We start from the raw sequence: 230,686 nt of genomic DNA on the forward strand, positions 1-230,686 counted from the left end.
CCTGAAGAACTACGGCGAGGGCTGGGGCTTCATGGAGTCCGGGAAGTCCGCGGTGTTCGTGGACAACCACGACACCGAGCGCGGCGGCGACACCCTGAGCTACAAGAACGGCTCCGCCTACACCCTCGCCAACGTCTTCATGCTGGCCTGGCCCTACGGCTCCCCGGACGTCCACTCCGGCTACGAGTGGTCCGACAAGGACGCGGGACCGCCCAACTCCGGGACGGTGAACGCCTGTTACGCCGACGGCTGGAAGTGCCAGCACGACTGGCGGGAGATCTCCTCCATGGTGGCCTTCCGCAACGAGGCACGCGGGCAGTCCGTCACCAACTGGTGGGACAACGGCGGCGACCAGATCGCCTTCGGCCGCGGCAGCAAGGCGTACGTCGCCATCAACCACGAGGGCTCCGCGCTCACCCGCACCTTCCAGACCTCGCTGCCCGCCGGAGACTACTGCGATGTGCAGAGCGGCATGGGCGTCAGCGTGAACGGCTCGGGTCAGTTCACGGCCACGGTCCCGGCGGGTACGGCGGTGGCGCTGCACACGGGCGCGAGGAGCTGCACCGGTACGCCCGGACCCGACCCGGTGTCCACCGGTGCCTCCTTCAACGTCCACGCCACCACCGTGATGGGCCAGAACATCCATGTCGTCGGCGACTGCGCGCAGCTCGGCGGCTGGAACACCGGCAGCGCGCCCAAGCTCGACCCCGCCTCGTACCCCGTCTGGAAGCTGGACGTGGCGCTGCCCGCCGGCACCACCTGCGCCTACAAGTACCTCCGGAAAGACGCGAGCGGCGCCGTGACCTGGGAGAGCGGCGTCAACCGCACGCTCACCGTCCCGGCGAGCGGCGCAGTGACCTTGAACGACACCTGGCGCGCCTGAGCAACTCCCGTTCGCGCAGCCCCCATTGAACCGCGGGCCGCTTCATGCCCATCCAATCCCCGCTGCATGAGGCGGCCCGCCCGTACACCCACCCTCAAGGAGACCCGGACCGTGACCGGTTCACTTCCGCATGCCCGCAGGACGGCGGCCCGAAGAGCGCCAGCCGCTCGGAGAGCCGCCGTCGCGACGGCCGCCGCGCTGCTGGCCGCGCTGATCCCCGCCGTACCCGCGGCCGCCGCCGCACCACCCCCGCCTCCCTCGGACGCGAAGCTGGCCGCCGAGCCGGCCCGCCACGACCTCACGCGCGAGCAGTTCTACTTCGTGCTGCCCGACCGGTTCGCCAACGGCGACAAGGCCAACGACCGCGGCGGGCTGACCGGTTCGCGTCTGGAGACCGGCTTCGACCCCGCCGACAAGGGCTTCTACCAGGGCGGCGACCTCAAGGGCCTGACCGAGAAGCTGGACTACATCAAGGGGCTCGGCACCACCTCCATCTGGATGGCGCCGATCTTCAAGAACCGGCCCGTGCAGGGCGTGGGCAAGGACGCAAGCGCCGGCTACCACGGCTACTGGATCACCGACTTCACCCAGGTCGACCCGCACTTCGGGACCAACGCCGACCTGGAGAAGCTGATCGACAAGGCCCACGACAAGGGCATGAAGGTCTTCTTCGACGTCATCACCAACCACACCGCGGACATGATCGACTACGCGGAGAAGGAGTACGGGTACAAGCCCAGCGGCGCGTACCCGTACCTAGACGCCGAGGGCCGCCCGTACGCCGACGACGAGCCGCGGGCGAAGCCCGGCGTCCAGGACTTCCCGTACACCCCGGTCGTGAAGCCGGGCGAGCGCAAGGTCCCGGCCTGGCTCAACGACCCGACGCTGTACCACAACCGCGGCGACTCCACCTTCGCCGGCGAGTCCTCCACGCAGGGCGACTTCTCGGGTCTTGACGACCTGTGGACCGAGCGTCCCGAGGTCGTGGACGGCATGGCGAAGATCTACCAGCGGTGGGTGCGCGACTTCGACATCGACGGGTTCCGCATCGACACCGTCAAGCATGTGGACACCGCGTTCTGGACCCAGTGGGCCACCGCGCTCGACGCGTACGCCAAGAAGCAGGGCCGCGAGGACTTCTTCATGTTCGGCGAGGTGTACTCCGCCGACACCGACATCACCTCGCCGTACGTGACCGAGGGCCGCCTGGACTCCACCCTGGACTTCCCGTTCCAGGACGCGGCCCGCGCGTACGCCTCGCAGGGCGGGTCCGCCGAGCGCCTCGCGAAGGTGTTCGCGGACGACTACAAGTACACGACCGACAAGGCCAACGCCTACGAGCAGGTGTCCTTCCTCGGCAACCACGACATGGGCCGCTTCGGCACCTTCCTGAAGCAGGACAACCCGAAGGCCACGGACGCCGAGCTGATCGCGCGCTACGAGCTCGCCAACGAGCTGATGTTCCTCAGCCGCGGCAACCCGGTGGTCTACTACGGCGACGAGCAGGGCTTCACGGGTGCCGGCGGCGACAAGGACGCACGCCAGACCCTGTTCGCCTCGCAGACCGCCGACTACCTGGACGACGACCAGCTCGGCACGGACCGCACCCACAAGGACGCGGCCTACGATCCGCAGCACCCGCTCTACCGGCAGCTCGCCGAGCTGGCCAAGCTCCGCAAGGCGCACCCGGCGCTCGCGGACGGGGTGCAGCAGGAGCGGTACGCGGAGGGGTCGGTGTACGCCTTCTCGCGTACGGAGGCGAAGTCCCGCACCGAGTACGTGGTGGCCGTGAACAACGCCGCCGAGCCGCGGAAGGTGAAGATCCCCACGGGTTCGGCGGGCATGAACTACCGCACGCTGTACGGCGGTTCGGGTGCCATGAAGAGCGGCGCGGACCGCAAGGTCGAGGTCACCGTGCCCGCGTACGGCAGCCTGGTCCTGAAGGCCGATGGTCCGCTCGCCGAGCCCGCCACCGCGCCCGAGATCACCCTCAAGGCCCCCGCCGCGGGCGCCACCGGCACCGTCCAGGTGACGGCGGACGTGGACGGCGGTCAGCTGAACCGCGTCGTGTTCGCCGCGCAGACCGGCGACGGCAGGTGGCGCATCCTCGGCTCGGCTGACCACGCGCCGTACAAGGTGACCGACCGCATCAGGACCAAGGCCGGAACCCCCGTGCGCTACAAGGCGGTTGTCGTTTCCGCCGACGGACGTACCGCCAGCGACCGCGCCGAGACCACCGCGGGCGCGACGCCCGTCGAGCCGCCGCCCAGCGCCGTCGAGCGCGAGTACGCGGTCGTGCACTACAAGCGGGCCGACGGCGACTACGAGGGCTGGCAGCTCAAGTCCGGTGACACCACCGCCGAGTTCACCGGCCGGGACGCCTACGGCGCCTTCGCCTGGGTGAAGCTCGACGCCTCCGCCGCCGAAGTCCCGTACACCATCGAGAAGGCCGGTACAGCCGACGGCCCACAGCGCAGCATCCCCCTCGCCGCCACCGGCGAGGTCTGGGTCGAACAGGGCAAGGACGGGCAGGCCACCACGGCGCCCGACGGCGCGTACCCGCCGCAGGACAAGACCAAGGCCGTCCTGCACTACCACCGCCCCGACGGGAACTACGAGGGCTGGGGCCTGCACACCTGGACCGGAGCCAAGGACCCCACCGACTGGTCCAAGCCGCTGCTGCCCACCCGGACCGACGCCTATGGTGCGGTCTATGAGGTGCCGCTCGCGGACGGGGCCACGTCGCTCAGCTACATCCTGCACAAGGGCGACGAGAAGGACCTCCCCTCCGACCAGTCCCTCGACCTCGCCACCGCAGGGCACGAGGTCTGGCTGATGGCGGGCAAGGAGCGGCACCTGCTGCCGCAGCCCAAGGCCTCCGCGCCCGACTACACCAAGGCCGAGGCGGTCTGGCTCGACGCGGACACCGTGGCCTGGAACGGCGCCAAGTCGGCCGTCTCCACGCAGCTCCTGTACGCCCGGGACGGGAACCTCGACGAGGCCCGCTGGCTGCGCCTGGCCAAGACCTCGCTCACCGAGGCGCAGAAGAAGAAGTTCCCGCACCTCGCCTCGTACGCGGCCTGGACGGTGGACCCGCGCGACCGCGACCGGGTGAAGGAGGCGCTGCGCGGCCGGGTGGTCGCCACCCAGCGCGCCGCCAACGGTGCCGTGGTCGCCGGGACCGGGGTCCAACTCGCCGGTGTCCTCGACGACTTGTACGACGCCTCCGGCGCCTCGCTCGGTGGAGTCTTCGACGCGAAGGGCACGCCCACGCTGAAGTTGTGGGCGCCCACCGCGCAGTCGGTGGCGCTCGAACTCGACGGCCGAACAGTCGCGATGAAGAGGGACGACAGGACCGGTGTCTGGTCGGTCAAGGGCAGCAGGTCCTGGACCGGCAAGCCCTACCGGTACGAGGTGAAGGTCTGGGCGCCGAGCGTGCAGAAGGTCGTCACCAACAAGGTCACCGACCCCTACTCGGTGGCGCTCACCACCGACTCCGAGCGGTCCCTGCTGGTCGATCTCACCGCCAAGTCCCTTGCCCCCAAGGGCTGGACGGACCTGAAGAAGCCCGCGGCCGTCCCCATGAGCCAGGCGCAGATCCAGGAGCTGCACATCCGGGACTTCTCGGTGGCCGACAAGACCGTGCCGGCCGCGGACCGCGGCAAGTACACGGCCTTCGGGTCCGCGAAGAGCAAGGGCATGGAGCACCTGCGCAAGCTGGCCGCCTCCGGCACCTCGTACGTACACCTCCTGCCCGCCTTCGACATCGCCACCATCCCCGAGCGGCAGCAGGCGACGGTCGACTGCGACCTGGAGCAGTACGCGGCCGACTCCGAGAAGCAGCAGGAGTGCGTGGCCGAGGTCGCCGCGAAGGACGCGTACAACTGGGGCTACGACCCGTACCACTACACCGTCCCCGAGGGCTCCTACGCCACCGACCCCGAAGGGACCCGGCGCACCGTCGAGTTCCGCGAGATGGTGCAGACGCTCAACAACTCCGGCCTGCGGGTCGTGATGGACGTGGTCTACAACCACACCACCGCGAGCGGCCAGGCGGACACCTCCGTCCTCGACAAGATCGTGCCCGGCTACTACCACCGGCTCCTGGCCGACGGCTCCGTGGCCACCTCCACCTGCTGTGCCAACACCGCGCCCGAGAACGCCATGATGGGCAAACTCGTCGTGGACTCGCTGGTCACATGGGCCAAGGAGTACAAGGTCGACGGGTTCCGCTTCGACCTCATGGGCCACCACCCCAAGGCCAACATCCTCGCCGTGCGCAAGGCGCTCGACGCGCTCACCGTCGAGAAGGACGGGGTCGACGGCAAGAAGATCATCCTGTACGGGGAGGGCTGGAACTTCGGGGAGATCGCCGACGACGCCCGCTTCGAACAGGCCACGCAGAAGAACATGGCGGGCACCGGCATCGCCACCTTCTCCGACCGGGCCCGCGACGCGGTCCGCGGCGGCGGCCCCTTCGACGAGGACCCGCGCGTCCAGGGCTTCGGCTCCGGCCTGTTCACCGAGCCCAACTCCTCGCCCGCGAACGGCACCCCGGCCGAGCAGAAGGCCCGGCTCCTGCACTACCAGGACCTCGTCAAGGTCGGCCTGACCGGCAACCTCGCCGGCTACACCTTCACTGACAGCTCCGGCCGTACGGTCAAGGGCTCCGAGGTCGACTACAACGGCGCGCCCGCCGGATACGCGGCCGCCCCCGGGGACGCCCTGGCCTACTCCGACGCCCACGACAACGAGACCCTGTTCGACGCGCTCGCCTACAAGCTGCCGCATACGGTGAGCGCCGAGGACCGGGCCCGGATGCAGGTCCTGTCGATGGCCACCGCCGCCCTGTCCCAGGGGCCTTCGCTCTCGCAGGCCGGCACGGACCTGCTCCGCTCGAAGTCCCTGGACCGCAACTCCTACGACAGCGGCGACTGGTTCAACGCCATCCACTGGGACTGCCGCGACGGGAACGGCTTCGGGCGCGGCCTGCCGATGGCCGCCGACAACAAGGACAAGTGGCCTTATGCCAAGCCCCTGTTGACGAGCGTGCCGACCGTACGCTGCCCGCAGATCGAAGGCGCCTCGGCCGCCTACCGCGACCTGCTGAGCATCCGTACGACAGAAAGCGCATTCGCGCTCGGCGGTCTCGATGAGGTGCAGCGCGAACTGTCGTTCCCGCTGTCAGGTGAGCGAGAGACGCCCGGCGTGGTGACCATGCGCCTCGGCGACCTCGTGGTGATCTTCAACGCCACGCCCGAGCGGCAGGAACAGCAGCTCAACCAGGCCGCAGGGACCGGCTACCGGCTGCATCCGGTCCAGGCCGAAGGGAGCGATCGTACCGTCAAGTCCGCGCGATACGAGGCGGGTTCGGGGACCTTCACGGTTCCGGGCAGGACAGTCGCCGTCTTCACCCGTGCGCGTACCTGAGGAGCGCTAGCTTGGACGCGCGGGCCACCCACCGACACCGGCCCGCGCGTCCCACCCTCCGGGGGGAATCCATGAACGCAACGGAAGGCAGCCCGGAACCCGCCGACGAGACCACCGTCCTGGTCGTCGATGACGCACCCGCAAGCCGGTACGCGTTAGGCGCCGTCCTGCGCAGGGCCGGGCACCAAGTGGTGCCCGCCGCCAGCGCGGGCGAGGCGCTCATCGAACTGGACACGCTGCAACGTGCGGGCGCCCTGCCCGACGTGGCGCTCGTCGACATCGGGCTGCCCGATATGAGCGGTTACGAACTGTGCCGCCGTATCAAGGAACTGCCCCTCACCTCCGGCATGCCGGTGGTGCACTTCTCCGCCAAGCCCGCGGGACCCGGCGACCGCACCCGCGGCCTGGACGCGGGCGCCGACGCCTACTTCACGGTGCCCGCCGAACCGGAGGAGATCCAGGCGGTCGTACGGGCCGCCGTACGCGGCGCCCGCTTCCGCTCCACCGCCGAGGCCGAGTCGGCCCGGCTCTCGCTGCTCGCCGAGGCCGTGCTCGCCGTGCAGGCGGCCCGCTGCCCCAAGGAGCTGGCCACGGCCACGGCGACCGGCGCGGCCCGGCTCAGCGGCAGCCCCGCGGTGGCCTTCGTCTCCGGCGCGGACGGCGAACTCGTCGTCGGCACCTCACGCCGCCGTGCCTCGCACGCGCTGCCCGACGCGAGCGCCGCCGAGGAGGTCGTACGGCTCAGCGAACGCCTGATGGCCGGGCGCACCGGGGTGCAGTCCACCATCGTGCCCAGCCCGATGTGGCCGGCCGGCTACTTCCGCGCCGGCCAGTCCGAGTCGGCGCGGCTGCTCGTCGCGTGCGGCAGCGACACCCGCCCGCCGGTCTGCGTGGCCGTACCGGCCTACGCGGCCACGGGCGACGGGCCGGGCGAGGAGAGCAGCCGGCTGCTGGCCCGCCTCGTGCACGCGGCCGCGCTCGCCGCCGAACCGCTGCTGATGTACGAGGTGGAGCGGAACATCGCGCTCACCCTCCAGCACAGCTTCCTGCCCAAGCGGCTGCCCGCGATGCCGGGCACCGAAGTGGTGGTGCGCTATGTGCCCGCGTCCCGGCACACCGAGATCGGCGGCGACTTCTACGCGGCGCTCACCACCGACGAGGGCGTCCTCGTCGGCGTCGGCGACGTGGTGGGGCACTCCCTGGACGCAGCCACCGTGATGGTCGAGATCCGGCACGCCCTGCGCGCGTACGCCGTGGAGACCAGCGATCCGCAGGTGCTCGTCGAGCGGCTCGACCGGCTGCTCATGCGCTACCACCCGCACGCCACGGCGACGGTCTGCCTCGCCCTGATCGACCCCGGCACCGGCCGCTCGCGGATCGCCAACGCAGGCCACATCCCGCCCCTGATCGTGGAGGACGGCGCCGCGCGCTACTGCGCGGCGAGCGGACCGCTGCTCGGCATCGGCCTCGACCACCCCGAGCCCACGGAGCTCAAACTCGCCCCGCACGAACGCCTGTTGATGGTCACCGACGGCCTGATCGAAACCCGCGGCATCGACCTCGGCGTCTCCCTCGAGCACCTGCGGCAGGTGGCCGCCGGCGGCCCCGCGGACCTCGGCACGCTCTGCGACACCCTGCTCAGCTGCTTCGGCTACGAACGGGCCGACGACATCGCGCTGTTGGCGGTGCGCCTTGCGGGGGAAGCGGGGTAGGGCCCGCCGGGCCACCCGGCGCCGGGGCTCGGGCGGCTCAGGGGGATCGGGCGGCTCAGGGGAGCTCGGGGGCGAGGCGCTTCTCCAGGAGCGTCACCCCGTACTTGCTGCCGCCCGCGCCCTCCTTGAACGGCTGCTCGCCCACGACCGTGTAGCCGGCGTGCTCGTAGTACGCGCGCAGCCGCGGGTTCGAGGAGACGCAGTCGAGCCGGCACAGACCGCGGCCCTGCGCCGCGACCCGCTGCTCGGCATGGGCGAGCAGCGCACGGCCGGTGCCCGCCGGGGTGCTGCGCCCGGTCATCAGGCGGTGCACGTAACCGGCCACGGGCGGCTGCGGGCCCCAGGCGGGCTCGTCCTCCCACCACAGCTCGTACGCACCGGCCGGCTCGCCGTCCGCGGAGGCGAGCCAGACCTCGCCCTCCTTGATCCGCAGCCGGAAGTGGTCCTCGCTCTTCTCGCCGGGCTTCCACTGGTCGATGCCGTTCTCCTGCATCCAGCGTGCGGCCCCGTCGTACAGGCCGACGAGAGTCGCGAGGTCATGGGGGTCGTCGGCGGCGGGGCGGAAGTCGAGGGTGATCATGGGCTCAGTATGCGCCGGGGGGCCGGGGCGGACGCCGCGGGGGTGGTACCCGCGGCACGCCCCGGTACCGCCCGCCGTACGCTCGAACCGCTCGCATCCGACCGACCCGAACGACCACGGAGCACCCCATGCCGCAGATCACCGTCGACCACCCCGCGCAGCTCACCGACGCCTTCGACCGCCGCGGCTTCGCGCTCGCGCTGCACCCGCTCGTCGTGGAGATCGCGGGCGCGCGCCTCGCCGCGTGCAAGACGCGCTTCCGCACCACCGAGGAGAATGTGGTCGGGGACGAGGCGGCGGGCCCCGGCGTCCTGCACATCGAGATCGCCCTGCTCGCGGGCCGCAGCGAGGAGACCAAGAAGCAGCTGGCGACCGCGGCCGTGGAGCTCGCGGGCAAGTTCGTGGCGGGCACGTCCGTCGCGGGTCATGTGTCCGCCGAGGTACGGGATCTGGACGGGTCGTACGCGAAGGTCTGACCCGGCCGTTCCGCCGAGGAGCCTCGCTACCGGGGTGCCAGCGCCACCAGTCGCGCCACCAGGTCGCCGAACGGGCCGTCCGCCGGCTCCTCGGCGAGGATGCCGGTCAGGATCGCGGCCATCTCCGTGTCGTACGCGGCGCTCACCGCGGTGAGCGCCGCGAAGTCGTGGACCAGCTGGAGCTCCAGCTCGGCGCGCGGGATGCGGCGGCCGTCCAGCCAGATCAGCGCCGTGGACTCGGCGAGCGACACCCAGGAGCGGATGACGAGTTCGAGCCGCGCGGGCGGCTCGGTGATCCCCAGGTGCCGCAGGATCTCCTCGTACGCGGCCTGGCGCACCGAGTCGATCAGGGCGTTGGCGTTCACCGCCGCGTCCGCGTCGCGGCCGAGCGTCCCCGCCACCGCGGGACCGCCGCGCATCAGCGCCGAGAACCCGGGCCCGTGCTCGTCCACGAAGTCGAAGAACCGGCCCATCACCCGCAGCAGCCGCGCCCCGAGCGGCCCTTCGTGCGGCTCCACGAAGCGCTCCGCCAGATCCTCGGCGGCCCGCTTCAGTGCCGCCTCGTACAGGCTGAGCTTGCCGGGGAAGTAGTGGTAGACGAGCGGCCGGGAGATGCCCGCGGCCGCCGCTATCTCGTCGATGGAGACCTCGTCGGGGGAGCGGTGGCTGAACAGCTCGAGGGCCACGCCGATGAGTTGCCGGCGCCGCTCCTCGACCGCCATCCTGCGGCGCACCCCGGTCGTCATACGAACACTCTAACGGGCAGGGGCGCGGGGGCTTCCAGGCCTGTGCCGCGGGGCGCGCGCCCGCCCGGCGGACGAGCGCCTAGAGATCGAGCACCAGCCGCCCGCCCCTGGCCCGCGAGACGCAGATCAGCATCGAGCCCTCGCGCTCGACGTCGGTGAGCAGCTCGTCGCGGTGCTCGATCTCGCCCGCCAGGACCCGCTGTTGGCACGTACCGCAGAAGCCCTGCTCACAGGAGTACGCGGTGGCCGGCAGCTCCCGCCGTACGGCCGTGAGCACGCTCTCGTCGGCCGCCACGGTCACCGTCCGCCCGCTGCGGCGCAGTTCGACCTCGAAGGGCTCGTCGCCCTCGACGGCCGCGGCTGCCGTGAACCGCTCCCGGTGCAGCGTGCACCCGGCCGGCAGGACCTCGGCCACCGCGTCCATCAGCGGCGCGGGCCCGCAGCAGTACACGGCCGCCGCCCGCGGCACCTCGGCCAACAGCGCGGCCAGGTCCGGCCGTCCGGACTCGTCCTCGGCCACCACCGTCAGCCGGTCCGGCCCGGCCGCCTTCTCGACCTCGTCGAGGTACGGCATCGAGGCCCGGCTGCGCCCGCAGTACAGGATCCGCCAGTCGGCCCCCGAGGCCTCGGCAGCCCGCAGCATCGGCAGGATCGGGGTGATCCCGATGCCGCCCGCGACGAACACGTACGCGGACGAGGGCTTCAGCGGGAACCGGTTCCGCGGCCCGCGCACCCGCAGCCGCATGCCCGGGCGCAGCTCCTCGTGCACCTCGCGCGAGCCGCCCCGGCCGTCCTCGACGAGCCGGGTCGCGAGGGTGTACGCGGTGCGGTCGGCCGGGTCGCCGCACAGCGAGTACTGCCGCACCAGGCCGGACGGCAGGGTGAGTTCGAGATGGGCGCCCGGCTCCCAGGGCGGCAAGTCCTGCCCGTGCAGCCGCAGTTGGACCACACCTTCGGCGATCTCCTCGCGGCCCGCCAGCGTCAGCGTGAGGGCGCGGTCGCGCGGCCGTCCGGAGGTCGGCACCGGCAGGGCGGGCAGCGGCCACAGCGGCGAGCGCGCGATCCGGCGGCGCAGCGCGCGCCGGGTCAGCAGCGCGACACCGGCCGCGGCCGCGACGGTACGCAGTCGGGGCATGTCAGTGGGCGCCCTTCTCGCGGGCCTCGGCGGCCAGCGCGGCCGGAGACGAAGCGAGGTAGGCCACGGCCTGCGCCGTGGAGCCCTCCTGGGAGGGGTGGTAACGGCGGTCCAGATAGCGCGGGATGGAGCGGGCCATCGCACCGGCCGTCGGCAGCATCCCCTGCTGCCCCTTCGCGAAGAACTCCCGCCAGGTGGCCCGCCCGTCGACCAGCGTCGGGTCGTTCTCCATGAAGAAGCGGGCGCCGCGCTGCCACAGGAAGACCAGGGCGCTGAAGGCCGTGGCCCAGGTGCGCACCCGGCGCGCGTAACCGCCGTCCACGTGCAGGAACAGCTCGAAGGCCACCGACCGGTGCTCCACCTCCTCCGCGCCGTGCCAGCGCAGCAGGTCAAGCATCGTCGGATCGGCGCCCTTGCGGTCCAGGCTCTCGGCGTTGAGCACCCAGTCGCCGAGGAAGGCCGTGTAGTGCTCGATCGCCGCGATCAGCGCGACCCGCTCGTACAGCCACCACGTGCGCGCCCGGCCCGGCGGCAGCGTCCGGTCCCCGAGCAGCTTCTCGAAGAGCCAGTCGACCTGCGCGAGATACGGCGCCGGGTCGAGGCCCTGCTCCTTGAGGTGCGGCAGGACCTCGTCGTGGGCCTGGGCGTGCATCGCCTCCTGCCCGATGAACCCGATCACGTCCGCGCGCAGCTTCTCGTCCCTGATGTACGGCAGGACCTGCTTGTAGACGTGCACGAACCAGCGCTCGCCCGCGGGCAGCAGCAGGTGCAGCACATTGATGGTGTGCGTGGTGAACGGGTCGTCCGGGATCCAGTGCAGCGGCGTCCCCTCCCAGGCGAAGGAGACCTTGCGTGCCTTGAGCGCGATGTGCTCCGACGCTTCCCCGAGTTCTCGGCTGCGCTCGAACAGGGGAGACCCCAACGGCTGCGGTAGCCGAGCCTGCGTATTAGACATGCCGTCAATGTACTGACGGGTAAGGAGTTGGCAACACCCCTGTGCACACGGGAGTTGACCGGGAGGCGCGGCCTCCCGGTCGTCACCGCAGCACGCTCACCTTGTCCCCGTTCTCCAGGCGTCCGTCGAGCTCCGCACGGGCGCCCTCCTTCGCGCGGACGGACAGGGTGTTGCCGTCCGCCGAGGCGCGCACGCCGCCCGAGGTCTCGATGGATTCGATCTGGCGGCTGCCGCCGGCCAGCAGATACCAGCTGCCGCCCTGCGACTTCCACAGCACTCCGGCAAGCACCTTCGGGTCGCGCGGCCCGCAGGCGGGCGCGTCCTCCGCCTTGGCGGCGATGGCCCCGGTCGGCTTGCCGGGGGCCTGGAACTGCGCGAGCGTACGGCTGCCCGCGCCCCGCCAGGTCTCGGCGCGGGTGCACACCCAGGTCGCGGTGCCGTTGTCCTCGGGCAGCGTCTGGTGCGCGTACGCCCACGAGTTGACCGAGCGGACCCCGTGCGAGCGGACGGTCGGCAGCAGACAGGCGGTCTGCGCCCAGCTCCTGCGGGCGGCGCCGCCGGCCAGCTCGCGGGGCGCCTCGGGGCGGCCCGACGTGAGGTGGGCCGGGGTGAGCTCGCCGAGGTCGGTGACGGTGCGGGTGGTGGCGTTGTCCCCGAGCTCCAGCGCGTTCCACGACGTGCACTTGCGGGCCTGCGCCGAGCTCGCCACCGGGTCGGTGACGCCGTCCTCGGTGCGGCCGAGCGCACGGGCCCGCGCGGACGGGTCGGTGAGGTCGCGGACCGCCACCTCGCTGACCCAAGGGGCCGTCAGATAGCGCACATTGCCGTCCGTGCGGCCCACGACCAGGGCGCTCGCGGTGGCCGTGCCCGCGCCGTCCACGCGGGCGAAGTCCAGGGCCGCGCCGCTCGTGCCCTCCTTGGGCTCGGCATAGCGCGCGATCCGCAGCCCGTCGTACAGGACCACGACGCGCGCCTGGTCCACCTCGCCCGCGTACAGGAGCTGCGCGGGCCCGGGCGGCGCGCCCGCCGGGGTGCCGGGCGTCGCCGAGACCTGCACGCTCCTGCCGGGCCGCGCCCACACCGCGAGCGCCCGGCGCAGCAGGTCCTTGTCGCCGGTGAGCGAGCCGCGCGCGGGCCAGGCCGAGAAGTCGGTGCGCGCCGAGCGCTTCCAAGCGTCGGCGCCTGCGGCCGTCAACTGGTCCGGATCCAGGGCGGCTTCGGCCGCGGGATTCTTCGCGTACGAGGGTGCCGCGGCGCCGTCCGGGCCCCACCCGTCCCCGGGCAGCCCGAGCAGCGCCCCGCAGACCACCACGGCGGCGGTCGCGACCAGCGCCGCCTTGGTGTGCTGGCGGCGGCGCATCAGATCCGTGGGCCGGGCCTGCAGCGAGCAGGGGTCGAACTCGGGGGAGTCGAGCAGCGCGTACATCGCCTCCACGCCGTCCGCCTCGGCGAGCGCCGCGTGCGGGTCCTCCACCCCGGCCGCGTCCAGGATCCTGCGCACCTCGGTGTCGGGCAGCCCTTCGAGGCCGCGCAGCACATAGGCGGCGCGGGCCGGCCCCGACAGGGCGGAAAGCCGCTGGTCCAGGGCGAGTTCGTCGGCACCGCCCGAGCGCGGGAACAGTCTGAGACCCCACACCTGCGGCAGCAGCGGCGGGAACTGGGCGCGCCGGGGCCAGGCCCTGCGCCGCAGCGGCAGCCCCGCGGCCAGGGCCCCGCGCAGCACGCGCAGCCGCACATACGCGTATCCGGGATCGCCGAGCCGCCCGCGCGCGCCCTCCGTGCGCTGCTGCGGGAAGGCCGGCGCCTCGCCCGGGGTGCGGCCCTTGGGCAGGGCGCGCTGGGCCAGCGCGTGCGCGGTCAGGACCCGGCGGTTGCGGCCGAGGCTCGGCGGCAGCACGAGGTAGCCCAGCCGCACGAGCCGGGGATAGTGCTCGACGATGGCCGCCTCGGCCTGTTCGAGGGCCACGGCCGGGGCGGCCGGCGCGGGATCCTGGGCGGGGCGGCGGGTGGCGACATCCGGAGAGCTCACGTTCAGCAAAACGAGCGAATCATGGGATGGTCACTCGAATGCGATGGAGGCGCCTCAACTGAGGCTCCCGCGAGCCGAGTTGGCCGTATCGATCGCTCGGGGCGGCCCGAGGCGCTGCACCTCCGCGAAACCCCGCGGACAGGGGTGCGGGCGGTGCACGATGGGCAGATGCGTCTACGCCCCCACATAGTCCGACTGGCTTGTGCGGCCGCCCTGTTCACCCTCGTGACGGGATGCGGCGGCGAGGAGGATCCGGTGCCCGAGACGGTCACCGGCAGCCTGGAGGAGATCGCCGACAAGGCGGACTGCGAGCCCAACGTGCAGACGGACGCGGCCGAGCTGCGGCAGGCCAACTGCCGCAGCGGCGCGGGCCGGTTCATCCTCACCACGTTCGCCACGGACCGCGGCCAGCGCGAGTGGATCAACGAGGCGAACGACTACGGCGGCACGTACCTCGTGGGCCGCAAGTGGGTCGTCAGCGGCGAGGAGAAGGTGGTCGTGTCACTGCGCGGCCGACTCGGCGGGACCGTGGAGCGCGCCGGGCACCACTCGGGGAGTAGCGGTACCGGGGGGAGCGGGCACTCGGACGGTCACGACGACGGGCACTCCGAGGAGCCGGAGGAGGGCGCCGGTCATCAGCACTGAGCCGGCCGCGCAGGCCGGAACCTTGGGCCCCGGTGGGGGACGGGGCCCAAGGTCATGGGGGGAAGGTGCAGGCAGGGGCTAGGGGCTAGGTGGGGGAGGGGTTGAGGGGGCGGGGGTCAGCGGCAGCGGGCGCCGCGGTTGATGCAGTTCACCAGGCGCCGCATCTCGCGGTCGTCGAAGACGTTGATGAAGTCGCCGTGGTCGGTGACGGGCTTGTGCAGCTGCTCGGGGAAGGAGTCCACGGCGAAGTTCGGCTCCGGCGGCACGTCGTAGACGATCCGCTGCACCAGCTGCGGAATGGCCCGGAAGCCGGACGGGCAGCGGCCGTTCGCGTCGGCGAAGGCCACATGGGTGCGGTGGTTGGCGCTGTCGATGTTCTGTCCGTCCCAGCAGCTCTGGAACTTGAAGGTGCGCACGACCTTCGAACCCTCGGGACACAGCGGGTACTTGTCCTTCAGCTGCCGGTTCTCGAAGCCGGTGCAGCTCCAGGAAGCGTTGGCGTTCCCGTTGCCGTTGGTGAAGGCCTTGGCGTCACCGGTGATGATCCGCAGGAACCGCGGCATCGCGACGACCCGGCCGGTGGGGCTGCCCACGAACTTCAGCGTGACCTGGTCGGGGGTCTGGATCTCGCCGACGTTCTTGTCGTTGCCGCCGCCGTCGGCCTGCGCGTCGTCCTCGTCCTGTCCGTTCTGGATCCGCAGCACCGGCCAGTAGTACGTGGACTTGTCGCGCCGGTTGCGGCAGGTGGTGTCGCCGTTCGCGAGGTCCTCGTCGCTGGAGAAGGCGTCCGTGGCCTGGTTGCCGACATAGTCGTGCATGTGGTGGGCGCCGTTGCTCACGCCGGGCGCGACGATGACGTTGTCCGGGTTGAACTTCCCGTTCGCGTTCGTGCCGCACTTCGTCTCGAACGAACCCCGGGACGCCCCGCGCTTGTTGCGGACCTTGCTCACATTGGGCTCGACGTCCTCGATCGGCACGAAGTCGTCGGGGGACGGGCCGTTGCCCGCCTGCCCGCCGTTGCCCTGGTCCTGGCCGCCGTCCTCGCCCTGGCCGGGGTCTTCGCCCTGCCCGCCGTCCTGACCCGCGTCCCCGCCCTGCCCCGGCTCCTCGCCGGGCGCCGGGCTGCCGCTCTGCGGCGGCTGCTGAGGCTGCGAGTCGTCGGCCCGCAACGTGCACGGCGCGTGCGAGTCCAGACCCTCGGGCGGCTGTCCGCCGGCCTCCTGGATCGCGCCCGATATCGCGGCGAGCGTGCCGCGGCGCTGCTCCTCCAGCGGGCCGAGGACGTCCTGCTGTCCCTGCGCGAACTGCTCGTATGCCTGGGTGATCTGGGTGTCCAGGGCGGCCAGTTCACGGTCGACGGCCGCGCGCGCCCCCTCGGGCACGTTCTGCAGCACCTGGGAGACGTCCGGGCAGTCGATGGTGGACATCCGCTGCCCGGAGTCCCACCCCTGCCCGGCCGGGGGCGAGCCGCTCTCCTCACCGGCCGAGGCGTAGAAGTTCGCCATCGTCAGGCCGCCGGCACCCAGGATCAATGCCGTGGAGGCGGCGATCGCCCGGCCGGCCAGTGTGGAGCGTTTACGTGATCGTTGACGAGATGTGCGTCCCATGGGGCTGTGTACGCGGACGATCTCCGCTTGTTTCAGCGGCCCCGGAAGTTCGTAGCTTTCTCCGTACTCAATTCCGGCACAAGGCATTCAACACGCCTCATTCGCCCCGGACTTGGTCACGTGCGCGCACTCCTCGCCGCGCGGCCCCTCACCGCCCCTGGTCGAGATAGGCGATCACCGCGAGCACCCGCCGGTTGTCGTCGTCCGACACCGGCAGACCGAGCTTCGCGAAGATGTTCGAGGTGTGCTTGGCGATCGCCCGCTCGGTGACCACCAGCTGGCTCGCGATCGCCGCGTTCGACCGCCCCTGCGCCATGAGTTCGAGCACTTCGAGCTCGCGCGGCGTGAGCCCGCCGAGCGGCCGGTCCGCCTGCCGGCGCGACAGGAGCTGCTGGATCACCTGCGGGTCCATCGCGGTCCCGCCCGCCGCGACCCGGCGTACGGCGTCGATGAACTGTTCCGCGTCGAACACCCGGTCCTTGAGCAGATAGCCCACCCCGCCGTTGCCGTCCGCGAGCAGCTCGCGCGCGTACAGCTGCTCCACGTGCTGCGACAGGATCAGGACCGGAAGACCCGGCCGCGCCCGCCGGGCGGCGAGCGCGCACTGCAAGCCCTCGTCGGTGTGCGAGGGCGGCAGGCGTACGTCGCAGATCGCCACGTCGGGCGTCAACTCGGCGAAGGCCTTGGTGAGTTCGGGCCCCGACTCCACGGCCGCGATGACCTCGAAGTCGTACGCCTCCAGCATCCGCACCAGGCCGTCGCGCAGCAGGAACAGGTCTTCGGCTAGGAGTACGCGCAAGGGATCTCCATGGTCACCATGGTGGGACCGCCCGCGGGGGAGCTGACGGCCAGGACACCGTCGAATGTACCGAGCCGCCGTTCCACCCCCGTCAGACCGCTGCCGGCGCTGATCCGCGCGCCGCCCTTGCCGTTGTCGGTCACGGCGATCCGCAGATGGCCGTCGGCGTGGTGCACGTCCACCCAGATCCGCTCGGCACCCGAGTGCTTGACCGCGTTGGTCAGCACCTCGCTCACCGCGAAGTACGCGGCGGACTCGACCGGTTCGCCGAGCCGGCCGTGCAGCGTGACGTCCACGTCGGAGGGGATCGGCAGGCGCAGCGCGAGCGCCTTCACGGCGTCCCCGAGCCCGCGCTCGGCGAGCACCGGCGGGTGGATGCCGCGGACCAGGTCGCGCAGCTCGGTGAGCGCGTCCGCGGAGTTCTGCCGCGCCTGCCGCAGCAGCTCCTTGGCCTTCGCCGGGTCCTTCTCGACCAGCGCCTCGATCGTGCCGAGGTCCATGCCCATCGCGACGAGCCGGGCCTGGGCGCCGTCGTGCAGGTCCCGTTCGATCCGGCGCAGTTCGGCCGCCGAGTCGTCCACCGCGGCGTGCCGGGACTCGGTGAGCTGGTCGATACGGGCGCCGAGCGCGGCCTCGCGGGCCGGGGCGAGCGAGGCCTCGGCGACCTTGAAGTGGGCGCGGACCAGATACGGGTTGGCGAACATCCCCACGGTGATCCACACGCAGCCGAGCAGCGAGGCGAGGAAGGCCGAGCCCCAGCCGCCGACCGGGATGAACGCGTACCACCAGCCGTCGCCGAGCACCGTCCACAGGCCGGCGAACAGCAGGACCCCGAAGACACCTTCGAGCAGCAGCCCCGGAGCGAGGATCGCCGTCACGGCACCGGCGGTCATGTCGGTCAGGAGCCAGCGCAGATCGCGCCAGGTCGCCGGGTCCTTGAGCAGCAGACTGCACCGCTCCACCTGCCCGACCACGCCACGGCGCACATCCGCGGGGAACGGCCGGTACGGCGTCGCGATCTCCACGCCCGCCCACGCGCGGGCGAGCTGCCGCCGCTGCTGGGCGTGCGCCCGTACGAAACCGAGCACGAACGGCGTGGTGAACACCCCGACCCCGATCGGGATCAGCGCGATCGACACCACCGACAGGACGAACAGCGTGATCGAGCCCACCAGCGCCAGCAGCGCCAGGGCCAGGCCCCGCGCCGCCGCGATCAGCGACCCGCGTGCCTTCGTCCGGTCCATGATGTCCGCTCCCGCCTGTTCTCCCGCACGGGCCGTGGGTCCGGCCGTACGCAGAACAGTCTGACGGGCGCCCAGCTCCAGGTCACGGGGCCGGACCCCCGACCGGGGGGTGTACCTGGCACCACCCCCCGTAGTCCGTCGAGGGAGCGCAGATTCGCCACGGACCCGAGCGGCCCGCGGCCTCGGAACCGAGCCGCTGCTCGGAGCCGAGCCACTGCCTCGGAACCGAGCCCGCTGCCTCAGAGACCGAGGACCTTCGCCTCGGTCTCCGGGGCGAGGCCCAGGCGCGGCCGGTCGGGGCGCTGCGGTGCCTCGCCGCCGATGGACTGCAACCAGGCCCAGGTGTCGGCGACCGTCTCGCGTACGGGCCGGCAGCGCAGCCCGGTCGCGACGGCCCGGGACACGTCGGCGGCGTGCAGCGCGTCGTGCATGTCGGTGCCGGGCGGCGTCCACACCGGCAGGTCGGTCCACGGCGCGATCCCGGCGTCGAGGATCGCCTGCGGATCGGTCCAGCGCAGCTCGGCGTCGGACCCGGTCACGTCCACGACGGCCTCCAGGAGCCCGCCCATCGTGGTGTGCCCTTGCGGGCTCATCATGTTGTACGGGCCGCTCAGGCCCGACTCGACGGCGTCGAGCATCCACTCGGCCATGTCCCGTACGTCCACGTACTGCAGCGGCAGATCCCGCGGACCCGGCGCGAGCACGGGGCCGCCCTGTGCGATCCGGCCCAGCCACCAGGGCAGCCGCCCGATGTTCTCGTACGGTCCGAGCAGCAGGCCCGCCCGCACGAGGAGGCTGCGTCCGGCACCGAAGCTCTCCAGCACGGCGAGCTCGCCCCCGCGCTTGAGGGCGGCGTAGTCGCCGCCCTCCGCACCCGCCTCGCCCTCGACGAGCTCGGCGCCCTCGTCGTACCCGGCGGGCGGGGCCCACCGGTACACCGAGCAACTCGACACGTACACATACCGCCCGACACGGTCCTCGAGCAGCCGCGCCGCATCCTGCACGGCACGCGGCGCCTTGGACCAGGTGTCGATCACGGCATCCCACTCGCCTTCGGCCAGCGCACCGAGCCCTCCGGCCACGGTGCGGTCCCCGACCAGCTGGACGGCCCCCGCGGGAGCGGCATGACTGCCCCGGTTGAACACGGTGAGCTCCCACCCGCGAGCGAGTGCCCGCTCGGCCACCGCCCGCCCTGCGAACTCCGTACCACCGAGAAGAAGAAGTTTCATGACGCCGATCGTGCCGGGCCTCGCCCCGAAGGGGAACGCCCCTCTGCCGAGGGCAGATCACCACGCGGGCCGGTGGCCCCGTCCCCTGAGCGCCACGGACCGGCGCACCGCCGCGTTCGGCGACAGCGGAGGGTGGCGGGGGCGGAGCCCCCGCCCGGTGGGGCGCCCCAGCCCCCGCCATCCTGGGCTGCCGCGCCATCCTGGGCTGCCGCCCAGTCCGGTGCTGCGCCACTCCGCGGAGCGGCGCAGGGCGGCATCGGCGTTGGCGGTGGCCGAGGATGCCGGGGGTGCAGGGGGCGGAGCCCCCGCGGGGGTTGGTGGGGCGCAAGCCCCACCCTCACTCGGCGCCGCGGAGCGGCGCAGCAGCCGCCGGGGTGCAGCCGGTCCGAGGCCCGCCCACGTCACTGCCGTTGGGGGCGGCCGGCGATCCGGGGGCGCAGGGGGCGGAGCCCCCGCCGGGGGCGGTGGGGCGTCAGCCTCGCCTCACATCTCTGGCGCCGCGGAGCGGCGCAGCGCCCCTGTCGGCGGCAGCCGAGAATGCCGGGGTGCAGGTGTGGAGCCCGCGTCGGGGGCGGTGGGGCGTAGCCCCGCCGACACCCCCGCGACCCGAGGGGCACCCCACAAGAACAGGGTGCCTCTTGCGCAACACCGAGAAGCTGGCACGATGTGCGCGATGACCCACACCCGCTCGCCTCTGCGCGCCCTGCGAGCCGCCCTCTTCGCGGCAGTCGCGGTCACGCTGGCCGGCGTGGGGCATTCGTCCATGTCCGAGCACGAACTTCCGCTCGGCCCCGTTCTGCTGGCCTTCGCGGCCCTGACCGCCGGCACCTGGTGCGCGGGCGGCCGCCGCCGCGGCCTGCCCTCCATCGCGGCCGGCATGGTCGCCGTCCAGACCCTGCTGCACGGCATCTTCGCGCTGACCGGCGCCCACACCGCCCCACCGTCCCCGCACGCCGCCCACCTGCGGCACACCGGCATGCCCGGCATGGCGGCCGAGCCCGGTCTGCTCGACACCCTCACCCACGGCTCGTTCGGCATGCTCGCCGCCCACCTGGTGGCCGCCGTGCTCTGCGCGCTGTGGATCGCCCGCGGCGAGGCGGCGTTCTTCCAACTCGTCGAGGCCCTGGCCGCCTTCGCCTTCACCCCGCTGCGGCTGCTGCTCTCCTCCGTACGGCTGCCCGCCGCACCCCAGCTCGTGCAGCGGCGCCGGACCCGGCGTACACAGGCGTGTCCCCGTACCGCCGTACTCGCACATGCCGTCATCCGGCGCGGGCCTCCCGCGTGGGCGCATCTCCCGCACCAAGCACCCACCGCCGCCTGACCGTCCGCCGCGCAGGCCCGCGGACCACCCGGTCCCGCAATGCCTCCCGGCCCACGCGGCCCGCACCCGCGCCCACGCGCACCCTCATGCGGGCCCGCACCCACGGGCGGCTCCTCTCGCGTCTCCGCGCAGGCGGTGGGTGAGTCACCCCTGCCCTTGCGCGCCAACGCCCGCGCCCACCCGCCGGGCTCCGGCGCGCCCACGCGAACTCCGAGGACAGCCATGGCCATTGCCGACCGCCCGAAGCCGGAACAATCCGACCCATCGGGACCAGACGGAACATCCACCACCTCCACCCTCACCACCCCCGCATCCCCGCCCACCCCCGCCACCGACCCCGCAGCCAAGCCCGGAGCATGGTCCGCGCTGCGCCCCCTCCTGCTGCGCCTGCACTTCTACGCGGGCATCCTCATCGCCCCGTTCCTGTTCGTCGCCGCCGCCAGCGGGCTCCTGTACGCGCTCTCCTTCCAGGCCGAGAAGGTCGTGTACAGCCATGAACTCGAAGTCCCCGCCGGCGACTCGGCCCTCCCGCTCGCCGAGCAGGTCGAGGCCGCCCGCGAGGCCCACCCCGAGGGCACCGTCACCGCCGTCTGGCCCTCGTACGAGGAGGGCATGACCACCCGCGTGCTGTTCAGCAGCCCGGAGGTCGAGGAGGGCAAGTCGCTCGCGGTGTTCGTGAACCCGTACAACGGCGAGATCCGCGGCGAACTCCCCTCCTACGGCGGCTCCGGCGCCCTGCCGGTCCGCGCCTGGACCTCCGAGCTGCACCGCCATCTCCACCTGGGCGAACCCGGCCGCCACTACAGCGAACTCGCCGCGAGCTGGCTGTGGGTGGTCGTCCTCGGCGGACTGCTCCTGTGGTTCGGCCGGCGCAGGGCCCGCCGCCGCGAGCTGGTCAGGCCCGCGCGCGGGCAGAAGAAGGGCCGCGCCCGCACCCTGTCCTGGCACGGGACCGTCGGCCTGTGGGCCGCGCTCGGGCTGCTCTTCCTCTCCGCCACCGGACTCACCTGGTCCAAGTACGCGGGCGTGAGCATCGGCGAACTGCAGGACCGGCTCGGCGGAGCGACCCCGGTGGTCGACGCCGCCACCACGCCCGGCCAGGGCGGGAGTTCGGGCCACGGCGACCACGGCGGCGGCGGTGACCACGCGGCCCACCAGGGCACGGACATCGGCCTCGACCGCGTCCTGGAGATCGCACGCGGCGAGGGCATCGACGGAAAGACGACGGTGACCCTCCCCACCGAGGGCCGGGGCTACGTGGTCAAGCAGAACGACACCACCTGGCCGTACCACCTCGACTCGGTCGCGATCGACCCGGCCGACGGCAAGGTGCTCGACACGGTCCGCTTCGCCGACTACCCGCTGCTCGCCAAGCTCACCAGCCTCGGCATCAACCTGCACATGGGCGTGCTCTTCGGCCTGCCCAACCAGCTGCTGCTCGCGGGCCTCATGCTGGGCACGCTGCTGCTGATCTTCTGGGGCTACCGCATGTGGTGGCTGCGCCGCCCGACGAAGTCCGGTGCCCTGGGCGTGGGCCGCGCCATGCCGCGCGGCACCTGGCGCAAGGTGCCGCTGCCCGTCCTGCTGCCGCTCCTTGCGGTCACCGCGGTCATCGGCTGGTACGTGCCGCTGTTCGGCCTGAGCCTGCTCGTGTTCCTCGTGATCGACGCGGTCGCGGGTGCGGTCCGCGGCCGGTCGCGTACGGGCGTGTCCTAGGCGGGAGCACGGGAGCGCGGCAGCGCGGGGGTGCCGGTCGCCGAACCGGCACCCCCGCGCTCCATCAGCCCGATCGAGCCGCGCTCAACCGGCCCGCGGCGGCGTGTACTTGTACCCCACGCGCCGTACCGTCTGGATCGCGTCCCGGTACTCGGCGCCGAGCTTGCGCCGCAGCCGCGCCACGTGCACGTCGACGGTCCGCCCGTCGCCCACATGCCCGTACCCCCACACCGTCTGCACCAGGGAGTCCCGGCTGTGCACCCGTTGCGGGTGCGCCACGAGATGCGCGAGCAGCTCGAACTCCAGGTAGGTGAGGTCGAGTTGCCGCCCGGCCACCTCCGCGACGCGCTGCACGGAGTCGATACGGATGACATCGGCCCGAGCGGCCGCGGGCGACTCGGGGGCCGCGCTCTGCGGCTCGGCCGGCACCAGCACCAGGTACCCGACCATCGGCGGCCGGCCCGGCAGCGAGGGCAGCGTGTGCTGGGGCGCGGGCAGCCAGGTGGCGCCCGGCGGCAGATAGTCGGCCACGTCGATGCTCGGCACCAGCTCCTGGGCCACCTCGTCCTGCTGGACGGCGCGCAATCGGTGGCGCGGGGAGGGGAGGCCGGCGGGCTGCGGGGCCACGGGAGCCGGAGCGGGCGCCGTAGCGGCGGAGAAGACACGGGTGTTGGCCATGAGGAGGTCAGCTCTTTCGCGCGAAGTGGACGTGACGGGACGTACGCACTCGCACCGACCGAAGACCGCACCGACCGGGATGGGGCGGTGAACGGCTTTAGAGGGCCGGTGCGTTCCTCACGCGGCAACACACGCGGTCGAAGTCGTCATGCTGACGGGACGGCCAGAACGGCTCGAGGTCGAAGCGACCCTTCGCGGTGTTCTGGTTGGCGGCCATGCGTCCATTGAAGCAGACGCCCGCCCGCGACAGCAGGCCCCTCTCGTACGGTGATACGGATCCGGACGCACAGATGGCCTGATCAGCAGCCTTCTCCGGCCGGTTCAGCCCACCAGGCGCCGGCGCCAGTCCAGATCCTGGACATGGATCGCCTCGTCCGGCGAACCGGTCCAGCGCGGGCTCAGGCCCGCCGCCTCCAGGGCGGCCACCACCTCGCGTCCGACTGACGCCGTGTACTCGGGGGTGCACTCGAAACCGCCGTAGTAGAGCGCCAAGTCGCCGTGCTCGGCGGCCGCTTCGGTGCCCTGCTGGTGGAAGAAGACGAACCCGCGCGCGTCCTCGGCCCCCGCCGCCCAGATCTCCGCCATGCCGCAGCTGCGGCAGCACGTGAAGTTCTCCTTGGCCGTGATGCCGCTGCCGTCGAGCGCCGTGAAGGCCGCGGCCAGCCGCTCGGGGTCCGTCGTCCCCTGCCAGGCCGCCTGCTCGTGCACCCGCTCCACCCACAGCCGGTCCGCGAGGCGGCGGGCCTGGGCCTGCGAGACGGGCCGCTCGTCCTCGTCGACCAGCCACTCCTCGGCGGCCTCGGCCAGCGCGGCCCGCCCGAGATAGCCCTGGACGAGCAGTCCGCGTACGCGCTCCTCGACCTTCTCCCGTATGTCCTCCGGCAGTTCGGGCACCTGGGCGGGCACCGGCAGCTCCACCGTCTCCCAGCTGAAGCCGGCGTCCCAGCCGTCCTGTCCGCGCCCCCAGCCCACGATGGCCGCCGTCACACGGTCGCCCTCGTCGTCACCGAGATCGGTGTGGAACAGGGTCCGCCCGTCGTGGTGCTCCAGGACATAGCCCTCGCCGGGCGTGCGGGCGGTCTGGATGAAGACGTTCGGCAGGTCCGGTATGCGCTGGCACACCAGGAACTCGTCGCCCCTGGACCCGATCCGCGCCACGAGGGCGGCCAGGTCGGCGGGTGCGATCCGTACGTACTCCTGCCAGTTCTCGGTCTTCACCTTGATCTCGAGCATGCGGACCAGCCTCGCACGCGGCACCGACATCCGGATACGGCGAGGGGTGCCGTCGGATACGGACAGGGGTGCCGTCCGGATACGGCGAAGGGCGCCCACCGCGTACGGTGAGCGCCCCTGCCCGGCGAGTGAGCCGTGAGCCGGACTCAGACCTGCCCGGCCTTCTCCAGACCGGTGCAGCAGGTGTCCACGATGAGGCGGGTCACCACGTACGGGTCGACGTTGGCGTTCGGCCGGCGGTCCTCGATGTAGCCCTTGCCGTCCTTCTCGACCTGCCACGGGATACGGACCGAGGCGCCGCGGTTCGAGACGCCGTAGCTGTACTCGTTCCACGGGGCGGTCTCGTGCAGACCGGTCAGGCGGTCGTCGATGCCCGCGCCGTAGTTCTTCACGTGGTCCATCGGCTTCGAGCCCTCGCCGAGCGCCTCGCACGCGGTGATGATCGCGTCGTACCCCTCGCGCATCGCCTTCGTGGAGAAGTTGGTGTGCGCGCCCGCACCGTTCCAGTCGCCCTTGACCGGCTTCGGGTCGAGGGTCGCGGAGACGTTGAAGTCCTCGGCGGTGCGGTAGAGCAGCCAGCGCGCCACCCACAGCTGGTCGGCGACCTCGAGCGGGGCGAGCGGGCCGACCTGGAACTCCCACTGGCCGGGCATGACCTCGGCGTTGATGCCGGAGATGCCGAGACCGGCCTTCAGGCAGTTCTCCAGGTGGGCCTCGACGATGTCGCGGCCGTGGATCTCGTCCGCGCCGACACCGCAGTAGTAGCCGCCCTGCGGAGCCGGGAAGCCGCCGGCCGGGAAGCCGAGCGGACGGTCGCCCTCGAAGAAGGTGTACTCCTGCTCGATGCCGAAGATCGGCTCCTGCGCGGCGAACTTCTCGGCCACCTCGGTGAGCTGCGCACGGGTGTTGGAGACGTGCGGCGTCATGTCCGTGTTGAGGACCTCGCACAGGACCAGGATGTCGTCGCCGCCGCGGATCGGGTCCGGGCAGGAGAACACGGGCTTGAGCACACAGTCGGAGGCGTGGCCCTCGGCCTGGTTGGTGCTGGAGCCGTCGAAGCCCCAGATCGGCAGCTCCGCGACGCCGGAGACGGGGGTGGTCAGTATCTTCGTCTTCGAGCGCAGCTTCGCCGTCGGCGCGGTGCCGTCGATCCAGATGTACTCAGCCTTGAAGGTCACGGGCGCCATCCTTTACGGGCGTTGCATGCGGGTGGGGCGTGGGGAGCGACGCTGGCCCCGCGCTGTAGCGGCAGCCTGTCAACCGGCGATTTCCCGACCGTTGCCCGTCTGTGAACCCCGTGTTACGCACGTTTCGCGCGCGTGCTCAGCCGTCCCGGAGGCGGTCCGCGCGGGGGCTCAGCCGTCCCGGAGGCGGTCCGCGCGGCGGCTCACCCGGTCCGGAGGCGCTCCGCGCGGCGGCTCACCCGTCCCACCGCCCCCGCTGCGCCGACTCCACCACCTGCCGCTTCAGCAGCCCGTCGAAGCCGGCCGAGCGGATCCGGCGGACCAGCTCGACCGGGGTGGCGCCGAGCGCGGCCGCGGTGTCCTCCAGGTTCCAGTCGTGGCGGGCCAGCTGGACGAGGAGATGCCCGCGCCGCACCTGCGCCTCGCTGAGCCGGATCGTCTTCAGATACGCGACCCGCCCCTTCAGATCGCAGATCGCCTCCCCGATGTGCTGCTCGCGCTGCCGCTCGAAGGGCGGCAGGAAGCGCGTCAGGCGGTAGCGGCCCATCCGGCGCAGCTCCTGGAACGCGTACCGCTCGTCGAGCAGTCCGCTCGCCATCACCGTGTCGTGCTCGCGCGCCCACGCCCGCTCCTGCGCCCGGGCGGCCGCCCGCAGGTCGGCGAGCGAGCCGATCTCGGCGGTGTCCTCGATCCGCGCGGTGAACTCGGGCACGCCCGCCCCGTAGTACGCGTGCTGGTACACCAGCTCCCCGTACAGGTCGGTGAGCAGGGTCGCGTGCAGGGCCCGGTAGTCGTCGGGGTGCGGCACGACGAAGGCCGCCGCCAGCGCGTCGGCCGCGTACAGGAGCATCCCGCACTGACCGGGATGGATCTCGAACACCCGCAGCGCATCGGCGAGTTCGGGGATCTCGCTGCCCGCGTACGCCCGCTCCGCACGCGGCGAGAGCCCGCGGCGCAGCGCCCGCTTCGACCACTCGTCCCACAGCACGGACGGGCCGCCGAAGTGCAGCGCGAGATAGCCGTCGAGGGCGAGGTGCAGCGGCAGGAAGCGCACCCGCTGGGATCCGGCGCGCTGCACGAGCCGGTGCATCGGGACGCTCTCCAGAGGCATGTCGTGGTCGTCGTACAGGTCGTCGTAGCTGTCGCACAGCTGCGTCCCGTACGCCGCGCGCCACGAGCCGTCCCGCGCCCAGTCGGCGACCATGCCGTGCGGGATGTACGAGGAGTACGTGGTGCCGTCGCCGGCCTCCACCGCGAGCAGCGCGTCGCGGAACAGCTCGCGGCGCAGCCGCAGGTCCTCGATCGGAGTCTCACGCACCAGCGGCACGAGCCGGATGCCGCCCCACACCTGCGAGGGCTTCGTGACCAGCCCCGTGAAGTCCAGCTCGGTCATGTCGCGTTCCCCGTAAAGATCTTGACCTTCTCGTCCAGATACGCGCGCAGCTCGGCCAGCCCCGTCCGCCCCTCCGCGAACTGCGCCAGCTCCACCAGCGCGGGCAGGTCCCCGGCGTCGCGCACCCCGGCCGTCGGCACGCTCGGCGCGAGCCGCCGTACGTCGAAGGAGTCCGCGTCGTATACGGGGTTCAGGTGCACCACATGGGTGCGGCGCTGCGGATCGAGCCGGGTGCGCCAGACCCGCAGCACCTCGCCCGCGAGCCCCGGCGGCGCGTTGTCCCAGCCGTCCGAGACGATCACCAGCCGCTCGGGGGCGTGGTCGAGCGCGTCCAGGATCCGCATCCCGAGCGGGGTGTGCCCGTACGGGTGCACGAGCAGCGCGTCCGCGCGGCCCGAGGTCCACAACGGCACGTAGGAACCGGCCAGTTCGGCGAGCAGGAAGTGGCAGGCGAGCGCCACCGCGAGCGGCCGGCGCCGCTTCTGCCCGGACCCGTACGCCGAGAAGCTGTCGTCGAGCACGGCCGCCACCCGTCCCCACGTCCCCGCGTACGGGCCCGCGATCCGGCGTGCGGCGGCCCGCAGCGCCCCGGTGAGCTCGGCCCGCCGCCCGGCGCGCACATCGAGGTCCAGGGAGAGCACGTACGAAGCGAGCCGGGTCAGCGGCATCCGCGTGAGATCGGTGTCCACGGCCGCCTTGTGCGTGCGCGCGGACTCCTGGAGCCGCAGCTGTTCGAGGCGCGTCATCCGCGGCGCGATCCGCTCCAGGAACACCGCCCGCGGGATCCCGTGCCGCGCGGCGAAGCCCTCGGCGACGGTGTACGGCAGCTCGTACAACGCACCCTGCTCGTACCGGGCACGCCGGCGGGTCTCAAGGAGCGCGTGGGTGTAGCGCGTACGGGCCCGCGGCGCGAACAGGAAGTCGCCCAGCTCGTCGGCCACCGGCAGATGCGCATGCCGGACGGCGGTCTTGAGGCCGGCGCGGTACTTGACCGCGTCGAAGGCCGGATCGCGGCGGCCGGCCAGCCAGTCCCGCACGATCGCCCGCGTCCGCCGGTTGTTGACCTTGGCGCGGCGCAGCTCCGCGAAGATCCTGTACACGCGCTGCGGCGGCAGGACCGCGAGCCGGGCCGCGATGAGCCGCCCCTCGGCGCGCTTCTGCCCGGGGTCCGCCTCGCCCGCCGTGACCAGGAGCCGCTGGATGATCCGCGCCGCATTGTGGTCGTTGATGTCGAGGGCGAGGGTCGCGGCGTACAACTCGCGGTAGTTGACCCGCACGTATTCGTGCAGGAAGTCCAGGGACATCCGCTGCTCGTGCGCGTCCGAACGGAACTCGCGCTGCGCGGTGGAGGTGATCGCCGCGTTGACGAAGAGGAGCACGTCCTCGGCGGCGACCAGATCTGCGTACGTCTCCATGACATCCCCGTGGCCGGAACGGCCGTCCGCGTACCGAGGCCGGCCGTGAGAAGTGGGGCCGGCCTGAGAAGCAGAGACCGGCCTTGTGAAGCACAGGCCGGCCGGGGAATGAGGGGGCGAACAGCGAATGCATTGCTGTACAGGCAAGAGTCGGAAGTCGCACCGGAGTCCCGCGGCCGGCCCCTCGAACGTAACATCGAGGCCGCCGTGCCCCATCATGGTTTTCCGTGACCTCTACGACGTCTGAGAACCCCAGCACCGCGCCCCTGCGCGTAGGCCTCCTCGGCACCGGGCCCTGGGCGGCCCGCGTGCACGGCCCCGCCCTCGCCGCCCATCCCGGCGTGACGCTCACCGGAGTCTGGGGCCGCCGGCCCGAGGCGGCCGCCGAGCTCGCCAAGGAGCTGGGCAGCCAGGCGTACGAGGAAGTGGACGCCCTGATCGCCGACGTGGACGCGATCGCCGTGGCGCTGCCGCCGGACATCCAGGCACCGCTCGCCGTCAAGGCCGCGCGGGCGGGGCGGCACCTGCTGCTCGACAAGCCCGTGGCCACCACCGTCGAGAGCGCCCGCGAACTGGCCGACACCGCCGCCGGCGTGGCCTCCGTGGTCTTCTTCACGCTCCGCTTCTCGGCGGCGGCCGCGCCCTGGATCGAGGAACAGGCCGCCGTGGAGGGCTGGTTCAGCGGCCGGGCCGACTGGATCGGCTCGATCTACGCGCCCGACAACAAGAGCCCGTACGCCGACTCGCCCTGGCGCCGTGAGCGCGGCGCCCTGTGGGACGTGGGCCCGCACGCCCTGTCCGTGCTGCTGCCGGTGCTCGGTGACGTCACCGAAGTGACGGCGCTGCGCGGCCCGTTGGACACGGTCCACGTCCTGCTGCGGCACGCCTCGGGCGCCTCCAGCAGTACGGCGCTGAGCCTGACCGCGCCCGAGAAGGCGAGCGGCGTCACGGCCGAGTTCCGCGGCGCCCAGGGGATCGCCGAGCTGCCCGCGGTCTGGGGGGAGGGTCCGGTGGCCTCGTACGGGACGGCGATCGACGCGCTGCTCGAAGCCGTACGGACCGGGGTCCCGCACCCGTGCGACGTGCGGCTCGGCCTGCGCGTGACGGAGATCCTCGCGCAGGCCGAGCAGGCGCTCACCCGGTAGCGGGCACTCACCCGGTAGCAGGCACTCGCCCGGTAGCGGCCCGGGACGCGAGCCCGGTCAGTGGGCGTACTGGCCGGGCTGGTAGTTCCCGGCGGGCTGGCGGGTCGCGACGTTCATCCGGTTGAAGGCGTTGATGAGCGCGATGCTCATCACCAGGGCGCCGAGCTCGTTCTCCTCGAAGTGCTTGGCCGCGTTCTGCCAGACCTCGTCGCTCACGCCCGTCGCCGCGTCCGCGATCCGGGTCATCTCCTCGGACAGCTCGAGCGCCGCGCGCTCGGCGTCGGTGAACACCGTGGCCTCGCGCCAGGCCGCCACCAGGTGCAGCCGCACCGAGCTCTCGCCGGCCGCCTCGGCGTCCTTGGTGTGCATGTCGATGCAGCCCGCGCAGCCGTTGATCTGGCTGGCCCGCAGCACCGCCAGCTCGCGGGTCACGGGGGACAGGCCCGACTCGGCGATCACCTTGTTCGTGGCGATCATGTGCTTGATGCTCTGGCCGACGACCGCGTTCTGGAAGAAGTTGAGACGGGGTTCCATCGGGTGCTCCTCGGTCCGTGTTCCGGTGGGTACACCCCTGTGACGGCACAGCCCGCCCGGCTGTGACACGGCCCGTGCCGCCGTACGGTGTGACCCGCCCCACACTCCGGTCCGCGCTCCGCCCCGGCCGCGCTCAGGCCTCCGGCTTCTCCCGCACCAGGCACAGCGGGTGCCCCGCCGGATCGGCGTACACCCGCCAGGGCTGCCGGCCGTCACCGGCGCTCAGGAGCCGGCCGCCCGCCGCGAGCAGCGCCCGCTCGGCCGCGTCCAGGTCCTCGACGCCGATGTCGAGGTGGAACTGCGCCGGGTGCGCGGGGTCGGGCCAGCGCGGCGGCCGGTGGTCCGCGACCCGCTGGAAGCACAGCACCGCGCCGCCGGGCAGATGCAGCGTGGACCAGTCCGCACCCGTGGCCCAGCGCGGGTCGGGCCGGTCCACGTCCCCGCCGAGCAGCGCGGCGTAGAACGCGGCCAGGGCGCGGGGTTCGGAACAGTCGAGCACGGTGCACTGCAAGGTGCCGATCACACGGGTGCCTTTCAACTCGCCTATTTGATCAGCGCGTTGGCCCCCGCGATCAGCAGCCCTATCGTGGCGTCCGCACCGCCGATGGCCAGCGCGGACCGCTTGCGGTAGCCCACGCGCTTGGCGGCGAACGTACCCCATCCGAACAGCAGCGCGGCGTTCAGGGCCAGGCCGAGGGCGGTCACGTCGCTCTCCGGCCACCGCGCCGCGCCCGCCCCGACGAGCAGCGCCACCGTCGGCAGACAGGCCACCACGACAGGCCACTCGTCGGCGAGGGTGCGTACGAGCTGCCGCCAGCGGTGACTGCCCGAGCCCTCGGTGTGCGTGGACATGTGGTGCGCGTAGCCATGGGCGAGGGCCGCCGTGCCGGCCGTCACCATCACCCAGGCCGCGTCCGAGTACGGCGTGTACGTGCCCCCGCCGCTCTGCAGGGCCGCGAGCAGGGCGCTCGCCAGGACGGTGCCGTAGACACCGCCGAACATCCAGTTCCTCATCGGGTGCTCCCTCCGGTCCGTCCCGTCTCCCCGGACCTCCCGGCGGGGGAGCGGTCAACGGTACGGAGCCGATGGGGCCTTCCGGCTCCCGCTCAGGGACCATTCGCCCTGGCGGGACCCTGGCCGAAAGGACGAGAGCAGCCGCGCGGCACCCTGTGCGGCGGTCAGGACCGCCCGAGCGCCTCCCGCACCGCCTCCTCCGAGCGGGCCACCACCGCGCTGCCGTCCTGCGCCGTGATGATCGGCCGCTGGATCAGCTTCGGGTGCTCGGCCAGCGCCTTGATCCAGCGGGCGCGGCCGCTCGCGTCCCGCGGCCAGGCCTCGCGGTCCTTGAGGTTCAGCTCCTTGGCGACGGGCTCCTGGGTGCGCGCGATGTCCCACGGCTCGAGGCCGAGCCGCTTCAGGACGTCCCGGATCTCGGCCTCGCTGGGCACGTCCTCCAGGTAGCGGCGCACGGTGTACTCGGCGCCCTCCGCGTCGAGCACCGAGAGGGCGCTGCGGCACTTGGAACAGGCGGGATTGATCCAGATCTCCATGCCCGGCAGCGTACTGCGCCCGTTGCTCCGATCGGCTTCAAGACCCCTGTGGCCAGGGGCTTTTGTCAGTGCCCGGCAGTAGAATAGAAGCAGTGTTCGAGATTGGGCCGTGAGGTGTGTGCCGGGTGCAGGCCGGCGCCTCATGACTCCCCGACCACCCCAGGAGGTTGCTTATGGTCCCTGCCGCGCTCCAGGCTCAGACGACGCTGCCGATCGATGTCCCCTACGTACCGTTCGCCAAGAGGCCGCTGCCCGCGGGCCGTCCGCGGGAGTGGTACATCTCGCACAACCGCCGGCTCAAGGCCATGCGCCTCGCGATAGCCCTGCTCGACTCGGGTGTGTACCGGCCCGAGCAGGCGGACAACCGGCGCATCCGCAGCACCGCGGACCTCGTCGGCATCCACCCGCCGTCCGAGACCACCTGTCACATGGTGCGGGCGCTGATGCGCTACACCCGCTGACCGTGCGCTCCCTGCCGGGCGGGACCGAACTCCTCGGTCCCGCCCGGCAGTTGTGCGTCCGGGCGCAGGCGGTCTTCGGCCCGGTGCTTTTCCGGCCGGAACGTGTGCGGCCGGCGTCGGCCCTCTTGAAGTGCACCCGGCCCTTGTGTCACAACGGTGTTCCCCCGTTGTTGTCCAGACCAATCGAGAGTCCGTACGCCGCCACGCACCCGCAGACCGGAAGGCACCCCCGTGCGCCGCACCCCCACACTGACGGCCGCCGCCCTGCTCCTCCTCGCCGCCACGCTCGCCGGCTGCGGAGGTGAGGCCGAGGCGCGCGACGACCGGCCGCCCACCGCCCCGCGCGGCCTCACCGTCCATGCGGGCAGCGCCACTTCGGTGCACGTGATGTGGAACAAGTCGACCGACGACACCGGCGTCCACCGCTACGAGGTCTACCGCGACGGCAAGCGGGTCAAGACGCTCCCCGCCGCCACGTACATGGTCGACATCGCGCAGCTGACCCCGCAGCGCACGTACACCTTCTCCGTCCGCGCGCTGGACGCCGCCGGGAACCGGTCGCCGCACAGCCTCAAGGTCCCGGTGACCATGCGCCCGCCCGCTCCGAAGGACTCCGAACCGCCCACCGCACCGCGGAAGGTGAAGGTCCGCCCGTCGGGTGCGCGCGCCGCCACCCTGTCGTGGGGTGCGGCCACCGACAACGAGGCCGTCACCTCGTACGACATCTACCAGGCCGGTTCGCGGATCCACAGCGTGGCCGGGCGCAGCACCACCGCCCTGGTCACGGGCCTGCGCCCCGGCACCGCGTACACCTTCACGGTCAAGGCGCGCGACGCGGCCGACAACTCCTCGCCGGACAGCGAGGCGGTGCAGCTCACCACCGCCGCGGGCGAGGGCGGGCACGAGGACACCGCGCCCGGCGGCTTCAAGGTCACCACGCACGAGGACGACGGCGCGTACTACCTCGACCTGTCCTGGGACGCGCCGAAGACCGGCGGCGACGTGGCCGAGTACGAGATCCATCTCAACGGCCGCCAGGCCACCACGCTGCAATGGGGCGGCGCGGCGCCGGCCGGGCGCGCGCGGCACAGCTTCTTCATCACGCGCGACGAGGCGCAGACGTACCGTGTGAAGCTCCGCGCGAAGCTGCCCGACGGCACCTGGGGCGCGTTCTCCGAGGAACGGACGGTGACCACCGGTGGATGAGATCGCGCTGCTGACCCTCGGCGGCACCATCGCGATGTCCGGCCGTCCCGTCGAGGGCGTGGTCCCGCGCCTGTCCGGGGCCGAACTGACCGCCGCCGTACCGGCGTTGAAGGAGTACGCCCTCGACGTCCGCGACGCGCACGCGGTCCCCAGCTCCAACCTCACCTTCGCCCAGCTCTTCGCCGTGGCCGAGGAGGCCGCTCAGGCCGTGAAGGCCGGTGCGGCCGGCGTGGTGGTCACCCAGGGCACGGACACCCTGGAGGAGACCGCCTACCTCTTCGACCTGATCTGGCCGCACCCGCAGCCGCTCGTCCTGACCGGCGCGATGCGCAACCCCACGCTGCCCGGCGCGGACGGCCCGGCCAACCTCCTGGCCGCCGTGCAGGTGGCGGCGTCGCCGGAGGCGCGGGAGCTCGGCGCGCTCCTGGTGTTCAACGACGAGATCCACGCCGCGCGCCGGGTCCGCAAGACCCACGCCACCAGCACGGCCACCTTCGCCTCGCCGGACACGGGCCCGCTCGGCCATGTGGTCGAGGGCCGGGTCCGCGTCCTGGCCCGCCCGCCCCGGCTGCCCGCCCTGCCCGCGACACCGGGCGAGGCCCGCGTCGCACTGCACACGGTCACCCTCGACGAAGACGCCCCGCTGCTGCCGGGCCTCGCGGACACGTACCAGGGACTGATCGTGGCGGCCTACGGGGTCGGCCATGTGGCGGCGCAACTCGCCCCGGTCCTGGGCGAGTTGGCCACCCGTATCCCAGTCGTCCTGACCTCCCGCACCGGCGGGGGTTCGGTGCTCACCGCCACGTACGGCTCCCCGGGCTCCGAGTCCGACCTGCTCGCCCGCGGGCTGGTCAACGGCGGCTTCCTGGACCCGTACAAGGCCCGGATCCTGCTGCGGCTGCTGCTGTGGGACGGGGCGGACCGGGCTCGGATCGCGGAGGAGTTCGCGCGGCGGGGCTAGGCAGGGGCAAGGGGAGCCCAGGTGTCCGGCGTGGTCAGGCGTCCGCGGGCTCCAGCGCCTCGACCTCGCCCGCGAACGCCGGGTGGCCCACCGTCTCGCAGGTGAGGCGCAGTTTGCGGCGGCGGGTGGCGTAGCGCTGGGCGAACTGGAGGCCGGGGGTCCCGTCGTTCTCCCAGGCCTGCACGATCACCGCGTCGTGGCGCTCCTGGTCCACGGTGAAGTAGCCGTCGTGCGCCAGGGCGTAGCGGAGGCAGTCCGGTCCGGCCGCGCGCAGCTGCTCCCGGGCGATCTCGGTCTCGCGCTCGAACGTGTCCGCCCGGCAGCGCACCAGCTTGCGTCCGTCCGCGTAGTCGAGCAGGACGAAGGTCGTGAGCTGCTGGCCCTTGGTCTCCTGGAGGGAACCGGTCGCGTGGTCGAGGGCCGCGAAGGCCAGGGCGAGGAGTTCCTCGGAGGCGTCGTCGAGGGCAGACGTAGACATGCGCCCAGGAAATCACGGGCGCCTTCCGGCCGGGAAATCACGGGCGGCTCCGGGCCGGACGCCACAGGTTCCCGCTGCCGGAAGCCACAGGTCCCCGCTGCCGGACGCCACGGGCCCCCGCTGCCCGGCGGCAGCGGGGACCACAAGGAGATGTCGCTTCAGGCGGCCTTCGAGAGGGCGGACCGGTCCTTGCGGGACAGGTGCCATACGGGGGTGCCGGCCGCGCCGCCCGTGTCCTCGCGCCGCGGCCACAGCAGGAAGGCACCGGCCGCGCCCGCCCCGGCCAGGACCGCGAGCACGGACCAGGCCACCGTGAAACCGGCGCTCGTGCCGAGCGCGCCCGCGATCGGATACGTGACCAGCCAGGCCAGGTGCGAGAGCGAGAACTGGGCGGCGAACGCCTCGGGGATCGCGTTCCGCGCCACGGAGGCGCGCAGCACCTTGCCGGTCGGCGTGATGATCAGCGCCATGCCGATGCCGATCACCGTCCAGACGGCGGCAGTCGCGGCCCAGTTCGCGAGCCCGGCCGCCACCAGCGTCACCGCGGCGGACGTGCCCGCGACGAGCACTCCTGCGCCGGTCAGCATCACGGTGCGGGCGGCGACCCGGTCGAGGACGCGGGGGAGTGCGAGGGCGGCGACGAGGGTGCCGGTGCCGGAGGCGGCGAGCATCCAGGCCACGCCCGCCTGCGAGCCGCCGAGTTCGTCCCGTACGTAGTTGACGGTGCTCACCACGACGATCGAACCGGCCGCCGCGACCACGAGGTTGAGCGCCATGACCCCGCGCAGCCGGGGCGTGGTGAGGAAGGTCCTGATCCCTGCGGCCGCCTTGTCCCAGGCCTTGGTGTGGGCGCTGGGGCGGGCGTTCGGGACACGGGCGGCGAGGACGAGAAGCCCGGAGCCGATGAACCCGGCGGAGGTGCCGAGGAACAGCCGGTCGAAGCTCATGAAAGCCAGCGCGACGGCGGCGAGCACGGGGCTGAGCAGGCTCTCCATGGTGGAGGCGACCTGGGAGGCGGACAGGGCCCGGGTGTACGCGGCCTCGTCGGTGACGATGTCGGGGATGACGGCCTGGAACGTCGGCGTGAACGCGGCGGACGCCGCCTGGAGCAGACCGATCAGCACGTAGATGTGCCAGACCTCGCTGACGAACGGAAGCGCCAGGACCACCAGACCGCGGACCACGTCGAGCAGGACGAGGAAGGTCTGGCGCGGCAGCCGGTCGATGTACGCGGCGGTCAGCGGGGCGATGACCACGTACATGACCATCTTGATGGTGAGGGCGGTGCCGAGGACCATGCCGGCGCTCGGACCCGCGAGGTCGTAGGCGAGCAGACCGAGGGCCACGGTGGTCAGGCCGGTGCCGAACAGGGCGATGACCTGGGCGCCGAAGAGGAGGCGGTAGTCGCGGAGGGCGAAGAGTCGCATGACGGGTTCCTTCGGGTTCATGCGGCGGGGCACGGCCCCGGGGCGGAGGCCGTGCCCCGCGCTGACAGCAGACGGGGGAGTCGTTGCCACGCATCGGCGTCACGTCCTTGTCGGGCGGCTGTGGGTATCGGGGTGGCCGTCCGGGGTGAGGCCGGCGAGGAGGTTGAACGCGCCGGTGAGGATGTTGAGGGAGACGACACCGACCACGTCGGCGATCGCGCGGTCGCTGTAGCCGTACGCGCGCAGGGCGGCGATCTGGTCGTCGGTGATCGAGGCGGGCTCGCGGTAGACCTGGAGTCCGAGGGCGATCAGCGCGGCCACGGCCGGATCCTGCGAGGTGCCCAGGTGGGCCCGCTCGATCTCCTCCTCGTCGATCCCTAGGGCGCGGGCGGCGCCGACGTGCGCGTCGAGGCAGAGGCCGCAGCCCTGCTGGGCCTGGACGGCGATGGAGATCCGCTCGCTGATCCGGCGGTCGAGCTTGGCGCGGCCCATGGCCCGGCTGAGCTGGAGGTAGCCGCCGAGGACGGCCGGCGAGTGCGCCATCGTCGCGACCATGTCGCCGACGTGCCCGTGCCGGGCGACCAGCTCCCCGAGCAGCTCGCGCGAGGCGCCGACGGCGGTGTCGGGCGTGAGGCGGTTCATGCGGGGCATGACGCCTCCTTCCTTCCGTGGTGACCGGTCAGTGGTGGGCGTGGTGCGCATGGTGGGCGTGGTGCCCCTCGTGCCCGCCGTGCCCGTCCGCGAGGGCGGCTTCGGCGGTCCGTACCGTGAACTCGGCCGTCCGCACGACCCCTTCGTGCTGGAAGTCCAGGAACAGGCGGTACGTACCGGCCGTGGGCGCCACCGCCATGAAGGAGATCTCGGGGCCGGGCGCGGTGACCCCGTCACCGGGCTCGCCCTCCGGGTGCACGTGGAGGTAGCCGAGGTCCCCGACGCGCAGGGCGACCAGGTGCCCGTACGCGGCCAGGTAGGGCTCGAGGTCGGTGACGGGCCGGCCGTCCCGGCTGACGGTGAGGGTCAGCTCGCTCGCCTGACCGGCCCGCAGCGCACCGTCGAGCGTCACGGTGTACGCGCCGGTCCGCGCGCTCCCGGTGGCCTCGGGCAGCGGCTGCGGCTCGTACGCACCGGCCACCGCCGCGTCGATCCCGAGCGTCATCGTCCCGTCGTGACCGACCGGGTGGACGTCGGCGAAGAACCGCCAGTCCCCGGGCGTCAGGTCGAGCTCGACGCTCCAGGTCCCCTTCCCGTCCCGCACCGGGTGCACGTGCTGGAACCCGGCCGTGTCCCGCCGTACGGCGATGAAGTGCAGCTCCTTCTCGTGCTCGGCCTTGTACGCGGTGACGGGCTGCCCGTCGGGCCCCACCACCCGGAAGCCGACCGACTGCACCCCGGCCTCGAAGACCGTGGTGTCCAACTCGAGGGTGTACCCGTCCTGCGAGACCGAGAGCCCACCGGGCTGTCCACCGCCGTGCGCGGCGTGGTCGCTGTGAGCGGCGTGGTTGTTGCTCATGACATCTCCTGAGGTGCGATCCGTTTCCCGATGCCGTCCCGTGCGGTCCGACGATCAGAACCATATACCCCTGGGGGGTATATGGCGAGCGCTCCTCGGAGAAATCTCGAAACGCGGAACACGGCCCAACGCAAAGAGGGCCGCTTCCCTGATGTCAGGGAAGCGGCCCTCAGCGGTACCGCGGGGTACTACGACGCCCTATGGCGCACTACGACGGCTTAGAGGTCGAAGTACAGCTCGAACTCGTGCGGGTGCGGACGCAGCTGGATCGGCGCGATCTCGTTCGTGCGCTTGTAGTCGATCCACGTCTCGATCAGGTCGGAGGTGAAGACACCGCCGGCCTGGAGGTACTCGTTGTCCTCCTCGAGCGCGTCGAGGACGGCCGGCAGCGAGGTCGGGACCTGCGGGACGCCCGCGTGCTCCTCGGGAGCGAGCTCGTAGAGGTCCTTGTCGATCGGCTCGGCCGGCTCGATCTTGTTCTTCACGCCGTCGAGGCCCGCGAGCAGCAACGCCGAGAACGCGAGGTACGGGTTCGAGGACGGGTCCGGCGCGCGGAACTCGACGCGCTTGGCCTTCGGGTTCGAGCCCGTGATCGGGATACGCATGGCCGCGGAGCGGTTGCGCTGCGAGTAGACCAGGTTGACCGGGGCCTCGAAGCCGGGGACCAGGCGGTGGTACGAGTTCACCGTCGGGTTCGTGAAGGCGAGCAGCGACGGGGCGTGCTTCAGGATGCCGCCGATGTAGTAGCGGGCGGTGTCCGACAGACCCGCGTAACCGGCCTCGTCGTAGAAGAGCGGCTGGCCGCCCTGCCACAGCGACTGGTGGACGTGCATGCCCGAGCCGTTGTCACCGAAGATCGGCTTCGGCATGAAGGTCGCGGTCTTGCCGTTCTGCCACGCGACGTTCTTCACGATGTACTTGAAGAGCATCAGGTCGTCGGCCGCGGCGAGCAGCGTGTTGAACTTGTAGTTGATCTCGGCCTGGCCGGCGGTGCCCACCTCGTGGTGCTGGCGCTCGACCTGGAGGCCCTGGCGGTCCAGCTCCAGGGAGATCTCGGCGCGCAGGTCGGCGAAGTGGTCGACCGGCGGGGCCGGGAAGTAGCCGCCCTTGTAACGGACCTTGTAGCCGCGGTTGTTCTCGACCGCGCCGGTGTTCCAGGCGCCCGCCTCGGAGTCGATCTCGTAGATCGACTTGTTGGCGGAGGTCTCGAAGCGCACCGAGTCGAACACGTAGAACTCGGCCTCGGGGCCGAAGTACGCGGTGTCGGCGATACCGGTGGAGGCGAGGTAGGCCTCGGCCTTCTTCGCCACGTTGCGCGGGTCGCGGGAGTACTGCTCGCCCGTGATCGGGTCGTGGATGAAGAAGTTGATGTTCAGCGTCTTGTCGCGGCGGAAGGGGTCGACCCGGGCCGTCGTGAGGTCCGCGCGCAGCGCCATGTCGGACTCGTGGATCGCCTGGAAGCCGCGGATCGACGAACCGTCGAAGGCCAGCTCCTCGTCCGGGTCGAACGCCGCCGCGGGCACCGTGAAGTGCTGCATCACACCCGGCAGGTCGCAGAAACGGACGTCGATGAACTTCACGTCCTCGTCTGCGATGAACTTCTTGGCGTCGTCGGCGTTCTGGAACATCCAGCTCCTCCTACTCCCGGTCCGGGGTGGAGCCGGGGCTGTCTCGCTCGTGGTGCGGCCAGTGCGGTGGCCCACGCTGGACCCGACCATAAGGACGGGGGATTTCTCAAGCATGACCCATTTGTTTCGCCCAAGTTAACCGGCGCAGGGGTGACGGCCGTCTCACCCGCCGTGAAGGCCCGGACCAGCGGGCACCCGCCGGGTCCCGTACGAAACGGGGCGCAGTACCGTGGACCCGTGGACAACAGGCAAGCAATCGGATCGTGGCTCTCCGGCCCTCGCCAGACGGCCGAGGACATGGGTGTCGACTTCGGGTACCGCGGCGAGCAGCTGGGCCTGCCCGAGCACGGACCGGGCTCGATCGCGCGCCCCGGCCGCCGGATCGCGGCCCTCTTCATCGACTGGGCCCTGTGCCTGCTGATCGCATACGGTCTGCTCGCTGACCGTGACCTCCAGGCGGCCGGCAACTGGGCGGTGCTCGTCCTGCTCGTCATGAGCATCCTGACGGTGGGCACGATCGGCTCCACGCCGGGCAAGCGCATCCTCGGCCTGCGGGTCCTCGCCGACGACGGCAACCGCCTCGGCATCGGCCGCGTGATCGTCCGCAGCGTCCTGCTCTGCCTCGCGATCCCGGCCCTCATCTGGGACCGCGACGGCCGCGGCCTGCACGACCGCCTGGCGCGCGCGGTCCAGGTGCGGATCTGATCCGCGGTACGGATCCGAGAACGTAAGAACGGGGCGCCCGGAGAGATCCGGGCGCCCCGTTCACGTATACGAGGAGAGGTCAGCGGCCGTTCGCGCCGCCGCGCGGCATGCGCATGCCCTTGGGCATCGGGCCCTTCGGGATCGGCATGTTCTTCATCAGGTCGCCCATCGCGCGCAGCCGGTCGTTGGTCGTGGTGACCTGCGGGCCGGACAGGACGCGGGGCAGCTTGAGCATCGTGGTGCGCAGCTTCTTCAGCGGCACCTCGCCCTCGCCGTTGCCCACGATGAAGTCGTGCACCGGCACGTCGGCGACCACGCGCGCCATCTTCTTCTTCTCGGCGGCGAGCAGGGACTTCACCCGGTTCGGGTTGCCCTCGGCGATCAGCACGATGCCGGCCTTGCCGACGGCCCGGTGGACCACGTCCTGGCTGCGGTTCATCGCGACCGCGGGGGTCGTGGACCAGCCGCGTCCCACGTTGTCCAGGACGGCGGCCGCCGCACCGGGCTGGCCCTCCATCTGTCCGAACGCGGCCCGCTCGGCCCGGCGTCCGAAGACGATCGCCATCGCAAGGAAGGCGAGCACGAAGCCGAGGATGCCGAGATAGACCGGGTGTCCGATCAGGAAGCCGATCGCGAGGAAGACACCGAAGGTGACGATTCCCACTGCGGCAATGATCAGACCGATCTTCGAATCGGCCCGTCGGGTCATTTTGTAAGTGAGGGCGATCTGCTTGAGTCGCCCCGGGTTCGCAGCGCTCGCTGCGTCGTCCTTCCTCGCCATGCTTGGAAGTTTACGTGCCCTTCGAACGGACTACGACGTGCGGGCGGCGACAGCGCGCTCGAGCACCTGCTGAGCCTCGACGCGGTCCTTGGCGCGGCGCCGGTCCTCGAGCACGGACGTCCAGGCATTGCGGCGTGCGGTGCGCTGGCCGCTGCCGAGCAGCAGCGTCTCCATGGCGCGCAGGGCGTCGGTCACGGACGGAATGGCGGTGGCGCGAACGGGCGCGGCCTGCATCTCGGTGGTCCCCCTCGGTCAGAACGGCAGTCGGTCTTACGTGGCGTAAGCCCAGGCTCACTGATTGGTGTTACCAGGGCGTGTCCGACCGGTCAAACACGAATGAAGCCTTGACGCGCCTGGTCATCAACCTGACGCGGCCCGTACGGAGCCCCTGCCTGCGGGGATCGTACGGGCCGCGTGCTTCGCGCCATTACGCGCGAGTAGCTTCTTGTGCGCGAACTCACAAGCTCCGCGGGTGCCGCGGGCTCAGACCGCCTGCGAGGCGACGAACGAACCGCGCTTCTCGATGGCCATCTGGTGCAGACGTCCCGCGCGGTACGAGGAGCGCACGAGCGGGCCGGACATGACACCGGCGAAGCCGATCTCCTCGGCCTCCTCCTTGAGCTCCACGAACTCGTGCGGCTTCACCCAGCGCTCCACCGGGTGGTGGCGCACCGACGGGCGCAGGTACTGCGTGATCGTGATCAGGTCGCAGCCCGCGTCGTGCAGCTGCTGAAGCGCCTCGCTGACCTCTTCGCGGGTCTCGCCCATGCCGAGGATCAGGTTGGACTTGGTGACCAGGCCGAAGTCGCGGGCGGCGGTGATGACGCCGAGGGAGCGCTCGTAACGGAAACCGGGGCGGATGCGCTTGAAGATCCGCGGCACGGTCTCGACGTTGTGCGCGAAGACCTCGGGGCGGGACTCGAACACCTCGTTGAGGAGCTCCGGCACCGCGTTGAAGTCGGGGGCGAGCAGCTCGACCTTGGTGCGGCCGTCGGAGCGGTCCGCGGTCTGCTGGTGGATCTGGCGGACGGTCTCGGCGTACAGCCAGGCGCCGCCGTCCTCCAGGTCGTCGCGGGCGACGCCGGTGATGGTGGCGTAGTTCAGGTCCATGGTGACCACGGACTCGCCGACGCGGCGGGGCTCGTCACGGTCGAGCGCCTCGGGCTTGCCGGTGTCGATCTGGCAGAAGTCGCAGCGCCGCGTGCACTGGTCGCCGCCGATGAGGAAGGTCGCCTCGCGGTCCTCCCAGCACTCGTAGATGTTGGGACAGCCCGCCTCCTGGCACACGGTGTGCAGGCCCTCGCCCTTCACGAGGTTCTGCATCTTCGTGTACTCGGGGCCCATCTTCGCCCGGGTCTTGATCCACTCGGGCTTGCGCTCGATGGGGGTCTGGGCGTTCCGGACCTCCAGGCGCAGCATCTTGCGTCCGTCGGGTGCGACAGCGGACACGACAGGCTCCCTACAGCTTCGATTCTTCGGCGTACACCAGGGTACGCCCGTTGTTTGTGCGGCCTTGCGTCGAGGGCAACCGCAGGCCTGGCGCCCGCATTCCCCGTATGGACTACGAGTGGGCTACGAGGTGGCGGCCTCCACCTCGCGCGGCTTCAGGTCCGCGTCCCCGAGGACCGCCTGAAGGTGCTTCTCGGCGATCGGCAGGACCTCGTCGATGGTGACCTCGCGGCCGAGCTCGTACGAGAGCGAGGTGACGCCCGCGTCCCGGATCCCGCACGGGATGATCTTGTCGAAGTTCGAGGTGTCCGGGTTCACGTTGAGCGCGAAGCCGTGCATCGTGACGCCCTTCGCGACGCGGATGCCCATCGCGCAGATCTTGCGGTCCTCGGCGCGCTGGCCGGCGTTGGAGGGCGCGTACTCCGGACCGTTGAGCCGCGGGTCGAACTCCGGGTCGGTGGAGCGCGGGTCGAAGTCGAGCGTCAGGCCGCCGAAGCGCGGGCGGTCCTCCACCGGGTCGCCGAGCACCCAGACGCCGGCGCGGCCCTCGACGCGCGAGGTCGCGATGCCGAACTCGGCGCACACCGCGATCATCGCGTCCTCCAGGCGCCGCAGATGCGCGATGACATCGACCGGGCGCGGCAGCTTCTGGATCGGGTAGCCGACGAGCTGGCCGGGGCCGTGCCAGGTGATCTTGCCGCCGCGGTCCACGTCGATGACCGGGGTGCCGTCCAGGGGGCGCTCCTCGGGGGCGGTGCGCCGGCCCGCCGTGTAGACGGGCGGGTGTTCCAGGAGCAGACAGGTGTCGGGGATCTCGTCCGCGAAGCGGGCGGCGTGCACGCGGCGCTGCTCGTCCCACGCGACCTGGTAGTCGACCATGTCGGCGCCGAATCCCATCCGGACGAACTGGAACTCGCTCACGTCGGTGCCTCCCTGTTTCTGCGCCGTCGCGGCCGGCCTCGACTTGCCTGCACGCTGCACGCGTCACCTGTCGGCAACTGTACGACTCCGGGGTCGGGGGCCGTCGGGGGCGGGGTGGGGGCGCTACCCGCGCACCGGGGGCCGGGCCCCGCCGAGTCCGCCTCCGTACGGGAAACGAGCCCGCCTCCGTACGGGAAAACCGGGGAGGACGCCCAGTCAGAAAGCGTTCCCTCACACGATCGGATGAATGCCTCGGGATCCCACGGCCGCCCCCGGCAGCGACCGCTACATTCGCGCCGTCCGGCGCCCGGACCCCAGCGCGCACCAGACTGCATACGGCATACAGCCGCCCGCGGACGGTGCGCGTCCCATCGACCGAACCGGCCGCCAGGACCCGAACGGCAGGAGAACGCAGAGCCGATGACGGAACGACCTCCGCAGCGCACGCCCAACCGCCAGCTCGCCGCGCTCATCGCAGAGGCAGGGTTCTCCAACGCGGGTCTCGCCCGCCGGGTCGACCAGCTGGGCCTGGAGCACGGCCTCGACCTGCGCTACGACAAGACCTCCGTGACCCGCTGGCTGCGCGGACAGCAGCCGCGCGGGACCACGCCCGCGCTGATCGCCGAGGTGTTCACGCGCCGCCTCGGCCGCCGGCTCACCGCACAGGACCTCGGCCTGGACGCCTGCGCGCCCGTCTATGCCGGGCTGGAGTTCGCCGCCACCCCCGAGGAGGCCGTGGACATCGTCAGCGGTCTGTGGCGCAAGGACTCCGGCAGCCATGCGGAGTTACGGAAGATCGCTTTCACTCCGGCCGGGCTCGTGGTGCCCAGCCGCGACTGGCTGATCGGCCGGGCCGACGAGCGGGTGGGCCGCGGGGAGCCGCAGACCGCGCGCGTGCCCGAGCAGGGCAGGGCCGGCGTCCCCCGGCAGCGCCCCACCTCCGAGCGGGGTCCCGGCGTCAAGGTGACCGGCGGGGACATCGCGGCCCTGCGCTCGGTCGGCGAGCTCTTCCGGGCGCTGGACAACGCCTACGGCGGCGGCCACGCCCGCCAGGCCCTGGTGCGCTACCTGGAGCACGAGGCCGAGCCCATGCTGCGCGGCACCTACAGCGAGGCCGCGGGCCGCCGCCTGTTCGCCGCCGCGGCCGACCTGACCCGGCTCGCCGGCTGGACCTCGTACGACATCGCCGCCCACGGCCTGGCCCAGCGCTACTTCGTGCAGGCCCTGCGCCTGTCGCAGGCCGCGGGGGACCGCGCCTACGGCTCGTACGTCCTCGTCACCATGAGCCGCCAGGCCGTCTACCTCGGCCACGGCCGCGAGGCCGTCCAGCTCGCGCGCGTGGCCCAGCAGGGCATCGGTCACTCCGCCCCGCCCGTGGTCCAGGCGCTGCTGCACTCGGTCGAGGCCCGCGGGCACGGCGTGCTCGGGGACGTACGGGCGTGCACGGCCTCCCTCGTACGGGCCGAGCGCGCCCTCGACGGGGCCCGGCCCGGCGACGAAGTCCCGTACTGGGCGCGTTTCTTCGACGAGGCCCAGCTGGCCGACGAGTTCGGCCACTGCCACCGGGACCTCCAGCAGTTCCGGGCCGCGGCCCAGAACGCCGAGCGCTCGCTCCAGCTGCGCGCCCCCGGCTACGCCCGCTCCCGCCTGTTCTGCCGCGTCGTCCTCGCGACGGCGCGGCTCGGCCTCGGCGAGCTTGACCAGGCCTGCGCGCTGGGCGCGGAGGCGGCCCAGCAGGCCTCGGAGATGCGGTCGGTACGGGCCCTGGAGTACGTACGCGACTTCGAGCGCCGCCTGGAGCCGTACCGGGACGCGACCCCGGTCCGCGGGTACCGGGACCGGGTGGCGGCGCTGGGGTGACGAGGGCCTGCCGGTGCGGGGGCCGACCGGGCCGGGGGGCTCGACCGGACCGGGGAGGTCGACCGCACCGGGGAGCTCGGCCGGTCTGTCACGCGACGGCCCGTACGCCCTCCTCCTCCGCGGCCCCCGGCTCGATCCCGAAGTCGCGCAGGAGCGAGTGCGCCGCCCTGCGGCCCGAGAAGAGGGCGCCCTGGACCGTGCTCGTGTCGCGGTGGTCGCCGCACACGTAGAGGCCGGACAGGACGCGGACCGGGCGGCGCAGGTCGTGCGGGGCCGGCATCGTGGGCACCGCCTCGGGGTCGTGGTGGACGGCGAGCAGCTCCCAGCGCGCGGTCGACGTGCCGTAGAGGCGGGCGAGTTGGGCGCGTACCTCGCGCTCCGGGGGCGGCGGGCCGAGCACGACCGAGGTGATCAGCGGGCGGCCTTCGGGGGCGCGGGACGGGTCGACCTCGCTGAGCACGGCGGTGTGTGCCACGGGGCCCGAGCGGTCGGCGTCGAGGATCAGGGCCGGTTCGGCGAGCGGGGAGTGCTCGGCGGTGTGGTGCAGCACCGTGACCGGGTGGAAGGCGGGCATCCGCAGGCCGGGCAGGAGTTCGGCCGCCTGCCGTGCGCCCGTGGCGAGGACGACGGCGCGGCAGGTCAGTTCGCCGTGGCCGGCGGTGCGGACCGAGGTGGTCGAGAGGTCGACGGCCTTCACGCCCGTACGGATCGTGCCCGGCGGCAGCGCGGCGGCCAGCAGGCGCGGCAGGGTCTGGGCACCGCCCGCGGGGACGCAGAGGCGGCCGCGGGCGTAGCCGTGCAGGGCCAGGTCGGCGCAGTGGCTGGAACTCAGGAGCTCGGGGTCGCACAGGAGCGCCGAGAGCAGCGGGCGCAAAAACGTTTCCACCGTGCGTGACGGGAGTCCGCGGGACAACAGGGCGTCCAGGGCCGGGAGTTCGGGGCGGGCCAGGACGCGGTCCACCGGGGTGGCGGCGAGACGGGTGAGGGCCGCGCCGAGCCGCGCCTGGTCCAGGGCGCCGCCGAGCGGAGGCCGTGCGGACCGGGAGCGGACCCGGGGGGCGCTCGCCAGGGCGCGCGCGGCGGTGAGTGCGCCCCTCGCGCTCCGGCCGGCCGGCGGTCCGGTCCGCAGGGTGGACCGGGGCTCCCAACTGCGCTGGAGGCGGCCCTCGTTGTGCACGAGTACGCCCGGCGAGAAGGGGCGCAGTTCGAGCGCGTCCAGACCGGGGGTGCGGCGCAGCTCCGGATACGAGGTGGACAGGAGCTGACCGACCCGGTCGAGGAGGAAGCCGTCGACCTGCTCGGTGGCCATGCGTCCGCCCACGTCGGGGGCCGCTTCCAGGACGAGCGTGCGCAGGCCTGCGCCGGTCAGCTGCAGGGCCGCCGAGAGGCCGGCGACTCCGGCCCCGACGATGATGACGTCGGCGTGGTGCGCGCGGTCCAGCACGTGTGCCTCCCGGATGTGTCGTGGCCGGTGGGGGCGCCTGCCTCGGCGGTGACGGAGACGCCTGTCCCAACTCCGGTGGGGATTGCCCGAGTTCGGCTCGAAGGGTAGGTCGGCGGGGCTGCGGGGGTGTAGTCGCGTGGGGGTGGGCGTGGTCGCACGGGGGCGCGTGCATGTGCGCCGTACGGCACGGGGTGCCGTCGCTTCGGCAAGGGGTGGATGGTGTTGTGGCGGCACCGGGTGCCGCGCTCGTGGTGCTCCCGCGGCGGGCTCCTTCCCCGCCGCACCCCCGGCCGAAACGGGCCGGGCGCCACCGAGTTATCGCAGCGCCGCCCCCACCGCGTCGTCGATCGTGGGGAACGCGAAAGTGAAGCCGGAGTCCAACAGCCGGGCGGGCAGCACCCGTTGGCTGCACAGGACGTCGCCCGCCATCTCGCCCAGGACCACCCGCAGGGCGGGGGCCGGTGCGGTGAAGAGGGTCGGGCGGTGCAGGGCGCGGCCCATCGCGGCCGTCACCTCGCGGTTCGTGACCGGGTGGGGCGCCGTCAGGTTCACCGGGCCCGACAGCTCCTCGTCGTCGATGAGGTGGCGCAGCGCCGCGACCTCGTCGTGCAGCGAGATGAAGCTCCAGTACTGGCGCCCGTCCCCGAGACGCCCGCCGAGCCCCGCCTTGAACAGGGGGAACATCCGCCCCCACGCCCCGCCCTTGCGCGCGACCACCAGGCCCGAGCGGGCGAACACGGTCCGCACACCGGCCTCGACCGCGGCCCCCGCCGCCTCCTCCCACTCCACGCACATCGACGGCAGGAAGCCCTCGCCCGCGGGCGCGTCCTCGTCCACGGCGCGCTCGCCCGTATCGCCGTAGTAGCCGATCGCGCTGCCGTTCACGAAGACGCGCGGCGGCTCGTCGAGCGAGGCGACGGCCTCGGCGAGCGCGGCGGTGCCCAGGACGCGGCTGTCGCGCAGCTCCTTCTTGTACGCGGCGGTCCAGCGCCGGTCCCCGACGCCGGCCGCGGCCAGGTTGACCACGGCGTCGCAGCCCGCGAGCCCGGAGGCGTGCACGTACTGCCGCTTGGGGTCCCACTCGGCCTCGTCCGCCGTACGGGCCGGGCGGCGCACCAGCCGCACCACCTCATGGCCGTCGGCCCGGAGCGAGCGGACCAGGGCCGAGCCGATGAGGCCGGAGGCACCGGCGACGGCGATACGGAGCTGCGACGGCTGGGTCATGGGGTCCATCCTGCCCGCACCGGGCGCGCGAGGTCACGCGCTGCACGCGTGCCGCGGCCGTCGCCCGGACGGGGCGGGTGCCTGGGGGCCTGGGGGACGACGCGTGGAGGCATCCGCCGTAGACATCCGCCGCCGCGCCCGTCAGCGGGGCCGGTCGCGACCGCGTCGCCTGCGCAGGAGGAGAAGGGGGATGGCCACTGCCGCGAGGGGGACGAGCAGCATGAGCGCGATGAGGAGCAGTTCCGCCGAGCCCAGGTTCCCCACGTCAGGCCTCCGGCTCCAGCTCCCGACCCATCAGCACATCGTCCACGTACGTCTCGCCGAGAAGGAACTCCCCGGGCAGCACGCCCTCCACACGGAAGCCCTCCGACTCGTACAGGCGGCGCGCCGGGGTGTTGTGGCCGAGCACCCGCAGGGTCATCCGCCGGGCACCGCGCTCGCGGGCCCATGCGCACGCGGACCGGATCAGGGCACGGGCCACGCCCTTGCCGCGGGCCGACTCGGCGACTGCGATGCCCTGGATCTGGCGGACGTGCAGGCTGGCCGGCAGCGGGGTCGGCGGCACCACCCGGATGTACCCGGCGACCTCGCCGTCCACCTCCGCCACCAGGTACTGCGCCGGCTCGTGCCGCTCGTCGAAGAACGGCGCGTCCGGCTGCGGCCGCGGCTGCACCGCGTGCAGCGTCGACCAGGTGTCGTGGTCGATACGGGCGAGCGCGGGCTCGTCGGTGCGGCGCGCGGAGCGTATGAGCGGAGACGGCATCGGGCCACTGTACGGCGGGGGTCTGTGGGTGCGGCAGGGGGGCGGAGGCGAGGTGGGGGCGGGCAGGTGGGAGTCGGCGCGGGCGGAGGGACGGAGGGGCGGAGGGGGCGGTTGGGCGTGAGGCCGGGCCGCATGTCCGGCCCCGGCTCGCCTCACGTCCGGTCCCCCCTCGCCTTGCGTCCGGCCCGGCAGTACGTCCAGCCGCTGCCGTACACCCACTCCCCTCGCCGGGCTCCGGACACCAACCGCCCGCCCCTCACGCCGCCCTTCGCCCGCCGTACGCCGGGAGCCGGACGGGGCGGCGGGAGCGGCGTGCCGCGCGGTCGGGGGCCCCTATGTCTTTGGTCAAGCTGGTCGGCTGTGGGTTCGGGGCGTCTGGAACGATGTGTCCGTGCATGCTGATGATCAGGTTGGCGAGGGTGTCCCCGCGGAGCTCGGGGTGTTCCTGCGGGAGGCGGTCGACGGCCGCCCGGTGAAGATCGCTCCTTCCGTCTGCGAGGGGTGCGGCGGTCGTGTGTTCTTCGTGCTGGTCAACGCGTCCGGGGCGGAACGAGAGTGTTCGGGCTGCGACAGCCGTGCGTTCATCGCGGACAGCGAGGAGTACTGGAACGAGGAGTCCTGGGAGGACGACGAGCCCGGTGCTGCCGGCTGCCCGTGCGGGAGCGAGGAGTTCGAGGCCGCGGTCGCGTTCTCGCTCGGCGCCGACGGATCCGTCCGCTGGGTGACCGTGGGTCTGCGGTGCATCAAGGATGGGTTCTGCGGGGTCTATGCCGACTGGAAGATCGACTACGGACCGACGGATCACCTCCTGACCATGGTCTAGGTCTGCAGAGCGACAGCCCGAACGGGCTGTGGTTCGTAGAAGGTTCCGTCGCGGAGCATCGCGAAGAGGACGTCGGCCCGGCGTCTGGCGAGGCAGAGCAGGGCCTGGGTGTGGTGCTTTCCCTGGGCGATCTTCCTGTCGTAGTAGGCCCGTGATGCCGGATCGCCCAGGGCGGCGAACGCGGAGAGGAAGAAGGCCCTCTTGAGCTGCTTGTTTCCCCTCCGGGAAGGCTGTTCGCCGCGGATCGAGGAGCCCGAGTTCCGGGTGGCCGGGGCGAGACCGGCATAGGCGGCCAGGTGGCCGGCGGTCGGGAAGGTGCTGCCGTCGCCGACCTCGATCAAGATGCGGGCTCCGGTCCTGACGCCGACTCCCGGCATGGACGTCAGGACTTTGGAAAGAGGGTGAGTCTCCAGGAGTTCCTCGATCCGCCCAGCCAGCAGTTTACGCTGGTCAAGGACGGCCGTCAGCGAGCTGGCCAGGCTCGGGACGATCAGCGCGGCCGCCTCCGTGCCCGGAACGGTGACGGTCTGCTCGTCCAGCGCGGCGAAGATGTCCTCGACCAGCCGCTCGGCCATCCGCGGGGCCTTCGGCCGTGACAGGGTGACCAGCCGCCGCCGTCCGGCCTTGCGGATCTGGGCCGGCGACCCGAACCGTTCCAGCAGCGTGAGGACGGCCGGGTGCTGCAACCGCGGCCCCAACACCCGCTCCAGCGACGGATGGATCTGCGTCAGCAGGCCATGGAGCCGGTTGGCGACGCGGGTCGCTTCACCGGCCAGGTCGTCGTCGAAGCCGACGATCATCTCCAGCTCGGCGATCGTCTCGTCCTCGCCGTCGATCGCCCGCAGCGTGTGGGGCATCGCGCGGGCCGCGTCCGCGATGATGAACGCGTCCTTCGCGTCGGTCTTGGCCTCGCCGGGGTAGAGGTCGGCGATCCGGCGCATCGTCAGTCCCGGCAGGTAGACGACCAGGCAGCCCATGTCCCTGGCGACGGCAAGCGGCAGGGCACCGATCGAGGCTGGCTGATCGACCACGACCAGCACCGTTCCGTGCTTGGCCTGGAGTTTCGCGAACAGCTCGCGGAGCTTGGGCTCGGTGTTGGGCAGGCGCTTGTCGAACGCCTTCTTCCCGGCCGGTGTGACGGCGGTGGCGTGGTGTTCGCCCTTGCCGACGTCCAGGCCGAGGAAGACGTCGATGTCGCCGGTGTCGATCACGTGCAGGCCCCTCCATCACGCTTTCGCCCGGCCTTGCCTCGGCACCGAGCTGCCACATCCACGTTACGGAGAGCTCTTCCGGCTCGGGTGAAGCCGGTGCTCAAGCCCCTCATCAGCGGTCCGTCGATGCCTTCGGGCCCGGTGACACCACCCCCCGGATCATGAACAACAAGGGGGGGAAGTCATGCCGGACCCGAAGGCCGGTAGCCCCATTGCGGAGCCACGAAAAAGGTACCGGGGGGGCGGACCTGGGCGCCGGCGCGGGACGGGCGGCGGGACCGGCGTACAGCGGGACCGTACGAGGCGCGCGCCGCCACTCCGGGGTGCGCCGGGCCGGTGGGCGCGCCAGGGTTACAGATGTGAACCGCCGCGCCGCCGCCCCCGACCCCGCGCCCCGGCCGGGCGCCGGACGTCGACGGCTCGGCGACGTGCGGCTCAGCGACGTACGGCTGCCGGGCGGCCGTGGCGCGGAGGCCTCCGGCGAGGACGCGGCGTCCCTGCCCGGCGGGGCGCGGCCCAAGCCCTCGCTCTGGTTCCGGCTGCTGCCCGTGCTGCTGATCCTCGCCCTGGTGATCCTCCAGGAGGCCACCCCGGCCGGCGTCGAACTCGGCTTCCTGCTCGCCGCCACCCCGCCGCTCGCCGCCCTCGCCTACGGACCGGCCGCGACGGCCCTGTTCGGCGGCTGCGTCGTCCTGCTGCTCACCCTGCCCGGCCTGGGCTGGGACCATCCGGGCAACGCCGACGCCCTCACGGTCTCCTTCGTCGCCCTGCTGAGCGTCGTCATCGCCTGGACCCGCAGCCGCCGAGAGGCCCAGCTCGTGACCGTGCGCACGGTGGCGGAGGCCGCCCAGCTCGCGGTGCTGCCGCCGCTCGCGCCGCAGGTGGGACCGGTGCGGTGCGCGGCGCTCTACCGTGCGGCGCAGCGCGGGACGCTGCTCGGGGGCGACCTGTACGACGTACGGCAGGGCCCGTACGGCGTACGCGCCCTCGTGGCCGACGTACAGGGACACGGACTCACGGCGGTGGGCACGGTCGCCGCCCTGCTCGGCGCGTTCCGTGAGGCGGTGCTCGACGAGCCCGGCCTCGACGGCGTGGCCGGGCGCCTGGACCGGCGCCTGGTGGTGGACGCGGCGGAGGCCGGGGAGGCGGACCGCTGCGAACTCTTCGCGACTGCAATCCTTCTGGAGTTCCCGCCGGAGGGGGCTTCGGTGCGCATCCTGTCCTGCGGCCACCCGCCGCCCCTGCTGCTGCGCGGCGGCACGGTCAAGGAGCTCCCCGTCCTGCCCGGGGCCCCGCTCGGCCTGGACCTCGCCGCCTACGCGGCGCCGCCCGTCCTGAGCTTGACCCTGCTGCCCGGGGACCGGCTGCTCGGCTACACGGACGGGGTGACGGAGGCGCGGAACGCGGCCGGGGCGTACTACCCGCTCGCGGAACGCCTGGCCGAACTGCCGGAGGTGTCCGGCGGCGAGGGCGGGGCGCTGGCGGACGCGGTGTGGCGTGACGTCAGTACGTTCGCGGACGCGATCCGCGACGACGTGGCGCTGCTGGTCCTGGCGCGGACGTGCCCGCCTCCCCAGAACGCCCCGCAACCGCCCGTACGGAAGGGATGACAGCGGCCTCCGGCACGGGTCGGCGTGGGCGACGGCTCACTCCTCGGCGAACCGCTCCCACAGCCGCGGGAAGAAGCGGGCCAGCGCGGCGTCGTCCTCGAAGTCGATCGGCGTGCCCTCCGGCTCGGGCGGCGCGGGCGCGATGCCCAGGTCCGGCGCCACGAGACCCGTCAGCTGCTCGTACGCCTCGTCCGCCGCGTACCCCAGCTCCTCGCCGTCCCCGTCGATCTCCTCGTCGAAGTCGCCGAGCAGATCGGCCAGGGAGTCCGGGTCGTGCAGCGCGCCCTCGAACACCTCGCGCCCCTGGCCGATCAGCCAGCAGCGGAAGTAGTCGAAGGCGTCGTCGCTCGCGCCGTCGAGCAGAACGGTCGCCGCGCCCCACAGGTCCCAGCGGTAGGCGCGGTTGTAGCGGGCCTCGAAGTGCCGCGCGAAGTCGAGCACGGAGTCCGGGTCGAGCTGGAGGAGCCGCTCCACGAGCAGCTCGGCGTGGTCCTCGGGGTCGCCCTCGGCGGCCTCGCGGGTGGTGTCGATCAGCTCCCAGAACTCCGTCTCGTCCATCACGGGTCAAGCATCGGTCCTGCCGCCGGAGCACGCACGCGGAGTGCCGGTGTTGTTATCCGGCCCACGCCGGACAGCTGCTGCGCGGCCACCATGCGCTGCCGTATCGGGCCGTGAATGCCGCGGAGCCGGGAGAAGGATCCCGCCGCAAAGCCGGACAGAAGATGTCGGGTTTCGCTGGCACGCTCGACGTATGGAGAACACGCAGCAGGCACTGGCCACGCAGCAGGACTCGGCCACGCAGCAGGACCCGGCCACGCAGCAGGACCCGGCCACCCAGCAGGACCTGACCGGAAAGATCGCCCTCGTGGCGGGAGCGACCCGTGGCGCGGGCCGCACCATCGCCGTCGAGCTCGGGCGCGCGGGCGCCACCGTCTACGTCACGGGACGCACCACCCGTACGCAGGTCAGTGAAGTGGGCCGGTCCGGCGAGACCATCGAGGAGACCGCCGACCTGGTCACGGAGGCGGGCGGCAAGGGCATCGCCGTCCCCACCGACCACCTCGACCCCGCCCAGGTACGGGCCCTGGTGGAGCGGATCGACCGGGAGCAGGGACGGCTCGACATCCTGGTCAACGACGTCTGGGGCGGGAACTACCTGCTCGACTTCGACACGAAGATGTGGGAGGTCGACCTGGAGCGCGGTCTGCGCATGCTGGACCTCGGGGTGCGGACCCACCTCATCACGAGCAACCTCGCGCTGCCGCTGCTCGTCCGGAACCCGGGCGGCCTGGTCGTCGAGGTCACGGACGGCACCGCCGAGGCCAACCGCGAGATCATGCCGGCCCGCAACCTCTACTACGACCTCGCGAAGAACGCGCCGATCCGCATGGCCTTCCTGCTCGGCCATGAACTCGAGCCGTCCGGCGGCACCGCGGTCGTCGTCACCCCGGGCTTCATCCGCTCCGAGGAGATGCTGGACCACTTCCGGCTGACCGAGGAGACCTGGCGTGAGGGCATCGCACACCAGGAGCACTGGGACCTGTCCGAGTCGCCGGTCTACGTGGCACGCGGCATCGCGGCCCTCGCCGCCGACCCGGACCGCGCACGCTGGAACACGCAGTCCCTGTCCAGCGGCCAGCTCGCCCACGCGTACGGGGTCACGGACACGGACGGCAGCCGTCCCGACTTCTGGTCGTTCTACGCGGCCCAGCAGGCGGGCAAGCAGCCGCAGAGCGCGGACTACCGCTGAGGTCTCGCGAGGCGGGGCGGCCCACGGCGGGCCGCCCCGCCCGGCGGCACAGGCCTCAGCCCGCGCCGCCGCCCTCGCCCTCGTAGAGCCGCAGCACGTCCCGTGCCCGCTCGGCGAACCGCTGCCGCAGCTCGCCGGGTGCCAGGACCTCCACCTCCGGTCCCAGAGCGGCGAGTTGGCTGTACGCGACCTCGGCCGACTCGACCGCGAGCGTCACCGTCACCCACCCCGAGGCATCCGGCTCACCGGCATCCGCGAGCGCCTCGGCGGCGGCCTGCTTGTCGGTGACGTACGGCAGCCGCCGTACACCGGACTCCGACAGCCGCAGCCGGACCTCCGCCCGCAGGATCGACCGCGCGAACTGCGCCGCCCGCTCCTCCCAGAACCCCGGCAGGTCGAACTCCTCGTCCCGCTCGAACCGCTCGTCGTCCACGTCGACCCGGGTGAAGCGGTCGATCCGGTACACGCGGAAGCCCGACCCGGGAACCTGCGCGCACAAGTACCAGACACCGGCTTTCAGCACGAGCCCATAGGGCTCCAACTCCCTTTCCACCTCGGTGTCCTGGCTTCGCCCGTACCCGGCCCTGAGCCGCCGGTCGTCCCACACGGCCTGGGCGATCACCGGGAGCAGCTCGGGGGTCTGCGGCTCGTGGTACCACCCGGGCGCGTCCAGATGGAACCGCTGCGCGGCACTCTGCTCGGCGTCGCGCAGGGAGGGCAGCAGCGCGGCGGACACCTTGAGCCGCGCGGCGGAGGCGGCGTCCTCGAGCCCCATCTCCCGCAGCGCGCCCGGCACTCCGGACAGGAAGAGCGCCTCGGCCTCCGACCGCCCGAGCCCCGTGAGCCGCGTCCGGTACCCGCCGATCAGCCGGTATCCGCCGAGCCGCCCCCGGTCCGAGTACACGGGAATCCCCGCTTCGGCCAGCGCCTGGGCATCCCGCGTCACGGTCCGCTCGGACACCTCCAGCTCCCGGGCGAGCTCGGCGGCGGTCATGGAGGGACGGGCCTGGAGCAGCAGGACCATCTTGATGAGGCGGGCGGCACGCATGGGTGCATTCTCCCTCTGGGGCAACCTTCAGCCCCTGCGGCGTTTGAGCAGATCCGACCGCAGGTCGGATGCGGGGGTCCGGGGGCGAAGCCCCCGGTTTCGGGAAGGGGCGGGGCGGGGAGAAAGGCCCGCCGCAGGCGCCCCACCCACTCAGCCGCACCCACCATACAAACGGTCCCCCGCCGCCCGAAGGCGACAGGGGACCGCTGCGAAAAGCGAGCCGAGGGCTCTGTGAAAGCGTGCCGAGGGCTCAGAGGCCGTACCGCTCCCGGGCCTCCTTGACCGCCGACGCCGGTACCTCACCCCGACGGGCGAGCTGCGCCAGCGCGGCCACCACGATCGACTCGGCGTCGATCCCGAAGTGACGACGCGCGGCGTCACGCGTGTCCGACAGACCGAACCCGTCGGCACCGAGCGAGGTGTAGTCCTGCTCGACCCACTGCGCGATCTGGTCCGGCACCTGCCGCATGTAGTCGCTGACTGCGAGCACCGGGGTGCTGATGCCATCGAGCGCCTTGCGCAGGTACGGGACGCGCTCCTCGCCGCGCAGGATCGCGGCGTCCGCCTCCAGCGCGTCACGGCGCAGCTCGGTCCACGAGGTGGCCGACCAGACATCGGCGGCCACACCCCACTCCTCGGCGAGCATCTTCTGCGCCTTGAGCGTCCAGTGGATCGCCGTACCGGCACCGAGCAGCTGGATGCCGGGCGCGTTCGCCGGGACGGTCAGACCCGCCGACTCCGAGGTGTTGAAGCGGTACAGACCGCGCACGATGCCCTCGTCCACGCCGGCCGGCTTGGCGGGCTGCGGCATGGGCTCGTTGTAGACGGTCAGGTAGTAGAAGATGTCCTCGGGGTTCTCCCCGTACATCCGCTCCAGACCGCTCTTGACGATCGCCGAGACCTCGTACGCGAACGCCGGGTCGTACGTGAGCGCCGCCGGGTTGGTGGCCGCGATCATCGGCGAGTGGCCGTCCGCGTGCTGCAGACCCTCACCCGTCAGGGTCGTACGGCCTGCGGTGGCGCCGATGAGGAAGCCCTTGCCGAGCTGGTCGGCGAGCTGCCACATCTGGTCGGCCGTACGCTGCCAGCCGAACATCGAGTAGAAGATGTAGAACGGGATCATCGTCTCGCCGTGCGTGGAGTACGCGGTGGACGCGGCGATGAAGTCGGCCATCGAACCGGCCTCGGTGATCCCCTCGTTGAGGATCTGGCCGTCCTTGGCCTCGCGGTAGTACATCAGCTGGTCGCGGTCGACCGGCTCGTACGTCTGGCCCTTCGGCGAGTAGATGCCGAGCGACGGGAAGAGCGACTCCATACCGAAGGTGCGGGCCTCGTCCGGGACGATCGGCACCCAGCGCTTGCCGGTCTCCTTGTCGCGCATCAGGTCCTTGACCAGGCGTACGAACGCCATGGTCGTGGCCACCGACTGCGAGCCGGAGCCCTTGTCGAAGGACGTGAAGGCCTTCTCGGACTGGGCCGGCAGCGCACCGACGGCGTGCATACGACGCGTCGGGGCCGGACCGCCGAGCGCGGCGCGGCGCTCGTGCAGGTAGCGCACCTCGGGGGAGTCGGCGCCGGGGTGGCCGTAAGGCACCTGGCCGTCGACGAACTGGCTGTCGCTGATGGGCAGTTCAAGAAGATCACGCATGTTCTTGAACTCGTCGTTCGTCAGCTTCTTCATCTGGTGGTTCGCGTTCTTCGACGCGAAGCCCTCACCGAGGGTGAAGCCCTTGACCGTCTGCGCCAGGATCACGGTCGGCGCGCCCTTGTGGGACAGCGCGGCCTTGTAGGCGGCGTAGACCTTGCGCGGCTCGTGGCCACCGCGCGACAGGTGGAAGCACTCGAGGATCTTGTCGTCGCTCAGCAGCTTCGCCATCTCGACGAGCGCCGGGTCCTTGCCGAAGAAGTCCTCGCGGATGTACGCGGCGTCGCGGGTCTGGTACGTCTGCACCTGGGCGTCCGGCACCTCGCGGAGGCGGCGGACGAGGGCGCCGGTGGTGTCGAGCTGGAACAGCTCGTCCCAGGCGCCGCCCCAGAGCGACTTGACGACATTCCAGCCGGCGCCGCGGAACTGGGCCTCCAGCTCCTGCACGATCTTGAAGTTGGCGCGGACCGGGCCGTCGAGGCGCTGAAGGTTGCAGTTGATGACGAAGGTCAGGTTGTCCAGACCCTCGCGGCTCGCGAGTGCGAGTGCCGCCGTGGACTCGGGCTCGTCCATCTCGCCGTCACCGAGGAACGCCCACACGTGGGAGTTGGAGACGTCCTTGATGCCGCGGTTGGTCAGGTACCGGTTGAACCGGGCCTGGTAGATCGCGGAGAGCGGGCCGAGACCCATGGAGACGGTGGGGAACTCCCACAGCCACGGCAGACGGCGCGGGTGCGGGTAGCTCGGGAGGCCGTTGCCGCCGGCCTCCTGGCGGAAGTTGTCGAGGTGCGACTCGTTCAGACGGCCGTCGAGGAACGCGCGGGCGTAGATGCCGGGCGACGCGTGGCCCTGGACGTAGATCTGGTCGCCGGAGCCGTCCTGCTCCTTGCCGCGGAAGAAGTGGTTGAAGCCGGTCTCGTACAGCCAGGCCGCGGACGCGAAGGTCGCGATGTGGCCGCCGACGCCGTACTTGCTTCCCCGGGTCACCATCGCGGCCGCGTTCCAGCGGTTCCACGCGGTGATCTTGCGCTCCATCTCCTCGTCGCCGTCCACGGTGGGCTCGGCGGAGGTGGGGATGGTGTTGACGTAATCCGTCTCCAGCAGACGGGGGAGGGCCAGGCCCGCCTCCTCGGCGTGCTGGAGGGTGCGGCGCATCAGGTACTCGGCGCGGTGCGCACCGGCGTGCTCGCTCACCGCGTCCAGGGAGGCCGCCCACTCGGCGGTCTCCTCCGGGTCGCGGTCCGGCAGCTGGTCGAGCTGGCTCGGGAGCTTGCCTACGGGGTCGGTCATGTTCGCCGCCTTCCGGACAGGATCTCCTCCTGCCCGCACGGCCGGTGGTCGGCCGCGCGTCAGGAGAGACGGGGTGTTGATGGGCCCTGACTGGCAGGACAGGGCGGGGGACTGTGTGCAGTCCGCCGTCGAGGGTAAGCCGCTGATCGATGATCGATCAAAGTGTTGAGAGCAAAAATTTCTCGATCCCGAGAAGTCGGCACGGGGTGTCAGCTTGACGGGCACGCGGTGCCGGGTATATCGGGCAATTCGGGCGCTAGTTTGGGGGTGGGTGGGCGCAGTTGAGCAGGTCGGAGGCTTGAGGAGGTCGAGGCCTGCTGCTCAGAAGCCGGGCGGGATCCGGTCCTGCGGTCCGGCGGCGCCGTCCTCGATCCGCGCACCCTCATCGCGCTGTGCGCTCTCGGCCACGGAGGGGTCCGTGGAGTCCGCTACGAGCTCCGCGATCCGCAGGGTGCACGTCCACTTCGTGACCATGCCTTTGATCACCACGAGGTAGGTCTCCTGGTCGGGCAGGCGGTACACGCGACGCCACTGCTCGAGCAGGCCACTGGCCGGCAGATACGTGGGCAGGGCGGCGCGCAGTTCTTCCAGCGCCTCGTCCTTCGTCTCCAGCCCTTGGCGGATGAAGTCGATCCTGTCCTTCTCGTTGTAGTGATACTGCGAGATCACTGCCCAACGGCCCATGCCCGCCCCCTCGGTGCCGACGTCCCATCATCCACGGGCCGCCGGAAAGGACAAGGGGCGAGACAGCGAGGTGCTCTGCGCGGGCAGAGGGCCCAGGCGAGGTGGCGGGGCCGCAGGGGCCCGGGCGGGCCGACGGGGGAGGAGGTGTCAGTCCGCAGCCGGAGCCGGCGCGCACCCGAGGACGTGCTGCTTGACCAGGACGCCGATGTCCGGGTCCCGCCGCTGGAACGCCTCCACCAGCGCCTGGTGCTCCTCCGCGTACGACTGCTGGACCGTCCCCAGCCACCGGATGGACAGCGCCGTGAAGACCTCGATCCCGAGGCCCTCCCACGTGTGGAGGAGCACCGAGTTGCCCGCGGCGCGCACCAGTTCGCGGTGGAAGGCGACCGTGTGACGGACCTGCCCCGTGCCGTCCGACTCGCGGTCCGCGACGTACAGCGCCTCGACGTGCGGGGAGAGCGCCGAGCAGTCGGCGGCCAGCTTCTCGGCCGCGAGCTCCGCCGCGATCTGCTCCAGACCCGCCCGTACGGGATAGGACTCCTCGAGGTCCGCCGCGGACAGGTTCCGCACGCGTACGCCCTTGTTCGGCGCCGACTCGATCAGCCGCAGCGACTCCAGCTCGCGCAGCGCCTCGCGCACGGGCGTCTGGCTGACCTCAAGCTCCACGGCGATCCGGCGCTCCACGATCCGCTCACCGGGCTTCCAGCGACCGCTCACGATGCCTTCCACGATGTGCTCGCGGATCTGCTCGCGCAGTGACTGGACGACAGGGGCGGTCATGCGGTGCTCCTTCTGCGAGGGCGCGGGGCCGCGTATGCGCAGGCCCGACTCCCAAACAATACGGCTGTGCCCCCGCCCGGAAACCTCCGGACGGGGGCACAGATGGCACTGAGTGACGAGACTTACACGGCCGTCACCCGATATGAGCCGATCGGCACGGGTCGATCAGAGACCCAGCTCGACCTCGAACTCGCCGGCCTCGAGGATCTGCTTGACCGTGGTCAGGTAGCGGGCGGCGTCCGCGCCGTCCACCAGACGGTGGTCGTACGACAGGGTCAGGTAGACCATGTCGCGGATGGCGATCGTCTCGCCGAGCTCCGGGTGGTTGATGACCACCGGGCGCTTGACGGTGGCGCCGATGCCGAGGATGCCGACCTGGTTCGGGGGCACGATGATCGTGTCGAACAGGGCGCCGCGCGAACCGGTGTTGGAGATGGTGAAGGTCGCACCGGACAGCTCGTCCGGGGTGATCTTCGAGGCGCGGACCTTGCCCGCGAGGTCGGCCGTGGCCTTGGCGATACCGGCCAGGTTGAGGTCGCCCGCACCCTTGATGACCGGAGTCATCAGACCCTTCTCGGAGTCCACCGCGATACCGATGTTCTCGGTGTCGAAGTAGGTGATGGTGCCCTCGTCCTCGTTGATCCGGGCGTTGACGACCGCGTGGGCCTTCAGCGCCTGGGCCGCGGCCTTGACGAAGAACGGCATCGGGGACAGCTTGACGCCCTCACGGGCGGCGAAGGAGTCCTTGGCCTTGGCGCGCAGCTTCATGATCTTGGTGACGTCCACCTCGACCATGGAGGACAGCTGGGCCTGGCCGTGCAGCGCCTTCATCATGTTGTCGCCGATGACCTTGCGCATGCGGGTCATCTTGACGGTCTGACCGCGCAGCTCGGAGGCCTCGACGGCCGGGGCCTTCGAAGCGGCCGGAGCAGCGGCGGCAGCCGGGGCGGCCGGAGCCGGGGCGGCGGCCTTCGCGGCCTCGGCGGCGGCGATGACGTCCTGCTTGCGGATACGGCCGCCGACGCCGGTGCCCTTGACGGTGGACAGGTCCACGCCGTTCTCGGAGGCGAGCTTGCGCACCAGCGGGGTGACGTACGCGCCGTCGTCCGCGGGCTGAGCGGCAGCCGGAGCGGCGGGCGCGGCCGGCTGAGCGGGCTGCGCCGGGGCGGGCGCCGGAGCGGCCGGAGCCGGGGCGGCGGCCTGCGGAGCCGGGGCAGCGGGGGCCGGAGCGGCAGCCGGAGCAGCCGGCGCGGGGGCCGGAGCAGCAGGCGCCGGGGCAGCGGCCGGAGCCGGAGCGGCGGGGGCGGCCGGGGCAGCCGGAGCGGCACCCGGGGCACCGATGACGGCGAGCTTCGCGCCGACCTCGGCGGTCTCGTCCTCACCGACGACGATCTCGAGCAGCACGCCGGCGGCGGGCGACGGGATCTCGGTGTCGACCTTGTCCGTGGAGACCTCGAGCAGCGGCTCGTCGGCCTCGACGGTCTCGCCGACCTCCTTGAGCCAGCGGGTCACGGTGCCCTCGGTGACGGACTCACCCAGGGCGGGGAGGGTCACGTCGGTGCCCGTGGCGCCGCCGCCCGAAGCGGCCGGCGCGGCGGCCGGAGCCTCGGCCTGCGGGGCCGGAGCCGCGGGGGCCTCGGGCTGGGCGGGCGCCTCGGCCTGAGCCGGGGCCTCCTGCTGCGCGGGGGCGGCCGCGGGGGCACCGCTGCCGTCGTCGATCAGGGCCAGCTCGGCACCGACCTCGACCGTCTCGTCCTCGGCGACCTTGATGGACGCGAGGATGCCGGCCGCGGGGGAGGGGATCTCGGTGTCGACCTTGTCGGTCGAGACCTCGAGCAACGGCTCGTCGGCCTCGACGCGCTCGCCCTCGGCCTTCAGCCAACGGGTGACAGTGCCCTCGGTGACGCTCTCGCCGAGCGCCGGAAGGGTTACGGAAACCGCCATGGTTTCTGTTGCTCCTTACGAAAGTGCGGGAAGTTTGTGGGGGCCGTACAGCCGGGGGCTGTCGCGGCCCGAGGCGGCCCGAGGGCTGCTAGTCGTGCGAGTGCAGCGGCTTGCCGGCCAGCGCCAGGTGAGCCTCGCCGAGGGCCTCGTTCTGCGTCGGGTGCGCGTGGATCAGCTGCGCGACCTCGGCAGGCAGGGCCTCCCAGTTGTAGATCAGCTGGGCTTCGCCGACCTGCTCGCCCATACGGTCACCGACCATGTGGACGCCGACGACGGCGCCGTCCTTGACCTGGACCAGCTTGATCTCACCGGCGGTCTTCAGGATCTTGGACTTGCCGTTGCCCGCGAGGTTGTACTTGAGGGCGACGACCTTGTCCGCGCCGTAGATCTCCTTGGCCTTGGCCTCGGTGATGCCGACGGAGGCGACCTCCGGGTGGCAGTACGTCACGCGCGGCACACCGTCGTAGTCGATCGGGACGACCTTCATCCCGGCAAGGCGCTCCGCCACCAGGATGCCCTCGGCGAAGCCGACGTGCGCGAGCTGGAGGGTCGGGACGAGGTCGCCCACGGCCGAGATCGTCGGCACGTTGGTCTGCATGTACTCGTCGACCAGGACGTAGCCGCGGTCCATCGCGACGCCCTGCTCCTCGTAACCGAGACCCTGCGAGACCGGGCCGCGGCCGATGGCGACCAGGAGGACCTCGGCCTCGAAGGTCTTGCCGTCGGCGAGGGTGACCTTGACGCCGTTCTGCGTGTACTCGGCGGACTGGAAGAACGTGCCGAGGTTGAACTTGATCCCGCGCTTGCGGAAGGCGCGCTCCAGGATCTTGGAGCTGTTCTCGTCCTCGACCGGGACGAGGTGCTTGAGGCCCTCGATGACGGTGACGTCGGTGCCGAAGGACTTCCACGCCGAGGCGAACTCGACGCCGATGACGCCGCCGCCCAGGATGATTGCGGACTCGGGGACGCGGTCGAGGACGAGCGCGTGGTCCGAGGAGATGATGCGGTTGCCGTCGATCTCCAGGCCCGGCAGCGACTTCGGCACGGAGCCGGTCGCGAGCAGGATGTGGCGGCCCTGGATGCGCTGGCCGTTCACGTCGACGGAGGTCGGGGAGGAGAGACGGCCCTCGCCCTCGATGTACGTCACCTTGCGGGAGGCGACGAGACCCTGAAGGCCCTTGTACAGGCCGGAGATCACGTCGTCCTTGTACTTGTGGACGGCCGCGATGTCGATGCCCTCGAAGGTCGACTTCACGCCGAACTGGGCGCTCTCGCGCGTCTGGTCCGCGACCTCACCGGCGTGCAGCAGCGCCTTGGTGGGGATGCAGCCGTTGTGCAGGCAGGTGCCGCCGAGCTTGTTCTTCTCGATCAGGGCGACGTCCAGACCCAGCTGAGAGGCGCGCAGCGCCGCGGCGTATCCGCCGCTACCGCCGCCGAGAATCACTAGGTCGAAAACGGTGCTGGCGTCGTTCGCCACGTCACGTCCTCCATGCATGTGCGCCGTACGCCGGTCCTCACTGACCGCGCGGCGGCTGGTGTTCGGCCGCTTTGTCCTTCGGCCCTGTGGTGGGGGCCCTGTCCTGCCACAGGCCATCTTCGCACTTGTCGGCGGGCGGCGGGACGTCGGGCCGCAGTGCGAGACGTTTGATCGATCACAGAGCAAGGTCATCGCGTCTTTGCCGCGGACGGATTTCGTTCTGGGCGAAATCCGCACGGCGCGGGTCGGCGCGTGCGACCTGGGGCGATGGCACCGCGTGCCGCGTACCCCGGCGGGCTTCGCGTATACGCGGCGGGTCCGGGCGGCTTGTCCCGCACAGGGCCCGGCATACGCGAACGGCCCCGGGCAGAAGCCCGGGGCCGCAGGGTCACACACGTGCCGGTGGGGCAGGCCTCAGCCGAGGTCGCCCGCCGCCGTGCGCTCGGCCAGCGCCACCAGGGTGCGCACACCGGTGCCGGTGCCGCCCTTGGGGGTGTAGCCGAACGGGGCGCCCTCGTTGAAGGCCGGGCCCGCGAGGTCGATGTGGGCCCAGGTGATGCCCTCGCCCACGAACTCGCGCAGGAACAGGCCGGCCACCAGGCCGCCGCCCATCCGCTCGCCCATGTTGGCGATGTCGGCGGTGGCCGACTCCATGCCCTTGAGCAGGTGCTCCGGCAGCGGCATCGGCCAGGCCGGCTCGCCGTTCTCCTCGGCGAGCTCGTACAGCGCGGTACGGAACGCGTCGTCGTTGGCCATGACGCCGAAGGTGCGCGAGCCGAGCGCCACCATCATGGCGCCGGTCAGGGTCGCCACGTCCACGATCGCGTCGGGCTTCTCCTCGGAGGCCTTGGCGATCGCGTCGGCCAGGACGAGCCGGCCCTCGGCGTCCGTGTTCAGGACCTCGACGGTCTTGCCCGAGTACATGCGAAGGACGTCGCCGGGGCGCGTGGCGGAACCCGAGGGCATGTTCTCGGCGAGCGCCAGCCAGCCGGTGACGTTGACCTCCAGGCCGAGGCGGGCGGCCGCGACGACGGCGGCGAACACGGCGGCGGCACCGCTCATGTCGCACTTCATCGTCTCGTTGTGGCCGGCCGGCTTCAGCGAGATGCCGCCCGAGTCGTACGTGATGCCCTTGCCGACGAAGGCCAGGTGCTTCTTCGCCTTGGAGTGCGTGTACGCCAGCTTCACCAGGCGCGGCGGGGAGTCCGAGCCGGCGCCGACGCCGAGGATGCCGCCGTAGCCGCCCTTGGTGAGCGCCTTCTCGTCGAGCACCTGGACCTTGAGGCCGTGCTCCTTGGCGGCGGCCTGCACGACCGCGGCGAAGGCCTCCGGGTTGAGGTCGTTCGGCGGGGTGTTGATCAGGTCGCGGGCGCGGTTGAGCTCCTCGGACACGGCGGTGGCGCGCTCGAGGGCGGCCTTCGCGGCCTTGTCGCGCGGCTTGCTGCCGAGGATCACGGCCTCGCCGAGCGGGCCCTTGGCGTCCTTGGCCTTCTTGCCGTTGCCGTTCTCCTTGTACGCGACGAAGGAGTACGCGCCGAGCAGCGCGCCCTCGCCGATCGCCTGCACGGCCGCGGCGTCCTCGACGGGCAGCGCGAACGCGGCCTTCTTCGTGCCGGACAGGGCGCGGGCGGCCGCACCGGCCGCGCGGCGCAGCGCCTCGGTGTCGAACGACTCGCCCTTCTCGGGCACCGCGCCCAGGCCGACCGCGAGCACGAGCGGAGCCTTCACGCCGTCGGGTGCGGGAACCTTGGTGACCTCGCCCTCGCCGCCGGAGGCGCCGAGGGTCTCGAGGACGGTGGCGAGCCTGCCGCCGAAGGCCTTCTCGACGGCCTCGGCGCCGGGGGCGACGACGGGGCCCTTGTCGCCCTTGGCGACTCCGACGACGAGCGCGTCGGCCTTGAGGCCGGCCGCGGCGGCGGTGCTGAGAGCAAGAGCAGTCACGGTGGTGAGTTCTCTCTTCCGTTGTGAGTCCGTTGGGCGTGTGTGTCCCCCGGTGAGCCTACGCTTGCGCACCGCTGAGCTGCCCGCGGTGGGCCTTATCCGTACGGGAGCGGCCGCTGCGTCCGTGCGCGAGGCGTGGTCAGCCCAGCGCGAGCACCAGCAGAGCCCCGGTCACCGCGGCCTCCGCGACCGCGCCGAACACGTCCCCGGTGATGCCCCCGAACCTGCGCACGCACCGCCGCAGCAGCAGCTCGCCGGCCACCAGCGAACCCGCCACCGCCAGCGCCCCGCGCAGCAAGCCCACCGTGCCGTAACCGCCCGCGCCCGCAAGGCAGATGACGAGGACGGACACCGCCACGGCCGATTTCCACGGCACCGTCCCGGCCACCGCGGCGCCCAGGCCCTCGGGCCGCGCGGCGGGGACGGAGGGGCGCGAGGCCAGGGTGAGCGCGGTGCGTCCCGCGACATGGGCCACGGCCGCGGCCACCGCCCCGGCCGCCCAGCCCCCCTCCTCGTACACCTGGAAGAACACCGCGACCTGCGCGAGCAGGACGAACAGCAGCGTCACCACGCCGAACGGTCCGATGTCGGAGCGCTTCATGATCGTGAGGGCTTCGGCGGCGGGCTTCCCGCTGCCGAGGCCGTCGGCCGTGTCCGCGAGGCCGTCCAGGTGGAGGGCGCGGGTGAGCAGCGCCGGCACGGCGGCCGTCGCGACCGCCGCGAGCAGCGGACCCGCGCCGAGCAGGAGCAGCAGCCCGCCCGCCGCCCCCGCGCACAGACCGACGACCAGGCCCGCGAGCGGCGCGCACAGCATGCCGGCGCGCGCGGCCGTCCGGTCCCAGCGGTCCACCCGCACGGGCAGCACCGTCAGCGTGCCGAAAGCGAAGCGCACGCCGTCGGCGAGACGGGCGGGCGGGGGAGCGGTGTCGTCCTGGGGAGTCACCGCGGCAGGCTAACCGCCGCCGTTGCGCGTTAAATGACGCATACGGCTCCGATACGGGGCAAGGCGGGCAAAGCGGGAGGGCGTGGCGTGGGTCACTGGTGGTACCGGAACATCGTCGAACCGGGAAAGCTGCCGCTGCTGCTCGCGCTGGTCTCGTTCGTCCTGTCGTTCCTCGTCACGCGGATCATCACGCGCCTGATCCGGGCGGGCAAGGGACCGTTCGGGAACGTGAAGGCCGGCGACCTGCACATCCACCACGTCGTGCCCGGCATCATCCTGACGATCATCGGTGGCTTCGGCGCCGTCGCCGCAGGCCGGCACAGCTTCGGCTCGATGGTCTCGGCCGTGATCTTCGGCCTGGGCGCGGGCCTGGTCCTCGACGAGTTCGCGCTGATCCTGCACCTCGACGACGTGTACTGGAGCGAAGCCGGACGCAAGAGCGTCGAGATCGTCGTCCTGACCGCGGCCCTGGTGGCCCTCGTCCTCGGCGGTTTCCTGCCGTTCGGCGTCAACGAACTCACCGCCGAGGAACGGCACAGCCGGACCATCGTCGTGATGAACACGGCCATGAACTTCTTCTTCGCCCTGATCGCGCTCGCCAAGGGCAAGCCGCGGATGGCGATGCTCGGCACCGTGGTGCCCTTCGTGGCGATCTTCGGCGGGATCCGGCTGGCGCGGCCGGGTTCGCCCTGGTGGAAGCTTTTCTACAAGAACCGCCCGCGGGCCCGCTCGAAGGGCGCCCTGCGCGCGTACCACCACGACCGCCGCTGGTCGAAGCCGCGGCGCAAGGTTCAGGAGTGGCTCGGCGGCCGCTTCGACCCCGAGCCGCGGCGCACCTCGGTGGTCGACCCCGATCCGGCGCCGGGCCCGGACCACATGCCCGAGCGGCGGCGCTGACGCAGCGCGGAGAGCGCGCACAGGAGCAGCACGGCGACGATCGCCGCGAGGTGCTCACGGCCCGCGAGATTGTCCTCGATCACCGTCTCCACGACCATCGCGCCGACCACCAGCGCCATCGTGAACCAGGCCCGGTAGCGCCAGCACACGTAGACCGCGAGGCCCACGACAGCGGCCGACGGTCCCGTGTCCACCACCTGCGCGTCCGATGCGGGAAGCCCGAGCGGCCGGTCCTCGCCGAGCCAGATGCCGAACCGCGCGTAGAGCGTCCCGGCCAGCGTGGCCACGTAGCCGATGAGGAGCATCCGCCACCAGCCGAGCGTGATCTCCGCGATCCCGAACACGAGGAGGATCTGGCCGAGCGCGCCCCAGACCGGCAGGTCGAGGGCCGGCACGAAGAGCGAGAGTGGGGTGCGGAGCAGGGCGAGCCAGAGGGGTTCCTCGGCGCGTACGGAGCCGAGGTTCTGGACGAACTGGTAGCCCCACTCCTGGTTCTGGACGTACTGCATCAGCGCGGTGAGGCAGACGGCGGTGAGCGTGACAGGGATCGCGCGCCACTTCTTCGCGGCGATCCCGTCGCGCACGGCCCGGTACAGCGGGCCCCATTCCGCCCGTACGAGCGCGGTCACGCGGTTCACCGGTGGGACGCCAGGTGCCGCCGGTGCAGCCACTTGGGCAGGCCGGGTGCTTCCAGGAACCCTTCGGCGCGGGCCGCCGCGACTCCGATCCGCAGCAGGTCGCCGCTCTTCTCGAAGAGCAGGAACCGCGGCTCCCAGATGGGCCGGTACTTGGCGTTGGCGCGGTAGAGCGACTCGATCTGCCACCAGCGCGAGAAGAAGCTGAGCAGCGAACGCCACAGGCGGAGCACGGGGCCCGCGCCGATCCGGGATCCGCGCTCGAAGACCGAGCGGAACATCGCGAAGTTCAGCGAGACCTGCGCGATCCCGATGTCCCCCGCCTTCCTGAGGAGTTCGATGACCATGAACTCCATCAGGCCGTTGTCCGCGTCCCGGTCACGCCGCATCAGATCGAGGGAGAGGCCCTTGGGCCCCCAGGGGACGAAGGACTGGAGCGCCCTCAACTCGCCTTCCCGGTCCGTGCACTCGACCATCACGCACCGTCCGTCCTCCGGATCGCCCAGCCGCCCGAGCGCCATGGAGAAGCCGCGCTCGGTCGCGCCGTCACGCCAGTCGTCGGCCCTTTGCAGCAGATACGCGAGCTCCTCGGCCGGGATGTCCTCGTGCCGCCGGATCCGGACCCGGTAACCGGCGCGCTGCACCCGGTTGTGGGCCTGGCGGACGGTGCGCATCGCGCGGCCTTCGAGCGTGAACTCCGCTGTCTCGACGAGGGCTTCGTCGCCCAGCTCCAGAGCGTCGAGGCCGTGCCGGGCGTAGATCGTGCCGGCCTCCTCGCTCGCCCCGATCACCGCGGGCGCCCAGCCGTGCTCGCGCGCCTGGGCGAGCCAGGGCTCGATCGCGCCGGGCCAGGCTTCGGGGTCGCCGAGCGGGTCGCCGGACGCGAGCGAGACGCCGCCGACGACGCGGTACGCCACGGCCGCCTTGCCGCTCGGGGACCACACCACGCTCTTGTCGCGGCGCAGTGCGAAGTAGCCGAGTGAGTCGCGTTCGCCGTGCCGGTCGAGGAGTTCGCGCAGCCGCTTCTCGTCCTCCTCGGTGAGCGGGTCCACCGCGCGGCGGGAGCGGAACGCCGCGTACAGGACGGCGAGCAGCAGCGCGGTGCTCAGGACGTTGATGGAGACGTCCACCCAGCCGGGGGTGGTGATCGTCGGGTGCGACTCGTCGGCGGCGAGCGAGACCAGGCGGGCCGTGCCGTAGCGCCAGCGGTCGAGGAATCCGGCCTTGGTGCCCTGGTCGGTGGCGGTGACCAAGAGTGCGGCCAGCAGCGAGGTGCCGAGCAGCCCGCCCGCGCCGACGATCGCGGCCAGCTTCGGATTGGCGCGGTCGCCCTTCGCGTAGAACTCGGTGCGGCCGATGACGAGGGCCCCGACGAACGCGGCGGTCAGGCCGAGCGAGACCCAGTTCTGCGGATGGCGGCGGATCTCCTCGAAGAGCATCGCGAAGGCGAAGAGCGCCAGGAAGGCGCCGCTGAGCACCGAGTTGAGGATCCAGGCCGCGCGCTTGCGGCGCCGCATCGTGACCGCGAGGAAGAGCGTGAACAGGCCGGAGGCGAAGCCCGCGGTCAGCAGATACGGGGTGAAGAAGTCGTCGGTGTTGTGGCGCCGCAGGTCCTGGGCGAAGGAGACCCAGAAGGCGCTCAGGAAGTTGAGGAACGCGACGCCCCGCAGATACCAGACGGCGAACGCCGCCGCCCGTCTGCGGTGCGCCGCGGCCCGCGGGTCTGCGGTGCCCCGCAGGTCGGCGGCGGTCCCTGGCTCACGTCCGGCCTCTCCCATGGGAGCCGATCCTATGGGGCGAAACGGACAATACGGGGCCAGGGAGCGCCGTACGGATGGTGTGCGGCGCGGGGTTGACGGGTGCTCAGGCGGTGGGTGCGGTCTCGGGTTCTTCCTGTTCGGGCTTCTCGTCCAGGACCGGCAGCTCGGCGGCGAGTGCGGCGGCGGCCTGCACCATCGGCAGGGCGAGCAGCGCGCCCGTGCCCTCGCCCGCGGTCACGCCGTGCGCGAGCAGCGGTTCGAGCGCGAGCCGGTCGAAGGCCTTGGCCTGGCCCGGCTCGCCGCTGGTCTGTCCCGCCAGCCACCAGTCGGGGGCGCGGAAGGCGATGCGCTGGGCGACGAGTGCGGCGGAGGCGGAGACCACACCGTCGAGGATGACCGGGGTGTGCCGGATCGCGCTCTGCAACAGGAAGCCGGTCAGGGCGGCGAGGTCGGCGCCGCCGATGGTCTGGAGCAGCTTGAGCTGGTCGCCGAGCACGGGCCGTGCTCGGCGCAGCGCGTCGCGGATCGCGGCGCACTTGCGCATCCAGGCGAGGTCGTCGATGGGGCGGCCGCCGCGGCCGGTCACCACGGAGGCGTCGGTGCCGCAGAGGGCGGCGATCAGGACGGCGGCGGTGGTGGTGCCGCCCACGCTGAGGTCGCCGAGCATCACGAGGTCGGTGCCCGCGTCGGCCTCCTCGTCGGCGATCGCCATGCCGACGCGGAAGGCCTGCTCGGCCTCCGCCTCGGTCATCGCGTCCTCGACGTCGATACGGCCCGATCCGCGCCGTACGCGATAACCGCCGACCTCGGCGGGCAGGGATTCGGGGTCGCAGTCCAGTGCCACGTCGACCACGCGCACGGGTGCACCGGCCTGGCGTGCGAGCACCGCGACCGGGCTCGCGCCGTCCAGCACCGCGCGCACCAGTTCGTGCGCGCTGCCGGCCGTGCGCGCGGACACGCCCGCTTCCGCGATGCCGTGATCGCCCGCGAACAGGAGCACCTTCGGCTGGCGCAGCGGCTGCACGGGTACGGAGCCCTGGGCCGCCGCGAGCCACTCGCCGAGCTCGTCGAGCCGGCCGAGCGCGCCGGGCGGCACGGCGAGGCGGCCGCGGCGGTCCTCGGCGTCACGGCGGATGCCGCCGTCGGGGCGCTCGACCAGATCGGCGAAGTCATCGAGATTCAGCGCGCTCATGCGGGTGAACGTTACCGGGGGGCGGGGTGCCGTGGTTCTCGTGGTCCCCGCACTCGGCCGGGGCTCCGCCCACGGCACGCTGCTCCGCCGCTCCGCGGCGGGGTGGGTTCCGGGAGCTGACGCCCCCGGGCCCCGGCTTCGCGGGGCTGCGCCCCTGCACCCCGGCGTTGCCAGGGCTTCGCCCTGCACGGCGCTCCGCCGCTCCGCGGCGCGGAGGTGGGGGACGGGGGCTGGCGCCCCGGGCCCCGCGGCGGGGAGGTGAGGGGCGTGGGCTGACGCCCCCGCGCCCGGCCTCGCGGGCCTGCGCCCCTGCACCCCGCTTTCGCCGGGCTGCGCCCGAGCGTGCCGCTCCGCCGCTCCGCGGCGAGGGAGGTGAAGCGCACCCGGCCCCACAAGCGCCCACCCCACAAGCACCCCCTGACACCCCGTCAGTCCGACAGACCTCCTGGTTACGCCATGTGAAGCACTGACTTCGGAGCGTCATTGCGTCGCGCGAAGGGATCCCTTACGTTCCGGTTTGAGTCGGATTGTCGTACTGCGCGGGTTGGGCTCGTATGCCTCCCGCCGCACGTCCCCGTCCTGCACGCGCCTACAAGAGGAGCCCGCTTCCGTGACGCAGACCGTCATCGGCGTCAGCCCGTTCGGTGAGCCGAACGCGCGTCTCGCCGCCGCCGTCTCCCGAGCCGGCGGACTCGGTGTCCTGGACCTCGGCAGCGGCGGGCGCCAAGCCCGCGAGGCCCTCACGCTCGCCCGCCGCTGGACACCCGGCGCCTTCGGGGTCCGGGTCGGCAAGGACTGCGCGTTCGAGCCCGAGGAACTGCGCGACGCCGCGGGCCCGCACACCGTGCTGCTCGCCCCCGACGCCCCCTGGAGCGTCGCGCAGGTCCCCGCGCACACCGTGCTCGTCGAGGTGCGCAGCGCCGCCGAGGCCGTGCACGCGGTCGAGGACGGCGCCTCGGGTCTTGTCGTGCGGGGCAGCGAATGCGGCGGTCCCTGCGGGGAGTTGTCCACCTTCGTGCTGCTCCAGCGCGTGCTCGCCGTCGTCGGGGAGTCCGTCCCCGTGTGGGCCTGCGGCGGGATCGGGCCGCACACCGCCGCGGCCGCGGTGCTCGCGGGCGCGACCGGTGTCGTGCTCGACGTCCAGCTCGCGCTGCTCGAAGAGGGCGACGTCGCGCCCGCCGTCGGCGCCTTCCTGCGGACCGCCGACGGGTCCGAGACCGTGATCGTCGGCGGGAGCCGCGTGCTCGACCGGCGTCGGCCCGGGCTGCCGCCGGTCCTGCGCGAGGATCTGCTGCCGCTGGGTCAGGACGCCTTCCTCGGCACCCGGTTCGCCGCGAAGTACGGGACCGTCCGGGCCGCGCTGGCCGCACTGCACCGCGGGATCGACGAGGCGGTGCGCGCCGACGGAGCGGCCCTGCGCGGCGGCTCCGCCATGTGCCGCGCCCTCGGCACCGCGCTCCCCGTCGCCCAGGGCCCCATGACCCGCGTCAGCGACCAGGCGCGGTTCGCCGCGGCCGTCGCGGACGGCGGCGGTCTGCCGTTCATCGCGCTTGCCCTCGCCGGACGCGAGCAGACCCGCTCCATGCTGGAGCAGACCCGCGCCGCACTCGGCGACCGGTCCTGGGGCGTCGGCATCCTCGGCTTCGCGCCCGAGGAGGTCCGTACCGCCCAACTGGAGGCCGTACGGGAGATCCGCCCGAGCCACGTCGTCATCGCCGGCGGCCGCCCCTCGCAGGCCGCCGCGCTCGAAGCCGACGGCATCGTCACCTTCCTGCACGTGCCCTCGCCCGGACTGCTCGGTCAGTTCCTGGCTGCGGGCGCGCGGCGGTTCGTCTTCGAGGGCGCCGAGTGCGGCGGCCACATCGGACCGCGCAACAGCTTCCCGCTGTGGGAGGCCCAACTCGCCGTCCTGGAGGACTTCCTCGACGAGCACGACGACGTGGACCCGGCCGCGATCCAGGTCTTCTTCGCGGGCGGGATCCACGACGAGCGCTCCGCCGCGATGGTCGCCGCGCTCGCCGCACCGCTCACCGCGCGCGGCCTCGCCACCGGCGTGCTCATGGGTACCGCCTACCTCTTCACCGAGGAGGCCGTGGCCTGCGGGGCGATCCGGCCGCTGTTCCAGCAGGCCGTCCTGGACGCCGAGGCCACCGAACTCCTGCACACCGCACCCGGCCACGCCACCCGCTGCGTGCCCAGCGCCTTCACCGCCGCCTACCAGTCCTTCAAGGACGAGCTGCGCGAGCAGGGCGTGCCGGACCGGCAGGCCTGGGAGGAGCTGGAGCGCCTCAACGTCGGCCGGCTCCGTATCGCCAGCAAGGGCATCGAGCGGGTCGGCGACGAACTCGTCGACGTGGACGAGCAGCGCCAGGTCGACGAGGGCATGTTCATGGCCGGGGAGGTGGCCGTGCTGCGCGCCGCGACCACCACCGTCGCCGAGCTGCACCACGGGGTCGCCGACCGGGCGGCCGAGTTCTACGCGCGGCGCGCGGCCCGGCTCCGTACGGATGAGGCCCAGGAAGAAGCCCCGGAAGCCGCCGCGACCGTCCCCGACCCGCTCGACATCGCCGTGGTCGGCATGTCCGCGATGTTCCCGGGCGCCCCCGACCTCGACGCCTTCTGGGCGCAGATCCTCGCCGGCGAGGACGCCGTCACCGAGGTGCCCGCCGAACGCTGGGACCCCGCCCTGCACTTCGGCGAGGACGCCGAGGCCCACGACGTCTCCGCCTCCAAGTGGGGCGGCTTCCTGCCGCGCATCCCCTTCGACGCCTTGGCGTACGGGATCCCGCCGGCCTCGCTCGCCAGCATCGAGCCGGTCCAGCTGCTCGCCCTCGAAGCGGCCCGCCGCGCCCTGAAGGACGCCGGCCTCGACCGCAAGGACTTCCCGCGCGAGCGCACCTGCGTCGTCTTCGGTGCCGAAGCCGGCAGCGACACGTCCAACGCCACGACCCTGCGGACCGTACTGCCCTCGTATCTCGGACGGCTGCCGGAAGGCATCGAGCAGCAGCTGCCCAAGCTGACCGAGGACTCCTTCCCCGGGCTCCTGTCCAACGTCATCTCCGGCCGGATCGCCAACCGCCTCGACCTCGGCGGCGCCAACTTCACCGTCGACGCCGCCTGCGCCTCCTCGCTCACCGCCGTGGACGTGGCCTGCGCCCAACTCGCCTCCGGGGCCGCGGACGTGGCGCTGTGCGGCGGCGCCGACCTGCACAACGGCATCAACGACTTCCTGCTCTTCTCCTCCGTGCACGCCCTGTCCAAGACCGGGCGCTGCAAGCCCTTCGCCGCCGACGCCGACGGCATCGCCCTCGGCGAGGGCGTGGCCTGCGTGGTGCTCAAGCGGCGCGCGGACGCCGAGCGGGACGGCGACCGGATCTACGCCGTCATCAAGGGCGTCGGCGCGGCGAGCGACGGACGCTCGCTGGGGCTGACCGCCCCGCGCCCCGAAGGCCAGCGCGCCGCCCTGGAGCGCGCCTACGCCCAGGCCCGTATCTCGCCCGCCGAGGTCGGCCTGGTCGAGGCGCACGGCACCGGCACCGTCGTCGGCGACCGCACCGAACTCACCGTCCTGTCCGAGGTGTTCACCGAAGCGGGCGCCGAGCGCGGCGGCTGCGTGGTCGGCTCGGTCAAGTCGCAGATCGGGCACACCAAGTGCGCGGCCGGCCTCGCCGGACTCATCAAGACCGCCCTCGCCCTGCACACCGGCGTGCGCCCGCCCACCCTGCACATCAGCGAGCCCAACCCCGCCTGGTCCGAGGCCCACAGCCCCTTCGCCTTCCACGGGCGCGCCCTGCCGTGGGCCGAGCCGCCCGCGCGGCGGACCGCCGGCGTCAGCGCGTTCGGGTTCGGCGGCACCAACTTCCACGTGGTGCTCCAGGCGTACGACGGCGGCGTACCGCCCCGGCAGGGCAGCGCGCAGTGGCCCGCCGAGCTGTTCGTCTTCCGCAGCAGGGAAGCCGTCGAGGAGACCCTCGCCCTCGCCGAGTCGGGCGCCTGGCGGCTGCGCGACCTGGCGTACGCGGCGGCCCGGCGCGCGGAGACCGCCCCCCGCGCCTTCTTCGGAGCGGTCGTCGCCGAGTCGACCGACGAACTGCCTTCTCTGCTACGGGACTTGCTGGACAGCAAGCGCGCGGCGGGCGTGTTCCCCGCCGACACCGAAGGCCTCGACGGCAAGGTCGCCTTCCTCTTCCCCGGACAGGGCAGCCAGCGGCCCGGCATGCTCGCCGAGGTCTTCGCGGCCTTCCCCGAGACCCAGCGCCACCTGCACGGCGCACCCGTCGACGCGCTCTTCCCGCCCGCCGCGTTCGGCGACGCCGAGCGCAAGGCCCAGCGCGCCCGCCTCACCGACACCCGCAACGCCCAGCCCGCACTCGGTGCCGTCTCGCTCGCCGCGTACGACGTCCTGACCCTCGCGGGCGTACGCCCCGACATGGCCGGCGGACACTCGTACGGCGAACTCGTCGCCCTCTGCGCGGCCGGCAGCATCGACCCCGCCGCGCTGGCCGGACTCAGCCGGGCCCGCGCGGACGCGATCCTCGCCGCCACGGGTGAGGACCCCGGCGCCATGGCCGCGGTGGTCGCCTCGGCCGAGGAGACCGGACGGGTCATCGTCGAGGCGGGGCTGCACGACCGGGTGGTCGCCGCGAACCACAACGCACCCGCGCAGACCGTCATCTCGGGCCCCACCGAGGCCGTGGCCCAGGCCGTCGAGGCCCTCGGCCGGGCCGGCTTCACCGCCCGCACGCTGCCCGTGGCCTGCGCCTTCCACAGCCCGCTCGTCGCCCGCGCGGTCCCGCGCTTCTCGGCCGCGCTCGCCGGATACCCGGTGCGCACCCCCGAGTTCCCGGTCTGGGCCAACCGCACCGGCACCCGCTACCCCTCATCGCCCGCCGACGTACGGGTCAACCTCGCCGAACAGATCGGCGCACCCGTCCGCTTCGCCGAGCAGATCGAGGCGATGTACGAGGCCGGGGCGCGGGTCTTCGTCGAGGCCGGACCGGGAACCGTCCTGAGCGGCCTCGTCGGCCAGATCCTCGGCGACCGGCCGCACGCGGCCGTCCCGTTCGAACCGCGCCCCGACTGCGGGCTGCGCGGCCATCTCGACGCCCTGGCCCGGCTGTTCGCGGCCGGTGTGGACCTCGCCGCGACCCGCCTCTTCGCGGGCCGCGACGCGGCGCTCGCCACCCGCGGCGCCGAACCCAAGCGCCCCGCCTGGACGGTGGACGGCCACCTGGTCCGCACCGCCGACGGCAGCCCGCTGCCCGGAGCGCTGCAGCCCGCCCGACGTATTGCCCTGGAGGCGAGTGTGAGTACGGACTGGACCGGGCACAGCCCCGACGACCCTGAGGCCCTGCTCCGCGCGTTCCTGCAGAACAGCCGCGAGATGGTGGCGGCGCAGCGGGATGTGCTGCTTACGTACTTCGGCGGGGCGGGGGCGGTCGCTCCCGCTCCTGTCGCTGTGCCCGTGGCCGGTCCGGAGCTGCCGGTCACGCCGGTCATGCCAGTGCTGCCGGTGCTCGAGGCCTCGGTCGTCGAGACGGGCGCGACGCCCCAGCCCGCCGCCGAGGCGCCCGCTGCCGCCACCCCGGCGGTGGATGTGCTGGGCACGGTGCTCGCGGTGATCGCGGAGCGGACCGGTTATCCGGTGGAGATGATCGAGCCGGATCTGGATCTGGAAGCGGATCTGAGTGTGGACTCGATCAAGCGGACGGAGATCGCGGGGGAGTTGGGGCGTCGGCTCCTCGGCTCCGGGACGGACCTCCGCTCCCTGCCCGACGCGGAGCTGGAGGAACTGACCCGGGCGCGAACGGCGGCGGGGATCGCGGAGTGGCTGGAGGGGCGGGCCGGGGCCGCGCCTGCCGCTGCCTCTGCGCCTGCCGTCGCGGCTGCCCCGGCTGCTGCACCGGCACCTGCATCTGCGCCCGAGGCCGCGGTGGATGTGCTGGGCACGGTCCTTGCGGTGATCGCGGAGCGGACCGGTTATCCGGTGGAGATGATCGAGCCGGATCTGGATCTGGAAGCGGATCTGAGTGTGGACTCGATCAAGCGGACGGAGATTGCGGGGGAGTTGGGGCGTCGGCTCCTCGGCTCCGGGACGGACCTCCGCTCCCTGCCCGACGCGGAGCTGGAGGAGCTGACCCGGGCGCGCACGGCCGCGGGGATCGCGGAGTGGCTGACCGTACGGGTCGGCGGTGCGCAGGAGCCGGCGGCCGCCGCCCCTGCCCAGGCCTCCGAAGACCTCCTCACCGGCAACCCCGCCGAGGACCCCGCCTGGATCGACCACACGCCCGACGCGGCCGACCTTCGCACGCTGCCCGGCTCCCTCGCTCCCGAGCCCGCCGCCGGACCCGCCCCGATGGAGCCCACGGCCACGCAGTGGGATGCCCCGGCTCCGGTGCTTCCGGCCGACACCGAGCCCGTCGCCGTACAGCCGCAGGACGGTCGTCTCGTACAGCCGCAGGACACCGCAGCGCTCGTACAGGCTCAGGACTTCACCCCCGTACGACCGCAGGTCCAGCAACCCGCGGAGGCGGCGGAGCCCATCGAGCCGGTGCAGCTCCAGGAGCCGGTGCAGCAACCCGAGTCCCAGCCCGAGCCTGCGGCCGATCCCGAGCCCGAGCCCGCCCTCACCATCGCCGCCCCCAAGCGCTACCTGCTCGCCCCCACCCCCCTCGACCCGGCCCCCGCACCCGGTGCCGTCGCCGCCAACGATCTGCGCGGGAAGCGGTTCCTGCTGGTCGGGGACGGGACGCCGGTGGCGCAGGCGCTCGTGACGCGGCTGACCGTGCTCGGCGCCATCGCCTCGCGGGCCGGCGAGGACCTCGAAGGGCACCAGGGCGCGGTCGACGGGCTGATCCACGTCGGGGCGCTCGCCGAGGGCGCGGAGCCCGTACTGCCCGGCGCCTTCCCGCTGTTCCGGGCCGCACTGCGGCGCAGCCCTCGCTGGCTGCTCGCCGCGCAGCACGCCAAGGACACCAGCGGTCTGGCCGGGTTCTTCCGGACGGTGGCGCGTGAGTATCCGGACACCGTCGCCCGCAGCGTCGAGGTCGATCCCACGCGCGGGGCCGCCGAGCAGGCCGAGATGATCGTCGAGGAGCTGCTCGCCCCCGACCGCGAGCCGGTCGTGCTCCGCACGCGCAGCGAACGCCGCGGACTCGCCGTACGCGAACAGGACCTCGGGCTGCTCGCCACCGCGGGCGCCGGACCGGCCGGCACCGGCGTCGCCGAGGCGACCGTGCTCGGGCTCGGACCCGACTCGGTGGTCGTCCTCGCGGGCGGCGCGCGCGGCATCACCGCACGCTTCGCCGTGGCGCTCGCCGCCGCGTCCCGCTGCCGTATCGAACTGCTCGGACGCACCGAACTCCCCGACGTACCGGACGAGTTCCCCGACGCCCGCGACCGCGCGGCCCTGCGCGCGGCCCTGATCGCGCGCGGCGGTCTGCGGCCCGCCGAGATCGAGCGGACCGTGAGCCGCGTCCTCGCCCAGCGCGAGATCGCGAGCACCCTCGCCGAGATCCACGACGCGGGCGGCACCGCCGGCTACCGCCCGGTCGACCTGCGCGACGCCGAGGCCGTGCAGCAGGCGGTCAAGGAGACGTACGCGATGTACGGGCGGATCGACGGGGTCGTGCACGCCGCCGGCGTCATCGAGGACAAGCTCATCGCCGAGAAGGACCCGGACTCCTTCGGGCGGGTGTACGGCACCAAGGTGGACGGGGCGCGCACGCTGCTCGCCGCCCTGCACCGGCTGCCCCAACTCCCGCGCTTCACCGTCCTGTTCGGCTCCATCTCGGCGGTCTTCGGCAACCGCGGCCAGATCGACTACGCCGCCGCCAACGACGCGCTCGCCCGCATCGGCCGCCGCTGGCAGGAGGCCACCGGCACCCGCGCCCTGACCGTGCACTGGGGGCCGTGGGCGCCGACCGGGGCGCACGACGGGATGGTCGGTCCGGAGCTCGGCCGCGAGTACGCGCGGCGCGGGATCGAGCTGATCGACCCCGAGGAGGGCGTGCTCGCCCTGCTGCGCGAACTGGCCTGGGGCGACGCGGAGACCGACGAGGTCGTCTACACCGCGTCCGGCTGGTGAGCCGGACCATGGGACAGCAGCAGCCCGTCGCCATCGTGGGCATGGCGGTGACCCTGCCGGGCGCCGCCGACCTGGAGACGTACTGGCGCAACCTCGTCGACGGCCGGGAGGCGCTGAGCGAGGTGCCCGCCGGGCGGTGGGACAGCGAGGCGTTCTACGACCCGGCGGGCGGCCGGCCGGACGCCGTCTACTGCCGGCGCGGCGGCTTCGTCGACGGGCTCGACGAGATCACCGCCTTCGACCCGACGGCCTTCGGGATCATGCCGGGCTCGGTGGCGGCCACCGAACCCGACCAGCTGATCGCGCTGCGCACCGCCGCGGCCGCGCTCGCCGACACGGTGAGCGGGCTCCCGGCGGACCGCGCGCGGGTCGGTGTCGTCCTCGGCCGCGGCGGCTATCTCACCTCGGGCCTCGCCCGCCTCGACCAGCGGCTGCGCACCTCGGCCCAACTGGTCCGCACTCTGCGCGAGTTGCTGCCCGAACTCGGCGAGGACCGGCTCGCGCTCGTACGGGACGCCTTCCAGGACGCGCTGGGCGGACCCGAGAGCCCCGAGTCCGTCATCGGCCTCGTCCCCAACTTCGCCGCCTCCCGCGTGGCCAACCGCCTCGACCTGCGCGGCCCCGCGTACACGGTCGACGCCGCCTGCGCCTCCTCCCTCGTCGCCCTCGACCAGGCCGTGGCCGAACTCGCCGCCGGACGCTGCGACGTGATGCTCGCCGGCGGCGTCCACCACTGCCACGACATCACCCTCTGGTCCGTCTTCGCGCAGCTGCGCGCGCTCTCGCCGAGCGGCCGCATCCGCCCCTTCCACAAGGACGCGGACGGCGTCCTCATGGGCGAGGGCACGGGCGTCGTGGTGCTCAAGCGGCTCGAGGACGCGCAGCGCGACGGCGACCGCGTCTATGCGGTCGTACGGGGAGTCGGCGTCGCGGGCGACGGACGCGCCCAGTCCCTGGTCAACCCCGACCCCGGCGGGCAGGCCCGCGCCGTACGGCTCGCCTGGGAGGCCGCCGGACTCGACCCGGCCGCACCCGGCTCGCTCGGCCTCCTCGAAGCACACGGCACCGGCACGCCCAACGGCGACCGGGCCGAAATGGCCACCCTGGCCGAGGTGTTCGGCCGCGGCACCGCACCCGACGCGGTGATCGGCTCCGTGAAATCGATGATCGGGCACACCATGCCCGCGGCGGGCGTCGCGAGCCTGGTGAAGGCCGCGCTCGCGATCCACCGCGGCGTCCTGCTGCCGACCCTGCACTGCGAGGACCCGCACCCGGCGCTCCTGGAGACCCGCTTCCGGCCGGTGGCCTCCGCGCGGCCGTGGGAGGGCGAGGTGCGGCGGGCGGCGGTGAACGCGTTCGGGTTCGGCGGGATCAACGCGCACGTGGTCCTTGAGCAGGGGCCGGATGCCGTGACGGAGACGGTGACCGGCCCGGTGCAGAAGGGCGCCTCCCGGCCGCCGCGCGTCTCGGGCGCCCAGGTCACCGAACCCGTACAACTCCTGCGCCTGGCCGCCCCCGACACGGCGGCCCTCGCCGCGCTCCTCGAAGCCGACGACGCCGAACTGCGGCGCGGCGCGGGCGAGGTGACGGGCGCCGGGCACGCCCGGGTCGCCGTCGTCGACCCCACGCCCCGCAACCTCGCGCTCGCCCGCAAGGCCGCCCAGCGTGGGCGGGAGTGGGGCGGGCGCAGCGACGTCTGGTGCTCGCCGCGCCCGCTGCTCGGACCCGGCGGCGGCCGCACCGCCTTCCTCTTCCCCGGCCTCGAAGCCGAGTTCAGCCCGCGCATCGACGACGTGGCGCGGCACTTCGGGCTGCCGCCCGTCGAGTTCGCCGACGCGCGGGTCGGGGACGTGGGCGAGCACGGAGCCGCCGTCTTCGGCGTCGGCCGGCTGCTCGCCGAGGCCCTCGGACGGATCGGTCTCGCGCCGGACGCGGTGGCCGGGCACAGCGTGGGCGAGTGGACGGCGATGGCCGTCTCCGGAATGTACGCACCCGCTCAAGTGGACGCGTTCCTCCGGGACTTCGACCCCTCTTCGCTACGCGTACCCGGCCTCGCCTTCGCCGCGTTCGGCGCCCCCGCCGCACAGGTCGAGGCGGTACTCGACGACTTCCCGGGCGTCGCCCTCTCGCATGACAACGCCCCGCGCCAGTCCGTCGCCTGCGGCCCGCACGCCCAGGTGGAGGCGCTGGCCGCCCGGCTGCGCGAGGACGGTGTCCTCGGCCAGGTGCTCCCGTTCGAGTCCGGCTTCCACACCCCGATGCTCGCGCCCTACCTCGCCCCGATCGAGACGGCCGCCCGCACCTTCGCCTTGCACCCGCCCGCTGTCCCGGTCTGGTCGGGCACGACCGCGGCGCCCTTCCCGGCCGACGAGCGCGGTGTGCGCGAGCTGTTCGTCCGCCACCTCCTCGAACCGGTGCGCTTCCGGATGCTGACGGAGGAGATGTACGCCGCCGGGTTCCGCGCCTTCGTCCAGCTCGGCTCGGGCCAGCTGCCCGCCCTGGTCGGCGACACCCTGTCGGGCCGCCCGCACCTCGCGGTCACGGCCAACGCACCGCGCAGCACGGGCCTGGCCCAGCTGGTGCGGGTGGCGGCGGGGGTGTGGGCGTACGGCGGGGAGCCGGAGTTCGGGGCGTTGGGCGGGGTGGTGTCGGGGGCAGGTGTTCGCAGGGCTGAAGTAGCCGGACCTGCGGGCGAGTTCGGGTCCGCGCCTGAGTCGGATCCCGCGCCCCGGTCCGAGCTCGCGGCCCAGTCCGAGCCCGCGAGCGAGCCGGACCGTGTGTCCGCGCCCGCCTCGCGCACCGTGCCGCTCGACCTCGGCGCCGGCCTGGTCTCCCTCGATACGGCGACGCGGGAGCGGCTGCGGGTGGTTTTGCGGGGTGCCGGGCCCGGAGCCGTGGGGGAGCCCACGCGTACGGCCGCCCAACTCCCGGAATCCCTCGCGGGGTCAGCACTGGCCGCCGACCTTCAGGCCCTGCTCGACGCCTCCGCCGAGACGGCGAACGAGGTCCTGGCGGCTGCGGCGAGGGCTGGGGGCGCGACCAGGGCTGGGGCTACGGCGGCGTCTGCTGTGGCGTTCTCCGGTGCACCCCGAACAGTCCCCTCCCGCCCGGGGGCCGAAGCCCTTTCCAGGCTATCGACCACCACTGACAATCCCCGCCCCGCACACCAGCCCAGGCAGCCCCACACCCCGCACCCCACCCCCACCACACCGAACGCGGCCACCCCCGCAGGCAGCCCCACCACGGCCCCGCGTACTCCTGTCACCCCCACCCCCACCACCCAGACCCCCTTCACCATCTCCCTCACCACCCTCCCGTACCTCACCGACCACTGCTTCTTCCGGCAGCGGCCCGACTGGCCGGACATCGGCGACCGTTGGCCGGTCGTGCCCGCCACCACGCTCGTGCACCTGATGGCCCAGGCCCTGCCGCAGCCGCACGCGCCCCTCGTCGCCGTCCGTGACGCGCGCTTCCTGGAGTGGGCCGTGGCCGAGCCCGCGCAAGACGTCGTCATCGAGACCGTCACCGAGGCCCCCGGCCGGTACGCCGTCAGCTTCGGGCGGCACGCCCGCGCCGTCCTCGAGACCGGCACCCACGCGCAGCCACCGGCCCCCTGGGCGCCGCCCACCGGGGAGCGCCGGCCCACCACCTCCGCCCAGGAGATGTACGACGAGCGGTGGATGTTCCACGGCCCCCTGTTCCGCGGGGTCACGCACATCACCGCACTCGGCGACCGTCATGTACGCGGCGTCCTGACCGCCCCGCCCGCGCCCGGTGCCCTGCTCGACAACGTGGGCCAGCTGCTCGGCTACTGGCTGATGGCCACCCACACCGACCGCACCGTCGTCTTCCCGGTCGGCATCAAGGAGGCCCGCTTCTTCGGCCCGCACCCCGAACCCGGCACGCGGCTCGACTGCCACATCCGGATCACCGCCCTGACCGAGACGGTCCTCGAAGCCGACGTCCAGCTCACCCGCGGCCACCAGGTCTGGGCCGAGATCCGCGGCTGGCAGGACCGCCGCTTCGACTCGCCGCCCGAGACCGACCAGGTCAAGCGGTTCCCGGAGCGCAGCACCCTCTCCACCGAGCAGGCCGGCGGCTGGCAGCTGGTCTTCGAGTGCTGGCCCGACCCCGCCTCGCGCGAGCTCATGATGCGCAACCAGCTCACCGGCGACGAGCGCACCGCCTACCTCCAGCACCCGCCGCGCGGCAAGCGCCAGTGGCTGCTCGGCCGGATCGCCGCGAAGGACGCCGTGCGCCGGCTGCTGTGGGCGGGCGGCGAAGGCCCGGTGTTCCCGGGCGAGGTGCGCATCGCCAACGAGCCGAGCGGCCGCCCGTACGCGTACGGGGTCCACGGGCGCCAGCTGCCCCGTATGGACGTGTCGTTGGCGCACTGCCGGGAGGCGGCCGTGGCGCTCGTACGGGAGCGGGGGCCCGTCGGGATCGACATCGAGGAGATCACCGAGCGGCCCGCCGCCACCGTCGACGCGGTGCTCGGCGCCGGCGAGCGCGCGCTCTACGAGGCGCTCGGCGCGGACCCCGAGGCGCTCGCCCGCATCTGGGCCGCCAAGGAGGCCGCCGCGAAGGCCGAGGGCACCGGGATCCAGGGCCGCCCGCGGGACTTCACGGTCACCGCCGAAGGACCGGAGACGCCCGGCGGGACGGACGCACTGACCGTCCGTACGCCCTCGGGCGCCACCCACCGCGTACGCCTCACCACCGCGGCCAACCCGCCCGGCCTGCCCGCCCGCCGCTACGTCGTCGCCTGGACCGAACCGCCCACCCGGACGACCGCACCGACCGAAGCCACCCCAGCACCCGACGCCTTCCCGGCGCCCGAAGCCACCCCAGCACCCGCAGCGTCCCCCGCCCCCGAGGAGCCCACCTCATGACCAGCCCCGCCACCGTCGACGAAGAGGCCGTCCTCGCCGAGATCGGCGGCGCCCTGCGCGCCGTCCTCGACGACCTGGAGTTCGAGGACGTCCCGATCACCCGCGAGACCCGCTTCGTGGAGGACCTCGACCTGGAGTCGATCGACCTCGTGTCGCTCACCTCGGAGCTGCGCGCCCGCTACGGCGACCAGGTCGACTTCCCGGCCTGGTTCGCCTCGCTCGAACTCTCCGAGATCATCGGCCTCACCGTCGGTCAGCTCGCCGACTACATCGTGGGGCGCCTGCGGTGACCCGGCTCGACGCGGGCGGCCTGCGCTTCAACGTCGAGCGGCTCGACGGGCAGGGCGCGCCGGGCGCGGGCGGCCGCGAGACCGTCGTCCTCGTGCACGGCATCGCCACGGACAACCTCACCAGCTACTACTTCACCGTCGCCCCCGTGTTCGCCGCCGCGGGGTACGACGTCGTGATGTACGACCAGCGGGGCCACGGCCGCACCACCCGGCCCCCGCACGGCTACCGCATCGAGCAGTTCTCCGGCGATCTCGCCCTCCTGCTCGACGAGTTGGGCGTCGCCGGGCCCGTCCACCTCGTGGGCAACTCCTTCGGCGGCACCGTCGCCCTCGACTACGCCCTGCACCACCCGGGCCGCGTCGCGAGCGTCCTGATCGTCGAGTCCGAGCCGCCCACCGAAGCCTGGGCGCGGAAGATGAGCGGCCTGCTCGCCGGATCCGCGTACCAGCTGCACGACGAGCGCACCCTGCCGTGGATCGAGGAGACCTACGGCCGCCACGAGGCCCGCCTGGTGCGCTGGTCGATGCGGCTGCTGCACGGCACGTCCATCGCCGAGGACATCGCCGCGAGCCGCATCCCCGACGAGGCCGCCTGGCGCTCCCTCGCCGTGCCGGTGCTCGCGGTGTACGGGGCGAACTCGGACCTCGCCGACATGGCCGGCTGGCTGCGCGGCCTCCTCCCGCACTGCCGCACCCACGCCGTCCAGGGACACGGCCACTCCGTCCTCGTCGGCACCCCGGAAACGGTCGGCCCGCTCCTCCTGGAGTGGGTGCGCGAGGGCCACAAGCAGCTGATCGGGGACCCCGTGGAGCTGGGCGAGAGCCACGAGGAGCCGGGCGAGCGCCAGGAGGAGCTGCGCGAGGGCCGCGATCCGGCGCCCGCCGGCCTGCACGCGGGAGTGCCGACCCCATGAGCCGCTTCCTCTTCGTCGTGCCGCCGCTCGTCGGCCACGTCAACCCCACCGTCAGCGTCGCCGCCGAGCTCGCCGCGCGCGGGCACCGGGTGGCGTGGGCCGGACTGCCGCGGTTCGTCGAGGAGTTGGCGGGCCCGGAGGCCGAGGTGTTCCCCTGCGAGATCCCCGGCCTCCTGGAACGGCCCGCCGAGCTGCGGGGCGCGGCCGCGCTGCAGTTCCTGTGGCAGGAGTTCTTCGTGCCGCTCGCCGAGGCGATGGCGCCCGGAGTGGCGGAGGCGGTACGGGAGTTCGGGCCCGATGTGGTCGTCGCCGACCAGCAGACCCTGGCCGGCGCGCTGGTCGCGGAGCGCGCCGGGATCCCGTACGTCACCTCCTCGACCACCTCCGCCGAGTTCAGCGACGCCCTGGACGGGATGCCGAAGATCGGGGAGTGGGTGGCCTCGCTCGTGGCCGGACTGCGCTCCCGTATCGGCGACCCGTCCCGCGACCACGACCCGCGCTTCTCGCCGGACCTCGTCCTCGCCTTCACCACCCCCGAACTCGCGGGCGAGGGCGCCTACGGCGACCAGGTGCGCTTCGTCGGCCCCGCCCTCACCCGCCGCCCCGCGGGCGACTTCCCCTGGGAGTGGCTCGACGAGGACCGGGCGACTGTGCTCGTCTCGCTCGGCACCGCCAACACCGACGTCGGCGCACGCTTCCTGACCGAGTGCGCCGCGGCCGTACGGGAGAGGCACGGGCGGATCCAGGCGGTGGTCGCCGACCCCGGCGGGGTGCTCACGGCCGAGTCCGACACCGATGTGCTCGTCCTCCCGCGCATCCCTCAACTCGCCCTGCTCGAACGGGCGTCCGCGGTCATCAGCCACGCCGGGCACAACACCGTCGCCGAGTCCCTGTGGCACGGCGTCCCGCTGGTCGTCGCCCCCATCCGCGACGACCAGCCGCTCGTCGCCGCCCAGGTCACGGCCGCGGGCGCGGGGGTGCGGGTGAGGTTCGGGCGCAGCGGGCGCCGGCAGATCGGGGCCGCGCTCGACGCCGTACTCGACGACACCGCCCACCGCGAGGCGGCCCGGCGGATCGGTGACTCCTTCCGCGCGGCCGGCGGAGCGGCGGCCGCGGCCGCACACCTGGAGAAGTTCGCCGTGGACCGGAGCTGAGCGTCCCGGAGAACTCCGCCGTGGACCGGAGCCGAGCGCCGCCGAGTCCGCACCCCGACCCCCTGACCTTTGGAGACAGCATGGCCACCACCGACAGCCTCGAGAGCGCCGGGACGCCCGAGAAGACCGAGACCATCGACGAGTACCGCATCCGCCGCCGCGCGATGGTCGCCGAGCTGCGCCCCTCGTACCAGGCCGAACTGGCCGAGGGCACGGACCGGTTCTTCGAGCGGCGGCGCGAGGACTGCCCGTGGTGCTCCTCGAAGCGGCTCAAGGTGCGGCTGCGCACGAAGGACTTCCTCCAGCGCAAGCCCGGCACCTTCGTCCTGGAGCAGTGCGCCGACTGCCGGCACATCTTCCAGAACCCGCGCCTGAGCCACGCCGGACTCGACTTCTACTACCGGGACTTCTACGAGGGCCTGTTCGGGCGCGAGCTCGGCCAGGCCTTCGAGGGGGCCGAAGGCGACCGCAAGCAGCGGCACGCGGACCGGGCCAGGGCGATGCTCACGCATCTGCGCCCGAAGCGCTGGCTCGATGTCGGCACGGCCGGCGGCGACTTCTGCGTGGGGGCGAAGAAGGAACTCCCCGACACCGTCTTCGACGGGCTCGACGTCGGCACGAACGTGGTCAAGGCCAAGGAGGAGGGCCGCATCGAGGAGGCCTACCAGGGCTTCCTGCCCGACCACGCCACCGCGCTCGCCGGGCGCTACGACGCGGTCAGCATGTTCCACGTCCTGGAGCACACCGTGGACCAGAAGGCCGAGCTGGCGGCCGCCCGCAAGGTGCTGCGGCAGGGCGGGCACCTCATGATCGAGGTGCCGGACCCGGAGTCGCACTACGCACGCCTGCTCGGCAAGTACTGGGTGCCGTGGTTCCAGCCGCAGCACCTGCACTTCGTCTCGGTCGGCAACCTCAACCGGGCCCTGCGCGAACTCGGCTTCACCGTCGTGGCCGTGGACCGCCGCCGGCCGCACATCCCCTTCGACTTCCTCGGCGCCTTCGGGATGCTTCTGATCCGGATGCAGCCCTTCCGCAACGAGCCGTGGCTGCCGAAGGAGCCGGGCAAGGCGGGCACCTGGCTGTGCCGTACGGTCTTCCGCCTCGGCGTGCCCGTGATGCCCTTCCTGTACTTCCTCGACCGGCTCCTGGGCCCCGTGGTCAGCCGGATCGGCTTCTCCAACGCCTACCGGGTCGTGGCCCGCAAGGATTGAACGGCCGCTTCCCGCAGGTCACTTGAAGCGCACCAGCGTCACGGCCGGTGCGAACGAGCGGTACACCGGGATGCGGTACTGGTGCTGGACGAGCCTGCCCAGCATGCCGCGTCCCGGTGGCAGCTTCACCGCCCGCACCTCGGCGATCGACGGATGCGCCGAGTGCAGCTTCTGCCGCTCGTCCGGAGCCATCGACCAGTGCATGGGCGGAATGGTCAGGTTCCCGATCCGCAGCTTGCCCTCGCGGGCCAGCTTCGTGATCCAGCGAGGCATGGAGTCCAGGATCATCACCCCGCCCGGCAGCCGCTCCGCGCAGGCGGCGAGGATCTCCCGTACCTCCGCCGGCTTGAGGTACATCAGCAGCCCCTGGGCCGTCACGATCACGCCGCGCGAGGGGTCCTCGATCGCGTCGAGCCAGCTCAGGTCGGTGGCGGACTTCGCGATGATCCGGTGCCGCGGATGCTCGGGCAGCAGCCGCGCCCGCAGCTCCGCGCCGTCCGGGAGCTCCACGCTCAGCCAGCTCAGACGCCCGTTGTCCACGCGCCAGAAGCTGGTCTCCAGACCCTCGCCGAGCGCGACCACCGTCGCCTCGGGCCGGCGCGCCGTGTAGTTGGCAATGGACCGGTCGAAGCACAGCGACCTGAGGCCCTGGGTCTGCGCGAACAGCGGGTTCGGCGGACCGAGCTGCTCCTCGAAGGGGTGGTCGAGGGTGTCCACCAGGCGGATCGCGAGCGGGTCGTGCAGCACGGCGTCGGGCCTGCGCGCCTCGCAGGCCCGGTTCCACAGCGTCCACAGCAGGGTCTCCGGCACGCCCTCGAGGGCGGGGCGCACCCGGGCGGTCTCGGGCACAAGGGTCTCGGTCATGCCCGACAGACCACGCCACCCGCGGGCGGGCGGCAAGGCGACACTCGTATACGGGGCTCCGGCGCACCCGCCCGGATCAGCCGCGCACCCGGCGCGGCCTCACCCCCGCAGCACCAGCACCTGCCCCGCCACCACGAGCAGCACATGCTCGCACTCGCTCGCGAACGCCGCGTTCAGGCGGCCGAGTTCGTCCCGGAAGCGGCGCCCCGACGCGGTCGCGGGCACCACGCCCGAGCCCACCTCGTTCGACACGGCGACCACGGTGCGCCTCGACTGCCGTACGGCGCACACCAGTTGGGCCACCTGCTCGCGCAGCGCACGGTCGCCGCCGGCCGCCCACTTCGCGTCGTCCCAGGCCTCCACCTTGTCCATCGCGTCCGTCAGCCACAGTGACAGACAGTCGATGAGCAGCGGCGGCCCCTCCTCCTCCAGGAGCGGCACCAGATCGCAGGTCTCCGTCGTACGCCACGAACCGGGCCGCCGCTCGCGGTGCAGGCGGATCCGGTCGGCCCACTCGGCGTCCCCGTCCCGTACGCCCCCGGTCGCCACGTACAGGACCTCCGGGAAGGACTCCAGGCGCCGCTCGGCCTCCACGGACTTGCCCGAGCGCGCGCCGCCGAGCACGAGCGTGCGCCGCGGCAGATCCGGTACGGCGTGGTACTCGCCGACCACCAGCGTCGTACCGTCGCGCACCGCACGGGCCCCCGCCGCCGCAAGCCGGCGGTCCAACTCCGGCCCGGACGGGGCGTCGTGATCGATGTGCACCGCGAGCACATCCGTGGTCGCCGCCACCGCGCCGGCCGCGCGCAGCTTCGCCAGCGCGTCCGGCCGGCCGAGCACATCGGCGAGGACCATGTCGTACGGCTCCGGCCGCGCCACCTCGCCGGCGGGCGCCGCACCGGGCGGCAGATAGAGCACCGACTCGCCGCCGGGACCCGTCACTTCGTACCCCGTGCCGGGGGCGTCGAGCGCGACCGCCCGCACCCGGTGGCCGTCCAGGAGCGCCAGCTCGCTGCCGTCCGGTACGCGGGCGGCGCGCGGCAGCCCGGCCGGGTGCTCGACGGCCGGGCCGTCGTGCGGGTGCGAGAGCAGCACCTGCTGCACCCCGGCGAGGGAGTGCCCGGCGCGGGCCGCGGCGAACGCGGCGCCCGGGGTGAGGTCGAGCAGCAGCACGCCGTCCACCAGCACCGCGGCCGCCGAGCGCGCGTACGGGCCGAGGGCGCCGGCGCAGGACGCGCAGGGGCAGTCGGGGCGGGGCAGTCCGGCCGGGGCGCCGGTGCCGAGCAGTGTCAGTTCCACAGGGCGATCCTCCCGCGTCGGCACGGCTCGTGCGCGCCCGGATAGGCTGCTCCTCACCTTGGTAGCACCCCGCTACCTGCGGTCGGAGGCTGAACCGGTTCTTTGGAGGCTGGCATGAGCGCATGGACGTGGCGGTTCGAGAAGTCCGACGGCAGCGAGGTCGAACCGGCGGTGACGCCCGAGGAGTTCACCACCCAGGGCGACGCGGAGTCCTGGATCGGCGAGCACTGGAAGGACCTCCTGGCCGGCGGTGCGGACCAGGTGCATCTCTTCGAGGACACCACCAAGATCTACGGGCCGATGAGCCTGCACGCCGACACGGACACGGAGTCCGAGGCCGGCTCGGAGAAGGCCGAGGCCTGACGGGCGGGCGGGGTGCGGGACCACAGGTCCCGCGCCCCGCCCCCCGTCCTACATCTCGCCGAGCGTGACCTCGGCCGTCCTGCGCGAGCCCTCGCGCTCGTACACCACCGTGACCTTGTCGCCGGGCTTCTTGGCCGCGAGCGCCTCGGAAAGCGAGGTGATGGTGGAGACCTCCTCGTCGCCGAAGCGCGTGATCACATCACCCTGCTCCAGGCCCGCCTTCGCCGCCGCGCCGTCCGACTCGACCGCGACCACGGCGACGCCCGCCGGCCGGTAGTCCTCGCCGAGCACCGTACGGCCCGAGATGTCGAGCGCGGCCCGGCCCGAGTCGGTGACCTCGCCGTCCTCGACGATCTGCTCGGCGACCGTCTGCACCATCGATGCGGGGATCGCGAACCCGATGCCGGGTGCCGCGCTGTCGCCCATCTCCGGGTCGGTGGCCGCGAGGGTCGGGATGCCGATGACCTCGCCGTCGAGGTTCACCAGGGCGCCGCCGCTGTTGCCCGGGTTGATGGCCGCCGAGGTCTGCACCATGTTGCCGATGGTGGCGCCCGGGCTGCCGCCGGTACGCGGCTCGCTGACGGTCCGGCCGGTGGCCGAGACGATGCCCTGGGTCACGCTGGAGGACAGGCCGAGCGGCGAGCCCATGGCCAGGACGATCTGCCCGACCTCGACCTTCGTGGAGTCGCCCAGCTTCGCGGCCTTCAGACCGCTCGGTGGATTCTCCAGCCGGATCACGGCGAGGTCCTGCTCGGGGTAGCTGGAGACCAGCTTCGCGGCGAGCTCGCGGCCGCCGGTGGCCGCGGTGACCTTGAAGGTCTTCTCCTCGCCGACGACGTGCGCGTTGGTGACGATGTGGCCCTTGTCGTCGTAGACGACGCCGGAGCCGAGGCTGTCGCCCGCGGTGATCTGCACGACGGACGGCAGCACGTCCTTGATCACCCGGGTGTAGTCCTCCTGGAGCGCGGCCCCGTCCTTGCGGGCGACCGCGGCGGCCTGGGTGGTCGCGTCGGTGTCGGCCGTGTCGGAGCCGGAGCCCGAGCAGCCGGCGAGCAGGGCGGCGGCGCCCAGGGCGGCGGTCAGGGGCAGGGATATCCGGGTGAGCGGACGGGAGCTGCGAGTTCGGTTCATGTCCGGATTGTCCCCATCGCGCCACCCGTTCGGCCTCTTGTACGGGGCCGATCAGGTGGCCGCCCGGGGCTGTGTGCCGGCGTCCCGCACGCCCGCGTCCTCCCCGTCCTCCGTGTCCTGTTCCGGTGCCGCGGAGGCCAGGAACTGCGTCGCCGCCAGCTCCCCGTACAGCGGGTCGGAGGCCACCAGCTCCCGGTGCGTGCCCACGGCCCGTACCCGGCCCGCGTCCATCACCACGATCCGGTCGGCCAGCGTCACCGTCGACAGGCGGTGGGCCACGACCAGGACCGTCACCTCGCGGGACACCTCGGCGACCACGTCGCGCAGCGCCAGCTCGTTCACGGCGTCCAGCTGCGAGGTGGCCTCGTCGAGCAGCAGCAGCCGGGGCTTCCTGAGCAGGGCGCGGGCGATGGCCACGCGCTGCCGCTCGCCGCCCGACAGCTGCGAGCCGCGGTGCCCGACCAGCGAGTCGAGGTCCTCGGGCAGCCGCTCCACGAGTGCGTCGAGCCGGGCCCGTACGAGCACCTCCGCGAGCTCGTCCTCGGTGGCCTGCGGCGCCGCGAACAGGAGATTCTCGCGCAGGGTCCCCGCGAGCACCGGCGCGTCCTGCTCCACGTACCCGATCTGCGCGCGCAGGTCGGCCAGCGGCCAGGAGCGCACATCGCGGCCGTCCACGAGCACCCGGCCGCCGCTCACCTCGTAGAACCGCTCGATCAGCCCGAACACCGTGGTCTTGCCGGCCCCGGACGGTCCGACGAACGCGGTCATGCCGGGCCCGGGCACCTCGAAGCTCACGCCGTGATGGACGTACGGCAGCTCCTCGCGGTACCGGAACCGCACGTCTTCGAAGGCGACCGAGGCGGGCGCGGACGCCCTGGCGCGGACCTCGCCCGCCGCACCCGCCTCTGCGTCGCCGGCCTGCGCGTCGCCCGTCTCCTCGGTCTCCATCCGCTCGGCCTGCACGATGCGTGCGATGGCCGCGGCGCCCACCTGGTACTGGGTGGCGGCCTCGACAAGCCGCGAGACCGGGTCGATCAGATAGAAGAGGAAGAGCAGGAAGGCCACCAGCGTGGACACCGAGATCGCCCCGGAGGCCACTCGCGCACCGCCGATCCCGAGGACCGCGAGGAACGACACCTGGACGGCGAGCCCCACCGAACTCCACGCCACCGCCTGCCACTTGGCCGAGCGCACCCCGTGCCGCCAGGCCTCCTGCGCGGCCTCCTGCACGGCCGCCGACTCGCGCAGTTCGGCCCCGGAGGCCTTGACCGTACGGAACGCGCCGAAGGCCCGCTCCAGGGCGGTGGAGATCACCCCGACCGCCTCCTGCGCCCGGGCGGTGGCCTGCGAGATCTTCGGCATGACCAGGGCGACGGCGCCGCCGATCAGCACGATCACGCCGACCGTGACCCCGAGCAGGACCGGATCCATCAGGCCCATCAGGACGATGGTGGCGATGAACGTGAGCCCGCCGGACACGGCCGAGACCACGGACTGGGTGGTCACCGCGCGCAGCAGGGTCGTGTCCGAGGTGACGCGGGACATGAGATCGCCGGGCTGGGTCCGCTCCACCTCGGGGATCCGCAGCCGCAGCATCCGGCCCACGAGGGTGCGCCGGGCGGCGAGTACCACGGACTCCGCGGTGCGTTCGAGGACGTACGCGCCCACGGACTCGATCGCCGTACCGGCCACGACCAGGACGGTCAGCAGGATCAGGATCCCGACGATCGACTCGTCCCCGCCCAGCCGGTCCACCAGGGCCTTCGCGGCCAGCGGCTGGGCGAGTCCGGTCACGGCCCCGACGAGGGTGAGCAGCGCCCCGAGCGCCACCACCCAGCGATGCGGCCGGAAATGCCGGTAGAGGGCACGCCAGGTCTCCCGGGCGGGCAGCCGCTGGGTGTCGCCGTGTGTCCCGCCGCCGCTGTGTTTCACGTCCTCACTCACGAGAAAGAGGACGCACCACGCGCGTCTTCACCTGCCCGCGTCTCGCGAAAACGCCCGCTGGCCAGGGCCGGGAACGGGGAGACGCCGCGCGGGGGGTTTGGGGGGCGTCAGCCCCCCAACGCACACCCCGTCGCGGAGCGACGGAGCACGGCGCCGGCATGGGAAAGCCCCGCCGGGAACGGGAGACGCCCCGCCGGGACCGGCGAATCCCCCCGTCGGGACGGGCGACCCCTCCCGCCGGGTCTGGCAAACCGCCCCGCCGGGTGGGGGCTTGGGGGGCGTCAGCCCCCCAACTCACAACCCGTCGCGGAGCGACGGAGCACGGTGCCCGCCGGAGACACAGCACCTCACCCCCGTACACCACACAAATGCATCAGGGAGGCGACCTGCCGATACGGATCCGTCCGCCCCGCCCGCTCCTCCGCGAGCAGCAGCCGCTCCAGCTCCTGGCCCGTCGGAACCGTCGCATCGTCGGCGGCCTGGTCCGTGAAGACCCGCACCCCGTACCAGGCGTGCAGCGGCGCACCGATGCCGGCGAGCGAGGAGGTGAGGGTGGTGAGGCGGTCGGCGCGCACGGTCAGGCCGAGCCGGTTCTCGTACACGGGGGAGTCGAACGCCGCGAGCGCGGTGTCCCACTGTCCGGCCAGGCCCGGGCGCATCGCGAGCGCGTCCGCGTTCCGTACGAGCAGCGAGAGCAGCCCGCCGGGCGCGAGCATCCGCGCGAGGCCGGCGAGCAGCGCGTCCGGCTCCTCGACGTACATCAGGACGCCGTGGCACAGGACCACGTCGAAGGCGCCCGGCAGGAAGTGCACCCCGGTGTCGCGGCCGTCCCCCTGGATCAGCCGGACCCGCTCGCGGATCCCGGCCGGCTCCTTGTCGAGCGCCGTACGGGCCGCGCCCAGCATCGCCGGATCCGACTCCAGACCGGTCACCTTGTGCCCGGCGCGGGCCAGCCGCAGCGCCTGCGTGCCCTGGCCCATGCCGACGTCGAGGATCCGCAGCCGGCGCCCGACGGGGAAGCGCTGGACCAGCTGCTCGTCGAGCTGCCGTGTCACGAGCTCCTGGCGGACCGCGTCACGCAGCCCGCCCATGAGCTCCAGCCACTTCGCCACACCACCCGCGAAGGACCCCGTACCCCCCGTGAACGACTCCGCGCTCAGGGCCGCTCTCCGCGCTTGACCTGCGGCTTCGGCAGGCGCAGGCGACGCATCTGGAGGGTGCGCATCAGGGCGTAGGCGACGGCGCCGCGCTTCGGCTCGTCCGGGAAGCGCTCACGGAGCTGCTTCTTGAGGCGGAAGCCGGTGAACACCGAGTCGACCACGATCATGAGGATCACGGCGAGCCACAGGAGCAGCGCGATGTTCTGCAACTGGGCGTTGCGCAGCATGCTGAGGACCAGGATGACCACGGCCATCGGCAGGAAGTACTCGGCGATGCAGAAGCGCGAGTCGACGAAGTCGCGCGCGAACTTGCGCACCGGACCCTTGTCACGGGCCGGCAGGTAGCGCTCGTCGCCGCTGGCCAACGCGGCGCGCTGCTTGGCCATGTCCGCACGGCGGGCGTCGCGCTGGCGCTTCGCCGCCTCCTTGCGGGTCATCGGCGTATTGGCCACGCTGCGGCGCTGCGACTGGGCGACGCTGCGCTTGGGGGTGGGGCGACCCTTGGGTGCCTGCGGGTCGCGGGGCGTCTGGGAGTCGACCGGCGCCGAAGCGGCGGGGGTCTTCTCATTCTTGGAGCGGCTACCGAACACGAAACCCAAGGGTACGGGGTCGGAGCGGTTGGACCACAGCCCGGCGGGGAACGATCCGACAACGCCGCGCGTCAGTACAGGGACGTAAGGGTCGTACCGCACAGGGCGGCCCGGGGGTGGGCGGACGGTTCCGGGATACGGCCCGTGTCTGTCCCTGAGAGCCACCTACTCCCTACGCCGGAGCGGACGAGGCCGTACTTCGTCCTTGGGGAGGAGCGCATCCGCACACGAACAGTGCGGTAATGGAGGCAGGGCCCGTACGCTGGGTTCTGTCGCAGTGCTGGAGCGGACAGTCGGCTGGATCAGTCAAGAAGGGGGCGCGCGAAGCCCATGAGCGGTGTCATGAAGCGTATGGGGATGATCTTCCGCGCGAAGGCGAACAAGGCCCTGGACCGGGCCGAGGACCCGCGCGAGACCCTCGATTACTCGTACCAGAAGCAGCTGGAGCTGCTGCAGAAGGTGCGCCGCGGCGTCGCCGACGTGGCGACCAGCCGCAAGCGCCTGGAGCTGCAGCTCAACCAGCTGCAGTCGCAGTCCTCCAAGCTGGAGGACCAGGGCCGCAAGGCGCTCGCGCTCGGCCGTGAGGACTTGGCCCGCGAGGCCCTGTCCCGCCGTGCCGCGCTGCAGCAGCAGGTCACGGACCTGGAGACGCAGCACCAGACGCTGCAGGGCGAGGAGGAGAAGCTCACGCTCGCCGCCCAGCGCCTGCAGGCCAAGGTGGACGCCTTCCGTACGAAGAAGGAGACCATCAAGGCCACGTACACCGCGGCCCAGGCCCAGACCCGCATCGCCGAGTCCTTCTCGGGCATCTCCGAGGAGATGAGCGATGTCGGTACGGCCATCCAGCGCGCCGAGGACAAGACCGCGCAGCTGCAGGCCCGCGCCGGCGCCATCGACGAGCTGCTCGCCTCGGGCGCCCTCGACGACGCCTCGGGTCTCGCCCGCGACGACATCCAGTCCGAGCTCGACCGCCTCTCCGGCGGCACGGACGTGGAGCTGGAGCTCGCCCGGATGAAGGCCGAGCTCGCGGGCGGCAGTTCGGCGCAGAAGCAGGCCATCGAAGGCGGCCAGGGCGGCCAGACCCCGGCGCAGCAGCCGCAGGACACCCCCCGCTTCGACAAGCAGTAGGACCTTCGCCGAGCCTCGGGACCTCTTCATGGATCAGCAGGATCAGAAGGAGAGCGACATGATCGTACGGATCATGGGGGAGGGGCAGGTGAAGCTGGCCGACAGCCACTTCGCCGAGCTGAACAAGCTGGACGACGAGCTCTTGGAGGAGATGGAGAACGGCGACGGCCCCGGCTTCCGCCGCACGCTCCACGCCCTCCTCGACAAGGTGCGCGAGTTGGGCGAGCCGCTCCCCGACGACGCGCTCGAGCCCTCGGAGCTCATCCTGCCCCCGCCGGACGCGACCCTCGAAGAGGTCCGCGACCTGCTCAGCGACGACGGCCTGATCCCGGGCTGAGGCCCTCAAGGCCTGATCCCGGGCTGAGGCCCCCGCGGCCCCGCCCGCTCCCAGCACACGAGCGCCCCGCGCCTTCCGCCTCTCGGCGGCGGGTGCGGGGCGCTCGTGCGTGCGCGCGGCCCGGGCGCGCGCGGTCTAGTCCCGTTCCCCGTCCTGTTCCCGTTCCCTGTCCTGTTCCCGGTCCCGTACAACACCTGCCATCACCGTCTCCACCATCCGCAGCACGTCCTCCTCCGACGGCGGCCCGCTGTGGCGGTCGGCGAAGAGCAGGTGGCCGGCGCCGATGAGGGTGGGGGCGAGGACGGCGGCCTCGGCCCCGGCGGCGATCCGGCCCCGCTCCTGTTCGGCGGCGAGATAGTCCGCGAGCATCGCGGTCGCCTCGGTGAGCAGCGGGACACCGCTCGGGGTCTCCGCACGCAGCCGGGCGCGCAGCACGTCCCGCGAGGTGATCAGGCCGACGAGCGCCACCGCCACCGACTGGAACACCTCCGTGAGCGCGCCGGCCACGTGCCCGGTGACGCTGCCGGTCCCCGCGACCTCCCGCAAGGCCTCGCCCTGCCGCCCGACCCGGACGATCCGGTCCCGCACCAGTTCCGCGAGGAAGGCGTCGAAATCCGCGAAGTGCCGGTGCAGCACCCCCTTCGCGCAGCCCGCCTCGGTGGTGACGGCCCGGCTGGTCAGGGCGCTCGGCCCGTCCCGCAGCAGGACGCGTTCGGCGGCGGCGAAGAGCTGCTCGCGTACGTCCCTGATGGCGACGCCTGTCGGCACGGTCGGGGTCCTCCCTTGTCGAGTGGGCAAGTGCCCACTTAAGGTGGGCGCATGCCCACTATCCCTGCCGGCGAGCCCCACCGCCACCGTCGTATGGCCGAGTCCTTCGGCGCGGACGCGGCGCGCTACGACCGCGCCCGCCCCCGCTACCCCGCCGAGATGACCGACCGCATCGTCGCCGAGAGCCCCGGCCCCCGCCTGCTCGACGTCGGCTGCGGTACGGGGATCGCGGCGCGGCAGTTCCAGGCCGCGGGCTGCACGGTCCTCGGTGTCGAACCCGACGCCCGCATGGCCGAGTTCGCCCGGACCCGCGGGCTCGACGTGGAGGTGGCCCGCTTCGAGGAGTGGGACGCGGCGGGCCGCACCTTCGACACCGTGGTCTCGGGCCAGGCGTGGCACTGGATCGACCCGGCCGCGGGCGCGCGGGCCGCCGCCGCGGTCCTGCGCCCGGGCGGCCGGCTCGCGCTCTTCTGGAACGCGTTCCGGCTGCCGGCCCCGGTCGCCGAAGCGCTCGTCACGGCCTGCCGCGAGGTGATGCCGGACGCGCCCTTCGACGTGAGCGTCCTGGGCGGTCAGCCGGCCGACGCGTACGGTCCGGTCCTCGCGAAGGCCTCCGCGGGACTCGCGGAGGCGGGCGGCTTCACCGACCCCGTCGAGTGGACCGTCACCTGGTCGAGCGACTGCTCCCGCGCCGCCTACCTCGACCAGCTCCCCACCACGGGCGCGGCCGCCCGCCTCGCACCGGACGACCTGGCCTTCGTACTCGACCGCGTGGGCACGGCGATCGACGCACTCGGCGGTTCCTTCACGATGAGCTATACGACGGTGGTGCTCGGCGCGCGCCGCACGGCTGGTCTGTAGGCGGCCGGGACCTCGCGCGGAACACCCGGTACCGTTCCCGAAGTGACCTCCCTAGCCCGCATCCGAGACTGGCTCACGGCCCACCCGCTGGCCTTCGACGCCACCCTGGCCGCCGCCGTCCTCGCGTGCATGGTCACCGCCTCCTTCGTGGAGCCGTACGGCGTGCACGGGCCGCACTTCGGCCGGGCGCCCGAGGCGATCAGCGTGATCCTGATGCTGGTCAGCGCAGGCGCCCTGGTGTTCCGGCGCCGTGCCCCCTTCCTCGTTCTGCTCGTCACGGTCGCCGCCACCCTCGCCGAACTGACCACCGGCGAGCAGCGCGCCCCCGTGATGATGGCCGTGGTCATCGCCCTGTTCACGGTCGCCTCGATGACGGACCGCCCCACGACCTGGCGGTTCGCCCTGCCGGTCATGGTCGTCCTGACCGCGGTCGCGATGCTCACGAGCAAGCTGCCCTGGTACGCGCAGGAGAACCTCGGCACCGTCGCCTGGTCCGGCATGGCCGCCGCGGCCGGTGACGCGCTGCGCAGCCGGCGCGCCTTCGTCGACGCCATCAGGGAGCGCGCCGAGCGCGCCGAGCGCACCCGCGAGCAGGAGGCCCTGCGCCGGGTCGCCGAGGAGCGGCTGCGGATCGCCCGCGACCTGCACGACGTGGTCGCCCACCACATCGCCCTCGTCAACGTCCAGGCCGGCGTCGCCTCGCACGTCATGGACAAGCGCCCCGACCAGGCCAAGGAAGCCCTCGCCCACGTCCGCGAGGCCAGCCGCTCCGCGCTCAACGAACTGCGCGCCACCGTCGGCCTGTTGCGCCAGTCCGGCGACCCCGAGGCACCCACCGAACCGGCCCCCGGCCTCGCCCGCCTCGACGACCTGCTCGCCACCTTCCGCGCCGCCGGTCTGCCCGTGGAGCTGGTGAAGGCCGACCGGTCCGAGCCGCTGCCGGCCGCCGTGGACCTCGCCGCGTACCGGATCATCCAGGAGGCCCTGACCAACGTGCAGAAGCACGCGGGCGAGGGCGCCGAGGCCGAGGTCAGCGTGTTGCGCGTGGGCCGCAACCTGGAGATCACCGTGCTCGACAACGGCGGCTCGCCCGACAGCACCCCCGCGTCCGCCCCCGAACCGGCGGCGGAGGACAGGCAGCCCGCGGGGGTCCGCCAGGGCCGCACCCCGCACGGCCCGCCGCCCGAGCCGCCCGCCAGGTCCGACGGCGGCCACGGCCTGATCGGCATGCGCGAGCGGGTCTCCGCGCTCGGCGGCACCTGCACCACCGGGCCCCGCTACGGAGGCGGCTTCCGCGTCCATGCGATCCTGCCTCTGAGCACCGAGTCCCCGGCGGCACAGGGCCGTTCCCGCACGTGCCTGTGAACCGGGCGGTGCCGGCGCCGGCTCACCCGTCGGCGGAGACGTCGGCTCACCTGCCGGCGGAGACACCGGCCCACCTGCCGGCAAAGGCACCGGCTCATCCGCCGGCCCCCGCGCCGGCGGAGCGGCCGGCGCACGCACCGATGAACCTGCCAGCGGCGCACGCACCGATGATCCCGCCGGTGCGCCGCGCGCGATCCCGTACGGGGGAGAAGCCATGACCATCCGTGTCCTGCTCGCCGACGACCAGGCCCTGCTGCGCAGCGCGTTCAAGGTGCTCGTCGACTCCGAGCCCGATATGGAGGTCGTGGGCGAGGCCTCCGACGGCGCCGAGGCCGTGGCGCTCGCCCGCTCCGAGCGTGCCGACGTCGTCCTCATGGACATCCGCATGCCCGGCACGGACGGCCTCGCCGCCACCCGCATGATCAGCGAGGACCCCGAACTCTCCCAGGTGCACGTGGTGATGCTCACGACCTTCGAGGTCGACGAGTACGTGGTGCAGTCCCTGCGGGCCGGCGCCTCCGGCTTCCTCGGCAAGGGCTCCGAGCCCGAGGAGCTGCTCAACGCCATCCGCGTGGCCGCCGACGGCGAGGCGCTGCTCTCGCCGGTCGCGACCAAAGGGCTGATCGCCAAGTTCCTCGCGCAGGGCGGCAGTTCGCAGTCCGACGGCGACGAGGGCGGGGCGCACGCCGAGAGGCTCGCGCAGCTCACCGGACGCGAGCGCGAGGTGCTGGTGCAGGTCGCCGGCGGGCTGTCCAACGACGAGATCGCCGAGCGGCTCAGCGTCAGCCCGCTCACCGTGAAGACCCATGTGAACCGCGCGATGGCCAAGCTCGGCGCGCGCGACCGCGCCCAACTCGTCGTCATCGCCTACGAGTCCGGACTTGTCCGGCCGAAGGCCGACTGATCCCACCCGGTCCCCGGGGGCGAACCTGGACGAGCCGGACGCGCTCCCTCCGAGGGTTGAGTGCGCGTACTGCGCACGCAGTACGCGCGCGCCCGGGAAACGGGTCCGGGGGCCGAGGAATCCCCTTCCTCGATGGCTGATCGTGTACGCGGGCACCTCTCTGCGCCTGACCGCACGGGCGCCGCGTGCCCTCCTGCCGCGCAAGCCACAGAAGGAAGTCCCCATCCCATGTCCTGGCTGTCCAGATTCAGCCTCGCGCAGCGAGCCCTGATCGGGCTGGTGTCGATCGTCGCCCTGGTGTTCGGCGCCATCGCCATCCCCCAGTTGAAGCAGCAGTTGCTGCCCTCCATCGAACTGCCGATGGTGTCGGTGATCGCCCCGTACCAGGGCGCCTCTCCCGATGTGGTCGAGAAGCAGGTCGTGGAGCCGCTCGAGGACTCCCTCGAAGCGGTCGACGGCATCAAGTCCGTCACGGCCACCGCCAGCGAGGGCAACGCCCTGCTCATGGCCTCCTTCGACTACGGCGACGGCACCAAGCAGCTGGTCGCCGACGTCCAGCAGGCCGTCAACCGCGCCCGCGCCCAGCTGCCCGACGACGTGGACCCGCAGGTCGTCGCCGGTTCCACCGACGACATCCCGACCGTGGTGCTCGCCGCCTCGGCCGAGGGCAAGGACCAGCAGGCGCTCGCCGACGAGCTCGACCGCTCGGTGGTGCCGGTGCTCGAAGGCATCGACGGGGTCGCCCAGGTGGCGATCGACGGCGTGCGCGACGTCGAGGTCTCGGTCACGCCCGACGACGCGAAGCTGGCCAAGGCGGGCCTGACCCCGGCCGCGCTGGTCCAGTCGCTCCAGGCGGGCGGCGCCACGCTGCCGGCCGGCTCCTTCGACGAGGACGGCAAGAACCGCACCGTCCAGGTCGGCGGCGGCTTCACCTCGCTGGAGCAGATCGAGAACCTGATGGTCACCGGCGGCCAGGGCCAGGCTCCGGGCGCCAAGGCGCCGAAGCCCGTACGCCTCGCCGACGTCGCGAAGGTCGAGGAGACCGAGGCCAAGGCCGACTCCCTGACCCGTACGAACGGCGAACCGAGCCTCGCGATCGTCGTCACCATGGACCAGGACGGCTCCGCGGTCGCGATCTCCAAGGCGGTCGAGGACGAACTGCCCTCCCTGCGCAAGGACTTGGGCGCGGGCGCCGACCTGACCGTGGTCTCCGACCAGGGCCCGGCCGTCGAGAAGTCCATCTCCAGCCTGACCACCGAGGGCGCGCTCGGCCTCGCCTTCGCGGTCATCGTGATCCTGGTCTTCCTCGCGTCCCTGCGCTCCACGCTGGTCACCGCGGTCTCGATCCCGCTGTCGGTCGTGCTCGCGCTGATCGTCCTGTGGACCCGCGATCTCTCGCTCAACATGCTCACGCTGGGCGCGCTCACGATCGCGATCGGCCGGGTCGTGGACGACTCGATCGTGGTCCTGGAGAACATCAAGCGGCATCTCACCTACGGCGAGGAGCGCAAGGACGCCATCCTCAATGCCGTGCGCGAGGTCTCCGGCGCCGTCACCTCCTCCACCCTCACCACCGTCGCCGTCTTCCTGCCGATCGGTCTGGTGGGCGGCATGGTGGGCGAGCTGTTCGGCTCGTTCTCGCTGACCGTCACGGCCGCGCTGCTCGCGTCCCTGGTCGTCTCCCTGACGGTCGTCCCGGTCCTGTCGTACTGGTTCCTGCGCGCGCCCAAGGGCACGTCCACGGACCCGGAGGAGGCCCGGCGTGCGGCGGAGGAGAAGGAGGCGAAGAGCATCCTTCAGCGCGCCTACGTCCCGGTGCTGCGCTTCGCCACCCGCCGCCGCATCACCAGCGTCGTGATCGCGCTCGTGGTCCTGGTCGGCACGTTCGGCCTCGCCCCCATGCTCAAGACCAACTTCTTCGACCAGGGCGAGCAGAAGGTCCTCTCCATCAAGCAGGAGCTGGAGCCCGGCACCAGCCTGGCCGCCACGGACGCGGCCACGAAGAAGATCGAGCAGGTGCTCGAGGGCATCGACGAGGTCAAGGAGCACCAGGTCACCGTCGGTTCCTCCGGCTGGCTCGCGGCCTTCGGCGGCGGCACGGACACCAACCAGGCCTCGTACCAGATCACGCTCACCGACGATGCCTCGTACGAGGAGACGCGCGACAAGATCGACGCCGAGCTCGCGAAGCTCGACGGCATCGGGGACACCCGTATCGCCGCCGGTGACGGCTTCGCCAACCAGGACCTGAGCGTGGTCGTGAAGGCCGCGGACGCCGAGGTCCTGGAGCGGGCGGCCGAGCAGGTACGGGCCGAGGTGGCGAAGATCGACGACGTCACCGACGTCCAGAGCGACCTCGCCCAGTCCGTCCCGCGGATCTCGGTCCGCGCCAACGACAAGGCCGCGGCGGCCGGTTACAACGACGCCACCCTCGGCCAGGTCGTCGCCCAGTCCGTCCGCGGCACCCCGAGCGCCAAGGCGATCCTGGACGACACCGAGCGCGACGTGCTGGTGAAGTCCGCGAACCCGGCCACCACGGTGGACGAGCTGAAGAATCTGAACCTCGGCCGGGTCAAGCTCGGTGACATCGCCACCGTCGAGGTCGTGGACGGCCCGGTCTCCATGACCCGGATCGACGGCTCGCGCGCGGCCACCATCACGGCCAAGCCGACCGGCGACAACACGGGCGCGGTCAGCGCCTCGCTGCAGACCAAGCTGAACCAGCTGGAGAAGGACCTGCCCGACGGCGCCACCGTCTCCATCGGCGGTGTCTCCGAGGACCAGGACGAGGCCTTCGCCTCGCTCGGCCTCGCAATGCTCGCGGCGATCGCCATCGTCTTCATGCTCCTGGTGGCGACCTTCAAGTCCCTGGCCCAGCCGCTGATCCTGCTGGTCTCCATCCCGTTCGCGGCCACCGGCGCGATCGGCCTGCTCATCGCCACGGGCACCCCGATGGGCGTTCCGGCGCTGATCGGCATGCTGATGCTCATCGGCATCGTGGTGACCAACGCGATCGTCCTGATCGACCTGATCAACCAGTACCGGGCCCAGGGCCTTGGGGTGGTCGAGTCGGTCATCGAGGGCGGCCGCCACCGTCTGCGCCCGATCCTCATGACGGCGCTCGCCACGATCTTCGCGCTGCTGCCGATGGCCGCGGGCGTCACGGGCGAGGGCGGCTTCATCGGCCAGCCCCTGGCCATCGTGGTGATCGGCGGCCTGCTGAGCTCCACGCTCCTGACCCTGCTCCTGGTCCCGACGCTGTACGCGATGCTGGAGCTGCGCAAGGAGAAGCGGGCGAAAAAGAAGGCGGCCAAGAAGGCCAAGCGCGCGAACAGCGACGCCGGCATTCCGGAGCAGCCCTCCGAGCCGGGTACGGACGTGGACTCGGACTCGGATCTCCTGGACGCCCTGGACCACTGACAGGCCGTACGGAAGACCGAAGGGCGCCCCGCAGGTGTGCGGGGCGCCCTTCGGGCATGGAGCGGCTCTACGGCAGAGCGAGCATCCGCTCGAGGGCCAGCTTGGCGAAGGACTCGGTCTCCTTGTCGACCTGGATCTGGTTGATCAGCTTGCCGTCCGCAAGCGACTCAAGGGCCCATACGAGATGGGGCAGATCGATCCGGTTCATGGTCGAGCAGAAGCAGACCGTCTTGTCGAGGAAGACGACCTCCTTGCCCTCCGGCGCGAACCGGTTGGCGAGGCGGCGCACCAGGTTGAGCTCGGTGCCGATGGCCCACTTGGAGCCGGCCGGGGCGGCCTCCAGGGTCTTGATGATGTACTCCGTCGACCCCACGTAGTCCGCGGCGGCGACGACCTCGTGCTTGCACTCGGGGTGCACGAGGACGTTGACACCCGGGATGCGCTCGCGCACGTCGTTCACGCTGTCGAGGCTGAACCGGCCGTGCACGGAGCAGTGCCCGCGCCACAGGATCATCTTGGCGGCGCGCAGCTCTTCGTTCGTCAGGCCGCCGTTGGGCTTGTGCGGGTTGTACACCACACAGTCGTCCAGGGACATCCCCATGTCCCGCACGGCGGTGTTCCGCCCGAGGTGCTGGTCCGGCAGGAACAGCACCTTCTCACCCTGCTCGAACGCCCAGTCCAGTGCGCGCTTGGCATTGCTGGACGTGCAGATGGTGCCACCGTGCTTGCCGGTGAACGCCTTGATGTCGGCGGAGGAGTTCATGTAGCTCACCGGCACCACCTGCTCGGCTATGCCGGCCTCGGTCAGTACGTCCCAGCACTCGGCGACCTGCTCGGCGGTGGCCATGTCGGCCATGGAGCACCCGGCGGCGAGATCGGGCAGCACGACCTTCTGGTCGTCACCGGTCAGAATGTCCGCCGACTCGGCCATGAAGTGCACGCCGCAGAACACGATGTACTCGGCCTCGGGCTTCGCGGCCGCGTCCCGCGCGAGCTTGAACGAGTCGCCGGTGACATCCGCGAACTGGATGACCTCGTCGCGCTGGTAGTGGTGCCCGAGCACGAACACCTTGTCGCCGAGCTTCTCCTTGGCCGCGCGCGCACGCTCGACCAGGTCCGGGTCGGACGGGGACGGCAGGTCGCCGGGGCAGTCCACACCGCGCTCGCTCTTGGGGTCGGCTTCGCGGCCGAGCAGCAGCAGGGCGAGCGGAGTCGGCTGCGGGTCAACGCTGTGGGCAAGGTCCTGGGCCGTGGTCACGTCACGCACCCTTTCTTCTTCCGGCGGGCAGACCCACCGTCCGGGCCTGCTTTTCGTCGAATTGACGCTATCTATCATAACTGCTTCACGTCAGATTGACGATGCCTGGATGTGTCGATGTGACGCATTCCCCTACGGCGCCTGCGTCCCCCTCTGCGCGGCGCGCTCTCCATCTGCACCTGCCCCCGCACCCTGCTGCGCCGCTCCGCGCCGCGGACGACCACCGGGGGCTGACGCCCCCGACCCCCCTCTCCCCGGGGCTCCGTCCCGGGCGCCGTTTCCTGGGAGCTTCACCCCGGACCCCGATTCCTGAAAGCTGCGCCTCGGCCGTGTTTCCCGGGGCTGCGCCTCGGCCGGATCCTCTCCGGGGATGACCCTCCCGGTCCGGTGGTCTCGGGGCGGAGCCCGGGGTGCAGAGGAGCCCGGGTGTGCAGGGGGCAGAGCCCGGGGGTCCGGGGCGGAGCCCCCGCGGGGTCCGGGGCGGAGCCCCGAACGGGGTTGGGGGCGTCAGCCCTCAAGTACTCCGGCGTCGCGGAGCGGCGCAGCAGCGTCGGGCCGCAGGCCCGCACCGCCTGGGGACCGAAGCGCCCCGTACACACTCGGCCCTCCTCGGTCCCGCCACACCCGCGCCCGCGCACCGCCCCTGAGCCCGGGGCACCCCACACCCACCCCCAGGGACCGGGGCTCCCAAGCCCCAACCCCCGCCCCGTGCCCCGACCCACCCCGATGTGCGAGCATGAAGAAGCAAGGCCGCACGCCGGAAAATCGCCCCGTGGAACGGGGAATGATTCGGCGGCCACCGAGGTTGGCCGAAGCGGAAGCAGTCTCCGTACTACCCGGGAGAGATGTAGATGTCCGTTCAGGACGAGAAGACCACCGTGAGCGACGGCATCATCCTGTCCGACGCCGCCGCCTCCAAGGTCAAGGCTCTGCTCGACCAGGAAGGCCGTGACGACCTGGCCCTGCGTGTCGCGGTCCAGCCCGGCGGCTGCTCCGGCCTGCGCTACCAGCTGTTCTTCGACGAGCGCCAGCTCGACGGCGATGTCGTCAAGGACTTCGACGGCGTGAAGGTCGTCACCGACCGCATGAGCGCCCCCTACCTGGGCGGCGCCTCGATCGACTTCGTCGACACCATCGAGAAGCAGGGCTTCACGATCGACAACCCCAACGCCACCGGCTCCTGCGCCTGCGGCGACTCGTTCAGCTAAGTCTCAGCACGACGACGAGGAGGGCGGCACCCCGTACCGAACGGGGTGCCGCCCTCCTCGTATGTCCGAAGACGCCGGCCCGGCTACTTCCGCGGCACCCGCGCCCCGTCCGCCCCGACGACCTCGCGCTCCCCGAGCGGCTGCTCCAACTGCACGGACTTCTTCTGCTCCTTGGCGATCATGATGCAGTACTTGCCGGGCTCCTGCGGCGTGTCCGTCACGGTCACCGTGACCCGGTCGCCGCTCTCCTTGACGGACGCCGTGTAGTCACTGCACACCCCGGCCCAGAAGTGCACGGTGAGCGTGCGTCCCGAGGTCTCGTACGACTCGATCTTGACGTTCTGCGGCCCTGCCGGATCCGACCCGTCCTCGGGCTCACCGGGAGTCGGCGTCGGCACCGGAGCCGTCGGCCGCTCCGTACCGGCGGGCGGCTCCGAAGGCCCACCCGGCTCCGAAGGCACCGTTTCCGACGGCAGCGGCGCCGGCGCCCGCAGATACTCCTTCGCGACCGCCGGATGCGTCACCGTCACCGGCTCCGCCCCCGCCTGCGCCACCGAGAACAGCCACGCGGGCACCAGCACCTGCCGCCCCTTCTCGTGGTACGCCGCGAGCCCGAGCACCGCCGACTCCACCGCCACCCGCTGCGGCTTGGGCGGCGCGGGCTTCGCACCCGGCTCGCACGGCTGCTGCGGCTCGCCGACCGTCAGCTCGTCCTCGTGCGGCACGGCACTGGCGCAGCCCCCGATCTTCCCCGGCACGACACCGGGCGTCGAGGCCGCACTCAGCTGCTTCAGCGCTTCATCCGCACCGATGACCGGATACGAGACCCCCTTCACCGGCTCTGCCAACTGCCCGCTCGCGCCGGAGATCTCACCGTCAGGCCCGACCTGGATCCCGGTCGAGACCCCGTACGTGGGCAGCCCGTCCACCACGGGGTCCGCGTTGACCACGCGTGCGGCGCCCATCGTCTGGCGCGCGTCGAGCTTCGCGTCGTCCTGCCCCAGCGCCTTGAGGACGGGGGCCGCCGCGGCCTTGGCCTTCGCCTCGTCGACGGGCGGCAGATTCGCCAGGCCCGAGGACCCGACGGGCTTGTCGCACCCGCCCTCACGCGGGCAGGTCCCCGGATCGCCGACCAGCGGCGCGTACGTCCAGGTCCCCGGCGCCTGCTTGGCCACGGTGAGCAGCGGCGCGTTCCTGCCCGTACCCACCCGCCACTCGGCACCCTGCGAGGTCACCTCGCCCTGCATCCCCAGCGCGTCCGCGAGCTTCCCGACCTGCTCCTTCGACACCTCGCCCGAGGCCCGGTACACCGGCACCGACTCGGGCGCCTCGGGCAGCTCACCGCGCGCCGTGAACACCGCACCGCCCGGCACCGGTTCGCCACCGCCGGCGTGCGGCGTGTAGCCGTCGAGCGTCAGCGGGGGAGGGGCGTCGCCCGAGGGCGCGCCGGAGTCACCGCGTCCGCCTCCGGAGGAGCCGCTGGTCGCGAGATACGCACCGCCGCCGCCCGCGAGCAGCACGGCCGCCGCGACCGAGGCCACGACCAGCCGGGACCTGGGCCCCCGGGTCTCCTCACGTATGCCTTCGCTGCTCACTGCCGCACTCCTTCACCAGGGCCGGGCGCACCGGACCGTATGCCGTCTCCCCACGACGGGGGATCGACAGTGGGACGGCCCGAGGGAGTGTTCGGTTCCCTGGCGCGCGACGGCGGGGCGCGGGTGCGGAGAGGGGCGCTCAGTCCCCGTACTCGGACATCCCGTCCAGCATCCGCGCGGACGCCGGTGGCACGACGATCCCATGGATGAGCGAGGGCGGCACGGGGGAGGCGGTGACGGCCCGCGGGGCCGTCCAGTGCGGCACCATCCGCGCGCAGTCCCCCTGCAGCTGCTTCAGCGTGAAGTCCTGAGAGGTGGGCGCGGGCGCCGTGTGCTTCGACATGACCGCACCGTACGCATGTGGGGGCGGCAAGAAAAAGGTCTACTTTACGGTAATTTCGCTGGTTCAGAGTTACGCCGACTTCCCGGTAGCGTGAGGTGTCAACCCCAGCCCACGCCCAGGAGACCCAACGTCGTGCGTATCGCAGTCACCGGCTCCATCGCCACCGACCACCTGATGACCTTCCCCGGCCGCTTCGCCGACCAGCTGGTCGCCGATCAGCTGCACACGGTCTCCCTGTCCTTCCTCGTCGACAACCTCGACGTACGCCGCGGCGGCGTCGCCGCGAACATCTGCTTCGGCATGGGACAGCTCGGTACGCAGCCGGTGCTGGTCGGCGCGGCGGGCTCGGACTTCGACGAGTACCGCGCCTGGCTGGACCGGCACGGCGTCGACACCTCCTCGGTCCGTATCTCCGAGACGCTGCACACCGCGCGCTTCGTGTGCACCACGGACAAGGACCACAACCAGATCGGCTCCTTCTACACGGGCGCGATGAGCGAGGCCCGCCTGATCGAGCTGAAGACCGTCGCCGACCGCGTGGGCGGGCTCGACCTGGTCCTGATCGGTGCGGACGACCCGGAGGCGATGCTCCGGCACACCGAGGAGTGCCGCTCGCGGAAGATCCCCTTCGCCGCCGACTTCTCGCAGCAGATCGCGCGCATGGACGGCGACGAGATCCGCACGCTGCTGGACGGCGCCACGTACCTCTTCTCGAACGAGTACGAGAAGGGTCTGATCGAGTCCAAGACCGGCTGGTCCGACGCCGAAATCCTCGGCCGCGTCGGCCACCGCGTGACCACCCTCGGCTCGCGCGGCGTGCGCATCGAGCGCGTCGGCGAGGAGTCCATCGAGGTCGGCTGCCCGGAGGAGGAGGCCAAGGTCGACCCGACCGGCGTCGGCGACGCGTTCCGCGCGGGCTTCCTGTCGGGTCTGTCGTGGGGCGTCTCGCACGAGCGGGCGGCGCAGATCGGCTGCATGCTCGCGACCCTGGTCATCGAGACCCTCGGCACCCAGGAGTACACCCTGCGCCGCGCCCACTTCATGGACCGCTTCACGAAGGCGTACGGCTTCGAGGCGGCCGCGGAGGTCCAGGAGCACCTGGCGTAACCCGTCCCGCTCCCGGCATCGTTTCAGCCCCGCCGGCGTTTGAGGCGATCCGAACGAAGTTCGGATGCGGGGGCCCGGGGGCGAGAGCCCCCGGTTTCGGGAAGGGGCGGGGCGGGGGAGAAGGCCCGCCGCAGGCGCCACGGCCCCGCACCGGCCAACGCACCGAGCCGGGGGCTCCGCCCCCTGCACCCCCGCGGGGCGCGCCCTGCACCTCCGCAGGGCAAGCCCCCGCACAGCCCGGCCCCGCGCCCGACAGCGCACCGAGGCGGGGGCTCCGCCCCCTGCACCCCCGCGGGGTGAGCGTCCTTCATCCCCGCGGGGTGAGCGTCCTTCATCCCCGCGGTATGCCCCGCACCCCGCAGAGCCCAAGCCCCCGCACCCCTACGAAAGCCGGCGGACCACGTACCCCCACCCCCGGTCCGCCGGCACCTCGCCCACGAACTCGTGCCCCCGCAGATGGCACCACGCACGGATGTCCAGCTCCGCCACCTCGTCGTCGGAGACGACCGTCACCGTCCCGCCGACCGCCACCTGCCCGATCGCCTTCGCCAGCTCGATCACCGGCAGCGGGCACCGCTTGCCGAGCGTGTCGAGCACGAGCGACTCGCGCCCCGCCGAAGCGCCCCCGCCGACGGGCGCCCCCAGCTGATCCCGCACGGAGGACACCGCCCCCGGCAGCACCCCGAGGAACCGCTCCACGTCCTCGCGCGAGGTCCCCGCCGGCAGCGAGACCCGCACGTTCCCCTCGCTCAGCACCCCCATCGCCTTGAGCACATGGCTCGGCGTCAGCGTGGAGCTCGTACAGGACGAACCGGACGAAACAGAGAATTCCGCCCGGTCCAGCTCGTGCAGCAGCGTCTCTCCATCGACATAGAGACAAGAGAACGTGACGATATGCGGCAGCCGCCGCTCAGCATCGCCCACGACCTCCACATCCGGGACGAGCTCCGGCACCCGCGCCCGGATCAGCGCGGTCAACTCCCGCAGCCGGGCGGCCTCTTGAGCCGCCTCCGCCCGCACCGCCCGCAGCGAGGCCGCCGCCGCCACGATCGCCGGCAGGTTCTCGAACCCGGGCACCCGTCCCGACTCCCGCTCGTCGACGGGCCCTTGTACGGAGAAGCGCACCCCCTTGCGTACGGCGAGCAGCCCCACACCCGCGGGCCCGCCCCATTTGTGCGCACTGCCGGTGAGCAGCGACCAGTCGCCCTCCACCGGCCCCCACGCCAGCGACTGCGCGGCATCGACCAGGAGCGGCACCCCGACGGAACGGCACACCTCGGCGATCTCGCCCACGGGCTGGACCGTGCCCACCTCGTGGTTGGCGGACTGCAAGCACGCGAGCGCGGTGTCCTCGCGCAGCGCCCGTACGAACAAAGAGGTGTCCACACGACCCCCGCGGTCCACCGGGATCTCCGTCACCTCCCCGCCCTGCCCCTCATGGACGGCGGCCGAATGGAGCACCGCGGAGTGCTCCACGGCCGACACGATCAAGTGACGTCCGGCGCGCCGCCGTCCGGCGAGCGCCCCCGCGATCCCGGTGTGCAGCGCCTGCGTCCCGGACGCCGTGAACACCAGCTCGTCCGGCCGGCAGCCCACCGCCTCGGCGGCCGCCTCGCGCGCGGCGTCGAGCAGCATCCGCGCCCGGCGCCCCTCGCGATAGAGCCGGGAGGGATCGGCCCAGCCCTCGTCGAGCGCGGCGAGCAGCGCCTGGCGGGCGACGGGGTGCAGGGGAGCGGAGGTCGCGGCATCGAAGTACGGCACGTCCTCACGCTACGCCCGTACGAGGGGTCCCCGGCGCCCGGACCGCAGGTACGACCAGGGATCACCGACTTACTGTCGGTATCAGTCGAGGGATCGTCAGTTGCCTGTTCAAGGGCGGTTTTTTGGCGGACCGGGGGCCCGGGGAGGGTCCCCCGGGGCGGCGCATTCCACCCCTTCGGGTCGCGCCTCGGCGCGTTGGGCACCCTCCCCGCGCGACCCCAAATAGCGTCCAGTAGGGTTTGGTCCGCATAAACATCCAAACCCCTGCCCGTACACGGGCCGGCGCCCGACCAAGCATCACGGCCGAGCCCGGTCGAGCGGGCGAGACTCTCGGGAAGGCGCTACGTGAGTCCCAACGGCTCCGACCGCTCGTCGCGGCGCCCGATGCGGCGGAAGCTGCCGCAGGTGCTGACTGCGGGCCTCATTCTTGCGACCGCTACCGGTTGCACATACGAGGATTTCCCCCGCCTTGGAATGCCCACTCCGACCACGGAGGAGGCGCCGCGGATCCTGTCCCTCTGGCAGGGATCCTGGGCCGCCGCTCTGGCCGTCGGGGTCCTCGTCTGGGGCCTGATCCTGTGGAGTGCTTTCTTCCACCGGCGCAGCCGCACCAAGGTCGAGGTTCCTCCGCAGACCCGGTACAACATGCCGATCGAGGCGCTGTACACGGTTGTTCCGCTGATCATCGTCTCGGTTCTCTTCTACTTCACGGCGCGCGACGAGTCGAAGCTCCTCGCGCTGTCCGAGAAGCCCGCCCACACCATCAACGTGGTCGGCTTCCAGTGGAGCTGGGGCTTCAACTACGTCGAGGACGTGCCCGGTTCCAAGGGCGACGCCAAGACGGATGAGAACCTGAAGGACATCCCGGACAAGTACCGCGATGCCTTCCCGGCGAACGCCGGCGGTGTCTACGACATCGGCACCCCGGGCACCCGGAACCCGCAGAACAACAACCCGGGTCCGACCCTGTGGCTGCCCAAGGGCGAGAAGGTCCGCTTCGTGCTGACCTCGCGCGATGTCATCCACTCCTTCTGGGTCGTGCCGTTCCTGATGAAGCAGGACGTCATCCCCGGGCACACCAACGTCTTCGAGGTGACTCCGAACAAGGAGGGCACCTTCATGGGCAAGTGCGCCGAGCTCTGCGGCGTGGACCACTCCCGAATGCTGTTCAACGTGAAGGTCGTTTCTCCGGAGCGCTACCAGGAGCACCTGGAAGAGCTCGCGAAGAAGGGCCAGACCGGGTACGTCCCGGCCGGCATTGAGCAGACGGACAATGCCAGGAATTCGGAGAAGACCCAACTGTGAGCATCCTCAACGAGCAACCCAAGGGTGCCGCCGCAGCTGATGACTCGTACGAGAACGAGATCCCGGTTCGGCGCAGGCAGCCCGGCAACGTCGTGGTGAAGTGGCTGACCACCACCGACCACAAGACGATCGGCACGCTGTATCTGGTCACGTCGTTCGCGTTCTTCTGCATCGGCGGTCTGATGGCGCTCTTCATGCGCGCCGAACTGGCCCGTCCCGGTTCGCAGATCATGTCGAACGAGCAGTTCAACCAGGCGTTCACGATGCACGGCACGATCATGCTGCTGATGTTCGCGACGCCGCTGTTCGCCGGTTTCGCGAACTGGATCATGCCGCTGCAGATCGGTGCTCCCGATGTGGCGTTCCCGCGACTGAACATGTTCGCCTACTGGCTGTACCTGTTCGGCTCGCTGATCGCCGTCGGCGGCTTCCTCACCCCGCAGGGTGCGGCCGACTTCGGCTGGTTCGCCTACAGCCCGCTGTCGGACGCCGTCCGCTCGCCGGGCATCGGCGCCGACATGTGGATCATGGGTCTGGCCTTCTCCGGCTTCGGCACGATCCTCGGTTCGGTCAACTTCATCACGACCATCATCTGCATGCGTGCCCCCGGCATGACGATGTTCCGTATGCCGATCTTCACCTGGAACGTGCTGCTGACCGGTGTCCTGGTCCTGCTCGCCTTCCCGGTGCTCGCGGCCGCGCTGTTCGCCCTGGAGGCGGACCGCAAGTTCGGTGCCCATATCTTCGACGCCGCAAATGGCGGCGCCTTGCTGTGGCAACACCTCTTCTGGTTCTTCGGACACCCAGAGGTGTACATCATCGCCCTGCCGTTCTTCGGCATCATTTCCGAGATCATCCCGGTCTTCTCCCGCAAGCCGATGTTCGGTTACATCGGTCTGATCGGCGCGACGATCGCGATCGCGGGTCTGTCCGTGACGGTGTGGGCCCACCACATGTACGTCACCGGCGGTGTACTGCTTCCGTTCTTCTCCTTCATGACGTTCCTCATCGCCGTACCAACCGGTGTGAAGTTCTTCAACTGGATCGGAACGATGTGGAAGGGGTCCCTGAGTTTCGAGACCCCGATGCTCTGGACCATCGGCTTCCTGATCACCTTCACCTTCGGTGGTCTGACCGGTGTCATCCTGGCCTCGCCCCCGATGGACTTCCACGTCTCGGACTCGTACTTCGTGGTCGCGCACTTCCACTACGTGGTGTTCGGCACCGTCGTCTTCGCGATGTTCGCCGGCTTCCACTTCTGGTGGCCGAAGTTCACGGGCAAGATGCTCGACGAGCGCCTCGGCAAGATCACGTTCTGGACGCTGTTCGTGGGCTTCCACGGCACGTTCCTGGTGCAGCACTGGCTCGGTGCCGAGGGCATGCCGCGTCGTTACGCGGACTACCTCGCGGCCGACGGCTTCACCGCTCTGAACACGATCTCGACGATCGCGTCCTTCCTGCTCGGTATGTCGATCCTGCCGTTCATGTACAACGTCTGGAAGACGGCCAAGTACGGCAAGAAGATCGAGGTCGACGACCCGTGGGGCTACGGCCGTTCGCTCGAGTGGGCCACGTCCTGCCCGCCGCCGCGGCACAACTTCCTCACGCTGCCGCGTATCCGCTCGGAATCCCCGGCGTTCGATCTGCACCACCCGGAGATCGTCGCCATGGAGCAGGAGCAGCTGGCCGCTTCCGGTCACGGTGACAAGGCTCTCGCGGGCGGCAAGGAGGCCGGCAAGTGAAGGTCCAAGGAAAGATGTTCATCTGGCTGAGCTTCTTCGTGCTCGCCATGGCGATCATCTATGGCGTGTGGTCGAAGGAGCCGGCCGGTACCACGGCTCTGTTCCTCGCCTTCGGTCTGTGCATCATGGTCGGCTACTACCTGGCCTTCACGGCCCGGCGGGTCGACGCCATGGCGCAGGACAACAAGGAGGCCGACGTCGCGGACGAGGCCGGCGAGGTGGGGTTCTTCTCCCCGCACAGCTGGCAGCCGCTGTCGCTCGCGGTCGGTGGCGCGCTCGCCTTCATGAGCGTGGCCTTCGGCTGGTGGCTGCTCTACTTCTCGGCCCCGATCATCCTGGTCGGCCTGTGGGGCTGGGTCTTCGAGTACTACCGCGGTGAGAACCAGAACCAGTAGTGCAGCGCTAGCACGCTGAGCTCCGAGAGGGGCCCGGACACTCCGTCAGGAGCCGTCCGGGCCCCTCTTTTGCAGCAGTTTGAGCTTCTCGTACGGAGCACTCCGCGCGCCGTACCTGACAAACCTTCATAGCGTGTGCTGCATGAGCCACTCACCGCGTATGCGCACCGTATTGAGCTGCACCCTGCTGGTGTCCGCGCTGGCCGCGAGTGCCACGGCCTGCGGCTCGGACGGCCACCCGCTCTCGGCGAAGCCGTATGACGCGGCCGGCCAGATCGCCTTCAACGGGCCCGCGGGCTCCCAGAAGGCGGACCCGGACAAGCCCCTCGAGGTCACCGCGCAGGGCAAGGAGAGCCGGATCACCGACGTCACCGCCACGGACTCGCTGGGCCGTTACGTGGCCGGCGAGCTCTCCGCCGACGGCAGCCGCTGGCACACCACCACGCCGCTGGCCGCGGGCGCGGCCTACACGGTCAAGGTGAGCACCGAGGACGAGGAGGGCTCGCCCGGACGCAAGGTCCTCACCTTCGAGACCCGTGAGGCGGCCAGGAAGGGGCGCCTGGACGTCACGTTCGGGCCGGGGGAGGGCCAGTACGGCGTCGGCATCCCGATCACCGCCAAGCTGTCCAAGCCCGTCACGGACAAGAAGCAGCGCGCCATCATCGAGCGCTCCCTGGAGGTCCGTTCGGAGCCCGCCACCGAGGGCAGCTGGCACTGGTTCGAGGACGACAAGCTGCACTACCGCCCGAAGGAGTACTGGCCCGCCCACGCGAAGATCTCGGTCTCCTCGCACCTGGAGGGCGTGAAGATCTCCGACAAGCTGCGCGGCGGCGAGGGCAAGCCCATGAAGATCACCACGGGCAGCAAGGTCGAGGCCGTGGTGGACGCCGGGGCGCACTACATGACCGTCTACCGCAACGGCGAAGAGGTCAACTCCATCCCGGTGACCACCGGGAAGCCCGGCTGGGAGACGCGCAACGGCACGAAGATCGTGCTCGACAAGGAGTACGTGGTCCGTATGACCAGCAGCGCCATCGGCGCCGCCGAGTTCTACGACAAGCAGGTCTACTACGCGACCCGCCTCACGGACACCGGTGAGTACGTGCACGCCGCACCCTGGTCGGCCGGCTCCCACGGCTACGCCAACGTCAGCCACGGATGTGTGGGAATGAGCACAGGCAACGCCGCCTGGTTCTACGGCATGGTGCAGCCCGGCGACATCGTGCGCACCATCAACAGCTACGGCGAGGACATGCCCTCGTACGGCAACGGCCTCGGCGACTGGAACATGGACTGGCAGGACTGGCGCGAGGGCAGCGTGGTCAACGCCGGTCTGCGCGAGGGCCAGACGCCGCACGACCAGGCCCGGCTTCGCCCCGAGGTGTGAGGCCCGCAGGGTCGCGGTGTGACCCGGACGTGTGACACGGCTTGAGCCCGTACGGAGGTCCGTACGGGCTCAAGTGCGTTCCGCGGAAGGGGGATCAGGCGCCGATGGCCAGGCGCGTGCGCAGCAGGGCGGCCAGTGCGGAGGCGAACTCCACCGGCTCGACCGGAAGCGTCACCGCGGCCTCCGCACGGCTCCACGTGGCCAGCCAGGCGTCCTGCGGACGGCCCATCAGGAGCAGCACGGGAGGGGACTGGAAGATCTCGTCCTTGAGCTGCCGGCACAGGCCCATGCCGCCCATCGGCACGGCCTCGCCGTCCAGGACGCAGACGTCGATGCCGCCCCGGTCCAGCTCCTTGAGGACGGCGGCGGGAGTGGCGCACTCGATGAACTCGACCTGGGGAACGTCCGCGGCCGGCCTGCGACCGGTCGCCAGCCTCACCTGCTCGCGGGTGTTGGCGTCGTCGCTGTAGACCAGGACCGTGGCGGTCGGCTGCATGGTTCCTCCGTGACTGCGCTGTCTTCGGGGCTTGCTGGGTCTTCACGGTGCGGCGGCGCAAGGCCGCGAAGCCGTGCGCCGTTGGCCGGATGCTACTCCGTCGGACACCCCGTCAACACCGGTATGCAGAGGCCTTCGATGGGCCATACGGGCAGGACATCGGGCGCGAACACTCCGAACGGCACCCCCCGGAGTGAGTGCCAGATAAGCGACCGACATAATGTCGGTCGTGGCGACAGCAACGACAGTAGAAACCGGGCACGCGCACCCGTCGGTCAATCGGCCGAACCTCACCAGCGTCGGAACCATCATCTGGCTGAGTTCCGAGCTGATGTTCTTCGCGGCCCTCTTCGCGATGTACTTCACCCTGCGTTCGGTGACGGGTGCCGAGCACTGGAAGGAAATGGCCTCGGCCCTGAACTTCCCCTTCTCGGCGACGAACACCACGATCCTGGTGCTCTCCTCGCTGACCTGCCAGCTCGGCGTCTTCGCCGCCGAGCGCGGGGATGTGAAGAAGCTCCGGATGTGGTTCATCGTGACCTTCATCATGGGCGCGGTCTTCATCGGCGGTCAGGTCTTCGAGTACACGGAGCTGGTCAAGCACGAGGGCCTCTCGCTCTCGTCCGACCCGTACGGCTCGGTGTTCTACCTGACCACCGGCTTCCACGGCCTGCACGTGACGGGCGGCCTCATCGCCTTCCTCCTCGTCCTCGGCCGTACGTACGCGGCCCGCAGGTTCACTCACGAGCAGGCGACCGCAGCCATCGTCGTGTCCTACTACTGGCACTTCGTCGATGTCGTGTGGATCGGCCTCTTCGCCACGATCTACATGATCAAGTAGCCGGGCCGAGAAACCCGAAGCCGGGCCGAGACCCGAACCTTTCCGAAGCATCGACGCAGAAGATCCTGACACCGGGGTAATCCGTGAAAAAGCTCTCCGCACGACGACGCCATCCGCTGGCGGCGCTCGTCGTCCTAATCCTCGCGCTGGCGGCCACCGGGGGGCTGTACGCCGCGTTCGCGCCGGCGGACAAGGCGCAGGCCGATGAAACCCAGCAGTCCCTCGCGATCGAGGAGGGCAAGAAGCTCTACTCGGTCGGCTGCGCCAGCTGCCACGGCACCGGGGGTCAGGGAACCTCTGACGGCCCGTCGCTCGTGGGCGTCGGCTCCGCCGCGGTGGACTTCCAGGTGGGCACCGGCCGTATGCCGGCCCAGCAGCCCGGCGCCCAGGTGCCGCGGAAGAAGAACATCTACACGCAGGCCCAGATCGACCAGCTGGCCGCGTACATCGCCTCCCTCGGCGCCGGTCCGGTCACCCCGACCGAGAAGCAGTACAGCCCTGAGGGTGCGGACATCGCCAAGGGTGGCGAGCTGTTCCGCACCAACTGCGCGCAGTGCCACAACTTCACCGGTGAGGGCGGCGCCCTGACGAAGGGCAAGTTCGCGCCGACGCTCGAGGGCGTCAGCCCCAAGCACATCTACGAGGCCATGCAGACCGGCCCGCAGAACATGCCCTCCTTCCCCGACACGACGATGCCGGAGAAGCAGAAGAAGGACATCATCGCGTACCTTGACGCGGTCAACGGTGAGAAGACGGAGAGCCCCGGCGGTCTCAAGCTGGGCGGGCTCGGCCCGGTCAGCGAGGGCCTGTTCGCCTGGATCTTCGGTCTCGGCGCCCTGATCGCCGTCGCGGTGTGGGTCGCCGCGCGGACCGCAAAGGCCAAGAAGTCATGAGCAGCCAAGACATTCCAGAAGAGAACCTGCCGGTAGCGCAGGCCGAAGGCGCCGACCTGGACAAGCACGGGGACAACCCGTTCGCCGACCCGGGACTGCCGCCTCACGAGCACCGCATCCAGGACATCGACGAGCGGGCCGCCAAGCGGTCCGAGCGTACGGTCGCGTTCCTGTTCACCCTGTCGATGCTCGCCACGATCGGCTTCATCGCCTCGTACGTGGCGCTGCCGGTCGACAAGAGCGTCTACATCTGGCCGCTCGGGCACATCAGCGCGCTGAACTTCGCCCTGGGCACCACCCTCGGTGTCGCGCTGTTCTGCATCGGCGCGGGCGCGGTCCACTGGGCCCGCACCCTGATGTCCGACGAGGAGATCGCCGACGAGCGCCACCCGATCGAGGCCTCGCCCGAGGTCAAGGCGAAGGTGCTCGCGGACTTCAAGCAGGGCGCCAAGGAGTCGGCCATCGGCCGGCGCAAGCTCATCCGCAACACCATGTTCGGTGCGCTCACCCTGGTGCCGCTGTCCGGCGTCGTCCTGCTGCGCGACCTCGGTCCGCTGCCGGAGGACAAGCTGCGGCACACGCTCTGGGCCAAGGGCAAGCTCCTTGTCAACCAGAACACCAACGAGCCGCTGCGTCCCGAGGACGTGGCAGTCGGTTCGCTGACCTTCGCCAAGCCCGAAGGGCTCGAAGAGCACGACCACGACTTCCAGACCCAGATCGCCAAGGCTGCCCTGATGATCGTCCGCATCGCGCCGGAGGACATCAAGGACAAGCAGGAGCTCGAGTGGTCGCACGAAGGCATCGTGGCGTACTCGAAGATCTGCACCCACGTCGGTTGCCCGATCTCCCTGTACGAGCAGCAGACGCACCACGTGCTCTGCCCGTGCCACCAGTCCACCTTCGACCTCACCGACGGTGCCCGAGTGATCTTCGGCCCCGCCGGCCACGCCCTGCCGCAGCTGCGCATCGGCGTGAACGAGGAGGGTTACCTCGAGGCGCTCGGCGACTTCGAGGAGCCTGTCGGTCCTGCCTTCTGGGAGCGCGGATGAGCACCACAACTGCTTCTACGGACAGCAAGCGCAAAGCCCCCGCGGGCGAGCGCGTTGCCGACTGGGCCGACGGCCGTCTCGGGATCTACTCCCTGGCCAAGGCCAACATGCGGAAGATCTTCCCGGACCACTGGTCCTTCATGCTCGGTGAGATCTGCCTCTACAGCTTCATCATCATCATCCTCACGGGTGTGTACCTGACGCTGTTCTTCCACCCGTCGATGAACGAGGTGGAGTACCACGGCAGCTACGTCCCGCTCCAGGGACAGCTGATGAGTGAGGCGTTCAACTCCACCATGCACATCTCCTTCGATGTGCGCGGTGGTCTGCTGATCCGCCAGATCCACCACTGGGCGGCGCTGATCTTCGTCGCGGCGATGCTCGTGCACATGATGCGCGTGTTCTTCACCGGCGCGTTCCGCAAGCCGCGCGAGGTCAACTGGCTGTTCGGCTTCCTGCTGCTCGTCCTCGGCATGTTCACCGGCTTCACCGGTTACTCGCTGCCGGACGACCTGCTCTCCGGTACCGGTGTCCGCTTCATGCAGGGCGCGGTGCTCTCGGTGCCGGTCGTCGGTACGTACCTGTCGATGTTCCTCTTCGGCGGAGAGTTCCCCGGCGGCGACTTCGTGGCCCGGTTCTACTCGGTGCACATCCTGCTGCTGCCGGGCATCATGCTCGGCCTCGTGGTGGCGCACCTGATCCTGGTCTTCTACCACAAGCACACCCAGTTCGCGGGCCCCGGCAAGACCAACAAGAACGTGGTCGGCATGCCGCTGCTCCCGGTGTACATGGCCAAGGCCGGCGGCTTCTTCTTCCTGGTCTTCGGTGTCATCGCGGTGGTCTCGGCGATCGCCACGATCAACCCGATCTGGTCGATCGGCCCGTACCGTCCGGACCAGGTGTCCACGGGCGCCCAGCCCGACTGGTACATGGGCTTCTCCGAAGGCCTGATCCGTGTCATGCCGGGCTGGGAGATCAACCTCTGGGGTCACACGCTGGTCCTCGGTGTGTTCATCCCGCTGATCATCTTCCCGCTGGTCCTCGTCACGATCGCGGTCTGGCCGTTCATCGAGTCCTGGGTCACCGGCGACAAGCGCGAGCACCACATCCTGGACCGCCCGCGCAACGCGCCGACCCGTACGGCCTTCGGTGTGGCCTGGCTGACCTGGTACTTCGTCCTGCTGATCGGTGGTGGAAACGACCTCTGGGCCACCCACTTCCACCTTTCGATCAACGCGATCACCTGGTTCGTCCGCATCGCGTTCTTCGTCGCCCCGGTGCTCGCCTTCATCATCACCAAGCGGATCTGCCTCGGCCTGCAGCGCCGGGACAAGGACAAGGTGCTGCACGGACGCGAGTCCGGCATCATCAAGCGTCTGCCGCACGGTGAGTTCATCGAGGTGCACGAGCCGCTCAGCCAGGAGCAGCTGCACACCCTCACGGCGCACGAGCAGCACAAGCCGCTCGAGCTGGGCCCGACGGTCGACGAGAACGGTGTCGAGCGCAAGGTCAAGGGTTCGCAGAAGCTGAAGGCCAAGCTCTCGCAGGGCATGTACGGGGAGGACAACCAGATCCCCAAGCCCACGGTCGAGGAGTACAAGGAGATCACGAGCGGCCACGGCCACCACTGATCGCCTGACCGACTAGTTCGCCACGGCAAGAGCCCCGTCCAGTCGTTGGACGGGGCTCTTTGCCGTCCGCGGGCGCGGATAGGCTGGGCCTGTCCATTTCGGTATGACACCAGGAGCGACCATGAGCGCTGTGACCCCCGCTGGAGGCGACACCACGGCGGTCCGTTCCTGGCCCGCCGTACTGAACGGACTGCTCGACGGGCGCGACCAGAGCGCGGACGACACGTTCTGGGCGATGGACCGGATCATGCGCGGGGAGGCGACGGACGCGCAGATCGCCGGGTTCGTGGTGGCGCTGCGGGCCAAGGGCGAGACGGTGGACGAGATCACCGGTCTCGTACGGGCCATGTACAGCCACGCCAACACCATCGAGGTGTCCGGGCCGACCGTGGACATCGTGGGCACCGGCGGTGACGGGGCCAAGACCGTCAACATCTCGACCATGTCCTCGATCGTCGTGGCCGGGACCGGGGCCAAGGTCGTCAAGCACGGCAACCGGGCCGCGTCCTCCGCCTCCGGGTCCTCCGACGTGCTCGAGAAGCTCGGCGTGAACCTGGAACTGACCCCGCAGCGCGTCGCCGAGGTGGCCGAGGAGGCCGGGATCACCTTCTGCTTCGCCGTGAAGTTCCACCCGGCGCTGCGGCACGCGGGCGCGGCCCGCGGGCAGTTGGGGATCCGCACGATCTTCAACGTGCTCGGACCGCTGACCAACCCGGCGCGTGTGAAGGCGCAGGCCGTCGGGGTGGCGGATCCGCGGATGGCGCCGATCGTCGCCGGGGTGTTCGCCGAGCGCGGGAACTCCTCGCTGGTGTTCCGCGGCGACGACGGCCTGGACGAGCTCACCACCACCGCGACCTCGCGGGTGTGGATCGTGCGCGACGGCACCGTACGCGAGGAGCGCTTCGACCCGCGCGATGTCGGCCTCGACCTCGTGCCCGTGGAGGCGCTGCGCGGCGCGGACGCCTCGTTCAACGCCGAGGTCGCGCGCCGGCTGTTCGCCGGGGAGACCGGGCCCGTACGGGATGCCGTGCTGCTCAACTCGGCGGCGGCGCTCGTCGCGTTGGAGCCGACGGACGCGCCGCTCGCCGAGCAGATCCGCGCCGGGATGGACAAGGCCGCCGAGGCCGTCGACTCCGGGGCCGCGCAGCGCACCCTGGAGCGCTGGATCATGGCGAGCAACGCCTGAGAGCGGGGCGCTCCGGCGCCCGGCAGGTGTGAAGGTGTGACGCAGGGCGCAGTCCGGGATACGGACTGCGCCTTGCGCGTGGAAGATCTTCTGGCAAGATGCTGCACAGGTCATGAGTGACAGCGACTACGGCCCCGGCCCGCTGTCCGGCAACCCTCCGTCCGTGGCGGGGTGCCCCGGGTGAAGACCAGGCCGCAGACAACAAGGTCTGTGGCAAGCGCGGACCCCTCGCGAACGACCAGGGGTCCTGGTTTTCGAGGGAGCAGTCTCGTGAGCAAGCGAATGCGATAGGGCGAATCCGCCCCACTTCCGCATACCTCTTTCCCCCTTCATCACGTGCGCCTCCGTGTGTTCCGTCCCGGAGCCTTCGCGCCGTGAATTCGCCTGCCTGTTACGGGAGTTCGTCATGTCCGCGTACCTGAACACCGCCGCCGAAGCCTCTGCCGCCTCCGCCCTCGAAGCCTCCGCCGACGCCGACCCCGCCTGTTCCGAGCCGCTCGCGGTGCTCGGCCGCGACGTGCGCGTCCCGCTCGTCACCGGAGGCGAGGTCACCTACGCCGCGCTGGACTACGCGGCCAGCGCGCCCGCCCTCCAGCGCGTCTGGGACGACGTGGCCGCGTACGCCCCGTACTACGGCAGCGTGCACCGCGGGGCCGGCTACCTCTCGCAGCTGTCCACCGACCTGTTCGAGAACGCGCGGCGCACGGTCGAGGAGTTCCTCGACTGCCGCGACGGGGACCAGGTCGTGTTCACGCGCTCGACCACCGACTCGCTGAACCTGCTCGCCCAGGCGATTCCCGCCGACTGCCAGGTGTTCGTGTTCGAGACCGAGCACCACGCCTCGCTGCTGCCCTGGCGCGACGCCCGCGTCACCTACCTCAACGCTCCCCGTACGCCGCAGGAGGCCGTCCGGACCCTGGAGCACGCCCTCGCCGACCGCGACCCGTACGGTCCCGCGCTGGTCTGCGTCACCGGCGCGTCCAACGTGACCGGTGAGCTCTGGCCGGTGCGCGAGCTGGCGGCGGCCGCGCATGCGCACGGTGCGCGCATCGTGCTCGACGCGGCCCAGCTCGCGCCCCACCACCCCGTCTCCGTACGGGAGTTGGACGTGGACTGGGTGGCCTTCTCCGGGCACAAGCTGTACGCGCCCTTCGGCTCCGGTGTGCTCGCCGGGCGGGCCGACTGGCTCCAGGAGGCCGAGCCGTACCTCGCGGGCGGCGGCGCCTCCAAGTCGGTGGCGCGGCGCACCGACGGCGGCGTGGACGTGGAGTGGCACACCACCGCGGCGCGGCACGAGGCCGGTTCGCCGAACGTCATCGGCGCCTACTCGATCGCCTCCGCCTGCAAGGCCCTCACCGAGGCCGGGTTCGACTCGCTCGTGGCGCGCGAGCAGCAGCTCATCGCGCGCGTACGTGCGGGTCTGGCCGAAGTGCCGGAGGTCAAGGTGCTCTCGCTCTTCGGCGACGACGCCCCGCGCGTGGGCGTCATCTCCTTCGTCGTCGAGGGCTGGAACAGCTCGCACTTCGCCGCCGCGCTCTCCGCCGAGTACGGCATCGGCGTCCGCGACGGCCTGTTCTGCGCCCACCCGCTGGTGCGCACCCTGCTCGGCAGCGACCCGCAGGAGCAGGGCGAGTGCGGCGCCCCCGAGGCCGCGCCCGGCGAGAAGTCGCTGAACGCGATCAGGGTGAGCTTCGGCGCGGGCACGCCCGACGAGCACGTGGAGCGGTTCGTGGGCGCAGTGAAGGAGCTCGTCCGTGACGGTGCGCAGTGGAAGTACCGTACGGAGGACGGGCGTTGCGTGCCGGACACGTCGGCGGCCTGAGGCGGGGAGCGCGCAGCCAGGCGGGCGCTACGCCGCCAGGCGGGCGCCCAGGAGGACCATGCGGAGTGCCCGCTCGGTGGCGTCCGTGAGGAACTCGCCGCCCCGGCCGAGCGCTTCGGGCAGCGAGACCGGCGCGGGCAGGATGCTGCTGTAGGCGTCCACACCCGAGGACCGGATCAGATGGGCACCCTCGCCGATCGTGCCCGCGAGGGCCAGGACGGGGCGTCCGGAGAGCTTGGCGCGGCGGGCCACTTCGGCGGGCACCTTGCCACGCGGGCTCTGGTGGTCGAGCGCGCCCTCGGCGGTGACGACCAGATCGGCGCGGGCCAGACGGGCGTCCAGGTCCAGGTGGTCGAGGAGGACCTCGAAGCGAGGGAGCAGGCGGGCGCCGAGCACCGCGAGTCCGGCGCCCAGGCCGCCCGAGGCCCCCGTGCCCGGGCCCTCCCGCAGGTCCAGGTCGCAGGGCAGGTCGCGCTCCAGGACCGAGGCCCAGCGGTCGAGGGCGGCGGCGAGTTCCTCGACCTGCCGCGGGGACGCGCCCTTCTGCGGGCCGAAGACCCGGGCGACTCCGCGCTCGCCGCACAGGACGTTGAACGGGTTGCAGGCGACCAGGAGTTCGGTGTCCTTCAGGCGCGGGTCGAGGCTCGTCGGGTCGATGCGGTCGAGGGTGCGCAACGCGCTTCCCCCGTACGGGAGTTCGCGGCCGTCCGCGTCGAGCAGGCGCGCCCCGAGGGCTTGCAGGGCGCCGGCGCCGCCGTCCGACGTACCCGAGTCGCCGCAGCCGATCAGGATGCGGCGCACCCCGTGGTCGAGTGCGGCGCGGATCAGCTGCCCCACTCCGTACGTGGTCGTGGCTCCCGGGTCGCGCCGATGGTGCGGCACCAGGGAGAGGCCCGCGACCGCCGCCATCTCGACGACCGCGGTGTCCGGGCCGAGCAGCGCGAAGTGGGTGGGCACGGGCTGTCCGACCGGGCCGGTCGCCCGGGTCTGCACCAGACGTCCGCCCCGGGTGCCGGCGGCGAGTGCCGCCGCGGTGCCCTCGCCGCCGTCCACCAGCGGGATCAGATCGATGGCGGCCTCCGGTACGACGCGCCGTACGCCTTCGGCGATGGCCTCGGCGGCGGCGTGCGCGGACAGGGACTCCTTGAAACCGCTGGGGGCGACGGCGATACGGGTGAGCATCCGGGGATCTCCTTGTGCAGAGGGCGAGTTCACGGCTTGAGCACCGGCACGCCGAGCAGCGGCCAGACGGCGAGGGCGAAGAGCAGGACGAGGGCGGCGGTGAGCGGGGCCAGGACGGCCGAGAGGCGCAGCAGGTCGCGCGGGGTGTAGGTGGGCGTGCCGGGGATGTCCGAGAAGAGCGTCACGGGCTTGGCGGACGCGGGCAGCGTGTGGCAGAAGCCGGCCGCGGCGGTGGAGGCGAGTGCGGCGGCCACCGGGTTGACCCCCGCGCCGACGGCGGCGACCACGACCAGCGGGACCAGCACCGAGGAGCGGGCCGAGCGGGACTGGAGCACGAGGTGCGCGAGGGTGCTGACCACGATCACCACGGCGAGGAACACGGCCGGAGACAGTCCACCGGGCAGCCCGTCCACCAGCCACTTCGCCGCACCCGAGTCGGCGAGTGCGACCCCCATCGCCATCGTGGCCGCCATGAAGAGGAGCAGCGACCACGGCACGGTCTTGAGCGCGTCCTTCAGGCGTACGGTGCCCAGGGCCGGTGAGGAGGCGACGACCGCGCCGATCAACGCGACCACGGCGGGCGGCACTTGGTGCAGCGGCTCGCTGCACCACAGGAGCACCACCGTGCCGAGCAGCAGCGCACAGCGGGTCTCCTCGGTGGTCAGCGGCCCGGTGACCGGGCGTTCGCTGTGCTCCTGGAGCTGGGAAGCCGTGATGTGCACCGGGCCCGTGCGGTCCGCGCGCCGGGTCATGGTGAGCAGGACCGCCTCGGCCGCCAGATGGGACGAGGCCACCGCGAGCGGCAGGCCGAGCAGCAGCCACTGCGTGAAGCCGATCTGCTCGCCGGTCGCCTCGAACAGGACGTTCACGGTGATCAGATGGGCGCCCGCACCGATCAGGGTCGCGACCGCGGACAGCAGGATCACCGTCGGGAAGAGCAGCGCCAGCATCACGACCAGGCGCTTGCGGTCGGCGAGCACCTTGGCGAGGGCGAGGAAGACGGGCAGGGCGAGGGCCGCGCGTCCCGAGGTGGCCGGCACCGCGAAGGCCGTGACCACCAGGGCCGCGGTGGTCAGATGAGTCAACTGCCGTACGCTGCGCGCCCCGCTGACCAGGAAGGCCGCCGCACGCCCCGCGAGCCCGGTGCGCGCCACGGCCGCCGCGAGGACGAAGGCGCAGATCAGCAGCCAGACCGTCTCGTCGCCGAGCGTCCCGAACAGCGTCTCGCTGCTGATCACCCCGGTCGCGGTCAGGGCGAGTCCGGCGCCGAGCGCGATGTACGTGTCGTCGATCGGCGTGCCGATCCACGCGCAGGTCGCCAGCGCGAACACCGCGAGGGTCAGGCGCGCTTCGCCGGTCAGCGCCGGGAAGGTGCCCGGCACGAGCAGCAGCGCGCAGATGCTGAGCGCCACGACGAGGGTGGCCGTCTGCCGTACGTTCAGTGTCACGTCGTACAGCGTTGCGAGCGGCGGTGAGCGATCGATGAGCCGTAGATGAAGGAAAGTTCACCCGCACCGGCCGCCGTGCGATCAAGCCCCGGGCAGCCGGTACCCCATCCCGCGCACCGTCTCGACATGGGCCGCGCCGAGCTTCTTGCGCAGCGCCCGTACGTACACGTCCACGATGTTGGAGCCGGGGTCGAAGTCGTACCCCCACACGTGAGAGAGGATCTGCTCGCGCGAGAGCACCTGGCCGGGGTGGCGCAGGAACAGTTCGAGCAGTACGAACTCACGGGCTGTCAGATCGACCGTACGGCCGTCGGCCCGTGCTCTTCGCGTCCGCAGGTCGAGGGTCAGCTCGCCGCTGCGCAGCACCGTCACCTCGGGCGCGCGGGCCGCGGTGCGCAGGCGCAGCCGTATCCGCGCGAGCAGCTCCTCGAAGCGGAACGGCTTGGTCATCCAGTCGTCCGCGCCGCCCTCCAGGCCGGCCACGGTGTCGCCCACCGAGTCGCGGGCGGTCAGCACGATCACGGGGACGGTGGCGCGGGCCTCGCGCAGCTGGCGCAGGACCGTGAAGCCGTCCTTGCCGGGCAGTCCTATGTCCAGGACCACCAGGTCGTAGCCGCCGGTCAGGGCGTAGTCGTAACCGGTGTCGCCGTCGCCGACGACGGTGGGCGTGAAGCCGTTGGCGCGCAGGCCCTTCTCCACGAAGGAGGCGATGCGCTCCTCGTCCTCGACGATGAGGATCCGGTTCATCGTGCACTTCCTTTGCCGTACGGGTCGTTGAGGGGGAGCGCGAGGACGAAGGTGGCGCCCCCGCCCTCGGTGCGCCGCAGCAGGACACTGCCCCGGTGCCCCTCGGCGATCGCCTTGACGATGGACAGGCCGAGCCCGGCGCCGCTGCCGCGCGTACGGGTCGTGCCGCGCCGGAAGCGCTCGAAGATCAGCTCGGTGTCGTCGGGGTGGACGCCCGGGCCGGAGTCGGCGACGTAGAACTCCACGCGCGGCCCCTTCGTACGGGAGCCGATGCGGATGGTCTGGCCGGGGCCGGTGTGCTGCACGGCGTTCTGCGCCAGCTGCACCATCGCCTGCGTCACGCGCTGCGGGTCGAGCCCGGCCTCGCAGTCGGCCACTTCGGCCAGCTTCCAGTCGCGCGGGCCGAGGGTGCGGGCCTTCACGTAGACGTCGGCGGTGAGTTCGGCGAGCTGCACGGGTTCGGGGGTGACGAAGTCGGGGCGCTCGGCCTTCGCGAGCAGCAGCAGGTCCTCGACGATCCGGCTCATCCGGTCGAGCTCGTCGGTGACGATCCGCATCGTCTCCTCGCGCTCGGCGGGATCCTCGCCCATGACCTCCAGATGGCCGCGCACGATGGTGATGGGGGTGCGCAGTTCGTGGCCGGCGTCGTCCACGAACTGCCGCTGGGCCGCGAAGGCCCGCTCCAGGCGGTCGAGCATCCCGTTGAACGTCTCGGCGAGCGCGGCCACATCGTCCTTGCCCTGCACGGGGATCCGCCGGGTCAGGTCCTGCTCGGTGATCTGGGCCGCGGCCGTACGGACCAGGCGTACGGGCTTGAGGATGCGGCCCGCCACCACCCAGCCGATGCCGGTGGTCATCAGGAGCGCGACCCCGGATATCGCGAGCAGCACCCGGAACACCTGGTCGGCGCGGGCCTGGTCGTGCTGGGGGTGGAAGGCCACCACGAACGCGGCCCGCGGGTCCTCGCCGCGCAGGGCCACCTCCACCTTCGCCCACCGCACCTCGCCCGAAGGCCGCTCCAGAGTGCCGGAGGACGAGGGGTGCTCGAAGATCTGCCGCCGGGCGCCGCTGTCGTCGAACAGCGACAGATCCGTGCGGACCTCGCGTTCCTGGGCCAGCTTCGCCGGGTCGGGGTCGTGCTCGCGGGCGATCAGGCCCAGCAACTCCTCGTCCGGGTCGGCGTACTGGCGCTCCAGGAAGACCTTCAGGAGTTCACGCGTGTCGGTGAAGGGCCGGTTGGTCGCGGGGTCCCGGCCGACCTCGACGAAGTTCTTGAACTCGTTCGCCTCCTGGCTGAGAAGGAGGGCCACGCGCTGGTCGACATCGCGCAGCATGATCGAACGGGTCGTGCCGGCCACCGCGGCGAGCGCCACCGCCATCACCAGGAGCAGCCACAGCAGGATGCGGACGCGGGCCGAGATGCGGCGCGCGACGGGCTCAGCCGTCGTCGCCTTCGAAGGCATCGTCTCCCGCACCCCGGTCGTCGTCATCGTCATCGTCCACCGGCGGCCTGGAGACCACCTCGTCGCTGGGCTCGCCGCTCGGCGTGCCCGTCGAGGGGGACGGACTCGGCGAGGGCGAACGGCTGTTGTCGAGCTCGACCTTCGGCGGCACCTTGGGCGTCTCGGGGCTGTCGGTCAGTGCGTAGCTCGTCGCCGCGATGCCCAGGGGGATCGCCACTACGGCGGCGAGGGTCGCGATGCGCTGGGAGAAAGCCATGCCCTCAGGGTGCGTCCGCGACCGTGCGCGCCGGATGAGCCGCAGATGAAGAAGTCTTCATCCGGTGCGCCGCGCCGGTGCGTCGCGGTGCACCGGACAGCCACCGCGCCGGTCTGTCGCGGTACCGCTCAGCTGTCGAGCCCGATGGCGAAGGCCGCCTCCAGGTCGTGCTGCGAGTACGTGCGGAACGCCACGTGCGTGTCCGTGGCCTCGACGCCCGGGATCTTGCTGATCCGGCCGGGGATCACATCCGCGAGGTTCTCGTGCTGGGCCACCCGCACCATCGCGATCAGGTCGTACGTACCCGTGACCGAGAACACCTCGCTGACGCTGTCGAGGGCGGCGATGGACTCGGCGATCTCCGGGATCCGGTCCACGCTGGTCTTGATGAGCACGATCGCGGTGATCACGGCTGGCTGTCTCCCTCGGTGGCCGGCGCCCTGTGCCCCGGCGGGCCCTTTCACTTTAGACGTACGCGCTTCCCGCCGGTCCTCGCCCGCACAGCGGCCCCACGGGCACCGGCATAGCGCACCCACGCGTAGAGGAACCCGAGTCCGAAGCCCACGAGGTGCGCCAGATACGCGACCCCCGGGCCGCTCGCGTCGCGCTGCGCCGCCAGCCACTGGAGCGCCACCCAGAACGGCAGCACGATCCACGCCGGGAAGCGCAGCGGAACGAAGAAGAGGAAGGGGAGCAGGCTGGTGACGCGTGCCTTGGGGAACAGTTTCAGGAAGGCCCCGAGCACCGCCGAGATCGCGCCCGAGGCCCCGACGAGGGTCTGCTCGGAGCCCGCGTTCGCCAGCGCGTACCCGAACAGGGCCAGCGCGCCGCAGCCCAGATAGAAGAGGGCGAACTGCAGATGCCCGAGCCGTTCCTCGACCATGCCGCCGAAGACGTAGAGGAAGAGCATGTTGCCCAGCAGATGCAGCCAGCTGCCGTGCACGAACAGGGCGGTCACCGGGGTGATCGCGGCCCGCGGCGACCCGCTCAGGAGCTCGGCCGGGATGACGCCCCAGCGCGCGAAGAAGGAGCGCTGCTCGGCGAGGAGCGCGTCGCCCGTGCCGTACGCCGGGTTGAGGCCGGCGGCGGGGGAGAGGACGAACACCGCGCAGCAGACCGCGATCAGACCGTACGTGACCACCGGGCCGTGCCCTGTGAGGATCCGCCCCGCCCAGTTCCGCACGCCCCGGCCGGCGGCTCCCGTCTTTGTGATCATGCGCAGATCCTGACGGAACGGGACGGATGTGCCTAGACCGCCTCGCCGTGACGAGGGCTGTCCCCAAGTGCGGACGGCGTCCGCACGGCACCCCGCCAGGCCGTAGGGTTACGGGACGTACTTGCTGACACCCGAAAGGCGCCCCGCCACCATGACGGTTCCCCTGCCGACCGCCGAGACCCGCTGGCGCTGCACGCTCTGCGGCAATCTGACGCGCTTCGACGTGACCCGTTCCTCGAAGGTCGTGGAATACGTGCACCTCGACCTGGCCGGTGAGCCGAAGGTGGAGGAGCGTGAGGTGGTCAGTGAGACCATCGAGTCGGTGCGCTGCCGCTGGTGCAACGCACAGGACCAGGTCGAACTGGTGGACAGGCCGGGCGCGGGCTCCTGAGGAGTGCCGCACCCTCGGATTTTGGGGTGACGGATGGTGGAGAACCAGGGCGGGGAGCCGGGCGACGGCGCCGCTGAGGTGCTCGACCGCCCGCTGCCCGAAGGAGTGCGGCGCAAGGTCATCGCGCTTGCCTCGGAGGGCTTCGGCTCCCTGACGATGGCCGAACTGCCCGCGCAGCTGCGCCAGTACGCGCGGTTCACGCCCTCGCGGCGGCTGAAGTTCGCGGGCAATGCGATGGCTTCCGCGCTGGAGTCCGACGCCCTGTTCCGCCAGCGCATCGGCGAGCGGTTCCGCGAGGCGCAGCCCGAACTGGCCGGCGCCCTCGACGCGGGCTCGCCGCCGCCCGCCGCCGATCCGCTGGACGTGGCCGCCGCCGCGTATGTGCTGCGGCCCGTCGGCTGGGTCAAGCTGGTCACCGCCGCGGGCGAGGAGGCGCAGCGCGCCGAGTCCGAGCGCGCCGACGAGGAGACCAGGGCCGAGCTGGAGCGGCTGCGCGCGGAGCTCGCCGCCGCGCAGGACCACACCCGGGCCGAGACCGAACGGCTGCGCGCCGAGCTGGAGTCGGCGCGGAAGGAAGCCGAATCGCTTCAGCGCAAGCTGCGCAGCGCGCTGAGCGACATCAAGCGCGGTGAGGCGGCGCTGCGCAAGGTGCAGTCCGAGGCCGAGGCGCAGCGCGCCGAGGCGCACGCCGCGCAGTCCGCGGCCGAGAGCGAGGCGCGGCGGCTCAAGTCCCGGCTCCAGGAGGCCGAGTCCGCCCTGGAGGCCAGCCGCAAGGCGGTGCGCGAGGGCCGGTCCATCGAGGACATGCGGGTGCGGCTGCTGCTCGACACCCTCCTGGAGTCCGCGCAGGGGCTGCGCCGCGAGCTCGCGCTGCCGCCCGTCGATGTGCGGCCTGCCGAGACGGTGGACGCGGTCGAGCCGGGCCGTATGTCCCCCAAGGACATCGCCGCGCGTGCCCTGTCCGAGGCCGACCCGGCCATCCTCGACCAGCTGCTCGCGTTGCCGCAGGCGCATCTGGTGGTCGACGGGTACAACGTGACGAAGACGGGCTATCCGACGATGCCGCTGGAGAAGCAGCGGCTGCGGCTGCTCGGCGGTCTGTCCGCGCTGGCCGCGCAGACCGGCGCCGAGGTCACCTGTGTCTTCGACGGCGCGGAGCTGGCCGCACCGGTGCTGCTCGCGCCGCCGCGCGGGGTGCGGGTGCTGTTCTCCAAGCCCGGTGTGACGGCGGACGAGTTGATCCGCCAGCTGGTGCGCGCCGAGCCGCCCGGCCGGCCCGTGACGGTGGTCTCCACCGACCGCGAGGTCGCGGACGGGGTGGCGAAGGCCGGGGCGCGGCCGGTTCCTTCCGTGATGCTCCTCAAGCGGCTGTCCCGCTGACATCTCGGCTGTCCCGCTGACATTCCGGCGGTCGCGCTGCGTAGTGCCGTTGGGCAGGTATCGCTCGGCTATCGGGGCTCTCGTCAACTCCTGTGACGTATGCCCGAATTCGCGAGACCTTCACGGCACGTAGCGTCAATCTCCCCTTACTGCACGTGGGTTCTCGGTAAAGAAAACCTTCCGCGGCCGAGTTTTTTCTCATCGGGATTTGAACTGATCACAGGAAGGTCACTAAGGTCACGCTCGAACCTTCGCACGGTTGATCACCCATAAGGGGTGACGGCAGGTTCACCGCCCACCGGTTCGTTCGGTAGGCGGCTTGAGGAGAAGGAGCCCGCCTTCGTGGCGTCCCACCGTCGACCCAAGCAGCCGAGCCGCACCCGTGTGACCGTGCTCACCGCGACCGCAGCCGCCGCCGTGGCGCTCACCTCCCAGGCCGCGCAGGCCGACGAGAAGCCCACGAAGAAGGAAGTCAAGGCGAAGGTCGACAAGTTGTACGAGGAGGCCGAGAAGGCCACCGAGAAGTACAACGGCGCCAAGGAGCAGCAGAAGAAGCTCGAGGGCGAGATCGACAAGCTCCAGGACCAGGTCGCCCGCGGCCAGGACGAGCTCAACGAGCTGCGCGACAGCCTCGGTTCGATGGCCAGCGCCCAGTACCGCAGCGGCGGCATCGACCCGACGGTCCAGCTCTTCCTCTCCTCCGACCCCGACACGTACCTGGACAAGGCCTCCACGCTCGACCAGCTGACGGCCAAGCAGGCCGGCGCCCTGGAGAAGATCCAGGACAAGCAGCGCACCCTCGCGCAGCAGCGCAAGGAAGCCACCCAGAAGCTGAAGGACCTCGACGAGACCCGCGAGGAACTCGGCAAGAAGAAGAAGGAAGTCCAGGGCAAGCTCGGCGAGGCGCAGAAGCTCCTCAACACCCTGACCGCGAAGGAGCGCCAGGCGCTCGCCGCCGAGGACGCGCGCGCCAGCCGCGCCGCCGGCGACCGCGTCGACCTGGGCAACTCGCCCAAGGGCTCCGGCATCGCGATGGCCGCCTTCCAGGCCGCGCAGAGCAAGATCGGCTCGCCGTACGTCTACGGTGCGGCCGGCCCCGGCTCCTTCGACTGCTCGGGTCTGACCTCCTGGGCGTACGCCCAGGCCGGCGCCTCCATACCCCGGACCTCGCAGGCCCAGGCCAGCTACGGCACCCGCATCTCCTCGCAGAGCGACCTGCGCGTCGGCGACCTGGTCATCTTCTACGGCGACCTGCACCACGTCGGCTTCTACGCCGGCAACGGCCAGGTCCTGCACGCCCCGAAGCCGGGCGCGGTCGTCCGCTACGAGTCGATCAACAACATGCCGTACATGTTCGGCGTCCGCATCTGACCTCTCCTCGGTGCCCTGCCGGACTCTCCGGAGCCGTCCGCATCTGACGTTCCGTGCCCTCCTGCGAGGACGCCGAACCGCGGTGACCCGCCCTCCGAATGGGCGAATTCCCGCATAGTCTGCTGACCCCACGCCCCGCCGTCGACCTGCGTCGATGGCGGGGCGTCGTGTTGCGCCCGGCGCCGGGGCAGCCGTCGTCGGTGATAGCTTCCGCGTCGTTCGTCCCGTACCCGGGCTTTCCGGGCAGGAGCGGACCTACCGCCGGACGGGCGGGATGTGATGCCTGTGGAGGTTCCGCAGGCCGGAACTGCGGTTCCGGCAGGGGCCGTTGAAGCGGGAACCCGCCGGGAGCAGTCCGCGCCGCGGACCGCAGACCGGAGGCCCAGCTGGTTCGCAACCGGGCCGGACGTCCGCACTGCCGCTGATCTCCGGCAGCCCGCCCAGCTGTGAGGGCGGGCGGCAGCGGCAGCAGGAAGGAGAGCCGTACCCCGTGGCGTCCCATCGCCGTTCCGCTCCGTCCGACCGCTTCGGCAGGTTCGACCGGGGCGCACGCGTCACCGTCCTGTCCGCCGCCATGGCCACCGCCGCCGCGACGCTCGCCGCAGCACCGGCCGGCGCCGACCCGGGGGAGCCCCGGACCGGCTCCCGCGCCGAGGTCGACCGCCTCTACGCACAGGCCGAGCGGGCGACGGAGGCGTACAACAAGGCGGACGAGCGGGCCGGGAAGCTGCGCGAGCAGGTCGACCAGGCCAAGGACCGCCTCGCTCGCGGCCAGGAGCGCATCAACACCATGCGGGGGCAGCTCGGTTCCCTCGCCGGTGCCCAGTACCGCTCCGGCGGGCTCGACCCGACCCTGGCCCTGATGCTGTCCGAGAACCCGGACACCTACCTGGACAAGGCGGCCACGCTCGACCGGATCACCGACCGGCAGGCCGACGAGCTGGCCGAGCTCCAGGACGCCCAGCGCGAACTTGCCCAGGAGCGGGACGAGGCGCGGCGCAAACTCGCCGAGCTGGAGGAGACCCGCAAGACGGTGGCCCGCCAGAAGCGGATCGTGACGAAGAAGCTGGCCGAGGCGCGCCGGCTGCTCAACGCGATGCCGGACGCCGAGCGGGCCGCGTACGACCGCGCGTCGCGCTCCGGGCGCACGGACATGGGGACGCCCGCGGTCGGCGGCGCACCCGCATCCGCCCGTGCCGCCTCCGCGCTCGCGGCGGTCCGGCAGGCCGTCGGGCGGCCGTACATCTGGGGCGCCAACGGGCCGCACGGCTTCGACTGTTCGGGACTCACGCAGTGGGCGTACCAGCAGGCGGGCGTGGGCCTGCCGCGCACCTCCCAGGCCCAGCGGTACGCCGGACGCCAGGTCTCCCTGGCCGAGGCGCAGCCGGGGGACCTGGTGGCGTACCGCGACGACGCCAGCCACATCGGGATGTACGTGGGGAACGGGCAGGTCGTGCACGCGCCCTACCCGGGCGCCCCGGTCCGGTATGACCCCGTGGGCATGATGCCGATCTCCTCCGTGACCCGGGTGTGAGGAGCCGTCCGTAGAGCGTGCGCGGTGGGCTGTCCGGTCCTCGGGTCGTGAGGGTGCGGTCGGGCCCTCCGGTCCGCCGGCCGTGAGGCGCGTGCGGCAGGCCGTCCGGTCCTCGGCCGGGCGGCCTGCCCGTACGATCGTGAACGTGGCGGGTCGAGGGCGTGGGAGAGCGGGCGTTGCGGCACTGGTGCTCGCCGCGCTCGGCGGCTGTGCCGGGCCGCCCGGCGAGCCCGCCGACAGCCGGGCCGTCAAGGACCTCCTCGACCGCAGGGCCGAGGCGGTGATCGCCCGGGACGCCGGCGCCTTCCGCGCCACCGAGGCCGACGGGGACGCCGAGGAGCTCGGCGATCTGGCCCAGGTGCCGCTCGGCTCCTGGACGTACGACCTCGTCCGCCTCGAACCCGCCGGGGACCGGGCTACCGCGACCGTCCGCCTGCACTACCGGATCCGCGGTTACGACCGGGCGCCCGTCACCGCCGACCGCACCGTGAAGCTGGTGAACGAGGACGGCGACTGGCTCGTCGCCTCGGACCGGCCCAAGGACAAGGGCGCCGAACAGCTCTGGGAACAGGGCGAGGTGACGGTCGTGCACGGGGAGCGCAGCCTCGTCCTCGGGGTCGGCCGCGGTGCGGAGAAGCTGCGCGGCTACGCGGAGCTCGCCGACCGGGCCGTGCCCGCGGTGCAGGAGGTCTGGGGGAAGCGCTGGGCGGGCCGGGTCGTGGTGCTCGTACCGGAGTCGCTGGACGACATGGGGGCGCTGCTCGGCGCGCCGGCCTCCGGCTACCAGGGGATCGCCGCCGTGACCACCGGTGAGGCCGGCGGCGGGTCAGGCAAGGCGCCCGCGGACCGGATCATCCTCAACCCCGAGGCGTTCGACGTGCTCGGCGACTTCGGCAAGCAGGTCGTCCTGACCCACGAGACCACCCATGTGGCCACCCGCTCCGCCACCACCCCCGCGACCCCGCTGTGGCTCTCGGAGGGGTTCGCGGACTGGCTCGGCTACCGAGGCTCCGGCCGTACGGCGCCCCAGGCCGCGCCCGAACTCGACCGCGCGCTCGACCGCTCCGAGCTCCCGGTGACGCTGCCCGCGGACGAGGAGTTCGCCTTCTCGGGCTCCGCCTCGCGCCTGGCCCAGGCGTACGAGAGCGGCTGGCTGGCCTGCAAGATGACGGCCGAGCGCTGGGGCGAGCAGAAGCTGCTCGCCTTCTACCGGGCGGTCGGCGCGCACGACCGGCGCGAGGGTGCGGTGGAGGACGCGCTGCACGAGGTGCTCGGCACGACGCTGGAGGCGTTCACGCGGGAGTGGGAGGCGTATGTGCGGCAGGAGTTGAGCTAGCGCCTCCGGGGTGCGGCGGGCTACGAGCGGCCCTCGATGCCGCTGCCCTCCAGTTCCGCGATGGCCTCCGCCAGCCACTTCTTCTCCGCCGTGCCGGTGGCGCGGGCGATGCGCAGCATCCCCCGGCGGAACAGGTCGGGCTCGTCCTCGGCGCGCACCGGCCTGCCGCCCTCGTAGAAGAAACTCGCCGGCGCCGAGAGGAACTCCTGGCGGCGGCGGAGCACCGCGGCCTGCCCGGCGCGGTCCGGCAGCTGGCCCAGGAACGCGAGCAGGGTGAAGAAGCGCTGGCCGTCGGTGATGTCGGCGTCCTTCGGCGAGCGCAGCCGCTCGTGCAGGTCGGCGCGGCCCTCGGGGGTGAGGGAGAGGATGCGGCGCGGGGCGGCTCCCGAGCCCGGTTCGGTGCGCTGGTCGAGCTTGCCCGCCTTCACGAGCCGGGTGATCGCGGGGTAGAGCGCGCCGTCGCTGACCGGGCGGACATGGCCGCTGAGGCCCTGGATGCGGGCCTTCAACTCGTAGCCGTGGAGCGGCTGTTCGCCGAGGAAGCCCAGGATGGTCAGTTCCAGCACGTTGTCTCCCGCAGTCGGCGCGTCCGCTGTCCGCGATCCGTTGCCCGTCGTCCGCAGCGCATGATATCTCTCGTCGAGGTACCTCGAAACGAGGTATCTCGAAGGGTGATGCCTCGAATCGAGGTATCTCGATACGAGGGGGAAGCGTGGGGCGACAACAGCGGCAGGGCGGCGGCGGGGCGGTGCACCGGCGCAGGCTCGTGGTGCTCGCGTATCCCGTCTACTTCGAGCTGCTCGCCTCGGTGGCCGCCGGCATCGTCACGATGATCTGGGTCGCGGGCCTGGGCGGTGCGGCCGTGGCCGCGGTGGCCGTCGCGACCAACGTGGAGAACCTGCTGCTCGGCCTCGCGCTGATCGGCGGGTCCGGTACGACGGTGCTCGTCGCGCACGCGCGCGGCGCGGGTGACACGGCGGCCCGGCGGCGCGCGGTCGCGGGCGGCTGGGCGGTGTGCGCGGTCCTGGCGCCCGTCGTCGCGGTGGGCGGGTTCCTGCTGCGCGAGCCGCTCGCCGCGCTCGTGCTCGGCACGGCGCACGGCCCCGAAGTCGCGCTCGCCGCCTCGTACTTCGCGGTCTCGCTGCCCGGCTCGGCGCTGCTCTTCGCCCAACTCCAGCTGGACGCCGTCCTCAAGGGCGGCGGCGACACGCGGACGCCGATGCGGCTCGCGCTCATGGCCAACGGTCTGATCCTCGTCCTCGACCCGCTGCTCATCCACGCGTACGGCATCACGGGCGCCGCCCTCGCCATGGTGCTCGGACGCGCGGCCGCACTCGGCTGCGGGCTGTGGGTGCTGCGCCGGCACCGGACGGCGGGCGCGCGGGTGCGGGTGGCCCGCGCGGCGCTGCACACCCTGCGCACCGGGCTGCCCATGGGCGCCGACTTCCTGCTGCGGATGGCGGCCACGCTCGCGCTGGTGGGGGTGGTCGGGCGGCTCGGGGTGGCGTCCGTGGCCGCGTACGGGATCGCCACGAAGGCGATGTACGTGGCCACCATGGCCTTCTACGCGGTGCGCCAGGCGGCCGCGATCCATACCGCCGAGCTGCTGGGCGAGCGGGGCGGGGGCGGTGAGCAGGACGGTCGTGGCGGGCTGGGCGGGGGCGGCGAGCGGGGCGTGGTGGGGCGGCAGACGGTGCTCGTGGCCGGGGTGCTCGGGACGCTCGCGGCCGCGGTCCTGTTCGTGGCCGCGCCCGCGGTGCTGGCCGTGTTCGGCGCCGAGGCGGAGACCGCGCGTCAGGGTGCGGTGTTCCTGCGCTGCCTCGGTCCGTATCTGATCCTGCTCGCCTGTTTCATCGCGCTCGGGGGTGTGCTCGAAGGCGGCGGGCACAGCGCAAAGCTGCTGCGGATCACGGTGCTCGGCGCGGCGGTCCAACTCCCGCTCGCCCACGTCCTGTCCGGCGGCCTCGGGCTCTCGGGCGTGGCGCTCGCGATGGGGGCCGCGGCGGCCGTGCAGTGCGGGGCGCTCGCCCTGCTGGTGCGCCGGGTGCGTCAGGCGCCCGCGCCGGCCTTCTCGCGGGCGGCCTGAGCGGGCAGGGCGGGGCGCGGGGCGGGTTCGGGGACCGTCTGGCGCCACAGGCGGCGACCGGCGCTCAGCGCGGCGGCCGCGAGCAGGCCGTTGCGCACGGTCAGGAGCGTGATGCCCCACGGGTCGCTCGCCGCGACATGCGAGAACCAGATCGGGAACTCGAGGAACGAGACCCCCGTGGCCGCGAGGACCAGGACGGCCGGCAGCCGCATCCGCCCCGTGCGGAAGACCAGGCAGACCGCGGCCAGCCCCACCAGCCACAGCAGGTACTGCGGGCTGATCACCCGGCTCGTGACCGTGAACAGGAGCACCGCCGTGAAGGCCGCGTCCGCGGGCGTCGACGGGGCCCAGGCGCGCGCCCGCAGCCGCCACAGGAGCAGCCAGGCGCAGGCCAGGACCGTCAGGACCTGCGCGAGGGCGGTCACGACGGGCACGTACGGGCCGAGGAACTCCACCGAGCCGTAGTTGAGCTGCATACGGCCCGGCCAGCCGAAGTGGCGGGCCACATGGAACGGCAGGGCGCCGAGCGACTCCACCTCCGTGCCGCGGTCGCGCTGGAAGGACAGGAAGGCGAGCGCGCCCGGCATCGTGACCGTGAAGGCCAGCGTCAGGGCGAGGGCGGCCGCGAGCGCGGTGGTCCAGGCGCGGCGGGTGGCGCGGCCCCGCGGCGTGCCGACGAGGAGCAGCGCGGGCCACACCTTGAGCAGGGCGCCGAGTGCGATCAGGGCGCCCTGGACGCGGGGGTGCCGGGCGCCGGCGAGCAGCGCGGCGACGGCGACGGCGGTGACGAAGAGGTCGTAGCGGGCGTACGCGGTCGGCCCGAGCAGCGGGGCACCGGCGACCCAGACCCAGGCGCCCGCGGCCGACTTGCCCGGCCGCCCGGCCGTGTACCGCAGCAGCCCGAGCACCACCGCGTCCGTGAGGAAGGCGAGGACGAAGAACGCCGCGGAGTACGCGAGGAACGGCAGCAGCGCGGGGGAGAGGACGGCGAGGGCGGCGGCCGGCGGGTACTGCCAGGTGACGTCGTCCAGCGGGAACGTTCCGGTGCGCAGGATCTCGTACCAGCTCTGGTAGATCACCTCGACGTCCGCCGTGACGTCCGGGCCCGGGGCCGTGAACGCCTTGAACACCCACAGCAGGAGCAGCGCGCGGGTGGGCAGCCAGACGGCCAGGAGGCGGACGGTCAGGGGGAGTTGCGCGAGAGCGCGGAGCGGGGCGGGTCGCGGTGCGGACGTCATGTGTGCCTTGCCCGGATATGTGCTGAGTGTGAGCCGTCATGATGCCGGTGCGCGCCGGGGTGTGGGGTGAGGCGCGACGGGCGGGCCGGGGTGCGGGGCGAGGCGCGGGCCGGGGTGGGAGGTGAGGTGCGAGCCGGGGTGCGGGGGTGAGGAGCGTCGGCGGGTGGCGCGGGGTGCGGTGGGGAGCGCGGCCTGCGGACGGCTTCGGCTACTGTCGGCGTCGATGCACAAGACCCTGATCGTCACGAACGACTTCCCGCCCCGCCCCGGCGGCATCCAGGCCTTCCTGCACAACATGGCGCTGCGGCTCGACCCCGAGCAGCTCGTCGTCTACGCCTCCACCTGGAAGCGCAGCCGCGAGGGCGTGGAGGCCACGGCCGCCTTCGACGCGGAACAGCCCTTCAAGGTCGTACGCGACCGTACGACGATGCTGCTGCCGACCCCGCGCGTCACCCGCCGGGCCGTCTCGCTGCTCAAGGAGCACGGCTGCACCTCGGTGTGGTTCGGTGCCGCGGCGCCGCTCGGCCTGATGGGCGGCGCGCTGCGCAAGGCGGGCGCGAACCGCCTGGTCGCCACCACGCACGGGCACGAGGCGGGCTGGGCCCAGCTGCCCGCCTCCCGCCAACTCCTGCGCCGGATCGGCGAGTCCACGGACACGATCACGTATCTCGGCGAGTACACGCGCTCGCGGATCGCCGCCGCCCTCACGCCCGAGGCGGCCGCGCGGATGGTCCAACTGCCGCCCGGCGTCGACGAGAAGACCTTCCACCCCGGCTCGGGCGGCGCCGAGGTGCGCGCCCGGCTCGGGCTCAGCGAGCGGCCCGTGGTGGTGTGCGTCTCGCGGCTCGTGCCGCGCAAGGGGCAGGACACGCTGATCGAGGCGATGCCGCTGATCCTCGCGAAGGTGCCGGACGCGGTGCTCCTGATCGTGGGCGGCGGCCCGTACGAGAAGGAGCTGCGCAAGCTGGCCGCCGAGACGGGCGTGGCCGGCTCCGTGCACTTCACGGGGGCGGTGCCGTGGAGTGAACTGCCCGCGCACTACGGGGCGGGCGACGTGTTCGCGATGCCCTGCCGTACGCGCCGCGGCGGCCTGGACGTCGAAGGGCTCGGCATCGTCTACCTGGAGGCCTCGGCGACCGGCCTGCCGGTCGTGGCCGGCGACTCGGGCGGCGCGCCTGACGCGGTGCTCGACGGCGAGACCGGCTGGGTGGTGCGCGGCGGCTCCCCCGAGGAGGCCGCGGACCGCGTCACGACGCTGCTGCTCGACCCCGAACTGCGGGCCCGGATGGGCGAGCGGGGCCGGGAGTGGGTGGAGGAGAAGTGGCGCTGGGACCTGCTCGCGGAGAAGCTGAAGCAACTGCTGTGAGGCATGGGTGAGGGGTCCTGCTCGATGAGCGGGACCCCTTACGCATGTCCGTAGCCGGATCGGCTGCCAGGAGCAGGATCAGCCCCGGTAGATCGCCTCGATCTCGTCGGCGAAGTCCTTCGCCACCACGTTCCGCTTCAGCTTCAGCGAAGGCGTCAGGTGGCCCGACTCCTCCGTGAACTGGCCCGGCAGGACACGGAACTTGCGCACCGACTCGGCCTTCGAGACCGCCGCGTTCCCGTCGTCCACCGCGCGCTGGATCGTGGCGAGCAGCTCCGGGTCCTTGCGCAGATCCGCCGCCGCCACCGAGGCCTTGCCGTGGTCGGCGGCCCAGCGGCCGAGGAACTCCTCGTCCAGGGTGACCAGCGCGCCCACGAACGGACGCCCGTCGCCGACGACCATGCACTCCGCGACAAGGGCGTGCGCCCGGATGCGGTCCTCGATCACGGCGGGTGCCACGTTCTTGCCGCCGGCCGTGACGATGAGCTCCTTCTTGCGGCCCGTGATCGCGAGGTAGCCGTCCTCGTCGAGCGTGCCGATGTCACCGGTGTGGAACCAGCCGTCGGCCAGCGCCTCGGCGGTCGCGCCCTCGTTGTTCCAGTAGCCCGCGAACAAGTGCTCGCCGTGCAGCAGGACTTCACCGTCGTCGGCGATACGGATCACCGAGCCGGGCAGCGGCTGGCCGACCGTGCCGATCTTCTGCCGGTCCCACGGGTTGAAGGCCGTGGCCGCGCAGGACTCTGTGAGCCCGTAACCCTCGAGGACCGTGAAGCCGATGCCGCGGAAGAAGTGGCCGAGGCGCTCGCCCAGCGGGGCGCCACCGGAGATCGCGTACTCGCCGCGGCCGCCGAGCACCGCGCGCAGCTTGCTGTAGACCAGCTTGTCGAAGGTCTTGTGCTTGAGCTTCAGGCCCAGCGACGGGCCGGACGGGGTGTCGAGCGCGCGGCTGTACGCGATCGCCGTGTCCGCGGCCTTGTCGAAGATCTTGCCCTTGCCGTCCGCCTGCGCCTTGGCCCGCGCCGAGTTGTAGACCTTCTCGAAGACGCGCGGGACGCCGAGGATCAACGTCGGGCGGAACGAGGCCAGTTCGTCCGTGAGGTTCTTGATGTCCGGTACGTGGCCCAGCTTGATCGGGGCCATCATCGGCGCGACCTGCACGAGGCGGCCGAAGACGTGCGCCAGCGGCAGGAAGAGCAGGACCGAGCACTCGCCTGTACGGAACAGGGGGCGCAGCCGCTCCACCACGTTGCCGCACTCCGCGAAGAAGCTGCGGTGCGTGAGGACGCAGCCCTTGGGGCGGCCCGTGGTGCCCGAGGTGTAGACGATGGTGGCCGGGTCGTCGGCCTTCGCCACGGCCGAGCGCTCGTCCACGGTCTCGTCCGTGACCTGCTCGCCCTCGGCGCGCAGCCGGTCGAGACCGCCGCCCTCGATCTGCCACACGTCCTTCAGGGCCGGCAGCCGGTCGCGTACGGAGGCCACCGCGTCCGCGTGCGCGTCCAGCTCCACGAAGCAGGCCACCGCGCCCGAGTCGCCGAGGATCCACTGGATCTGCTCGGGCGAGCTGGTCTCGTACACCGGGACCGTGACCGCGCCCGCGCTCCAGATCGCGAAGTCGAGCAGCGTCCACTCGTAGCGCGTACGGGACATCAGACCCACGCGGTCGCCCGGCTGCACGCCCGAGGCGATCAGGCCCTTGGCCGCCGCGCGCACCTCGGCGAGGAAGTCTCTTGCGGTGACGTCCTGCCAACTGCCGCCCACCTTGCGGCCGATGACCGCGACATCCGGGTGCTGGGTGGCATTGCGGTGGACGATGTCGGTCAGATTGCCGTCCGCAGGGACCTCGTACAGGGCCGGAAGGCTGAACTCGCGCAAGACTGCTGCTCCTCATAGGGCGCCGGCGCCACGACGTTGTGTGCTGCGACGGTGCGGTCCAAGATCGGGCAGGTGCTCGGGTGCCTTCTCCTGGGAAGCGGGCACGGGAGCACAACTGGACTGCCCGGACGTTACCCACCGGTACGGGCTCTCCGATAGGGGGTCCGGGCCAGATGTTCGCTGCGTCACATGACGAGGCGTTGCAGTTCGCACTGTAGTCGGCCGCGCGGGCGACTCGGAAGTAACCGCAGGTCCGGTGGGGGTTACGTGGGGGAGCCGTGTGCTCTACCCGCACGGGCGGCCGAGTTCTAGGGTGATCGGCATGCGAGTGCATGTGGTCAGCGACGTACACGGCAACACCGAGGCCCTCGCCCGCGCAGGCGACGGCGCCGACGCGCTCGTCTGCCTCGGTGACCTGGTGTTGTTCCTCGATTACGCGGACCACTCGCGCGGCATCTTCCCCGACCTCTTCGGCCGGGAGAACGCCACGCGCATCGTCGAACTGCGCACCGCGCGCCGCTACGAGGAGGCCCGGGCCTTCGGCGCCTCGCTCTGGGAGGGCTTGGACCGCAACGCGGCCATCGAGGAAGCGGTGCGCCGGCAGTACGCCGAGATGTTCGCCGCGTTCCCGACACCGACGTACGCCACCTACGGCAACGTCGACATCCCCGGCCTGTGGAAGGAGTACGCGGGAGCGGGCACAAAGGTCCTCGACGGCGAGCGCGTCGAGATCGGCGGTCTGGTCTTCGGCTTCGTCGGCGGCGGCCTCAAGTCGCCCATGCGCACGCCGTACGAGATCAGCGACGAGGAGTACGCGGCGAAGATCGAGGCGGTCGGCGAGGTGGACGTGCTGTGCACGCACATCCCGCCGGAGGTCCCCGAGCTCGTGTACGACACCGTGGCCCGGCGCTTCGAGCGCGGCAGCACCGCCCTGCTCGACGCGATACGCCGGACCCGGCCGCGGTACGCCCTGTTCGGCCATGTCCACCAGCCTCTGGTGCGGCGGATGCGGATCGGCGTCACGGAGTGCGTCAACGTCGGGCACTTCGCCGGGTCGGGCACGCCGTGGGCCCTGGAGTGGTGACCTCGCGGAACCTCCGGGCGCGGGGGCCCGTCTCGCAGGCCGAGGGGACGGGAGCCGGGCCGACCCCGGCGCGGTAGCCTTCACGGCGGCGGGTCCACCCCCGCGCACCCCTTGCAATCCGGCCAGCACTGGAGGAGCCACGGCGATGGCGGAACACACCAGCTCGAGCATCACGATCGAGGCGTCGCCCGCCGAGGTCATGGCGGTGATCGCCGACTTCGCCCGCTACCCCGACTGGACCGGCGAGGTGAAGCAGGCCGAGGTCCTGGAGACGGACGCCTCGGGCCGCGCCGAGCAGGTGCGGCTGGTCATGGACGCCGGCGCGATCAAGGACGACCAGGTCCTCGGCTACACGTGGACCGGGGACAACGAGGTCAGCTGGACGCTGGTCAAGTCCCAGATGCTGCGCGCCCTGGACGGCAGCTATGTGCTGCGGCCTGCGGGCAAGGGCACCGAGGTCACGTACAAGCTCACCGTGGACGTGAAGATCCCGATGCTCGGGATGATCAAGCGCAAGGCCGAGAAGGTCATCATCGACCGGGCGCTCGCCGGTCTGAAGAAGCGCGTGGAGTCCGGGCCCAAGTAGCCGCGGCTCGGGGGCTTGCGGGACGGTCCGACGCGGTACGGGGCTTGCGGGGCGAGCCGCCGCGCTTCAGGCGACCCGCCGTGGGTTCAGGCGGCGGGACGGGCTCTCCGCCGTGGTTCAGGCGGCGGGACCGGTGGCTCCGGTATGGGCGGCCAAGATGGTCGGCCGATTTCGGTGCGGGGCAGGCAGTGGCCGTCCGGCACGGGGGCGTCCGGCCTCCGGCCCTCGGACAGGGCTGCGGGAGCGGCGGGTCCGGGACGGAGCGGTGACTGTCTCTCGGGATGGGCCTGCGGGGCTGGTGATTCCGGGTGGCGCCGGCGGCTGTCCCTCGAGGCTGGGCCTGCGGGAGGCGGTCCCCGCAGGGGCCTGTCGGACCAGCAGCTCCGGGACTGGGGCGGTGGACCGGCCAGTTCCGGGATGGACCGGCGGGCCGGACTCTGGGGGCTGGGCCTGCGGGAGCTGGTTCCGGCATGGGGTCTCTGGGACCGGCGGCCCGGGACCGGGCCGGTGGGCCGGCCAGTTGCGGGCCGGAGCGGCGGGCCGGGCTTTCGGGACCGGGGCCTGCGGCACCGGTGACTCCGTCTCCGAGGCAGGCCTGCGGGCCCGGCATTCGGGGGCGGCCTGCGGGCGCGGCATACGGGGCAGAGGCTGCGGGGTCGTACGGGCCCTGACGTACCGTTCACCTCTATGCGCACCCTCTTCGTCACCGGCCCCGGCGGCTCCGGCCGCAGCACCGTGGCCGCGGCCACCGCACAGCAGGCCCGTGCCGCAGGGCTGCGCACGCTGCTCCTCGACGCCGAGCGTCTCGACGCCGCCGGGCACTTCCGGCGCGAGGCGCTCGCGCTGCAGGAACGTGCCGCCACCGCGCTCGACCTCTTCGGCGCCCAGCGCCTGGACGACGACGAGTTGACCCCGCTACCGGGCGCCGACGAGCTCGCCCTGCTCACTGCCGTGCGCGACGCCCACCGGAGCGACGCGTACGACCTCCTCGTGGTCGACCTGCCGCCCACCGCCAAGGCCCTGGCCACCCTCGCCCTGCCCACCCAGCTGCGTCGCTACGTCCGCCGTCTGCTGCCCCCGGAGCGGCAGGCCGCGCGCGCCCTGCGCCCGATGCTGGCCCAGCTCGCGGGCGTGCCGATGCCCGCACAGTGGCTGTACGACGCGGCCGCGCAGTGGGACGCGCATCTCGCCGGGGTGCAGGCCGTGATCGAGAGCGCGGACACCGCCGTACGCCTCGTCGTCGAGCCCGGCCCCGCCGGCGCGGACGCCCTGCGCACCGCCGTGCTCGGACTCGCCCTGCACGGCCTGCGCATCGAGCGCGTCCTCGCCAACCGCGTCCTGCCCCAGGGCTCCGCCGACCCCTGGCTGGCCTCGCTCGCCGCCCAGCAGGACAAGGTGCTCGCCCAGTGGCGCGGCGAGGGCCTGCCGGTGGCCGAGGTGCCGCACCTCGGCCGTGACCCGCGCGGCGCGGAAGACCTCGCCGCGCTCGCGGTCCCCGCCCCGGGCGACGTGCCGCCGCGCGAGGAATGGCCGATAACGGACCGCCTCGCCGAGGACGGGCTCCTGGAGTGGCGGATACCGCTGCCCGGGGCCGTACGCGACGAACTCGACCTGGTCCGGCGCGGGGACGAACTCGTCGTCACCGCCGGGCAGTTCCGCCGGATCGTGCCGCTGCCCTCGGCCCTGCGCCGCTGCACCGTCGCGGGCGCCGGGCTCAAGGACGGCGAACTGGGCATCCGCTTCACGCCCGACCCGGGCCTGTGGCCGCAGGAGCGGCCCACCACCTGAGCGGCACACCCCCTGCCGCGTACCGCTCACACCCCTGATCCCCGTTCCGCCGTTCGGGTACCGTCGAAGGTACGCAGCCGCGCACCGCCGACCCGCCGCAGGAGCCTGCCATGAGCGACACCGAGCGCCCCGCCGACCAGCCGCGAGCGGTCGACGACGACGCGTGGGAGAAGGCCTGCGCCGAGGACCTCGCCGCCGAGCAGGCCCGGCGCCGCGCCCAGTACGGCACGCCGCCCGGTTCGGCCGCAGAGGAACTGCGGCGGCTGGTGGACGCGGTGAGCGAGAAGCTGTCCGGACTGCAGACCCCGATCGCCGGCATGGCCGCCCAGGGCGCCGTCAACCAGCTGATCAACCAGGCGAAGTCCGTGGTGGAACCGGTCATCCAGCGCAACCCCGAGGTCTTCGACCACCTCGCGGCCGCGGGCTCCGAACTGCTCGCCGCCTACCGCTCCGCGGTCCAGGGCCACGAGCGCCGCTGGACGCAGGAGGACCGCAAGGACGAGGGCAAGTCCGGCGGCGACCCCATCGACCTGGACTAGCGGCCCCGTCGGCCTGGACCGGCGACCTCATCGACCTGGACTGGCGACCTCACCGAGCTGGACTAGCGGTCTTATCGACCTGGACCGGCGGTCCCGCCGACTTGGACTGCCGGTCCCAACCCCTGGACTGCGGCGGCCGTCGCGACGGCACCGGCGTCCCCCTCGGTTAGGCTGGGCAGCAGCGGGGCTCGACCGAAAACTGAGGGACACATGGGACTCACCATCGGCGTCGACATCGGCGGCACGAAGATCGCGGCCGGCGTGGTCGACGAGGAAGGCACGATCCTTTCCACCTTCAAGGTGCCGACTCCCAGCACCCCCGAGGCCATCGTGGACGCGATCGCCTCGGCCGTGGAAGGCGCGCGAGCCGGTCACGAGATCGTGGGCGTGGGCATCGGCGCGGCCGGATACGTCAACCGCGAGCGTTCCACGGTGTACTTCGCGCCGAACATCGACTGGCGCCAGGAGCCGCTCAAGGAGAAGGTCGAGGAGCGCGTCGGCCTGCCGGTCGTCGTGGAGAACGACGCGAACGCCGCGGCCTGGGGCGAGTACAAGTTCGGCGCGGGCAAGGGCCATCGCAACGTCATCTGCATCACCCTCGGCACCGGCCTCGGCGGCGGCATCATCATCGGCAACAAGCTGCGCCGCGGACACTTCGGCGTGGCCGCCGAGTTCGGCCACATCCGGATGGTCCCGGACGGCCTGCTGTGCGGCTGCGGCAGCCAGGGCTGCTGGGAGCAGTACGCCTCCGGCAGCGCGCTCGTGCGCTATGCGAAGCAGCGCGCCAACGCCACCCCGGAGAACGCCGAGTTGCTGCTCTCGCTCGGCGACGGCACCCCCGAGGGCATCGAGGGCAAGCACATCTCGATGGCCGCGCGCCAGGGCGACCTGGTGGCCGTGGACTCCTACCGCGAGCTGGCCCGCTGGGCCGGCGCCGGTCTCGCCGACCTGGCCTCGCTGTTCGACCCGTCCGCCTTCATCATCGGCGGCGGCCTCTCGGACGAGGGCGAGCTCGTGCTCGACCCCATCCGCAAGTCGTACAAGCGCTGGCTCGTGGGCGGCAACTGGCGCCCGCAGGCCGAGGTGATCGCGGCCCAGCTCGGCAACAAGGCGGGCCTCGTGGGCGCCGCCGACCTGGCCAGGGAGCCCGCCCCGGTCATGTGAGCCGTATCCGACGACGCCCGCCGTGTTCCGTACAGGACCGGCGGGCGCTGTCATATCGTGGCCCGGTGACCGGACAGGCCTCGCCCATCTCGCTGCCCAACTCCCGTACGGATCCGGACGGTTCGGCCGTCGTCAGGGTGCTCTCGTACAACATCCGCTCGATGCGCGACGACACCGCCGCGCTCGCCCGGGTGATCCGCGCCTGCGACCCCGACCTGGTCCTCATCCAGGAAGCGCCGCGCTTCTTCCGCTGGAACAAGAAGCTCGCCCGCCTCGCCAAGGCCTCCGACCTGGTGATCCTCGCGGGCGGCGCCCCCGCCGCGGGCCCCGCGCTGCTGTGCTCGCTGCGGGCCACGGTCGAGCGCACCGAGGACGTGCTGCTGCCCCTGACGCCCGGCCTGCACCGCCGCGGATTCTCCACCGCGGTCGTACGGTTCGGGCGCGCCCGGCTCGGCGTCCTCAGCTGCCATCTGTCCCTGCAGACCGATGAGCGCTACGACCAGGGCGGCATGCTGCTCGACCGGCTCGCGGGCATGGGCGTGGAGCACACGGTCGCGGGCGGCGACCTCAACGACCGGCCGGACGGCCGCACGTTCAAGCTGCTCGCGGGCGCGCTCCAGGACTGCTGGGCGGTCAAGCCCTGGGGCGGCGAGTACTCCTCGGAGGCCGCCACCCCGCGCCAGCGCATCGACGCGATCTTCGCCTCACGCGGCATCGAAGTCCTGGGCTGCGGTGTCCCGGTGGGGCATGCGGGCATCACGGAGACGGACCTGAGGGCGGCCACGGACCATCTGCCGGTCCTGGCCGCCCTCAGGGTTCCCCCCTCTTCGTAAGGCCTACGGAAGCTGCCTCACCTTGTCGACGACTCCCCACTCCACCGTGTGCGACAGCTGGATGTACGTCTTCGTACCGTCGCGGGAGATCCGCTCGTCGCGGAAGCCCAGGAATTCATAGGTCTTCGCGTCGAAGATGAGGAACCTGCCCTTGAAGCGCTCCGGGAAGGCGATGCCGACGCCGCTGCGGCCGGCGGAGTCCTCGACCCCTTCGACCGTCTCGACGCCCGGGACGAGCGCCAGCCCTTCGTATGCCGCGGCGCGCAGTCCCTCGGGCAGCAGCGGCCACTTCAGGAGTTCGCCGACCATGAAGTAGGCGTGGGCTCGCTCCCCGTCGTCGTAGCTGCTGACCGGCCTCTCGGAAGAGCCCGCGGAGATCAGGGCCGACACGAGCTTCTCCGGGTCGGTGGGCAGCTTCTCCAGCTCGTCCCACTTGCGGGGCGGCCACACACTGCCGCCGTCCCCGCCTTCCCACATCTCCTTGCCGAGCTCCATGCTCAAGGAGCGGCGGGAGCCGTCGACCGAGCTCCACATCTCGTCGGTGTAGCTCCTGACCTTGCCGGTCCTCGTCTCCGTCTCGTTGATGATCCGCTTGGAGTAGACGAACTGGTCGTCGCGCGGCACCGCGGGCCTCTTCCCGTGCCTGCGCTCCCAGTCCGCCGCCCCGTGGAGCACCTCGGCCACGGCTACGTTGGCCACGTTCGGCGAACTGCTCGCGGGCGGCTCGGCCTGCTGTCCTCCGCCGGAGCCGCCGTCCACGGAGACGAGGAGCGTCGTCGCCACCGCCGCCGTCACCACGCCGGTGGCGGCGATCCGCAGGACCGTGCGACGCCCCAACGGGCGTGCCGCACGCGGTTCTTCGTTCATCGCGGCGAACAGTCGCAGCCGCGCACGGTGGCGTGTGTCGTCGTCGAGAGCGGGCTCCTCCCACTCGCGCAGTCGGTCGAGTTCATCGGTCATGGGTGTGTGCCTCTTCATGGGCGTGCCTCCCGGGAAGCCGTCGGATCGGATCCGCCCAGTGCTTCGCGCAGTCTGCTGCGGGCCCGGTGCAGGCGTGACCTGACCGTGCCGACCGGGATCCCCAGGGCCTGGGCCGCCTCCTCGTAGTCGAGGCCGGCCCACGCGATCAGGAGGATCACGTCGCGGTGGCGCGCGGACAGGCCGGCCAGGGCCGCCGCGATCTCGCGGCGCACCCCGTACGCGCCGGCCCGCGCCACCGCGCGGTCGTCCACCGCCTCTTCCAGCTCCACGGGGGCGGGCACGAGGGCGAGCGCCTTGAAGCGGCGTGCCTCCGCGCGCCGGTGCCTGCCGATGAGGTTGGTCGCGATGCCGAACAGCCAGGGCCGGGCGTCCGCCCGCTCCCCGTCGTAGCGGTGCCGCAGCCGGAAAGCGGTGGTGAAGGTCTCCGCCATCACATCCTCCGCGGCTTCGGCACCGAGCCGCCGGGACGCGTAGCGGTGCACGGCGTCGGCATGCCGGTCGAAGAGGAGGGCGAACTGCTCGGGCTCATCCCGGGACCGCTCGATCACGCGGGCGTCGCTGTCCTCGCGGGGTGTCTCCGCGCGGGTGCGGACGCCCGGTACGACGGTCATCGGGGCTCCTTTCGTCAGGTGAACGCCTCGAAGGCTTGGGCTCGTTCACCTGTCCTTCGCCGCTCGCCCGGATCGGGTTCCATCTCGCCCGGATCGGGTTCCATCTCGCCCGGACCGGGTTCCATCTCGCCCGGACCGCGTTCCATCTCGCCCGGACCGCGTTCCGCCGCGCTGCCGGGGGCCTGGTGATCCGTAGGGCGATACGGGCCGTGTGCCTCATATGGCGATACGAAGCCGCGTGCCCCGACGGCGAAACGCACAAGGCCCGCCCGGATTCGACCGGTGCGGGCCCTCGTGCGCGCAGCAGAGATCAGACGACCGCGCCCCGCCCCGGATCGTCGTCGTCCTCGTCACCGTCGCCCATCCGCATCACGAGCGTGGCGAAGCCGCCCAGGAAGCCGCCGATGCCGAGGGTGGTCAGCCACCACGTCATCGGCCAGCCGAAGAGGACCGCGAGGAGCAGCAGCACCGGGCCGCCGATCACCGCGAGCCAGGCGAACTTGGCCGTGGTGTCGGCCTCCGGGAGCGGGGGCGGCTCCGGCGGGACGAAGTGGCCCTCGTCCGACTCGTCGAGGTCGTCCTCCGAGGCCTCGGCCACGTCGTAGTCCCGCGGGCCCACGCCCGGGGCGAACACGAGCGAGCCGGCCACGGGCTTGTCCGAGCCGGTGCGGGCGGGACCGCCGCGCTCCTTCTCGGCCTCCTCGGCCTCGGCGACCAGGCCCGCGAGGTCCTCCACCGACTTGAACGGCTTGGCGCCCGGCGGGTCGGCCGGCTGCTCGCCGTACCCCGCCACGATCGCGGCCCACGCGGCGTCCTCGTCCAGCGGCGCGGGCTTCGCCGCCTCGGGCTTCGCGGCTTCGGGCTTCGCAGGCTCCGCCTTCGTCAGGTCCGCCGAGGGCGTCTCCGCCTCCACGTCCGCCGGCTCACCCGCCTGGGCCGCGCGCGCGGCGTCCTCGGGGACGAGCCGCTCGCGCAGCTCCTCCTCGTGCTCCTCGCGGCTCTCGTCGCGGTCCGCCGCTTCGTGCTCAGCCACCGGCCGTCGTACCTTCCCGGGAATCCAGTGCGTCAGGCGCGAGCCGGCCGACGAAGGCGAGGCTCTCGTCGAAGATGCGGTCCGCGTCATGGTCCAACGTCGCCACGTGGTAGCTCTGTTCCAGCAGGATCTCGGTGACGTCCGAGGACGAGACCCGGCTGAGGATGCGCGCCGAGTCGGCGGGCGCCACCACGTGGTCCTGCGGGCTGTGCAGCAGCAGCAACGGCTGGGTGACCTGCGGCAGTTCGGCGTCGACCACGCGCGAGAACTGGCGCAGCGAATGCGCCGCGTGCAGCGGTACGCGCGTGTAGCCGAGCTCCTCGGAACCCTCCTTGGCGATGTCGCTCAGGACGCCCTTGGTACTGCGCACGAAGTGCCGCGCGACCGGCAGGGCGAAGGCCATCGGGTCCTGCATCTTGTTGAACGGGTTCACCAGGACGATGCCGCTGACCGCCTCGCCGTGCTTGGCTGCGAGCCGCAGCGTCAGCGCGCCGCCCATCGACAGGCCGAACACGAAGACGTGCTTGCACCGCTCGCTCAGGGCGCGCAGCTCGCGGTCCACCTCCGCGTACCAGTCCTGCCACCCGGTCAGCGCCAGGTCCTGCCAGCGCGTGCCGTGCCCGGGCAGCAGCGGCAGGGAGACGGTCAGGCCGCGCGCCGCCAGATACTCCGCCCACGGGCGCAGCGACTGCGGGGAACCGGTGAAACCGTGGCAGAGGAGCACGCCGATCTCGCCGCCCTCATGGCGGTACGGCTCGGCTCCGGGGAGGACCGGCACCTTCGGTCTCCTTCGTGAGGCGGGCTCCGGCGCGGGCAGCCGGAGTCGGGTCGGGAGTTGCGTTCACGGTACGCGACCGGACCGACACCGACCAGGGCCGATCCGCCCGCCCCGGCCGCCCGGGCGCCCGCGTCACGCCCCGGACGCCCCGTCATCCGGGAAGGAGCGCAGGCCCGGCACGGGTTAAGGTCGACCTGACAGAACGAGAAAGGCACCTGCGTTGATCTACGGCTTCATGAAGCTCACCGTCGGGGGGAGTCTGAAGACCGTCTTCAGGCCCTGGGTCGAGGGACTCGAGAACATCCCCGCGGAGGGGCCCGCGATCCTCGCGAGCAACCATCTGTCCTTCTCGGACTCCTTCTTCCTGCCCGCGGTGCTCGACCGCAAGGTCACCTTCATCGCGAAGGCCGAGTACTTCAACAGCCCGGGTGTGAAGGGCAAGCTCACCGCCGCCTTCTTCAAGGGCGTCGGCCAGCTCCCGGTGGACCGCTCAGGTGCGCGCGGCGCCGGTGAGGCGGCCATCAAGAGCGGCATCGAGGTCATCGAGCGCGGCGAGCTGTTCGGGATCTACCCCGAGGGCACCCGCTCCCCGGACGGCCGCCTCTACCGCGGCAAGCCCGGCGGCCTGGCCCGCGTGGCGCTGGCCACCGGCGCTCCCGTGATCCCGGTCGCGATGATCGACACCGAGAAGATCCAGCCGCCCGGCAAGGTGGTGCCGAAGCTGATGCGCCCGGGCATCCGGATCGGCAAGCCGCTGGACTTCAGCCGGTACCACGGCATGGAGGGCGACCGTTTCATCCTGCGTTCGGTGACGGACGAGGTCATGTACGAGATCATGAAGCTCTCCGGCCAGGAGTACGTGGACATGTACGCGACGGCGGCCAAGCGGCAGATCGCGGACGAGGCGAAGAAGAAGGCAGAGCTCGCCAAGGCCGCGGGCAAGTCCAAGGAAAGCTGACGGGCGCGGGCGAGTCCGAGGAACACTGACGGCCGCGGGCGAGTCCGAGGAAAGCTGGACGCAGGTCCGAGGAGAGCAGCACGCAGGGACGGTCCGTCGGGACCGCTGGGGGCGGGGGACATGGCCAGACGCGAGCGCGTGATGAGGATGTCGGTCGAGCTGCCGCTGTGGCGTGCGCTGACCGCGTACCGCATCGGCACCATGGTGTACGCGATCGGCCTCTTCGTCGCCGCGTACGAGGAGTTCGCGCGCCCCTGGATCGCCATCGTCTACTTCGCGGTGCTCGCCGCCTGGACGCTCGGCACCCTGCGCTTCGTCGCCAACGCCACCGCCTGCACCAAGCGTTTCCTGTTCGTCGACCTCACGATCTCGCTCGTCGGCATCCTGCTCACCCCGGTCGCCGACTCCGCCCAGCGCATCGCCGGCGACGGCCCGACGCTGCCGTCCATCTGGACGGCCGGTGCGGTGCTCGCGTACGCGCTGAAGGGCGGCTGGCGCTGGGCGGCCGTGGCCTCCGCGCTGGTCGGCGTCGCGAACATCGTCCAGCGCGGCCACCCCAGCCAGGACACCCTGCACAACGTGCTGCTCGTGTGGGTCGCCTCGATAGCGATCGGATACGTGGTGGAGGTCGCCCGCGCCTCCGAGCGCACCCTGGCCCGCGCCCTGGAGATCGAGGCGGCCACCCGCGAGCGCGAGCGGCTGGCCCGCGACATCCACGACAACGTGTTGCAGGTCCTGGCCATGGTGCAGCGCCGCGGCACCGCGCTCGGCGGCGAGGCGGCCGAGCTCGGGCGGATGGCCGGCGAGCAGGAGGTCGCGCTGCGCACGCTGGTCGCGGGCGGCCTGCTGCCCGCATCGCGGGTCTCGGAGGACGCGCAGCAGGGGGCCTTCGTCCGCGTCGTCGACGAACCCGACGACGATCCGGACGACGTGCCCCGCGACATCCGCACCCTCCTCTCCCCGTACGCGGGCTCCCGTGTCACCCTCTCGGAACCGGGTGCGCCCGTGCTCCTGCCGCCGGCCGCGGCGCGTGAGCTCGCGGCCGCCGTCGGTGCCGCACTGGACAATGTCCGGCAGCATGCGGGCGAGGACGCGCGGGCCTGGATCCTCGTCGAGGACTGGACGGACGAGGTGATCGTGACGGTGCGCGACGACGGCCCCGGGATCCCGGAGGGCCGGCTCGCGCAGGCGGAGGGCGAGGGCCGCCTCGGCGTCGCCCTCTCGATCCGCGGCCGGCTGCGCGACATCGGCGGCACGGCCGAGCTGATCTCGGTGCCCGGGCAGGGTACGGAAGTAGAACTGAAGGTCCCACGGGGGAAGGCGGATTGATGAGCGAGCAGCAGACGGACGGGCAGCCGGGACAGCCGGTCAAGGTGATGGTGGTCGACGACCATCCGATGTGGCGCGACGCGGTGGCCCGCGACCTCGCCGAGGCGGGGTTCGACGTGGTGGCCACGGCCGGAGACGGCGACCAGGCGGTGCGCCGCGCGAAGGCCGCGGCCCCCGACGTCCTCGTCCTCGACCTGAACCTGCCCCTCAAGCCGGGCGTCCAGGTCTGCAAGGAGCTGGTCGGCGCCAACCCGAAGCTGCGCGTCCTGGTCCTGTCCGCCTCGGGCGAGCACGCGGACGTCCTGGAGGCGGTCAAGTCCGGCGCGACGGGCTACCTCCTGAAGTCCGCCTCGACGGAGGAGCTGACCGACGCGGTCCGCCGCACGGCGGTCGGCGACCCGGTCTTCACCCCGGGCCTGGCGGGCCTGGTCCTCGGCGAGTACCGCCGGCTGGCCTCGGAACCGGCCCCGGCGACCCCGGACGAGCCGAAGGCCCCCCAGCTCACCGACCGCGAGACGGAAGTCCTCCGCCTGGTCGCGAAGGGCCTCAGCTACAAGCAGATCGCCGAACGCCTGGTCATCTCCCACCGCACGGTCCAGAACCACGTCCAGAACACCCTGGGCAAGCTCCAGCTGCACAACCGGGTGGAGCTGGTGCGGTACGCCATAGAGCGGGGCCTGGACGACGAGTGACCCGGATCCGGCCCGCACAGGGCCGGTCAGGGCCCGTCCCGGCGGCCGCCGGGGTCAAGCGACGACGCCGTGGCCTCGTATGAGTGAAAGCGGCTCGTCAACTGCCAAGCCGGCCGCGGCATTTGACGCCCTCGACACCGTGAAGTGACCTGGATCACCATTAGCGTGACGGGTCACACAGCGAACGTGGCGAAGGGATTCCCCATGGGGGCCAAGAAAATCGGCGTGCTGACCGGCGGCGGCGACTGCCCCGGGCTCAATGCCGTCATCCGCGGCATCGTCCGCAAGGGCGTCCAGGAGTACGACTACGACTTCACGGGCTTCCGTGACGGCTGGCGCGGGCCGCTCGAAGGCGACACCGTGCCGCTCGACATCCCGGCCGTGCGCGGCATCCTGCCCCGCGGTGGCACGATCCTCGGCTCGTCGCGGACGAATCCGTTCAAGGAGGAGAACGGGATCCGACGGATCAAGGAGAACCTCGCCAAGTACGAGATCGACTCCCTGATCGCGATCGGCGGCGAGGACACCCTGGGCGTCGCCGCCAGGCTCACCGACGAGTACGGCATCCCGGTCGTCGGCGTGCCGAAGACCATCGACAACGATCTGAGCGCCACCGACTACACCTTCGGCTTCGACACGGCCGTGGGCATCGCCACCGAGGCCATCGACCGGCTGCACACCACCGCCGAGTCCCACATGCGCGTCCTCGTGGTCGAGGTCATGGGCCGGCACGCGGGCTGGATCGCCCTGCACTCCGGGCTCGCCGGCGGCGCCAACGTGATCCTCATCCCCGAGCAGCGCTTCGACGTGGAGCAGGTCTGCGCCTGGGTGACCTCGCGCTTCAAGGCCTCGTACGCGCCGATCGTGGTCGTCGCCGAGGGCGCCATGCCCAAGGACGGCGACATGGTGCTCAAGGACCAGTCGCTGGACTCCTTCGGCCACGTCCGGCTCTCCGGCGTCGGCGAATGGCTGGCCAAGGAGATCGAGAAGCGCACGGGCAAGGAGGCCCGTACGACGGTCCTCGGCCACGTCCAGCGCGGCGGCACCCCGAGCGCCTTCGACCGCTGGCTCGCCACCCGCTTCGGCCTGCACGCCATCGAGGCCGTACGGGACGGGGACTTCGGGAAGATGGTCGCGCTGCGCGGCACCGACATCGTGCGCGTACCGATCGCCGAGGCCACGGCGAAGCTCAAGACCGTGGACCCCGAGCTCTACAAGGAAGTCGGGGTCTTCTTCGGCTGAGCGGACAGGGGGCCGGCGCGGGCTCAGGCCCCGGTCTCGGGCGCGGCGGGAACGAGCACGTTCTCGCCGCGCCTGCCCGCCTGGTAGTCGAGCACGTTCTGCAGCGTCGTCTCGATGATCTGGTTCAGCGCGTCCAGCGTGTAGTACGCCTGGTGCGAGGTGACCACCACGTTCGGGAACGTCAGGAGGCGGGCCAGGACGTCGTCCTCGACGCCCTGGATCGACTTGTCGAAGAAGAACAGGCCCGCCTCGGCCTCGTACACATCGAGCCCGACCCCCGTGAAGCGGCCCTTGCGCAGCTCGGCGACCAGCGCCTCCGTGTCGATGAGCCCGCCGCGGCTCGAGTTCACCAGGATCGCGTCGTCCTTCATCGCGGCCAGGACCTCGGCGTTGATGATGTGCTGCGTCGCCGGCAGCAGCGGCACATGCAGGCTGACCAGGTCCGACTCGGCGAAGAGCTGCTCCTTGTCCACGTACTTCATGCCGAGTTCGACACAGGCCGGGTTCTGGGCCACGTCCCAGCCCAGGAGGTTCATGCCGAAGCCGTGCGCGATCCGGGTGAAGGCCTCGCCGATCTTGCCGGTGCCGAGCACCCCGACCGTACGGCCGCGCATGTCGCGCCCCATCAGGCCTTCGAGGCGGAAGTCGAAGTCGCGGGTGCGGTTCGAGGCGCGCACGATCCGCCGGTTGACGGCCATCGCGAGCGTCCAGGCGAACTCGGCCACGGAGTACGGCGAGTAGTACGAGACCCGCGCGACCGTGAGGCCGAGCCGCTCGGCCACCGCGAGGTCGATGTGGTTGAAGCCGGTGGAGCGCGTGGCGATCATCTGCGTGCCGCCGGCGGCCAGGGTCTGGAGGACCCGGCTGCTGAGATTGGCGTTCACGCTGACCGTGATGATCTCGTACCCGGCGGCGATGGGCGCCGTGTCCTCGGTGAGGAACACATCCAGGCAGCGGACGTCGTGGTGTCCTTCGAAGGCCTTCTCGATGAGCGGCTTCTCGTCGGCCTGCACGCCGAATGACAGGATTTCCACGACTGCTCCCAATCGGTGAGGCATCTCGCCTGATATGGGCGAATATACGGCGGTACGGGTTCGGGCGCCCCCGGGCCCGTACCGCCGAAACGACCGTCTCGTCGGAGCCGAACGGTCAGACCCGAACCGTCGCCCGCACCGACTCCACCAGCTCCCGCACCACCGCCGCCCCGCGCAGCGTCAGCACCGACTCGGGGTGGAACTGCACCCCGGCGAACCCGGGCCCGCGCAGCGCGTGCACCTCGCCGCTGTCCGCGCTGCGGCTCACCTCGATCCCGTGGGCCGCGAGTTCGGTGGCCGTCTCGCCGTCGCACACCGCCGTGAAGCTGTTGTAGAAGCCGACCGTCTCGGGCCGCCCGAACAGCACGATCCGCGTCTGCGCCCCCTGGTACGGCACCTGCTTGCGCACGATGTCCAGGCCCAGCTCGGCCGCGAGCAGCTCGTGGCCGAGGCAGACACCGAGCAGTCCGTGCCGGTGGTTCCGCACGAGATCGGCGGTCAGCGCGCGCAGGAAGCGCATCTTCGGATCGGTGGTGTCGGACGGGTCGCCGGGGCCGGGGCCCAGGACGACGGGACCCGCGTGCGAGAGGGCCGCTTCCCGTACCCCCGGATCGTCGTAGCGCCGGACCGTGACCGTGAGCCCGCAGGAGCGCAGCACGTGCGCGAGCATCGCGGTGAAGGTGTCCTCGCCGTCGATCACCAGGGCGTGACCGCTCAGCTCACCGGTCCGCTCCTGCATCCGCAGCCAGAACGGCGCGAGCGAGCCGCGCCGGGAGTCGAGCGCTTCCTGGACGCGCGGGTCGTCGGCGAGGCGCGGCCGTGCGTGCTCGGCGCGCGGTCGCCCGGGCCGTACGCCGAGCGCGGCCAGCACCCCGGCGGCCTTGGCGTGCGTCTCGGCCACCTCGTTCTCCGGTACGGAGTCCCGCACGAGCGTGGCGCCGACCGGCACGCGCAGCCTCCCGTCCGGGGCGATGTCCGCGGTGCGGATCAGGATGGGGGAGTCGAGGGTCTGCGCGCCGCCCGCGTCCCGGCCGATCAGGGCGAGGGCGCCCGCGTAGTAGCCGCGGCCGCCCTCCTCGTGCCGTCGGATGACCCGGCAGGCGTTCTCGACCGGCGAGCCGGTGACGGTCGCCGCGAACAGGGTCTCCTTGAGGACCTCGCGCACATCGAGGCTGGACTTCCCGCGCAGCTCGTACTCGGTGTGCGCGAGGTGCGCCATCTCCTTCAGGCGCGGCCCGACGACGACCCCGCCCTGGTCGCCGACCGTGCACATCATCTTGAGCTCCTCGTCGACCACCATCGACAGCTCGGCCCGCTCCTTCGCGTCGTCGAGGAAGCCGAGCAGCCCCTCGGCCGTGGGCCCCTCGGCCGGGTAGCGGTAGGTGCCGCTGATGGGGTTCATGACGACCGTGCCGCCGCTCATCCGCACATGGACCTCGGGGCTCGCGCCGACGAGGACCCGCTCCCCGGTGTGCACGACGAACGTCCAGTACGCGCCTCGCTCCCCGTCGAGCAGCCGCCGGAACAGCGCCAGCGCGTCGGCCCGCGAGAAGCCGGGGATCTCGCCCTCGTACGTCCGCCGGACCACGAAGTTGGCGCCCTCGCCCTGCCCGATCTCCTCCCGGATCACCCGCTCGACGATCCTCGCGTACGTCGCGTCGTCGAGGTCGAAGCCCCCGCCCCGCACCCGCACGTCATGCGCGGGCAGCTGCGCGAGCGCCTCGTCCAGGCTCATCTCGTACGACTCATGCGCGACGAGGTACGACAGCGGCGTGCCGTCGTCCGTCACCTCGAAGCCGCGCTCGCGGATCTGCCGGAAGGGGACGAGCGCGAGCAGCGGGCGATCCCCGGTGTCGGGGAGATCCGCGAGGCGCTCGGCCTCGCGCACCTCACCGGTCAGGACCTCGACGGTGTCGTGGTCGCGGCCCGGGGTGCGGCGGCGCAGGAGGGCGAAGGGAGTCTCTTCATCGACAAGGCGACTGAGGCTGAAGCTGGAGCGGCGGTCGTCCATGGCATGGGTTCCTTCCGGAGGAGCTGGATCTCGGGAGAGGAACGGCCGCGGACAAACGAAAAGGCCGCCCCTCGGGCGGCCTTCGCGAGTCTGGGGAACGCGCAGTCAGTGGGCCGCCGGATGAGCGGTCCACCACCAGTTCTGGTTCGAGTGCGCGAGCATGGCTCAGACCATAGCGCACCCACGCCCGCTGGGACGTTCGTCTCAGAAAGTGGGCGGGGGAATGGACGGGCGCGGCGACCCCGTAATGTTGACGAGGTGACCGTGAACGCTAAGACCACCGCAAACGGTGGCAACACCTGGCGAGACCTTCCCGCGGCGCAGCAGCCCACGTACCCCGATGCCGAGGCTCTGCGCGATGTGCTCGCGGACCTCGAGTCGTATCCGCCGCTCGTCTTCGCAGGCGAGTGCGACCAGCTGCGCAACCGGATGGCCGCCGTGGCCAAGGGTGAGGCGTTCCTGCTGCAGGGCGGCGACTGCGCCGAGGCCTTCGACGCGGTGTCGGCCGACCACATCCGCAACAAGCTCAAGACGCTGCTCCAGATGGGCGCCGTCCTCACGTACGCGGCCTCCGTGCCGGTCGTGAAGGTGGGCCGGATCGCCGGTCAGTACTCGAAGCCGCGCTCCAAGGACACCGAGACCCGCGACGGCGTGACGCTGCCGACCTACCGCGGCGACTCCGTGAACGGCTTCGACTTCAACGCCGAGGCCCGTGTCCCGGACCCCGAGCGCCTGAAGCGGATGTACCACGCGTCCGCCTCGACGCTGAACCTGGTGCGCGCCTTCACCACCGGCGGTTACGCCGACCTGCGCCAGGTGCACGCCTGGAACCAGGACTTCGTGAAGTCCTCGCCGTCCGGCCAGCGCTACGAGCAGCTCGCGCGCGAGATCGACAATGCGCTGAACTTCATGCGGGCCTGCGGCGCGGACCCGGAGGAGTTCAAGACCGTCGAGTTCTTCTCCTCGCACGAGGCGCTGCTCCTCGACTACGAGTCGGCGCTGACCCGCGTGGACTCGCGCACCGGCCAGCTCTACGACGTGTCCGGCCACATGGTGTGGATCGGTGAGCGCACCCGCCAGCTGGACGGCGCGCACATCGAGTTCGCGTCCCGGATCCGCAACCCGATCGGCATCAAGCTGGGCCCGACGACCACCCCGGAGGAGGCGCTTCAGTACATCGAGCGCCTCGACCCGGACCGCGAGCCCGGCCGGCTCACCTTCATCGTGCGGATGGGCGCGGACAAGATCCGCGACAAGCTCCCCACCCTCGTCGAGAAGGTCACCGCCTCCGGCGCCACCGTCGCCTGGGTCACCGACCCGATGCACGGCAACACCTTCGAGGCGGCCTCGGGCCACAAGACCCGCCGCTTCGACGACGTCCTCGACGAGGTCAAGGGCTTCTTCGAGGTGCACAAGTCGCTGGGCACGCACCCGGGCGGCATCCACGTCGAGCTCACCGGTGACGACGTCACCGAGTGCGTGGGCGGCGGCGACGAGATCTTCGTCGACGACCTGCACCAGCGCTACGAGACGGCCTGCGACCCCCGCCTGAACCGCAGCCAGTCCCTTGACCTGGCTTTCCTGGTCGCGGAGATGTACCGGGACCAGTAAGCCGCGGCACGTATGACACGCCAATGGGGCGCGGATCCTTGTGATCCGCGCCCCATAGTGCTTTTGCGTGCTGGTGGTGCCGGGTAAGGTTAGGTTAGCCTCACCGATCATCGGGGGAGCGCAACCCAGTCCTGTCCCGTCGGGAGGTGATCGGCGTGTACGTCTGCTCTTGCTTCGGCATCACCGAGCAGCAGGTCAAGGAGCATGCGGACGCCGGTGCCTGCACCCCGCGGCAGATAGCCTCCAAGTGCAAGGCCGGCACCGACTGCGGGTCCTGTGTACGCCGTATCCAGGCGATCCTCGGCCGGGGCGCGTGCCCCCGCCGCGAGCTGGTCGAGCAGGGCAACGCGGTGGCCGCTCTGGCCCCCGAGCCCGCCCTGACCGAATCCCTCGAAGAAGCCGCCTGACCCTCCCTCGCGGCGCCGGTCCGACGCCGCGCCCGCAGGCTCAGGCCTCCGGCTGCTCGATCAGCTGCGCGATGTAGAGCGGCTCGCCGAGCTTCTCGATCAGCTCCAGCTGGGTGTCGAGATAGTCGATGTGGTGCTCCTCGTCCTCGAGGATCGACTCGAAGATGTTCGCCGAGGTGATGTCGCCCTTGGCGCGCATGACCTCGATCCCGCGCTTGAGCCGGTCGATGGCCTCGACCTCGACCTGGCGGTCGGCCTGGAACATCTCCGTGACGGTCTGGCCCACGCGGACGTGGAAGAGGCGCTGGTAGTTCGGCAGCCCGTCCAGGAAGAGGATCCGGTCGGTGAGCACCTCCGCGTGCTTCATCTCGTCGATCGACTCGTGCCGCGTGTACTTCGCGAGCTTCGTCCAGCCGAAGTTCTCCTGCATCTTCGCGTGCAGGAAGTACTGGTTGATGGCCGTGAGCTCGGCGGTCAGCTGCTCGTTGAGGAATTCGATGACCTCGGGGTCGCCCTGCATCGCAGAGGCTCCTTCCAAGCGCGTATCGGGGGCAGGTGCGCCGCATCCTTGCACCGGGTTCCGGGGCCGTCCAGTAAGTGCATGCTTAGTAGGAGTTGCCCGAATCGGTGCAGACCTGGTCACCTCCACCCTCCGCGGGCTGTCATCATGGAGGCATGGGTCAGCCGGATAGCCGCGTCACGAAGCAGAACGAGCTTCCTCCGGGGCAGCGGCTACAGCGGGGCTGGCCGGTCACCCATTACGGGCCCGTGCCGAAATTCCGGCCGGAGCGCTGGGAGTTCAGGGTTTTCGGCGCCACCGCCGACGGTGAGAAGCACTGCTGGACGCACGAGGAGTTCGGTGCGCTGCCGTACGCCACGGTCACGGCCGATCTGCACTGCGTCACCAAATTCTCGATCCTGGGCGCCGAATGGGGCGGCGTTCCGGCGCGCTCCGTGCTCGAGATCGCCCCGCCCGCACCCGATGTCACCCATGTGATGGTCTGGGCCGAATACGGATTCAGTTCGAACCTGCGGCTCTCCGACTTCACGGCCGAGCAGACGATCTTCGCCACGCACCGCGACGGCGAACTCCTCACCGCCGAGCACGGCTTCCCGCTGCGCCTCGTCGTCCCGCATCTGTACGCCTGGAAGGGCCCGAAGTGGGTCCGCGGCATCGAGTACATGACCGCCGACCGCCGCGGCTTCTGGGAGGAGCGCGGCTATCACAACATCGGCGACCCCTGGCGCGAGCAGCGCTACTCGTATCAGGAGGAGCCAGGGGACGGTCCCGAGCTCTGAGTCCGTAGGCGGGTCCGTACGGAGTTCTGGGTTCGTACGGTGCCTCAGTGGTACCGGTGCACCACCGCGTGGCCCTTGCCGCGGCCGATCAGCCACTTGTTGACCGGGGTCGTGACCAGGAAGGCCACCGCGAAGGCGAAGGCGAGCGCGCCCCAGAACAGCGCGTCGGACAGGTGGGCCTCCATGGCGCCGGGCACCACGAGCAGGACGCCGTTGTCCACGATCTCCATCACCGTGATCGAGAGGGTGTCGGCGGCGAGCGCGACGCCGATCGCGGCCCCCAGGGCGACGCCGGCGCGGAGCACCGCGAACAGCGTCAGCGAGTAGCCGAAGAAGAAGGCGAGTGCGATGGCCAGGACCATCGTGGGCGCCGTGCCCCAGCCCAGCGCCGTACCGATGATCATGCCGAGCACCTCGCCGATGGCACATCCGGTGAGGCAGTGCAGGGTGGCCTTCGCGGCCATGGACCAGGAGGCGGTGCTGTGGCCGGCGTGCTGATGCGTATGTGTCTCGTGCGTTTCATGCCGCATGGGTCGAGACCCCCAAACGTCAGGTAGCGGTTCCTGCCGATAGGGGAACCGTATACCCCCTGAGGGTATTCCCTCAACCGTAAGCCCTGCTGCTCAGCCGTCCCGCAGCTTCTTGAGGAGCTCCACGTCCGCCGTGTGCCCGGACTGGCCGCCCGGGGTCTCGATGATCAGCGGTACGCCGTCCATCTCGGGGTGCTTCATCAGCGCGCGGAACGCGTCCTCGCCGATGTGGCCCTGCCCGATGTTGGCGTGCCGGTCCTTCTTCGCGCCGACCACGTCCTTGGAGTCGTTGGCGTGGATCAGCTTCAGGCGGCCCTCGCCGACCGTCTCCACCAGCTGGTCGAGGGCCCGGTGCATGCCGTGCGGGCCCGTGAGGTCGTGGCCCGCGGCGAAGACATGGCAGGTGTCCAGGCAGATGCCGAGCTTGGGGTGGTGGTCGAGGGCGTCGAAGTACGGGCCGAAGTCCCAGGTGCGCGAGCAGATCGAGTAGCCCTGGCCGGCCGTCGACTCCAGGAGGAGGTACGGGTCGTCCTCGTGCGTCAGCTCGTCGAGGAGCGGCCGCATGTGGCGCCGTACCTGCTCAAGCGCCTCCGCGCGGTCGCGGCCCTGCGTCGCGGAACCCGTGTGCACCACCACCCCGAGCGCGCCGATCTCGCGGCCGCGGCGCAGTGAGTGGTGCAGCGAGGCCACCGACTTCTCGACCGTCTCGGGGGAGTGGGAGCCGAAGTTGATCAGATACGGGGCGTGGATGTACGCCGGGATCGACTCGGCCGCGCAGGCCGCGCGGAAGGCCTCGTCCTCGGCCGGGCTGCCGGGCGGGGTGGCCCAGCCGCGCGGGTTGGCGACGAAGACCTGCACGGTCTCGCAGCCCAACTCCCGCGCGTAGGCGAGGCCCTTGGTGGCGAGCCCGCCGGCTACGGGGACGTGGCTGCCGACGGGGTTACGGGTGTGCTTCACGCAGTCAAGAGTGTCACGGTGGCGCCGGCACCCGTCCGGCGCCCACCGTCAGCGGATCTTGATCGTGATCGTCGAGCCCTTGGGCGCTTCCTCGCCGCCCTCGACCGACTGGCTCTCCACGGTGTCGCCGAACAGGCCCAGGAGGCCCCGGTCCTCCTCGACCTCGAAACCGGCCGCCGTGAGCTCGTCCTTCGCCTCGTCCACCTTCATGCCGGTGACGTCCGGGACCTCGACCATCTCGGGGCCCTTGGAGAGCGTCAGCGTCACGGTGTCGCCCTCGGCGAGCATGGCGCCGCCGCCCGGCGACTGGCGGCCGACCAGGCCCTTGTCGTGCTCGGAGTGGACGCGCTCCTCGGCGGTCTCGACCTTGAGGCCCTCCGCCTCCAGGTCGGCGCGTGCTTCCTCGGGCGTCTGCCCGGTGACGTCGGGCACCTCGACGGGCTCGCCCTTGCTCACGACGAGCGCGACGGCCGAGCCGGTCTTGTGCCGGGTGCCGGAGGCGGGGCTGGTGCGGATCACGTTGCCGCGCTCCACCTCCTCGTTGAACTCCCGGGTGACCGTGCCCGGTTCGAGTCCGGCCGCCTTCAGCTCCTTCTTCGCGTCCGCGAGCGGGGAGCTGCTGACGTCGGGCACGCGCACGATGCGCTCGCCGAGCGAGACGGTCAGCGTGACCGTGCCGCCCTCGCGGATCCGCTTGCCCTGGGCGGGGTTGCTGGCCATCACCTGGCCGCGCTCGAAGCCGGAGCTGTACTCCTTCTTCACCTCGTCGTCCACGCGCAGACCGGCGTCCTGCAACTTCTCGCGCGCCTCCGCCTCGGACTTCGCCAGGATGAGCGGGACCTGCGTGAACTGCCCGGAGTTGATGTACCAGACGCCGGCGCCGATCCCGAGCGCGAGCAGCACGGCGGCGATCACCGAGTACATCCCGCGCCGGGGCCGGCGTGCGGGAGCCGCAGTCCCGGGACCGGCCGGTCCGGCGGGCGGCGGGGGCGGCATCTCCAGACGGCTGGTCCGGTTCAGCTGCTCCTCGGGCGGCAGCGGGCGCGGCACGGCGGTGACCGAGCGCGGGATCACGCTCGTACGGTCCTCGGAGTTGTCGTGCCCGTCCTGCGCGGACTGGTCGACCGCACCCGGCGGCACCGCGTCCAGCTGCGCGTCGGTGAGCGCCGCGCGCGCCTGCCGGGTCTGCCCGAGCAGCGCGACCGCGTCGTACGGGCGCACCTCGGGGTTGCGGGCCGTGGCGGAGGCGACGAGCTCGTCGAGGTCCACCGCCAGTCCGGGCACGGCCGCCGACGGGGCGGGGACGTCCTCGTGCAGGTGCTTGTAGAGGATCTGGGCGGGCGATTCGCCGGAGTGCGGCTTGGCGCCGGTGAGCATCTCATAGAGCACGACTCCGCAGGCGTACACGTCGACCCGGGGGTCGGCCACGCCGCGTTCGATCTGCTCGGGCGCGAGATACGAGACCGTGCCGAGGACGGCGCCGGTGGTGTTCGTCACGGTGTCCACGGAGCGGACGAGCCCGAAGTCGGCGACCTTCACGCGGCCGTCGTCCCCTATGAGGACGTTCTCGGGCTTCATGTCGCGGTGCACGAAGCCCGCGCGGTGCGCGGCGCCGAGCGCGGCGAGCACCGGCTCCAGGATGTCGAGGGCGGCGCGCGGGTGCAGGGCGCCGCGCTCGCGCAGGACGTCGCGCAGGGTGCAGCCGGCCACGTACTCCATCGCGAGATAGACGTACGCGCCCTGGGCGCCCTGGTCGTAGACGGCGACCACGTTGGGGTGCGCGAGCCGGGCGACGGACTTGGCCTCGCGGATGAAGCGGTCGACGAAGGCGGCGTCGGCGGCCAGCGCCGGGTGCATCACCTTGAGGGCGAGGATGCGGTCGAGGCGGGTGTCCACGGCCCGGTAGACCGTGGCCATCCCGCCCACCGCGATCCGCGCGTCGATGCGGTACCGGCCGTCGAGCAGCTGCCCGACGAGAGGGTCCTGAAGGGTCGTGTCCACGCGCCGAGTGTACGAGCCGTGGCTTGGTGGGTTGCCTGATCGGGGCAGGTGCAGCGGCTTTGAAGCCGAGCTGTGACGGTGACCGGACGGGGCCGGGGCATCGCGACGGGAGCCGCGGACCGACCGGCCGGCGCCCAGTCCCGGGCGCCGACCCGAACCGGGCGTCAGAACGCCGGGCGCTCCGGGTCAAGACGAGCCCGCCCCTGCATCGGCGAGGAGGCCTCGGCGAAGTGGCGCTTCGGGATCCGGCCGGCGCGGTACGCGAGGCGTCCCGCCTCGACCCCGTGCCGCATCGCCTCGGCCATCAGCACCGGCTCCTGGGCCCGCGTGACGGCGGAGGCCAGCATCACGGCCGCGCACCCGAGCTCCATCGCGAGCGCCGCGTCCGAGGCCGTGCCCGCGCCGGCGTCGAGGATCACCGGCACGTTCGCGTTCTCCACGATCAGCTGGAAGTTGTGCGGGTTGCGGATGCCGAGGCCCGAGCCGATGGGGGAGCCGAGCGGCATCACCGCCGCGCAGCCCGCGTCCTCCAGCTTCCTGGCGAGGACCGGATCGTCGTTCGTGTAGGGCAGGACCGTGAAGCCGTCGTCCACGAGCGTCTCGCAGGCCTCGAGGGTCTCGACCGGGTCGGGCAGGAGCGTGCGCTCGTCGGCGATCACCTCCAGCTTCACCAGGTCCGTGCCGAGCGCCTCGCGTGCGAGCCGTGCGGTGAGGACCGCCTCGCCCGCCGTGAAGCAGCCCGCCGTGTTCGGCAGCACCTCGATGCCGAGCCGCGTGAGCACGGAGAGGACCGAGCCCTTGGTGCCGGGATCGACCCGGCGCATCGCCACGGTCGTCAGCTGCGTGCCGGACGCGGCCAGCGAGCGCTCCAGGACGTCCAGGCTTGGCGCGCCGCCCGTGCCCATGATCAGCCGCGAGGTGTAGGTCCTCGACCCGATGACGAGGGTGTCGTCCGCCATGTTCCTCAGCCTCCCTGGACGGCGGTCAGGACCTCGACGCGGTCGCCGGAGCGCAGCGCCGTGCGCGGCCACTCGCCGCGCGGCACCACGGTCTCGTTCAGCGCCGCGGCCACGCCGGAGTGCGCGGCGGTGAGCGTGGCGACGAGCGCGCCGAGGGTGCTGCCCTCGGACACGGCCCGCGCCTCGCCGTTCACGTGGACCTCGATGGTGCTCGTACGGCCTTCATCCGCGCCGCTCGTCCGATCCGTCCCGATGCCGTTCATACGGTCTGCTCCTGCCGTGCTCCGAAGCGCTTGGGGGTGAACGGGCGCGCTTCCTCGGGGAGTTCGCCGGTCGTCAGGACGTGCGCCATCGCGTCGCCCGTGACGGGGGTGAGCAGCACGCCGTTGCGGTAGTGCCCGGTGGCGAGCAGCAGGCCGGGCAGGACGGTCGGGCCGAGCAGCGGCCCGTTGTCCGGGGAGCCGGGGCGCAGGCCCGCGATCGTCTCCACCAGCGGCAGCTCGGTGATCCCGGGGATCAGCTCGTGGGCGTCGCGCAGCAGCTCGTACACCCCGCCCGCGGTGACGGTGGTGTCGTACCCCTGCTCCTCGCTGGTGGCCCCGATCACCAGCTCGCCGTTCTCGCGCGGCACGAGGTACACATCGCTGCCGCGCACGACCGCCCGCACGGTCCGCTGGAGGAAGGGCGCGTACGCGGCGGGGACGCGCAGCCGCAGCACCTGACCCTTCACGGGCCGCACCGGCGGCACCACGTCCTCGGGCAGCCCGGCGAGCAGCCCGCTGCGGCTGCCGCCCGCGAGCACCACTTGGTCGGCGACGAGTCCGGTGCCGTCCGCGAGCACGACGCCCGCCGTCCGGTCCCGTACGACAGTGACGCGGTCCGCCCACTGCCGGTGGAACTCCGCACCGGCCCGCTCGCACGCGATGACCAGGGCCTTCGCGAGCCGGCGCGGGTCGATTTGGTGGTCGTCGTCGGCGCGCAGACCGCCGCGGACGCCGGGCGCGAGCATCGGTTCGAGACGGCGGCACTCGCGGCCCGAGAGCCACTCGGAGCTGAGCCCCGAGCGCTCCTGCAGGGCGTGCACTTCGCGCAGATGGGCGCGGTCGTCGGCGTCCAGCGCGACCGACAGCGTGCCGCAGGACCGGTAGCCGAGCTCCTCGCCGCTCGCCTCGGTGAGCTCGGCGGCGAAGGCCGGATAACGGGCGGCCGAGGCCAGGTTGAGGGCGAGCAGGGTCTCCTCGCCGTAGTGCAGCTCGGTGACCGCGGCGAGCATGCCGGCCGCGACCTGCGCGGCCCCGCCGCCGGGCGCCGGGTCCACGACCGCGGTGCGCAGCCCCCGCTGCGCGGCCCGCCAGGCCGTGACCAGGCCGATGATTCCGCCACCGACGACGACGACGTCGTACGGCACCTTCGAAGACAGCCGTGACATGGGCGTCCAGCCCCTCCCTTCGCCGGCATGACCCGGATCAGGTTCATACGGTCGGAGGCCGCCGCCTCCCTCTCAGCCCGGCGCGTCCGGGCTCCCGCGAGTGGTCTACGTTGGCCACCTTAGCCCGACCCGTCAACGCTCTTGAAGGGAGCGGCCCATGACCGCGGCCCCGACCGTCCCCTCGCTCGACGGCTTGGTGATGGCCCCCGTGGAGGACCAGGCACCGGGCCAGGTGGGCACGCGCACCCGGTTCACGTACCACGAGCAGGACGGGGTGATCTGGGCCGACTACGCGGGCGGTGACGTCGTACGCGGGCAGCTGATCGGGACGCGCGAAGGCGACGAACTGGACTTCCGCTATGTCCAGTTGAAGACGGACGGCGAGACGGCGTCCGGGCATTGCGTGTCCCGGATCGAGGTACTCGACGACGGGCGGATCAGGCTGCGGGAGACCTGGGAGTGGGAGTCGCGGCCCGGCAGCGGAACCAGTGTTGTGGAACAGGTCACGCCTGACCTGTGAAATCCGCCCTACCTGACGGTTCGTCAGTTGTTTATGGTGATCGGGTGAGCGAGCAGAGGCAGGTACCCGAGACGGAGCGCCGCGTCGTGATCGTGGGCGCGGGGATGGCCGGTGTGCAGACGGCGGTGGCCCTGCGCGAACAGGGCTTCGCCGGGCCGGTGACCTTGATCGGCGCCGAACCCCATCAGCCCTACGACCGGCCGCCGCTGTCCAAGGCGGTCCTGCTCGGCAAGGCCGAGGGCTCGGCCTTCGAGGTGGACTTCGAATCCCTCGGCGTGGAGCTGCGGTTGGGATGCGAGGTGACCGGCCTGCGGGTCGCGGACCACGAGGTCGACACCGCGCAGGGGCCCGTCCCGTACGAGGTCCTGGTCCTGGCCACCGGCGCGGAGCCGCTGGAGCTGCCGGGCACGGCCGGCGTTCCCGGGGTACATCTGCTGCGCACCCTCGACGACGCCCGCCGCTTGCGGCCGGTGCTCGCCGAGCAGCACGACATCGTGGTGGTGGGCGCGGGCTGGATCGGCGCCGAGTTCGCGACGGCGGCCCGTGAGGCGGGCTGCGCGGTCACGGTCGTCGAGGCAGCGGACCGCCCGCTCGCCGGCGCCCTGCCCGCCGAGGTCGCCGCGCCGATGACGGCCTGGTACGAGGAGTCGGGCGCGGTCCTGAAGGTGGGCGCGCGGGTCCAGGCGGTCGAGCCGGGTGCCGTGGTCCTGACCGACGGGACGCGCATCCCGGCCGGAGCGGTGGTCGTCGGCATCGGCGCCCGCCCGGCGACGGGCTGGCTCGCGGACGCGGGCATCGAGCTCGGCCCGGACGGTGCGGTGGTCGCGGACGAGGCGCTGCGCACCTCGGCCCCCGACGTGTACGCGGTCGGCGACTGCGCCTCCTTCCCCTCGGCCCGGTACGGCTCCCGCCTCCTGGTCCACCATTGGGACAACGCGCTCCAGGGCCCGCGCACCGTGGCCGCCAACATCATCGGCACCCAGCCCGCGGTCTACGACCCCGTGCCGTACTTCTGGTCCGAGCAGTTCGGCCGCTTCGTCCAGTACGCGGGCCACCACGGCGCGGCCGACACGATGGTCCGGCGCGGAGACCCGGCCGGCCCGGCATGGTCGGTGTGCTGGCTGAAGGACGGCGTCCTGGTCGCGGTCCTGGCGGTGGGCCGCCCCCGCGACCTGGCCCAGGGCCGCCGCCTGATCGAGGCGGGCGCAACACTGGACCCGACGAAGACGGCGGAGGCGTCGGTACCGCTGAAGAACGCGGTCCTGAAGTAAGGGGCCCTTGGTGGTGCCTGGGGCGATGCGGGGCAGGGCGCCCTGGGCGCAGCCTCTGCGGCCGGGGCGGCCTTGGGCACAGCCTCTGAGGCCGGGGAGCAGCCTGGCGCACTCTGCCGCCGCGGAGCGGCGGAGATCCGCCGGGGCGAAGCCCTCGGGACGAGCGCCGGGGGCCTGGGGGCGTCAGCCCCCGCACACCTCCCGCCGCGGAGCGGCGGAGCAGCGTCCGGGGCGCAGTCCTCGGCGAAGGGGCGCCCGGGGGCCCGGGGGCGTCAGCCCCCGATCTCGTTCCCGTCGCGGAGCGGCGGAGCAGCGTCCGGGGCGCAGCCCCGGCGAGAGGCGCGGGGGTCGTGGGGGCGTCAGCCCCCGCACACCTAGCCGCCGCGGAGCGGCGGAGCACCGCAGGCCCGGAGGCCCACTGCCGCCCGAACCACCCGCACCCCCACCCGCCCCCAAAACCATGGCACCCTGGATGCGTGACCGAGATTGACGCAAAGATCGATGCTCTCGTCCCTGCATGGCTCAACCTCCCCGAGATCGCCGAAATGTTCGGCGTCGAGGTGACGCGTGTGCGGCAGCACGTCAAGGAAGGCCGGCTGATCGCCGTGCGCCGTGGTGAGAACCGGGCGCTGCACGTCCCGGCCCCCTTCATCGACGGCAATGCCGAAGACGGATACAAGATCGTCAAGGGCCTCCCCGGCCTCCTGACGGTCCTGCGGGACGACGGCTTCTCCGACGAAGAGATGCTGGAGTGGCTCTTCACCCCCGACGACACCCTGCCCGGCACCCCCGCGCAGGCCTTGAGCGAGAATCGCGGCACGGAGGTGAAGCGCCGCGCCCAGGCGCTCGCCGTCTGACAGCCGCAGCGCGCGCCCGCCGGTGAGCACCGGCCGCCGGCGCCGCAACCAGCCATCGGCATACGGGCCCTGAGGCCGGGGACCTGAAAGGCACCCCGGCCCGGGGCCCGTGCGCCGCGAAGAGGGGGGACCTCATGACCGCCACCGCAGCCACCCGGCGCGAGCAGCTCGCCGACGCCCGGCTCTACCTGTGCACCGACGCCCGCAAGCGCCAGGGCGATCTCCCCGCGTTCCTCGACGCCGTGCTCGCCAGCGGCGTCGACATCGTGCAGCTGCGCGACAAGGGCATGGAGGCCGCCGAGGAGCTCGAGCACCTCGCCGTCTTCGCCGAGGCCTGCCGCCGCCACGGCAAGCTGCTCGCCGTGAACGACCGCGCCGACGTCGCCCACGCCGCCGGCGCCGACGTCCTCCACCTCGGCCAGGGCGACCTTCCGGTCCCCGCCGCCCGCGCGATCCTGGGCGACGACGTGCTCATCGGCCGCTCCACGCACGCCGACGCCGAGGCCTCGGCAGCCGCCGACCAGCCCGGCGCCGACTACTTCTGCACAGGCCCCTGCTGGCCCACCCCCACCAAGCCCGGTCGCCACGCACCCGGTCTCGACCTGGTCCGCCACACCGCCGGACTCGGCACCGACCGGCCCTGGTTCGCCATCGGCGGGATCGACCTGGGCAACCTGGACGAGGTGCTCGAAGCGGGCGCAAGCCGCGTGGTGGTCGTCCGCGCGATCACCGAGGCCGACGATCCGGCCGCGGCCGCCGCGGAGTTCGCGAAGCGCCTGCGCTCCGTATGAGCTCCGTATGCGCTCCGAGTGATCCGTAAGCCACGTACGGCTGTCCGAAGGGTGGACGGAAAACCGGCAATCCCGGCATAACCCCCGCCCTCGGTTGGGTCATTGTCCCACCATGACTAACCTGCGGGTATGGCCCTCGGTACCGCTTCCACCAGGATGGATCGCGCGCGCACGGTGCGCGAGATGCTCGCGACCGGCAAGACCACGTACTCCTTCGAGTTCTCCGCGCCCAAGACCGAGAAGGGGCAGCGGAATCTGTGGACTTCGCTGCGCCGGGTCGAGGCGGTAGCCCCCGACTTCGTCTCCGTCACCTACGGTGCCGGCGGCTCCACCCGCGCCGGCACCGTCACGGAGACGCAGCAGATCGTCGCCGACACCACGCTCACGCCGGTCGCGCACCTGACCGCCGTCGACCACTCGGTGGCCGAACTGCGCAACATCATCGGGCAGTACGCGGACGCCGGGATCAGGAACATCCTCGCGGTCCGCGGCGACCCGCCCGGCGACCCGATGGGCGAGTGGGTCAAGCACCCGCGCGGTCTGACGTACGCGGCCGAACTCGTCCGTCTCATCAAGGAGTCCGGCGACTTCTGCGTGGGCGTCGCCGCCTTCCCGGCCATGCACCCCCGCTCGCCCGACTGGGACTCGGACGTCCGGCACTTCGTGGACAAGTGCCGCGCGGGCGCGGACTACGCGATCACGCAGATGTTCTTCCACCCCGAGGAATACCTGCGCCTGCGCGACCGCGTCGAGGCCGCCGGCTGCGCGACGCCGATCATCCCGGAGATCATGCCGGTCACGAGCGTGCGCATGCTCGAACGCCTCCCGCAGCTCAGCAATGCGGAGATTCCCGCCGGGCTGAAAGAGCGGATCCTCACATCCAAAGACGACGCCGCCGCTGTACGCTCCATTGGCATCGAGTTCGCGACGGAGTTCTGCGCGCGTCTGAAGGCCGAGGGAGTGCCCGGTTTGCACTTCATCACGCTCAACAACTCCACGGCGACCCTGGAAATCTACGAGAATCTGGGCCTGCACCACCCGCAGGCCTGAACCGGCACAGCCGCACACCCCCACGCGGCCGGCCGTAGGAGAGGGGCGTACATGGGCTGGACGGTCCTCTATATCGCGTTCGGACTGGTCGCGCTGTGGCTGCTCGGTGAGGTGCTGCTGCAGTACAAGGCGCGGCTGCGCTGGCGGCTGCTCGCCTTCGCCGGCTTCCTCGGCGTCGTGCTCGGTGTGCTGATCCCGTCGGTGTACGTGATCGGGGCGGGCGCCATCGCCTTCGCCATCGGCCAGACGTACGTGACCCTCTCCTTCCGCCGCGGCTTCTCCACCGGCTGGGCGCTCGGCGGCAACCCGGGGGAGAGCCGCCGCCGCAAGGGCGTGATCGAGCAGGACCCGACGCTCGAGGTGTCGGACCTGGAATACGAGTCGGAGTACGGGCGCGAGGACCGCGACCGCCGCGACTCCGGCTACGACCGGGACGACCACGACGGGGGGTACGGGGGCCGCGACACCGACTCCGGCTACGGCGCCGACTACCCCTCGCAGCAGCAGGCCTCCGTATACGCCCCCGAGCCGATGCCCGACGACACCGGCAGCTACGGGATCTACTCGGACTCCTCCTCGCAGGGCGCGGGCTACGGACAGCAGCAGCCCGCGGCGGCCGCCGCCGACACCTCCTCGTACGGCTACGGCGGATACGACGAGGTCTACAACCAGCAGAACTACGGCTACGACCAGCAGGGCCAGCAGAGCTACGCGGCCTACTCGGACCCGTACATCGGCACGCAGTCCTACGACACCGGCCAGTACGACACCTACGGCGGCGGGCAGCAGGGGTACGACTCCGGGCAGTACGCCCAGTACCAGCAGGGCGGTTACGACAGCACGCCGCCCGGCGGGGTGTGGGTGCCCCAGCAGCGCAACAGCGACGACGCGCTCGCCGGCGGTCTGCCGCCCGAACAGCCGGCGTACCCGCCGTACCAGGAGGGCTACGACACGGGCTACAACGAGCAGCAGCAGTACCGCTACTGACGGCTGACGCTGTTTCCGATCGAACCGAGGGCCGGACGGCCGCGGCTCACTGCGAGCCGCGGAAGTCCGGCCCTTCGACGATCAGGCCCGCGACCAGGGCGCCGGACATGCCGGCATGGGGGAGGCCGCCGCCGGGGTGGGACCAGCCGCCGACCTGGTGGAGGCCGGGCAGCCGGGTCGTGTTCGAGGGGTAGAGGAAGCGGGCGTCGCCGCCGGCCAGGGCGGGATGCGGGACCGGGCCGTGCTGCCGCACCTCGTGCCAGAGGAGGCGCTCGCGCAGGCCGGGCACGGCGCGTTCGGCGGCGGTGACCATACGGTCCGTGAAGTCCCCGGGGTCGCCGGCCTCCTGGCCGACCGCCGACAGGACCACCGACTCGTGCCCGTCGTCGGGCCGCAGCGCCGGGTCGTCCGGCCGCAGCACGGTCACCGTGGGCGTGACGCCGGGCCCGAACCCGCCTGCCAGGGCGTCGAGTTCGGCCTTGCGGTCGGGGGCGTGGACGACCGTGCGGTGCGCCGCTCCGTCCTCCCGTGCGCCGCGCAGCGCGAGCAGCACGGTGCGGCGGCCGGGCCGGACCCGTGCCGTGTCGAGGACCGCGTCCTGACCGGGGGTGTGCAGCGGGTGGTCGGTGAGCGGCTGCGGATCGGCCCCGGCGACCACGTGGGCGGCCTCGTGCACGGTCCCGTCGGCGAGCTCGACCCCGGCCGCCCGGCCGTCCTTCTCGACGATGCGGACGACCTCCTTGCCGAACTCGAACCCCACCCTGCGCTGCACACACCGCTCGTACACGGCCCGCGCGAGCTCGCGGACGCCGCCGCGCACGTACCAGGTGCCGAAGGCCTGTTCCATGTACGGCAGCACGGCGGCGCTCGCCGGGGTGGTGCGCGGGTCGAGCCCGTACGCGAGGACGGAGCTCTCGACGAGGGCGATCAGACGCGGGTCGGCCAGTTCATGGCGCATCGCCTCGGCGAAGGTGGGCGGCCGCTTGCGCAGCAGTCCGCTCCTGCGCAGCGCGGGATAGGGGTCGCGCTCGCCGAGCACGCGCCAGTCCTCCCAGAGCGGCTCCTCGAGGAGCGGGCGGCGGGCGCGGTCCCAGGCCTCGCGGGCCCGGTTCAGGAACTGGGCCCAGCGTTCGCCCGTGCCGCCGCCGAGCGCCGCCTCGACGGCCTCGACGGTGCCGGCGCGGGAGGCATTGGGGACGTCGACCCGCGTGCCGTCGGCGAAGAGGTGGCGCACGGCCGGGTCGACCTGGACGAGCTCGACGCAGTCCTCCAGGGGCTGCTTGCCCGTCTTGATGAACAGGTCGCGGTAGACGGCGGGCAGCGGGAGCAGACCCGGGCCGGTGTCGAAGCGGAACCCGTCGCGCTCGAAGCGCCGCACGGCCCCGCCGTACGTCTCGTCGCGCTCGAAGACGGTGACGCCGTGACCGGCGACGGCGAGCCGGGCCGCGGCTGCCATCGCTCCCATTCCTGCGCCGATCACCACAATGTGTGCCATGCGGGGAGCGTACCGACCGGGTTCGCGGGGGCCGTGCGGGGGCCTTGGGAAGGTGCGCGGGCCTCGGGGCGGTGCGGGAGCCGCCGCCTGCGACGGGCGGCACCCCCTACTGAGGTACTACCCCCACGTTGGCTCCCCGGTGTGATGTCCGATACGCGGCCCTCGCGTCACTCTTCCTCCCGTCAGCACGAGCAGAGCGCGAGAGGGCGGGACATGAAGGTACGCGGCAACCGCGGGCGGAAGAACGCGGAGGAGCAGCCACAGGGCACGGGCCCCGGGACTCCGGACGCGGGCCACGGCCCGGCCGTCGAACTGCGGGGCGTACGGCGGCAGTACGGGCGCGGCAACGCCGTCGTGCACGCCCTCGCCGGCGTCGATCTCGCCCTGCCGCGCGGCACGTTCACCGCGGTCATGGGCCCGTCCGGCTCCGGCAAGTCCACCTTCCTGCAATGCGCGGCCGGCCTCGACCGGCCCACCTCGGGCTCGGTGCGGCTCGGCGGCACGGAGATCACCGGGCTGAGCGAGAACAGGCTCACCGAGCTGCGGCGCAGCCGCCTCGGCTTCGTCTTCCAGGCGTTCAACCTGCTGCCTTCGCTGACCGTGGAGCAGAACGTCCTGCTGCCCCTGCGCCTCGCGGGCAAGCGCCAGGACCGGCGCCGCGCGGCCACCGTCCTCGCGCAGGTCGGCCTCGCCGACAAGGCGCGGCGCCGGCCGGGCGAGCTCTCCGGCGGCCAGCAGCAGCGTGTGGCCGTCGCCCGCGCCCTGGTCACGAACCCGGACGTGATCTTCGCCGACGAGCCCACCGGAGCCCTCGACACCGGCACCGCCGCCGAGGTCCTCGGCCTGCTGCGGCACGCGGTGGACGGCCTCGGCGCCACCGTCGTCATGGTCACCCACGACCCGGCCGCCGCGGCCTGGGCCGACCGCGTCCTGTTCCTCGCCGACGGCACCTTCGCGGACGGCCTCGAGCGCGGTACGCCGGAGCAGATCGCCGCACGGATGACCGCACTCACCGCCCGTACCGGAGCGATGGCAGGTGCCGCGGCATGATGCGCACCACCGGCCTGGCCCGTGCGGCCGTCCGCTTCAAGCCCGCGTCGTTCGCGGGCACGTTCGTCGCGCTGATGATGTCGGCGCTGATCGTCGCGGCCTGCGGCAGCCTCCTGGAGACCGGCATCCGGGCCTCCGTACCGGCCGAGCGCTATGCGAACGCTCCGGTCGTCGCGGCGGCCGACCAGTCCGCCCGCATTGTCGCCGACACCGTCGACGGCCCCGAGGAGACCGCCTACCCGCTGCCGGACACGGCCCGCGTGGACACGGCGCTCGCGGCGCGGGCCGCCAAGGCCGCCGGGGCCGAGAGCGCGGTCGCGGACTTCACCTTCCCGGTACGTCACGACGCCGGCGCCCTGACCGCCCACGGCTGGGGCTCGCACGCCTTCACCGGTACGGAGCTGTCCGCGGGCAGTGCGCCGCGTACGGGAGAGGTGGTGCTCGACGCGGCCGCGGCGCGGCAGGCGAAGGCGGGCGTCGGCGACACCGTCGCGCTCGAAACGGCCGCGGGGCGTACGGAGTTCACGGTCTCCGGGCTCGCCGAGGCGGGTGCGGGCGACACCGCGAAGGAGGCCGGACCCACCGCCTGGTTCACCGACGCCGAGGCACCCGTCCTGTCCGGACACCCGGGCAAGGCCGACGCGATCGCCGTACTGGCGAAGCCCGGCACCGACACCCGCGCCCTCGCCGCCGCCGTCGAGAAGTCCCTCGCAGGCTCGGGCGCCGAGGTGCACACCGGTGACGCCCGCGGCGAGGTCGAGGACCACGGTCTCGCGTACGCCAAGGAGACGCTCACCGCGCTCGGCGGCTCCTTCGGCGGCATCGCCACCCTCGTCGCCGTCTTCACCGCGGCCGGCACGGTCGCCCTCTCCGTCGGCCAGCGCGGCCGCGAGTTCGCCCTGCTGCGCGCCATCGGCGCCACCCCGCGCCAGATCCGCCGTGCGGTCGCCGCCGAGGCGCTGCTCGTCGCTCCCCTCGCCGGAGTGCTCGGCTGCCTGCCGGGCATCGGGCTCGCGCACTGGTGGTTCGGGCAGCTTCAGGACCGGGGAGCCGTGCCGCAGGCGGTCGAGGTGCAGGTCTCGTGGATTCCGCTGGCCGCCGCCGTCGGTACGGGTCTGATCACGGCGCTCGGCGCCGGACTGCTCGCCGGGCGCAGGCCCGCGAAGATCAAGCCGGGCCAGGCGCTCAGCGAGGCCTCCGTCGAGCGGCTGCGGCCGGGCATCGTCCGTACCGTCCTGGGCATCGGCGCCCTCGGCGGCGGCGCGGCACTCGCCGGGGTCGCGGCCTCGACGGGCGGCGCGGACGCGGCCAACGCCTCCCTCGGCGTCGTCATGCTCTTCATGCTCGCGGTCGCCCTGCTCGGCCCGCTGCTCGCCCGCCTGTGCGCGGCCCTCTTCGGCCTGCTGCTGCGCGGCGGCGGCGCCTCGGCTTCGCTCGCCGCCGCCAACTCCCGTACGAACTCGCGGCGGCTGGCCTCCGCGATCACCCCGATCGTCCTCGCGATGGCCTTCGCCTCGACCCTCGTCTTCATGCACACGAGCGAGAGCAAGGTCGCCGCCGGACAGCTCCGCGACGGCATCACCGCGGACCACGTCCTCACCGACCCGGCAGGTCTGCCGGCCGGCTCCGCCGACCGTGCCGCCCGCGCTCCCGGCGTCGACGCGGCCGTGAGCCTGCTCGACACCCAGGTGCTCGTGCCCGTGAAGTCGGCGGGCGAGACCTCGCTTCAGGCGACCGCGGCCCAGGGCGTCTCGGGCTCGGGCCCGCGGCCCGCGGTCGGCGCCCAGCTCGCCCAGGTGCAGGATCTCGACGTGCGCAGCGGCAGCCTCGACCGCGTGGGCGAGGGCGGGATCGCGATCGACAGGACCCTCGCGACCGCCGCGAAGGTCGGGACGGGGGACCGGCTGCCGCTCTACCTCCCCGACGGCACGAGGACTTCCCCCGAGGTCGTCGCGGTCTACGGCCGCGGGCTCGGTCTGCCGGCGGTGACGATGGACCGTGCGTCCCTCGCCGGGCACGTCACGTCCGGCTTCGACAGCACGCTGCTCGTCCACGGCGGTGACGCCTCCGCGCTGACCGGGCTCGGACTCGGCGCGTTCACCGACGCCTCGGGCTACGTCCAGGCGCGGAACACCGACCGCGAACTCGGCGCCTGGGCCAACTACACGATGGCCGCGGTCCTCGGCGGGTTCGCCGCCGTCGCCGCCGTGAACACCCTGGTGATGACGGTCCTCGACCGCCGCCGCGAACTCACCACGCTCCGCCTCGTCGGCACCACCCGCCGCCAGGTCCTCCGGATGCTCCGCTGGGAGAGCCTGCTGGTGTCGGCGGCCGGCGTGACCCTGGGCACGGCGATCGCCATGATCACGCTGACGCCGATGATGCGCGGTCTGACGGGCGAGTCCCCGTACGTGCCGCCGCTGCTCTACGGGACGTTCGCCGGGGCCGCCGTGTCACTCGGTCTCCTCGCCATGACCCTTCCCGCCCGTGCGGCGCTGCGGAGGCAGGGGGAGTGACGGCCGCGGCCCGCCGCTCACAGCGGCGGGCCGCGCGGCAGCTCACGGGCCAGTCGCTCACAGCGGCGGGCCGCCCGGCAGCTCCCGGGCCAGCCGCTTCTCCTCGCGCCGCTGCGCCCGGCGCCTGCGGAAGCGGCGGATCTTGTGGGCCAGGAACAGCAGCAGAAGCAGCCCAAGCACCAGCAGCACCGCCGCGATGACCGCCGCGGCCTCCGGATAGAACATCGCGAACGTGATGATGCCGCCCACACCGAGATCCTCGGCGGTGCTCATGATGACGTTGCTGAAGGGCTCGGGCGACGTGTTGATCGCCATCCGCGTCCCCGCCTTCACCGTATGGCTGGCCAGGGCGGACGTACCGCCGATCGCCCCGGCCGCGAGGTCGGAGAGCGAGCCGCTCTGGCCGGCGAGCAGGGCGCCGACCACGGCCCCCGACACCGGACGGATCACGGTGTGCACCGTGTCCCAGAGCGAGTCGACGTAGGGGATCTTGTCGCAGACCGCGTCGCACAGGAACAGGAAGCCGGCGGCACAGAGCACGTCGGTGCGCTCCAGAGCGGCGGGCACCTCGTCACTGACACCGGTCACGCCGAAGACGCCGAGCAGGAGCACCACCGCGTACGCGTTGATACCGCTGGCCCAGCCGCTGGTGAACACCAGGGGGAGTACGGACACGGACGTGATCGTAACCAGTCGGCAACGGTGCGTCCTGGGGATGAGTGCGCACGCCTGAGTATCCGTACCTAGAGAGGGAGATGAGTACGTGCACGGATGGGGTCCCACCTGCGCGGACGGAAGAGTGGGGGGCACGGAAGGGGCGCGGCGCCGGCACCGCCGACACGGGGCGGCGGAACGGCGCGGCACCCCCGACGGAACGGGGGAAGCCCCCGGCCCGGAGGGACACCGGGCGTGGGGCGGACCACGGGGGAAACGGGGGATCGGGGGAAGCACTGGTCCGGTGAGGCTCGTCAGGAACGATCGAGCCACGCCGGACCAGTGTCCGTTTGCCAGCCCCCGAGAGGGCTCAGCCCCGCGTCCCCGACACCCGCCCCTGCAACAGCCGCGACAGCGCCGCGTGCACGTCGTCGATCGAGCGCTCCGGCTGGAACGCCTGCCAGTCCAGAGCCGCCACCAGGACCATGCCCACCAGGGCCGCGGCGGTCAGCGGGATGTCGATCTCGTCGCTCAGCTCACCCGACGCCACCCCCTCGCGCAGCACCTCCTCGACCACGGCAACCGCCTGCTGCCGTACGACTAGCAGCGTGGACTGCCAGGCCCGGCCCGTGCGCCACAGCTCGGCGACATAGAGCTGGGTGAAGGACGGGTACGTGGCGATGAAGTCCAGGCCCGCGCGGATCATCGCGTCCAGGGCGGCCACCTTCGTGCCGCCGCCGCGGGCCGTCTCGTCCGCCGCCTCCTGAAGCGACTCGGTGAGCAGGCCCACGCCGTAGCGCAGCAGCTCCTCGAAGAGCTCGGCCTTGCTGGCGAAGTTGTAGTAGACCGTGCCCTTGGCGACGCCGGCGCGCTCGGCGATCTCGTCGACCGTGGTCGCCGAGAAGCCCTGCTCCGCGATGAGCGTCACGGCCGCCTCGTACAACTTCGCCTTGGTGGCCTGCCGCCGCCCGCCGCTCGCCTTGGCGCCGTCTTTGGCCCCGCCCGTGGGGCCGCCCTTGGCTCCGCCTCTGGAGCCGGTGGCCCCCGCTGCCTTCTGCATGGCTCCGATTGTCACAGGCCCCGCCCACCCGCGGTCACAGGCTCAGCTCCGGATGCAGCCGGTCCAGGGTCCACACCTGCCGCTTGCGCGCCGAGAGCGCGGTCAGAGCGAGCGCGCCCACGGTGAACGCCAGGAGCACCGCACAGCCCTGCCACACGGGCCCGAGTCCGCCGCCCGTGATGAGCCGGCGCAGCGCCTCCACCACGTACGACATCGGCAGGAAGGGGTGGATCGCGCCGAAGAACGACGGGCTCGTCTGGACCGGATAGGTGCCGCCGGCCGAGGTGAGCTGGAGCATCAGGAAGGCCAGGACGAGGATGCGCCCGGCCGCGCCGAAGCGGGCGTTGAGCCACTGCACGATCGCCGCGAAACAGCCGGTGACCAGGAGCAGGAAGGCGAAGGTGCCCGCCGTGCGCGTCATCTCCAGGCCGAGTCCCCAGTGCAGGACGGCGAGCAGGGCGGAGGTCTGCAATGCGCCGATCGCCGCCACCGGCAGCCAGCCCGCGAGCGCGATCCGCCAGGCCGACGCCCCGGTGGCGAGCGCGCGCCGGTTGAGCGGCGCGATCACCATGTACGCGACCATCGCACCCACCCACAGGGACAGCGGGATGAAGTACGGGGCGAAGCCGGTGCCGTAATTGGGCGCCTGGTGCAGGGACTTGGCGGCCAGCTGCACCGGGTCGGCCATGACCTCCGTACGCGCGTCGCGGTCCTGCTTGTCGTAGTCGGGGATCTGCCCGGCGCCCTCGCGCAGGCCGCCGGCCAGTTCGCCGGACCCGTCGACCAGCTTGAACAGGCCGCCGTCCAGCTCCTTCGCGCCGTCCTTGAGCCGCCCCACTCCCGAATCGAGCGCGGACGAACCGGACTTGGCGCTGCCCAGCCCGGTGTGCAGGGTGCCCGCGCCCTTGGCGACGGCCCGCGCGCCCTCGTTCAGCTTGTTGATCTTCTGCACGGCCGACTCGACGTCCTCGGCGAGGTGCGGGGCGCGCTCGGCCAGCGCGTTCGCCTGCTTCTGCAGCTCGGCCAGGTGGTCGTCGAGCCGGTCGGTGTCGCCCGCGTAGTTCCGTACGACCTCGTTCACGTCCGCGGCGATACGGGCCACCTCGTCGCCCGCGTCCTTGGCCTGCTTCAGCTGGGGGCAGTTGGGGTCGTCGAGCACGGCGTCCTCGCAGCGCGCCTTGTAGACGGAGTCCAGTGCGTCGGAGGCCTTCTCGGCGCCCGACGCGGCCACCGGAGCCTTCTCGACGAGGGTGCCGAGGTGCTGACGTACCGCGCCCGCCGTGTCACCGACCAGGCGGGCCGTGTCGCCGATGCTCTCGCCGTTCTCGCGCAGGAACGGCAGCACCTTCTCCGAGGCGCCGTTCACCTTGTCCGCGAGCGCCTGCGTCCCGTCGGCCACCTGGCCCGCGCCGGTCTCCAGATCGCCCGCGCCCTTGTCCAACTTCTTCAGTCCGCGCGCCAGTTCACCGCTGCCCGACTTCGCGTCGCCGAGGCCGTCGGCGAGCTGCTTCGCGCCGTCCTTCGCCTTGCCCGCGCCCTCCTCCAGACGCCCGGCGCCGTCGGCGGCCTCCTCGGTCTTGCCGTGGATGTCCGAGAACGACACGAAGATCTTGTCCAGGAAGGTCCGCGAGGCCTTGCTGGACGCGGCCGAGCGCACCTCGGCGAAGACGGTGCGCGACAGCTGGCCGACGATGTAGTTGTTGGCGTCGTTCGTCCGCACCTGGAGCGCACCCGTCTCCGGGTGGTCGCCCGCGCTGGACGCGATCCGCCGGCTGAAGTCCTCCGGCACGGTCAGCGACAGGTAGTACGTGCCGTCCTCGACGCCTGCGCGCGCCCGGTCCGCGTCCACCTCGTGCCAGTCGAAGACCTTGCTGTCGCGCAGGCCCTCGACGATCCCGTCGCCCGCCGCGACCGTCTTGCCGTCGGCCTTCGCCCCCTTGTCGTCGTTGACGAGCGCGACGGGGATCTTGTCCAGCCGCCCGTACGGGTCCCAGAACGACCACAGGTAGAGGGCACCGTAGAGCAGCGGGAGCAGCAGCAGCGAGACGAGCGCGGCGCGGGGCAGACGGCCCCGGCCGAAGCGCTTCAGCTCAAGAGCGGCCAGTTTCGGCGAGCGCATCGGCCGCCTCCTTCTCGGTCTCGGGGGTGGGTGCGAGGGCGGGCACGGGTGCGGGGTCGGCTGCGGGCCGGGTCTTGTCTGCGTCTGCGGCAGCAGGCTGTGGCTCGGTCTCGGCCGCGTCTGCCGTACCGGCTTCGGATGCGGTTACGTCCGTGAGATGGACCCTCTGTACGGACGAGGGGGCCGCATGGCCCACGGCCAGCACCGTCGTCCCGTCCGTGGCGATCCCGGCCAACATCCGCCAGGCCGCGGCGAGTTCATCGGCCGAGAGCTTCAGGCCCAGGTCGTCCACCGCCAGCAGCCGCGGCCGGCCGATCAGGGCGAGCGCCACGGAGAGGCGCAGGGCCTCGATGCGTTCCAGGTCCCGTACGGCGGTGCGCGAGCCCTTGGCGAGCGTGGCCGGGTCCAGTCCCGCGGCGGCGAGCGCGCGCTCGCGGAGCAGGGCGGAGGCGTTCGCGCGCTCGGCCCGCGGGCGCAGCAGCGCACGCAGCGAACCGCCGAACCGCCGCTGGAGCAGGGCCCGTTCGTGCAGGTGCTCGGCGACGGTGAGGGCCGGATCCAGATCCGTGACGCCCGGCACGTGGGCCACGGCGCTGATCCGCCGTACGGCGGCGGCCTGCTTGGGCAGGCGGAGCGAACCGGTGCGGGAGCCTGCGCCGACCGCGATGTCGGCGTGGCCCTCCGTCGCCCGCATCCGTCCCGTCAGGGCGAGCAGCAGCGAGGTCCGCCCGGAGCCGGACGGCCCCTCGACGGCGATCAGCTCGCCCTGCTCCGCACGGAACTCCACCCCGCGAAAGGCCCACCCGCGGGGTCCTCGCACCCCGAACCCCTCCACCACGAGCACGTACGGCCCCCTCCTGCTGGAACGCTCACGTTTTTGAACTGACTGGTCAGTTCAAAAACGTACACGACGCTCGGCGCGCTTCACGCCCAGGGGGTGGGCCCCGATGCCTCAACTCCCTTATCCGAACCCTTGATCGAGGGAAAAGTGCAGGTCAGGGCCGATTGTCAGTGGCGTACTTCACGATGGGGGTCATACGGCAGCTTTCTTCTTCAAGCTCCGTCAAACGACGACAGGAGGTTCGTCATGGCCAGTTCCTACGCAGCAGCCGCACGCCGGCGCCGCGTCACGGGCCCTGCCCCCTCACTGAACGGTCCGGCGAGCGATGTCCACCCCGTCCTGCGCCGCGCATCGGCGCCGCCCGCCGCCCTCGATCTGCTCGCCCAGGCCCGCAGCGGACTCGACGAGGCGGCACTCCTCGAAACCCCCAACGAGCGCTACTCGGCCGCCCACCTCGCGGCCCTGCGCACCGCGGCCGCCGTGCTCGCCGCCCGCGGCCGTCCCGAGACCAGCGCCCGCAAGCGGGCGAAGATCCGGAGCGCTTGGGAAGTGCTCCCCGAGATAGCGCCCGAACTCACGGAGTGGAGCGCCCTGTTCGCGTCCGGCGCCGGTAAGCGGGCGCGGGCCGACGCGGGCATCCAGGGCGCGGCCAGCGCGCGCGATGCCGACGATCTGCTGCGCGACGTCGCGATGTTCCTGCGCCTGGTCGAGCGCATGCTGGTGCTCCAGCCGGTGCTGCCGCAGCCGCGCGAGGAGCACCCGGACGCGGGGTGAGCGACGGGGCGCGGGAGCGGCGGTCCGGAGGCAATAGGGTGGGGACGAACCGTCCCCGCCCCCGCCGCACCCGGCGGAGCCACGTCGAGGAGTAACTGCCGTGTCGGACCCGATGCGCCCGCCCGTCTCCCACCACCACCCTCAAGGGACGTCGCTGCGCTCCGGCACCTCTGGCCCCCGTGCTTCCCTCCGTACCGCCGTGGTCTGGGAGGTACTGAAAGAGGCCCTCGACCGGCAGGTCAAGGCGACCGGGCGGGAGTCCCTCGACGTCCTGGACACCGGGGGCGGCAGCGGCAAGTTCGCCGTGCCCGTCGCGGCCCTCGGCCACCGCGTGACGGTCGTCGACCCGAGCCCCAACGCGCTGTTCGCCCTGGAGCGCCGCGCCGCCGAGGCCGGGGTCGCGGACCGGGTGACCGGGGTGCAGGGCGATGTGCACGGCCTGTTCGACGTGGTCGAGCGCGGTGCGTACGACGCCGTGCTCTGCCACGGCGTCCTGGAGTACGTGGACGACCCGGCCGAAGGCGTACGGAACGTGGCGGGCGCGCTGCGCGACACCGGCGTCCTCAGCCTGCTCGCCGCCGGCGTCGGCGGGGCCGTGCTCGCCCGCGCCCTGGCCGGCCACTTCACCGAGGCCCGGCACGCCCTGAGCGACCCGGCCGGGCGCTGGGGCGAGGGCGACCCGGTGCCGCGCCGCTTCAGCGCCGAGCAGCTCACCGGGCTCGTGCAGGACGGCGGGCTGCGGGTGGGCTCGGTGCACGGCGTACGGGTCTTCGCCGACCTGGTGCCGGGGGTCCTGGTGGACACCGAGCCGGGGGCCCTGGACGCGCTGATCAAGCTGGAGGCGGCGGCTGCCGAGCAGCCTGCCTTCCATGCGGTCGCCACTCAGTTGCATGTGCTGGGGGAGAAGGGCTGAGCCGGAGTTTCGTCGGCGGTGCCCCGGGCCCTGCGCCCGTCCCGGGCTCCGCCTTCGGACCCGCGCCCGCCCGCAGCGGCGAAAAACGGCCGTCCTGGCCGGAACCCGGGTGCGGAACGGGCCTGCCGGGGTAACCGCAAGTAGCCCTTCCTGCGCAGTCCCCCTGATCAGGGATGCAGCTGCGGATGGAGTAGGCCACAGGCCCCCCGATCGGGGCCCGTGACCCGTATGATCGAGGGACACCGTCCGGCATGACGGCCGTACCGCTGGGGAATGCACGCCTCAGCATCGGGTGCCATGACGGGCCGGAATGGCGAATTGGCGTAGAGGGGCGGGTTTCACGGGGGCGATTCCCTGCCTATCCTGAAGGGGACCCCCGGTCGCCCCGGCGACTGCACGATGAGGAGGGACTCCGTGCCGCTCTCAGAGCACGAGCAGCGCATGCTCGAGCAGATGGAGCGAGCGCTGTACGCCGAAGATCCCAAGTTCGCGACAGCGCTTGAGGGAAGCGGGCTGCGTACGTACACCCGGAAGCGGGTCTACCAAGCGGTCGCCGGCTTCTTTGTGGGTATCGCGCTCCTCATGGCAGGAATGGTCGCGCAGCAGATCTGGATCAGCGTGGTGGGATTCCTCGTCATGCTCGGCTGTGCGGTGCTCGCGGTGACCGGTTGGCGCAAGGCGCCCAAGCCGGGCGAGCAGGCCCCCGGTGCGGTGGCCGGTCAGGGCGGAGCCGCCCCGACCGCGCGGCGTCAGGGCCGCCAGCGCCGATCGATGATGGACCGGATCGAGCAGCGCTGGCAGCGGCGCCGCGAAGAGGGTCACTGACATATAGCTCACCCGTACGTGGGTGTGGGGCGGACGCTTCGGGCGTCCGCCCCACACCCACGTCGTCGTTCAGGGGGCCCTGTCCCGGTGGCGTTGTGCCTGCGGCCCGCGCTGCTCCGCCGCTCCGCGGCGGTGGGAGGGGACGTGGGGGCTGACGCCCCCACACCACCCCCACAGGAACGGGCGCCCGCCCACGGAAGAGGGGCGGGAGCCGCGGCCCCCGCCCCTTGCCTCACCGCCTACTTCGCCCGGCGCGGCACCAGCCTCTCCAGGCCCCAGCGGCCCACGCCCCACCGCTCCTTGAGCGCTGCCCAGCGGTCCGCGACCGCCCAGCCCACCCGGACGGCCGAACGCGGTGCGAACGTCGCGCGCAGGCGTACGCCGCGGCTCATCGAAGCGTGCAGACCGGCCCGCACCACGCGTACGTCCTCGGCCACACCCGGCGTCGGACGCGGAGCCGGCGCGTAGAGGACCTGCTCCACCGCGGCCGCGAGGCGGTGCACCGCCTCGGCCGGCTCCCGGTCGAGCTCGCCCAGGCGGACGATCCGGGCCGCGGCCTTGCGCGGTGTCTGCGCGTCGTCGGGCGTGATGCCGTAGTCCCAGGCCGTGTCCGTGGCTTCGAGCCACGCGGCCAGGGTCCTCGCCACCCCGTCGGCCTCGGTGCGCCCGCCGGAACCGAGCCGCACCTGGCGTACGCGCGTTCTCCACAGCAAGGGCAGCAAGGGCACCACGACAAGCACGAGCACACCCGCCGTGATCCCGAGGATGGTGCCCCAGGGCGGGCCGCCGCCGGCCGCTCCCGCGCCCGCGTCGGGGTCCTGCGTGGTGCAGTCGCCGAAGCGGCGCAGGTCCGGCGGGCAGGACTCCGAGGCGGAGGGCGCCGCGGAGTCGGTCGGCGCCGCGGAGGCGGTGGACGAGGGAGCCGCCGTGGTCGGGGTGTCCGTCGGGGTGTCCTGCCGCGTGTAGTCGGGCGCCGAACCACGGGTCGGGGTGGGCTCGAAGCGGGTCCAGCCCACACCCTCGAAGTACAGCTCCGGCCAGGCGTGCGCGTCGCGGATGCCCACCGTCATCTCACCGTCCGAGGTCGGCGAACCGGGCGTGAAGCCCACCGCGACCCGCGCGGGGATGTCGAGCGTGCGGGCCATCGAGGCCATCGCGAACGAGAAGTGGACGCAGAAGCCCTCCTTGTCCTTCAGGAAGCGGCTGATCGCCGCCGCCCCGCTGCCCGCCTCCACCTCGACGTCGTACCGGAACCCGCCGCTGACCGCGAACCAGTCCTGCAGCTTGACGGCCTTCTCGTAGTTGTTGGCCGCGCCCGCGGTCACCTCACGGGCCTTGGCCTCGACATCGCCGGGCAGCGAGTCGGGCACGTCGGTGAACTCGTTGAAGATGTCCGAGTTCGGCGCCGGTGCCCCGGCCAGCTTGTCCGCCGTGGGCTGCACGGCCAGGCTCCCGACCGTGTAGGTCTTGCCCGCGGTGGTCTCGCCGCGGTCGCCGACGACCGCGCGCCCCTTCGGCTCGAACCGCCACTGGCCCTCGATGTCGACCTCGGTCGCCGGGTACGGCATCGGCAGCCAGGTCTGCGCATAGTTGTCGGCGGCCGAGATCCTGGTCTCGATCTCGGTGGCGGGCACGTCACCGCTCAGGCCCTGTGGCTGCGGGAACTGCGAGGGCACATCGGTGATCGAGCGCTCGGCCGGCTTCCAGGAGGTGCCGTCGAACTGGTCGAGCGACACGATCCGCAGATACATGTCCTGGGCGGACTCGGCGGACGTGCGGTACCTGAGGACCTCGCGGTTCTCCGGCTGCTGCAGGCTGTTCTGGAGCGAGACCAGCGGATTGACCGCCGAGATCGTGCCGCCCCCGCCGCCGCCTCCCGCGCCGCCGCCCGTGGGGTCGAGCAGCCCGCCGTCCAGCGCCGGCAGCGCCGCGGGCACCACCAGCGCGATGCCGAGGGCGAACGCGCCGATCCGCCGCCCGGTGCGCACCGGCGCGGAGGCGCCGCCGTCGAACCCGGGGGAGTGCTCGTTCGACCGCCGTGGCGCGCCGCCGAACACCCGGCCCCACTGCGAGAGCCGGTCGCGTCCTTCGGCGAGCAGCAACAGCAGGTAGCCCGCGGCCGCGAGCACGAAGAACAGCCAGCCGGCGCCGCCGTCGGACAGCCCGGCCGCGACCGAGTACAGGGCGAGCAGCGGCAGTCCCGCGGGAGCGGCGCTGCGGAAGGTCACCGCGAGCGCGTCCACGACGAGCCCGATCACCAGGACACCGCCGACCAGCATCAGCCGGATGCCGTCGGTCAGCGGCGCCGGGGTGGCGTAGTTCCCCACGTCCTCGCCGCCCGCCTGCAGCAGCACACCGAACTCGCGGATCGAGTCGGGGCTGGGCAGGAACAGCGCGAAGGCCTGCTCCCGTACGAAGAACACGGTCAGGAGCAGCAGGCTCACCAGGACCTGCGCACCCACCGTCACCGGACGCGCCAGCGGGACCCGGCGCGCCGCCGCTCCCACCCCGGACTGCACGGCGAGCAGGAACCCGGCCTGCACCAGCCAGCCCGCCGAGAGGACCAGCGGCAGCAGCGCGCTCGCCGCCATCAATGTGGCCGCATAGGCACACAGCGCAAGGCGTGTGCGGCCGCTCATGACCATCCCCCTGTCGACTGTGCTTCCGAACGCCCCACGACGCCGGTGCGCTGCCGGTCCGCCTGCTTCCACAACTCGGGCAGCGGTATCCCCGGCGGCACCGCGAGCGCCGTCCAGCCCGCCTCGCGCAGCAGCCGCAGCCGCTCCTCCAGCTGGGCCGACGGTCCCTGCGCGCCGCCGCGCACCCAGGCCTCGTTGTCCACCACGAAGGCCACCGCGGCCCCGCTGCGCTGCCGCATCCGGGCGACCACGGCCGCCTGCTCCTCGTCGAGCTCGCCGAGGAACGCGACGAGCAGGCCTTCGCTGCCGCCGCGCAGCACGTCGTACGCGCGCGAGAGGCCCGCGCCGTCCGAGTGGTCGATCACCGCGAGGGTGTCCATCATCAGGCCCGCGGCGTCCGCCGACTCCTGTGTGGCGCCCGCGAACCCGTCGGAGCCCTCGCCGGGCACCGAGGCGCCGGTGTCGGTCAACAGCCGGACCGAGAAGCCCCGTTCGAGCATGTGCACCAGGGCCGAGGCCGCGCCCGAGACCGTCCACTCGAAGGCCGAGTCCGGGCCCGCGCCCCGGTGGGCGATGCGGCGGGTGTCCAACAGGACGGTGCAGCGCGCCCGTTGCGGCTGCTCCTCGCGGCGCACCATCAGCTCGCCGTACTTCGCGGTGGAGCGCCAGTGCACCCGGCGCAGATCGTCGCCGTGCCGGTAGCCGCGCGGGATCACGTCGTCCTCGCCGGCCAGGGCGAGCGAGCGCTGCCGCCCGTCCCCGTACCCCTGCGCCTCGCCCGACAGCCGGACCGCGGGCAGCGGCTCGACCCGCGGCACCACCGTCAGGGTGTCGAACGCGCTGAAGGAACGCGTCAGTTCGCACATGCCGAACGGGTCGCTCAGGCGCAGCTGCAGCGGCCCGAGCGGATAGCGCCCGCGCAGATCCGAGCGCACCCGGTACGACACCTCGCGCCGCCCTCCCGCCTCGACCCGGTCGAGCACGAACCGGGGCCGGGGACCCAGCACGTACGGCACCCGGTCCTGCAGCATCAGCAGACCGGTGGGCAGCCGCGACACGTTGTCCATCCGCAGATGCACCCGCGACTCCGAGCCCGCGGGCACCCGCGCAGGCGAGAGCCGGCGCGAACCGGCGACGCGGTAGCGCGTGCGGTAGAGGACGAGCGCACTGATCACCGGCAGCACGGCGAGCAGTAGCCCGACCCGCAGCAGATCGGCCTGACCGAGCACATACGCGCAGACGGCGGCGGCCACGCCGGCGGCAAGGAACGACCGGCCGCGCGTGGTCAGTCCGGCGAACGCGGTACTGAGTCCGCCCTTGTCCTCGTCGGACTGGGAAACCCGGCCCGGGGCCCGCTGCGTGGTCCCCTGCGCCGGCCCCCCGGCCGTCATCACAGCCTCCGCGCGCCGGGCTGCTGGCCGTAGGGGGCCGGGGCCCCGGGCATCTGCACGGAAGCCGACGGGTAGCCGGCACCGGGCGCCTGCGCGGCCGGGACCGGGATGCGCTGGAGGATCTCGAGGACGACCTGCTCGGCCGTACGCCGGTTCAACTGGGCCTGCGCGGTGGGCAGCAGCCGGTGCGCGAGGACCGCGACGGCGAGCGCCTGGAGGTCGTCGGGCAGCACGTAGTCACGGCCGCTCAGCGCGGCGGAGGCCTTCGCGGCGCGCAGCAGGTGGAGGGTGGCGCGCGGCGAGGCGCCCAGTCTGAGGTCGGGGTGGTTGCGGGTCGCGCCCACGATCTCCACCGCATAGCGCCGTACCGCGTCGGCGACGTGGACCCTGCGGACCGCGTCGATCAGCTTCACGATGTCGTGCGCGTGCGCCACCGGCTGCAGGTCGTCCAGCGGCGAGACACCGCCGTGCACGTCGAGCATCTGCAACTCGGCCTCGGCGTTGGGGTATCCGATGGAGACCCGGGCCATGAAACGGTCGCGCTGGGCCTCGGGGAGGGGGTAGGTGCCCTCCATCTCCACCGGGTTCTGCGTGGCGACGACCATGAACGGGTTGGGCAGTTCGTATGTCTGCCCGTCGATCGTGACCTGCCGCTCCTCCATGGACTCCAGGAGCGCGGACTGCGTCTTGGGCGAGGCGCGGTTGATCTCGTCGCCGATCACGATCTGCGCGAAGATCGCACCCGGCTTGAACTCGAAGTCCCTGCGCTGCTGGTCGAAGATGGACACACCGGTGATGTCCGACGGCAGCAGGTCCGGCGTGAACTGGATACGGCGCACCGAGCAGTCGATGGACCGCGCCAGCGCCTTGGCGAGCATGGTCTTGCCCACGCCCGGTACGTCCTCGATGAGCAGATGGCCCTCGGCGAGGAGCACGGTCAGCGAAAGCCGTACGACCTCCGGCTTGCCCTCGATCACTCCCTCCACCGACCTGCGGACTTGATCCACGGTGGTGGTCAGATCTGTGAGGCTCGCTCGATCTTCATAGGTCGTCACCCCGGCCCTCCTCGGCCACGTTCAAACGGGCCGATGTCTCTGTTCGACCCGACCCACCCCGAAACACGGGCATCGCGTGCGGATGGTTCCGGCGCGATGCCTCCCCCGCATTCTTGTTGCCGTTACCCGTTCGTGTCACTCGCCTGTGGACAAGTGACCGCCCTATGTCGGGTTTTAGGAGGGTTTACGGTACGGCGCGGCTGCGCATGAGGGGCACGTGCCGGGCGCCGCGCGCGGGCACCCGGCACGTTTTCAGGCCGCGTCGATCTCCTGCTCAGGCCGCGTCGATCTCGCGCAGCAGACCGGTCTTCACATCGAAGACGAAGCCGCGGACATCGTCGGTGTGCAGCAGGAAGGGGGAGGTGCGCACCCGGGCCATGGACTGGCGCACGTCCTGGTCCACGTCGCGGAAGGCCTCCACGGCCCAGGCCGGACGCTGGCCGACCTCGTCCTCGAGCTCGTGCCGGAAGTCCTCGGTGAGGGTGAGCAGACCGCAGCCGGTGTGGTGGATCAGGACCACGCTCTGCGTGCCGAGCGCGCGCTGGCTGATGGTGAGCGAACGGATCACGTCGTCGGTGACGACGCCGCCTGCGTTGCGGATCGTGTGGCAGTCGCCGAGCTCGAGGCCCAGCGCGTCGTGCAGGTCGAGCCGGGCGTCCATGCAGGCCACGACGGCGACTTTGAGGACCGGGCGGGCGTCCATGCCCGGGTCCACGAAGTCCGTGGCATAGCGCTGGTTCGCCTCGACGAGGCGGTCGGTGACAGTGCCCTGTCCGGATATGGCGCCGTTCGGGCCGGGGGAGAACGATCGCGAAGTCGACATGGCAGAAAGGTAGCGGCGAATGTGTATACAAGCCCGCTGTCAGAGGTGACAAAGAACGTCAAACGGCCTTGTCGTGACGCACTCCACAGGAGTGGCGGCCGGGGCCCGTACGGGTGACCGGGCCTGACGGCGACGCGCACTCCCGGTTGATTGACCGGGGCAGGCGGTGGACTAAAGTGACGCGAACCGACAGACGTGTACGCGTCTGGCGGCCACCGAACTGAAGGAGATCGGGTCCGATCTCCCCGCGCGTGCGGTCGTACGTACGGCTCGGCCTCCTCCCGCTCCGGTCGGCCGGCACCGCTTTCCCGGCGCCTGCGGACCACTTCCCCTTCGCAGTACGAGCGGGCGGGGACCCGGCCGTAGCGTGCGGGCCGCACCCGACTTGAGAGGGTGCGTTGAGCGAGCAGCGACACGTCCCGGTGATGCTCCAGCGGTGCCTGGACCTGTTGGCCCCCGCGCTCACCAAGCCCGGGGCGGTCGTCGTCGACTGCACCCTCGGCCTCGGCGGACACAGCGAGGCCCTGCTGCAGCAGTTCCCCGAGGCCCGGCTCGTCGCACTCGACCGCGACAAGGAAGCCCTGCGCCTGTCCGGCGAACGGCTCGCCCCCTTCGGCGAGCGCGCCACCCTCGTGCACGCCGTCTACGACGAACTCCCCGACGTACTCGACCGCCTCGGCATCCCGAAGGTGCAGGGTGTCCTCTTCGACCTCGGCGTCTCGTCCATGCAACTCGACGAGGCCGACCGCGGGTTCGCCTACGCGCAGGACGCACCGCTCGACATGCGCATGGACCAGACGACCGGCATGAGCGCCGCCGAGGTCCTCAACACGTATCCCGCGGGCGAACTCGTGCGGATCCTCCGGGCGTACGGCGAGGAGAAGCAGGCCAAGCGGATCGTGAGCGCGATCGTGCGCGAGCGCGACAAGGAGCCGTTCACCAACAGCGCGCGGCTCGTCGAGCTGATCCGTGACGCGCTGCCGCAGGCCGCCAAGCGCACCGGCGGCAACCCGGCCAAGCGCACCTTCCAGGCGCTGCGCATCGAGGTCAACGGTGAACTGTCCGTCCTGGAACGGGCGATCCCCGCGGCCGTCAAGGCGCTCGCCGTCGGCGGCCGGTGCGTGGTCCTGTCGTACCACTCGCTCGAAGACCGCCTGGTCAAGCAGGTGTTCGCGGAGGGAGCGGCCAACACCGCGCCCCCCGGCCTGCCCGTGGTCCCCGAGCAGTACCAGCCGCGTCTGAAGCTGCTCACGCGCGGCGCCGAACTGCCCACCGAGGAGGAGATCGCCGAGAACCGGCGGGCCGCCCCGGCCAGGTGCCGCGCGGCGCAGCGCATCCGGGAGGACCTGTCGTGAGCCCGCGCGGGGTGGCGCAGCTGCGAGGGCGGGCCGCACGGCTGGCCCGGCTGCTTCCCGCAGGCCCCGCCTCGGCGGCCCGCACCCCGTTCGTGCTGCTCATCGTGGTGCTTCTCGGCGGCGGCCTGATCGTGCTCCTCATGCTCAACTCGGCGCTCAACCAAGGGTCGTTCCAGCTCAGCAAGCTCAAGCGGGAGACCACCGAGCTCACCGATCAGCAGCAGCAGCTCGAGAACGAGGTCGACGGCTACTCCGCCCCCGACGCCCTGGAGCGGCGGGCCCGCGAGCTCGGCATGGTGCCGGGCGGAGCGCCCGCCTTCCTCGACCCGGACGGCAAGGTGCGCGGCACCCCGGGCGTCGCGACCGCGCCGCCGGCACCGGTCAAGGCCACCCCGAAGCCCACGGCACCGGCGCCCACCGTCTCCGTCTCGCCGGCACCCGACGGCTCCGCCTCCGCGGCGCCCTCCGAGGAGCCCGCGCCCGGTGCGTCCGGTGAGCCCGCGTCCGGAGCCTCCGGTGAACCCGTGTCCGGCGCCGCCGGGAGAGCCGCATCCCCGTCGCCGACCGCCCCCACGACCAGCCCCTCGCCCTCCACGACCCCCGGCAGGTGAGTCCGTGACCGACCGGCAACCGCCGCGCCGCCGCGTCCCCGGACCGGCGAAGCCCCCGCGCCCCGGCGTCCCGCGCCGGCCCGGCCCCGGCGCCCGGCCCGCCGCCAGACGCCCGCAGCCCGCACCGAGGCGGCCCGCGCCGAACCTCATCCGGCTCGGCAGCCCCCGCCCGCGCCTGCGCCTGGTCAGCCTCGGCCTGACGCTGGTGCTGCTCGCCTTCGTCGTACGGCTGGTACAGGTGCAGGCCGTGGACGCCAGCGCGTACACGGCCAAGGCGGAGGAGAACCGGTACTTCAGCACCACGCTCGCGGCCACCCGCGGCGAGATCACGGACCGCAACGGCTTCCAGCTCGCGACCAGCGTCGACGCGTACGACATCACCGCGGACCCGTCGATGTTCACCGAGAAGGCCACCGAGACGAAGGACGCGCCCGAGCAGGCGGCGGAGCTGCTCGCCCCGATCCTCGGCAAGGACGCGGCCGACCTCGCGGCCAAGCTCAAGAAGCCCAAGTCGCGCTACGCGCTGCTCGCGCGCCGGCAGACCCCGCAGGTCTGGAAGCAGATCAAGGACCTCAAGAGCGCGCTGGCCGACAAGAACCCGAAGACCGGCGGCGTCCTCGCCGGTGTCTTCCAGGAGCCGAGCACCAAGCGGATCTATCCGAACGGCGATCTCGCCGCCGGGATACTGGGCTGGGTCAACGCCGACGGCAAGGGCGGCGGCGGCATCGAGTCGCAGCTGGAGGAGCACCTCGCCGGCAAGGACGGCATGATCACGTACGCCCAGTCCGGCGGGCGCCGCGTCCCGACCGCGGGCAGCAGCGAGACCCCGGCCGTGCCCGGCTCGGACGTGGAGCTCACGCTCGACCGCGACATCCAGTACATGGCGCAGAAGGCGATCGAGGACCAGGTCGCCAAGTCCAAGGCGGACCGCGGCTACGTGGTCGTCCAGGACACGAAGACCGGCGAGATCCTGGCGCTGGCCAACGCGCCCGGCTTCGATCCCAACGACCTGTCCAAGGCGAGCGCCGAGAACCTGGGCAACCCCGCCCTTCAGGACGCCTACGAGCCCGGCTCCACCAGCAAGCTGATCTCGATGGCCGCCGTATTGGAGGAGAAGGCCGCCGCACCCGACACCCATGTCACCGTGCCCAACCGCCTGCACCGCGGCGACCGGCTCTTCAAGGACGACATCGACCACGAGACCTGGTACCTGACGCTCAGCGGCGTCCTCGCCAAGTCCTCCAACATCGGCACGATCCTCGCGACCCAGCAGCTCGGCAAGACGCAGCCGGAGGCCAACAAGGTCCTCTACGACTACCTGCGCAAGTTCGGGATGGGGGAGAAGACGGGCACCGGCTTCCCGGGGGAGACCCCGGGCATCCTGCACAAGCCCGAGGACTGGTCCACGTCGACGCAGTACACCGTCCCGTTCGGCCAGGGCTACTCGCTCAACGCCGTCCAGGCCGTCTCCATGTACTCGACGGTCGCCAACGGCGGCGTCCGCGTGGAGCCCTCGCTCGTGCGCGGCAAAAAGGGACCCGACGGACGGTTCACGCCCGAGGACGAGCCGAAGAAGACCCGGGTCATCAGCGAGTCCACGGCCAAGACGCTCTCCGAGATGCTCCAGTCCGTGGTCGACGACCCCGAGGGCACCGGCACCAAGGCGCAGATCGACGGCTACCGCGTGGCCGGCAAGACCGGCACCGCCAACCGGGTCGACCCGGTGACCGGCCGCTACAACGGCTACACCTCGTCGTTCGCCGGCTTCGCACCCGCCGACAAGCCCCGGCTCGCCGTCTACTGCGTCGTACAGAACCCGACCAAGGGCAACTACTTCGGCGGCCAGATCTGCGCCCCCATCTACAAGCAGGTCATGGAGTTCGCCCTGAAGACCCTCCAGGTCGCGCCCACCGGGGCGAAGGCCCCCGGTATGCCGGTCACCTTCAAGCCGGAGGACTGACCCGGACGCCCCACAGCAACCCCCGTACGCACACCCCCACGAGCACCGAACAGGTACCGCAGCCGTGACAACGATCACCCCGGGTTCCGGGAACCGGACCGAGCAGCCGGGCGGCCACGCCGCCCCATTTCGCCCCGGGCCACCCGCGCCCGGTACGCTCACCGCCGTGCCACACGCTGATCAGTCCCCCACCACCCGTGAGGGCGGCCCCGTGACCTACCCGGGACCGCCGCGGCCGGAGCGGGTCCAGGCGAGCACCCTCGCCGACCTCGCCGCCGCACTCGGGGTCGACGCCCCCGCAAACGCCGAGGTCACCGGCATCACCCACGACTCACGTGCGGTACGGCCCGGTGACATCTACGCCGCGCTGCCCGGCGCCCGTGTCCACGGCGCCGACTTCGCCGCGCAGGCCGCCGACCTCGGCGCCGTCGCGATCCTCACCGACCCGGCGGGCCTGCCCCGCGCGTCGGCCACGGGTCTGCCGGTGCTCGTCTCCGGCGACCCGCGCGGCCGGATGGGCGAGCTCGCGGCCACGATCTACGGGCGTCCCGGCGAGGACCTGCTCCAGATCGGGATCACCGGTACGTCGGGCAAGACCACGACCGCGTATCTCGTCGAAGGCGGCCTGAAGGCGGCCGGGCGCAACACCGGGCTCATCGGCACCGTCGAGATGCGCATCGGCGACGAGCGCATCAAGTCCGAACGCACCACGCCCGAAGCCACCGATCTGCAGGCCCTGTTCGCGGTGATGCGCGAGCGCGGCGCCGACTCGGTCGCGATGGAGGTCTCCAGCCACGCACTGGTCCTGGGTCGGGTGGACGGCTGTGTCTTCGACATCGCCGTCTTCAACAACCTGAGCCCGGAGCACATGGAGTTCCACTCCGACATGGAGGACTACTTCCAGGCGAAGGCGCAGCTGTTCACGCCGAAGCGCTCGAAGCTCGGCATCGTCAACTTCGACGACGAATACGGCCGCCGGCTCGTGAAGGAGGCGACCGTCCCGGTCGTCACCTTCTCCGCCGAGGGCCACCCGGACGCCGACTGGCGTGCCGAGGACGTCGAAGTCGGCCCGATGGACTCGGAGTTCACGGTGATCGGCCCGGGCGGCGAGCGCGTGAACGCCAAGTCCCCGCTGGCCGGACCCTTCAACGTGGCCAACACCCTCGCCGCGATCGTGGCCCTGGCGAAGGCGGGCATCGACCCGCAGACCGCCGCCGACGGCATCGCGGCCGTGCCCGGTGTGCCGGGCCGCCTGGAGCGCATCGACGAGGGCCAGCCGTATCTCGCCGTCGTCGACTACGCGCACAAGACGGACGCCGTCGAATCGGTCCTGCGCGCCCTGCGCAAGGTCACCGAGGGCAAGCTGCACATCGTGCTCGGCTGCGGCGGCGACCGCGACAGGACCAAGCGCGCGCCCATGGGTGCGGCGGCCGCACGGCTCGCCGACACCGCGGTGCTCACCTCCGACAACCCGCGCTCCGAGGACCCCCTCGCGATCCTCGCGACGATGGTCGCGGGCGCCGCCGAGGTGCCCGTGCACGAGCGCGGGGACGTCGTCCTCTATGAGGACCGGGCCGCCGCCATCGCCGCGGTGGTCGCGCGCGCCGAGCCCGGCGACACCGTGCTCGTCGCCGGCAAGGGCCACGAACAAGGACAGGACATCAACGGGGTCGTACGCCCCTTCGACGACCGAGACGTGCTGCGGGCGGCGATCAAACGCCACCGCGCGGCCGACACGACCACCCGGGGATGAAGCTGTGATCGCCCTCTCCCTCGCCGAGATCGCCACCATCACCGGCGGGCAGCCCCACGACATACCGGACACCGGCCGTGAGGTCACCGGCTCCGTCGTCATCGACTCGCGCAAGGTGGAACAAGGCGGCCTGTTCGCCGCGTTCGCCGGCGAGCATGTCGACGGCCACGACTACGCGGACAAGGCCATCGCCTCCGGAGCGGCCGCTGTGCTCGCGACGAGGCCGCTCGGTGTGCCCGCGATCGTCGTCGACGACGTGCAGACCGCACTCGGCAAGCTCGCCCGCGAGGTCGTACGGCGGCTCGGCACCGAAGTCGTCGCCCTCACCGGCTCCGCCGGCAAGACGTCCACCAAGGACCTGATCGCGCAGGTACTGCAGCACCGCGCGCCCACGGTCTGGACGCCGGGCTCGCTCAACAACGAGATCGGCCTGCCGCTCACCGCGCTCACCGCGGACGCCACCACCAAGCACCTCGTCCTGGAGATGGGCGCCCGCGGCATCGGCCACATCCGCTACCTCACGGGCCTGACCCCGCCGAAGATCGGCCTGGTGCTCAACGTCGGCACCGCGCACATCGGCGAGTTCGGCGGCCGCGAGCAGATCGCCCAGGCCAAGGGCGAGTTGGTGGAGGCGCTGCCGGCCGACGGCACGGCGGTCCTCAACGCGGACGACCCTCTCGTACGCGCCATGTCCTCGCGTACGCAGGCGAAGGTGCTGTTCTTCGGAGAGGCGGAGGACGCCGACGTACGCGCGGAAAACGTCCGTCTCACCGACACCGGGCAGCCCGCCTTCACGCTGCACACACCCACCGGGTGCAGCGACGTGACCTTGCGCCTGTACGGTGAGCACCACGTGTCGAACGCGCTTGCCGCGGCCGCCGTCGCCCATGACCTGGGTATGTCCGCCGAGGAGATCGCGACCGCGCTCTCCGGGGCGGGCAACCTGTCCCGCTGGCGCATGGAGGTCACCGAGCGCGCGGACGGTGTGACCGTCGTCAACGACGCCTACAACGCGAACCCCGAATCCATGCGGGCCGCGCTGCGCGCCCTGGCCGCCATGGCCAAGGGCCGCCGCACGTGGGCGGTGCTCGGCAAGATGGCCGAGCTCGGCGACTCCGCACTGGCCGAACACGACGCGGTCGGACGGCTCGCCGTCCGTCTCAACGTGAGCAAGCTCGTCGCGGTCGGGGACAGGGAAGCGTCCTGGCTGCAACTGGGCGCATACAACGAGGGTTCGTGGGGTGAGGAGTCGGTGCACGTGTCCGACGCACAGGCGGCGATCGACCTGCTGCGCAGCGAGCTGCGCCCGGGAGACGTCGTACTCGTGAAGGCGTCCAGGTCCGTGGGCCTGGAGCAGGTCGCGATCGCGCTGACCGAGGGTGTTGAGGGCGAGGTCTCCGGCCGATGAGGCAGATCCTGTTCTCCGGTGTCATCGGGCTCTTCCTGACCCTGATCGGCACCCCGCTGCTCATCAAGCTGCTCGCGAAGAAGGGCTACGGGCAGTACATCCGCGACGACGGCCCGCGCGAGCACGCCAGCAAGCGCGGTACGCCGACGATGGGCGGTATCGCCTTCATCCTGGCGACGGTCATCGCGTACTTCGCCACGAAGCTGATCACGGGAGCACCCACCACCTTCTCGGGTCTTCTCGTCCTCTTCCTGATGGCGGGCATGGGTCTCGTCGGCTTCCTCGACGACTACATCAAGATCATCAAGCGGCGTTCGCTCGGTCTGCGGGCGAAGGCCAAGATGGCCGGCCAGCTGATCGTCGGCATCACCTTCGCGGTGCTCGCCCTGCAGTTCGCGGACGTCCGCGGCAACACCCCGGCCTCCACGAAGCTCTCGTTCGTGCAGGACTTCGGCTGGCAGATCGGCCCGGTCCTGTTCGTGGTCTGGGCGCTGTTCATGATCCTGGCCATGTCCAACGGCGTGAACCTCACCGACGGCCTCGACGGCCTCGCGACCGGCGCCTCGGTGATGGTCTTCGGCGCGTACACCTTCATCGGTGTCTGGCAGTTCCAGGAGTCCTGCGCCAACGCGACCACGCTCACCAACCCCTCGGCCTGCTTCGAGGTACGCGACCCGCTGGACCTCGCGATCGTGGCCTCGGCGCTGATGGGCTCCTGCTTCGGCTTCCTGTGGTGGAACACCTCGCCCGCCAAGATCTTCATGGGCGACACCGGCTCGCTCGCGCTCGGCGGCGCCCTCGCGGGTCTGGCGATCTGCTCCCGCACGGAGCTCCTGCTCGCCATCCTCGGCGGCCTCTTCGTCCTGATCACCATGTCCGTGGTCATCCAGGTCGGCTCGTTCCGCCTCACCGGCAAGCGCGTCTTCCGCATGGCGCCGCTCCAGCACCACTTCGAACTCAAGGGGTGGTCCGAAGTCCTTGTGGTGGTCCGGTTCTGGATCATCCAGGGCATGTGCGTGATCGTCGGTCTCGGTCTCTTCTACGCAGGTTGGGCGAACAACAAGTGACCTCCCTGGACGTTGCGGGCAAGCACGTCACCGTCGCCGGTCTCGGCGTGAGCGGCATCAGCGCCGCCCGCGCCCTGGCCGGCCTCGGCGCTTCGGTGACCGTCGTGGACGGCGGCTCGGGCGAGCTGCACAAGGAGCGGGCCGCGGCCCTGGAGGCGGTCGGGATCTCCGTACGCCTGGGGGACGCGGAGACGCTGCCGGAGGGCACCTCGCTCGTCGTCACCTCGCCGGGCTGGAAGCCGTCCTCGCCTTTGTTCGCGGCCGCTGCGGAAGCGGGCGTGGACGTGGTCGGCGACGTCGAGATCGCCTGGCTCCTGCGCGGCCCCGGTGCGGCCCCCTGGCTCGCGATCACCGGCACCAACGGCAAGACCACGACGACCCAGATGCTGGCGTCGATCCTGCGCGCGGCCGGCCTGAAGACCGCCGTGGTCGGCAACATCGGCACCCCGATCATCGACGTGATCCTCGAAGGCGACGACGCGTACGACGTGCTCGCGGTGGAGCTCTCGAGCTACCAGCTGCACTGGGCGCCCTCGCTGCGCGCCCACTCCGCGGCCGTCCTGAACCTCGCGCCCGACCACCTCGACTGGCACGGCTCCATGGAGGCGTACGCCGCCGACAAGGGCCGCATCTACGAGGGCAACCAGGTCGCCTGCGTCTACAACGTGGCGGACAAGGCCACCGAGGACCTGGTCGTGGAGGCCGACGTCGAGGAGGGCTGCCGCGCGATCGGCTTCACCCTCGGCACACCCGGCCCCTCCGAACTCGGCGTCGTGGAAGGCCTCCTGGTCGACCGCGCCTTCGTCGAGAACCGGCAGAAGAACGCCCAGGAACTCGCCGAGGTCGCCGACGTCAACCCGCCGGCCCCGCACAACATCGCCAACGCCCTTGCGGCCGCCGCCCTCGCGCGCGCCTACGGTGTCCAGCCCTCCGCCGTACGGGAGGGACTGCGGGCCTTCCGCCCGGACGCGCACCGCATCGCGCACGTCGAGGATGTGGCGGGGGTGTCCTATGTCGATGACTCCAAGGCCACCAACACCCATGCCGCGGAAGCCTCGTTGGCCGCGTACGAGTCCATCGTCTGGATCGCCGGCGGTCTCGCCAAGGGTGCGACCTTCGACGAACTCGTACAGAAGTCGGCAAAGCGACTCCGCGGCGCGGTCCTCATCGGCGCCGACCGCGCGCTGATCCGCGAAGCGCTCGCGCGACACGCGCCGGACGTCCCGGTCGTCGACCTCGAACGGACCGACACTGGGGCGATGTCCGCGGCGGTCCGCGAGGCGGCACGGCTCGCGCAGCCGGGGGACACCGTCCTCATGGCGCCGGCCTGTGCGTCGATGGACATGTTCGTGAACTACAACAAGCGCGGCGAGGCCTTCGCGGACGCGGTCCGCGTCCTCGCCGCCGAGACCGCCTGAGCCCTGTCCGAGCAGCCCCCCGCCCGGCGGGCGGGGGCGACGACTGGAGGGGACACGAGATGGGTGCGAGCCGTTCCGGCACAGTGCGGCGGCCCTCGTCGCGGCCGTCGCGCACGCCAGGCCCCGGCCGTCCGCCGAGCGCCATGAGCCCGCTGCGGCGGCTCCACGACCAGGCCAAGCGGGCCTGGGACCGGCCGCTGACCGCGTACTACCTGATCCTGGGCGGCAGCCTGCTCATCACGACCCTCGGGCTCGTGATGGTCTACTCGGCCTCGCAGATCCAGGCGCTCGAGTACTCGCTCTCGCCTTCGTACTTCTTCCGCAAGCAGTTCTTCGCGGCCGTGCTCGGCGCGATCCTGCTCGTCGTCGCGATGCGGATGCCGATCAAGCTGCACCGGGCGATGGCGTATCCGATCCTCGTCGGCAGCGTCTTCCTGATGATCCTCGTGCAGGTGCCGGGGATAGGGCATGCGGTCAACGGCAACCAGAACTGGATCTCGCTCGGCGGCCCCTTCCAGCTCCAGCCCAGCGAGTTCGGCAAGCTGGCGCTCGTGCTGTGGGGCGCGGACCTCCTTGCCCGCAAGGGCGACAAGCGGCTTCTGACGCAGTGGAAGCACATGCTCGTGCCGCTCGTTCCGGTGACGTTCATGCTGCTCGGCCTGATCATGCTCGGCGGCGACATGGGCACCGCGATCATTCTCACGGCCATCCTCTTCGGCCTGCTCTGGCTCGCGGGAGCGCCCACGCGGCTCTTCGGCGGGGTGCTCGCGGTCGCCGGACTGCTCGGCTTCATCCTCATCAGGACCAGCCCCAACCGCATGGCCCGCCTGGCCTGTCTGGGCACCTCGGACGCCGGACCCGGCGACCAGTGCTGGCAGGCGCTGCACGGGATCTACGCCCTGGCCTCAGGCGGATTCTTCGGTTCCGGCCTCGGGGCCAGTGTGGAAAAATGGGGCCAACTACCCGAACCCCACACGGACTTCATCTTCGCCATCACCGGGGAGGAGCTCGGCCTCGCGGGGACGCTGTCCGTACTCGGTCTCTTCGCGGCTCTAGGCTATGCGGGTATCCGCGTGGCCGGACGCACGGAGGAGCCCTTCGTGAGGTATGCCGCGGGAGGCGTGACCACCTGGATCACGGCCCAGGCCGTGATCAACATCGGTGCGGTGCTCGGCCTGCTGCCGATCGCCGGAGTCCCGCTCCCGCTGTTCTCCTACGGGGGCTCGGCGCTGCTGCCGACCATGTTCGCGATCGGTCTGCTGATCGCGTTCGCGCGCGATGAACCCGCGGCGCGGGCCGCGCTTGCCATGAGGTCGTCGGCCTCTGGTAAGAAGCGGGCTGCGGGGAGATGGAACACGATGCGACGGCGCACCAAGGTGCGGCCGTCCGGAGAGCGGTGAATTTCGGTGCATGTCGTACTCGCCGGTGGGGGGACCGCCGGCCACATCGAGCCCGCGCTCGCCCTCGCGGACGCCCTGCGCAGGCAGGACCCGACCACGGGCATCACGGCCCTGGGCACGGAGCGTGGACTCGAGACCCGGCTCGTACCCGAGCGCGGCTATGAGCTCGCGCTGATCCCCGCCGTACCGCTCCCGCGCAAGCCCACCCCCGAACTGCTCACGGTCCCGGGCCGCCTGCGCGGCACCATCAAGGCCGCCGAGCAGGTCCTGGAGCGCACCAAGGCCGACGCCGTCTGCGGCTTCGGCGGATACGTCGCCCTCCCCGCGTACTTCGCGGCCAAGCGCCTGGGCGTGCCGATCATCGTGCACGAGGCCAACGCGCGCCCCGGTCTGGCCAACAAGATCGGTTCGCGGTACGCGGCCGCCGTCGCGGTCTCGACCCCCGACAGCAAGCTGCGCGGCGCCCGTTACGTGGGCATCCCCCTGCGCCGCACCATCGCCACCCTCGACCGCGCCCGGGTCCGCCCCGAGGCCCGCGCCGCGTTCGGCCTCGACCCCAACCTGCCCACGCTGCTCGTCTCCGGCGGCTCGCAGGGCGCCCGCCGCCTCAACGAGGTGGTCCAGCAGGCCGTTCCGTTCCTGCAGCGCGCCGGCATCCAGGTCCTGCACGCGGTCGGCCCCAAGAACGAACTGCCGCAGGTGCAGCAGATGCCGGGGATGCCCCCGTACATCCCGGTACCGTACGTGGACCGGATGGATCTCGCGTACGCCGCGGCCGACATGATGCTCTGCCGCGCGGGCGCGATGACCGTCGCCGAGCTCTCCGCCGTCGGACTCCCGGCCGCCTACGTCCCGCTGCCCATCGGCAACGGCGAACAGCGGCTCAACGCCCAGCCGGTGGTCAAGGCGGGCGGCGGACTCCTCGTCGACGACGCGGAACTGACGCCGGAGTGGGTCCAGCACAACGTGCTGCCCGTCCTCGCCGATCCGCACCGTCTGTTCGAGATGTCCCGCGCCGCCTCGGAGTTCGGCCGCAGGGACGCCGACGAACTCCTGGTCGGCATGGTGTACGAGGCGATCGCGGCACGCCACCGGGCGTGAGCCTTCGCCGATCCGAAGCGGCACGCCACAGGGCGTGAGAAGGCAGGCGAGCGTGGCCGGATCCTCAGCTGTCACCGGTGAGCGGCGGCGGTCGGACGCACCGGCCCGCCCGCCGTGGCCGACCGCCCGCCGCCGCCTTCCTTCCCCGCGGCTGCTGCTCGTCGTCGCCGTCCTGACGACGGTCGTCGGCGGCGCGGCCATCTGGCTTTTGTACGGATCCGAGTGGCTGCGGGTGGAGCGCGTCACCACCTCCGGGACGCGGGTCCTGACCCCCGAAGAGGTCCTGGACGCCGCGTCCGTTCCGGTCGGTGCACCGCTGATTTCCGTCGACGCGGAGGCGATTGAGGACCGGTTGCGACGCGAACTGCCGCGTATCGACTCGGTGGACGCGGTGCGTTCCTGGCCGCACGGAATCGCGCTGAAAGTGACCGAACGCAAGCCCGTTCTGCTGCTGGAAAAAGACGGCAAATTCGTCGAAGTGGACGCCGAAGGCGTACGGTTCGCGACCGTCACCAGCCCGCCGAAGAACGTGCCGAAGCTGCAATTGACCGCCGACCGTTCGCCGAGTCTGCACCGCTTCGGCATCGACCGGCTGCTCGTCGAAGCCGTGGAAGTGGCACGCGACATCCCGCCCGTGGTGGCTTCCCGGACCCGCACGATGGAAGTGCGTTCATATGACTCCATCTCCCTGGAGTTGACCGACGGCCGGACCGTCGACTGGGGAAGCGGCGAGAAGGGTGAGTCGAAGGCCGCCGCGTTGACCGCCCTGATGAAAGCGGCTCCGGATGCTGAGCACTTCGATGTGAGCGCCCCCACCTCCCCTGCCGTATCAGGGAGTTGACGTACATACGCCCTGGCCAGCACCCTGGTTGGTCAGCGCAACGGCTGATCACATAGGGTGAAAAGAAAAACGGGAGGTTCGGCGTGTTCGTTGAACGCGCGCCACTTGTCGACTTAGTGTCCTGTTCGGAAGGGTCAGACAAAGACCAGCAACAGACGCACTGGTAACCCTAAACTTCAGCGTTAGGGTTCGGGTCGGCGCTCGGACCGTCCCCATTCGACATCAGTCGTCGCCGCGCACGACCGGCGGGCGACGACACGTAACTCGAGGCGAGAGGCCTTCGACGTGGCAGCACCGCAGAACTACCTCGCAGTCATCAAAGTCATCGGTGTCGGCGGCGGTGGTGTCAATGCCATCAACCGGATGATCGAGGTCGGTCTCAAGGGTGTCGAGTTCATCGCCATCAACACCGACGCGCAAGCCCTGTTGATGAGCGACGCCGACGTCAAGCTCGACGTCGGCCGTGAACTCACCCGCGGACTCGGCGCCGGCGCCAACCCGGCCGTCGGACGCAAGGCCGCAGAGGACCACCGCGAGGAGATCGAGGAGGTCCTCAAGGGGGCCGACATGGTCTTCGTCACCGCCGGTGAAGGCGGCGGCACCGGCACCGGCGGCGCACCCGTCGTGGCCAACATCGCCCGCTCCCTCGGTGCCCTCACCATCGGTGTGGTCACCCGCCCGTTCACCTTCGAGGGTCGCCGCCGCGCGAACCAGGCGGAGGACGGCATCGCGGAGCTCCGCGAAGAGGTCGACACCCTCATCGTCATCCCCAACGACCGGCTCCTGTCCATCTCGGACCGCCAGGTCTCCGTCCTCGACGCGTTCAAGTCGGCGGACCAGGTCCTGCTCTCCGGTGTCCAGGGCATCACCGACCTCATCACCACGCCGGGTCTGATCAACCTCGACTTCGCGGACGTCAAGTCCGTGATGTCCGAGGCGGGTTCGGCGCTCATGGGCATCGGCTCGGCGCGCGGCGACGACCGCGCGGTGGCCGCCGCGGAGATGGCGATCTCCTCGCCGCTCCTGGAGGCGTCCATCGACGGCGCCCGCGGTGTGCTGCTCTCCATCTCCGGCGGCAGCGACCTCGGTCTCTTCGAGATCAACGAGGCCGCCCAGCTGGTGAGCGAGGCCGCGCACCCCGAGGCCAACATCATCTTCGGTGCCGTCATCGACGACGCGCTCGGCGACGAGGTCCGCGTCACGGTCATCGCGGCCGGTTTCGACGGCGGCCAGCCGCCGGCCAAGCGGGACAACGTGATCGGCGCCTCCTCCACCAAGCGCGAGGAGCCGACTCCCGTACGCCAGGAATCGCGCCCGGCGTTCGGCGGTCTCGGCAGCGTGACCCCGCGCGAGGAGGCCGTGACTCCCGAGCCGGTCGCCGAGAAGCCGGCCGAGACCCCGGCCGCGCCGATCGCCCCGCCGCAGGTTCCGCCGGCCCGTCCCTACCAGGACAGCCAGGCCGAAGAGCTGGATGTACCGGACTTCCTGAAGTGACACCGGTACCCATAGCGGCACAGCAGGATCACGTGAGCGGCGGCGGCGTTCACTTCGCCTTCACCAACCGGTGGGGTGGAGTGAGCGCCGCTCCGTACGAGCAGCTCAATCTGGGCGGAGCGGTCGGCGACGACCCCGCGGCCGTGCTCCGCAATCGCGAACTCGCCGCGCATTCCCTGGGGATCGACCCCGGCAGGGTCGTCTGGATGAACCAGGTGCACGGCAAGGACGTCGCCGTCGTCGACGGGCCCTGGGACTCCGGAACGGAGATCCCTTCCGTGGACGGGGTGGTGACCGCCCGCCGGGGCCTGGCCCTCGCGGTGCTCACCGCCGACTGCACCCCCGTACTCCTCGCCGACCCCGAGGCCGGCGTCATCGGCGCCGCGCACGCGGGGCGGCCGGGGATGGTGGCGGGCGTGGTGCCCGAGACCGTCGAGGCGATGCGCAAGCTGGGCGCCGAGCCCGAGCGGATCATCGCGCGCACGGGACCCGCGGTCTGCGGCCGGTGCTACGAAGTACCCGACGCGATGCGCGCGGAGGTCGCGGCCGTCGAGCCCGCGGCTCACGCGGAGACCAGCTGGGGAACGCCGGCCGTCGACGTGACGGCAGGTGTGCGGGCCCAGTTGGAACGGCTCGGTGTACGGGACCTCGCGGGGTCCGGCGTGTGCACCCGGGAATCCGCGGACCACTTCTCGTACCGCCGAGACCGCACCACCGGGCGGCTCGCAAGCTACATCTGGCTGGACTGATACGACATGACGGACCGTACGACGGACACGGCGGACGGGATGGACCCGAGGGACCCGGCGGAGCGCAAGGCCGAACTCGCCGCGAATCTCGCGGAGGTGGAGGAGCGGATCGCGGCCGCGTGCACCGCGGCCGGCCGGGCCCGCGACGAGGTGACGCTCATCGTGGTCACCAAGACGTTCCCCGCGAGCGATGTCCGCCACCTCGCCGAACTCGGCGTCCGCCATGTCGCCGAGAACCGGGACCAGGACGCGGCCCCCAAGGCGGCGGCGTGCGCGGACCTCGATCTGCACTGGCACTTCGTCGGCCAGCTGCAGACCAACAAGGTTCGTTCCGTGGTGGGTTATGCCGACGTGGTGCAGTCGGTCGACCGTGCGAAGCTCGTCACCTCGCTGTCGGCGGCGGCTGTTCGCGCGGAGCGTGAAGTGGGCTGTCTCATCCAGGTCGCACTCGACGCCGAGGTCGGCGGACGAGGGGACCGCGGAGGCGTGGCCCCGGACGGAATCGAGGAGTTGGCGGCGCTTGTCGCGGAATCTCCCGGATTGCGGATCGACGGTCTGATGACGGTCGCTCCACTGGCAGGACCGTACGCCGGTGAGCAACTCAAGGCGTTCAAGCGGCTGATGGATTTGTCGACTGACCTGCGCCGCGCCCATCCGGCTGCGAACATGGTCTCGGCAGGGATGAGTGCGGACCTCGAACAGGCCGTGGCGGCCGGAGCGACACATGTACGCGTCGGCACTGCGGTACTCGGAGTCCGTCCCCGGCTCGGGTAACGTCGCCAAGAAGTCGGACCACAGCAGAAAATATGGTCATTCTCGCAGATCAGCGGGGATATCCAGTGGATCGTGGGCACTTGGCGGCGCCGCGCGTATCCACCTCAGAGCGGAGGACTCAGAGCATGGCCGGCGCGATGCGCAAGATGGCGGTCTACCTCGGCCTCGTGGAGGACGACGGTTACGACGGCCGGGGCTTCGACCCCGATGACGAGTTCGAACCCGAGCTGGAGCCCGAGCCCGAGCGGGACCGCAGGCGGCACGAGCCGTCGCGTGAACTGCACCGTGAGGAACCGGAGCGAAAGGTGCAAACTCCCGCACCGCGGGCACCTGTTTCACCGTCCGTCCCCGTTCCCGCGGGCGGCTCGAGTGCGCTTTCGGCTGAAATCGGACGTCCCGCTCGAATCGCCCCCGTGGCATCCATCACACCTGAACGTCAGAGCCTGGAGAAGAACGCACCGGTGATCATGCCCAAGGTTGTGTCCGAGCGGGAGCCGTACCGCATCACGACATTGCACCCGCGGACCTACAACGAGGCCCGTACCATCGGGGAACACTTCCGTGAGGGCACTCCGGTGATCATGAATTTGACCGAGATGGATGACACGGACGCCAAGCGTCTGGTGGACTTCGCAGCCGGTCTGGTCTTCGGACTGCACGGCAGCATCGAGCGGGTGACACAGAAAGTGTTCCTGTTGTCTCCTGCTAACGTCGATGTCACGGCGGAGGACAAGGCCCGCATCGCAGAGGGCGGGTTCTTCAACCAGAGCTGAGACGCAGTACCGGTAAGAACACGAGCAGCACGAGACATGGGGAGAGGGAAGCGCGAGTCATGAGCGTTGTCTGGGATGTGCTCTACATCGCGTTGACGTTGTTCCTCATCGTGTTGATCTTCCGGTTGGTCATGGACTACGTCTTCCAGTTCGCCCGCTCATGGCAACCCGGCAAGGCGATGGTGGTCGTTCTGGAGGCCACCTACACTGTCACTGATCCACCGCTCAAGCTTCTGCGGCGGTTCATCCCGCCGCTGCGTCTCGGGGGCGTGGCGCTCGACCTGTCCTTCTTCGTGCTGATGATCATCGTCTACATCCTGATCTCCGTTGTGAGCCGGCTGTGAGCACGATGTCCATTACGGTCTTGCCGAATGCCGACGACTACGTTGAGGTGAAGAGATGCCGTTGACCCCCGAGGACGTGCGGAACAAGCAGTTCACGACCGTCCGCCTCCGAGAAGGCTATGACGAGGACGAGGTCGATGCCTTCCTCGATGAGGTCGAAGCCGAACTGACCCGCCTGCTCCGCGAGAACGAGGACCTGCGCGCCAAGCTGGCCGCCGCGACGCGTGCCGCCGCGCAGAACCAGCAGCAGGGCATGCGCAAGCCCCCGGAGCCGCAGGACCAGCGTGGTCCCGGTGCGCCCGTGCCCGCCGGCATATCGGGTCCGCCGCAGCAGATGGGCGGCCCCATGGGAGGCCCGCCGCAGCTGCCCAGCGGTGCCCCGCAGCTTCCGGCCGGTCCCGGTGGACACGGTCCGCAGGGTCCCGGTCCGCAGGGCCCCGGCCCGATGCAGGGCGGCCCCATGGGCGGTCCGATGGGCGGCCCCATGGGCAACCACGGTCCGCAGATGCCGCAGCCCGGTCAGGGTCCCGGCGGCGACAGCGCCGCCCGCGTGCTGTCCCTGGCGCAGCAGACCGCCGACCAGGCGATCGCGGAGGCCCGCTCCGAGGCCAACAAGATCGTCGGCGAGGCGCGCAGCCGTGCCGAGGGCCTCGAGCGTGACGCCCGTGCCAAGGCCGACGCCCTGGAGCGGGACGCGCAGGAGAAGCACCGCGTCGCGATGGGCTCCCTGGAGTCCGCCCGCGCCACCCTCGAGCGCAAGGTCGAGGACCTGCGCGGCTTCGAGCGCGAGTACCGCACGCGTCTGAAGTCCTACCTGGAGTCGCAGCTGCGCCAGCTGGAGACGCAGGCGGACGACTCGCTCGCCCCGCCGCGTACCCCCGCGACCGCGTCGCTGCCCGCCTCCCCGTCGATGGCTCCGGCCGGTGCCGGTGCGCCCTCCATGGGCGGCCACACCATGGGCGGCAACCAGTCGATGGGCGGCCAGCAGTCCATGGCCGGTGCTCCGTCGTACGGCGGTCAGCAGCAGATGTCGCCGGCGATGACCCAGCCGATGGCGCCGGTGCGGCCGCAGGCTCCGCAGCCGATGCAGCAGGCGCCGTCGCCGATGCGCGGATTCCTCATCGACGAGGACGACAACTGACGGGCGGTACGCGCCTGATGTGCGCGTAGCCGTCGGCGGCTTGTAGGGCCGGGCCCCGGGATCTGATCCCGGGGCCCGGCCCTTTTGTATGCCTGGCGGTGTCCAGTTGTACGGCGGTACGCACCGCCGAAGGCCCGGCACCGCTCGATCCACTGGATCGGGTGGGGCCGGGCCTTCGGGTTGCCAGGGCGGATAGTTGGCCGGGCTGGGATCGGTGGGGGCTGCCTGCGGCGCCTTTTCCCTCACCCGCCCCTTCCCGAAACCGGGGCTCCGCCCCGGACCCCGCATCCGACCTGCGGTCGGATCGCCTCAAACGCCGGCGGGGCTTACATGGTTGTCCGGCCCGGGCGGTGCCGGGCCGGACAACCTGCCGCCTACGCCTCGGTCCTGCGCAGCCGGAACGTCAGGCCCAGGGCCTCGTCCGTGAACGGGTCGCCGTACGAGTCGTCGGCCTCGCCCTGCGCGTAGTCCACCGCCAGGACCTCGTCCGCGATGAGTTCCGCGTGTTCGGTGAGGGCTTCCGTCAGGGCCGCGTCCTTGGACGTCCAGCGCACCGCGATGCGGTCCGCCACGTCGAAGCCGCTGTTCTTGCGGGCCTCCTGGATCAGGCGGATCGCGTCACGGGCCAGGCCGGCTCGGCGCAGTTCCTCGCTGATCTCCAGGTCGAGGGCGACGGTGGCGCCCGCCTCGGACGCGACGGACCAGCCCTCGCGCGGGGTCTCCGTGATGAAGACCTCGTCCGGGGTCAGGGTCACGGTCTCGCCGTTGACCTCGACCGTCGCCGTGCCCTCGCGCAGGGCGAGGGAGAGGGCGGCGGCGTCCGCGTTCGCGACCGCCTTCGCCATGTCCTGGACGCCCTTGCCGAAACGCTTGCCCAGCGCGCGGAAGTTGGCCTTCGCCGTGGTGTCCACCAGCGAGCCGCCGACCTCGCTCAACGAGGCCAGGGACTGGACGTTGAGTTCCTCCGTGATCTGCGCGCGGAGCTCCTCGCCGAGCTGCTCGAAGCCGACCGCCGCGATCAGGGCCCGGGAGAGCGGCTGGCGGGTCTTCACGCCCGACTCGGCGCGGGTCGCGCGGCCGAGTTCGACCAGGCGGCGGACCAGTGCCATCTGCGAGGAAAGGGACGGGTCCACAAGGGACTTGTCCGTCTCCGGCCAGGTGGAGAGGTGGACCGACTCCGGGGCGCCCGGCGTCACCGGGACGACCAGGTCCTGCCAGACCCGCTCGGTGATGAACGGGGTCAGCGGGGCCATCAGGCGCGTGACCGTCTCGACCACCTCGTGCAGCGTGCGCAGCGCCGCCTTGTCGCCCTGCCAGAAGCGGCGACGCGAGCGGCGCACGTACCAGTTGGAGAGGTCGTCGACGAACGCCGAGAGGAGCTTGCCGGCGCGCTGGGTGTCGTAGGCCTCCATGGCCTCGGTGGTCTGCTCGACGAGCGTGTTCAGCTCGGAGAGCAACCAGCGGTCCAGGAGCGGGCGTTCGGCCGCGGCCGGGTCGGCGTCCGAGGGGGCCCACTTCGACGTACGGGCGTACAGGGCCTGGAAGGCCACCGTGTTCCAGTACGTGAGGAGGGTCTTGCGGACGACCTCCTGGATCGTGCCGTGGCCCACGCGGCGCGCGGCCCACGGGGAGCCGCCGGCCGCCATGAACCAGCGCACCGCGTCCGCGCCGTGCTGGTCCATGAGCGGGATCGGCTGCAGGATGTTGCCCAGGTGCTTGGACATCTTGCGGCCGTCCTCGGCGAGGATGTGGCCGAGGCAGACCACGTTCTCGTAACTGGACTTGTCGAAGACCAGCGTGCCGACGGCCATCAGCGTGTAGAACCAGCCGCGGGTCTGGTCGATGGCCTCGCTGATGAACTGCGCGGGGTAGCGGCTCTCGAAGAGCTCCTTGTTCTTGTACGGGTAGCCCCACTGCGCGAACGGCATCGAACCCGAGTCGTACCAGGCGTCGATGACCTCCGGCACGCGGACCGCGGTCAGTTCACACCCGTTGTGGGTGCAGGTGAAGGTGACGTCGTCGATGTACGGGCGGTGCGGGTCGAGCCCGGACTGGTCGGTGCCGCTCAGCTCGGAGAGCTCGGCGCGGGAGCCGACGCAGGTGAGGTGGTTCTCCTCGCAGCGCCAGATCGGCAGCGGGGTGCCCCAGTAGCGGTTGCGGGACAGGGCCCAGTCGATGTTGTTGTTCAGCCAGTCGCCGAAGCGGCCGTGCTTCACCGAGTCCGGGAACCAGTTGGTCTTCTCGTTCTCTTCGAGGAGACGGTCCTTGACGGCGGTGGTGCGGATGTACCAGGACGGCTGCGCGTAGTAGAGCAGCGCCGTGTGGCAGCGCCAGCAGTGCGGGTAGCTGTGCTCGTACGGGATGTGCTTGAAGAGCAGGCCGCGCTCGTCGAGGTCCGCGGTGAGCTTCTCGTCGGCCTTCTTGAAGAAGACGCCGCCGACCATCGGGACCTCGGGCGAGAAGGTGCCGTCGGGCAGGACCGGGTTCACCACCGGGAGGTCGTACGCCTTGCAGACCAGGAGGTCGTCGGCGCCGAACGCGGGGGACTGGTGGACCAGACCCGTACCGTCCTCGGTCGTCACGTACTCGGCGTTGACGACGAAGTGCGCGGGAGCCGGGAACTCCACGAGCTCGAACGGACGTTGGTAGTTCCAGCGCTCCATTTCGGCGCCCGTGAAGGTCTGGCCGGTGGCCTCCCAGCCCTCGCCCAGCGCCTTGGCGAGCAGCGGCTCGGCGACCACGAGCTTCTCGGTGCCGTTGGTGGCGACCACGTACGTGACGTCGGGGTGGGCGGCGACGGCGGTGTTGGACACGAGGGTCCACGGCGTCGTCGTCCAGACCAGGAGCGCGGCTTCGCCCGCCAGAGGACCGGAGGTGAGGGGGAAACGGACGAAGACCGACGGGTCGACGACCGTCTCGTAGCCCTGCGCGAGCTCGTGGTCCGACAGGCCCGTGCCGCAGCGCGGGCACCAGGGGGCGACGCGGTGGTCCTGCACGAGCAGGCCCTTGTTGAAGATCTCCTTCAGCGACCACCACACGGACTCCACGTACTCGGGGTCCATGGTGCGGTAGGCGTCGTCGAGGTCCACCCAGTAACCCATGCGGGTCGTGAGCTCGGCGAAGGCGTCGGTGTGCCGGGTCACGGACTCACGGCACTTCGCGTTGAACGCGGCGATGCCGTAGTCCTCGATGTCCTTCTTGCCGGAGAAGCCCAGCTCCTTCTCGACGGCGAGCTCGACCGGGAGGCCGTGGCAGTCCCAGCCGGCCTTGCGGCCCACGTGGTAGCCCCGCATGGTGCGGAAGCGCGGGAAGACGTCCTTGAAGACGCGGGCCTCGATGTGGTGGGCGCCCGGCATGCCGTTGGCGGTCGGCGGGCCCTCGTAGAACACCCACTCCGGGCGTCCCTCGGACTGCTCGAGGCTCTTCGCGAAGATCTTCTGCTCGCGCCAGAAGTCGAGCACCGCGTGCTCGAGGGCGGGCAGGTCGACCTGGGCGGGTACCTGCTGGTACTGCGTCATCTGTCGTCCTCCGGCGGATGTGCTGCCTTCCGTCGGAGGGACGAGTGCCTGCTGCCTGTCGCGCAGGGCTCCCGCGGTACCACCCTCCTTGGCCCTCCGGCGTGTGCCGGTGAGCCCCCTCATTGGGGTCGCGATGCCGGGTCTACTGACCGCTCGCTGACTGCTGCGGCTTTCTTCCGGCGGCTCCGGGGTGATCTTCACGCTCGCGCTCGCCCCCGGGCTCACACCGTCCCCGGGTCGCTCTGGGCTGCGTACGGACGCTACTCGTCCCCATCCACGCCTTTTCGCTGCCCCCAGTGTACGGGGCGCGGGGCGGCCCGGCCGACCGGTTTTCGGGCTTCGGACGGGCCCTCGGGACCCCGCGCCGGAGGGGGCCGGAGTGACCCGAATGGCCATACGTGCCCCGGACGGGCTCCGGCGGGAGCGGAGCCGCGGATTACGGGGCGGGGAGCTGGGCACAACGGATGCAGACCCGTCGCGTGGGCGTCGCGGGGCGGGCGGATCGGGCGGCGTGCCCCGTTGCCGCGGGCCTGGAGTCGATTTATCGTCCCAGCACGATTCGCGAGCAAGATCACAATATGTGAAGGGGCCGCGGCCATGGTGGCGAAAAAGACCGCCGAACAGCACTCGGCGTCGAGCAGATCCACTTCCGCGGCGAAGGACGTGAGCGGCAAGAAGTCGACCGCGGCCGCGGCGCCTCGTACGGACAAGGCGGTGAAGTCCACCTCGGCGGTCAGGAAGACCGCGGCAGGGGAGAAGAAGACCGCCGCCGCGAAGAAGAAGGCGGCGGCCGGGGAGGCGGCGGCCGGGGCGGCGGGTGAGCAGTCGGGGGGTGGGCAGACCGCGGGCGCGGCGGCTGAGCAGGCCGACGCCAAGAAGACGGCCAAGGCGGCGAAGTCCGCGAAGGCTGCGAAGACCACCGCGAAGTCCGCGAAGACCAGCGCGACGTCGGTGGCCGGTGAGGCCGCGGCCGCGAAGACGGCGGCTGAGAAGACAGCTGCCAAGAAGACGGCCGCGAAGAAGACGACGGCCACGAAGTCGACGGTCAAGAAGGCGGCAGCCAAGAAGGCGGCGGCCAAGGAGACGGCCGCGGAGAAGAGCGGTACGGAGGCGGGTGCCGCCGGGGAGACCGCGGTCGAGGCCGCGGCGAAGGCGCCCGCGAAGAAGGCCGCGGCCAAGAAGACCGTGGCCAAGAAGGCCGCGGCGAAGAAGTCCGTCGCCGGTGCGGCGGCCGAGGAGAAGAGCACGGCGGCCGCGAAGGCGCCGGCCAGGAAGACGACCGCCGGGAAGACGGCGGACGGCAAGGCGCACAGCAGGTCCGAAGGCAAGGCAGCACAGAGCAAGCCGGACAGCAGCGAACAGGCCGCGAAGCAGACAGGAGCCAGGTCGGTGGGTGCGAAGAAGGCTGTGAAGACTGTGGAGACGGCCGCGTCGGGCAAGGGCGGCGGCGCGGTGCCCAAGGCGCGTACCGTCGAGGCCGCTCCCGGCGAGCTCGCCGTCCGTCCCGGTGAGGACCCGTGGACGCCGGAGGAGGTCGCGGAAGTCCGTACGGAGCTGCAGACCGAGGTCGAGCGGCTGCGGGCGGAGATCATCGCGGGCGAGGAGGCCCTCGCCGGCCTGATGCGCGACTCGGGCGACGGCGCCGGGGACGACCAGGCCGACACCGGCACAAAGAACATCACGCGCGAGCACGAGATGGCCCTCGCCAACAATGCGCGCGAGATGCTCGAGCAGAGCGAGCGTGCCCTGGAGCGCCTGGACGCGGGCACGTACGGCCTGTGCGAGAACTGCGGGAACCCGATCGGCAAGGCGCGGGTGCAGGCTTTCCCGCGGGCGACCCTGTGCGTCGAGTGCAAGCAGAAGCAGGAACGGCGGTTCTGACGCCGGGACCGGGAGGTGCCGCGCTTCCGGGAGGGGGCGCGGTCGCCCGTACAGGAACGGTGCTCCTGAGGCTCGGACGCCGTACGTATGTGTCGTACCCTCGTGCCAGTCAGGCATCTAGGTTGAGGGACTCACGTGGCAGAGGCGGAGAGCATCATCGGTACGCCGGATGTTGAGGGCGCGGAGCCGGAGCAGGGCCCGCGGTCCGAGGGAGTCCTGGGGGACGAGAAGGACGGCAAGGCGGACGGAAAGGCGGACCGCGCGGAGGCCGGGCAGTCCGATCAGGCCGAGAAGCCCGATCAGCCCGATCAGCCCGATCAGTCCGATGAGGCCGAGAAGGCCGCCCCCAAGGGGCCGCGCCGGATCGCCGCGCTGTTCGCCGTGGCCGCGGTGGCCTACGCCCTCGACCTGATCAGCAAGATGATCGTGGTCGCCAAGCTGGAGCACCACGAGCCGATCGACATCATCGGCGACTGGCTGCGCTTCGAGGCGATCCGCAACGCGGGCGCGGCCTTCGGCATGGGCCAGGCCTTCACCATCGTGTTCACCTGCATCGCCGCCGCGGTGATCGTGGTGATCGTGCGGCTCGCCCGCAAGCTCTACAGCCTGCCCTGGGCCATCGCGCTCGGTCTGCTGCTCGGCGGTGCGCTCGGCAACCTCACGGACCGGCTGTTCCGCGCTCCCGGTGTGTTCGAGGGGCATGTGGTCGACTTCATCGCGCCGAAGAACTTCGCGGTGTTCAACCTGGCGGACTCGGCGATCGTGTGCGGCGGCATCCTGATCGTGATCCTGTCCTTCAAGGGCCTCGACCCGGACGGCACGGTCCACAAGGACTGAGCCCACCCCCCTCCGTGTCACCGCAGCCCCGGCCCCGTAAGGCCGGGGCTGCACTGCTGCGGACGAGGAGTGCGTGGCGGTCGGTCATAATTTCGGGGTGAGTACACACCCCGAGGTCCGCAGTCTGCCCGTACCCGACGGCCTGGAGGGCGAGCGCGTCGACGCCGCCATCTCCCGTATGTTCGGCTTCTCCCGCACCAAGGCCGCCGAGCTGGCCGCCGCAGGAAAGGTGCAGGTCGACGGGGCTGTGGTCGGCAAGTCCGAGCGCGTGCACGGCGGGGCGTGGCTCGAGGTGGAGATGCCCCAGGCGCCCGCGCCGGTGCAGATCGTGGCCGAGCCCGTCGAGGGCATGGAGATCGTGTACGACGACGAGGACATCGTCGTGATCGTGAAGCCCGTGGGCGTGGCCGCGCACCCCTCGCCGGGCTGGACCGGGACCACCGTGATCGGCGGTCTCGCGGCCGCCGGGTACCGGATCTCCACGTCCGGTGCGGCCGAGCGGCAGGGCGTGGTGCACCGCCTCGACGTCGGCACGTCCGGCCTGATGGTGGTCGCCAAGTCGGAGCGTGCGTACACCTCGCTCAAGCGGCAGTTCAAGGAGCGCGTGCCGGAGAAGCGGTACCACACGCTGGTGCAGGGGCACCCGGATCCGCTGAGCGGCACCATCGACGCGCCCATCGGGCGCCACCCGCAGCACGACTACAAGTGGGCCGTGACCGCCGACGGCAAGCCGTCCGTCACGCACTACGACCTGATCGAGGCCTACCGCTCGGCCTCGCTGCTCGACGTGAAGCTGGAGACCGGGCGCACCCACCAGATCCGCGTCCACATGTCGGCCCACCGGCACCCGTGCGTGGGCGACCTGACGTACGGCGCCGACCCGACGCTCGCCAAGCGCCTCGGCCTCACGCGGCAGTGGCTGCACGCCGTCAAGCTCGGCTTCGAGCACCCCGCGGACGGCCGCTGGGTCGAGTTCGAGAGCTCGTACCCGGACGACCTGCAGAAGGCGCTGGACCTGATCGCGGCGGAGACCTACGGATGAGCGACGGGGCTGTGCCGGCCGGTGGGCCGGTGAGCGAGGGCGGGCCTGCGGTCTTCGTGGTGAGCGAGGGCGGGGCCGCGGCCTTCGTGGTGCGCGAGGCCGTGACGGCCGAGGACCGCGAGGCCTGCTTCGCCGTGCGCAAGGAGGTCTTCGTCCGCGAGCAGGGCGTACCCGAGGAGATCGAGTACGACGCGTACGACGACGGGGCCGTGCACGTGCTCGCGGTGCGGGCCGACGACGGCCTGCCGCTGGGTACCGGACGGCTGCTGCTCGGCGAGGCCGCGCTCGCGAAGACCGGGGATCCTGCGGTGGGTTCGCTCGGCCGGCTCGCGGTGGCCAAGGCGGCGCGCGGGCTCGGGGTCGGCGCCGCGCTGGTGCGGGCCATCGAGGAGTGCGCCCGGGCGCGCGGGCTTTCCGGGGTGGATCTGCACGCGCAGACGCATGCGCTCGGGTTCTACGAGCGGCTCGGGTATGTGGCGTACGGGCCGGAGTTCGACGACGCCGGGATGCCGCATCGCGGGATGCGGCGGGAGCTGACGGCCGGCTGAGGCTGTTCAGGACCGGCTGTTCAGGACCGGCCGTTCAGGACCCGCAGTGCAGGCCTGGCGGCGCAGGGCGTCGTGGGTGACGGCGAGCGGGCTCCGGAGCTGCTGTTTGGGGTGTATGTCCGGATAGTGGCACCCTGGGGTTCTTGATCGGATCGGGCGGTCGGAGGACCCGTGGAACAGTTGGCGCTGCTCTTCGTGCTGTTGCTCGGGGCCGTGGTGAGCGTGCCGATCGGGGAGCGGCTGAAGCTGCCGGCTCCGGTGCTCATGACGCTCGCCGGGATCGTGCTCGCGCTGATCCCGTTCGTGCCCAACGTCGAGATCAACCCGGAGTACATCCTTCCGCTGGTGCTGCCGCCGCTGCTCTACGCCTCCGTGCAGCGCACCTCCTGGCGGCAGTTCGCGGCCAACGTGCGGCCGATCCTGCTGCTCGCCGTCGCGCTCGTGTTCGTGACCACCGTGGCCGTCGCCGCCGTGGCCAACGCGCTGGTGCCCGGGCTGCCGATCGCCGCCGCCGTGGCGCTCGGCGCCCTGGTCGCACCGCCCGACCCGGTGGCCGCGACGGCCGTGGCCGGTCAACTCGGGCTGCCGCGGCGGCTCGTGTCGATCCTCGAAGGCGAGGGTCTCTTCAACGACGTGACGGCCATCGTGCTCTACCACGTGGCCATCGGGGCCGCCGTGAGCGGGACCTTCTCGCTGCCGCGGGCCGCGCTGGAGCTGGTGCTCTCCGCGGTCGTCGCCGTCGCGGTGGGCGTGGCGCTGGGCTGGGCCACCAACAAGCTCATCGGGCTGCTCGAGGACGCGACGCTGCAGGTGGGGCTCACCCTGCTCGTGCCGTTCGTGTCGTATGTCGCGGCCGAGGAGCTCATGGGGTCGGGGGTGCTCGCCGTCCTGGTCACCGCGCTGTTCATCGCCGAGTACGCCGCCGACGCCGACGACGTGATGGGGCGGCTGGTCAACCGGAGCTTCTGGGAGATCGTCGACACCCTCGTGACCGGCATCGCCTTCGGCCTGATCGGTCTCGAACTGCACAACGCGCTGAACGCCGCCGAAGGCCGGTGGGCCGAGTGGAGCGGCTGGGCCGCCGCGGTGGTCGGAGTCGTCGTGTTCGTACGGCTGTTGTGGCTGCTTCCGGCGACCTGGCTGGCGAAGAAGCTGCATGACCGGCGGGACGTGGACGAGGAGATCCCCGTCAGCTGGCGCGAGACCGTGGTCATGTGGTGGTCGGGGATGCGGGGCGTGGCATCCGTCGCGCTGGCCCTCGCCGTGCCGCTGACGATGGACGACGGCTCGCCCTTCCCCGGCCGGGACCAGATCGTCTTCATCGCCTTCGGGGTCATCATGGTCACGCTCGTCCTCCAGGGCCTGACCCTGCCCTGGCTGGTGCGCAGGCTCGGGGTCGAGGCGGACGCGGAGGCCGAGGACGCCTTCGAACGGCAGCTCGCGCTGCGCGCCACCAAGGCGGCCAAGGCGCGCCTCAAGGAGATCGAGGCGGTCGAGGAACTGTCCCAGGAGTCCGTGGAGCAGCTGAGCCGCGCGGCGCTCGACATCGGGATGCGTATCAACCCCGACATGCTCGACGACACCCACCGCAAGGACCACTTCGCCCAGCGGGCCGCCAAGATGAAGCGGATGCGGTCGATCCGCGGCGAGATGCTGTCGGCGGCCCGGCACGAGGTGCTTGCCGCGCGCAGCGAGCCCGGGGCCGATCCGGAGATCGTGGACCGGGTGCTGCGGCATCTGGATGTGCGCAGTCTGCGGTGAGGCGGAGTCGCGGGCGGCGGTCAGGCGGTGCGGTGGCGCGGCGGAGGGGCGGAGCGGCGGGCTCCGGTTCGGGTGGGATGGCGATCAACTGACCTGTCGCGTGCGGGACTTCGTACGATCGCCGTATGACGCGCAATGTGGTGATCAGTGGTGGGGGTACGGGGATCGGGCGCGCGGCCGCCCAGGTCTTCGCGGCGGACGGGGACCGGGTGCTGCTGCTCGGGCGGCGGCGGGAGGTCCTGGAGAAGGCGGGGGTGCCGGGCGCCCTCACGTATGCCGCCGACCTGGCGGAGCCCGAACAGGTGCGGGGCGTCCGGGAGTTCGTGGCCGCCGAGCTGGACGGGCGGGTCGATGTGCTGATCCACAGCGCCGGCGGGAACGGAGGTCTGGAACCGGCGCCCGAGAGCGAGGACCCGCTCGACGCGGTCGCCCACGCCTGGAGCGTCAACTTCCGGATCAACACGCTCACGGCCGCCCTGCTCACCGAGGCGCTGCGCGAGCAGCTGGCCGCTCCGGGCGGCCGGGTGCTGTTCCTCAGCTCCATCGCCGCCTACCGCGGGTCGGGTTCGGGTGCGTACGCCGGGGCCAAGGCCGCGCTGCACCCGTATGCCCACGACCTCGCGCGCGAGCTCGGGCCGCGCGGCGTCACCGTGAACCTGGTGGCGCCCGGCTATGTCGAGGACACCGAGTTCTTCGGCGCGGGCATGCCCGCGGAGCGGCGGGCGGCGCGGATCGCGGAGACCTCCACCGGGCGTGCGGGCACCCCCGAGGACGTGGCACAGACGCTGCACTGGCTCGCCTCGCCCGCCGCCGGCCACATCACCTCACAGGTGATCCAGGTCAACGGCGGGGCGGAGCGCGGGCATTGAGCACCTGACCCGCGCCCGGCTTCGCGACCGTACGGAACCGGCCGCCTCCGCCCGCACGGAGGCGGCCTCAGGCGCGTCCGCGCCGGGCCTCAGCCGCGCCCCGTCCGCGGGGAGGACCCGTCCGGTGCGGAGTGGTCCGCCGAGCCGTTCGGATGGGGTGCGGCGAACGAGGTCATGATGCGCGGCAGGGCGTACGGATGGTTGTCGGCGAGCCAGCCGATGAGCTGCTCGCGCACCGTCACCCGCACCGTCCAGATGTCGTCCGCGTCCTTGGCCGTGGCCAGGGCGCGGACCTGGATCGTGGTCGGGGTGGTGTCGGTGACCGCGAGGCCCCAGTCGCGCCCGTCCCACGCCTTGCACTCGCGCAGGATGTCGTGGAGCTTCTGGCGCATCTCGTGCACCGGCGCCGAGTGGTCGAGGTGGAAGAAGACGGTGCCGGTCATCTGGGCGCCGCCGCGCGACCAGTTCTCGAAGGGCTTCGAGGTGAAGTACGAGACCGGCATGGTGATCCGGCGCTCGTCCCAGGTGCGCACGGTCAGGAAGGTGAGCGTGATCTCGTCGACCGTGCCCCACTCGCCGTCCACGACCACGGTGTCGCCGAGGCGCACCATGTCGCCGAACGCGATCTGGAACCCGGCGAAGAGGTTGCCGAGGGTCGACTGGGCGGCGATACCGGCGACGATGCCGAGCACGCCGGCGGAGGCCAGCATCGAGGTCCCGACCGTGCGCATCGCCGGGAAGGTCAGCAGCATGGCGGCCGCCGCCACGACGCCGACCACCGCGGTGACCACGCGCATGATCAGGCTCACCTGGGTGCGCACCCTGCGCAGCCGGGCCGGGTCGTGGCTGCGCGCGGCGTACCGCGCGTAGGTGGACTCGACCACCGCCGCGGCGATCCGCACCACCAGCCAGGCGCAGGACCCGATGAGGAGCAGCGTGAGCACCTGGCCGATGCCCGCCTCATGGTCCTCGAGCACCTTCATCTCGCGGTACGTGCCGCGCAACAGGGCGATGAGCAGCACGCATTGCAGCGGTATGCGGCAGCGGCGCAGCAGACCCCACAGCGGAGTCTGCGGGTTGCGGGCGTCGACACGACGCAGCAGACGGTCGGCGAGCCATCCGATGGCCAGCGTGACGACCACGGCGGCGCCGATGACGATCAACGGTCGCAGCACGTTCTCCATGCCTCCGAGAGTAGGTGGCACGATGGCCTCATGAACATCGTGCTTTTCCATTCCGTCTACGGCCTGCGCCCCGCCGTGCATGCCGCCGCGGAGCGTCTGAGGGCGGCCGGTCATCAGGTGCACGTACCCGATCTCTACGAGGGCAAGACCGCGGACGACGTGGAGGAAGCCAGGAAGATCAAAGACGGGATCGGCACGGACGAGCTGCTCCGTCGTGCCGTGGCCGCCGCCGCCCCGCACTCGGAGAGCGGACTCGTCTACGCCGGGTTCTCGCTCGGCGCGGCCCTCGCGCAGAATGTCGCGCTCGCCGACGAGAAGGCCCGCGGCCTGCTGCTTCTGCACGGCACCTCGGACCTCCCTGAGGACGCCTCCGTGGACGAGCTGCCGGTGCAGCTGCACGTGGCCGAGCCGGACCCCTTCGAGCCGGACGACTGGCTGAGCGCCTGGTACCTGAACATGCGCAAGGCCGGCGCCGATGTGGAGATCTTCCGCTATCGCGGCGCCGGGCACCTCTACACCGACCCGGAGCTGCCGGACTACGACGCCGATGCGGCGGAGCAGACCTGGCAGGTGGCGCTGGGGTTCCTGGAGACGCTCTAGGAGCTTGGGCCCGGACGGGTGGTGGAGGCGGGGACGGCCCGGGTCAGTCGCGCCGGCAGGTGCCCGACGGAGCCGACGCCGGCGGGTAGCACTGGAGGTCGAAGTCGGCCGGATAGCGGCTGACGAAGCGGCCCACGCACTGGTTCCGGTCCGTCAGGCCCCGCTCGGCGCAGTACGCGAGGGCCGCGCGGCCGTCCTGGAACGGGCCCGTGTAGAACACCCAGAACCCGGGCCTGAGCGAGGCGTAGTCGTCGCTGAGCACGTACGAGGCGTTCGGCACGGTCTCCCGCAGCTTCGCAAGGCGCGCGTCGCGGGCCGCCGTACCGCTCGACTCCGGCTCGGAGTGCAGCATCGCCACCCAGCGGCCCGCGGCCGGGATCGGGTCCGCTGATCCGGTGGGCGGCGGGCTGTCCGACGGTTTGCCGGAGGGGTCCTCCTGCGAGGGGGGCCGGTCCTGTGCCGAGTCCCGCGCGGAGGACCCGGACTCCGGGGAAGCGCCGCCGGCGGTGCCCCCGCCCTTCCCTTCCGCGCCCGCGCCGCCCTCCTCGCGCAGCGAGAACACCAGCGCCGTCGCCGCCACCACCGCCACGGCCACCGCGACGGCCGCGACGATCACGGGGGTACGGCTCGCGCGACGCCGGGACGCGGGCTCGGGCGCGGTCGGCGCCGAGGCGTGCGGGCCGTCGGTACGGGTGGGCGCGGACGGGTCGGCGCCGCCGGTCTGCGGGGGGAGGGACGGCGTGGGCGCGGGTGGCGGCGGCGGGAGCGCCGGTGTGTGCGCCGTGAGCGTAGGTGCCTGGGCCGTCGGATCTCCCGGGTGCGGGGCCGGCTCGCGCCCCGCCGCCACCTCGGCCAGCATCGCGTCGAGCCGTTCCGCGTCGGGCCGCGCCGCCGGATCCCGTACGAGAAGGGCCTCGAGCACCGGGGTCAGCGGGCCAGAGCGGACCGGCGGGGGCGGCTGCTCGTCGAGCACGGCGGCCAGCGTGGCGAACGTCGTGCCGCGGCGCAGCGGCGAGACGCCCTCGACCGCCGTGTACAGGACGAGGCCGAGCGACCACAGGTCGGAGGACGGATCGCCGTCGGCGCCGCGGATGCGCTCGGGGGCCATGTACTCCGGGGAGCCGACCATCTCGCCGGTCTGGGTGAGGGAGCTGGAACCCTGGAGGGCGGCGATGCCGAAGTCCGTGAGCACCGCCCGGGGCGCGCCGGCCTGCTCGCCCGGGCCGCCGCGGGTGTCCTCGCAGAGCATGACGTTCGCGGGCTTCACGTCGCGGTGCTGGATCCCCGCCGCGTGCGCGGCACGCAGTGCGGAGAGCACCTGGCGGCCCACGCGCGCGGCCTCGACGGGCGTCAACGGCCCGTCGGCCAGGCGGTCCTGGAGCGTCCGGCCGCTCAGGAGCTCCATCACGATCCAGGGGTGGGCCGCGCCCTCGGGCTGAAGGACCTGGTGGATGGTCACCACATGGGGGTGGCTGAGCCGCGCGAGCGCCCGCGCCTCGCGCAGCACCCGTTCGCGCAGCAGGGTGTTCTGCTCGACGAACGCGGGGTCGAGTGCCCGTACTTCCTTGAGCGCCACCTCGCGGTCGAGCGCCGTGTCGCGGGCGCGCCACACCGTGCCCATGCCGCCGCGGCCGGCGCGCGCGATGAGCTCGAAGCGGCCGTCGATGATGTCACCGGGAGCACTCACTGAAGTTCCCCGTCCCCCTCTGCCCCGTCTGTCGGAGCCCAGAGTAGAGGGGAGCGGGGAGAGTCACGCAGGGCGGTGGCCCGAGGCACCGCAGGGTGGTGGCCCGAGGTCACGCGCGATGGTGCCCCCGGGCCGGGCCGGGTCCGGGATCAGGACCAGGCTCCAGGGTCAGGCGCGGTACGCCGCCCAGCTGTCCTGCATGCGCTTGGCCTGGCCGACCGTGAACTGGTACATGCAGCTGTCGTACGTGTAGTCCATGAAGTTGTGGATCGGGTCCACGCCCGGCTTGCGGGTGCAGGAGTCCTGACCCTCGGGGCAGGCGAAGGCCGGCTCCTTCTCGGCCGCGGTGTCGTCGACGTAGTCGCCCTTGCCGCTGCATCCGCCCTGGAACGTGTGGTACAGCCCCATCCAGTGGCCGACCTCGTGGGTGCCGGTGTCGCCCTCGTTGTAGTTGGCCGCCGAGCCGCCCGGCAGAGAGGAGTCCAGGACGACCACGCCGTCGTCGGTGGGGTTGGAGTTGTACGAGGACGGGAAGGTGGCCCAGCCCAGCAGGCCGCCGCCGAGCTTCGCGGTGTAGAAGTTCAGCGCGTCGGCGCCGCCCTTGCGCAGCGAGGACTTCATCGCCTTCTCGGCCGCCGAGCCCGGCTGGATGCCGTTGTACCAGGAGGCGTTGTCGGTGTAGTCGGTGCCGGCCAGCGCGAACTGGAAGCCGGAGTCCGCGTTGCCGGTGCCCTGGCCGCCGAACCCGGCGTTCAGGACGTCGAGTTGGTTGGCGATGTCGGTGGCCGTGAGCTTGCCGGTCTCCCCGTCGTGGACGACGTGGAAGTACACCGGAATCGTGGTGGTGGCCGCGGCCGAGGTGCGCTGTCCGCTCGCGCGCAGGCGGTCGAGTCTGCGCTGCAGGTCCGCGTCCATGGCCTGGGCCTTGGCCGCGCTGACCTCGTTGGGCTCGTGCGCGTGCGCGGCGCCCGCCTTGGTCTCGCGGGCGGCGCTGACACCCTGGTCCTCGCACTCTGCCGTTGTGGGGGCGGCAGGTGCGGCGGTGGCGGCGCCGCTGGGGGCGGAGAGCGGTGCCAGCATCAGGGTTCCGGCCACCACGGCGGTGGAGAGCAGCCGGCCCCGCGTGCGGGGGGATATGCGGGCGAAGGGGAGCATGACGGACTCCTCGCGAAAGCGACAGGTGGGGAGACAGGGAGGGAATTCCTCGCTGCCGCGGGGAGATTACGTGGCCATGTCAGGCCTTGAGGAGCGTGGAACTGGACCGATGAAGTGTCCGGTGAATCGGGCCAAGCGGGAGAAAATCTTCTGTGGCCTTCGAGGTTTGAGACAGGAAAGCAACAACAGGAGTCACGGGGGCGGGTGGTGTGTCCGGGTTCGCGGCCCGGACGTCACCACCCGCCGTGACGCTGTGATCTGTTCTTAACGCGCAGACGAGTGGCCGGAATTGACCGTTCAGGCCACCGGCCGGTCCGCGCGTTCGACCTTCTGCGTCCCGCCGGCCGTCCGGTACGAGCGGGCCCACTTCGCGGTCGCGCCCGCGTCGGTCTTGTCGGAGAGGACGAAGTAGTCCATCTGCGCCCGCGCCGGTGTGACGTCGAGGATCCCGTAGCCGTGGCTGTCCATGTCCAGCCACTTCACATGGCGGTTGGCCGCCTTGATGGCGCCGACCGCGACCAAGGACACGGTGTGCGGGGCCACGCCCAGGATGTCGTCGATGTTGTCCGAGGTGACCGAGGTGACCACGAATTCGGTCGCGGCCGATTTCGAGAAGGGGTACGTGGCGGCCCTGAGCGGGACGTCGTTGGCCCACGCCATGTGGATGTCGCCGGTCAGGAACACCGTGTCTTTGATGCCGCGGTCCGTCAGGTGCGCGAGCAGTTCACGGCGGTCGTCGGTGTAGCCGTCCCACTGGTCGACGTTGACCGCGAGCCCTTCCTTCGGCAGCCCCAGCAACTCCGCCAGCGGGCCCAGGAGATGGGCCGGTACGGAACCGAAGGCCATCGGCGAGATCATCACCGACGTCCCGACCAGCTTCCACTGCGCCTGCGACCGGCTCAGGCCGTCCTTCAGCCAGTCCAGCTGCGCCCGGCCGGTGATCGTACGGTCCGGGTCGTCCACCTTGCCGCTGCCGATGCCCGCCTGCTGGTCGCGGAAGGAGCGCAGGTCGAGCAGGTGCAGATCGGCGAGTTTGCCGTAGCGGATCCGCCGGTAGACCGTGCCCTCGGTGGCGGGCCGCACCGGCATCCACTCGAAGTAGGCCTGCTTGGCGGCCCGTACGCGGTCCGCGTACGCACCCTCCGTGCCGGGCGTGTGGTTCTCGGCGCCGCCCGACCAGGCGTCGTTGGCCACCTCGTGGTCGTCCCAGATCGCGATCACCGGGTGGCGCGCGTGCACCGCCTGGAGGTCCGCGTCGGTCTTGTAGTGGCCGTGCCGCAGCCGGTAGTCGGCGAGGGTGAGGATCTCGTGCGCCGGCTGCTGCGCCCGCAGGACCTCGTCGGTCGCGGGGTAACCGCCGCTCGCGTACTCGTAGATGTAGTCGCCGAGGTGCAGCACCGCGTCCAGGTCCTGGCGCGCGGCGAGATGGCGGTACGCGGAGAAGTAGCCCGCTTCGTAGTTGGCGCAGGACACCACGCCGAAGCGGACGCCGGCGGCCGCGGCGTCGTACGCGGGGGTCGTGCGCGTACGGCCGGTCGCCGAGGTCGTGGGGCCGCAGACGAAGCGGAAGTAGTAGTCGGTGGCGGGTATGAGGCCGCGGACGTCCGCCTTGACCGTGTGGTCGGAGGCGGCCCGCGCGGTCACCGTGCCCTGCGCGACGATCCGGGCGAAGGACTTGTCCTCGGCGAGCTCCCAGCGCACCTCGGTGTCCTCGCCGAGTCCGGAACCGGGAGTGGCCGCGGGTATCGGCGTCACGCGCGTCCACAGCAGTACGCCGTCGGGCAGCGGGTCGCCGGAGGCCACCCCGTGCAGGAAGGCGGGGGCCTGCGCGACGGCCTGCGCGGGCAGGGCACCGGCCGCGAGCGGGGCGGCGACGGCGGCGGTCGCGGCGGCCTTGACGACCGTACGGCGACGGGGAGTTGAGGCGGTGGTGGGCTCCTGCGGAGCCTGGAGTCTACTGGTCACGAGGGCCGACATTACTGATCAGTACGCGCGAAGAGCGGGCGAACCGTGAAAGTTCGCCCGCTCTTCGGCTGCGCGTCGACTCAGGACACGTCGACTCAGGACCTGTCGGCTCAGGACATGCCGACTCAGGACATGCCGACTCAGGACATGCGGACCGGCCCTACTTGGTCACACCCGCCGTCTTCAGCGCGGCTTCCCAGCCCGCCACGTCCGAAGGCGTCTCGATCCGCTTGTCGTTGATCTTGATCGTCGGCGTGCCGGTGACGTCGTCGGCGTTCTGGAAGGCGTCGCTCATCTTCATCGCCCAGGGGTCGTACGTGCCGTTCCTGACGTCCTTCTGGAAGTCCTTGTTGTTCTTGAGCGCGTCCACCGAGTTCGCCACCTTGATCAGGTAGTCGTCGTCGGCGAACTCGTCGCTGGACTCCGAGGGGTGGTACTCCTTCGAGTACAGCGCCGACTTGTAGTCGAGGAAGGCCTCCGGGCTGACGTTCAGGGCCGCGCCCATCGCGCTCAGCGCGTTCTTCGAACCCTCGCCGGACAGGTTCCCGTCGAGGAAGGTGCCGATGGTGAACGACAGCTTGTAGTCGCCGTCCTCCATGCCCTTGTTGATCGCCTCGCCGATCGTCTGCTCCATCGAGGCGCAGGCCGGGCAGCGGGCGTCCTCGTAGAGGTGGACGGTGTTCTTCTTCGCGTCGCCGATGGTCACGGTCGAGCCGTTCTCACCGGAGGCGTTCGCGGGCACGACCACCTTGGCCTCGGCCGCCTTGTCCCAGCCGCTGGGCTCGTTGGCCTGCATGATCAGGAAGCCGGCGCCGGCCGCGACGGCGAGGACGCCGACCACGCTCACGCCGACGATGACCTGCCGGCGTGCCTTGTCCTTCTTGGCCTGCCGCTCCCGCTCGGCCCGCAGCCGCTCGCGGGCCGCTGCCTTGGACGCCTGGCTGTTGCGCTTGCTCATGACTCGATCTCCGTTGAAAAAAGGGTGGATTCGCTTGACCGGTGGCTCAGAGAGCAGCCGGGCGAGGCGGTCCACGCCGGCCCACGCAGTGGGCGATGAGCAGCGGAGAGAGAGGGCGGGTCTGCTGGGCGGTGCGCACGACGCGGCGTACCGGGGCGGGCTGCGCGGTGACCGCGGCCACCGCGACCGCGAGCGGCCGGAAGGCCACCGCGACCATGGCGCGCACCAGCTGGGCGAAGGCCTGCTCGCCGCGGCGCAGCCAGGCCGCGGCGCCCAGACCGATCACGACATGGGCCGCGAGCAGGAACCAGGCGGCCGAGGGGTCGGCCGAGGCGAGCAGCTCGGCGGCGGGGCGCGGACCCGCGCCCGTGACCTGCGCGAGCGAGGCGCCCATCTCGGAGCCGCCGCACAGGACGTCGAGTCCGAAGGAGCGCAGGGTGCCGGCGATCGGGCCGCCGGTCTCGCCGTAACAGACGTGCTGGCCGGTGGTGAAGACCGTGTCGGCGGCCAGTTCGAGCGGCACCACGAGCGCCGCGATCGACCAGAAGCCGCGCTCGCGTCCGGCGAGCAGATACGCGAGCAGGAACACGCCGCCGGCCACCGCGGCGACCGTGCCGAGCGGCAGCGGGACCTTTGAGAGCAGCACGTGGGAAGCCGCGGACAGCGTCACGACCAGAGCCGTGAACAGCGCCGCCCGCAGCACCCTCGGCTGCGTCCCCGATATGTCCATCGCTGCGAGTCTGCCAGACGGATAAGTAAAGGTCGGCTCAGGGTTTCCTGTGAAGGGCCCCGGGCTGCCGGACCCTTACAGACCCGGAATCCGACCGTTACGGAACAGGTCCACGAAGATCTGGTAGTCCTGGCGGGCCCGCGCTCCGTAGGTGTGCGCGAACTCCACGAGCAGCGGCGCGAAGCCCTCCTCGTCGGCGGCGATCGCGGCGTCGATGGCGCGCTCGGTGGAGAAGGGCACCAGGCCCGTGTAGCCGCTCTCGTCATCCGCGGCCGCGTGCATGGCCGCGGTCGCCCGGCCGAGGTCCGCCACGACGGCGGCGATCTGCTCCGTGTCGTCGATGTCCGACCAGTCGAGGTCCACGGCGTACGGCGAGACCTCCGCGACCAGCTGGCCCTGGCCGTCCAGCTCCGTCCAGCCGAGCCACGGGTCGGCGTGCGCCTGGAGGGCGCGCTGCGAGATCACCGTGCGGTGGCCCTCGTGCCGGAAGTACGAGCGGATCGCCTGGTCCGTGATGTGCCGCGAGACCGCCGGGGTCTGGGCCTGCTTCATGTAGATCACGACATCGTTCTCGAGGGCGTCGGAGTTGCCCTCGAGCAGGATGTTGTACGAGGGCAGGCCGGCCGAGCCGATGCCGATCCCGCGCCGGCCCACGACGTCCTTCACGCGGTAGGAGTCGGGGCGGGTCAGGGAGGACTCCGGGAGCGTCTCCAGGTAGCCGTCGAAGGCGGCGAGCACCTTGTAGCGCGTGGCCGCGTCCAGCTCGATCGAGCCGCCGCCGGGCGCGAAGCGGCGCTCGAAATCGCGGATCTCGGTCATCGAGTCGAGCAGCGAGAACCGGGTCAGGGAGCGGGCGGCGCGCAGCGCGTTGAGCAGCGGGCCCTCGGCGGTGTCCAGCGTGAAGGGCGGAACCTCGTCGTCCTTGGCGCCGGTGGCCAGGGCGTGGATGCGCTCGCGGTAGGCCGCCGCGTAGATCGTCACCAGCTCGCTGATCTGCTCGTCGCTCAGCGCCTTCGAGTAGCCGATCAGCGCCACGGAGGCGGCGAAGCGCTTGAGGTCCCAGGTGAAGGGGCCCACGTAGGCCTCGTCGAAATCATTGACATTGAAGATCAGGCGGCCGGTGGAGTCCATGTACGTGCCGAAGTTCTCCGCGTGGAGATCGCCGTGGATCCACACCCGGCCCGTGCGGTCGTCAAGGAACGGGCCGCCGTGCTGCTCGCGCTCCAGGTCGCGGTAGAAGAGGCAGGCCGTACCGCGGTAGAAGGCGAAGGCCGAGGCCGCCATCTTGCGGAACTTGACCCGGAACGCGGCCGGGTCGGCGGCGAGCAACTCGCCGAACGCGGTGTCGAAGACGGCGAGAATCTGCTCGCCGCGTTCTTCGGCGCCCGTCTGCGTGACCGACATGCCTGGTGCCTCCTGGTGCAAAAACTTCGGTCGGATGTTCCGTCCGTACCAACGCCCGACCGTACCCGGAAGTGCCCGCGACCTGTCAGTGGGCAGACGTAGACTTCATGCCCGTCGCCCCCCTCTGTCGCCGAGCCTTTTCCCGGAGGTCTTCCGCCGTGACCAAGCCGCCGTTCACGCACCTGCACGTGCACACGCAGTACTCGCTCCTCGACGGTGCCGCGCGGCTCAAGGACATGTTCAAGGCGGCCACCGACATGGGCATGACCCACGTCGCGATGACCGACCACGGCAACCTGCACGGGGCGTACGACTTCTTCCACTCCGCGCAGAAGGCGGGCGTCGTGCCGATCATCGGCATCGAGGCGTACGTGGCCCCGGAGTCCCGGCGCAACAAGCGGAAGATCCAGTGGGGCCAGCCGCACCAGAAGCGCGACGACGTGTCCGGTTCGGGTGGTTATACGCACAAGACGATCTGGGCGGCGAACAAGACCGGACTGCACAACCTCTTCAAGCTCTCCTCGGATGCCTACGCCGAGGGCTGGCTGCAGAAGTGGCCGCGTATGGACAAGGAGACGATCTCCCAGTGGAGCGAGGGCCTGATCGCCTCCACCGGCTGTCCGTCCGGTGAGCTGCAGACCCGGCTTCGCCTCGGCCAGTTCGACGAGGCGCTCAAGGCGGCCTCCGAGTACCAGGACATCTTCGGCAAGGACCGGTACTTCCTGGAGTTGATGGACCACGGCATCGAGATCGAGCGCCGGGTGCGCGACGGCCTCCTGGAGATCGGCAAGAAGCTCGGCATCCCGCCGCTGGTCACCAACGACTCGCACTACACGTACGCGCACGAGGCGAGCGCCCACGACGCCCTGCTGTGCATCCAGACCGGCAAGAACCTGAGCGACCCCGACCGCTTCCGCTTCGACGGCACCGGCTACTACCTGAAGTCGACCGACGAGATGTACGCGATCGACTCCTCGGACGCCTGGCAGGAGGGCTGCCGCAACACCCTCCTGGTGGCCGAGCAGATCGACACCACCGGCATGTTCGAGAAGCGCGACCTCATGCCGAAGTTCGAGATCCCGGAAGAGGGCTACACCGAGGTCACCTGGTTCAAGGAGGAGGTGCGGCGCGGCATGGCCCGCCGCTATCCGAACGGTGTCCCGGAGGACCGCCAGAAGCAGGCGGACTACGAGATGGA

The 230,686-nt window shown here is 71.9% G+C and carries 192 protein-coding genes, 1 pseudogene and 2 riboswitches (2 of these 195 running past the window's edge); of the genes and pseudogenes, 97 read left to right on the top strand and 96 right to left on the bottom strand.

Annotated elements, in window-relative coordinates; all coding sequences use genetic code 11:
- From BLT97_RS12845 to BLT97_RS12855, 3 genes are all read left to right on the top strand, one after another.
- Positions 1-883: the 3' portion of a carbohydrate-binding module family 20 domain-containing protein gene (locus tag BLT97_RS12845; RefSeq protein WP_093609351.1), read on the top strand. 821 nt of this gene lie to the left of the window's left edge; only the last 883 of its 1,704 coding nucleotides appear in the window; its start codon lies beyond the left edge, outside the window; it ends in the stop codon at positions 881-883.
- Between the two features lie 198 nt (positions 884-1,081).
- The gene (gene pulA / locus BLT97_RS12850) at positions 1,082-6,313 is read left to right on the top strand and encodes a pullulanase-type alpha-1,6-glucosidase (RefSeq protein WP_245769325.1); all 5,232 of its coding nucleotides are present in this window, start codon (positions 1,082-1,084) and stop codon (positions 6,311-6,313) included.
- 71 nt (positions 6,314-6,384) lie between these two features.
- Complete coding sequence (locus tag BLT97_RS12855) at positions 6,385-8,025, top strand: fused response regulator/phosphatase (RefSeq protein WP_093609355.1); 1,641 nt, start codon at positions 6,385-6,387, stop codon at positions 8,023-8,025.
- A 55-nt stretch (positions 8,026-8,080) separates the two neighbouring features.
- On the opposite strand, the gene BLT97_RS12860 is transcribed toward BLT97_RS12855, so the two are convergent.
- Positions 8,081-8,605, bottom strand: coding sequence for a GNAT family N-acetyltransferase (locus tag BLT97_RS12860; RefSeq protein WP_093609357.1), 525 nt, complete (start codon positions 8,603-8,605; stop codon positions 8,081-8,083).
- 128 nt (positions 8,606-8,733) lie between these two features.
- Between BLT97_RS12860 and BLT97_RS12865 the strand changes: the two genes are divergently transcribed.
- Positions 8,734-9,081 carry a 5-carboxymethyl-2-hydroxymuconate Delta-isomerase gene (locus tag BLT97_RS12865; RefSeq protein WP_093609359.1) on the top strand — a complete coding sequence of 116 codons (348 nt, stop codon included), beginning with the start codon at positions 8,734-8,736 and terminating at the stop codon, positions 9,079-9,081.
- Positions 9,082-9,107: 26 nt separating this feature from the next.
- Here BLT97_RS12865 and BLT97_RS12870 read toward each other — a convergent pair whose 3' ends face one another.
- The 4 genes from BLT97_RS12870 to BLT97_RS12885 form a co-directional block, all read right to left on the bottom strand.
- Positions 9,108-9,827 carry a TetR/AcrR family transcriptional regulator gene (locus BLT97_RS12870; RefSeq protein ID WP_093609361.1) on the bottom strand — a complete coding sequence of 240 codons (720 nt, stop codon included), beginning with the start codon at positions 9,825-9,827 and terminating at the stop codon, positions 9,108-9,110.
- 79 nt (positions 9,828-9,906) lie between these two features.
- Entirely contained in the window at positions 9,907-10,962 is a 1,056-nt protein-coding gene (locus BLT97_RS12875; protein WP_093609363.1) for a PDR/VanB family oxidoreductase, read from the bottom strand.
- Between the two features lies 1 nt (position 10,963).
- A complete protein-coding gene (locus BLT97_RS12880; RefSeq protein WP_093609365.1) occupies positions 10,964-11,917 on the bottom strand; it encodes a metal-dependent hydrolase in 954 nt (317 codons plus the stop codon).
- Between the two features lie 82 nt (positions 11,918-11,999).
- The gene (locus BLT97_RS12885) at positions 12,000-13,946 is read right to left on the bottom strand and encodes a hypothetical protein (RefSeq protein WP_093609953.1); all 1,947 of its coding nucleotides are present in this window, start codon (positions 13,944-13,946) and stop codon (positions 12,000-12,002) included.
- Between the two features lie 168 nt (positions 13,947-14,114).
- Here BLT97_RS12885 and BLT97_RS12890 point away from each other — a divergent pair, with 168 nt between their 5' ends.
- Complete coding sequence (locus tag BLT97_RS12890; RefSeq protein WP_245769296.1) at positions 14,115-14,591, top strand: hypothetical protein; 477 nt, start codon at positions 14,115-14,117, stop codon at positions 14,589-14,591.
- Between the two features lie 116 nt (positions 14,592-14,707).
- Here the strand turns inward: BLT97_RS12890 and BLT97_RS12895 are convergent, their stop codons facing one another.
- From BLT97_RS12895 to BLT97_RS12910, 4 genes are all read right to left on the bottom strand, one after another.
- Positions 14,708-16,198, bottom strand: a complete 1,491-nt coding sequence (locus tag BLT97_RS12895) for a DUF1996 domain-containing protein (protein ID WP_093609367.1) — start codon at positions 16,196-16,198, stop codon at positions 14,708-14,710.
- A 148-nt stretch (positions 16,199-16,346) separates the two neighbouring features.
- Complete coding sequence (locus tag BLT97_RS12900) at positions 16,347-16,997, bottom strand: LuxR C-terminal-related transcriptional regulator (RefSeq protein WP_093609369.1); 651 nt, start codon at positions 16,995-16,997, stop codon at positions 16,347-16,349.
- Positions 16,982-18,241 carry a sensor histidine kinase gene (locus BLT97_RS12905; RefSeq protein WP_093609371.1) on the bottom strand — a complete coding sequence of 420 codons (1,260 nt, stop codon included), beginning with the start codon at positions 18,239-18,241 and terminating at the stop codon, positions 16,982-16,984. The genes BLT97_RS12900 and BLT97_RS12905 overlap by 16 nt, the downstream gene beginning before the upstream one ends.
- Before the next feature lie 239 nt (positions 18,242-18,480).
- Positions 18,481-19,470, bottom strand: a complete 990-nt coding sequence (locus BLT97_RS12910) for an NAD-dependent epimerase/dehydratase family protein (protein WP_093609373.1) — start codon at positions 19,468-19,470, stop codon at positions 18,481-18,483.
- Positions 19,471-20,143: 673 nt separating this feature from the next.
- Here BLT97_RS12910 and BLT97_RS12915 point away from each other — a divergent pair.
- Positions 20,144-20,791: a hypothetical protein gene (locus tag BLT97_RS12915; protein WP_093609375.1), complete on the top strand. Its 648-nt coding sequence runs from the start codon at positions 20,144-20,146 to the stop codon at positions 20,789-20,791.
- A gap of 222 nt (positions 20,792-21,013) precedes the next feature.
- Entirely contained in the window at positions 21,014-22,507 is a 1,494-nt protein-coding gene (locus BLT97_RS12920) for a PepSY-associated TM helix domain-containing protein (protein ID WP_093609377.1), read from the top strand.
- Between the two features lie 84 nt (positions 22,508-22,591).
- Here BLT97_RS12920 and BLT97_RS12925 read toward each other — a convergent pair whose 3' ends face one another.
- From BLT97_RS12925 to BLT97_RS12950, 5 genes are all read right to left on the bottom strand, one after another.
- A complete protein-coding gene (locus BLT97_RS12925) occupies positions 22,592-23,185 on the bottom strand; it encodes a winged helix-turn-helix domain-containing protein (protein ID WP_093609379.1) in 594 nt (197 codons plus the stop codon).
- Between the two features lie 321 nt (positions 23,186-23,506).
- Positions 23,507-24,418, bottom strand: coding sequence for a DUF6891 domain-containing protein (locus BLT97_RS12935; RefSeq protein WP_093609383.1), 912 nt, complete (start codon positions 24,416-24,418; stop codon positions 23,507-23,509).
- 146 nt (positions 24,419-24,564) lie between these two features.
- On the bottom strand, positions 24,565-25,596 hold the full coding sequence (gene glnII / locus BLT97_RS12940; protein WP_093609385.1) for a glutamine synthetase: 1,032 nt from the start codon (positions 25,594-25,596) through the stop codon (positions 24,565-24,567).
- A gap of 241 nt (positions 25,597-25,837) precedes the next feature.
- Positions 25,838-26,995, bottom strand: a complete 1,158-nt coding sequence (locus BLT97_RS12945) for an ARPP-2 domain-containing protein (protein ID WP_093609387.1) — start codon at positions 26,993-26,995, stop codon at positions 25,838-25,840.
- Positions 26,992-28,629 carry a hypothetical protein gene (locus BLT97_RS12950; protein ID WP_425442690.1) on the bottom strand — a complete coding sequence of 546 codons (1,638 nt, stop codon included), beginning with the start codon at positions 28,627-28,629 and terminating at the stop codon, positions 26,992-26,994. Before BLT97_RS12950 ends, BLT97_RS12945 begins: the two co-directional genes overlap by 4 nt.
- Before the next feature lie 8 nt (positions 28,630-28,637).
- Here BLT97_RS12950 and BLT97_RS12955 point away from each other — a divergent pair, with 8 nt between their 5' ends.
- The gene (locus BLT97_RS12955; RefSeq protein WP_245769297.1) at positions 28,638-29,555 is read left to right on the top strand and encodes a Gfo/Idh/MocA family protein; all 918 of its coding nucleotides are present in this window, start codon (positions 28,638-28,640) and stop codon (positions 29,553-29,555) included.
- A gap of 57 nt (positions 29,556-29,612) precedes the next feature.
- On the opposite strand, the gene BLT97_RS12960 is transcribed toward BLT97_RS12955, so the two are convergent.
- The 4 genes from BLT97_RS12960 to BLT97_RS12975 all read right to left on the bottom strand — a co-directional run bounded on the left by BLT97_RS12960 (position 29,613) and on the right by BLT97_RS12975 (position 31,639).
- Complete coding sequence (locus BLT97_RS12960) at positions 29,613-30,089, bottom strand: carboxymuconolactone decarboxylase family protein (RefSeq protein ID WP_093609391.1); 477 nt, start codon at positions 30,087-30,089, stop codon at positions 29,613-29,615.
- 133 nt (positions 30,090-30,222) lie between these two features.
- Positions 30,223-30,612 (bottom strand): VOC family protein, encoded by a 390-nt coding sequence (locus tag BLT97_RS12965; protein ID WP_093609393.1) that lies wholly within the window; start codon positions 30,610-30,612, stop codon positions 30,223-30,225.
- A 20-nt stretch (positions 30,613-30,632) separates the two neighbouring features.
- Complete coding sequence (locus tag BLT97_RS12970; RefSeq protein ID WP_093609395.1) at positions 30,633-31,103, bottom strand: hypothetical protein; 471 nt, start codon at positions 31,101-31,103, stop codon at positions 30,633-30,635.
- 164 nt (positions 31,104-31,267) lie between these two features.
- Positions 31,268-31,639, bottom strand: a complete 372-nt coding sequence (locus BLT97_RS12975; RefSeq protein WP_176953750.1) for an arsenate reductase family protein — start codon at positions 31,637-31,639, stop codon at positions 31,268-31,270.
- 173 nt (positions 31,640-31,812) lie between these two features.
- On the opposite strand from BLT97_RS12975, the gene BLT97_RS12980 reads away from it, so the two are divergent.
- The 3 genes from BLT97_RS12980 (at position 31,813) to BLT97_RS12990 (ending at position 34,267) form a co-directional block, all read left to right on the top strand.
- Positions 31,813-32,100 (top strand): hypothetical protein, encoded by a 288-nt coding sequence (locus BLT97_RS12980; protein ID WP_093609397.1) that lies wholly within the window; start codon positions 31,813-31,815, stop codon positions 32,098-32,100.
- Positions 32,101-32,331: 231 nt separating this feature from the next.
- The gene (locus tag BLT97_RS12985) at positions 32,332-33,306 is read left to right on the top strand and encodes a fibronectin type III domain-containing protein (RefSeq protein ID WP_245769298.1); all 975 of its coding nucleotides are present in this window, start codon (positions 32,332-32,334) and stop codon (positions 33,304-33,306) included.
- Complete coding sequence (locus BLT97_RS12990) at positions 33,299-34,267, top strand: asparaginase (protein WP_245769299.1); 969 nt, start codon at positions 33,299-33,301, stop codon at positions 34,265-34,267. Before BLT97_RS12985 ends, BLT97_RS12990 begins: the two co-directional genes overlap by 8 nt.
- 34 nt (positions 34,268-34,301) lie before the next feature.
- On the opposite strand, the gene BLT97_RS12995 is transcribed toward BLT97_RS12990, so the two are convergent.
- The 5 genes from BLT97_RS12995 to glnA form a co-directional block, all read right to left on the bottom strand.
- A complete protein-coding gene (locus tag BLT97_RS12995; RefSeq protein ID WP_093609399.1) occupies positions 34,302-34,745 on the bottom strand; it encodes a hypothetical protein in 444 nt (147 codons plus the stop codon).
- A 158-nt stretch (positions 34,746-34,903) separates the two neighbouring features.
- Positions 34,904-36,172 (bottom strand): MFS transporter, encoded by a 1,269-nt coding sequence (locus BLT97_RS13000; RefSeq protein WP_093609401.1) that lies wholly within the window; start codon positions 36,170-36,172, stop codon positions 34,904-34,906.
- A gap of 99 nt (positions 36,173-36,271) precedes the next feature.
- On the bottom strand, positions 36,272-36,823 hold the full coding sequence (locus BLT97_RS13005; protein WP_093609403.1) for a carboxymuconolactone decarboxylase family protein: 552 nt from the start codon (positions 36,821-36,823) through the stop codon (positions 36,272-36,274).
- A 28-nt stretch (positions 36,824-36,851) separates the two neighbouring features.
- The gene (locus BLT97_RS13010; RefSeq protein WP_093609405.1) at positions 36,852-37,682 is read right to left on the bottom strand and encodes a hypothetical protein; all 831 of its coding nucleotides are present in this window, start codon (positions 37,680-37,682) and stop codon (positions 36,852-36,854) included.
- Between the two features lie 218 nt (positions 37,683-37,900).
- Entirely contained in the window at positions 37,901-39,310 is a 1,410-nt protein-coding gene (glnA, locus tag BLT97_RS13015) for a type I glutamate--ammonia ligase (protein WP_093609407.1), read from the bottom strand.
- Positions 39,311-39,547: 237 nt separating this feature from the next.
- Here glnA and BLT97_RS13020 point away from each other — a divergent pair, with 237 nt between their 5' ends.
- Positions 39,548-40,015, top strand: coding sequence for an RDD family protein (locus BLT97_RS13020; RefSeq protein WP_093609409.1), 468 nt, complete (start codon positions 39,548-39,550; stop codon positions 40,013-40,015).
- A 79-nt stretch (positions 40,016-40,094) separates the two neighbouring features.
- On the opposite strand, the gene BLT97_RS13025 is transcribed toward BLT97_RS13020, so the two are convergent.
- From BLT97_RS13025 to lipB, 4 genes are all read right to left on the bottom strand, one after another.
- Entirely contained in the window at positions 40,095-40,796 is a 702-nt protein-coding gene (locus tag BLT97_RS13025; protein ID WP_093609411.1) for a DUF4191 domain-containing protein, read from the bottom strand.
- A gap of 30 nt (positions 40,797-40,826) precedes the next feature.
- Entirely contained in the window at positions 40,827-41,030 is a 204-nt protein-coding gene (locus tag BLT97_RS13030; RefSeq protein WP_093609413.1) for an SCO2195 family GlnR-regulated protein, read from the bottom strand.
- A gap of 249 nt (positions 41,031-41,279) precedes the next feature.
- Complete coding sequence (gene lipA / locus BLT97_RS13035; RefSeq protein ID WP_093609415.1) at positions 41,280-42,245, bottom strand: lipoyl synthase; 966 nt, start codon at positions 42,243-42,245, stop codon at positions 41,280-41,282.
- A gap of 123 nt (positions 42,246-42,368) precedes the next feature.
- Positions 42,369-43,166 carry a lipoyl(octanoyl) transferase LipB gene (lipB, locus tag BLT97_RS13040; RefSeq protein ID WP_093609417.1) on the bottom strand — a complete coding sequence of 266 codons (798 nt, stop codon included), beginning with the start codon at positions 43,164-43,166 and terminating at the stop codon, positions 42,369-42,371.
- Between the two features lie 420 nt (positions 43,167-43,586).
- On the opposite strand from lipB, the gene BLT97_RS13045 reads away from it, so the two are divergent.
- A complete protein-coding gene (locus BLT97_RS13045) occupies positions 43,587-45,026 on the top strand; it encodes an NsdA family TPR-like regulatory protein (RefSeq protein ID WP_093609419.1) in 1,440 nt (479 codons plus the stop codon).
- A gap of 88 nt (positions 45,027-45,114) precedes the next feature.
- Here BLT97_RS13045 and BLT97_RS13050 read toward each other — a convergent pair whose 3' ends face one another.
- The 3 genes from BLT97_RS13050 to BLT97_RS13060 form a co-directional block, all read right to left on the bottom strand.
- Complete coding sequence (locus tag BLT97_RS13050) at positions 45,115-46,470, bottom strand: NAD(P)/FAD-dependent oxidoreductase (RefSeq protein ID WP_093609421.1); 1,356 nt, start codon at positions 46,468-46,470, stop codon at positions 45,115-45,117.
- 315 nt (positions 46,471-46,785) lie between these two features.
- Positions 46,786-47,694, bottom strand: a complete 909-nt coding sequence (locus tag BLT97_RS13055; RefSeq protein WP_093609423.1) for a TIGR01777 family oxidoreductase — start codon at positions 47,692-47,694, stop codon at positions 46,786-46,788.
- Between the two features lie 265 nt (positions 47,695-47,959).
- On the bottom strand, positions 47,960-48,457 hold the full coding sequence (locus tag BLT97_RS13060) for a GNAT family N-acetyltransferase (protein ID WP_093609425.1): 498 nt from the start codon (positions 48,455-48,457) through the stop codon (positions 47,960-47,962).
- A gap of 391 nt (positions 48,458-48,848) precedes the next feature.
- Between BLT97_RS13060 and BLT97_RS13065 the strand changes: the two genes are divergently transcribed.
- Positions 48,849-49,280, top strand: a complete 432-nt coding sequence (locus BLT97_RS13065) for a hypothetical protein (RefSeq protein WP_093609962.1) — start codon at positions 48,849-48,851, stop codon at positions 49,278-49,280.
- Here the strand turns inward: BLT97_RS13065 and BLT97_RS13070 are convergent.
- The gene (locus BLT97_RS13070) at positions 49,277-50,491 is read right to left on the bottom strand and encodes an IS110 family RNA-guided transposase (RefSeq protein ID WP_093609427.1); all 1,215 of its coding nucleotides are present in this window, start codon (positions 50,489-50,491) and stop codon (positions 49,277-49,279) included. The genes BLT97_RS13065 and BLT97_RS13070 overlap by 4 nt on opposite strands.
- Before the next feature lie 497 nt (positions 50,492-50,988).
- Here BLT97_RS13070 and BLT97_RS13075 point away from each other — a divergent pair, with 497 nt between their 5' ends.
- Complete coding sequence (locus tag BLT97_RS13075) at positions 50,989-52,101, top strand: PP2C family protein-serine/threonine phosphatase (protein WP_425442707.1); 1,113 nt, start codon at positions 50,989-50,991, stop codon at positions 52,099-52,101.
- A 36-nt stretch (positions 52,102-52,137) separates the two neighbouring features.
- Here the strand turns inward: BLT97_RS13075 and BLT97_RS13080 are convergent, their stop codons facing one another.
- Positions 52,138-52,659 carry a DUF4240 domain-containing protein gene (locus BLT97_RS13080; RefSeq protein WP_093609431.1) on the bottom strand — a complete coding sequence of 174 codons (522 nt, stop codon included), beginning with the start codon at positions 52,657-52,659 and terminating at the stop codon, positions 52,138-52,140.
- A gap of 193 nt (positions 52,660-52,852) precedes the next feature.
- On the opposite strand from BLT97_RS13080, the gene BLT97_RS13085 reads away from it, so the two are divergent.
- A complete protein-coding gene (locus BLT97_RS13085) occupies positions 52,853-53,851 on the top strand; it encodes an SDR family oxidoreductase (protein ID WP_093609433.1) in 999 nt (332 codons plus the stop codon).
- 55 nt (positions 53,852-53,906) lie between these two features.
- Here the strand turns inward: BLT97_RS13085 and BLT97_RS13090 are convergent, their stop codons facing one another.
- The 8 genes from BLT97_RS13090 to BLT97_RS13125 form a co-directional block, all read right to left on the bottom strand.
- Positions 53,907-54,899: a helix-turn-helix transcriptional regulator gene (locus tag BLT97_RS13090; RefSeq protein WP_093609435.1), complete on the bottom strand. Its 993-nt coding sequence runs from the start codon at positions 54,897-54,899 to the stop codon at positions 53,907-53,909.
- 250 nt (positions 54,900-55,149) lie between these two features.
- A complete protein-coding gene (gene aceE, locus BLT97_RS13095) occupies positions 55,150-57,834 on the bottom strand; it encodes a pyruvate dehydrogenase (acetyl-transferring), homodimeric type (protein WP_093609437.1) in 2,685 nt (894 codons plus the stop codon).
- A gap of 321 nt (positions 57,835-58,155) precedes the next feature.
- Positions 58,156-58,518: a hypothetical protein gene (locus tag BLT97_RS13100; protein ID WP_143041332.1), complete on the bottom strand. Its 363-nt coding sequence runs from the start codon at positions 58,516-58,518 to the stop codon at positions 58,156-58,158.
- Between the two features lie 147 nt (positions 58,519-58,665).
- Positions 58,666-59,298: a GntR family transcriptional regulator gene (locus BLT97_RS13105; RefSeq protein ID WP_093609441.1), complete on the bottom strand. Its 633-nt coding sequence runs from the start codon at positions 59,296-59,298 to the stop codon at positions 58,666-58,668.
- Positions 59,299-59,463: 165 nt separating this feature from the next.
- Positions 59,464-61,242, bottom strand: a complete 1,779-nt coding sequence (gene sucB / locus BLT97_RS13110; protein ID WP_093609443.1) for a 2-oxoglutarate dehydrogenase, E2 component, dihydrolipoamide succinyltransferase — start codon at positions 61,240-61,242, stop codon at positions 59,464-59,466.
- A gap of 88 nt (positions 61,243-61,330) precedes the next feature.
- Positions 61,331-62,719 (bottom strand): dihydrolipoyl dehydrogenase, encoded by a 1,389-nt coding sequence (gene lpdA, locus BLT97_RS13115; protein WP_176953751.1) that lies wholly within the window; start codon positions 62,717-62,719, stop codon positions 61,331-61,333.
- 414 nt (positions 62,720-63,133) lie between these two features.
- Positions 63,134-64,660: a leucyl aminopeptidase gene (locus tag BLT97_RS13120; protein ID WP_093609447.1), complete on the bottom strand. Its 1,527-nt coding sequence runs from the start codon at positions 64,658-64,660 to the stop codon at positions 63,134-63,136.
- Positions 64,661-64,799: 139 nt separating this feature from the next.
- A complete protein-coding gene (locus BLT97_RS13125) occupies positions 64,800-65,603 on the bottom strand; it encodes an adenosylcobinamide-GDP ribazoletransferase (protein WP_093609449.1) in 804 nt (267 codons plus the stop codon).
- Between the two features lie 87 nt (positions 65,604-65,690).
- Between BLT97_RS13125 and BLT97_RS13130 the strand changes: the two genes are divergently transcribed.
- On the top strand, positions 65,691-66,500 hold the full coding sequence (locus BLT97_RS13130; protein ID WP_245769300.1) for a hypothetical protein: 810 nt from the start codon (positions 65,691-65,693) through the stop codon (positions 66,498-66,500).
- Here the strand turns inward: BLT97_RS13130 and BLT97_RS37845 are convergent.
- The 3 genes from BLT97_RS37845 to cobT all read right to left on the bottom strand — a co-directional run bounded on the left by BLT97_RS37845 (position 66,395) and on the right by cobT (position 70,087).
- Positions 66,395-67,138, bottom strand: coding sequence for a hypothetical protein (locus tag BLT97_RS37845; RefSeq protein ID WP_245769301.1), 744 nt, complete (start codon positions 67,136-67,138; stop codon positions 66,395-66,397). The genes BLT97_RS13130 and BLT97_RS37845 overlap by 106 nt on opposite strands.
- Positions 67,135-68,913 (bottom strand): phosphatidylglycerol lysyltransferase domain-containing protein, encoded by a 1,779-nt coding sequence (locus BLT97_RS13140; RefSeq protein WP_093609451.1) that lies wholly within the window; start codon positions 68,911-68,913, stop codon positions 67,135-67,137. Before BLT97_RS13140 ends, BLT97_RS37845 begins: the two co-directional genes overlap by 4 nt.
- Positions 68,914-68,998: 85 nt before the next feature.
- The gene (gene cobT, locus BLT97_RS13145) at positions 68,999-70,087 is read right to left on the bottom strand and encodes a nicotinate-nucleotide--dimethylbenzimidazole phosphoribosyltransferase (RefSeq protein ID WP_093609453.1); all 1,089 of its coding nucleotides are present in this window, start codon (positions 70,085-70,087) and stop codon (positions 68,999-69,001) included.
- Between the two features lie 610 nt (positions 70,088-70,697).
- Between cobT and BLT97_RS13150 the strand changes: the two genes are divergently transcribed.
- From BLT97_RS13150 to BLT97_RS13180, 6 genes are all read left to right on the top strand, one after another.
- Entirely contained in the window at positions 70,698-78,173 is a 7,476-nt protein-coding gene (locus BLT97_RS13150) for a type I polyketide synthase (RefSeq protein ID WP_245769302.1), read from the top strand.
- Between the two features lie 8 nt (positions 78,174-78,181).
- Positions 78,182-83,065 carry a type I polyketide synthase gene (locus BLT97_RS13160; protein WP_093609455.1) on the top strand — a complete coding sequence of 1,628 codons (4,884 nt, stop codon included), beginning with the start codon at positions 78,182-78,184 and terminating at the stop codon, positions 83,063-83,065.
- Positions 83,062-83,355: an acyl carrier protein gene (locus BLT97_RS13165; RefSeq protein ID WP_093609457.1), complete on the top strand. Its 294-nt coding sequence runs from the start codon at positions 83,062-83,064 to the stop codon at positions 83,353-83,355. Before BLT97_RS13160 ends, BLT97_RS13165 begins: the two co-directional genes overlap by 4 nt.
- Positions 83,352-84,269 carry an alpha/beta fold hydrolase gene (locus tag BLT97_RS13170; RefSeq protein ID WP_093609459.1) on the top strand — a complete coding sequence of 306 codons (918 nt, stop codon included), beginning with the start codon at positions 83,352-83,354 and terminating at the stop codon, positions 84,267-84,269. Before BLT97_RS13165 ends, BLT97_RS13170 begins: the two co-directional genes overlap by 4 nt.
- Entirely contained in the window at positions 84,266-85,423 is a 1,158-nt protein-coding gene (locus BLT97_RS13175) for a glycosyltransferase (RefSeq protein ID WP_093609461.1), read from the top strand. The genes BLT97_RS13170 and BLT97_RS13175 overlap by 4 nt, the downstream gene beginning before the upstream one ends.
- Positions 85,424-85,503: 80 nt before the next feature.
- On the top strand, positions 85,504-86,634 hold the full coding sequence (locus tag BLT97_RS13180; RefSeq protein ID WP_245769303.1) for a class I SAM-dependent methyltransferase: 1,131 nt from the start codon (positions 85,504-85,506) through the stop codon (positions 86,632-86,634).
- 18 nt (positions 86,635-86,652) lie between these two features.
- On the opposite strand, the gene BLT97_RS13185 is transcribed toward BLT97_RS13180, so the two are convergent.
- Together BLT97_RS13185 and BLT97_RS13190 are read right to left on the bottom strand one after the other, a co-directional pair.
- A complete protein-coding gene (locus BLT97_RS13185) occupies positions 86,653-87,498 on the bottom strand; it encodes a class I SAM-dependent methyltransferase (RefSeq protein WP_093609463.1) in 846 nt (281 codons plus the stop codon).
- A gap of 99 nt (positions 87,499-87,597) precedes the next feature.
- Positions 87,598-88,797 carry a bifunctional adenosylcobinamide kinase/adenosylcobinamide-phosphate guanylyltransferase gene (locus BLT97_RS13190; RefSeq protein ID WP_093609465.1) on the bottom strand — a complete coding sequence of 400 codons (1,200 nt, stop codon included), beginning with the start codon at positions 88,795-88,797 and terminating at the stop codon, positions 87,598-87,600.
- Positions 88,798-88,911: 114 nt separating this feature from the next.
- Here BLT97_RS13190 and BLT97_RS13195 point away from each other — a divergent pair, with 114 nt between their 5' ends.
- Positions 88,912-89,160 (top strand): hypothetical protein, encoded by a 249-nt coding sequence (locus tag BLT97_RS13195; RefSeq protein WP_093609467.1) that lies wholly within the window; start codon positions 88,912-88,914, stop codon positions 89,158-89,160.
- A gap of 48 nt (positions 89,161-89,208) precedes the next feature.
- Here the strand turns inward: BLT97_RS13195 and BLT97_RS13200 are convergent, their stop codons facing one another.
- The 4 genes from BLT97_RS13200 to BLT97_RS13215 form a co-directional block, all read right to left on the bottom strand.
- The gene (locus BLT97_RS13200; RefSeq protein WP_093609469.1) at positions 89,209-90,291 is read right to left on the bottom strand and encodes a S1C family serine protease; all 1,083 of its coding nucleotides are present in this window, start codon (positions 90,289-90,291) and stop codon (positions 89,209-89,211) included.
- A 51-nt stretch (positions 90,292-90,342) separates the two neighbouring features.
- Complete coding sequence (locus tag BLT97_RS13205) at positions 90,343-92,235, bottom strand: ABC transporter ATP-binding protein (protein WP_245769304.1); 1,893 nt, start codon at positions 92,233-92,235, stop codon at positions 90,343-90,345.
- Between the two features lie 347 nt (positions 92,236-92,582).
- Positions 92,583-93,326: a class I SAM-dependent methyltransferase gene (locus BLT97_RS13210; RefSeq protein ID WP_093609970.1), complete on the bottom strand. Its 744-nt coding sequence runs from the start codon at positions 93,324-93,326 to the stop codon at positions 92,583-92,585.
- Between the two features lie 65 nt (positions 93,327-93,391).
- The gene (locus BLT97_RS13215) at positions 93,392-94,060 is read right to left on the bottom strand and encodes a DUF3043 domain-containing protein (protein WP_176953763.1); all 669 of its coding nucleotides are present in this window, start codon (positions 94,058-94,060) and stop codon (positions 93,392-93,394) included.
- A 255-nt stretch (positions 94,061-94,315) separates the two neighbouring features.
- Between BLT97_RS13215 and BLT97_RS13220 the strand changes: the two genes are divergently transcribed.
- Complete coding sequence (locus tag BLT97_RS13220; protein ID WP_093609473.1) at positions 94,316-95,113, top strand: PspA/IM30 family protein; 798 nt, start codon at positions 94,316-94,318, stop codon at positions 95,111-95,113.
- Between the two features lie 58 nt (positions 95,114-95,171).
- A complete protein-coding gene (pspAA, locus tag BLT97_RS13225; protein WP_093609972.1) occupies positions 95,172-95,450 on the top strand; it encodes a PspA-associated protein PspAA in 279 nt (92 codons plus the stop codon).
- 135 nt (positions 95,451-95,585) lie between these two features.
- Here the strand turns inward: pspAA and BLT97_RS13230 are convergent, their stop codons facing one another.
- Positions 95,586-96,218 (bottom strand): TetR family transcriptional regulator, encoded by a 633-nt coding sequence (locus BLT97_RS13230; RefSeq protein WP_093609475.1) that lies wholly within the window; start codon positions 96,216-96,218, stop codon positions 95,586-95,588.
- 51 nt (positions 96,219-96,269) lie between these two features.
- Between BLT97_RS13230 and BLT97_RS13235 the strand changes: the two genes are divergently transcribed.
- From BLT97_RS13235 to BLT97_RS13250, 4 genes are all read left to right on the top strand, one after another.
- On the top strand, positions 96,270-97,079 hold the full coding sequence (locus BLT97_RS13235; protein ID WP_093609477.1) for a class I SAM-dependent methyltransferase: 810 nt from the start codon (positions 96,270-96,272) through the stop codon (positions 97,077-97,079).
- Positions 97,080-97,121: 42 nt separating this feature from the next.
- Positions 97,122-98,444, top strand: coding sequence for a sensor histidine kinase (locus tag BLT97_RS13240; RefSeq protein WP_245769305.1), 1,323 nt, complete (start codon positions 97,122-97,124; stop codon positions 98,442-98,444).
- 214 nt (positions 98,445-98,658) lie between these two features.
- Positions 98,659-99,348 (top strand): response regulator, encoded by a 690-nt coding sequence (locus tag BLT97_RS13245; RefSeq protein ID WP_093609479.1) that lies wholly within the window; start codon positions 98,659-98,661, stop codon positions 99,346-99,348.
- Between the two features lie 228 nt (positions 99,349-99,576).
- A complete protein-coding gene (locus BLT97_RS13250) occupies positions 99,577-102,768 on the top strand; it encodes an efflux RND transporter permease subunit (protein WP_093609481.1) in 3,192 nt (1,063 codons plus the stop codon).
- Positions 102,769-102,835: 67 nt separating this feature from the next.
- Here BLT97_RS13250 and nadA read toward each other — a convergent pair whose 3' ends face one another.
- Entirely contained in the window at positions 102,836-104,035 is a 1,200-nt protein-coding gene (gene nadA, locus BLT97_RS13255) for a quinolinate synthase NadA (RefSeq protein WP_093609483.1), read from the bottom strand.
- 842 nt (positions 104,036-104,877) lie between these two features.
- Here nadA and BLT97_RS13260 point away from each other — a divergent pair.
- Positions 104,878-105,234, top strand: coding sequence for a HesB/IscA family protein (locus BLT97_RS13260; protein ID WP_093609485.1), 357 nt, complete (start codon positions 104,878-104,880; stop codon positions 105,232-105,234).
- An 83-nt stretch (positions 105,235-105,317) separates the two neighbouring features.
- Here the strand turns inward: BLT97_RS13260 and BLT97_RS13265 are convergent, their stop codons facing one another.
- Both BLT97_RS13265 and BLT97_RS13270 read right to left on the bottom strand, forming a co-directional pair.
- Complete coding sequence (locus tag BLT97_RS13265) at positions 105,318-106,829, bottom strand: hypothetical protein (RefSeq protein WP_093609487.1); 1,512 nt, start codon at positions 106,827-106,829, stop codon at positions 105,318-105,320.
- Positions 106,830-106,968: 139 nt separating this feature from the next.
- Positions 106,969-107,172, bottom strand: a complete 204-nt coding sequence (locus BLT97_RS13270; RefSeq protein WP_093609489.1) for a hypothetical protein — start codon at positions 107,170-107,172, stop codon at positions 106,969-106,971.
- Between the two features lie 132 nt (positions 107,173-107,304).
- Between BLT97_RS13270 and BLT97_RS13275 the strand changes: the two genes are divergently transcribed.
- Complete coding sequence (locus tag BLT97_RS13275; RefSeq protein ID WP_093609491.1) at positions 107,305-108,279, top strand: carbohydrate kinase family protein; 975 nt, start codon at positions 107,305-107,307, stop codon at positions 108,277-108,279.
- Positions 108,280-108,660: 381 nt separating this feature from the next.
- Here BLT97_RS13275 and BLT97_RS13280 read toward each other — a convergent pair whose 3' ends face one another.
- Positions 108,661-110,040 carry a cysteine desulfurase/sulfurtransferase TusA family protein gene (locus BLT97_RS13280; protein WP_093609493.1) on the bottom strand — a complete coding sequence of 460 codons (1,380 nt, stop codon included), beginning with the start codon at positions 110,038-110,040 and terminating at the stop codon, positions 108,661-108,663.
- Between the two features lie 345 nt (positions 110,041-110,385).
- Here BLT97_RS13280 and ctaC point away from each other — a divergent pair, with 345 nt between their 5' ends.
- The 4 genes from ctaC (at position 110,386) to BLT97_RS13300 (ending at position 114,869) form a co-directional block, all read left to right on the top strand.
- The gene (gene ctaC, locus BLT97_RS13285) at positions 110,386-111,345 is read left to right on the top strand and encodes an aa3-type cytochrome oxidase subunit II (RefSeq protein ID WP_093609495.1); all 960 of its coding nucleotides are present in this window, start codon (positions 110,386-110,388) and stop codon (positions 111,343-111,345) included.
- Positions 111,342-113,087, top strand: a complete 1,746-nt coding sequence (ctaD, locus tag BLT97_RS13290) for an aa3-type cytochrome oxidase subunit I (RefSeq protein WP_093609497.1) — start codon at positions 111,342-111,344, stop codon at positions 113,085-113,087. Before ctaC ends, ctaD begins: the two co-directional genes overlap by 4 nt.
- The gene (locus tag BLT97_RS13295) at positions 113,084-113,482 is read left to right on the top strand and encodes a cytochrome c oxidase subunit 4 (protein WP_093609499.1); all 399 of its coding nucleotides are present in this window, start codon (positions 113,084-113,086) and stop codon (positions 113,480-113,482) included. The genes ctaD and BLT97_RS13295 overlap by 4 nt, the downstream gene beginning before the upstream one ends.
- A gap of 142 nt (positions 113,483-113,624) precedes the next feature.
- Positions 113,625-114,869 carry a L,D-transpeptidase gene (locus BLT97_RS13300; RefSeq protein WP_093609501.1) on the top strand — a complete coding sequence of 415 codons (1,245 nt, stop codon included), beginning with the start codon at positions 113,625-113,627 and terminating at the stop codon, positions 114,867-114,869.
- 94 nt (positions 114,870-114,963) lie between these two features.
- Here BLT97_RS13300 and BLT97_RS13305 read toward each other — a convergent pair whose 3' ends face one another.
- Positions 114,964-115,365, bottom strand: coding sequence for a response regulator (locus tag BLT97_RS13305; protein ID WP_093609503.1), 402 nt, complete (start codon positions 115,363-115,365; stop codon positions 114,964-114,966).
- Between the two features lie 220 nt (positions 115,366-115,585).
- On the opposite strand from BLT97_RS13305, the gene ctaE reads away from it, so the two are divergent.
- The 6 genes from ctaE (at position 115,586) to BLT97_RS13335 (ending at position 122,787) form a co-directional block, all read left to right on the top strand.
- Entirely contained in the window at positions 115,586-116,206 is a 621-nt protein-coding gene (gene ctaE, locus BLT97_RS13310; RefSeq protein ID WP_093609505.1) for an aa3-type cytochrome oxidase subunit III, read from the top strand.
- A gap of 83 nt (positions 116,207-116,289) precedes the next feature.
- The gene (gene qcrC, locus BLT97_RS13315) at positions 116,290-117,099 is read left to right on the top strand and encodes a cytochrome bc1 complex diheme cytochrome c subunit (protein ID WP_093609507.1); all 810 of its coding nucleotides are present in this window, start codon (positions 116,290-116,292) and stop codon (positions 117,097-117,099) included.
- On the top strand, positions 117,096-118,148 hold the full coding sequence (gene qcrA / locus BLT97_RS13320) for a cytochrome bc1 complex Rieske iron-sulfur subunit (protein ID WP_093609509.1): 1,053 nt from the start codon (positions 117,096-117,098) through the stop codon (positions 118,146-118,148). The genes qcrC and qcrA overlap by 4 nt, the downstream gene beginning before the upstream one ends.
- A complete protein-coding gene (gene qcrB, locus BLT97_RS13325) occupies positions 118,145-119,779 on the top strand; it encodes a cytochrome bc1 complex cytochrome b subunit (RefSeq protein ID WP_093609511.1) in 1,635 nt (544 codons plus the stop codon). Before qcrA ends, qcrB begins: the two co-directional genes overlap by 4 nt.
- A gap of 121 nt (positions 119,780-119,900) precedes the next feature.
- Positions 119,901-120,965: an anthranilate phosphoribosyltransferase gene (trpD, locus tag BLT97_RS13330; protein WP_093609513.1), complete on the top strand. Its 1,065-nt coding sequence runs from the start codon at positions 119,901-119,903 to the stop codon at positions 120,963-120,965.
- Between the two features lie 108 nt (positions 120,966-121,073).
- Positions 121,074-121,191: riboswitch (SAM riboswitch) on the top strand.
- A gap of 180 nt (positions 121,192-121,371) precedes the next feature.
- Positions 121,372-122,787 (top strand): aminotransferase class V-fold PLP-dependent enzyme, encoded by a 1,416-nt coding sequence (locus BLT97_RS13335; RefSeq protein ID WP_093609515.1) that lies wholly within the window; start codon positions 121,372-121,374, stop codon positions 122,785-122,787.
- Here the strand turns inward: BLT97_RS13335 and BLT97_RS13340 are convergent.
- From BLT97_RS13340 to BLT97_RS13370, 7 genes and pseudogenes are all read right to left on the bottom strand, one after another.
- Positions 122,742-123,969, bottom strand: a pseudogene (locus BLT97_RS13340) (glycerate kinase family protein); the annotation flags it as partial. The gene BLT97_RS13335 and the pseudogene BLT97_RS13340 overlap by 46 nt on opposite strands.
- 29 nt (positions 123,970-123,998) lie before the next feature.
- Positions 123,999-125,417: an SLC13 family permease gene (locus BLT97_RS13345; RefSeq protein WP_176953752.1), complete on the bottom strand. Its 1,419-nt coding sequence runs from the start codon at positions 125,415-125,417 to the stop codon at positions 123,999-124,001.
- An 81-nt stretch (positions 125,418-125,498) separates the two neighbouring features.
- Positions 125,499-126,164 (bottom strand): response regulator transcription factor, encoded by a 666-nt coding sequence (locus BLT97_RS13350; RefSeq protein ID WP_093609519.1) that lies wholly within the window; start codon positions 126,162-126,164, stop codon positions 125,499-125,501.
- Positions 126,161-127,654 (bottom strand): HAMP domain-containing sensor histidine kinase, encoded by a 1,494-nt coding sequence (locus tag BLT97_RS13355; RefSeq protein ID WP_245769306.1) that lies wholly within the window; start codon positions 127,652-127,654, stop codon positions 126,161-126,163. Before BLT97_RS13355 ends, BLT97_RS13350 begins: the two co-directional genes overlap by 4 nt.
- The gene (locus BLT97_RS13360; protein ID WP_093609521.1) at positions 127,602-127,883 is read right to left on the bottom strand and encodes a small secreted hydrophilic protein; all 282 of its coding nucleotides are present in this window, start codon (positions 127,881-127,883) and stop codon (positions 127,602-127,604) included. Before BLT97_RS13360 ends, BLT97_RS13355 begins: the two co-directional genes overlap by 53 nt.
- 128 nt (positions 127,884-128,011) lie before the next feature.
- Positions 128,012-128,293: an Lrp/AsnC family transcriptional regulator gene (locus tag BLT97_RS13365; RefSeq protein ID WP_093609523.1), complete on the bottom strand. Its 282-nt coding sequence runs from the start codon at positions 128,291-128,293 to the stop codon at positions 128,012-128,014.
- Positions 128,294-128,343: 50 nt separating this feature from the next.
- Positions 128,344-129,099 (bottom strand): rhomboid family intramembrane serine protease, encoded by a 756-nt coding sequence (locus tag BLT97_RS13370; RefSeq protein ID WP_093609525.1) that lies wholly within the window; start codon positions 129,097-129,099, stop codon positions 128,344-128,346.
- 151 nt (positions 129,100-129,250) lie between these two features.
- On the opposite strand from BLT97_RS13370, the gene BLT97_RS13375 reads away from it, so the two are divergent.
- From BLT97_RS13375 to BLT97_RS13395, 5 genes are all read left to right on the top strand, one after another.
- The gene (locus tag BLT97_RS13375; RefSeq protein ID WP_093609527.1) at positions 129,251-129,490 is read left to right on the top strand and encodes a hypothetical protein; all 240 of its coding nucleotides are present in this window, start codon (positions 129,251-129,253) and stop codon (positions 129,488-129,490) included.
- Between the two features lie 33 nt (positions 129,491-129,523).
- Positions 129,524-130,870 (top strand): NYN domain-containing protein, encoded by a 1,347-nt coding sequence (locus BLT97_RS13380; protein ID WP_093609529.1) that lies wholly within the window; start codon positions 129,524-129,526, stop codon positions 130,868-130,870.
- Positions 130,871-131,212: 342 nt separating this feature from the next.
- Positions 131,213-132,241: a C40 family peptidase gene (locus BLT97_RS13385; RefSeq protein WP_093609531.1), complete on the top strand. Its 1,029-nt coding sequence runs from the start codon at positions 131,213-131,215 to the stop codon at positions 132,239-132,241.
- 490 nt (positions 132,242-132,731) lie between these two features.
- Entirely contained in the window at positions 132,732-133,775 is a 1,044-nt protein-coding gene (locus BLT97_RS13390; protein ID WP_093609533.1) for a C40 family peptidase, read from the top strand.
- 145 nt (positions 133,776-133,920) lie between these two features.
- Positions 133,921-135,111: a Cif family virulence factor gene (locus tag BLT97_RS13395; protein WP_093609980.1), complete on the top strand. Its 1,191-nt coding sequence runs from the start codon at positions 133,921-133,923 to the stop codon at positions 135,109-135,111.
- 20 nt (positions 135,112-135,131) lie between these two features.
- On the opposite strand, the gene BLT97_RS13400 is transcribed toward BLT97_RS13395, so the two are convergent.
- Positions 135,132-135,677 carry a PadR family transcriptional regulator gene (locus tag BLT97_RS13400; protein WP_093609535.1) on the bottom strand — a complete coding sequence of 182 codons (546 nt, stop codon included), beginning with the start codon at positions 135,675-135,677 and terminating at the stop codon, positions 135,132-135,134.
- A gap of 146 nt (positions 135,678-135,823) precedes the next feature.
- On the opposite strand from BLT97_RS13400, the gene BLT97_RS13405 reads away from it, so the two are divergent.
- On the top strand, positions 135,824-137,197 hold the full coding sequence (locus BLT97_RS13405) for an MATE family efflux transporter (RefSeq protein WP_245769307.1): 1,374 nt from the start codon (positions 135,824-135,826) through the stop codon (positions 137,195-137,197).
- On the opposite strand, the gene BLT97_RS13410 is transcribed toward BLT97_RS13405, so the two are convergent.
- Positions 137,161-138,435, bottom strand: a complete 1,275-nt coding sequence (locus BLT97_RS13410; protein ID WP_093609537.1) for a glycosyltransferase family 87 protein — start codon at positions 138,433-138,435, stop codon at positions 137,161-137,163. The genes BLT97_RS13405 and BLT97_RS13410 overlap by 37 nt on opposite strands.
- Before the next feature lie 223 nt (positions 138,436-138,658).
- Here BLT97_RS13410 and BLT97_RS13415 point away from each other — a divergent pair, with 223 nt between their 5' ends.
- A complete protein-coding gene (locus BLT97_RS13415; protein WP_093609539.1) occupies positions 138,659-139,801 on the top strand; it encodes a glycosyltransferase family 4 protein in 1,143 nt (380 codons plus the stop codon).
- A 78-nt stretch (positions 139,802-139,879) separates the two neighbouring features.
- Here BLT97_RS13415 and BLT97_RS13420 read toward each other — a convergent pair whose 3' ends face one another.
- Entirely contained in the window at positions 139,880-141,673 is a 1,794-nt protein-coding gene (locus tag BLT97_RS13420) for an AMP-dependent synthetase/ligase (RefSeq protein WP_093609541.1), read from the bottom strand.
- Between the two features lie 322 nt (positions 141,674-141,995).
- On the opposite strand from BLT97_RS13420, the gene BLT97_RS13425 reads away from it, so the two are divergent.
- The 6 genes from BLT97_RS13425 to BLT97_RS13450 all read left to right on the top strand — a co-directional run bounded on the left by BLT97_RS13425 (position 141,996) and on the right by BLT97_RS13450 (position 147,667).
- A complete protein-coding gene (locus BLT97_RS13425; RefSeq protein WP_093609982.1) occupies positions 141,996-142,757 on the top strand; it encodes a metallophosphoesterase family protein in 762 nt (253 codons plus the stop codon).
- 145 nt (positions 142,758-142,902) lie between these two features.
- Positions 142,903-143,343: an SRPBCC family protein gene (locus tag BLT97_RS13430; RefSeq protein ID WP_093609543.1), complete on the top strand. Its 441-nt coding sequence runs from the start codon at positions 142,903-142,905 to the stop codon at positions 143,341-143,343.
- A gap of 687 nt (positions 143,344-144,030) precedes the next feature.
- On the top strand, positions 144,031-145,131 hold the full coding sequence (locus BLT97_RS13435; protein ID WP_093609545.1) for an ArsA family ATPase: 1,101 nt from the start codon (positions 144,031-144,033) through the stop codon (positions 145,129-145,131).
- A gap of 110 nt (positions 145,132-145,241) precedes the next feature.
- Complete coding sequence (locus BLT97_RS13440) at positions 145,242-145,670, top strand: DUF5304 domain-containing protein (RefSeq protein ID WP_093609547.1); 429 nt, start codon at positions 145,242-145,244, stop codon at positions 145,668-145,670.
- Positions 145,671-145,880: 210 nt separating this feature from the next.
- On the top strand, positions 145,881-146,834 hold the full coding sequence (locus BLT97_RS13445) for an ROK family glucokinase (protein WP_093609549.1): 954 nt from the start codon (positions 145,881-145,883) through the stop codon (positions 146,832-146,834).
- 65 nt (positions 146,835-146,899) lie between these two features.
- The gene (locus BLT97_RS13450; protein WP_245769308.1) at positions 146,900-147,667 is read left to right on the top strand and encodes an endonuclease/exonuclease/phosphatase family protein; all 768 of its coding nucleotides are present in this window, start codon (positions 146,900-146,902) and stop codon (positions 147,665-147,667) included.
- 3 nt (positions 147,668-147,670) lie between these two features.
- Here BLT97_RS13450 and BLT97_RS13455 read toward each other — a convergent pair whose 3' ends face one another.
- The 4 genes from BLT97_RS13455 to BLT97_RS13470 all read right to left on the bottom strand — a co-directional run bounded on the left by BLT97_RS13455 (position 147,671) and on the right by BLT97_RS13470 (position 151,070).
- The gene (locus BLT97_RS13455; RefSeq protein WP_093609551.1) at positions 147,671-148,645 is read right to left on the bottom strand and encodes a CU044_5270 family protein; all 975 of its coding nucleotides are present in this window, start codon (positions 148,643-148,645) and stop codon (positions 147,671-147,673) included.
- Positions 148,642-149,259 (bottom strand): RNA polymerase sigma factor, encoded by a 618-nt coding sequence (locus tag BLT97_RS13460; RefSeq protein WP_093609553.1) that lies wholly within the window; start codon positions 149,257-149,259, stop codon positions 148,642-148,644. Before BLT97_RS13460 ends, BLT97_RS13455 begins: the two co-directional genes overlap by 4 nt.
- Before the next feature lie 310 nt (positions 149,260-149,569).
- Positions 149,570-150,292: a hypothetical protein gene (locus BLT97_RS13465; RefSeq protein WP_093609555.1), complete on the bottom strand. Its 723-nt coding sequence runs from the start codon at positions 150,290-150,292 to the stop codon at positions 149,570-149,572.
- A complete protein-coding gene (locus BLT97_RS13470; protein WP_093609557.1) occupies positions 150,285-151,070 on the bottom strand; it encodes an alpha/beta hydrolase in 786 nt (261 codons plus the stop codon). The genes BLT97_RS13465 and BLT97_RS13470 overlap by 8 nt, the downstream gene beginning before the upstream one ends.
- Positions 151,071-151,290: 220 nt before the next feature.
- On the opposite strand from BLT97_RS13470, the gene BLT97_RS13475 reads away from it, so the two are divergent.
- The 4 genes from BLT97_RS13475 (at position 151,291) to BLT97_RS13490 (ending at position 155,291) form a co-directional block, all read left to right on the top strand.
- Positions 151,291-152,028, top strand: coding sequence for a lysophospholipid acyltransferase family protein (locus tag BLT97_RS13475; protein ID WP_093609559.1), 738 nt, complete (start codon positions 151,291-151,293; stop codon positions 152,026-152,028).
- A 120-nt stretch (positions 152,029-152,148) separates the two neighbouring features.
- The gene (macS, locus tag BLT97_RS13480; RefSeq protein WP_093609561.1) at positions 152,149-153,357 is read left to right on the top strand and encodes a MacS family sensor histidine kinase; all 1,209 of its coding nucleotides are present in this window, start codon (positions 152,149-152,151) and stop codon (positions 153,355-153,357) included.
- Positions 153,357-154,049, top strand: a complete 693-nt coding sequence (locus BLT97_RS13485; RefSeq protein WP_093609563.1) for a response regulator — start codon at positions 153,357-153,359, stop codon at positions 154,047-154,049. The genes macS and BLT97_RS13485 overlap by 1 nt, the downstream gene beginning before the upstream one ends.
- 204 nt (positions 154,050-154,253) lie before the next feature.
- Positions 154,254-155,291, top strand: a complete 1,038-nt coding sequence (locus BLT97_RS13490; RefSeq protein WP_093609565.1) for a 6-phosphofructokinase — start codon at positions 154,254-154,256, stop codon at positions 155,289-155,291.
- Positions 155,292-155,314: 23 nt separating this feature from the next.
- Here the strand turns inward: BLT97_RS13490 and BLT97_RS13495 are convergent, their stop codons facing one another.
- The 3 genes from BLT97_RS13495 to BLT97_RS39095 all read right to left on the bottom strand — a co-directional run bounded on the left by BLT97_RS13495 (position 155,315) and on the right by BLT97_RS39095 (position 158,498).
- Entirely contained in the window at positions 155,315-156,325 is a 1,011-nt protein-coding gene (locus tag BLT97_RS13495; RefSeq protein WP_093609567.1) for a 2-hydroxyacid dehydrogenase, read from the bottom strand.
- Between the two features lie 115 nt (positions 156,326-156,440).
- Complete coding sequence (locus tag BLT97_RS13500) at positions 156,441-158,336, bottom strand: anthranilate synthase family protein (RefSeq protein ID WP_093609569.1); 1,896 nt, start codon at positions 158,334-158,336, stop codon at positions 156,441-156,443.
- Positions 158,337-158,441: 105 nt separating this feature from the next.
- Positions 158,442-158,498 (bottom strand): trp operon leader peptide, encoded by a 57-nt coding sequence (locus BLT97_RS39095; protein ID WP_093609986.1) that lies wholly within the window; start codon positions 158,496-158,498, stop codon positions 158,442-158,444.
- A 96-nt stretch (positions 158,499-158,594) separates the two neighbouring features.
- Here BLT97_RS39095 and BLT97_RS13510 point away from each other — a divergent pair, with 96 nt between their 5' ends.
- Entirely contained in the window at positions 158,595-159,947 is a 1,353-nt protein-coding gene (locus tag BLT97_RS13510; RefSeq protein ID WP_093609571.1) for a class II 3-deoxy-7-phosphoheptulonate synthase, read from the top strand.
- Positions 159,948-160,102: 155 nt separating this feature from the next.
- A complete protein-coding gene (locus BLT97_RS13515; protein ID WP_425442697.1) occupies positions 160,103-160,354 on the top strand; it encodes a (2Fe-2S)-binding protein in 252 nt (83 codons plus the stop codon).
- Positions 160,355-160,394: 40 nt separating this feature from the next.
- Here the strand turns inward: BLT97_RS13515 and bfr are convergent, their stop codons facing one another.
- Positions 160,395-160,874, bottom strand: a complete 480-nt coding sequence (bfr, locus tag BLT97_RS13520) for a bacterioferritin (RefSeq protein ID WP_093609575.1) — start codon at positions 160,872-160,874, stop codon at positions 160,395-160,397.
- 155 nt (positions 160,875-161,029) lie between these two features.
- Between bfr and BLT97_RS13525 the strand changes: the two genes are divergently transcribed.
- Positions 161,030-161,653 (top strand): sulfite oxidase-like oxidoreductase, encoded by a 624-nt coding sequence (locus BLT97_RS13525; RefSeq protein WP_093609577.1) that lies wholly within the window; start codon positions 161,030-161,032, stop codon positions 161,651-161,653.
- A 44-nt stretch (positions 161,654-161,697) separates the two neighbouring features.
- Here BLT97_RS13525 and BLT97_RS13530 read toward each other — a convergent pair whose 3' ends face one another.
- From BLT97_RS13530 to thiO, 6 genes are all read right to left on the bottom strand, one after another.
- Complete coding sequence (locus tag BLT97_RS13530; protein ID WP_093609579.1) at positions 161,698-162,183, bottom strand: DUF4396 domain-containing protein; 486 nt, start codon at positions 162,181-162,183, stop codon at positions 161,698-161,700.
- A gap of 93 nt (positions 162,184-162,276) precedes the next feature.
- Entirely contained in the window at positions 162,277-163,140 is an 864-nt protein-coding gene (locus BLT97_RS13535) for a deoxyribonuclease IV (protein ID WP_093609581.1), read from the bottom strand.
- A 48-nt stretch (positions 163,141-163,188) separates the two neighbouring features.
- Positions 163,189-165,141, bottom strand: coding sequence for a Stk1 family PASTA domain-containing Ser/Thr kinase (pknB, locus tag BLT97_RS13540; RefSeq protein ID WP_093609583.1), 1,953 nt, complete (start codon positions 165,139-165,141; stop codon positions 163,189-163,191).
- Between the two features lie 164 nt (positions 165,142-165,305).
- Positions 165,306-166,100, bottom strand: coding sequence for a thiazole synthase (locus BLT97_RS13545; protein ID WP_093609585.1), 795 nt, complete (start codon positions 166,098-166,100; stop codon positions 165,306-165,308).
- A 5-nt stretch (positions 166,101-166,105) separates the two neighbouring features.
- Positions 166,106-166,363 (bottom strand): sulfur carrier protein ThiS, encoded by a 258-nt coding sequence (gene thiS / locus BLT97_RS13550; RefSeq protein ID WP_093609587.1) that lies wholly within the window; start codon positions 166,361-166,363, stop codon positions 166,106-166,108.
- Positions 166,360-167,529 carry a glycine oxidase ThiO gene (gene thiO / locus BLT97_RS13555; RefSeq protein WP_093609589.1) on the bottom strand — a complete coding sequence of 390 codons (1,170 nt, stop codon included), beginning with the start codon at positions 167,527-167,529 and terminating at the stop codon, positions 166,360-166,362. The genes thiS and thiO overlap by 4 nt, the downstream gene beginning before the upstream one ends.
- Positions 167,527-167,637: riboswitch (TPP riboswitch) on the bottom strand. It overlaps the preceding gene by 3 nt.
- Before the next feature lie 49 nt (positions 167,638-167,686).
- On the opposite strand from thiO, the gene BLT97_RS13560 reads away from it, so the two are divergent.
- The 6 genes from BLT97_RS13560 (at position 167,687) to BLT97_RS13585 (ending at position 173,005) form a co-directional block, all read left to right on the top strand.
- Complete coding sequence (locus BLT97_RS13560; protein WP_093609591.1) at positions 167,687-168,049, top strand: avidin-fold protein; 363 nt, start codon at positions 167,687-167,689, stop codon at positions 168,047-168,049.
- Positions 168,050-168,153: 104 nt separating this feature from the next.
- Entirely contained in the window at positions 168,154-169,320 is a 1,167-nt protein-coding gene (locus BLT97_RS13565) for an NAD(P)/FAD-dependent oxidoreductase (protein WP_425442708.1), read from the top strand.
- A 476-nt stretch (positions 169,321-169,796) separates the two neighbouring features.
- On the top strand, positions 169,797-170,177 hold the full coding sequence (locus BLT97_RS13570) for an Rv2175c family DNA-binding protein (protein ID WP_093609595.1): 381 nt from the start codon (positions 169,797-169,799) through the stop codon (positions 170,175-170,177).
- Positions 170,178-170,311: 134 nt separating this feature from the next.
- Entirely contained in the window at positions 170,312-170,968 is a 657-nt protein-coding gene (thiE, locus tag BLT97_RS13575; RefSeq protein ID WP_093609597.1) for a thiamine phosphate synthase, read from the top strand.
- 129 nt (positions 170,969-171,097) lie between these two features.
- A complete protein-coding gene (gene metF / locus BLT97_RS13580; RefSeq protein WP_093609599.1) occupies positions 171,098-172,018 on the top strand; it encodes a methylenetetrahydrofolate reductase [NAD(P)H] in 921 nt (306 codons plus the stop codon).
- Positions 172,019-172,069: 51 nt separating this feature from the next.
- Positions 172,070-173,005 carry an SCO2102 family sporulation regulator gene (locus tag BLT97_RS13585; protein WP_093609601.1) on the top strand — a complete coding sequence of 312 codons (936 nt, stop codon included), beginning with the start codon at positions 172,070-172,072 and terminating at the stop codon, positions 173,003-173,005.
- Between the two features lie 46 nt (positions 173,006-173,051).
- Here BLT97_RS13585 and BLT97_RS13590 read toward each other — a convergent pair whose 3' ends face one another.
- Positions 173,052-174,500, bottom strand: coding sequence for a phytoene desaturase family protein (locus BLT97_RS13590; RefSeq protein WP_176953753.1), 1,449 nt, complete (start codon positions 174,498-174,500; stop codon positions 173,052-173,054).
- Between the two features lie 213 nt (positions 174,501-174,713).
- Between BLT97_RS13590 and BLT97_RS13595 the strand changes: the two genes are divergently transcribed.
- The gene (locus BLT97_RS13595) at positions 174,714-175,550 is read left to right on the top strand and encodes an ABC transporter ATP-binding protein (protein ID WP_176953754.1); all 837 of its coding nucleotides are present in this window, start codon (positions 174,714-174,716) and stop codon (positions 175,548-175,550) included.
- On the top strand, positions 175,550-178,066 hold the full coding sequence (locus BLT97_RS13600) for an ABC transporter permease (RefSeq protein WP_176953764.1): 2,517 nt from the start codon (positions 175,550-175,552) through the stop codon (positions 178,064-178,066). Before BLT97_RS13595 ends, BLT97_RS13600 begins: the two co-directional genes overlap by 1 nt.
- Positions 178,067-178,123: 57 nt before the next feature.
- Here BLT97_RS13600 and BLT97_RS13605 read toward each other — a convergent pair whose 3' ends face one another.
- From BLT97_RS13605 to BLT97_RS13620, 4 genes are all read right to left on the bottom strand, one after another.
- The gene (locus BLT97_RS13605; RefSeq protein WP_093609605.1) at positions 178,124-178,741 is read right to left on the bottom strand and encodes a DUF4126 domain-containing protein; all 618 of its coding nucleotides are present in this window, start codon (positions 178,739-178,741) and stop codon (positions 178,124-178,126) included.
- A 349-nt stretch (positions 178,742-179,090) separates the two neighbouring features.
- Positions 179,091-179,780, bottom strand: coding sequence for a TetR/AcrR family transcriptional regulator (locus BLT97_RS13610; RefSeq protein ID WP_093609607.1), 690 nt, complete (start codon positions 179,778-179,780; stop codon positions 179,091-179,093).
- A 34-nt stretch (positions 179,781-179,814) separates the two neighbouring features.
- Positions 179,815-181,899 (bottom strand): YhgE/Pip domain-containing protein, encoded by a 2,085-nt coding sequence (locus tag BLT97_RS13615; protein ID WP_093609609.1) that lies wholly within the window; start codon positions 181,897-181,899, stop codon positions 179,815-179,817.
- Positions 181,871-182,686, bottom strand: coding sequence for an ATP-binding cassette domain-containing protein (locus BLT97_RS13620; RefSeq protein WP_425442699.1), 816 nt, complete (start codon positions 182,684-182,686; stop codon positions 181,871-181,873). Before BLT97_RS13620 ends, BLT97_RS13615 begins: the two co-directional genes overlap by 29 nt.
- Positions 182,687-182,986: 300 nt before the next feature.
- Here BLT97_RS13620 and BLT97_RS13625 point away from each other — a divergent pair, with 300 nt between their 5' ends.
- The 3 genes from BLT97_RS13625 to BLT97_RS13635 all read left to right on the top strand — a co-directional run bounded on the left by BLT97_RS13625 (position 182,987) and on the right by BLT97_RS13635 (position 185,252).
- A complete protein-coding gene (locus BLT97_RS13625) occupies positions 182,987-183,514 on the top strand; it encodes an SAV_6107 family HEPN domain-containing protein (protein WP_093609613.1) in 528 nt (175 codons plus the stop codon).
- Positions 183,515-183,614: 100 nt separating this feature from the next.
- Positions 183,615-184,427 carry a methyltransferase gene (locus BLT97_RS13630; protein WP_176953755.1) on the top strand — a complete coding sequence of 271 codons (813 nt, stop codon included), beginning with the start codon at positions 183,615-183,617 and terminating at the stop codon, positions 184,425-184,427.
- Positions 184,428-184,841: 414 nt separating this feature from the next.
- A complete protein-coding gene (locus BLT97_RS13635; RefSeq protein ID WP_093609994.1) occupies positions 184,842-185,252 on the top strand; it encodes a DUF3040 domain-containing protein in 411 nt (136 codons plus the stop codon).
- A 239-nt stretch (positions 185,253-185,491) separates the two neighbouring features.
- On the opposite strand, the gene BLT97_RS13640 is transcribed toward BLT97_RS13635, so the two are convergent.
- From BLT97_RS13640 to BLT97_RS13655, 4 genes are all read right to left on the bottom strand, one after another.
- The gene (locus BLT97_RS13640) at positions 185,492-187,891 is read right to left on the bottom strand and encodes a transglutaminase TgpA family protein (protein ID WP_093609615.1); all 2,400 of its coding nucleotides are present in this window, start codon (positions 187,889-187,891) and stop codon (positions 185,492-185,494) included.
- Positions 187,888-189,282, bottom strand: coding sequence for a DUF58 domain-containing protein (locus BLT97_RS13645; protein ID WP_093609617.1), 1,395 nt, complete (start codon positions 189,280-189,282; stop codon positions 187,888-187,890). Before BLT97_RS13645 ends, BLT97_RS13640 begins: the two co-directional genes overlap by 4 nt.
- Positions 189,282-190,337, bottom strand: coding sequence for an AAA family ATPase (locus tag BLT97_RS13650; protein WP_093609619.1), 1,056 nt, complete (start codon positions 190,335-190,337; stop codon positions 189,282-189,284). Before BLT97_RS13650 ends, BLT97_RS13645 begins: the two co-directional genes overlap by 1 nt.
- A gap of 274 nt (positions 190,338-190,611) precedes the next feature.
- A complete protein-coding gene (locus BLT97_RS13655) occupies positions 190,612-191,160 on the bottom strand; it encodes a beta-class carbonic anhydrase (RefSeq protein WP_093609621.1) in 549 nt (182 codons plus the stop codon).
- Between the two features lie 398 nt (positions 191,161-191,558).
- Between BLT97_RS13655 and rsmH the strand changes: the two genes are divergently transcribed.
- From rsmH to BLT97_RS13735, 16 genes are all read left to right on the top strand, one after another.
- A complete protein-coding gene (gene rsmH / locus BLT97_RS13660; RefSeq protein ID WP_093609623.1) occupies positions 191,559-192,515 on the top strand; it encodes a 16S rRNA (cytosine(1402)-N(4))-methyltransferase RsmH in 957 nt (318 codons plus the stop codon).
- Positions 192,512-193,126, top strand: a complete 615-nt coding sequence (gene ftsL / locus BLT97_RS13665; protein ID WP_245769309.1) for a cell division protein FtsL — start codon at positions 192,512-192,514, stop codon at positions 193,124-193,126. Before rsmH ends, ftsL begins: the two co-directional genes overlap by 4 nt.
- Positions 193,127-193,130: 4 nt before the next feature.
- The gene (locus tag BLT97_RS13670; RefSeq protein ID WP_093609625.1) at positions 193,131-195,086 is read left to right on the top strand and encodes a peptidoglycan D,D-transpeptidase FtsI family protein; all 1,956 of its coding nucleotides are present in this window, start codon (positions 193,131-193,133) and stop codon (positions 195,084-195,086) included.
- Between the two features lie 64 nt (positions 195,087-195,150).
- Entirely contained in the window at positions 195,151-196,839 is a 1,689-nt protein-coding gene (locus tag BLT97_RS13675; protein ID WP_093609627.1) for a UDP-N-acetylmuramoyl-L-alanyl-D-glutamate--2,6-diaminopimelate ligase, read from the top strand.
- Between the two features lie 4 nt (positions 196,840-196,843).
- Positions 196,844-198,247, top strand: a complete 1,404-nt coding sequence (locus BLT97_RS13680; protein ID WP_093609629.1) for a UDP-N-acetylmuramoyl-tripeptide--D-alanyl-D-alanine ligase — start codon at positions 196,844-196,846, stop codon at positions 198,245-198,247.
- Positions 198,244-199,314, top strand: a complete 1,071-nt coding sequence (gene mraY / locus BLT97_RS13685) for a phospho-N-acetylmuramoyl-pentapeptide-transferase (RefSeq protein ID WP_093609631.1) — start codon at positions 198,244-198,246, stop codon at positions 199,312-199,314. Before BLT97_RS13680 ends, mraY begins: the two co-directional genes overlap by 4 nt.
- Positions 199,311-200,732 carry a UDP-N-acetylmuramoyl-L-alanine--D-glutamate ligase gene (murD, locus tag BLT97_RS13690; RefSeq protein ID WP_093609633.1) on the top strand — a complete coding sequence of 474 codons (1,422 nt, stop codon included), beginning with the start codon at positions 199,311-199,313 and terminating at the stop codon, positions 200,730-200,732. The genes mraY and murD overlap by 4 nt, the downstream gene beginning before the upstream one ends.
- Before the next feature lie 59 nt (positions 200,733-200,791).
- A complete protein-coding gene (gene ftsW / locus BLT97_RS13695; RefSeq protein WP_093609635.1) occupies positions 200,792-202,132 on the top strand; it encodes a putative lipid II flippase FtsW in 1,341 nt (446 codons plus the stop codon).
- 6 nt (positions 202,133-202,138) lie between these two features.
- Positions 202,139-203,233: an undecaprenyldiphospho-muramoylpentapeptide beta-N-acetylglucosaminyltransferase gene (gene murG, locus BLT97_RS13700; RefSeq protein ID WP_093609637.1), complete on the top strand. Its 1,095-nt coding sequence runs from the start codon at positions 202,139-202,141 to the stop codon at positions 203,231-203,233.
- A gap of 52 nt (positions 203,234-203,285) precedes the next feature.
- Entirely contained in the window at positions 203,286-204,074 is a 789-nt protein-coding gene (locus BLT97_RS13705) for a cell division protein FtsQ/DivIB (protein ID WP_093609639.1), read from the top strand.
- A 285-nt stretch (positions 204,075-204,359) separates the two neighbouring features.
- A complete protein-coding gene (gene ftsZ, locus BLT97_RS13710; RefSeq protein WP_093609641.1) occupies positions 204,360-205,568 on the top strand; it encodes a cell division protein FtsZ in 1,209 nt (402 codons plus the stop codon).
- Between the two features lie 11 nt (positions 205,569-205,579).
- Positions 205,580-206,317 (top strand): peptidoglycan editing factor PgeF, encoded by a 738-nt coding sequence (gene pgeF / locus BLT97_RS13715; RefSeq protein ID WP_093609998.1) that lies wholly within the window; start codon positions 205,580-205,582, stop codon positions 206,315-206,317.
- Between the two features lie 6 nt (positions 206,318-206,323).
- Positions 206,324-207,091: a YggS family pyridoxal phosphate-dependent enzyme gene (locus BLT97_RS13720; protein WP_425442701.1), complete on the top strand. Its 768-nt coding sequence runs from the start codon at positions 206,324-206,326 to the stop codon at positions 207,089-207,091.
- A 125-nt stretch (positions 207,092-207,216) separates the two neighbouring features.
- A complete protein-coding gene (locus BLT97_RS13725) occupies positions 207,217-207,864 on the top strand; it encodes a cell division protein SepF (RefSeq protein WP_093609643.1) in 648 nt (215 codons plus the stop codon).
- 59 nt (positions 207,865-207,923) lie between these two features.
- Positions 207,924-208,208, top strand: a complete 285-nt coding sequence (locus BLT97_RS13730; RefSeq protein WP_093609645.1) for a YggT family protein — start codon at positions 207,924-207,926, stop codon at positions 208,206-208,208.
- A gap of 55 nt (positions 208,209-208,263) precedes the next feature.
- Positions 208,264-209,349, top strand: coding sequence for a DivIVA domain-containing protein (locus tag BLT97_RS13735; protein WP_093609647.1), 1,086 nt, complete (start codon positions 208,264-208,266; stop codon positions 209,347-209,349).
- Between the two features lie 374 nt (positions 209,350-209,723).
- On the opposite strand, the gene ileS is transcribed toward BLT97_RS13735, so the two are convergent.
- On the bottom strand, positions 209,724-212,867 hold the full coding sequence (gene ileS / locus BLT97_RS13740) for an isoleucine--tRNA ligase (RefSeq protein ID WP_093609649.1): 3,144 nt from the start codon (positions 212,865-212,867) through the stop codon (positions 209,724-209,726).
- A 597-nt stretch (positions 212,868-213,464) separates the two neighbouring features.
- Between ileS and BLT97_RS13745 the strand changes: the two genes are divergently transcribed.
- The 6 genes from BLT97_RS13745 (at position 213,465) to BLT97_RS13770 (ending at position 219,805) form a co-directional block, all read left to right on the top strand.
- Positions 213,465-214,748: a TraR/DksA family transcriptional regulator gene (locus tag BLT97_RS13745; protein WP_093609651.1), complete on the top strand. Its 1,284-nt coding sequence runs from the start codon at positions 213,465-213,467 to the stop codon at positions 214,746-214,748.
- A 135-nt stretch (positions 214,749-214,883) separates the two neighbouring features.
- Complete coding sequence (gene lspA / locus BLT97_RS13750) at positions 214,884-215,585, top strand: signal peptidase II (RefSeq protein WP_093609653.1); 702 nt, start codon at positions 214,884-214,886, stop codon at positions 215,583-215,585.
- A gap of 97 nt (positions 215,586-215,682) precedes the next feature.
- The gene (locus tag BLT97_RS13755; RefSeq protein WP_093609655.1) at positions 215,683-216,627 is read left to right on the top strand and encodes an RluA family pseudouridine synthase; all 945 of its coding nucleotides are present in this window, start codon (positions 215,683-215,685) and stop codon (positions 216,625-216,627) included.
- Positions 216,624-217,175, top strand: coding sequence for a GNAT family N-acetyltransferase (locus tag BLT97_RS13760; RefSeq protein WP_093609657.1), 552 nt, complete (start codon positions 216,624-216,626; stop codon positions 217,173-217,175). Before BLT97_RS13755 ends, BLT97_RS13760 begins: the two co-directional genes overlap by 4 nt.
- Before the next feature lie 171 nt (positions 217,176-217,346).
- Positions 217,347-218,936 (top strand): Na+/H+ antiporter, encoded by a 1,590-nt coding sequence (locus BLT97_RS13765; RefSeq protein ID WP_093609659.1) that lies wholly within the window; start codon positions 217,347-217,349, stop codon positions 218,934-218,936.
- Positions 218,937-219,061: 125 nt separating this feature from the next.
- Positions 219,062-219,805 carry an SDR family NAD(P)-dependent oxidoreductase gene (locus tag BLT97_RS13770; RefSeq protein WP_093609661.1) on the top strand — a complete coding sequence of 248 codons (744 nt, stop codon included), beginning with the start codon at positions 219,062-219,064 and terminating at the stop codon, positions 219,803-219,805.
- A gap of 89 nt (positions 219,806-219,894) precedes the next feature.
- Here the strand turns inward: BLT97_RS13770 and BLT97_RS13775 are convergent, their stop codons facing one another.
- Positions 219,895-220,989: a mechanosensitive ion channel family protein gene (locus BLT97_RS13775; RefSeq protein WP_093609663.1), complete on the bottom strand. Its 1,095-nt coding sequence runs from the start codon at positions 220,987-220,989 to the stop codon at positions 219,895-219,897.
- Positions 220,990-221,019: 30 nt separating this feature from the next.
- On the opposite strand from BLT97_RS13775, the gene BLT97_RS13780 reads away from it, so the two are divergent.
- Positions 221,020-221,589, top strand: a complete 570-nt coding sequence (locus tag BLT97_RS13780) for a dienelactone hydrolase family protein (RefSeq protein WP_093609665.1) — start codon at positions 221,020-221,022, stop codon at positions 221,587-221,589.
- A gap of 43 nt (positions 221,590-221,632) precedes the next feature.
- On the opposite strand, the gene BLT97_RS13785 is transcribed toward BLT97_RS13780, so the two are convergent.
- The 6 genes from BLT97_RS13785 to BLT97_RS13810 all read right to left on the bottom strand — a co-directional run bounded on the left by BLT97_RS13785 (position 221,633) and on the right by BLT97_RS13810 (position 229,488).
- On the bottom strand, positions 221,633-223,276 hold the full coding sequence (locus tag BLT97_RS13785; RefSeq protein ID WP_093609667.1) for a serine/threonine-protein kinase: 1,644 nt from the start codon (positions 223,274-223,276) through the stop codon (positions 221,633-221,635).
- Positions 223,277-223,444: 168 nt separating this feature from the next.
- A complete protein-coding gene (locus BLT97_RS13790; protein ID WP_093609669.1) occupies positions 223,445-224,431 on the bottom strand; it encodes a zinc metalloprotease in 987 nt (328 codons plus the stop codon).
- Positions 224,432-224,728: 297 nt separating this feature from the next.
- Positions 224,729-226,396: an alkaline phosphatase D family protein gene (locus BLT97_RS13795; protein ID WP_245769310.1), complete on the bottom strand. Its 1,668-nt coding sequence runs from the start codon at positions 226,394-226,396 to the stop codon at positions 224,729-224,731.
- A gap of 160 nt (positions 226,397-226,556) precedes the next feature.
- Positions 226,557-227,354 (bottom strand): thioredoxin domain-containing protein, encoded by a 798-nt coding sequence (locus tag BLT97_RS13800; protein ID WP_093609673.1) that lies wholly within the window; start codon positions 227,352-227,354, stop codon positions 226,557-226,559.
- Positions 227,355-227,400: 46 nt separating this feature from the next.
- Positions 227,401-228,084 (bottom strand): hypothetical protein, encoded by a 684-nt coding sequence (locus tag BLT97_RS13805; RefSeq protein ID WP_093609675.1) that lies wholly within the window; start codon positions 228,082-228,084, stop codon positions 227,401-227,403.
- A gap of 75 nt (positions 228,085-228,159) precedes the next feature.
- Positions 228,160-229,488 (bottom strand): DUF2252 domain-containing protein, encoded by a 1,329-nt coding sequence (locus BLT97_RS13810; protein WP_093609677.1) that lies wholly within the window; start codon positions 229,486-229,488, stop codon positions 228,160-228,162.
- A 158-nt stretch (positions 229,489-229,646) separates the two neighbouring features.
- Between BLT97_RS13810 and dnaE the strand changes: the two genes are divergently transcribed.
- On the top strand, positions 229,647-230,686 hold the 5' end (the start) of the coding sequence (dnaE, locus tag BLT97_RS13815) for a DNA polymerase III subunit alpha (protein WP_218137300.1). Its footprint extends 2,506 nt past the window's final position; only the first 1,040 of its 3,546 coding nucleotides appear in the window; the start codon lies at positions 229,647-229,649; the stop codon falls past the right edge of the window.

It is taken from the genome of Streptomyces indicus, from assembly GCF_900100315.1.
Classification (GTDB): domain Bacteria; phylum Actinomycetota; class Actinomycetes; order Streptomycetales; family Streptomycetaceae; genus Streptomyces; species Streptomyces indicus.

Excerpts from the sequence above, each read along its gene's own strand:
- BLT97_RS12855 (WP_093609355.1), top strand. The coding sequence starts at position 6,385 with ATGAACGCAACGGAAGGCAGCCCGGAACCCGCCGACGAGACCACCGTC.
- BLT97_RS12860 (WP_093609357.1), bottom strand. The coding sequence starts at position 8,605 with ATGATCACCCTCGACTTCCGCCCCGCCGCCGACGACCCCCATGACCTC.
- BLT97_RS12865 (WP_093609359.1), top strand. The coding sequence starts at position 8,734 with ATGCCGCAGATCACCGTCGACCACCCCGCGCAGCTCACCGACGCCTTC.
- BLT97_RS12870 (WP_093609361.1), bottom strand. The coding sequence starts at position 9,827 with ATGACGACCGGGGTGCGCCGCAGGATGGCGGTCGAGGAGCGGCGCCGG.
- BLT97_RS12875 (WP_093609363.1), bottom strand. The coding sequence starts at position 10,962 with ATGCCCCGACTGCGTACCGTCGCGGCCGCGGCCGGTGTCGCGCTGCTG.
- BLT97_RS12880 (WP_093609365.1), bottom strand. The coding sequence starts at position 11,917 with ATGTCTAATACGCAGGCTCGGCTACCGCAGCCGTTGGGGTCTCCCCTG.
- BLT97_RS12890 (WP_245769296.1), top strand. The coding sequence starts at position 14,115 with ATGCGTCTACGCCCCCACATAGTCCGACTGGCTTGTGCGGCCGCCCTG.
- BLT97_RS12895 (WP_093609367.1), bottom strand. The coding sequence starts at position 16,198 with ATGGGACGCACATCTCGTCAACGATCACGTAAACGCTCCACACTGGCC.
- BLT97_RS12905 (WP_093609371.1), bottom strand. The coding sequence starts at position 18,241 with ATGGACCGGACGAAGGCACGCGGGTCGCTGATCGCGGCGGCGCGGGGC.
- BLT97_RS12910 (WP_093609373.1), bottom strand. The coding sequence starts at position 19,470 with ATGAAACTTCTTCTTCTCGGTGGTACGGAGTTCGCAGGGCGGGCGGTG.
- BLT97_RS12915 (WP_093609375.1), top strand. The coding sequence starts at position 20,144 with ATGACCCACACCCGCTCGCCTCTGCGCGCCCTGCGAGCCGCCCTCTTC.
- BLT97_RS12920 (WP_093609377.1), top strand. The coding sequence starts at position 21,014 with ATGGCCATTGCCGACCGCCCGAAGCCGGAACAATCCGACCCATCGGGA.
- BLT97_RS12925 (WP_093609379.1), bottom strand. The coding sequence starts at position 23,185 with ATGGCCAACACCCGTGTCTTCTCCGCCGCTACGGCGCCCGCTCCGGCT.
- BLT97_RS12935 (WP_093609383.1), bottom strand. The coding sequence starts at position 24,418 with ATGCTCGAGATCAAGGTGAAGACCGAGAACTGGCAGGAGTACGTACGG.
- BLT97_RS12945 (WP_093609387.1), bottom strand. The coding sequence starts at position 26,995 with ATGACCGAGCTGGACTTCACGGGGCTGGTCACGAAGCCCTCGCAGGTG.
- BLT97_RS12950 (WP_425442690.1), bottom strand. The coding sequence starts at position 28,629 with ATGATGGGGCACGGCGGCCTCGATGTTACGTTCGAGGGGCCGGCCGCG.
- BLT97_RS12960 (WP_093609391.1), bottom strand. The coding sequence starts at position 30,089 with ATGGAACCCCGTCTCAACTTCTTCCAGAACGCGGTCGTCGGCCAGAGC.
- BLT97_RS12970 (WP_093609395.1), bottom strand. The coding sequence starts at position 31,103 with ATGAGGAACTGGATGTTCGGCGGTGTCTACGGCACCGTCCTGGCGAGC.
- BLT97_RS12975 (WP_176953750.1), bottom strand. The coding sequence starts at position 31,639 with ATGGAGATCTGGATCAATCCCGCCTGTTCCAAGTGCCGCAGCGCCCTC.
- BLT97_RS12980 (WP_093609397.1), top strand. The coding sequence starts at position 31,813 with ATGGTCCCTGCCGCGCTCCAGGCTCAGACGACGCTGCCGATCGATGTC.
- BLT97_RS12995 (WP_093609399.1), bottom strand. The coding sequence starts at position 34,745 with ATGTCTACGTCTGCCCTCGACGACGCCTCCGAGGAACTCCTCGCCCTG.
- BLT97_RS13000 (WP_093609401.1), bottom strand. The coding sequence starts at position 36,172 with ATGCGACTCTTCGCCCTCCGCGACTACCGCCTCCTCTTCGGCGCCCAG.
- BLT97_RS13005 (WP_093609403.1), bottom strand. The coding sequence starts at position 36,823 with ATGCCCCGCATGAACCGCCTCACGCCCGACACCGCCGTCGGCGCCTCG.
- BLT97_RS13010 (WP_093609405.1), bottom strand. The coding sequence starts at position 37,682 with ATGAGCAACAACCACGCCGCTCACAGCGACCACGCCGCGCACGGCGGT.
- glnA (WP_093609407.1), bottom strand. The coding sequence starts at position 39,310 with ATGTTCCAGAACGCCGACGACGCCAAGAAGTTCATCGCAGACGAGGAC.
- BLT97_RS13025 (WP_093609411.1), bottom strand. The coding sequence starts at position 40,796 with ATGGCGAGGAAGGACGACGCAGCGAGCGCTGCGAACCCGGGGCGACTC.
- BLT97_RS13030 (WP_093609413.1), bottom strand. The coding sequence starts at position 41,030 with ATGCAGGCCGCGCCCGTTCGCGCCACCGCCATTCCGTCCGTGACCGAC.
- BLT97_RS13045 (WP_093609419.1), top strand. The coding sequence starts at position 43,587 with ATGACGGAACGACCTCCGCAGCGCACGCCCAACCGCCAGCTCGCCGCG.
- BLT97_RS13055 (WP_093609423.1), bottom strand. The coding sequence starts at position 47,694 with ATGACCCAGCCGTCGCAGCTCCGTATCGCCGTCGCCGGTGCCTCCGGC.
- BLT97_RS13060 (WP_093609425.1), bottom strand. The coding sequence starts at position 48,457 with ATGCCGTCTCCGCTCATACGCTCCGCGCGCCGCACCGACGAGCCCGCG.
- BLT97_RS13080 (WP_093609431.1), bottom strand. The coding sequence starts at position 52,659 with ATGGACGAGACGGAGTTCTGGGAGCTGATCGACACCACCCGCGAGGCC.
- BLT97_RS13085 (WP_093609433.1), top strand. The coding sequence starts at position 52,853 with ATGGAGAACACGCAGCAGGCACTGGCCACGCAGCAGGACTCGGCCACG.
- BLT97_RS13090 (WP_093609435.1), bottom strand. The coding sequence starts at position 54,899 with ATGCGTGCCGCCCGCCTCATCAAGATGGTCCTGCTGCTCCAGGCCCGT.
- aceE (WP_093609437.1), bottom strand. The coding sequence starts at position 57,834 with ATGACCGACCCCGTAGGCAAGCTCCCGAGCCAGCTCGACCAGCTGCCG.
- BLT97_RS13100 (WP_143041332.1), bottom strand. The coding sequence starts at position 58,518 with ATGGGCCGTTGGGCAGTGATCTCGCAGTATCACTACAACGAGAAGGAC.
- BLT97_RS13105 (WP_093609441.1), bottom strand. The coding sequence starts at position 59,298 with ATGACCGCCCCTGTCGTCCAGTCACTGCGCGAGCAGATCCGCGAGCAC.
- sucB (WP_093609443.1), bottom strand. The coding sequence starts at position 61,242 with ATGGCGGTTTCCGTAACCCTTCCGGCGCTCGGCGAGAGCGTCACCGAG.
- BLT97_RS13140 (WP_093609451.1), bottom strand. The coding sequence starts at position 68,913 with ATGGGAGAGGCCGGACGTGAGCCAGGGACCGCCGCCGACCTGCGGGGC.
- cobT (WP_093609453.1), bottom strand. The coding sequence starts at position 70,087 with ATGAGCGCGCTGAATCTCGATGACTTCGCCGATCTGGTCGAGCGCCCC.
- BLT97_RS13160 (WP_093609455.1), top strand. The coding sequence starts at position 78,182 with ATGGGACAGCAGCAGCCCGTCGCCATCGTGGGCATGGCGGTGACCCTG.
- BLT97_RS13165 (WP_093609457.1), top strand. The coding sequence starts at position 83,062 with ATGACCAGCCCCGCCACCGTCGACGAAGAGGCCGTCCTCGCCGAGATC.
- BLT97_RS13175 (WP_093609461.1), top strand. The coding sequence starts at position 84,266 with ATGAGCCGCTTCCTCTTCGTCGTGCCGCCGCTCGTCGGCCACGTCAAC.
- BLT97_RS13180 (WP_245769303.1), top strand. The coding sequence starts at position 85,504 with ATGGCCACCACCGACAGCCTCGAGAGCGCCGGGACGCCCGAGAAGACC.
- BLT97_RS13185 (WP_093609463.1), bottom strand. The coding sequence starts at position 87,498 with ATGACCGAGACCCTTGTGCCCGAGACCGCCCGGGTGCGCCCCGCCCTC.
- BLT97_RS13195 (WP_093609467.1), top strand. The coding sequence starts at position 88,912 with ATGAGCGCATGGACGTGGCGGTTCGAGAAGTCCGACGGCAGCGAGGTC.
- BLT97_RS13200 (WP_093609469.1), bottom strand. The coding sequence starts at position 90,291 with ATGAACCGAACTCGCAGCTCCCGTCCGCTCACCCGGATATCCCTGCCC.
- BLT97_RS13210 (WP_093609970.1), bottom strand. The coding sequence starts at position 93,326 with ATGGGCGGGCTGCGTGACGCGGTCCGCCAGGAGCTCGTGACACGGCAG.
- BLT97_RS13220 (WP_093609473.1), top strand. The coding sequence starts at position 94,316 with ATGAGCGGTGTCATGAAGCGTATGGGGATGATCTTCCGCGCGAAGGCG.
- pspAA (WP_093609972.1), top strand. The coding sequence starts at position 95,172 with ATGATCGTACGGATCATGGGGGAGGGGCAGGTGAAGCTGGCCGACAGC.
- BLT97_RS13235 (WP_093609477.1), top strand. The coding sequence starts at position 96,270 with ATGCCCACTATCCCTGCCGGCGAGCCCCACCGCCACCGTCGTATGGCC.
- BLT97_RS13245 (WP_093609479.1), top strand. The coding sequence starts at position 98,659 with ATGACCATCCGTGTCCTGCTCGCCGACGACCAGGCCCTGCTGCGCAGC.
- BLT97_RS13250 (WP_093609481.1), top strand. The coding sequence starts at position 99,577 with ATGTCCTGGCTGTCCAGATTCAGCCTCGCGCAGCGAGCCCTGATCGGG.
- BLT97_RS13260 (WP_093609485.1), top strand. The coding sequence starts at position 104,878 with ATGTCCGTTCAGGACGAGAAGACCACCGTGAGCGACGGCATCATCCTG.
- BLT97_RS13270 (WP_093609489.1), bottom strand. The coding sequence starts at position 107,172 with ATGTCGAAGCACACGGCGCCCGCGCCCACCTCTCAGGACTTCACGCTG.
- BLT97_RS13300 (WP_093609501.1), top strand. The coding sequence starts at position 113,625 with ATGAGCCACTCACCGCGTATGCGCACCGTATTGAGCTGCACCCTGCTG.
- BLT97_RS13305 (WP_093609503.1), bottom strand. The coding sequence starts at position 115,365 with ATGCAGCCGACCGCCACGGTCCTGGTCTACAGCGACGACGCCAACACC.
- ctaE (WP_093609505.1), top strand. The coding sequence starts at position 115,586 with ATGTCGGTCGTGGCGACAGCAACGACAGTAGAAACCGGGCACGCGCAC.
- qcrA (WP_093609509.1), top strand. The coding sequence starts at position 117,096 with ATGAGCAGCCAAGACATTCCAGAAGAGAACCTGCCGGTAGCGCAGGCC.
- qcrB (WP_093609511.1), top strand. The coding sequence starts at position 118,145 with ATGAGCACCACAACTGCTTCTACGGACAGCAAGCGCAAAGCCCCCGCG.
- trpD (WP_093609513.1), top strand. The coding sequence starts at position 119,901 with ATGAGCGCTGTGACCCCCGCTGGAGGCGACACCACGGCGGTCCGTTCC.
- BLT97_RS13335 (WP_093609515.1), top strand. The coding sequence starts at position 121,372 with ATGTCCGCGTACCTGAACACCGCCGCCGAAGCCTCTGCCGCCTCCGCC.
- BLT97_RS13350 (WP_093609519.1), bottom strand. The coding sequence starts at position 126,164 with ATGAACCGGATCCTCATCGTCGAGGACGAGGAGCGCATCGCCTCCTTC.
- BLT97_RS13355 (WP_245769306.1), bottom strand. The coding sequence starts at position 127,654 with ATGACGACGACCGGGGTGCGGGAGACGATGCCTTCGAAGGCGACGACG.
- BLT97_RS13360 (WP_093609521.1), bottom strand. The coding sequence starts at position 127,883 with ATGGCTTTCTCCCAGCGCATCGCGACCCTCGCCGCCGTAGTGGCGATC.
- BLT97_RS13370 (WP_093609525.1), bottom strand. The coding sequence starts at position 129,099 with ATGATCACAAAGACGGGAGCCGCCGGCCGGGGCGTGCGGAACTGGGCG.
- BLT97_RS13375 (WP_093609527.1), top strand. The coding sequence starts at position 129,251 with ATGACGGTTCCCCTGCCGACCGCCGAGACCCGCTGGCGCTGCACGCTC.
- BLT97_RS13380 (WP_093609529.1), top strand. The coding sequence starts at position 129,524 with ATGGTGGAGAACCAGGGCGGGGAGCCGGGCGACGGCGCCGCTGAGGTG.
- BLT97_RS13410 (WP_093609537.1), bottom strand. The coding sequence starts at position 138,435 with ATGACGTCCGCACCGCGACCCGCCCCGCTCCGCGCTCTCGCGCAACTC.
- BLT97_RS13415 (WP_093609539.1), top strand. The coding sequence starts at position 138,659 with ATGCACAAGACCCTGATCGTCACGAACGACTTCCCGCCCCGCCCCGGC.
- BLT97_RS13425 (WP_093609982.1), top strand. The coding sequence starts at position 141,996 with ATGCGAGTGCATGTGGTCAGCGACGTACACGGCAACACCGAGGCCCTC.
- BLT97_RS13430 (WP_093609543.1), top strand. The coding sequence starts at position 142,903 with ATGGCGGAACACACCAGCTCGAGCATCACGATCGAGGCGTCGCCCGCC.
- BLT97_RS13435 (WP_093609545.1), top strand. The coding sequence starts at position 144,031 with ATGCGCACCCTCTTCGTCACCGGCCCCGGCGGCTCCGGCCGCAGCACC.
- BLT97_RS13440 (WP_093609547.1), top strand. The coding sequence starts at position 145,242 with ATGAGCGACACCGAGCGCCCCGCCGACCAGCCGCGAGCGGTCGACGAC.
- BLT97_RS13445 (WP_093609549.1), top strand. The coding sequence starts at position 145,881 with ATGGGACTCACCATCGGCGTCGACATCGGCGGCACGAAGATCGCGGCC.
- BLT97_RS13455 (WP_093609551.1), bottom strand. The coding sequence starts at position 148,645 with ATGAAGAGGCACACACCCATGACCGATGAACTCGACCGACTGCGCGAG.
- BLT97_RS13460 (WP_093609553.1), bottom strand. The coding sequence starts at position 149,259 with ATGACCGTCGTACCGGGCGTCCGCACCCGCGCGGAGACACCCCGCGAG.
- macS (WP_093609561.1), top strand. The coding sequence starts at position 152,149 with ATGGCCAGACGCGAGCGCGTGATGAGGATGTCGGTCGAGCTGCCGCTG.
- BLT97_RS13485 (WP_093609563.1), top strand. The coding sequence starts at position 153,357 with ATGAGCGAGCAGCAGACGGACGGGCAGCCGGGACAGCCGGTCAAGGTG.
- BLT97_RS13490 (WP_093609565.1), top strand. The coding sequence starts at position 154,254 with ATGGGGGCCAAGAAAATCGGCGTGCTGACCGGCGGCGGCGACTGCCCC.
- BLT97_RS13500 (WP_093609569.1), bottom strand. The coding sequence starts at position 158,336 with ATGGACGACCGCCGCTCCAGCTTCAGCCTCAGTCGCCTTGTCGATGAA.
- bfr (WP_093609575.1), bottom strand. The coding sequence starts at position 160,874 with ATGCAGGGCGACCCCGAGGTCATCGAATTCCTCAACGAGCAGCTGACC.
- BLT97_RS13525 (WP_093609577.1), top strand. The coding sequence starts at position 161,030 with ATGGGTCAGCCGGATAGCCGCGTCACGAAGCAGAACGAGCTTCCTCCG.
- BLT97_RS13530 (WP_093609579.1), bottom strand. The coding sequence starts at position 162,183 with ATGCGGCATGAAACGCACGAGACACATACGCATCAGCACGCCGGCCAC.
- BLT97_RS13545 (WP_093609585.1), bottom strand. The coding sequence starts at position 166,100 with ATGGCGGACGACACCCTCGTCATCGGGTCGAGGACCTACACCTCGCGG.
- thiS (WP_093609587.1), bottom strand. The coding sequence starts at position 166,363 with ATGAACGGCATCGGGACGGATCGGACGAGCGGCGCGGATGAAGGCCGT.
- thiO (WP_093609589.1), bottom strand. The coding sequence starts at position 167,529 with ATGTCACGGCTGTCTTCGAAGGTGCCGTACGACGTCGTCGTCGTCGGT.
- BLT97_RS13560 (WP_093609591.1), top strand. The coding sequence starts at position 167,687 with ATGACCGCGGCCCCGACCGTCCCCTCGCTCGACGGCTTGGTGATGGCC.
- BLT97_RS13565 (WP_425442708.1), top strand. The coding sequence starts at position 168,154 with ATGGCCGGTGTGCAGACGGCGGTGGCCCTGCGCGAACAGGGCTTCGCC.
- thiE (WP_093609597.1), top strand. The coding sequence starts at position 170,312 with ATGACCGCCACCGCAGCCACCCGGCGCGAGCAGCTCGCCGACGCCCGG.
- metF (WP_093609599.1), top strand. The coding sequence starts at position 171,098 with ATGGCCCTCGGTACCGCTTCCACCAGGATGGATCGCGCGCGCACGGTG.
- BLT97_RS13585 (WP_093609601.1), top strand. The coding sequence starts at position 172,070 with ATGGGCTGGACGGTCCTCTATATCGCGTTCGGACTGGTCGCGCTGTGG.
- BLT97_RS13590 (WP_176953753.1), bottom strand. The coding sequence starts at position 174,500 with ATGGCACACATTGTGGTGATCGGCGCAGGAATGGGAGCGATGGCAGCC.
- BLT97_RS13595 (WP_176953754.1), top strand. The coding sequence starts at position 174,714 with ATGAAGGTACGCGGCAACCGCGGGCGGAAGAACGCGGAGGAGCAGCCA.
- BLT97_RS13600 (WP_176953764.1), top strand. The coding sequence starts at position 175,550 with ATGCGCACCACCGGCCTGGCCCGTGCGGCCGTCCGCTTCAAGCCCGCG.
- BLT97_RS13610 (WP_093609607.1), bottom strand. The coding sequence starts at position 179,780 with ATGCAGAAGGCAGCGGGGGCCACCGGCTCCAGAGGCGGAGCCAAGGGC.
- BLT97_RS13615 (WP_093609609.1), bottom strand. The coding sequence starts at position 181,899 with ATGCGCTCGCCGAAACTGGCCGCTCTTGAGCTGAAGCGCTTCGGCCGG.
- BLT97_RS13625 (WP_093609613.1), top strand. The coding sequence starts at position 182,987 with ATGGCCAGTTCCTACGCAGCAGCCGCACGCCGGCGCCGCGTCACGGGC.
- BLT97_RS13640 (WP_093609615.1), bottom strand. The coding sequence starts at position 187,891 with ATGAGCGGCCGCACACGCCTTGCGCTGTGTGCCTATGCGGCCACATTG.
- BLT97_RS13645 (WP_093609617.1), bottom strand. The coding sequence starts at position 189,282 with ATGACGGCCGGGGGGCCGGCGCAGGGGACCACGCAGCGGGCCCCGGGC.
- BLT97_RS13655 (WP_093609621.1), bottom strand. The coding sequence starts at position 191,160 with ATGTCGACTTCGCGATCGTTCTCCCCCGGCCCGAACGGCGCCATATCC.
- mraY (WP_093609631.1), top strand. The coding sequence starts at position 198,244 with ATGAGGCAGATCCTGTTCTCCGGTGTCATCGGGCTCTTCCTGACCCTG.
- ftsW (WP_093609635.1), top strand. The coding sequence starts at position 200,792 with ATGGGTGCGAGCCGTTCCGGCACAGTGCGGCGGCCCTCGTCGCGGCCG.
- BLT97_RS13720 (WP_425442701.1), top strand. The coding sequence starts at position 206,324 with ATGACGGACCGTACGACGGACACGGCGGACGGGATGGACCCGAGGGAC.
- BLT97_RS13725 (WP_093609643.1), top strand. The coding sequence starts at position 207,217 with ATGGCCGGCGCGATGCGCAAGATGGCGGTCTACCTCGGCCTCGTGGAG.
- BLT97_RS13730 (WP_093609645.1), top strand. The coding sequence starts at position 207,924 with ATGAGCGTTGTCTGGGATGTGCTCTACATCGCGTTGACGTTGTTCCTC.
- BLT97_RS13735 (WP_093609647.1), top strand. The coding sequence starts at position 208,264 with ATGCCGTTGACCCCCGAGGACGTGCGGAACAAGCAGTTCACGACCGTC.
- ileS (WP_093609649.1), bottom strand. The coding sequence starts at position 212,867 with ATGACGCAGTACCAGCAGGTACCCGCCCAGGTCGACCTGCCCGCCCTC.
- BLT97_RS13745 (WP_093609651.1), top strand. The coding sequence starts at position 213,465 with ATGGTGGCGAAAAAGACCGCCGAACAGCACTCGGCGTCGAGCAGATCC.
- BLT97_RS13760 (WP_093609657.1), top strand. The coding sequence starts at position 216,624 with ATGAGCGACGGGGCTGTGCCGGCCGGTGGGCCGGTGAGCGAGGGCGGG.
- BLT97_RS13770 (WP_093609661.1), top strand. The coding sequence starts at position 219,062 with ATGACGCGCAATGTGGTGATCAGTGGTGGGGGTACGGGGATCGGGCGC.
- BLT97_RS13775 (WP_093609663.1), bottom strand. The coding sequence starts at position 220,989 with ATGGAGAACGTGCTGCGACCGTTGATCGTCATCGGCGCCGCCGTGGTC.
- BLT97_RS13780 (WP_093609665.1), top strand. The coding sequence starts at position 221,020 with ATGAACATCGTGCTTTTCCATTCCGTCTACGGCCTGCGCCCCGCCGTG.
- BLT97_RS13790 (WP_093609669.1), bottom strand. The coding sequence starts at position 224,431 with ATGCTCCCCTTCGCCCGCATATCCCCCCGCACGCGGGGCCGGCTGCTC.
- BLT97_RS13800 (WP_093609673.1), bottom strand. The coding sequence starts at position 227,354 with ATGAGCAAGCGCAACAGCCAGGCGTCCAAGGCAGCGGCCCGCGAGCGG.
- BLT97_RS13805 (WP_093609675.1), bottom strand. The coding sequence starts at position 228,084 with ATGGACATATCGGGGACGCAGCCGAGGGTGCTGCGGGCGGCGCTGTTC.
- BLT97_RS13810 (WP_093609677.1), bottom strand. The coding sequence starts at position 229,488 with ATGTCGGTCACGCAGACGGGCGCCGAAGAACGCGGCGAGCAGATTCTC.